Below are 230,686 nucleotides of genomic sequence, written 5' to 3' on the forward strand. Positions count from 1 at the left end.
CCTTGCTAAAAAGCGTCATCCTCGTTTTGATGACCTACCTATTGATGAGCAACACCATCTACTGAGTAAATTAACCCAACACCCAATTGCAACAATCTCTCAAGTAATGGGGATAACAGATCAACAGAAACTTTCTAAACTTGAATTTATCGATATAGTTACTGCCCTCCAAGCAATCAGGAATACACTATGACAGACATGACAAAATACCAAAACCCTGCAATAGCAGCTACACCACAACCTGATAGCAATCTACAAAATGCTCACAACTTTGTGCAAAGATTACGCCAAGAACTACAAAAAGCGATTGTAGGTCAAGAGGACATTATTGATCAGACTATTATCGTGTTACTAGCGAATGGTCATGTATTACTTGAAGGTGTACCTGGTCTTGGTAAAACTCTATTAGTGCGTGCCTTAGCGCAATGCTTTAACGGCCAATTTGCCCGTATTCAATTTACTCCAGACTTAATGCCTAGTGATGTCACAGGCCATGCTATTTATGATATAAAAACAGAGCAATTTAAACTACGTAAAGGCCCTATTTTTACTAACTTACTATTAGCCGATGAAATTAACCGCGCCCCTGCCAAAACACAATCAGCATTACTAGAAGTGATGCAAGAGCGTCAAGCAACGCTTGAAGGTGAATCGTTGCCAGTACCACAACCATTTATGGTATTAGCGACACAAAACCCTATTGAGCAAGAAGGAACTTACCCGCTACCAGAAGCGCAACTTGACCGCTTTATGTTTAAAATTAATATCAATTACCCTGCTCATAATGAAGAATCACTACTGGTAAAACAAGTTACCCAGTCAGCGCAAGCGGATATGTTGGAAGTAAAGCCTTTACAACAATTAGTACAGCCTAAAGATATTTTAGCGTTACAGCAAATCACCAAAAATATTCCTGTTGATGAACAAATTATTGATTATGCAGTTCGCTTAGTCAGAGCAACCCGCGACCACCATAATCTAGCTATTGGTGCTGGCCCACGTGCTTCTATTGCATTGATTCAAGCAGGAAAAGCAAGAGCCCTTATAAGAGGCGGTCAATTCGTTATTCCAGATGATATCAAAGGGTGTGTACTACCTACTTTACGTCATCGAATAAAGCTCAGTGCTGCTATGGAAATTGAAGGCGCAACCATCGATCAAGTGCTTAACCAGATCATTGATCAAGTTGCAGCCCCTAGACTGTGAGTAAACACATGCCAGCAACTAGCCGACAGTTATTAAAACCTGCTAAACCTCTTGTTATTACGCTAGCAGTTTTTATGGCTATTATAGCCCTCTTAGAAAGTTTAAGAGCTATGAACGTTAATGTGCCAAGCAACTACTATCAAGTATGGCTAATTGCTTTATTAGTCTTTATATTTTTTGTAGTGGCTGATATAGCGAGTTTTAAAAAAGTAACCACTCCCCTTATAGAAAGGCAACTACCTCCTTACCTATCATTAAATCGTTGGCAAGAGGTTAGTTTACTTATCAGTAATCAACAAAATAACACTTTACCCTTGATCGTTTATGACTATTCACCAGAAGCCATAGACTTTAAACAACTACCCCATACATTAGAACTGCTAGCTAATGGTAAATACCTATTGAAATACACCATTAAACCATTACAACGCGGTCACTTTTTTTGGGAAAGTTGTGAACTAACGATGACGAGCCAATGGCAATTATGGCAACAACGTCGTATTGTCCCCGTAACCAATGACAGCCATGTATACCCAGACTTTACCAAGCTGTTTGACTCCAATATCACTACCATTGAACAATGGATTTACTATTTAGGTGTGCGTCCAAAACCTAGACGTGGTTTAGGGCAAGATTTCCACCAACTACGCGATTTTCGAGAAGGCGATACATTACGGCAAATAGACTGGAAAGCCACTGCTCGCAAAAAAGCACCTATTGCTAAAGAGTATCAAGATGAACGAGATCAACATATCATCTTTTTACTAGATTGTGGACAGCGTATGCGTTTACAGGACGATCAGCTTGCTCATTTTGACCATGCACTTAACGCTTCGCTATTACTTAGCTATGTAGCCCTTAGACAAGGCGATGCAGTTGGTCTTGCTACCTTTGGTGCAGATAAAGAATTATTTATAAAACCAGCCAAAGGTAACTTACAACTAAATACACTGTTAAATGCAGTCTACAATATTAAATGTACTCAAACGCCTGCCGACTATAATATAGCGGTACAAAAACTACTGAGTAAAACTCAACGCCGTGCGCTAGTGATTGTAATTACAAACTTACGCTATTCAGAAAACGCAGAAACTATCGCCGCATTTAAACAATTGAGTCGTTATCATAAAGTGCTGATAGCGAGTATGCGTGAAGAAATTCGTGACGATATTTCACAACAGCCTATTAATGACTTTGATGATGCCTTAACCTATTGTGGAAATATCCATCAACTACTTAACCGTAACCAACTCCATGACAGATTAATAGCATACCAATTGCCTATTTTAGATGTAGTTCCTAAGCAGTTTGGCCCACAATTGGTTAGCCACTATCTATCTTTAAAACGTTCGGGTGCTCTTTAATTTTTTATTGTCAGGAACTTACCACCATTGAACACTTCTAATGTACACTCAAATAAATTTACAATTAAATAATTTTTTTTGACATTTTATTGACATTTACATTTGTATTATACTGCCTCAATTTCACGTTTAACTAAAAGTTTAAAACCATAATGAAACAGAATAAATCACTTGGTACACCTAGTGCGCTACAGCAACTAGGTTTTTTTGTACTCTCTGCATTAGTGTTAATGATAGTTTATAGCTTATTACGCTATGCCCTATTCCAATACAATCACGAACTAGTAGGTGATACACCTACCAGTACCTTTATCGAAGCATTTATTAACGGCTTACGTTTTGATGGCAAAATGGTAGCCTTTATGATGATTCCCATAGGCCTTACCTTTCTTTGCAGACCAGTGATGGGTTGGCGGTTTGTACAGCGTTTATGGCTTACCATAGCAGCTTGTATTGCTATCTTTTTAGGTGTTTTAGAATTAGATTTCTACCATGAATTTCATCAACGTTTAAATAGCCTAGTTTTCCAATATATTCGCGAAGATCCTAAAACTGTACTGAGTATGATTTGGTATGGCTATCCTGTCGTCAAATATATGCTTGCTTGGGCTATTATCACGGCTATTATTTGGTTTATTTTTAAATTAATTGACCGTATTACCCGTTCAGAACAGAGCAAAAAATACCCTTTTTATGTACACCTGATTATTTTTGTTATTTGTGCCGCAGTTATTACTTTAGTTGGACGTGGCACTTTACGCCAAGGTTCACCATTACGTTGGGGTGATGCGTATACCACAGACTCACCTTTTGCTAACCAATTAGGTTTAAATGGTACATTATCATTGATTGATGCTGCGCGTAATGTAAGAAGTCGCAATACAATCTGGAAAGCGACCATGCCACCAGAGCAAGCACAACAAATCGTTCGTACTATGTTACTAACGCCTAGTGATACCTTAGTGGAAGCTAATAAAGCGGTCATTCGTCGTGACTATCAACCAAACGCTGAAAAAACATTACCCATTAAGAATGTGGTAGTGATCTTAATGGAAAGTTTCGCAGGTCGTTATACAGGTGTGTTAGGTGATCCAAACCATATAACCCCAAACTTTGATAAATTAGCCCAAGAAGGCTTGTTATTTACTCAGTTTTTCTCAAATGGTACTCATACCCACCAAGGTATGTTTGCCACAATGGCTTGTTTCCCTAACCTACCAGCCTTTGAAACACTAATGCAAGAACCTGAGGGGAATAATAAGTTCTCTGGTTTACCGCAACTACTCTCCATTCGTGATATGAACGATGTTTATGTCTACAATGGAGATTTTGCATGGGATAACCAAAGTGGTTTCTTTAGCAACCAAGGCATGACTACTTTTATTGGTCGTAATGACTATGTAAACCCTGTTTTCTCAGACCCAACATGGGGTGTATCTGACCAAGACATGTTTGCCCGTGGTAATGAGGAGTTAGATAAACTAGCCAAACAAGGTAAGCCTTTCTATGCGCTATTACAAAGTTTATCTAACCACACGCCTTATGCCTTACCAAAGAATTTACCTGTTGAGCCTGTAACAGATCAAGGTTCACAAAATGAACACTTAACCGCCATGCGTTATTCTGATTGGGCATTAGGTCAATTCTTTGAAAAAGCGAAACAGTCTCCATATTACAACGACACACTGTTTGTTATTGTTGGCGATCATGGCTTTGGTAGCCCTATGCAATTAACCGATATGGATATGTTCCGCTTTAATGTACCGTTACTGTTAATTGCACCAGGGGTTCAAGAGAAGTTTGGTAAAACCAATACGACTGTTGGCACGCAAGTGGATGTTGTTCCTACTATTATGGGTCGTTTAGGCGGCGATGTTCGCCATCAATGTTGGGGACGTGACTTATTAAATCTTCCTGAAGGTGATAAAGGTTTTGGTATTATTAAGCCCTCTGGCAGTGACCAAACAGTCGCTCTTATTAAAGGCAATGAAATCCTAATTCGTCCAAGTGAAATGGAGCCAAAACTGTATCACTATCAATTAGGGGCTAAACCTTCAGCCACTTTATTGAATGATCAACAGTTACTAAATAGCTTAAAGCCTGAACTTGAAGCTTATATTCAAATGGCTACCCAGAGTTTATTAGAAAATACAGCAGGTGCCGAAGCCGCTCAATCGGATAAATAATATTATCCAAATACTCCACTAACCTTATTGTTAGTGGAGTTATTAAACGGTTTGATTTACAATTACTCTTTGAAAAGTACCGTTATTACTTACTGAACATGCTATAGTAATAACCTTTATAGTTAGCCTGTTTAGCCTATATTCTCATGCGCACACCTACTCCTCTTTTTGATTACCCAAAATACTGGGCTGAATGCTTTGGCATTGCACCTTATCTCCCTATGAGCCGTGAAGAAATGGATCAGCTTGGCTGGGATTCCTGTGATATTGTCCTCGTCACAGGCGATGCCTATGTCGATCATCCCTCTTTTGGTATGGCTATTATTGGTCGAGTTTTAGAAGGGCAAGGCTTTCGAGTAGGTATTATCGCTCAACCTGACTGGCATGCTAAAGATGACTTTATGAGATTAGGTAAGCCTAATCTATTTTATGGTGTAGCAGCGGGTAATATGGACTCGATGATTAATCGCTATACTGCCGATCGTCGTATCCGCTCTGATGATGCCTATACGCCAGGAGGAGAAGCAGGTAAAAGACCAGATCGTGCTAGCTTAGTATATAGCCAACGCTGTAAAGAAGCCTACAAAGATGTACCTGTTATTTTGGGTGGCATTGAAGCCTCATTACGTCGTATTGCTCACTATGATTATTGGCAAGACAATGTACGTCGCTCAATATTAGTGGATGCCACTGCTGATTTAGTGGTTTATGGTAATGCTGAACGGGCTATTTGCGAAATAGCACAACGTTTTTCCCGTGGTGAATCCGTAGCGAGCATGACAGATATTAGAGGCACTGCTTTTATTCAACGCCATACCCCAGAAGGATGGTATGAAATAGATTCAACACGCATTGATCGCCCTGGTAAAGTGGATAAAATTATCAATCCCTATGTATCTACTCAAGAGTTAGAAGCATGCGCAATTGAACAGCAAAAAGGCCAACATACGCCGATAGATACTGAACAAACTCAAGCAGTCACTATATTACCCAACCCTACCCTCACCAGAGAAAAAACCGTTATTCGTTTACCCTCTTTTGAGAAAGTACGTAATGACCCTGTTTTATATGCTCATGCCAGTCGTATATTGCATTTAGAAACCAACCCAGGAAATGCTAGAGCATTGGTTCAAAAACACGATAATATGGATGTATGGATTAATCCACCGCCTATTCCGTTAACTACCCCAGAGATGGACTATGTATTTGGTTTACCTTATGCCAGATTACCCCATCCATCTTATAAGGGAGCTAAAATACCAGCCTATGAGATGATTCGTTTTTCAGTCAATATCATGCGTGGTTGTTTTGGTGGCTGTACTTTCTGTTCAATTACCGAACATGAAGGGCGGATTATTCAAAATCGCTCAGAAGAATCTATTCTTCAAGAAATTGAAGACATACGTGATAAAGTGCCAGGTTTTACAGGGGTTATTTCTGATTTAGGTGGCCCTACCGCCAACATGTATCGTTTAGCCTGCAAAAGTCGTGAAATCGAAGCCGCTTGCCGTAAGCCTTCCTGTGTTTATCCAGGCATTTGTGGCAATCTGAATACCGATCACTCAGCATTAATTCAATTGTATCGTCATGCCCGAGAACTTAAAGGTATTAAGAAAATATTGATTGCCTCAGGTTTACGTTATGATCTCGCTGTAAAATCACCTGAATACGTTAAAGAACTAGTCACTCATCATGTTGGTGGTTACTTAAAAATCGCGCCTGAGCATACTGAACAAGGCCCCTTAAGTAAAATGATGAAACCTGGCATAGGGATTTATGATACCTTCAAAGAAATGTTTGATAAGTACAGTAAAGAAGCGGATAAAGAACAATACCTTATCCCTTATTTTATTGCAGCGCATCCTGGTACAACTGATGAAGACATGATGAACCTTGCTCTTTGGTTAAAAAGTCGTGGCTTTAGAGCCGATCAGGTACAAGCTTTCTATCCGTCACCAATGGCTACTGCCACCGCCATGTATCACTCAGGCAAAGATCCATTACATAAAGTGACCTATAAGAGTGATAAAGTATTTATCACCAAAAGTGAAGAACAACGTCGCTTGCATAAGGCTTTCTTACGTTATCATGACCCAAATAACTGGCCCCTGTTAAGAGAAGCGTTACAACGGATGGGACGTGCTGATTTAATTGGTGAGGGTAAACATCAACTTATTCCAACCCATCAACCTAAAACGTCTGGTTATCAGAGCCCTAGGCGTAAAAACTCAACCCCTAGTCATGGTAATAAGGCCAAACAATCTATATTAACGCAACACACAGGGTTACCTCCCCGCCAACAGGGATTAAAAGCAATCAAAAAGTCACCTAAAAGAAAATAATTAGAGGTTAATAGAAATAGATCACAAAAAACTCACCTAGCTAGTGAGTTGATTTAGTTAAATGTTATACTGCTAATATCGTATTATTTAATTAATAATCACTGTTAAAAAGGGCATTACCCCTATGAAATCATTATTAAACTCGCGCTTTATTTTCTTTATGATTTTCCTAGCCTGTGCTGCTAGCCTAGGTTATGCCTTTTATCTGGAATATGTTCACCATATGGAGCCGTGCGTGCTATGTTGGGTGCAACGTGTACTATTTGCTGCAGTAGGGATTATTTGCTTTATTGGCTTTATTCATAATCCACAAAGTGTGGGACGACGCATCTATGCATTCTTAGGTTTAATTTTCTCAATACTTGGCATTGTTGCAGCAGGTCGTCAAATATGGCTTAAATTTAACCCAGATAATTCGGGTTGCCTACCTACTACTATTGAAAGTATTTTTGAAGATAACCCCTTTTTTGAAGCCATTTTAAAAGCCTTCCAAGGAACATCCGAATGTGGTTTATTTCAAGGCGAGGTCTTAGGTATTGAGTTACCTTACTGGGGTATTATATTATTCAGCGCCATTACCATTGTCCTCATCTTTCAACTTGTTAGAAGTAACTCGTTACGGATTCTATTTAACTAAATCAGTTAAGCGTTAATCATACAGTATGAATTAACGCTTTTTTTAATAACGCGCGCTCACTTGGCTGATTGCTTTCAGTCTTTCTTCTGTTAATGCTTCACCCAAAGCAATTCCTTGTAATCCCTTAGCAATAAATGGCTGTGGTTTTACAGCGCGTACAGCCTCTGCTATTTCTTTCAAAAGTTGGCTTGGCAGATAGTCTTGTTCATTATCAAGCTGCCCTGTCACTTTGGCTAATAATACACAAACCTCTAATAATAATGATAAACGTTCAGGACGACGTAAAACATCTGTTCGTTGCAATAGATTTAATAAATCATCAGCCGATTGAGTTAAACTTTGCTGACACATCACTAAATATTGCCCTGTTAATAGGGCTAAATCACTACAATCATTGGGTACTTTAAAGCGTTGATTAATCGCTTTAATACTATTTAAATTACCCGCTAAAGCTTGGGGAATCATCAAACAAGCCCAACGTACTACTAACGGTTTTTGTTCAATAGCCGCTTGCTTTAAAACACGTTCAACTAAAGGTAAATCTACCAACTCAGGAAGTAGTACAGGTAAAGCCTTACATTGTTGCAGAACTTGTAAAAAAACCTCTGGGCTAGGTTCCATTAATGCACGTGAAAACTCTTTCCACACCCGCTCAGCAGTTAGCTCATCTAACTCGCCACTGGTGCTTAAGGTTGTCATTAATGCTAAGGTTTCTTCTGCAATAGTAAAACCTAAATTAGCATAGCGTGCAGCAAAGCGCGCGACTCTTAGAACCCTTAATGGATCTTCAATAAATGCGGCTGAAACATGGCGTAAGATTCTATTTTCAATATCTTGTTGACCATTGTAGGGATCATATAAATTACCCCGTTCATCTTCAGCAATGGCATTAATCGTTAAATCTCTTCGTGCTAAATCTTGTTGTAAAGTAACGGTAGGGTCTGTAAAAAAAGTAAAGCCACCATAGCCTTTACCACTTTTCCGCTCAGTACGTGCTAACGCATATTCCTCGCCTGTTTTAGGATGAAGAAACACTGGAAAATCAGCACCTACAGGTTGATACCCTCGCGCTAACATATCCTCAGCGGTAGCACCCACCACTACCCAGTCAGTATCCATTACAGGTTGATCTAACAACCTATCACGAACAGCACCACCAACTTTATAAACAACTAATTTATCTTTCACATTTATCCTTTCTACTGCTCTTTAGCAGTAGTTATAACCACAGCACTATAATAAAACTTAGGTTAGTTATAGTGAGAATTTTTATTAAATACAAGTTAATTATATTAAAGTTTATAAAACAACCTGTTACAGAACAAGCAATCATACTAAAGTCGTAGTGCTTATTGTAAAAACCTATTTTCCCCCTGCTATTCCAGATTTAAAGCTATATGATTGAAAATTCTAATTTATTACATAAATAAATTTAATTTTTAAAGCTATTCAAGATGCCATACCCTTTCAGAAGAAATTAATTAAAAACTAATTTCTTATAGTAAAAATTAATTTATTTTTTGATCTTATAGATTAAGGGGTATGCATGAAAATAACTAGAAAGGGTACAATTGTTTCCATCGTAATATCTTCTGTGCTTGCGACACAAGCGATGGCAGCAACGTTAACACGTGATAATGGTGCAGCTGTGGGTAACAATGTTAGCTCACAAACAGCAGGGGTAAATGGCCCTGTGTTACTACAGGATGTACAACTTATCCAAAAATTACAACGCTTTGATAGGGAACGTATCCCTGAACGTGTCGTGCATGCACGTGGAGCAGGTGCACATGGAGAGTTTACTGCTACGGCTGATATTTCTAACTTAACTAAAGCTGCACTCTTTAAAAAAGGCAGTAAAACACCTGTCTTTGTACGCTTCTCTACCGTAGTACATGGTAATCATTCTCCAGAAACATTACGTGACCCACGTGGTTTTGCCACAAAATTTTATACCACCGAAGGTAACTGGGATTTAGTAGGTAATAACTTCCCTACTTTCTTTATCCGTGATGCTATCCAATTCCCAGATATGGTACATGCCTTTAAACCAGATCCCAGAAGTAATTTAGATGATGAGGCACGTCGTTTTGATTTCTTCTCACATGTACCAGAATCTATTCATACCTTAACATTACTCTATTCTAACGAAGGTACACCAGCCACTTATCGCAATATGCGTGGTAGCAGTGTACATGCTTATAAATTTGTTAATGCTAAAAATGAAGTACATTACGTGAAACTACATTGGGTGCCACTACAAGGGATGAAAAATCTTGATCCTAAACAAGTGGAAGAAACTCAAGGTAGAGACTATAGCCATATGACCAATGATTTAGTAGCCGCTATTAATAAGGGTGATTTCCCTAAATGGGATTTATATATCCAAGTACTTAAGCCAGAGGATTTAGATAAATTTGAGTTCAATCCTTTAGACGCTACCAAAGAATGGCCAACTATAGAGAAAGTTAAAATTGGCCAAATGGTATTAAATAAAAACCCAGCTAACTACTTCCAAGAAACAGAACAAGTAGCAATGGCGCCAGCCAATTTAGTAGCAGGTATCGAGCCTTCTGAAGATAGAATGCTACAAGGTCGTTTATTCTCCTACGCTGATACGCAAATGTATCGTGTTGGTGTTAATGGCTTAAGCTTACCTATTAACAAAGCACGTGCTGAAGTCAATAATAATAACCAAGATGGTTATTCAAACCATGGTCATACAAATAATAAAGGGGTTAATTACTATCCTAGTCATTTAGTGGACACCCAAGTTATGCCTTCTGCAATGTCAGTACAAACACCATTACAAGGTACAACAGTACAAACTAAGATTTATAAACAGCAAAACTTTAAACAAACTGGTGAACTCTATCGCTCTTACAGTGATAAAGAAAAAACTGATTTGGTTAATAGCTTAGGTACTGCATTATCAACTTCTACCCCTGAGGTAAAAAATACTATGCTGTCTTACTTCTACAAAGCAGATGCTGATTATGGTACGCGTGTTACTCAAATTGCTAAAGGCGATCTAGCTAAAGTAAAAGAGTTAACGGCTAAACTTGAAGATTAAGTTAATTAAAATCCAACACATTTGTGTTGGATTTTTTTAAGGTGAATAAATGAAATACTTAATTTTATTAGTTGTACTATTTGCAAATAACGTGTTAGCAGATAACCAACAGGATATTAAAACCCAAATTGATAATTATTATTGGCAAGCAGCTCGAACTGGCAATATAGAAATGTTAGAGGAATTTGTGAATGCTAAATATGATCTCAATAAACAAGACAGTAAAGGTTATAGCGCGATTATTTTAAGTGCCTATAACGGCCATTATGACGCGGTAAAATATCTTATAGAAGCAGGGGCTAATCCTTGTTTAAAAGACAACCGTGGTAATACTGCACTTATGGGTGCAATTTTTAAAGGTGAAGTTAAAATTGCGAAGTTACTCACTAACACTGGCTGTGATGTAAATGAAACCAATAATATGGACCAAACACCAGCCATGTATGCGGCCTTATTTAAACGCCAGGAAATACTCGCAGAATTACAAAATAAAGGTGCTGATTTAACTAAAGTAGATAAGATGGGCAACGCTGTAGAAAATCTTGCTAAAGGTGAGATTATTAATAATCGCCACTGATCTAAAACATAAAAAATTGCTATTTTTAGATACAAAAAAATAACACGGTTAGTAATTTTACAACCTCTATTTAATAGCGAGAATTTTAAATAGGGGTATACTAAAGACAGTGAAAGTAGAATTTATTTTTACTTCATTAGATGTTTTTCTATTGAGTATCTAACATATAGTCAAGCTAACTATCGACTATTATTTTATTCACCCTTGAAAATAAGGAATTCTTTATGAGTAAGTTGGCAAATAAAATTGCAGTGATTACAGGTGCGGCTATGGGTAATGGCTTAGGTACTGCACAAGTATTGGCCAAACATGGCGCTACGGTAATTTTATTAGATTACAATGAAGCGGTTATTCAAGCAGCTAATGACTTAATCCACCAAGGCTTTAAAGCTGAAGCCTATATCGTTGATATACGTGAAATTAATATACTTAAAGAAATAGCTGAAGCGGTGATTAACAAATTTCAGAAAGTGGATATTCTAGTTAACAATGCTGGGGTATGCCATATTGCTTCCTTTTTAGAAACCTCAGATGAAATCAGAGATCGCACTTTTGATATCAATATCAAAGGCACTTGGAATGTTACTCAAGCATTTTTACCCTATATGGTAAAAGCTAATTATGGCAAAATCATCAATCTATCCTCAGTAACAGGCACTATGGTTGCTGATACTGGTGAAGCAGCTTATGCCACTACTAAAGCCGCCATCTGGGGCTTTACTAAAGCGCTAGCCATGGAAGTAGCTACTAAAAATATTACGGTTAACTCTGTATGCCCAGGTTATATTGCTACCCCTATGGCGGAATCTATTGCCTTAGAAAGTAATCAAACCAATCCGCAAAGTGTGTTAGATGGTATTGCTGCGGCTATTCCAATGAGACGTTTAGGAACTATTGAAGAATTAGGTGACTTGGTTGCCTTTTTAGCCTCTGATGAATCACGCTATATTACAGGCACCCAAATTGTTATTGATGGCGGTTCAACATTGCCAGAAAGTTTTGGTGCAGTAGGCGTTTAATAGCTACTATCAAGCCAACTGTTATACAAACAGTTGGCTAACAGTTATTATTTTCTTTTTCTTGGCGAACATTGTGTAGAAAACTTTTCTTTAGTATCTACATCCATCATGGTTAGGCAGTTGCCCCAAACACACCCTGTATCTAGCGCATAGACATTCGGCTCATCACATCTACCTTCTAAAGCTGCCCAGTGACCAAATAAAATCTGTTGTCCAGCCATTTTGCGATTAGCTATTTCAAACCAAGGAATATAACCCGTTGGCGCACTATCCAAACCTTCTTTACTCTTAAACTCAATGGTACCATCAGCCTTACAAAAACGCATTCTGGTTAAATAATTAGTGATTACCCTTAACCTTTCATAGCCTGTTAGCAACTCACTCCAGTTGACGGGTTCACTGCCATACATATGGGCAAGAAAACCTTGTATTCTTTTATCGTCTTTTAATACCGCTTCCACTTCAGCAGAACGCGCCAAACTATCCTCTAACGTCCATAAGGGTGGAATACCCGCATGTGCCATGGTTATTTTACGATCACGATCAAAATAAACTAAGGGTTGTTGCCGTAACCAGTTAATTAACTCCTTGGCTTCTTTCGCTTCAAGAATTTCTTTAATGGTGTCATTCTTCTTAATTTTAGCGTTATCGTAAAAACAGGCGATCAGATGTAAATCGTGGTTACCTAAAACAGTTACTACACTTTTACGAATACTGTACAAAAACTTTAATGTTTTAAGGGATTTAGCACCACGATTTATCAAATCCCCAACACACCACAAAGTGTCAATTGCAGGATCGAAATTGACTTCATCTAATAACCTTTGTAATGGCTCATAACACCCTTGAATATCGCCAATTGCATAGACTGCCATTAATGCAATACTCCTGGTGCCGCTAAACGAAAGGGGGCTATATGGGCGTCAAACAACTCGCCTGTTTCAACTTGCATAGAATATTTACCATACATACTACCTACAGGCGTTGAAAAGTTTGCACTGCTCGTATACTCAAAGGTTTCACCTGCTTTAATACAAGGCTGTTCCCCTACCACACCACTCCCTTTAACTTCTTTTTTATGGCCATTACCATCGGTAATAACCCACTGTCTTGATAATAAAGTGACTGTTTTATCACCTTTATTTTGAATAGAAATACGATAATCAAATAAATAATAATTATCTTGTGGATCTGAATCCTCTACTAAATAATCAGTTAACACTGTTATCTCGATAGGATAATCAGCTAAATTCATGATTAACCCTCGTGTTGTTGATATAAAAAAAGTTGGTCGGCTAATTTTACAAAATCAGCTAATGTTAATTGCTCTGGTCTTAAGCTACCATCAACCCCAACTTGCTCTATCGCCTCGATTGTCAATAAGCGTTTTAAGGTATTTCTAAGGGTCTTACGACGTTGATTAAAGGCCTCTCTTACAATCAATTCTAATAGTTTATGGTCTTTTGCTGGATAAGGCAGAGTTTCATAAGGTACTAACCTAACAATCGCAGAGTCTACCTTAGGTGCAGGTGTAAAGCATTCAGGTGGTACATCAAATAAATGCTCAACCTGACAAAAATACTGCACCATGATGGTTAAACGCCCCCAATCTCCACCGCCTGGTTGCGCAGCCATTCTTTTCACCACTTCTTTTTGTAGCATAAAATGCATATCTTCAATCACAGCATGTTGACTCAACAGATGAAAAATAAGTGGCGTAGAAATATTGTATGGTAAATTACCCACAACTCTTAGTTTCTTACCATTGCAAACTAAAGCACTAAAATCAAACTTTAACGCATCCCCCTGATGTAAATGAAATAATGGATTTAAACCAAACTTTAGCTTTAATAAAGGAATTAAATCTTGGTCTAACTCAATCACATCCAATCGTGCGCCACTGGCTAATAATCCTGCTGTGAGCGCACCCTGTCCTGGTCCAATCTCTAATAAATGCTGACTAGCTTGGGGATGTATTGACCGTAGAATTCGGTCAATAATGCCTGCATCTTTTAAAAAATTCTGACCAAAACGCTTACGCGCACGATGTTGGAATAACTCTGACATTAATGCCTTGCCCTAAAATTATAAATTTAACTATCTATTGTAAGCCAAATTATTGCTAAACCCCACACTATCTTTTTATTTAACAAGCCTTTAAAAACATATTCGCCTTTTGGCGAATAGCAAACTATACAATTTGGTTGCATATTAGTACAGTAAAGGACAAATAGAGGATACTAGAATGTATCAAATAAAAACACATGATTACTCTGTGTCAGGAAGGCCCAAGGAATTTATTTTACCTGATGTCACAGAATTAGAAGGACTTTTTTTTATACTATATCCTACCCATGGTGACAGTATTGAATATAATCTAAAAAAACAGCAAATCATTTGGTACGACCCTGACACTAATACGCAACAAAAAGCTGATTACAAAGCTACTTCTGTCCGTGATGGTATATATTTCATTGATTACATTTTTCAAGAACAATCAATTTCCATTATTTTAGATCTTATTAATCAAACATTTACAGAAGTTGTTGGCTACCTATCAAATATACCTACTGCTAAAGCTTTTAAGCAATTCAAGCCAAATATAGCGACTATTGATCTATCAATTATCCAAGGTAGTTTAGACAAACCTTATGAAAAACAAGATTTACACAACCAAACAGACGAACTAATTGGAGCACGCTTCTTGTATTTTAGTGGTTTTGAAAGAGTGTATGAACATATTTATCTTAACCAAAATCACTACACATGGCACTGTTTAGTGGGTGAAACAGCGGGCTTAGCTGATACTAACCCCTGCCATTATTATAAAATAGCCGATAAGTTGTATTTGTTAATTTGGTCAAGAAAAAGATTACCTTATATGGGACTTATGTTAATAGATACTAATTTCTTGCGTGCAGATGGTAAAGCTTATGGTTACAACCAAATCAATACCACTGATAGCATGTTTAATATTCATTATAGCCCCTATTTTTCAATGATTAATAAACCAAACATACCTTATAGTATCTTTTTAGAAAATATGAAAAATAGACTTTCTTAACACTTCTTTTAGTTACTTAAGAAATAATAGGTTGTAGTTATTTTTTTAGCCAAAAATCCTTAATATTAGTTAGCCTACTAATATTAAGGATTTTTTCATTATAAACTCACTTTTGAACAATTATAGTAATTACAACATGAAGCTTATATAGCATATAAATATCCTATAAATGAACCTAAAATTGGTTTATCTATTATTTACAACCTACTACAGCAAACTATTTAGCTAATAGCCACCTATTATTAATTTAACCAACAAAAGACTGGACTAAGTAATTACGAACTACTAATATAACTTATTACTTTATAGTTATTTTTATTTAAACTCTTTATAAAAACCAACAATAGAGAAACTAATAAAAATATATAAATTTAACTTTGTATTATCACTAATAAATACAAGATATTAATTAACTTGCTTTGAATAATTATAAACAATAACTATTGGCGTGTTAGGAATGCTAATTGAACTTTCTTTATACCAAAACTCTCTCAGTTAGAGTCTAGTTATAGTTAAGTAGCAAAATAAACATACCCTTAGTTTAGCTAGTAACTTAAAACAATTATAATTGCAACAGGAGAATGTATGCGTAGAGGATTTGTTAACCTAAATGGGCAACGCACCCTTGTTAATGTTGATAACAATGGTAGTGTTACACATAATGGTCAAACAATTACGAACCCTGAATGGTTACCTATAAGCATAGGTACAGTTTATGGTGTAGCTCTTAATTATAAAGGCTTACTAGAAAGCCGTTTAACAGAGTTTAACGAACCACCTTATCAAAAACCACCTATCAAACCTGTATTATTTATCAAAACACCTAATACCTATAATAACCATTTAGGCAATATTGTATTTCCAACAGGTGTTGAGCAAATTCAAGCTGGCCCTGCACTTGCTTTTGTGATGGCGAAAGACGCTAGTCGTGTTACTAAACAACAAGCACTGAACTATGTAGCAGGTTTTACCATTGTAAACGAAGTTAGCTTGCCAGAAGATAGCTATTACCGCCCTGCTGTTAAAGCGAAATGCCGTGATAGCTTCTGTCCAATGGGGCCATGGTTAGTTGCAACAGACGCTGTTAATACTGATAACTTAGCGATCAGTGTCAGTATCAATGGTGAAGTTCGCCAACAAAATTCTACTGCCAATTTAGTACGTAATATCCCGCAGCTTATTGAGGAGCTCAGTGAATTTATGACCTTAAAAGCAGGCGATATTATTTTAACAGGTACTCCAGAAGGCCGTGTTGATATCAATGTAGGTGACCTTGTTGAAGTCACTATTGAAGGTATTGGTACCCTCGTAAACACTGTTATCGCCGAATAAGGAGTCCTAACTATGAAATATGCTCGTATCCGCTATCAAGGCGAGAACTTTGAAGTATTGGTTGAAGAAAATAATGCAGTTCGTTTAAAAGATGGTCGTGTATTACAAGAAACTGAAGTTGAGTGGTTACCGCCTGCAACGGGTAATATGTTTGCACTTGGTTTGAACTATGCTGACCACGCTGCTGAACTTGAATTTAAAGCGCCCACCGAACCATTAGTATTTATTAAAGCGCCTACTACCTATACTGGTCATTTATGTCATACATGGCGCCCAGATAATGTTGACTATATGCATTATGAGTGCGAGCTGGTAGCTGTTATAGGCAAAAAAGCCCGTAATGTTAGCCAAGCTGATGCTTTATCTTATTTGGCTGGTTATACTCTTTGTAATGACTATGCCATTCGTGATTTCTTAGAAAATTACTACCGCCCTAATCTGCGGGTTAAAAATCGTGACTGCACCACGCCCGTTGGTCCATACATTATTACTGCTGATGAAGTACCAGACCCATCTAAACTAACTTTACGGACATGGGTTAATGGCGAATTACGCCAAGAAGGTACGACAGCAGATATGATCTTTAACGTACCTTATTTAATTGAATACCTTTCTAACTTTATGACCTTACAGCCAGGTGACATGATTGCCACAGGTACGCCAAAAGGTTTATCAGACGTTAAACCTGGCGATAAAGTGGTAGTAGAGATGGAAGGAATTGGTAGCTTAACTAACTTTATTGTTACTGAACAAGAATTCTTTGAAAAATATGGTACTAACGCGATTGGAGAAAAATAATGTTAAAACATTGGATTAATGGCAAAGAAGTTGAAAGTAAAGAAACATTTATTAACTACAACCCTGCCACTATGGAAGAAATCTGTGAAGTGGCTAGTGGTGGCGAAAAAGAAGTCAACGATGCGGTAGCTGCTGCGAAAGAAGCCTTTCCTAAATGGGCAAATACCCCTGCTAAAGAGCGTGCGCGTTTAATGCGTAATCTAGGTGAATTAATTGACAAAAACGTACCTAGAATTGCTGAGTTAGAGACGAAAGATACTGGCTTACCGATTCACCAAACAAAAAATGTATTAATTCCACGCGCTTCCCATAACTTCAACTTTTTTGCAGAAATTTGTACCCGTATGGATGGTCATACCTACCCAGTAGACGATCAAATGCTTAACTACACCCTCTATCAACCAGTGGGTGTATGCGGTTTGATCTCGCCTTGGAACGTACCTTTTATGACTGCCACTTGGAAAACAGCACCTTGTTTAGCATTAGGTAACACAGCTGTTTTAAAAATGTCAGAACTTTCTCCTTTAACGGCTTATGAGCTAGGCCAATTAGCATTAGAAGCTGGTATTCCAGCAGGTGTCTTAAACGTTATTCAAGGTTATGGCGCTACTGCTGGTGCAGCACTTGCGCAACATCATGATGTACGTGCTGTATCATTTACAGGCGGTACTGCAACAGGGCGTCGTATTATGGCTTCAGCGGGAATTAAAAAATACTCTATGGAATTAGGTGGTAAATCACCTGTATTAATTTTTGAAGATGCTGATTTAGATAGAGCCTTGGATGCTGCCCTATTTACTATCTTCTCCTTAAATGGTGAACGTTGTACGGCTGGTTCTCGTATCTTTATTCAAGAAAGTGTTTACGACAAATTCGTAGCAGAATTTGCTGCCCGTGCTAAACGCTTAATTGTTGGCGACCCAACTGATCCTAATACCCAAGTAGGCTCAATGATTACCCAACAGCATTACGATAAAGTAACGGGCTATATCAAAATTGGTATGGAAGAAGGCGCTAAATTACTTGCAGGAGGTTTAGAGCGCCCAGCTAACTTACCTGCTCATCTTTCTAAAGGTCAATTTATTCAACCTACTGTATTTGCCGATGTGGATAATCAAATGCGTATCGCTCAAGAAGAAATCTTTGGCCCAGTAGTATGTTTAATCAAATTCAAAGACGAAGCAGAAGGCTTAAAATTAGCTAACGATGTTGAATATGGTTTAGCCTCTTATATCTGGACTAATGATCTTGGCAAAGCGCACCGTGTTGCGCGTGGTATCGAGGCAGGTATGGTGTTTATTAATAGCCAAAACGTTCGTGACTTACGTCAACCTTTCGGTGGTGTTAAAGCTAGCGGAACAGGGCGTGAAGGTGGAGAATACAGTTTCGAAGTGTTCACAGAAATTAAAAATGTGTGTATTTCTATGGGTAGTCACCATATTCCTCGTTGGGGAATTTAATAACGCTCAGTTAGGCTCTGCACAGAGCCTAGCTAACAAACTAAATAAGTAATACTGAATAAATATAATATTTTACTGATAAAAATAATAGTTGGAGACTCAGCATGGGTAAGTTAGCATTTGCTGCAAAAGTAACACATGTACCATCAATGTATCTTTCTGAACTACCTGGTAAAACAAATGGTTGTCGCCAAGCTGCGATTGATGGCCATAAAGAAATCAGCCGCCGTTGTCGTGAACTAGGGGTTGATACCATGGTGATATTTGATACTCATTGGTTAGTTAATAGTGGTTTTCATATTAATGCTAATGATCACTTTAAAGGTATTTATACAAGCCATGAATTACCTCATTTTATTCGTGATATGGAATATGAATACTATGGTAATCCTGAGTTAGCTGATATGATCGCCCGTTATGCGGTTAAAAAGAATGTACGTGCATTATCTCATCGTATCCCTTCATTAGCACTGGAGTACGGTACGTTAGTACCCATGCGCTATATGAACTCAGACAATAAATTCAAAGTAGTATCCATTTCTGCTTTCTGTACTTCACATGATTTAGAAGATAGTCGCGCATTGGGTGCGGCAGTAACTGAAGCGATCCAAGAATATGATGGGACTGTCGCCATTTTAGCCAGTGGTTCACTGTCACACCGTTTTGCTTATGATCGTATTGCCGAAAAATGTTTTGATGCTTATACCCGTGAATTCGATCATCAAGTTGACCTACGTGTAGTAGAAATGTGGAAAAATGGTCAATGGCCAGAATTCTGCTCTATGCTAGGTGACTATGCTGCGAGCTGTTTTGGTGAAGGTGGTATGCACGATACCTCTATGCTGCTAGGTGCATTAGGTGGTGAAAACTACCAAGGTAAAGTTGAATTTGTCACAGAACTATTTGCAAGCTCTGGAACAGGTCAAGTTAACGCTGTTTTCCCTGTAGCATAATTTACCAATTCCTATCCTAAACCTGTACTTTAACAAGTGCAGGTTTTTTAACTTAATAAGCTCTTTACATAAGCTGTGGAGAAGTATTTAAAATGCCTCATTTTATTGCTGAATATTCTGCTAATTTAGAAGGTGTTGCAGATTTTGCTGGTCTCTTTGAGAAAGTACATCAAGTGTTAGGTGATAGTGGTGTCTTTCCTTTAGGAGGTATTCGTAGTCGCGCTATTCGTATGGATATTTACCGTATGGCTGATGCTAAACACGACTATGGATTTATCCATATGACGTTAAAAGTAGGTGCTGGTCGAGACTTAGCAACCCGTAAAAAAGTGGCTGATCAATTATTTGAAACCATTAAAGAACACTTTGCAGATTTACAGGCAAAACGTTTACTAGCACTTTCTTTTGAAATGGAAGAACTAAATGCTGATTTAAACTATAAGCAAAATAATATCCATGCTTTTCTTGCTAACCAGTAGCATGGCTAATTAATTTATAGTTACTAACATAATAAACACAATAGTTAGTTTTTTTTATAACAACGACAAGATAACTGGATTATGAACACAAATATACAACCTGTGAGTGACAAGGTGGTGCGCAATATCACCTTGCGCTTAATTCCTTTATTATTAATCTGCTATATATTCGCCCATCTTGATCGAGTGAATATTGGTTTTGCCAAAGACTCAATGAGCCTTGACTTAGGGCTAACCCATACAATGTATGGAACGGGCGCAGGATTATTTTTTATTGCCTATATGCTGTTTGGCGTACCTAGCAATATGATGCTCGAAAAGTTTGGCCCGCGTCGTTGGATTGCCCTGATTATGGTGATATGGGGATTACTCTCAACCGCTACCATGTTTATCAGTAATCATATTGAATTTTATATTCTCAGATTTTTACTAGGGGTGGCAGAAGCAGGTTTTTTCCCTGGCATTCTTATTTATATTAACCGTTGGTTTCCCTCCCGTCGTCGTGGCAAAATCACCGCCATGTTTACCTTAGCAGTGCCTCTTGCTAGCGTATTAGGGGCACCTATTTCGGGCTGGATTATTGATTACTTTCATGGCTCATCAGGTTTGCATGGTTGGCAATGGATGTTCCTGTTGGAAGGGTTGCCTGTTGTGTTATTAGGCATTGTTATTATGTTCTATCTGCCCGATCATTATAAAAAGGTGAAATGGTTAACAGATGAAGAAAAGCAACAATTAGCATATGAGCAACAGCATGAGGAATCAGCAAAAACCAATATGCCCTTATTAGCCTTTATCAAAGATACTAAATTATGGTTACTGTTTGGTATCTACTTTGCGGTAATGCTAGGGATTAATGCTAATAATTTCTGGATGCCCAATCTAATTAAAAGCAGTGGTGTAGAAACAGAAACAACAGTAGGTTTACTTACCCCCTTCTGTTGGGGCTTGTCTTGTATTTTTATGATTCTAACAGGCATGTCTGCTGATCGCCATAATGAACGTCGTTGGCATTTAATTGTGCCTTTACTAATGGCAGCTATTGGCTTTATTGGCACAGGTATGTTTACCCATAGCACGGTGTTAGTAGTAACTTTCTTAAGTATTTCTATTATGGGCGCAGCTACTGCATTGCCAATGTTCTGGCAAATTCCACCGATGTTTTTAACCAGTAAAGATGCCATTGCAGGTATTGCTTTAGTCAGCTCACTCGGTAATTTAGCGGGCTTTCTTGCACCTTACCTAATTGGTTGGGTTAAAGATATGACGGGCGGCTCACCCAGTATTGGGCTATATATTTTAGCCTTATTAATTGTATGTGGTGCAGGATTAGTCCTATTGATTAAACCTCCAAAACAACCAATAAGTTACCCTCATTGACCTTATAAACGGTTAGTTAAAGGTCATTAAGTTAACAACTAAATGGCCTTTTTTATAGCATTTAATGAATTGACAAAATAACTGATTCATGTCAAAGTTTTACAAATTGACTATTAATTTACTAATAAAAATAAAAGGTAATAGAGCTATGCAACACTTACTTTGTGAGTCCTTAGGTAATCTGTTTTCAAAAAATATATTTATAAAAAATATCAAGCTTGGTTTAGTTAATTAGGATAACTACAACTTGATGTAATTCAACCAAGATCAGTCATAAAAATAATTATTTTTATAACCAACAATAAAACTTCATTAAATTTTTAAAATAAAAAATAATCGGAGCTATTACTGCATGAATGCACATGTCACTACGAATCATACCGTTCGTACGATCACCTTACGTATAGTACCACTACTACTCATCTGTTATATATTTGCCCATCTCGACCGCGTTAATATTGGTTTCGCTAAAGGCACGATGAGTATTGACCTAGGCCTTACCGATGCAATGTACGGTTTTGGGGCAGGTTTGTTTTTTATCTCTTATATGATTTTTGGCGTTCCTAGCAATATGTTGCTAGACAAGTTTGGGCCAAGACGCTGGATTGCCTTTATGATGTTATTTTGGGGAATCTGCTCAACGGGCATGATGTTTGCTCAAAATAGCACTCAATTCTATGTGTTACGTTTCTTATTAGGTATGGCTGAGGCAGGCTTCTTTCCAGGTATTTTAGTGTATATCAATCGTTGGTTCCCTGCTCGCTATCGTGGCAAGATCACAGCCATGTTTACCTTAGCTGTGCCTATGGCCAGTATTTTTGGTGGGCCTTTATCAGGCTGGATTATTCAAACCTTCCATAGTTCTGCTGGCTTACATGGTTGGCAGTGGATGTTATTATTGGAAGGCTTACCTGTTGTGATACTGGGGGTGGTAGTACTTTTTTACCTTCCTGACAACTACAAAGAGGTTAAGTGGCTAAGCCAAAATGAAAAACTACAACTTGATAAAGAATTACATACTGAAGAAGGTAAAAAACAAAACAGCACGACCTCTCTCACTGAATTTATCAAAGAACCTAAACTGTATATATTATTTGGTATTTACTCTGCAGTAATGTTGGGCATGAATGCCGTTAATTTTTGGATGCCTGATTTAATTTCTACCACAGGTGTTGAGAATAAAACACACGTTGGTTTATTAACCGCTATCCCTTGGATTCTCGCTTGTGTATTTATGATTGCCACAGGTGCTTCAGCAGATAGAAACAATGAACGCCGTTGGCATTTGATAGTCCCATTATTCATGGTAACCTTTGGCTTTATTGGCGCTGGCTTATTTACCCACAACTTAATTATCTTAATGTTGTTCTTAAGCGTAGCAACAATGGGTGTAGGTACAGCACTACCTATGTTCTGGCAAATCCCACCTGCCTTTCTAAGCAACCAAAACGCAGCCGTTGGCATTGCCTTGGTTAGCTCCTTAGGTAATCTAGCTTCATTTCTTGCCCCTTATTTAATTGGTTGGGTAAAAACCAACACAGGCTCCACCAGTATAGGTCTTTATATTCTGGCAATACTTATCGCTTTAGGTGCTTTACTGGTATTATTAATCCCTGCACGCTCTTTGAAACATTAAGGAAAAAATAATGATCGATAATAAATCTATTCAAGAAGCCGTAGAACGTTTAGATGAAGCTGAACGTAACAGTACTCAAATAAAACAGCTTTCTCTACAACATCCCAATATGACCATTGAAGATGCTTATGCTATTCAACAAGCATGGGTTGAGAAAAAAATTAATGATGGTCGCAAAATGATTGGTCATAAAATTGGTTTAACTTCTCGCGCTATGCAAATGTCTTCTAATATTACTGAACCAGATTATGGAACCTTATTAGATGATATGCTATTTGAAGAAGGGACTGATATTGCACACAGTCGTTTTATCGTACCCCGTATTGAAGTTGAATTAGCTTTTATTTTGGAGAAACCATTACGCGGGCCAAACTGTACTATCTTTGATGTATTAGATGCCACTAAATATGTAGTGCCTGCCTTAGAAATTATTGATGCTCGGATTCAACGTATTGACCCAGAAACCAAAGTCACTCGTAAAGTATTTGATACGATTTCTGATAATGCGGCTAATGCAGGTATTATCTTAGGTGGTCGTCCTATCCGCCCCATGGACATTGATTTACGTTCAATTCCAGGCATTCTCTATAAAAACGGTGTGGTGGAAGAATCAGGGGTATCTGTAGCGGTACTCAATCATCCTGCTAAAGGTGTAGCATGGCTCGCAAACAAATTAGCGCCCTACGGTGTAACATTAAATGCAGGGGAAATTGTATTGGGTGGTTCATTTACTCGCCCTGTTGATGCTAATCCTGATGACACTTTCCATGTTGAATACGGCCCACTAGGCTCTATTGCCTGCCGTTTTGTTTAATAACGAGGAACACTATTGTGCAACTTCCTGTTAATCATTTTAAAAGACGTCTACAAAGTGGTGAGTCCATTATTGGTTTATGGTTAGGCTTAGCCAATGCCTATACGGCAGAACTAGCGGCCAATGCAGATTTCGATTGGTTATTACTAGATGGCGAACATGCTCCTAATGATCTACGCACACTACTGGAACAATTACAGGCTATTGCTCCTTATGCTAGCCAGCCTGTAATTCGCCCTCGTATTGGCGATACAGCCATTATTAAACAATTACTGGATATTGGTGCGCAAACCTTATTAATTCCAATGGTTGATACCGCAGAACAAGCCGCTGAGCTTGTCAAAGCCATGCACTATCCACCAAAAGGTATTCGTGGTGTAGGCAGTGCGCTAGCGCGTGCTTCTCGTTGGAATACGATACCTGACTATCTCCATAAAGCAGGTGATGAACTTTGCTTATTGGTACAAATAGAAACCAAAGCAGGTTTAGATAACTTAGACGCTATCGTCAATACTGAAGGGGTTGATGGCGTATTTATCGGCCCTGCTGATCTATCCGCTTCATTAGGCCATTTAGGTAACCCTAAACACCCTGAGGTACAAGAGGCGATTGAACACGCCTTGCAACGCATTAAACAAGCAGGTAAAGCTTCTGGTATTTTAATGGCTGATAAAGCACTGGCGAAACGTTATATTGAACTAGGCTGTAACTTTGTAGCGGTGGGTACGGATACCAGTATTTTTATGCAATCACTTAAAAATTTAGCGGATGAATTTAAAGGTAAAACAAGCTCTACTCAAGTTGTTGGTGTTTACTAACTACCTCTTTATAACAGAAAAGCCATGATAGTTAACTATCATGGCTTTTTTATAACTACCCTACCATTACATGGCGTCTGTTAAATGCGTATCTTTAAATAAACTGGTTAACGCATTGCTTAATACTTCCCCCACTAACTGATTATTTGTGGCTAAATTAGGCGCTGAAGCAAAGTTTTGCGAAATACTTGAAGTATAACGGCCATTATAGGATTTACTTGGAGTCTGTAATTGTGAGCGCAATATAGCTTTAATATCTGCCCCATTAGCTAATGAACTATCAGTTGCTTGATAGGAAATAGTATCAATAATAATAGTTAATGTTATATCTCCACCGCCCGTTTGAGGCTTATATCCCATCTTAGTTAAAGCTTGCTCTGCTTGTTGCTGCAATTTAGGTAAAATATCACTAGCTTGTAAGTTAATATTGCTGGTAGAGGCATATAATCCACCACGAGTACCAATAACCTCTGTACCACGGTTATCTGTTACTCTGACATTAACAGATTGGCCATGCCCTACCTGAGGCAAAGCTTGCGAAATTACTGGATCAGGCGTTAATTGCTGGGGACTTAATGCACAACCTGTTAATAAACCTACTAACATTAAACACACTAATAATCCTTGCCTAAATATCATTTCAAAAGTCTCCAAGTAAACTATTTACAGTTGCTGTAGTATAATCACATCACTTCAATATTACCTTAATAAAAACTATACAAAATATATTTTAAATAATTTATTGAAGATATTTTGTATTACAAATAGACCTACATAGTATTTCATCGGTATAATGTGCAGCCATGTTTTTTAGAAATGGTCGTTTTAATAAAAACAATGGATTTTTTCTCGTTTTCTATTGTCAGTATAAAACGTAGTTTATTATAAAAACATCTACACAAACAAAAATTAACTATTTGCTTAGCCAGCATGATAGTAGCTTATTAATTTACTAATAAATAAGAGTGTGACGAGCATATGAAAACGTATGACGTGCTAATCATTGGTGGTGGTGTATCTGGTACAGCATTACTATACCAACTAAGCCGCTTTACAGACCTTCAAGCTATTGGTCTTTTAGAAAAGTACCCCCAAGTAGCAGCAGTTAACTCGAAAAGTTGTAATAACAGTCAAACCATTCACCAAGGTGACATAGAAACCAATTACACATTAGAAAAGGCACGCGTTACCAAACGTACTGCTTGTATGATTGTAAACTATGCCACTAAATTACCTCCAGAAGAACGTGATAACATTATTTCAAAATATCCTAAGATGGTATTAGGGGTAGGGAAAACAGAATGTGACTCATTACGTGAACGGTTTCAGGCTTTTAAAGAACTGTATCCAAATTTGAAAGAATTAGGGCGTGAAGGAATAGCCGAAATAGAACCAAAAATTGTAGAAGGCAGACCTGAATCAGAAGAAATTTATGCACTTGGTGCTACAGATGAATACACCGCCTGTAACTATCACACTCTCTCTGAATCCTTCATCAAAAACGCCAAAAAATTCTCTGAAAGCAAAAACCAAACCTGTGATGTAATGCTCGCAACGCCTGTCACTAAAATTGAAAAAATAGGTGATACTTTCCAAGTACACACCGAAAATGCAGGGGTAATGGAAGCAAAATACATCGTAGTTGCGGCTGGTGGCCACTCCTTACTATTTGCTCACCAAATGGGTTATGGTAAAGACCTTGCTTGTTTACCTATGGCTGGCTCTTATTATTTCACACCGCAATTGCTACAGGGTAAAGTATATACTGTACAAAACCCTAACCTTCCCTTTGCGGCTGTCCATGGTGATCCAGATGTTTCTGTGCCTGGTAAAACTCGCTTTGGGCCTACCGCATTAGTATTACCTGTTTTAGAACGTCATAATCTCAAAACATTCTTAGATTTCTGGAAAGTATTTAGTTTAAGCACTGGTGTGATGAAAGCACTGTGGAAACTACTTAAAGTTTCCGATATACGTCGTTATATCTTCCGTAACTTTATGTATGAAGTGCCTATTTTACGTGAACGCTTATTCTTAAAAGAAATTAAGAAAATCATTCCTACCTTAGAAGTTAAAGATGTTACATTTGCTCGTGGCTTTGGTGGTATTCGCCCACAAGTAATTGATAAAAAACAACAAAAACTTATGATGGGAGAAGCAAAAATCAATCCAGGCACAGGTATTGTATTTAATATGACACCGTCACCTGGTGGTACTTCTTGTCTTGGTAATGCTGAAAAAGACATGTATCTAATTGCAAACTTCTTAAACTGCAATATAGATAAACAAGCTTTTGAAGAAGAATTATTAAGTGGGGAAGTTGAACTTAGAGAAATAGACCGTCCTAGTGAAAATTCACTGGCTGAGGTTTAATCAAACTTCTCAAAAAAACCGCCTATTGGGCGGTTTTTTTATGCTTAAATTCTACATATATCGCGCTAACATGATAAGATAAATGACTAGTTCGAAAGATTCTAGAATGGAATGATCCTATGCCTATTGGAAAGTACCTATTACTCCTTACATTATTCGCTGTTATAACTGGCTGTGCAGATCGCCCTCCTCAAAATCTGGATAATATTTGTAGTATTTATAAAGAAAAACGCCATTGGTACAAAGCTTCCTTAAATACCGAGCGTAAATGGGGTGTTCCGCCACAAGTGCCAATGGCTTTTATCCATCAAGAATCAAAGTTTGATGGCTCTGCTCTACCACCACGTAAATATATTCTTTGGATTATCCCTTGGGGACGCGTCTCTACAGCTTATGGTTTTGCTCAAGCACAAACCATGACATGGAATGACTATATCAAAGACACGGGTAATTCTGGTGCTAAACGTAATAACTTTGCTGACAGCATGGATTTTATTGGTTGGTATATGGATAAAACACAAAAAGTTAACGGTGTTTCTAAATGGGATGCCTATAACCAATATTTAAATTATCACGAAGGTTGGGGTGGTTATAAGCGCAAAACTTATAATAGCAAATCTTGGTTAATTGGTGTTGCTCAAAAAGTAAAAACGCGCTCAGGTAACTATGGCACACAATACAGTGCTTGTAAGGAAGAGTTGATGAAACCACAAGGCTTTTGGGAATGGGTACTTGGCGTATGAATTTAATCAACCATACGCAACGCCATAAAACCTGCAAAACCGCAGAAAGCTAATACTAAGGCCATATTCATAGCCCCATAGAAATGCAATAAACCTACCACAAAACTGGCAATAAAACCTAAACCAAACTGCGTGGCTACTGCTAAGGCAGAAGCGGCACCTGCTTGTTTAGGATACAAAGACATTAAGCAGGCTATACAATTAGCGCCAATAGTGCCCGTTACAGAGATATAACAAAATAGAAAGAACATCACTGACCACATGCCACCCCATTCAAAATAAGCAACCACTAATAAAAAAGCACCTGCTAAACAAGCAACTGTAGTACCTATCCGCAAAATTGGACGTGGTCCATATCGCTTAACGAAATGACTAGCCGTAAATGTAAAAATCATTATGCCAATTACATTTAAACCAAACACCCAACCAAAATACTGGTCTGGCACACCAAAATGCTTAATAAACACAAAGGAAGAAGCTGTGATATAAGCAAACATGCCAGCAAAAGTCATTCCCATACAAAGAATATAACCTAACGCATTTTTATCTAACAAAATATGCCAATAGGCGCTAAATGCTTTAGCTATGCTACCCCCACGGTGTTCTGCTGACAGTGTCTCTTTAATAAATAATACCGAGATAAAACATACTAAGCCAAATAAAAATAAACCTAAAAATAATGAGCGCCAGCCAAACCATAACATCAAATAGCCGCCAATTAAGGGCGCAATTAAAGGTGCGATCATGGTCACAACATGCATGATTGATAAGGTATGAGCAGCCTTATCTAAGGGTAATAAATCGCGTACGATTGCCCTTGCTAATACAGAGGCTGCACCACCACCAATGGCTTGAATTATCCTAAATAAAACCAATTGATCGGCTGAGGCAGCCACAAAGCAGGCTAAACTGCTTAACAAATAAAGAAAAATACCAACAATCAAAATAGCTTTACGACCATAACGGTCTGACAGAGGGCCATAAAACAACATGCCTATACAAAAACCTATTAAAAAACCACTGATACTCCATTGTACTTTTGCTTGGGTAGCGCCTAAATTTTCTGCAATAGTAGGTAAACTAGGCAAATACATATCGATGGATAGTGGCCCAAAAGCTACCAATGCTGCTAATAAAACTAAGAAAGGAACAGATATTCCATGCTCTAATTTAGTTGCAGAAGACACTTTAAACTCCTTATTTTTATATGAATAGCAAGTGCTCTTATGTCCATTATTATCTTAATTTACCATTCTAACAGAAAAAATTAATTCAATGCGCAAGATCAATAATATTTAATATTAGACAAGGAAAGCTGGCTGTTTTCTATGAAAAGTACCATTTTTTCTAGGAAAAAAGCATTCTTTTTAAAATTAACTCAAGGCATTATAAATAGGCAATCAAATAAAAATAAAATTGGAGTTAACAAATAATGAAAAAACCTGAAGATTATCGCGCAGATACTAAACGTCCTTTTACGGGTGCAGAATTCTTAGAGAGTTTAAGAGATGGCCGTGAAATTTATATCTATGGTGATAAGGTTGAAGATATAACTACCCATCCCGCATTTCGTAATGCTGCTGCTTCTGTAGCTAAACTATATGATGCATTACATGACCCAGAAACAAAAGATGAACTATGCTGGGAAACCGATACAGGTAATGGTGGTTATACCCATAAATTCTTTCGTTTTGCTCGTAGCCCTGAAGAATTACGCGAGCAACGTGATGCTATCGCAGCGTGGGCAAGAATGTCTTATGGCTGGATGGGTCGCACCGCTGACTATAAAGCAGCCTTTGGTGATGTATTAGGTGCTAACCCTGAGTTCTATGGCAAGTTTGAGCAAAATGCAAGAGATTGGTATAAACGTATTCAAGAAAGCTGCTTATATTTAAACCATGCTATTGTTAATCCTCCAATTGATCGTAACAAACCAGTGGATCAAGTAAAAGATGTATTTGTTTCTGTTAAAAAAGAAACAGCAGAAGGTATCTATGTCAGTGGTGCTAAAGTAGTGGCGACTAACTCAGCATTAACCCACTACAACTTTATTGGACAAGGTTCAGCCCAATTATTAGGTGATAATACAGATTTTGCTTTAATGTTCCTAACGCCAATGAATGCCAGAGGTGTTAAATTAATCTGCCGTCCTTCCTATGAACTAATGGCAGGTATGACAGGCTCTCCTTTTGATTATCCACTATCAAGCCGTTTTGATGAAAACGATGCAATCCTTATTTTAGATGATGTATTTATTCCTTGGGAAAACGTATTCATCTACCGTGATTTTGATCTTTGTAAGCGTTGGTTTGGTGAAGGTGGTTTTGGCCGTTTATTCTTAATGCAAGCGACTGTACGGTTAGCGGTCAAATTAGACTTTCTAACAGGGGCATTAGTTAAAGCTTTGGAATGTACAGGTGCGTTAGATTTCCGTGGGGTATCTGCCCAAGTGGGCGAAGTAGTCGCATGGCGCAATATGTATTGGGCATTAACCGATGCAATGTGGTCAACTGCTGCTCCTTGGAAAAATGGTGCTTACCTGCCAGGTAACGAACCCATGCATGTATATCGTAATCTTACTTCTACTGCCTACCCAGCTATTAAGAAAATTGTTGAACAAACTGTAGCCAGTGGTCTTATTTATTTACCATCAGGTGCGCGTGATCTTAAAAACCCTGAATTGGATAAATACCTGAGTGTTTACTGTCGCGGTTCAGCGGATATCAGCCACCATGATCGTATTAAAATCTTAAAACTATTATGGGATGCTATTGGTAGTGAATTTGCAGGTCGTCATGAACTTTATGAGATCAACTATGCAGGCAACCAAGATGAAGTGCGTTTACAGTGTTTTGGCCATGCACGTGCTTCTGGCTCCATGCAAAAAATGTTAGATCTGGTTGATAAATGTCTTTCTGATTACGATATTGATGGTTGGAAAGTTCCACACCTACATAATTCAGATGACTTCAATATGCTGGATAAAATCCGTCAGTAAACAAGCGTTGTAACAAAAAAAAGCTAAGTGGTGATATACTACTTAGCTTAGATAGGCGTAAAATAAAAATGACTATGATAGAACTAACCCCTACTCAAAAAGCGTTTCGTAACTCAATGGCATCAATGGCGGCCGCTGTTAATGTTATTACTACCAATGGTAAATCAGGCCGTTGTGGTATTACTGCAACAGCCGTATGCTCTATTACAGATACACCGCCCACAATTCTAGTATGTATCAACCGTAATAGTGAAATGAATGCTATCTTTAAAGAAAACGGGCACCTTTGCGTGAATGTACTCTCAGCAGAACATCTTGAAGTTGCACAACACTTTGCAGGTATGACGGGTGTTGAAATGGGTAACCGTTTTGATTTACATGATTGGCAAGATGGGCTACATAATCTACCTGTGTTAAACGATGCCTTAGCGAGCTTGCAAGGCCGTATTTCACAAATGTCTGAAGTAGGTACACACACGCTATTCTTTGTAGAATTAGATGATATTAATGTAAGAACCGATGGTGATGGCTTAACTTACTTTAACCGAGCATTCCATACTATTCCTAGGAATTAAATAAATAGAGGGTAGATCCTTTCAAAAGATCTAACCCTTTTACTACCAATAACTACTTATATTGGAAAATATTTTGATCAACACATTCTTTAAACAATGCTATAACTTGTTGAGTCACTAATTCAGTAATAACATCTTTAGTATCATACTTAGTTAATCCAAGTGGTAAAACCCACCAACTGACCCAAGTTCTAGTTGCAGTACTATTTTTTCCAGATTTAATTAATTCACCCTCATTATCATAAACTTTCATAGTTACAATAAATTCATCAGTAGCATAAACAGGCACTAACCCTAAACTAAATAATTGTGTAATAGGTACCCAATCTGTCCAAACTTTATCATAATTATCATATACAATCAGCTCTATTGTATAATCGATTGGTTTTTTGTTCTGATAAGCACGATCTGTTTTATCACGATCAAATATAAGTGCATCTTGTTCAACTTGATCTTTATCAAAAGTAAAATAATTAAACAAATGAGCTTCATTTACTATCTTAGTTACACCATTTTTTAATGCCGCATCAGCTCGTGGATCTGACTTTATAAACTTATTCGGGTTACCATTAATCCACTTAGTTTGAATATAAGCATTTGGTTTATTTTTATAATGTCCCAATGATGGTAGTTCAGGTTTAGATATAGACTTTTCTACAAAAGTAGCTTGACAACCAGATAATACAAATATTACAGACAATAATAATTTAACTAGTTTCATAGTAACCCTTAATGATTATTTCTTTTTAAAAAAGGAGTAAATGTTAACATATGTAACATTTTATTACTTAACTATTTCTCTAATTAACGCATAAAATATTGACGATATGGCTGGTGTGCCATGGTCTTTCGATACTCTTTTGGTGTTGTACCAGATTGTCTTGCAAAAAACCGACTAAAATAAGCGGGATCTTGAAAACCTAATAAATAGCCAATTTCCATAATACTTTGTTCAGTGAATAATAATGAATACTTTGCTTCTTGCATCAATCGATCATGAATAAGTTGCTTGGGTGAAATATTACCTATTTGGCGACATATCTCATTTAATTTAGCTTCTGTTATATTCATCTGATTAGCATAAGCACTTAACAGCCAATGCTCTTTATAGTGTTCCTCAACAAGCTCTGTAAATTGACGAAATATGTGGCTAGATTCAAACTGTATTGAATCCACAGCCGACAAATGACTTTGCTCGGCTAAACGAAAGATGCTAATAAAAATTAGTTTTACCAATCCCTGTAATGTTGCTGCTTTACCTATTGAATTAGCATTACTCGCCTCTTTCCGTAATCGATCTAGCAAATAATCTAAATGATAAGCCTCACCCATTAACGCTTGTGGCAGTTTATTGATAGCCACGCACGCTGGGGTTATTTTAAAGTTATTTTTTAATTCAGGAATTTCATCCAATAGCGACCAGATAACTTGTTGGCGTACGGTTAATACATGCCCATCACTTCCATCTTCTGTAACAAAGGAATGTGGTACAACGGGAGGAGTAAGAAAAAATAATGGCGCTTCACCGTGGTATTGATGTTCATCTAAAAATAAATGAATCACCCCACTTTTAACATAATGAACTTGGAAGAAGCGATCATGGCGATGCGTACGCATAGTACGCCCGAAAAAATCAGCCAGATTACCTAATACTTCATAGTGAATATCAGCGTCTTTATAACGCTGATCATAGGCTTGCCCTATATTAATATTAGGAATATCTTCTTTGTGCATAACCACTGTCTACAATAATTAAACGCAGTTTATAAACTTAATCTAATTTACTTAAACTATCAACCAATACAGGACAGTGAGCTTTTTTTACAACTTTTATAGTAATGGAAGGATCAAAGAAACGATTTAATTTTGATAGATGGCGATGTCCCATCAGAATAAGATCACAATTTATTTTTTTAGCATATTTAATAATAACATCTGCTGTATCGCCACCAACAATTGTGCCTTTAGCTCCAATATCACCCGTAACTTTTAAATAACATAACGCATCTTGCATGACCTGCTCACGGCTTGTTGCAATATCAGCTTCTGTAGAATTTTCTAGGTACTTAATATTTTTTAATTTACCTGTAAAATTGTTATCAACATAAATTACTTCCACCTTTGTGTTCTCAACACAAATACGCTTTGCTAAATCAAGTAAACGAGTTGTATATTCCCAACCATCAATAGCAATAAGCACAGATGAAAACATAAAATTTCCTTATCATTTTAAAAAAATTACATTTGAGAATAATAAACTTTTTATAACATATTTTTAATCTATTGGATAGCTCTATACACTATAACAACATGATTAGTTGTATAAAAGATATATTGAATAGTTGTCATTAATAATAACTAGTTATTTTTATAGCATTCATGAATTATCAAAACTGCTCCATTCTAAATAAATTTATTTAAAGCGAGCATGTAATTCTTTTAAATGAACAGCGAATTTGTTATTTTGTTTATCAGCTGTCTTTTATATAAAAATAAACTATTACTCTACACGTAGCCTTTAATTATGATATTTTCACTAGAAGATTATTTTCAACAGCAAGCTCAACAACAACAGTATATCATTGACAAGATACAGCTACAGACTATCAAGCAATTATCTTATTTAAGCGAGCTACTTTGCTCTGGTAAAAAAATTAAAAAACCAGCTAGCTATTATCTATATGGCCCTGTAGGTAGGGGTAAAAGTTGGCTATTGAATATCTTCTTTGAAGGTATTCCTATCACAGAGAAAAAGCGATTCCATTTTCATAGTTTTTTTAGGCAACTTCATCAAAAGATTTTCCAATACTCCACTCACAAAGATTCTCTTAATCAAGCATTAGATGAGTTATTAGAGCATTGTAAATTACTCTGTTTTGATGAGTTTCATGTGCATGATATTGGTGATGCTATGCTAATGAGTCAGCTATTTAAAGCGCTGTTTGAACGCAAAATAGCTGTGATTACAACCTCTAATTATTCACCACGTGAGCTATTACCTAATCCGCTATATCATGAACGCTTTCTGCCTGCTATCAAGTTAATTGAAAAACATATGACAATAATTAATATTGCAGGTGAAACAGATTACCGTACATTACCTCAGGCAAAAAAACAGGGCTTTACAGCGGGCTACTATATTACGCCTGCATCCATTGAGCAAAGACAACAATTATCTTTACCTGAATACAACGCACAAACAATATCGTTACAGGTTGGTAATCGTACCCTTGCTCCTGTTTATTATTCTGATAACACAATTTTATTTAATTTTGAAGATATTTGTGAGGGAAATACTGCCAGTATGGACTATCTTATTCTCACAGAAACATTTAATACTTGGATAATAGATAATGTTCCCTTATTGAATAAAACCAGCATAGGCGCACAACAGCGTTTTATTAATTTAATTGATATTTTGTACGATCAAAATAAATGCTTATATCTCTTGGCCCATTATTCTTTACAACAGACCTTAGCAAATGCTGCTATTAGTGATATGGTGAGAACACAAAGCAGGCTTAACCAACTTCAAAAATGCTGATAGCCTTTGCTTGTAAAAGAAAGTAGCTGTCCATTATTATCAATTACTTTAACACCTTGCCCTTGCTCTACTCTGCCAATTACTTGTATAGAAGGATACTGGTTTTCTAATTCTGCGATATAACCAGTTGGTATAGTAAAAGCCAATTGATAATCATCCCCTCCTGTCAACATTAATTGTTGACATTGTTGCAATGGATAATTAGCTTGTAAGTCTGCACTTAAACGCAGCTTATCTAATTCAATAACTAATGCTACTTGAGAAGCCTTGGCAATATGCTCACAGTCCGCTAACAAACCATCAGAGATATCTAAACAAGCTGTTGCCTTATCTCTCAATGCCATAGCAATTACTAACTGAGGAATAGGAGACCAATATTGTTTTAATAATGGAGATGAAGCAAAGGGTTTATCCGCTAGTACCATAGGTAAAGCGCCAGCTGCCTCACCTAAGCAACCAGAAATACATAACAGATCACCTACTTGAGCGCCATCTCTACGTAACGCTTTGCCCATAGGGACTTCGCCAAGTACTGTAATAGTGATTGCTAGTGGGCCTTTAGTGGTATCACCGCCTATTAACTGAATAGCACATTCTTTGGCTTTTACGCACAAGCCTTCTGCAAACGCTTGCAACCAATTTTCATTAACTTCTGGTAAGGTTAGTGCCAATGTAAAACCAATAGGTTTTGCCCCCATCGCTGCAAGGTCACTCACTGTAACTGCTAAAGCGCGTTGAGCAATAAAGAAAGGATCACCCTTTGTTGGAAAATGAACATCAGCAACCAGTGTATCAGTAGAAATAGCTATTTCCATTGCAGGGCTTGGTTTTAGTAAAGCACAATCATCACCAATACCTAAAGCAATAGCAGCCGTTAAGGTTGCACATGGGGCGTTTTTGAAATAGTGTTGAATTAACTCAAACTCGCCCATGGATACTTAACCTATTTTTTAGAACGGGTTTCAGCTTGACGTAATTTAGGTGCTAAACGATCTAAAATACCATTAACAAACTTATGGCCATCTGTTGCTCCAAAAGTTTTTGCTAACTCAACACCTTCATTAATCACCACCCGATAAGGAACATCAATACGCTCTAATAATTCAAAGGTGGAAAGTCTTAAAATAGCTAACTCTACAGGGTCTAATTCCTTAAGAGCTCGATCTAACAAAGGGCTAAATGCTTCATCAATTTCTGAAATACGGGCAGGAACACCATGTAAAATGGCTTTAAAATAATCAGTATCAACTTTAGAAAAATCGTTATCTACATAAAATTGTGCTTCAATCTCATTGAGACTTTGCCCAGCCATATGCCACTGGTAAAGAGCCTGCATAGCCAAACTACGCGCCCTACAACGAGCAGCAATTTTGCCACGTAATGGTTTATCTGCATTGGGTTTATCAGAACTACTCACTTCGCCTCCAATTGTCCCAATAAATTAACCATTTCTAATGCTGATAAAGCTGCCTCTGCCCCTTTATTGCCAGCTTTAGTGCCTGCTCTTTCAATTGCTTGCTCAATAGTATCTACTGTTAGCACGCCAAAGGAAACAGGCACATCATATTGTAAAGAAACTTGGGCTAACCCTTTAGTACATTCGCCCGCTACATACTCAAAATGAGGAGTACCACCACGAATGACTGCGCCTAAAGCAACAATAGCCGCAAACTCATTGCGTTGTGCTATTTTTTGGCAAACTAACGGAATTTCAAAGGCTCCTGGCGCACGGATAATGGTAATATCTTTTTCTTTTACACCATGGCGAGTTAAAGTATCCACTGCACCTTCTACTAAGCTTTCAACCACAAAGCTATTGAAACGACCTACTACAAGGGCGAAACGACCTTTAGGTGTAGCAAATGTACCTTCAAGGGTATGTAATGTCATAACGAAATCCCATCATTTATAAAGAGCTTATATTTAACAAAATTATTATAGCTAAATATCAGCAAAAATACTTAAATTATCTGCTAATTATACAGGTGGAATATACTCTACTACTTCCAAACCAAAGCCTGATAAAGCATTAAAACGTGCTGGCGTACTTAATAAACGCATTTTACGCACACCTAAATCGCGTAAAATTTGTGAGCCGCCACCTACTACACTATAGGTAGCTTGAGGATTTACTGTAGCAGGTTCTAGTTTTTCCTGTAAATTCTCCAACAATGAATGACCGTCTAAGGAGTTACCCAACAATAATACAATACCATTGCCCTCTTCAACTACACGCTGCATAGCACCACGTAGGCTCCAACGACCAGTCTGTGCTACCTGCAATAAATCACGTAAAGGATCAAGATTATGCACACGTACTAATACAGGTTCTGACTCTTTAACCTCGCCATGCACCAACGCTAGATGAATATAACCATCTACTTCATCACGATAAGAAATTAATTTAAAATCACCCACCTCTGTTGCTAATGTTTGTTCTAAAACACGTTTAACAGTACGTTCATGGGTTAATCGATAGTGGATAAGATCAGCGATTGTACCAATCTTAATATTATGCTCTTGCGCAAACTTCTCTAATTCTGGGCGACGTGCCATCGTACCGTCATCATTCATTATTTCACAAATAACGGCTGATTCATTAAAACCACCCATTCGGGCTAAATCAGTAGCCGCTTCAGTATGACCTGCTCTCGCTAAAACACCACCTGGCTGTGAAATTAAAGGAAAAATATGGCCTGGACTTACAATATCTTCTGCCTTAGCATCTTCTGCACAGGCTGCTTGTACCGTCCTTGCTCTATCTGCTGCAGAAATGCCAGTAGTAACCCCTGTTGCAGCTTCTATAGAAATGGTGAACTTAGTACCAAATCCTGAACCATTACGTTGTACCATTAGGTTTAGACCTAGACGTTCACAACGGTCTTTACTCATTGGCATACAAATTAATCCACGAGCATGCTTTGCCATAAAATTAATATGTTCTGCTTCAACACATTGGGCAGCAATAATTAAATCACCTTCATTCTCCCGCCCTTCATCATCCATTAAAATAACCATCTTACCTTGACGAATATCTTCTACTAATTCTTCTATTGTATTTAACGCCATTTCGTCTCCTATTTATTTTAATAAATTACTCGCTGCACACTCGTTTTACTTTAAGCCAATAAAAAACCTCGTCAAAGACGAGGTTTCTATTTTAACGCTAGTTGTCGTATTAGTAATTACTTTTTAGCAGATTCTTTGCTGTCAGCTGCTTTTTTAGCAGTATCTGCTTTATCATCTGGCTTCTTAATATCTAATAATTCAACATCAAAAATCAATACTGAATTAGGTGGAATTACTGGTGGTACACCATTTGCGCCATAAGCCAATTCACTAGGAATATATAACTTAACTTTTTCACCTACTTGCATTAACTGCAACGCTTCAACCCAACCAGGAATTACAGTATTAACAGCAAATTCAACAGGCTCACCACGTTGAATGGAACTGTCAAATACTTTACCATCCACTAACTTACCTTCATAATTTACTTTAACAATATCTTTCTCAGTTGGTTTAGCACCAGTACCTTTTTGTACTACTTCATACTGTAAACCTGACTTAGTAGTAACCACTCCGTCACGTTTAGCATTTTCTTCTAATAATGCTTTACCTTTTTCTTCATAGGCTTTTGATTCTTCAGCAGCAATTTTTTGTACTTCTGCTTCAAGCACAGTCATTGCTGTTTGTATTTGCTCTTTTGATAATTTTGAATCTTTATCTGCTAAAGCATCATTTAAACCAGCTAAAATTTCATTGGTATCAAATGATTTAATACGCGTTACTGATAAATTTTTACCAAATTGATAACCAATAGAATAAGAAACATCTTTCATTTGATCAGATGATTCTGAACTTGCTGCTGGTACTGACGAGTTAACTCCAGCAGTTGCTGGCTTATCTGCCACTTTTGAAGTATCTGACTTTGAGTCACAAGCCGTTAATGAAAAAGCAAGTGTAGCCACCACAACAGCTAAATAATTTTTCTTCATACTATATCCTTACAAACCCACCTAAGTTTTACTAAAAATTAAGATAATAAAAAATTTATTAACTTATATAAACGTAATAATAACTAATTCTACTTACAGAAAATAGTTTCAAAGTAAGCATTCTAAAATACGCACCATAATAAATAATAAAGTAACTTTATTAAACTAGGAAATAAAACAAAATATTTCTTTCTGTTGTTTGTTAATTACTTAAAAATCGCTATTAGGCTTATTACACAAAGCGCCCATAATAACTATAAAAAATAATTTAATTATTTATAAAATAACTATTGTTTTTTGTGAAAAATCCCCTATAATACCTCGCCCATACGGTAACTAACTTATAAAGTTATTTTATGTATCTAGCATTATGATTTAATGCCCGGGTGGTGAAATTGGTAGACACAAGGGACTTAAAATCCCTCGGGTGAATAACCCGTGCCGGTTCGACTCCGGCCCCGGGCACCATATATAAAGGCTAACAGATTTAATTTGTTAGCCTTTTTTATTACCTACGTAGTTCTCTTCTATAATTTTTTGATTTTAATTTAAGTAATTGTACAACCAAGCATTTAGACGTCATATCTCTTGCTTCTATTTCCATATTTTCTTCTGTGTGCAACAGAAAATACTTTCCAATATTATGCGCTAGCAATTCACTTTGTCTTTTTTCAAACTCTTTTTTAACATTCTGTTGAATCTCACTATATTTTTCTTTACAAAAACACAGTAATTTTTCTTCTTCAAGCTTTACAATGTTATCTAATTTAAAATCTATATACATCTCTATTCGTTCATAACAATCACTTAGATGTTTTAATGAATTATTTTTATTAAGATACCTTAATAAAAATAACTCTTCCTTTTGAAAATCTTCAATGGTTAAAGGCTGTTTATTTAATAAATAAGCAAAGTCCTCAAGATAATCTATTTTATCTAGCCCATTTCTTTGTTCTGATGAGTTAATAGAAATATCTTTACTGAATGCAAAGATTTTATAAGAGAAGAAAACTAACAGTATTAACAAAATTGACAACATTAAAACAACAAGAAAATTATCGTTCATTTGATTGCCCTATTCTGATAATAATAAGTTCATCATAATCTGTTACATTAATTATGAGAATTAGACTTTAACCCTAATATCCTAAATTTAAAGAGTTATCATTGGGTTGAAAAAGGGATTTTTATCCAAAATGTAATTGTTTTTTTTAATTGCTATTACTTTATAAAGATATTTTTAACACAAATAAAAAAGGGTATCTAACAGATACCCTTTCCATTTTATCTATACAATTAAAAAAGTGGAATTGTATAATGAACATACAATCTAGTTTGATCTATATGCCCTGCTGATTGACTTCTAAATACAGCGTCTCGCCACTCAAGTGTTACACCTTTAAAGAATCCTTCTTGCATTGTATAAGCAATACTAAAATCTCTTTCCCATTCTTTCAACTTACCACGACCAGATTTAATGCCATGTCCTTTGGTATAGTTAATATGAGTTCTTAAACCTGGTAAACCCAGATCTTTAAAGTTATAGGTGTAATGAGCAAACCAAGAGCGTTCACCAGCACGGGTAAAGTTACCTATAATACGTTGAGTAATCATAGGCGCACTGGTTCCACCAATATCAGGATAAGCGGATGCTTGGTCAATATAAGAGGTGTTACTTCTACCAGAAACCACTAAATAGCCAACACCAATATCATGATTTTTAACCACGTAGTTAACATATGTTTGGTAGGTATTATTATTAACTTTACCTCGCGTTATGGCGTTACCTGCTGCATTTTTGCCATAGTAACCTGTAGCTGTATAGCCTTGGTCTCTACCCTTCTGGCTACCATTCTTGCCGTCACTACCACTATGCCAATAATAAAGATTAACATTTAATTTTCCAGGGCCTATTTTGTAAGAATCATTAGCACCTAAAAAATGTTGTCTATAAAAATCTTTTAAATTGCCATAGTAATATTTAACAGTCGCTGTATCTGTTAATTTGTATTCAACACCACCATAATAGAACTTGTTAGTGGCCACACCAACTCCTGCGCCTGTTGGTGCTAAGCCTTGGCGATTGGTTGAAGTTCTGCCTCTCGCATGTTCCATTTTGCCTAACACAATAGTTGTGTTATCAAATTCATTGGAAGTAATTTGTTGTCCATAGAAAGTTTGCGGAACAAGACGCCCATCATTGTGCCTTAGCACAGGGTTATAGGGTAAAAATCCACCGACTTCTAGCTTAGTTTTGGACACTTTCATTTTTAAAGTGGGATCTACTGTGCTGTAGGTATTTTCTGCTTTACCATTACGCTTAGTGGGGAACATTGTTCCTGGCACACGTTTTACATCACGCACATTTTTGTGAATAGTACCACCTGAGTCTAACCGAACAACTGTAGTACCAATCAGATCTAAACCAACCCCAACTGTACCTTCTGTAAAGCCAGATTTATAGCGGAAGGTAAATGCCTGACCCCACTCAGGACCTGCAGAACCTCTATGAGTATTACGATAGTCTTGTTCTGCATACATGTTTCTTAAATAAAGTTCTGCTGTACTATCTTTAACAAACTCTGCTTGTGCACAAGCTATTTCCCCAACAACTAAACTTAATAAAATTATTCTTTTCACGAATGTCTACCCCTATAAGAATACTAAGTCCCAATTTTTTATTGTAAAAACTCTTTCCTTAAAACATTAGGCTAAGTATTAAAAACACTTAACCTAATGGTATTGATTTTAAAGTAACGACTGTTTAACTACTCTTTACTTGGATCATATAATCCTGATTTAATTAATAAAGCAGGAATTACACCCATTAAACATAAAGCTATACCCACCCCAAGGAAACCAACACCAATACTAAAATGATCCGCTAAGAAACCAATAGTAATAGGCGCTAATACTCCCCCTATACGGCCAGCGTTATAAGCCCAGCCCATTGCAAAGCCACGCACTTTACCTGGGAAGCTTTCTGTCATATAAGTTCCCATTACGCTAATAGGAACACCAAACAATAAACCAAAGCCACACATGAGCCAGACTATATTGCCTTCGGTGTTATAAAGCACAATCAATGGAATAAAAATAGCTGTACCAATAGAGCCTACTGCATAAACGGCTCTTCTGCCTAACTTATCAGCTAACAGGCCACCCACAACTTTACCCAACATCATGGCAATAAAAGTGCCAATCATGAAGCTAGTCATTGCTTTAAAATTGACGCCTAATTCAGATTCTAAGTAGGAAGGCATCCAGTTCATTACGCCATAGTAGCTAAATTGGAAGAAAGTATTTACGAACATCCATGAAATAAATACCAGTAATACACCTTTAGCATCTACAATAGTTTTTAGCGAAGAATCCGATTTAACGACTGTTTTCCCTTGCGCAGCATCAACAGCGTCGCTTTGTTGTTTTTCAAGTTTTGCTTTCTTATTAGCAATCCATGAGGGTGGTTCTGGCACAAGGAAAAACATAATAACGGATAAGAATACAGGAATAATCGCTGTAAAGAACAGATATCTCCAACCCCATTCAGGAATAATCCATTTTGCTAATAAGCTGGCGATAACATAACCAATACTCCAACTAATAATTAGCATAGCCATAATAGTAGAACGATGTTTTTTGGTCACATATTCTGACATCAAGATACTACAAGATAAGTAAATGGCACCAATCCCAATGGCAGATAAAAATCTGATAATGGCAAAAGAATAGTAGCCATTGGTAAATCCTAATGCGGCTGTACCAACAGAGAAAATGACAATACAAACTACAATTGTTTTAACTCGACCAAAATAATCACAGGCCCAACCACCTGCAACACCTCCAAAGAACATACCTAATAAGGTAAAGGTTCCTAAACTCCCTTTTTGGGTCTGGCTCAGGCCAAATTCAGCCTCTAAACTATTTAAACTATATGATAAAAACATCATATCGGCAGCATCAATCATCAGCGCCAAAAAACAAAATACAAAAACGTAAATTTTTGTTCGCGTAGGAATTAGACTTACTGGATCTAAATCTTTATTTTCTGCTAAGGTTGTCATTGTTGTAATCCCTCAGTAATTAGATAAATTTATTTTTTAAAATTATAAAAAAAGTTAGTTATTTAATAATTTCTGTTAAACGCTCCTTAATATTCTTTATAGCTTCACTCACAATAGTTGTAATCAACTGCTCACAACTTGGAATATCGTGGATTAAACCCTGAACAATACCTATTGACCAAACTCCTTTATTACAATCCCCTTCTTCATAAACTAGTTTGCCTCTTTGTCCAGAAACTAAATGCGCAACTTCTTCAAAGGTAATCTTTTTAGAAGCTTCTAATTGACGAACCTGCTGACTTACATTATTACGTGCAACCCTAGTGGTATTACGTAAGGTGCGTAAAATTAAATCAGTGCTCCTTTCATCATTCTCTACAATAGTCTGTTTAATTTGCTGATGTATTGGACTCTCTTGTGTACACAAAAAACGAGTCCCCATATTAATACCATCAGCCCCTAGCGCTAATGCAGCTACCAATCCCCTACCATCAGCAAAACCTCCTGAAGCTAATATTGGTATTTTCACTTGCTCAGCCGCTAAAGGTAATAATATTAAACTAGGTATATCATCCTCTCCTGGATGACCAGCACATTCAAAACCATCAATTGAAATCGCATCAACACCTAATTTTTCAGCTTTTAAGGCATGACGAACCGCGGTACATTTATGAATAACTTTTATATTATGTTTTTTAAAAGCTTCAATATGCTGTTGTGGATTATTACCTGCTGTTTCAACAATAGTAATCCCTGACTCTATAATTGCTGCTCGATACTCATCATAAGGAATAGGTCGAGCTGTAGGTAACAATGTTAAATTAACAGCGAACGCTTTATCCGTCATTGCTTGGCAACGCCTTATTTCTTTATATAGTGCCTCAGCATTAGGCTGAGTCAAAGCGGATAAAGTACCTAAACCACCAGCATTAGCTACTGCTGCTACTAATTCTGCTGTAGCTGCCCACTGCATCCCACCTTGCATTATAGGATGTTCAACCCCAAATACTTGAGTAAAACGTGTCTCTAACTTATTCATACTCTAACCCTATATAAAGCAGACATCTAATTCCCTGATATCTGAATAAAAACTCTAGCTGTAATAAAACTAGAGTTTTTTATAAAATTAATCTTTTCGTAAACCCACCACGCCTTTTTCTTGAAGTTCAGCAAGGCGCTCATCAGAAAGATTTAAATTTTGTTTTAATACTTCAGCGGTATGTTGACCTAATAAAGGCGGTACCATTTTATATTCAACAGGTGTATCTGATAACTTAATAGGACACCCTACCATTTTTAATTTTTTATTAAATGGATGCTCCATTTCAATAACAAGCTCACGTTCCTTAGTTTGTGGCTCATTTAATGCTTGTTCAATATTATTAATAGGGCCTACAGGTACTTTAGCCGCGTTAATAATTTCTACCCACTCATCAGTAGTTTTTGTTAAGAAATGCTTGGCAAAAATATCATCTATCAACTCAACACGATTGATAATACGCTGAGCGTTAGTGGTAAATTTAGGATTGGTCGCTACCTCTGGTAAACCAATAGCCTGACACAGTGCAGCAAATTGCGTGTCATTACCACAGGCGATAATAAATTCCCTATCCTTGGATTTAAACACTTGGTAAGGCACAATATTAGCTGAGGCATTACCATAACTTAAGGGTATAACCCCTGATGAGAAATAATTCATTTCTTGGTTAGCAAGCAACGCAATCATCGTATCAAATAAAGCCATATCAATATACTGACCTTTACCTGTTTGAGTACGACTTAACAAAGCTGCCTGAATAGCAATGGCAGAATACAGTCCTGTGGAAAAATCAGCTAAAGCTATCCCTGATTTTTGAGGACCACCACCTGGTAAATCAGCTCGTTCACCCGTAATAGTCATAAATCCACAAGCACCCTGAATCATAAAGTCATAGCCAGGTTCTTTAGCACGTGTTCCATATTGACCAAAACCTGTAATTGAACAATAAACTAAGCCAGGATTAATTTTTGCTAGCGTTTCATAATCTAAACCATATTTCTTTAGATCACCTTGCTTATAGTTTTCAATTAAGACATCTACACCAGTGGCTAACTCTCTGATTAACTCTTGTCCCTCTGGAGAAGCAATATTGATTGCCACTGACTTCTTGCCACGATTTGTTGACAAGAAGTAAGCAGACTCAGACGTTCTATTACCTTCATCATCAGGTAAAAATGGGGGACCCCAACCACGAGTATCATCGCCCCTTCCTGGACGTTCTATTTTTATTACCTCTGCACCTAAATCAGATAATGTCTGACTACACCAAGGTCCAGCTAAAACTCGACTCATGTCAAGAACACGAATATGCGATAGTGCTCCCATAATTTACCTCTCAAATGAATTGTTGTTATTCTAAATTTAAAGTATTTATTGGTATGTATTAGACGCGTTCAATAACCATAGCTAACCCTTGACCAACCCCAATACATAAACTAATCACCGCATAACGTTGACCAGTACGTTGTAGTTGTCTTGCTACCGTTAAAGCTAAACGACCTCCCGATGCTCCCAAAGGATGACCTACTGCAATCGCTCCACCATTAGGATTCACTCGTGAATCATCTAAAGCTACATCCAGTCCTTTTAAACAGGATAACACTTGGCTTGCAAATGCTTCATTGATCTCGATAATGTCCATATCATTTAAGGTTAAACCCGCACGGGCTACTGCTTTTTAATCGCTTCTACAGGGCCTACACCCATAATACGTGGTTCTACACCTGCCGCTGCCGCTGATAAAATACGTGCTATTGGTTTAACGCCACGTTGTTCACCAATTTCTTGGTTACCAATTAGTAAAGCTGCTGCACCATCGTTAACACCAGAAGCATTACCCGCTGTGACTACACCACCTTCAAATAAGGATCTTAGTTTTGATAATGATTCAAAATCAGAGCTAGGACGTGGATGCTCATCTTCAGTGATGATTTTTGGTGGTGTCTTTTACCTGTAGACACTTCTACAGGACAAATTTCATCTTTAAAGAAACCAGCCTGACGAGCGGCTTCGTATTTAGCCTGTGATGCCGCAGCAAATCTATCTGCTTGTTCACGACTAATGCCAAACTCTTTAGCAACGTTATCACCTGTTTCTGGCATGCTGTCATTACCATACTTAGCCACTAAACGTGGATTAGGGAAACGTGAACCGATGGTTGTATCGTAAATGATGGCTGCACGGCTGTAAGCTGATTCTGATTTAGGAATAACAAAAGGCGCACGTGACATGCTTTCAACACCACCTGCTAAGTATAAAGCCCCTTCATTACAAGTGATGGCACGAGCCGCATCAATAATGGCCGCTAGACCACTCGCACAAAGACGATTAACGGTTTGGCCTGGTAGCGTGTAAGGTAACCCTGCTACTAATAATGCATTACGCGCTACATTACGAGAATCTTCACCTGCTTGGTTAGTAGAACCTAGAATAACATCTTCAATATCTTCTGCATTGAATTTGCTTTTTTCGATAAGTTGTTGCATAACGCCTGCAACGAGATCATCTGGACGGATGGAAGAGAGTGCACCTGCATGGCGTCCAAATGGTGTACGAAGACCCTCATAAATATAAGCTTTTAGCATTATTTTTCTCCTAATAATTCACTGTTATAACGAGTGAGCACTATTAAATACTCACTCTATATTTATTGTATTAATGGTTTATTGTTGTTTCTTCATGGCAAACAGGGATGCCCAATAAAGCCCTACGACGTAACCATGGGCTTGGGCGATAACGTGGATCACCTGTTGCTGCATTAATGCGCTCTAAAATAGTTAAAATACGTTTAGCACCTAAAATATCACCCCATGCTAATGGACCATTTGGGTAACCAAGCCCAAGACGTACCGCAAGATCAATATCCTTAACACTTGCTATTTGCTGTTGCGCAATATCACAAGCTAAATTCACGATACCTGCTAAAATACGCTGTACGATAAAGCCATTACTATCATGAATAACCGTGACACTCACCTCATCTTTAGCGAATAAGGCATGAGCAGCATCACGTATTTCTGTTTTAGTGATAGGTGTTAACATCAAAGTACGATGTTTTTCAATATTACAAAGTAAATCTATACACACCGTACGCTCAGGGTCTACGTTATAACGAATTGATGCAGTCGTTGCATCTTCACCCCATGGTGCTAATAAACAAATAGCATTAGCAGAAGGTTGTGTTGAAGTTTCAACAGTTCCACCTAACTTACTCACTAAATCAGTTAATACTTTACGATCTTCATCACACTCAACACCTAACCATACTGCTGGAATATTTGATACAGAAGGTACAGGTTGTGGCTGTGCAGGGTTTAACATAGTACCCTTATCATAACGATAGAAACCTTCATTTACTTTACGACCTAATAAACCAGCCACTAACATTTGACGAGTTAATGGATGTGGACGATAACGAGGCTCCTGATAAAACTGATTATAGATAGACTCCATGGCAGGGTGAGATACATCAAGTGCGGTTAAATCTAACAGCTCAAAAGGCCCCATACGGAAACCTGCACCTTCACGTAAAACTCGATCAATATCGCCAATAGTGGCAACACCCTCGCCTAAGATTTTTAACGCTTCTGTACCATAAGCGCGACCAGCATGGTTAACGATAAAGCCAGGAGTATCCTTAGCGCGAACACCTGTGTGTCCCATTTTCACCGCTAAATCTTGTAAAAGATCACAAATCGCTGGATCCGTTTTAATACCAGGGATCACCTCAACGACTTTCATTAAAGGGACAGGATTAAAGAAATGGAAACCTGCCACGCGCTCAGGATTTTTTGTACCTGCTGCAATAGCACTTACCGAAAGAGAGGAAGTATTAGAAGCAATAATAGCCTCTGGGCGTAAAATTTCTTCTAATTGTTGTACCAAACCACGCTTAACATCTAAATTTTCAACAATCGCTTCTACCACCATATCACAGGGAGCAAGCTCTTCAATTTTTGAGGTAACAATTAAATGATCAATAGATTGTTTGGCGGCTGCCTCAGTGATTTTCCCTTTTTCTACTAGTTTGTTAAGGGTTTTTGTTAAACTATCCTTGGCTGCTTGAGCGCCACCTTCACGAGCATCAAATAAAAACACATCAATATCAGCTTGGGCAGCAATTTGAGCAATACCAGCACCCATAACACCCGTACCGATAATACCCATTTTTGTTATCGTTTGAATAGCCACAATTTATTCTCCTTTGTAATTTGGTGCACGCTTCTCAACAAAAGCATTAGCACCTTCTTTTTGGTCTTGAGAGTTGAAAAGAATTTGGAATGCTTTACGCTCTAACATTAGTGCAGCATCTAAAGGTAAATCCATACCTGCTAAAACAACTTCTTTAATTTGGGCAATAGCAATTGGTGGCATTTTGGCAATTTCTTTAGCCATTTCAATCGCACGAGGGATGGTTTGATCGTTGGCAACTACTTCGCTCACTAAACCAATAGTTAAAGCTTCAGGGGCTTTTATCATACAACCCGTTAAAATCATACGCATTGCTTGGTATTTACCAACCGCACGAATTAAACGCTGAGTACCACCTGCACCAGGCATCACACCCACTTTAACTTCTGGCTGACCAAAACGGGCAGATTCTCCTGCGATAATAATATCGGCATGCATCGCTAACTCACAGCCACCACCTAAGGCATAACCATTTACCGCGGCAATAACAGGTTTTGGGCAGTTGGCGATAGCTTGCCAATAATGTTCTGTATGACGACTGTACATAGCAATAGTAGTAGCCGTAGTCATATCTTTAATATCTGCACCAGCAGCAAATACTTCTTCGCCGCCTGTTAATACGATAGCTCTAATTTCAGCTTTATTACTAAGATCAAGGAAAACATCAGCTAACTGCTTTCTTACATCATTACTAAGCGCATTTTTAGCTTGTGGGCGGTTCAAACGAACAAGTGCAACTTGTTCAGCAGGATATTCAACTAATACTAGAGGTTCTGACACTGCTTCCATATTTACAACTCCACTCAATTTATTTATTTTGTTATGCGAAATATGATTTTGTTTTCAATTTCATTCTATCTCAGTAAAACTAATGAGTAAATGAAATAACTTTATATTATTTGTAATTTGTTGAATAATAATAAAATATAGGATTTTTATAAGACTTATGTATATCAAAATATTTCACGATACGAAATATAGTTTTGTTTCTATTGATTTTTATTAAGGACTCAGTTTATTATGCAACCCTATAAAAACAAAAAAGGGAGTCAAAAACTAATGCAGTTAGATAGTAACCATCACCGTTTACTAGATCCAATGAATAATGCTGATGAAGAAATTAAAGATCGTCAGTTTGTTACTGCACTAGCTAGAGGTTTGGAGCTATTAAGATGTTTCGGCCCTAAAGAAACTGCTTTGGGTAATCAAGAGCTGGCTCATAAAACTGGCCTACCAAAACCTACTGTTTCCCGTTTAACACATACCCTTACTCGTTTAGGTTATCTAAAAAAACTACCTAACACCAGTAAATACCAATTAGATGTAGGCGTATTAGCATTTGGTTATAGACTACTTAATAACCTATCTATTAAAAGTGTGGCGAGACCTTTAATGGAAGAAATGGCTAAATACGCTAAAGCTGCTGTAGCGATGGCAACCAGAGATAGGCTACAAATGGTTTACCTAGATGTAGTCCATGGGGAAGCCAATTTAACCATGCGTCGTCAAGCAGGTAGTTACTTACCTATTCATGCGAGCTCGGTAGGCCGTGCTTGTTTAGCAGCCATGCCAGAAAGTGAACGCGAATTTATCTTAAACCATTTAAAAACGCGCAATAAGCAAGAATGGCCTGCTATTCAAAAAGGATTAGAACAAGCTTTTAAAGATTATAAGAAACATGGCTATTGTCTATCATTGGGGGATTGGCATAGAGAAGTTAACTCAGTAGCTGTACCAATGATTGATAATAATGAATTAATTGTATTTAATTGCGGCGGCCCAAGTTTTCATTTATCTAGAGAAAAAATAGAAACCGATATTGGGCCACGTTTAGTCAATATGGTTAGCAATATTCAAGGCACCATACAATAATAACAAACTAAATATTAGGAGAAAATAATGATTAGAGACCAGGAAACACTGAATATTTTATTAGACTCAATTAATAATTTTGTTAAAAATGAGTTACAACCTATTGAAGAAGAAGTAGCAGACAACGACGAAATACCTGAAGATGTAGTGCAAAAAATGCGCGAGTTAGGATTATTTGGCTTCGCCCTACCTGAGCAATATGGCGGTTTTGGGGTAACCATGGAAGAAGAAGTACAAATAGCATTTGCTTTAGGGCATACTTCTCCAGCTTTCCGTTCATTAGTAGGTACTAATAATGGTATTGGTGCACAAGGTATTTTAATTGATGGTACGGAAGAGCAAAAAGAAAAATACTTACCAAAATTAGCATCAGGTGAAATTATTGGCTCATTCTGCCTCACTGAACCTGACTCTGGTTCAGATGCTGCGTCATTAAAAACCACAGCCATTAAAGATGGCGATCACTATATTCTTAATGGTACTAAACGTTTTATTACCAATGCACCTCATGCAGGTATTTATACGGTAATGGCTCGCACTAATCCCGATATCAAAGGCGCTGGTGGTATCTCTGCTTTTATTGTAGAAAGAGGGACACCTGGGCTAACTATTGGTAAACCAGATAAGAAAATGGGACAACAAGGTGCTCATACCGCCGATGTTATTTTCGAAAACTGCCGTGTTCCTGCATCACAACTTATTGGCGGTGTAGAAGGTGTTGGCTTTAAAACAGCGATGAAAGTACTCGATAAAGGTCGTTTACATATTGCTGCTACTTGCGTTGGTGTAACCGAAAGAATTTTAAGAGAAGCCTTGCGTTATGCAATGGAAAGAAAACAATTTGGTAGACGTATTGTAGATTTCCAAATGATCCAAACTCTACTTGCCGAAAGCAAGGCAGAAGTTTATGCGGCTAAATGTATGGTAATAGACGCTGCACGCAAAAAAGATGAAGGTCAAAATGTAATCACTGAAGCCTCCTGCGCCAAAATGTTTGCCTCAGAAGTTTGTGGCAAAGTGGCAGATCGTGCAGTACAAATTTTTGGTGGTGCTGGTTATATTAAAGATTATGGTATTGAACGCTTTTATCGTGATGTACGTTTATTCCGTATCTATGAAGGTACTACCCAAATACAGCAAATTGTAATTGCCAGAAATATGGTAAAAGAAGCAGAAAACGAAGGTTTTTAAAAAATATATGATACTTTGTTTTTAATATTTTCACCCACAGCAGAAGATAAAGAGGACCCCCATGAAGGTACTTGTAGCAGTTAAACGAGTGGTTGACTACAACGTAAAAGTCCGTGTTAAAGCAGACAATACCGGAGTTGACCTAGCCAATGTCAAAATGTCAATGAACCCCTTTTGCGAAATTGCCGTAGAAGAAGCAATACGTTTAAAAGAAAAAGGCATAGCCAGCGAAGTAATAGCCGTATCCGTAGGTCCAGCAGCGGCACAAGAACAACTTCGTACCGCCCTAGCGCTAGGTGTTGATCGTGCCATCCTAGTAGAAGCTGAAGACAACCTAAGCTCCCTAAACGTAGCCAAAATACTCAAAGCTATCGTTGACAAAGAACAACCACAACTCATCATCCTCGGCAAACAAGCCATCGATACCGACAACAACCAAACTGGTCAAATGCTAGCTGCCCTTGGTGGTTACTCACAAGGTACCTTTGCCTCCAAACTAGAAATAGTAGGCGACAAAATCAACCTTACCCGTGAAATCGATGGTGGTTTACAAACCGTAGCACTCACCCTACCCGCCGTAGTCACTACCGACCTACGACTAAACGAACCACGCTACGCCTCCTTGCCCAACATCATGAAAGCCAAGAAAAAGCCATTAGAAACTACCAGCCCTGCTGACCTAGGTATCACTGTCAACAACACAGTCACCACCTTAAAAGTAGAAGCACCTGCGGCACGTAAAGCAGGCATCAAAGTAAGCTCAGTAGCAGAACTTGTAGACAAACTAAAGAACAGAAGCGAAGGTGATCTAATGACAATCCTTGTTATAGCAGAACACAACAACACAACACTCAACCCAGCCACCCTAAACACCGTAGCAGCAGCCCAAGCTATTGGTGGCGACATCCACCTACTCGTAGCAGGCCAAAATGCCCAACCCGTAGCTGACGCAGCAGCCAAAGTACAAGGTGTAAGCAAAGTCCTGTTAGCAGACAACGCAGCCTATGGTCATATGCTACCTGAAAATGTAGCCAAACTTATTGTAGGCCTAGCCAACAACTACAGCCATATCCTAGCACCAGCCACTACCGATGGTAAAAACTACCTACCACGCGTAGCAGCTCTACTAGACGTAGACCAAATCTCAGAAATCATCGCTGTAGAAAGTCCAGATACCTTCAAGCGTCCTATCTATGCAGGAAACGCCATTGCTACCGTACAAACCACAGCCAACATCAAAGTGATTACTGTACGCTCTACAGGTTTTGATGCGGTATCTGCTGAAGGTGGTAGTGCAGCCATAGAAACCATCAGCGAAGCAACTGATGCAGGCGTATCCAGCTTTATCAACGAAGAACTGGCCAAATCAGACCGTCCAGAACTAACTGCAGCCAAAGTCATCATATCAGGTGGTCGTGGCCTACAAAATGGCGACAACTTCCAACTTCTCTATGCGTTAGCAGACAAACTAAATGCAGCGGTAGGTGCTTCACGTGCGGCAGTAGACGCTGGCTATGTACCTAACGACCTGCAAGTAGGTCAGACAGGTAAAATTGTAGCCCCAGAACTCTACATTGCTGTTGGTATTTCAGGCGCTATTCAACATTTGGCGGGTATGAAAGACTCCAAAGTAATTGTTGCTATCAACAAAGACGAAGAAGCACCTATTTTCCAAGTAGCTGATTATGGCTTGGTGGGTGACTTATTTGAGCTAGTGCCAGAACTCACTAATGCACTATAAGTAGCTAACACTACTTATAGTTTCAACGTATCAATACTGTCACTCTGTTATTGATAATTGTTAGGTAGGTTTAATGTTTATCATTAACCTACCTTTTTTATTAGCAAAAAAATAGGGCAACTAATTTAGTTAGTCACCCTACTTTTTAAGTTTTATTAATAAAATACGATTATTTAACTTTACGAATAGTATCTACATCAATCTCAACAGAGTTCCAATCTTTATCTACTTCGCCATAAATTTCAACAAGATCGTTTGGACCAACTGTTACACCTCTCCAATCATCATCATCGATTTCAACAGTAATCTCACCTGTGTTATCTTTAAAGGTGTATTTTTCTTTACCTAAATGCTTAACGATATTACCACGCAATGTTACTTTACTATCATCACGCATTTGTTTAGCTTGCTCAACAGTGGTTACTGAAGTAGTTGCTCTAGGTCCACTATAACCACCTTTTTCGGTAGTAGAAGATGAAGGGCCAGTAAATCCACCCTGCTGTGCGAATGCAGCTGTGCTACCTAAAGTTAATAACGCTGTAGCTATTACTAATGCTTTTTTCATAATAAAAACTCCCATCAATCTATTTATAATCTTCAATAAAATCTTATATAGTATTAAGATACATTAGTTAAACAGAAAAAAATAAAAATTTTATTATTTTCAGCCAGAGACTTGTATCAGGATATTAATCATTCTCATTGCTATTATAAGCACAGGCTAGTCTTACCATTTTCTAAAATTACAATGCTTAATTCTTAGGCAAAACGCCTGCGCCTTTAATTGCATTCACTGACTCATACACTAACTCATTGCCACGATAAATAAAACCTGTATAAACTTGTACCAGACTAGCACCTGCTTGTAACTTCTGCACTGCATGTGCACCTGTAGTAATACCACCTGCTGCAATAATAGGCAGCTTACCTTGTAAGGCCTCTGATAATAATTGCACTGTTTTAGTACTCGCCTCTAATAAAGGCGCACCAGACAGTCCACCTGCCTCATTACCATGTAATAGATGCTTAACGGCATCTCTAGCAATAGTAGTATTAGTCGCAATAACCGCATCCATCCCCGCCTCTACTAAAGCGTTTGCTACCAATACTGTTTCTTCCTCTGTCATATCAGGTGCTATTTTTATGGCTAGAGAAACATAACGATTATGTTGCTGCTGTAACGTTTGTTGGCGAGTTTTTAATTGCTCTAATAATTTTTTTAAACTATCCCCAAACTGTAAAGTGCGAAGCCCAGGGGTATTGGGTGAGCTTAAATTAACGGTTATATAATCCGCGTAAGGATAGACTTTTTCTAAACAAATCAAATAATCTTTTTCAGCTTCTTCTACAGGCGTGTCAAAATTCTTACCGATATTGATACCCACTATGCCTTTATATTTCTTTGCCTTAACATTAGCTATTAATTGATCAACGCCCTGATTATTAAATCCCATACGATTAATAATGGCTTGTGCCTCAGGTAAGCGAAATATCCTTGGCTTTGGATTACCTGGCTGTGGTCGTGGTGTAACTGTCCCCACTTCAATAAAACCAAAACCTTGAGAGGCAAGACCATCAATTGCTTCACCATTTTTATCAAGCCCAGCAGCCAAACCAACAGGATTAGTAAAATTTAGCCCCATTACCTTAACAGGTAAATAAGGTGCGCTATCAACACAGCCTAACTTACCTCGTAATTTTAAACCTTGAATAGCAACATTATGTGCAGTTTCTGGATCAAGCGAAAATATTAATGGGCGAATTAACTTATACATGATAGCTCGCAAAATAAGGAGAAATAACAGTTTATTATTATAGCAAGTTCCATCTAAAATACCCCATTAAAATCTATTGACTTGAATTAATTAAATATGTCTGATCGTTACTTTGATGAATTGGCGAGCCATTTTGCTAAGAAAATTTATGGCGGTACAAAAGGTGCTATTCGCTTAGCAGTACTACAAGCTGATTTACGCTCTATTCTGCCCAATACGCCTATTAGAATATTAGATATTGGGGCTGGGCTTGGCCATATATCACTGTGGTTAGCTGAACAAGGTCATCATGTAACGGTTACCGAACCCTCTGCCGTGATGCTCGAAGGAGCAAGAGAACAATTTAAACAAGCAGGACTAAATGCAACCTTTATTGAACAACCTTGGCAACAGTTAGATTTTGCAGAACCCTTTGATTTAGTAATATGTCATGCGGTATTAGAATGGTTAGCTGACCCGTTAAGTATTCTTAATACCTTAAAGCAATTAACCCATAAAAAGGGCTGGTTATCATTAGCCTTTTATAATAAAGATGCTTTAATTTATCGAAACTTATTAAAAAGAAACTTCCGAAAAATTAAAAAACAACATTTCGCTGGTGAAAAACAAAGCCTAACACCACAACATCCCATTGATCCGACATTGCTCAATGAAGCAATGAGTACAGATTGGCACATCGCTAAAAAAAGCGGTATCCGTGTGTTTTCTGATTATATGCCCATACAGTTTAAAAAAATGGCTGACTTAGAGAGCCTTATTGAAATGGAACTGGAATATCGTAATCATCCTACCTTCTCTGGATTAGGGTGCTATTTACATTGGTTATGCCAAATAAAAGAGTAAATTATGAACCAACCCTATTTAATTGATATTGGTATTAATTTAACCAATAAAAGTTTTAAAAAAGACCTCACTCAAGTATTACAACGTGCTTATCAAGCCCAAGTGCTGCAAATGGTTATTACAGGTACCAGTGAGCAAGAAAGCCAACAAGCTGTTGAGCTATGCCAAGAATATGATAAAACCGCTACACAACTATTTAGTACCGTAGGTATTCATCCCCACCATGCAAAAGAGTGGCACAGCGATACACTAACTACACTAAAACAACTATTGGCAGAACCTACTGTAAAAGCAGTGGGTGAGTGTGGTTTAGATTTTAATCGTGATTTTAGCCCTCGTCCTGTACAAGAGCGTGTTTTTGAAGAACAGTTAATATTAGCTATTGAATCAGGTAAACCTGTATTTATGCATGAGCGTGATGCGGATGATCGATTTATCGCTATACTAAAACAATACAGAGATCAGTTATCAGCAGCGGTTATCCATTGCTTTACAGGAGAGAAAAAAGTACTTTATCAATATTTAGATATGGACTTACATATCGGCATTACTGGTTGGATTTGTGATGAACGTCGTGGTGAGCATCTACAACATTTGGTTAAAGATATTCCTACAGGGCGTTTAATGATTGAAACTGATGGTCCCTATTTACTACCGCGTACATTAAAAACCAAACCACAAGATCGCCGTAATGAGCCCGCTTTTTTACCAGAAGTACTAAATACCGTAGCGCGTTGTCGCCAAGAAACTGCCCAACAAACAGGTATTCATACTACAGCTTGTGCCCAAGCCTTCTTTAAACTACCTAGCATAAATTAAAAAGGAATAGTAACTAACTATTCCTTTTATATCCTTATTCTTTTGAAAGTTGCCTTAGTCTTTCAGCAATCATATTAAGCTCTTTTTGTTGAGGTGCGCTCAATCCTGATTGTCTCTGCAATTCACCATAACGTGTTTTCAGCTCATCTTCTGTCATTTCAGCAATTGGCTTCTTTAATGTTGGGTTAGCATTAGGTGTTATTTGATAATTAGGCACAACACTCACTATATGTGTTTCTTTATAAGGATTTCCCTTTTTATCACTAGAACAACCTATTACAGTTACTCCACCCAAAAGACATAAAGTGACTACTAATATTTTCTGCATAACAACCTCTAATTACTGATCTAGTCGAAACTTATTGGTTTGAGCAGGAAAAGCTTTAGGTTTAACATCCTTAGCCATTTTTGGTGTTGTTAACTCAAATAATGCAAAACCTATCACACCAATATTAGCTGCTGAACCTTCATTGGCGCCTTTAATATAAGGGCTATCTTTTTCATGAAATATAAAAGGTTTATATTCTTGTCTGGTTTGCCGAAAACCTTTAATGGTAATGGTATTACCTGGAAATAGAATATAACCCGCGTTATTATAATGCCCTTCATGGCCTGTGATACTGTCAACACCATCCGTAGTCACTAATACCTCATAACCTGTGTTACTAATATTTTCAAAGTAAAGCGTATAACTCTCCCCTTTAATGCCTTTGATATAGTAATTTCCTCCAGATTGAATAACAGGAATCTTATTACCATATCTATCTAAAATAGTTACATTGATTCGACCTTGTGCAAAAGCAGGATTAGCAACAACTGTTCCCTCTGGTGGAGTAGCTGAATAATAAATCTCCCCCATCGCTGTTGGTTGTGAAGGTGCAACCCTTACCACATCCATAAATTCTTCTTTTGCTTCAACACCATCTCCCCAAATAGGCCCAGTCTGCTCAAGTTCAGGCAAATCAGTAGCAGGGTGTTTATTACTAGAACAGCCTGTAATAACTAATAAATTTAGCAAAAGGGTTGTTATCAGTAAGGTAGTACGTTTCATATATGATATTCCTTATAGAGGAATTCTAAGTGAATTTATTAGCAAAGCCTAAACACTCTGTTAGGCTAACTAGAGTTAGTTTTAATGCATTATAAACTAAAAAAATAACTTTATTATTATAGTAATTTCAAAAAACAGAAATAGCACTATTTATCCAATAGTGCTATTTCTATTGATTATATTTTACTGAGATTTCCAAGCAATTAATGCGCCTGCTTGACCAAAAAGCGAATTAACATCAGCTAAATTTTCTTCTGGAACATTCCAAATAAAAGACTGACCATTATTAACTGCCTTTAGCTCACCAAATGCGGCGTTGCCCATAATCAAGTTGCCTAAACTTTGGCCTTGAATACTAATGTTTAAATGGTTACTGTTAAGTACATTATGGGGATAAACCATTCTTAACATATTATCTTTATATCTGGCAGGGCCATTAAATAAACCTGGGGTTTCATCACGCCAAACTAGATGCTTCTCATACACAGGTAGAGGTACTACCCCTTCATCTAGCACATACTCATAAGCATCAACCACATTTTCTTGTGTATAAACAATACCATAAGCAGCATTAGCTATTTCGGCACAATCTTTTAAAAACTCTTCCAGTTTATCTTTAGGTATATTATTGGCATACTGCATATCAATATGATAAAAACCACCATATTGTTCTGTTACATGGCCAAATGAAGCTGCCCATGGCAGACTATTACCATCCTTATGATAAAGTCTAAAATCCTGCGCCTCACCGCTAGCAATTAACTTTGCTAAATCAGATACTGATACATTGCTGTATCCTGCATGTTGGGAGCGGTATGCTGCATCTGTTATAGGAAGGCCTACCATTTTAAAAAATAATTGTGCTAGTGTGTAAGCTTCTTGAGAAGATAAATTATCTGTATTATATAACGCTATTCCGATGCACATAAGACCTCCTGAAGGTGTTCACTAGCGAATAATGAACATTTAAATATAAAAACAAAATACCACTTTCTACTATGACAACAAATTTATACAAAAACCATGAGAATAATCAATAATTCTAGTAACTTTTAAGTAAATATTGATACTAAGTATTTCATTTAACAAATTAAAATACTTTTCAGTTGATTATTCTATGAATTAAATATATAACTTTACTTTGTTTTATCAGGCTTCAATTAAAAGAAGATGACATTATTACACATTGGTTTTAGCCAATTAATAACTTACAGTGGCAGTCAACAATAAATAAAGGGTACCAATAAGATGAATAAACAAGAAACTGATTACCTGTTACCCCAAGGTGATATTGCCTTGCAAATCACTGCTCTTCCATGTAATACCAATGGCTTTGGTGATATTTATGGTGGCTGGCTTGTTTCCCAAATGGATATTGCTGGTACGTCGGTTGCAGCTAAAATAGCGAAAGGCCGCGTAGCTACCGTTGCTATTGACCAAATGTCTTTTTTAGTACCTGTTGCAGTAGGCTCACAACTTTCGTTTTATACAGAAACACTCTCAGTGAGACGTAGTTCTATTCAAATTCGTGTAGAAGCATGGAGTGAGGGGTTAATCACAGATGATTGGCGTAAAGTAACAGAAGCTGTTTTTGTATTTGTTGCTATTGATAGCAGTGGCAGAACACGGGCATTGCCTGAGCAAAATACGCTAGCTTGATGATCTAATATCTTTATTCTAACTATTAAATCAGTTAAAGTGAGTACTTTTATAATTATAGAAACTATAATTGTATTATTTACTTAGTTGACTGGATTTATAATCATATGCCTAGAACAATTCGTATTGCCACGCGTAAAAGTGCCCTAGCACTTTGGCAAGCTGAATATGTTAAAACTCGTTTAGAAGCTTTCCATCCTGATATTAATGTAGAACTAGTACCCATGGTTAGCCGTGGTGATAAATTATTAGATTCACCTTTAGCTAAAATCGGTGGTAAAGGGCTTTTTGTTAAAGAGCTTGAAACCGCTTTGCTTGAGAACGAGGCTGATATTGCTGTTCACTCAATGAAAGATGTACCAATGGATTTCCCTGAAGGATTAGGCTTATATTGTATTTGTGAACGAGAAGATCCTCGTGATGCCTTTGTATCTAATAAATATAACTCCATAGATGAATTACCAAAAGGTGCTATTGTTGGTACTTCAAGCTTAAGACGACAAGCACAACTATTAACCTATAGACCAGATTTAACAATTCATTTCTTACGCGGAAATGTTAATACTCGTTTAGCTAAGTTAGATGCTAATGAATATGATGCCATTATTTTAGCAGCAGCAGGCTTAATACGTCTTGAATTTACTAACAGAATTCGCTGTTATATCCCTGTAGAAATGAGTTTACCCGCTGTTGGACAAGGTGCTGTAGGCATTGAAGCCAGAACCAGTGATATTGAATTACATGAATTACTAAAACCTCTGCACCACCAACAAACCGCTTTTTGTGTCAGCGCTGAACGCGCTATGAATAAACACCTAAATGGTGGTTGCCAAGTTCCAATTGCTGGCTATGCACTGCTTAATAACGATCAACTTTTGTTAAGAGGACTTGTCGCCCAGCCTGATGGCCAAAAAGTTCTAACGGCTGAATTTACAGCCCCTAGCAGCCAAGCAGTAGAACTAGGTATAAAGACTGCTGAAACGCTGCTCAGCTTAGGAGCAGATGATATTTTAAAAGCTATTTATGGTGAGGAAAAATAGCCATGAATAGCTGGCGTCTACTTTTAACGCGCTCAGCACCCGACTGTCACTCACAAGCTGACACTTTAGCAGAATTAGGTATTACTGCTGAATGCTTACCGCTATTGGAAATAGTAGCTTTACCTGAAACAGCTAGCCAACGCAGCCAATTACTTGATTTTGATCGATATACAACCCTTGTAGTTATTAGTAAACCTGCTGCCAAACTCATTCTGGAACGATTAGATTACTACTGGCCGCAACTGCCTATTCAACAAACATGGTTTACAGTGGGTAAAGCCACTGCTGAGATATTGCAAGCGGCCAATCTTAGTGTGCACTACCCCACTTTAGGCGATGATAGCGAAGCATTATGGCAGCTTGTAGAGTTTCAAGAAAACTTAGCCAACCCACAATGTCGAGTATTAATTATTAAGGGTGAAGAAGGCCGTCAATGGTTAGCCGAAAAACTACAGCTAAGTGGTATTGCTACTGAAACAATGGAACTTTATCGTCGCCAGATGCCTAATTACACAGAACAAGTTTTATGGCGGCAGTTAACTGATAAAAATATCAACGCTATTGTAATCAGTAGTGGCCAAGCTTTAGATAATTTACAACAACTAGTAACAACTGATTGGCAGAAACTTGCAGAAATGCCTGTGTTTGTTCCAAGCAAGCGTGTAGCAGAACAAGCAGCAAATTTGGGTATTCGCCAAATTATTAATTGTAATGGTGCTAGTATAGATGCATTAATAACTTCATTAAAAAACCACCAAGCACCGTAATTGTTATAAAATACTTCTACTTGATACTGAATAATTGAAGGATAAGCCAGTGAACAAGCAAACAGACCCACAACAAAATGAATCCGTTGAAGCTAATAATCCTAAAGCTAAGGTGACTAGTAACCCATCCGAGCCACCCAAAACAACTTCAACCAAAAATAAAACACACACTGCCGCCTCTGTTAAAGCTAATAGTACAATGATTGCTGGCTTAGCATTAGTTATTGCTATTATAGGATGTGGTGGTGCTGGCTATACCTATTGGCAAATTAAAAATCAAAATAACCTACTTGCTGACCAAAATACCAGCTTAACGACACAGTTAGCAGAGCAACAACAAAAGTTTGATCAAGCGCTTCAGCAATTTAGTGAAAATACCAAACAACAAGAAGCATCACTACGAAACCAACTGGCAGATACACAAAGTAAACTAAAGGATTTGGGTGCAGAAACAAGCAAAGTTAAAGCATCCCAAGAAAATGTAATCACGCAAGTGGCAAAAGTAAATGCAGACTCTAGCCAAACATGGATGCTATTTGAGGCTAAACAGATATTAAAACAGGCTTTCTTTCGATTAAGAGCTTCTGATGTTAATGGCGCCAGCAAACTATTAGACGACCTGAACGAAACCATTAAACTACGTGGCGACCTTAGTCAAACAGCCAGCAAAGTTAATCAAACCATCGAAACAGCCCTTTTAAAACTACAGCAGGCCGAACAAGTAGACCGTGCTAATCTCTATTCACAATTAGCGGCAATTCAAACTCAGATCGCTGAACTAAAGGTTAAACAACCTGTTTTCCAAAAACAGGATACTTCCCAAGAAAAACCAACTAATCGTTTTGAAGCATTAGCAGATAAATTATCTAACTACGTTCGAGTAGACTTCAATGCTAACAGTAAAGTATTACCTATACTTACTTCACAAGGTTTTGGGCAATTAAAAATGACTTTAAACCTTGCCATTGAAAAAGCACAATGGGCAGCGCTTAATGGTGAAAGTGATATTTATAAAAGCGAGCTTACCCGTGTTGCAGAGTTGTTAGAGCAATACTTTGATGCTGACACTACAGCAGTATCAGCTTTAATCACCAAAATTGAACAACTTAAAAACAAAACAATTATTACAGAAGTACCTGATATCACAGATACCTTACAGTTTGTTAACAGCTACTTAGATGAACAAATCTCTCTAAATACACCTCAACAAACAGTTACTCAACCAACAGGAGGCAATAATCAATGAATCGCCTCATGGTTAAACTAGTCATCGTTGTTCTTTGTACTCTTGTACTAGGCGTAGCTATTTCTATAGATGCAGGTTATGTCTTTATCAAATTTAGCCGTTTTGAATATGAATCGAGTCTCTGGGTAACCTTTGCTTTAATAGGGTTTGTTATTTTTGTTATCTGGTTACTCTTTACCCTTACTGGCATATTGTTTGAAGTGTTTGGCAAAATTAACCCCTTTTCTAGCGAAAGAAAGCAAAAGCTAGGAGAAGCAGGTATGCGTGAGTTAGCAGAAGGTAATTGGTCTGCCGCATTAAAACACCTCAAAGCTGCCACAAAGGGAAGTCATAAATCATTAGGTCACTATTTAGGTGCAGCGCAAGCAGCCAATGAATTAGGTGAATACGAGAAAAGTAACGCTTTTATTGAAGCGGCTTGTGATTACGCACCCAAAGCTAAAATAGCAATTGGTTTAACTTTTGGTCGCTTATTAATGGCGCGTCAAGATTATGATAAAGCATTAGCTGTAGCTAACGAGCTTTATGAAGATAAACCTAATAATCCACTGGTTATTAAACTTGTCTACGATATTTATTTACAACAAGAAAACTGGATAGCTATTAATAGATTATTACCTGCCTTAGCGAAACATAAGTTATTACCTGAAAATACCCTTGCTAAACTTGAGCAGTATGTATGGTCTTCATTATTAAAAGAATCTTTTGCTAATAATAAAGAGCAACCTGTTATCGCTGCAGAGCAATTGAAAAAAGCATGGGATGGTTTACCTAATAATGCCAGAGATGATATGGCAATTTTAGAAACCTATATCCAACTGCTTTGCTCATTGGGTAATCAACAAGAAGCTGAGAAACTCTTACAAAAAAGTATTGATAAAGACTATCGCTCTGAGTTGGTTTATTTATATGGTCAAATCAAAGGCAACGATGCGGCTAAACAAATTAGTAGCGCAGAGCGTTGGTTAAATACCCATAGTGATGATGCTATTTTATATTTAACCCTAGGTAAACTTTGTCAACGCGCCCAATTATGGGGTAAAGCTCAAGAATACTTTGAGAAAAGTTTACAGCTTAAACGCTCTCCAGAAGCCTGTCTTGAATTAGCAGGCTATTTAGCGCAACGCGGTGAAACACAAAAGAGTAACCAACTTTTCCAAGAAAGCTTACAGCAAATCCATCGCTCTTTGTATTTACCTTCGGCTGCAAAAAATAAATTAGACTAACCACTTAAACCAGTAGTAACGCCAAGTTACTACTGGTCTGTTAAGTTATAATACAGGTGATAGTAGTCTTGCTATACCTAAACCAAAACGATAAAAGAAAGAATATTTTTTACTATCAACCAAGCTTTTTTCTGTAGAAACAGCAAAGTCATGAACTAACATATCTTCTACCTTCTCGGTGAACCTTTCACTAATGGTGAGTACCATAATTTCAAAGTTTAAACGGAAAGATCGGTTATCAAGATTAGCACTACCAATAGCTGTTACATCATCATCAATTAACAGCACTTTTTGGTGAATAAAGCCTTCTGTGTAATTAAAGACTCTAACCCCCATTTTTACTGCTTCCATTGCGTACAGCACAGAAGCTAAATAAACAAATAAGTGATCTCTACGGGAAGGGAGCAAAATTCTTACATCTACCCCACGCAACACAGCTAATTGTAAAGCACTCCACACTGCCTCATCAGGTACAAAATAAGGGCTGGTAATCCATATACGGTTTTTAGCGGCATTCAGTGCTTCAACAAAAAATAACGAACAGGTTTCTTGTGCATCGGCAGGGCCACTAGGTATTGACTGGCAAGCGACGCCATCAGTGGGAAATTGCGTTTGGAATAACAATTCAGGCAATGTACCACTTGCCCAAAACCAATCTTCAGCAAAAGTCTCTTGTAAACAAGTAACAATTGGGCCTTGTAATACAATATGGGTATCACGCCATGGTGCTAGTGGTGGTTTTTTGCCTAAATATTCGATACCTACATTATGACCACCGACAAAGCCTATTTCACCATCTATAATGGTTATTTTACGATGACAACGGAAATTCCATTGGAAGCGATTAAAAAAGCTAGTACGTGTTGAAAAAGAGCCAACAAACACCCCTGCTTTTTTCAACGTGGCAATATACTGACCTGGTAATCGTATACTGCCTACCCGATCATACAGGAAATAAACTTTTACCCCTCTATTGGCGCAATTTATCAATTCTTTTTGTAACGCTTTGCCTAACGCATCATCATTTACAATAAAAAACTCCATTAGTACTACTTTTTTGGCATGACGTAATGCGGCAAAGATCGTATCAAAGGTTTGTTGACCATTAACTAGTAAATCAATTTTATTATTAGCTAATAATGGCATTCCCGTTAATTTATAGAACGCACGTACACTTTCATAACGTTGGTCGGGGCTGCCTGTTATCACCTCTTTTATCCAATTACGCCAATCAATTTTTTGAGTGACTTGGTGCATTTCTTCATCTACTTGGCGACGTGCCTTAATATAGGCGCCAAATTTATTACGACCAAAAATAAGATAGGGTATAAGTGTTAAAACAGGCATAAACACTAAAGACACTGCCCACGCCACAGCACCCTGTGAAGTACGTACAGTAAATAACGCATGCATAGCCGCAAGAATACCGCACAATTCTATGGTAATAAAAAGAGCACTAAACCAATAAAAATGTTCAGCATGTATAATCATTCTTCTTCTCTATCCTTAATGACTTTATTAATATCTTTCAATATACGGGTTATTCTACAAGAATGTAATACGCTTAATAGCTAACAGCAAAAAATAGTAAATAACAAAAGTATTACTTACTATTTCTAGGGAAATAGTTTTGATGCTCTATTGTTGGCAAGGGGCTGGTAAATATTTATTATCCACGTTGCTAGCACACTCCCACATAAAAACACTTTCTAATGGGGTCATGGTTAAAGTGAGAGTTTTACCTGCTAACGCTTGATTTACATCTTCTGTTTTCATAGTAGCCATAATCGTGCAATGCTTATTCACTTCCTTAACCACGACTTGTGCTACATACTTACCTGAAAGTACAGAGGGTTTAGCGATCCTGTGTGTATTGGAAACTGTATTATCTGGACAGCGTCCTTCTGCTGCGAAATACTCTGCCACAGCCGCTTTTTGATCACTGGCCAAAGACAAAGCCTCTGCCATTTGAGCGCGTGATTTATAGTCTGTATCACCAACAGCCAAATTTGCTATATTACTCAAAATAAAGCCTGCTAAACTGATAGTCGATGGCTTTTGCTGAAGCTCTATATCATCTGCATAAATCGTGGTTGGTATTATCAATAAAGAAATGACTAATAAATACTTGTTCATCTCTACTCAATATTAATGTTGTTATGTTGTAAATAATTCCAATCCACCATTGTCATTTCCGTATGATAGCCAGCAACCGTATTAGCCAATAAGTTTTGTAGATATTCATAATCATTATTTTCAAGCTGCTCTAAAATAGCTTTTAGAACCTTTTTCATCTCATCCCACACCAGATATTCCTCATTGGCGCGCATAATCATTGGATGCTCAGTGCCTGTTACATTTTCGCCAATCAGTAACTCTTCATACAATTTTTCGCCCGGTCTTAGCCCAGTGAATAAAATATTAATATCACCTTGAGGATTATCTTCTGTGATAACAGACAGGCCTGATAGATTGACCATTTTCTCTGCTAAATCAGCAATTTTAATAGGGCTACCCATGTCCAATACAAACACATCGCCACCTTCCCCCATTGAGCCAGCTTGAATAACCAATTGGGCTGCTTCTGGTATGGTCATAAAATAGCGTGTTACTTCAGGATGAGTGACCGTAATCGGCCCACCTTCTTCGATTTGCTTACGAAACAGTGGAATAACTGATCCAGATGAACCAAGCACATTGCCGAAACGAACCATAGTAAAGCAAGTTTGCTGTAATACAGGTTCTCTACCCATACCAAATAATACAGGGTTAAATTCATGGCTTAATGCTTGCAATACCATTTCAGCTAAACGCTTGGTAGCCCCCATGATATTGGTTGGTCTTACCGCCTTATCAGTGGAAATAAGTACAAAATTACTTACCTTTGCCAAAATAGCGGCCTGCGCCACATTTAATGAACCTATTACATTATTTAAGATACCTTCTGCAATATTGTGTTCAACCATTGGCACATGCTTGTAAGCTGCAGCATGATAAATGGTATCAATTTGCCAACTTGTCATTACTTTATTGAGTAATTCTATATTACGAATAGAGCCTAAAATGGGTACAAGGTTAATGGGTAACTGTTTTTGTTCTATGTAATTGGTTAATTCTAAATGTATGCTATAAAGATTAAATTCGCTGTGCTCGAATAATAATAAATCTTTCACCCCAACCGTCACAATTTGACGGCATAATTCAGCACCAATTGAGCCGCCAGCTCCCGTTACCAATACCGTTTTATTTTTAATACAGTGTTCAAATAGTTTTTCATCAGGAGGCACCGTATCACGGCCAAGTACATCAACAATATCTATTTCCTGAATATCATCAACTTTTACACGCCCACTGGCCAAATCCATAATGCCAGGGATTGAACGTATCCTAACAGGGTAATCCTCAAGTAAAGCGATAATTTCTCTACGACGCGCTCTACTCGCAGAAGGTACAGCTAACAATATTTCCTCGGCACTTGTTTTAATGAGCATCTGCTCAATTTGCTCAGGCGCATAGACTTTCAAACCTGCTATGCTACGCCCCTTAAGTTGACTATCATCATCAATAAAAGCAACAGGATACATATCCTTACTCATCCGTATACTTTTGATTAACTGATTACCCGCAACACCTGCACCATATATGGCTACATTGGTCGCTTTTTTATCATAACGTTTAGTAAATGGGATATGCCAATCACGCACTAAATAATGGCGGACAACTAACCTAAAGCCCACTAATAATACAATGCTTAGCCACCAAAAAATAAATACAATGGAGCGTGGTACAAGAAAGTCAGGTTGATACCAATAAATAGCTAATGCCAATAATAAAGAAGACAAAGACATGGCCTTAAAAATAGCCATAATTGCTTCGTTATCAAAATAACGATTAACGGTTTTATGTAATCTAAAATAAATCAAAAAAGGCAACGCAAAACATGGCGCAGCAATAAACAACTCATAGTATTCGCCAAATGGGTTGATTATTTCATCAATCCCCAGCCTTACGATAAAAGCCAACCATAAAGCAAACCAGACAATAAACACATCTGCTACTACTTGCAACATGCGTTTAGCGGATGTAGGCAGGGCTAATAGTTTTGCTTTAAATGTTTTTTGCATATTCGTTACAGTAACCTAACTTCAGCTATTAAGATTATCCTTAAAACGTCTCTATATCTCTCCAGACAAGAGATTATCCTTATTGGCTTTAGTACAAAAGAATCTTTACTTGGCTTATGTATTAATATCTTAAACAAAATAAAAATAATAAAGCTAAATAATATAAATAAGCTAGATATTATGCCACCAAAACGCTTTATAAATACAATAGATAGTAAAAAATAACGGATAACAAACACAAAAAGCCTTTTTTGTGCGTTTTGCTATACTCATTACATAACCTATTAATAACTTGCTTTCTTTATCCAGCAAAGCAAATGTGCATAGGCAATTTATATAACTTACCGTTTAATAAGGATTTAATAATTCTTTTATGGTGAGAAATAACCAATTTTGAACTCTTGGCTGATAATTAGTCTAAGTATTTGTGTTAAAAATCAAAATTTGATTAACTAATACGCTTATTAGGTTTATTCTATAATGCCTTTTTCAGAAAATACTATGTAACTGGTCATGGTTGATAACAATAATACACCCTGCTATATAGAAAAAAACTCTGCCGAATTTATTAAAGTATCTTTCGCACTGTTTTTAGGTGGTTTTTCTACCTTTGCGTTGTTGTATTGTGTACAACCCATGCTACCTATTTTCTCTGAATTTTTTTCTGTTAGCGCAGCACAAAGTAGTTTATTAATCTCTACTTCTACCTCCATGTTGGCTATTGGTTTACTTATAACAGGGCCAATATCCGATGCAGTTGGCCGAAAAAATGTGATGATTATTGCCTTATTGATGTCAGCCACGTTTACCTTTATCAGTGCAGCGGTTTCACATTGGCAATTACTACTGATTAGTCGTGCTTTAGTTGGTTTATCGCTCAGCGGTGTGGCTGCCGTAGCTATGACCTATCTTAATGAGGAAATAGCCCCCCAACACTTAGGTGTTGCCATGGGTCTTTATATTGCAGGTAATGCTATTGGCGGTATGGGCGGCCGTTTATTAAGTGGGGTATTAATCGACTTTATTTCGTGGCATATGGTACTTACCATTATGGGCGTCTTGACCTTGATATGTGCTTTTTTACTCTGGAAATTATTACCTGCATCCAAACATTTTGAAGCAACCCCCATTAAGCTTAATAAATTATTTAATGGCTATATTCACCACTTAACCCAACCTCGTATGCCTTGGTTATTTTTACAAGGTTTCTTATTAATGGGGGCATTTATTACCCTGTTTAATTATATTGCCTACCGTTTACTAGCTGCCCCTTACTTACTAAGTCAAACGTGGATTGGATTATTATCAATCGTTTATCTCGCAGGCATTTTTAGTTCTACTCATTTTGGCTCGCTAGCCGATCGTTTTGGACATGCCAAAGTATTATGGATTGCTATATCCGTTATGCTCAGTGGTGCATTAATCACCCTCTTTACCCCTATTAGTATGGTTTTTATAGGGATGATTATTTTTACCTTTGGTTTCTTTGGGGCGCATTCGGTAACCAGTAGTTGGATTGGACGAAGTGCTACCCAAGCCCGTGGCCAAGCTTCATCGCTGTATCTTTTTAGCTACTATATGGGATCAAGTATTATGGGAACCTGTGGTGGCTACTTTTGGCAATCAAGTCAATGGTTTGGTGTTATCGCCTATATTAGTAGTTTATTAATTGTTAGCTTAATGGTTGCGTTATACCTAAAAAAACGGCCTTTTGCACAATAAAACTATTTTACATTAAATATTAATTGCCTTTATTATTACTTTTTCATTCTATTAAAATAAAAACTGAACAATGAATAATAATAGTTATATTGAGCAAGGCTCTAAGGCCTTCTGGCAAGTTTCACTGACTTTATTTTTAGGTGGTTTTACAACCTTCGCTCTATTGTATGGCATTCAACCAATGATGCCGCTATTTTCTCAAGACTTTACTATTACTGCCGCAGAAAGTAGTTTAGTGTTATCAGTTGCTGCCACTACGTTGGCATTTGGTCTTCTATTAACTGGCCCTCTATCAGATAGTTATGGTCGTAAAGGTATTATGGTAATCGCTTTACTAGCCACTGCTTTGTTTACTATTGTCAGCGCCATAACACCTAATTGGACAATGCTACTAATTAGCCGTGCTTTAGTAGGTTTATCATTAAGTGGCCTTGTAGCCATAGGCATGACCTATTTAAGTGAGGAAATATCACCGAATAACTTAGGCGTAGCCATTGGTATTTATATCGCAGGCAACGCACTAGGCGGTATGTGCGGCCGTATGATTACTGGTTTTGTTATTGACTATATTCATTGGCAAGTCATTTTAGCGGTGATGGGTACGCAAGTTTTGCTGGCTGCTTTCTGTTTCTGGTATTTTCTGCCTAGCTCAAAGCATTTTCATAGCACCCCTTTACAGCTTAATAAATTATTTCATGGTTATCTTCATCATCTTACCTCACCCAAATTACCTTGGTTATTTTTATTAGGTTTGTTATTAATGGGTGGCTTTGTTACTTTACTAAACTATATTACCTATTACCTACTAGCCCCTCCTTACTTACTAAGCCAAGCTATGATTGGATTATTTTCTTTGGTTTATTTAGCAGGTATGTATAGTTCTACACAATTTGGCTTATTAGCAGACCAGCAAGGACAAAGTAAAGTACTGTGGATTGCCATTAGTATTATGCTACTGGGTATTTTAATTACCTTAGTACCTCATCCACTTATTATCTTTTTAGGAATGCTAATCCTCACCTTTGGCTTTTTTGGGGCGCACTCAGTGATTAGTAGTTGGATTGGTCGCCTAGCCCAACAAGCGAAGGGGCAAGCCTCATCGCTTTACTTATTTTGCTATTATATGGGCTCCAGTATACTAGGTACGGCTGGCGGACTCGCTTGGACAAACTACAATTGGCAAGGCGTAGTAGCCTTTATTAGTGGTTTATTGATAATTAGCCTTGCTCTTGCATTATGGCTTAAAAAGCCTATTAGCAACCATTAAGGCTTTTTCTGTAACAACTGTTGTTTAGCTTGTAACCAATTAAATGATTCACCATTACTTTCTGCTTGGTACTGTAAATCTTCTAACTGCTGGAATAAATCGATTTCTTCATCTGGCATAAAGTGCAAACAATCGCCCCCAAAAAACCATAATAACTCTCTTGGAATTAAATGAGCCACTTGCGGATAACGGAAAAATATTTGGCTAATGATTTCTTGTCCCAAATACTGACTATCTTCTGCATTATCTTGGAGTAATTGCATTAACTCATCAAACCGCTCAATAAATAAAGCATGTTCATCTGCAGAAACCTGTTCTGTTTCTGTTAGCGCCACTAGTATTTGTCTAACATGTGCTAACTGTTCTAAAGTAGTCGTAATAGATTGGGACATTATATTGCTTCCTAAAAACTAAAAAGCCCGCAACAAGGCGGGCTTTAGTTAATTGGTAGGCATAATTGGACTCGAACCAACGACCCCCACCATGTCAAGGTGATGCTCTAACCAGCTGAGCTATATGCCTATATAGGGTTGTGAATTTTAACCTGAACCATCAAACTGTCAAGTGTTTTTAATATCTAATTAAAATTGGTAATATAATTTTGTTATTAAAATTAGTGGGAAAACAAGTTTTATTAACAAATATTCGCTATGATATAACTTATTCAAACAAACAGATCAATTATTTAATATGGCTATTAATACTCCTACTCCAGATCGGGTTTTAACATTAAACGATCTTTTAACTGAGCTGCTTAATCAAGAGCGTATCACTAAACGGGCAAAAGACCTCTGTTATATGACACAGGCAGATACGCCCTTGGCTGTACAAAGTCCATTGGAAGTGATCGCTAATCAAAAAATAGATGATTTAAGTCGCCCTGGTAAAAAACTGGATATTGAAACCTTATCCATCTGGCTAGCTGACTATGTAAAACAGCCTTATCGCCGTATTGATCCGTTAAAAGTTGATGTAAATTCTGTAACATCCGTTATGTCCTATGCCTTTGCTAAACGCAATCAGATCTTGGCCGTTGAAGCAACTCCTGAAAAAGTGGTTATTGCGAGTGTGCAGCCACTGGTTAAGGCATGGGAGGAAAATCTACTACATGTATTAAAACGCCCTATTGAACGGGTTGTTATCAATCCTGCTGATATTCAACGCTTAACCAATGAGTTTTATAACCTCAGCAGTTCGGTTACAGAGGCTTCTGGTGAAAATCTGGGCGGTAATATTGCCAATAGTAGTTTCGAGCAATTGGTAAGCCTTACCAGTAATGCAGATGATCTCAATGCAGATGACTCGCATATTATTAAAATTGTGGATTGGCTTTTCCAATATGCATTTCAACAGCGTGCCAGTGATATTCATGTAGAGCCACGTCGTGAATTTTCTGTAGTAAGACTCAGAATTGATGGTGTGTTACACAATGTCTACCAATTTCCACCATTAGTGGGTACGGCTGTAGTTAACCGTTTAAAAACTTTAGGCCGCATGAATATTGCCGAACGTCGTAAACCACAGGATGGTCGTGTTAAAACAGTATCGCCATTAGGGGATGAAATCGAATTACGTCTTTCCACCTTACCCACTGCGTTTGGTGAGAAAATGGTTATGCGTATTTTTGACCCTAATGTATTGTTAAGAGGTTTTGCGGAATTAGGTTTTTCGAATGAAGACTTAAAACGTTGGAACAACATGACCGCCCAACCGAATGGCATTATTTTAGTAACAGGCCCGACTGGTTCTGGTAAAACTACCACCCTGTACACAACCTTAAAACAATTAGCCACACCTGAAGTAAATGTGTGTACTATTGAAGACCCTATCGAAATGATTGAAGACTCATTCAATCAAATGCAAGTGCAGCATAATATTGAGTTAGACTTTGCCAGTGGTATTCGGGCATTAATGCGGCAAGACCCTGATATTATCATGGTGGGTGAGATTCGCGACCTTGAAACAGCAGAAATGGCGATTCAAGCAGCCTTAACAGGTCACTTGGTATTATCTACTGTGCATACCAACGATGCGCCTAGCACTATCACGCGTTTACTGGATTTAGGTGTACCTTACTACTTAATTAAAAGTACTATTTTAGGGATTATGGCACAGCGTTTAGTTAGAACGCTTTGTCCTCACTGTAAAGAACCCGTCACTATCGACCAAAGTGTTTGGGATGAACTTACCAAACCTTGGAAATCACCTGTTCCTAACCAAACCATGCGCCCTGTTGGTTGCCCAGAGTGTCGTGAAACTGGTTTTAGAGGCCGACTTGGTCTTTATGAAGTGATGTTATTTACTGACGATATTAAAAAACTTATTCAACCTGAAACCAATATTGACGATGTGCGTATCCAAGCCTATAAAGATGGTATGCATAGCTTAAGACTCTCAGGTGCACAAAAGGTAGGAAGGGGTTTAACCACTATTGATGAAATTTTAAGAGTGACGCCTCATTAGTCACAATAAAGAACTCATTCTGACTAATGATGACAAAGGTATGATTGTTTAATAGAGATTTTCATTACAAAATAATCCCTATTTTTAGAAATTTATACCTAAAAACAACCAAAGGGTTATTAGTCACTCTATGAATGTCAAACAAATAATTACCCTTGCTTTTATTGCCATTATTATTGCTTTGGCTATTTTATTTCGTGCCCATAATCAGCATATAATTTTGCAGGGCGAAGTCGATGCACCACAAGTAATTGTAGTATCTAAAGCAAAAGGACGTGTTGTTGAACGTTTTGTAGAACGTGGCGACGATGTTAAAGCAGGTCAACCACTTATCAAACTAGATTCCCCTGAGCTAATTGCACAACTGCAAGCAGCGGAAGCTGCGCGTGATAATGTTAAAGCACGCCTAGAAGAGTCTCTAAATGGTACTCGTGAAGAAAATATACGTACAGCTAAAGCAGATTTACTACAGGCGCAAGCGAATTATGCCAATGCCTTAAGTACCTATACACGAAATAAACAGCTAGCCGATAAAGGTTATTTAGCAGATATAGCATTAGACAATTATAGACGGGACAGAGATACTACTGCCGAATCGGTTAAAGCAGCCGAAGCTAACTTAGACTTAGCATTAAATGGCGATCGAATAGAACAACGAGAACAATTTGCGGCTCAATTGCGTGAAGCTGAACACAACCTTGCAGAAACTAAAGCGATTACTGATGACCTTAATGTGGTCTCCCCTGTAGCGGGTGAAATTGGTTCTATCCCTGCTGAGGTGGGCGAATTATTAAATGCTTCTAGCCCTTTAATGACGGTTATTCGTATACAACAAGCGTATTTTGTTTTCTATTTAAGAGAAGATATTTTAGCGAATGTTAAGAAAAACGATATTATTGAAGTGTCTGTGCCAGCTATCAATGCTATTGATGATAAAAAGATTAAAGCACGAGTTGGTTATATTGCGCCCTTAGGTGATTTCTCCACAAAACGTGCTACAAGAGCTACAGGTGACTTTGATTTAAAAACTTTTGAGGTACGACTCTATCTCGATCAACCTGTAGACAACTTACGAGTTGGAATGAGCGTACTATGGGATTGGAAAAAGTAAGAATCTATTGGCGCTGCTTTCATCGGTCATTTCATTATGAAGTCAGGTTAGCATCTCGCACTTTTGTAATTCATTGGATTACATGGATATTTCCTATTATCCTTTACGCCTTATTAGCGGGTCTATTTGCAGAAAATACGTTACTTGATTTACCCGTTGCTGCTGTAGATAACGATAATAGTCAACTGTCAAGACAACTCATTCGTGAGTTTAACGCCACAGCGCATGCTAAAATTATTCCTTATAAGTACGGCTTAGAGCCTGCCCTACGGGATTTAGAACAAGCCAATATTTACGCAATACTCTATATTCCTGTTGGTTTCGAAAAAGAAGTATTAGCAGGTAAACAGCCTACACCTGATCTCTATTATAATGCTCTTTACTATGGCAGTGGCTATTTCTCTACCCAAGATTACCCAGCACTCATTAATAAATTAAACAGTAGTTATCAACGTATTGTAGCAGCGCGCTATAATCTCCCCCTACCACAATTATCTAATCCTAACGTGGTATATAGCAGCCTGTTTAATGCCACATCCAATTATTCATACTATCAACAATTTGCTGCCACTATTCATATCATTCAGATGTTTATTGTTTCCTGTATGATTTATGTGCTTAGTCGCCGTACTGAATTGTTATATGCAAAATCATTTACTGTTGCGTTATTAGGTAAGTTATTACCTTATACTTTAACCTATACAGCCACCTTAATGTGTTCATTGGCAGGATTAATTTTTTTCTCTGGTGCACGTGTGGTAGGCAATCCACTGTATATGTTATTAATCAGTGTATTTTACGTTATAGCAGCACAGGCAATAGGCGTATTGTTATTTACCTTCACTAAATCAGCCATTACCGCCTATGGTTTGATTAGTTTATTAATTGCTTCTGCAATGACATATTCAGGCTTAATTGTGCCTGAACTTTCAATGCCCTTAGCTGCACAAATTATTTCTAATATACAACCGTTAACCCATGCTTTATATGCTATGTTCGATGTTTTCTTACGGGATGTAAAGCCGCTTGGTATAGGTGAGGTTTGTCTTATACTGACTATTTATCCTACGGTGGTAGCTTTACTCATTAGAAACAGAATAAAACGTCGCCTCCATATTGCTGAGGGGAAATAAAATGACACCACATCTTCAAGAATTTTTACAAACGGCTAAACAAACCCTATTAAGACAACTTAATGCGCCTGTGTGGATGATATTATTAGTTTCACTTTGCTTAATTAGTTTAGTGTTTGCTAATTATACGGTATGGGATTTACCTGTGGCTGTTATCGATCAAGACCGTACCGTTTCAAGTCACTTTATTACTCGCCAAATTAACGCCTCACCTAAAATGGATACCATTATTTATGACAATCTTAATCAAGCTAAAAATGATTTGCACTGGCGCAAATTATTCGCTGTTATTATTATTCCACAAGATTTTGAGAAACACTTTTTAAGTGGCAAAACAGCCTCTATTTCTATTTATGGTGACGCTACTAGCCGTTTAGCCAATGGCCAAATTCAACAAGCTATAAGTGCCATTTATCAGGACTTATCAACTCAACGTAATCAACAATTACTCTATGCACAAGGGTTTTCACAAGATCAGGCTAGTGTTGTTATGAGCCCCATGAAAAGTACCATCACTGATCTTTATAATCCAGGCATCAACTTTGCAGCTATCACATTACCCGGCCTGCTGATTATGATGATGCAACAATCACTATTGATGACAAGTACCTTAACCAGTATAGGGCTTTATATTGCACACAATAACAAAACCCCTTTTCATATTCATCTTGGCGCAATGACTGGGCTTATACCAATCTGGTTATTTTTAACTATTGCACTGTTAGTGTTCTGGCCAGCAATGATGGGATTTCGACAAACAGCCCCCATTTCAGAATTACTTATTTTAGTTTTTCCGTTTATTTTTGCTGTCATTGCGATGGGCGTATTTATTATGCAGTGCTTACGTAGTGTTGAGTTAGTATTTTTAACCCTTACCTTTATTCCCATACCTGTGTTTTATTTCTCAGGCGCTATTTGGCCCTCTAGTTCTATGCCTGTACCTATTTGGTTTCTTTCCCAACTACTGCCTTCAACATGGGCAACCAAAATGTTAGCAGGTACTAATCAATTAAATCTCCCTATTTCGGATGTTTGGACAGAAGTATTAATGTTATTAGCACTCGCTGTGTTTTATTCTATGCTAGCCATTATTGTAAGTAGAATAAGAGACTATGGATTAACAGCTTTATCGTGGAGAAAACTATAATCACCTTGAAAAGTGATGGATGATTAATGACGTTCCGTTTAGAATGTCACCATAATTTAATGAGGCAAGTTATGACTGATTCAGAAAACAAACAACAGCAACCTGAAGCAATTACTCACTTCGGTTACCAAGATGTGCCTGAAAGCCAAAAATCTAAAAAAGTAGCTGAGGTTTTCCATTCTGTTGCTGCTAAATATGACATTATGAATGACCTTATGTCTGGTGGTATTCATCGTTTATGGAAACGCTTTACCATTGAGCTATCAGGTGTTAGAGCGGGTAATAAAGTCCTTGATATTGCTGGTGGTACAGGTGACTTAACCCGTCAATTTTCTCGTCTGGTAGGCCCTACGGGCGAAGTTATATTAGCTGATATTAATTCTTCTATGCTAAGTGTTGGCCGTGATAAGCTCATGGACAAAGGTACTATCAACAATGTTCGTTTTGTGCAAGCAGATGCTGAAAAACTGCCTTTTGCTGAAAACACCTTTGATTGTGTCACTATTGCCTTTGGCTTGCGTAATGTAACCCATAAAGAAGAAGCCTTAAGCTCTATTTTCAGAGTATTAAAACCAGGCGGCAGATTATTAGTATTAGAGTTTTCTAAACCTACTAACGAGCTTTTCTCTAAAGTGTATGATGCTTATTCGTTTACTTTACTACCCTTAATGGGCAAACTCATTGCTAATGACTCAGAGAGCTATAAATACCTTGCCGAGTCTATTCGCATGCATCCTGATCAAGAAACATTAAAAGCAATGATGCAAGTCGTTGGCTTTAATCCTGTGACCTACCATAATATGACAGGCGGTATTGTGGCACTCCATAAAGGAATTAAACCTTAATGGCTGGTTCACTGGCAACACAAGCTGCTTTAGCTACCCTAGAAAAGGGCTTAAATAAACTGCTCCATTTAGACAGTTCAAACTTAGCTATTGAGCAACTGGCTGAACTTGAAGGTAAAGTGATTGCTATTCAAAGTACGCTACCTTCGCAAACGTTCTTTATTATTCCAACAGATAATGGTTTATTTTTAACGGATAACTGTGACTTTACTGTGGATAGTAAATTAACCGCCTCTGCCCCATTATTAATACAATTGTTATTAACAAAAGATAAACAGTTATTTTTAAAAAACTCTGATCTGATGATTGTGGGAGAAGCCTCCTTACTTTATCAATTCTTTAAAATATTCGATGAGATAAATCCAGATTGGCAGCATGAATTATCACAATGGTTTGGCCCTGCTATCGCAGGATTAGCTGTACAATCCGTGAAGTTAGGTAATGAGCAATTACAACTTGGGTTAAGTATATTACAAACCCAATTTACCACCTTTGTTGAAAAGATGACCTCTCTCAACCTAGATGAAGTTAAAGTAGCTCAAAATCCAGTTGCTAATATACTAGACTTATTACAGAAAAAGTTTGGACAATCTTAATATGCGATTACTGGCAATAAGACGACTCTATAAAATTACTAAGGTTGTTATTAAATACCGCCTAGATGACCTATTGTTTGATATTACTATCTTACCGTTTGGGGTGCGTATTTTTAAAAACTTATTACCATGGCGTTGGTTTAGACGTAAGCCACTTGTTTTAAGCCGTGGTGAACGTATTCGTTTAGCCTTAGAAGAACTAGGGCCTGTTTTTATTAAATTTGGCCAAATGCTTTCTACTAGGCAGGATTTAATTCCTCCTGATATCGCATTAGCCCTCTCCTCTTTGCAAGATAATGTACCGCCTTTCCCTGCTGAACAATCTATTGAGTTGATTGAAAGACAATTGGGCATGAAGGTAGAGGACGCTTTTTCACAATTTGATATTGAACCACTAGCCTCTGCTTCTATTGCTCAAGTACATACCGCTAAACTGCAAACAGGGGAAGAAGTCGTTGTAAAAGTAGTACGACCAAACCTAAAACCTATTATTCAGCAAGATATTTCATGGCTTTATTACTGCGCTCAGGTAGCAGAATACGTTAACTATGACGCTAGACGTATGCATTTAATGGAAGTTATCACTGACTATGAAAAAACCATTAATGATGAGTTAGATTTACAACGTGAAGGCGCTAACCTTTCTCAACTAAGACGTAATTTTGAAAACTCCGAGCTGTTGTATGTTCCAAAAGTCTATTGGCCGTTATGTCGCCAACAAGTACTGGTGATGGAGCGTATTTATGGCATTGCTGTTAACAATGTTGCGCAACTCAATGAGTACAATGTAGATTTAAAAGCGCTTGCTGAGCGCGGTGTAGAAATCTTCTTTACCCAAGTATTAAGAGACAGCTTCTTTCATGCTGATATGCACCCTGGCAATATTATGGTTGATCCAACGAATCCAGAATATCCACGCTATATTGCCATCGACGGTGGTATTGTGGGTAGCTTAACGCCAGAAGACCAAGATTATGTGGCACGTAATGTGTTCTACTTTTTCAAACGGGATTATCGGCGTGTTGCTCAACTACATATTGATTCAGGCTGGGTTCCGCCCAATACCAAAATCAATGAGCTAGAAGACGCTATCCGTAGCGTCTGTGAACCTATTTTTGAAAGGCCATTGAAAGATATTTCCTTTGGTTTTGTGTTAATGCGCCTTTTCCAAATAGCCCGTCGGTTTAATATGGAAGTTCAACCACAGTTAGTGTTACTGCAAAAAACCTTACTGAATATCGAAGGCTTAGGCCGCCAGCTTTACCCTGACTTGGATTTATGGACTACTGCTAAACCTTATTTAGAACGCTGGATGAGGCAACGTGTAGGTGTAAAACGTGTTATCGCTGACTTCCGTAATCAAGTAGAGCAAATGCCTCATATTGCTAAAATGGCACGTAATATTATCGAACATGAGAATCGCAAGATAAAACTACAACAAAAGAATCCTCTTAAACACAAGAAAAAGGATTCTGTATTACTTAGATTATTAGGGGCATTGCTACTTGCTGGTGGTATTAGTTTAACCATTACGGAAGGTAGCTCACTGCAACACTGGCCTAATTATCTTATGTTAGCAGTTGGTATCTACCTTATTATTCGTCGTTGTTAAGGATATTTATGTCAGAAACTTGGCTTGCACAAATACACTGGAATAATGATGGTCTTATTCCAGCAATTGCTCAAGACTACCTAACAGGTGAAGTGTTAATGATGGCTTGGATGAATAAAGAATCACTAGCACTCACCGTTAAAGAGCAACGGGCTATTTATTGGTCAAGATCACGTAACAAGTTGTGGCGTAAAGGCGAAGAATCAGGCCATGTACAAAAGCTCCATGACATTTATTTGGATTGCGATGAAGATGTCTTATTATTAAAAGTAGAACAAGTGGGCAACATTGCCTGCCATACTGGGCGAGTGAGTTGCTTTTATCGTAAACTGCAACACAATAATTGGGTAGAAACCACTACACCCTTAAAAGATCCTAACGACATATATTATAAGAGTTAACCCTATGACGGACACAATCAACCGTTTAGCAAAAGTACTTGCAGAACGCAAACAAGCAGCCCCTGAAAGCTCCTATGTTGCTAGTCTATATCACAAAGGTCTAAATAAAATCTTAGAAAAAGTAGGTGAAGAGACTACTGAAACCATCATCGCTGCAAAAGATGCAGCTATGAATGGTAATACAGAAGATGTTATTTATGAAACCGCTGACTTATGGTTTCATAGTTTAGTGATGCTATCTGCACTCAATATTGAACCTCAACAAGTGTTAGACGAATTAGAGCGTCGTTTTGGTTTATCTGGTCATGCAGAAAAAGCAGCACGACCTAAAGAATAATATCGCTATTAATGAATTTGTTACTACTTTCTCCCACTGATCTGGTAAACGATAACCAAGCCGTTATTAAGGGAAGGCAACTACAGCATATCCTTCAAGTTCACCAAAGCCAAGTAGGTGATGCTTTAGCTGTGGGCTTAATCAATGGCTTTATGGGGAAAGGGTATATCAGCAGGTTATCCACTGAACAAGCGATTATTGAATTTCAGCTTGATACGCCACCTCCTGCTAAGTTACCCATTACGCTTTTATTGGCATTACCTCGCCCAAAAATGTTAAGAAGAATCTTGCAGACAATAGCCACAATGGGCGTTAATAAACTGATTTTAATTAATAGCTATAAGGTTGAAAAAAGCTTTTGGCAAACCCCTTTTTTAATGCCAGAAAACATACAACAACAATTATTATTAGGGTTAGAGCAAGCGAAAGATACTGTTTTACCTGAAGTGCAACTGGTTAAGCGCTTTAAGCCCTTTGTAGAAGATCAACTACCTGCTTTAATAAAAGACTCCCAAAACTTAATCGCTCATCTTGGTAATTACCGCCAATGCCCTAGCCTTCCGCAACAGTCTACAACCTTAGCTATTGGCCCTGAAGGTGGCTGGATTAATTATGAAGTTGATAAATTACAACAAATTGGTTTTACGCCTGTACAATTAGGTCAGCGTATTCTACGGGTTGAAACAGCTGTTGCTGCTTTTTTAACTAAACTTTACTATTAGTTTACTGTCTTGTATTAAAGAATAACTATCTCTATTTAGTACAATGTCCAATATTATTTATTTCTAGATGGGTTTACTGTATGTTAAGACTATTATTCTTTTTAGCTGTTGGTTTTGCCATTTATTTTCTGTGGCTGCATATCCAGAAAATAAAAAAACAAGCTAATCAAACACTTACTGATGATACTGAGCCTATGGTAAAATGCAGTTATTGTGATATCTATTCACCTCAGAAAAATGCAATAAAAGGTTCAAATAATCAATGGTATTGTTGTTCAGAGCACGCGCGACAAGCGGAGAAGTAAGGTGATTTTTCAGCTAGAAAACGCTTATCATGCTACTAAACGTATTCTATTTTTATATCAACTCTATCGAGTTTGTCTAAGCGTAGCCCTTATTCTTATTGTCTCTCTAGGTTTAGATCAATCTATATTAACAGTAGAAAATCGGCAAATTTTTTATATTACCTGCTGGATCTATTTTGTTTGTAATGTTACGTCTTTATTTTTTCCATTATCAACCAGTCCTTCACTCACACTTGCTCTAATATTTTTTGATATAGTTATTCTTTCAATCTTATTTTATGCCGCTACGGGCCCATCAAGCGGTATTGGCAATCTATTGATTGTTACTGTTGCTATTGCTAACACCCTTTTTCGTGGCCAAATAGGGCTACTTATTGCGGCTATTTGTAGCATTATTATTGTAGTTATTACCGCTTTTCTCTCTTTTGTCACCAAAATTACGGTCAGCGAATACATTCAAGCAGGTACATTAGGCGCGCTATGTTTTATTAGTGCGATGCTTATTCAAAGCTTAGTGGCTCGCATGAAAACCAGCGAGGCACTAGCTAAACAAAAAGCCTCTGATGTTGCCAACTTACAAATTCTTAATAGTCTCATCGTAGAACAAATGCCTGCAGGCGCCCTATTAGTTAATAAAACAGGGCAAATTATTATGGCAAATAATGAAGCACACCATTTATTAGATGAACCCCTGCTTGATGGATTGTTAGTAGCTCATATTTTTCCAGAACTCTATACTGCCATAAAACAATGGTTAAATAACCCTAAGCTAGAGCCGCAACCTTTACAGCCATCTAAAAAACACCTTAGTAAATTACGTCCAACATTGATTCGTTCTAAACACAGTAATCAATTAGTCATTTTGGTGTTCTTAGAAAGTACCGATGTGATAGCCAAGCAAGTACAACAAATTAAACTGGCCTCCCTTGGCCACTTAACCGCCAGTATTGCCCATGAAATACGCAATCCTCTCGGCGCCTTAAGCCATGCTGTACAGCTTTTAAAAGAATCTGAAAATATGGATCAGCAAGATCAGCGTTTATTACAAATTATCCTAAATAACTCTGATCGAGTTAATAATATTATCAGTAATGTGTTACAACTTTCTAAGAAAAAACAAGGTCATAGCTTTAACTATGAAATGAAACCACTTGAATTAACCTCTTGGCTAGAAAATTTTGTTGTTGAATATCAAGAATCACTAAAACCAGAGTATAAAATTGAATTAGATATAGCTGTTAGACCCCTTTTTACCCACATTATTCCTTCACAACTCCATCAAATCGTTACTAATTTGGTTAATAATGCGTTTCGTCATACAAAACAAGAAAATGGCATAGCACAAATATGGTTAATGTTATATATTGACAACGCTAGCCAGCTTCCCCAACTAGATATCTTAGATAATGGGGAAGGAGTTCCCATTGAATTTGAAGACAAACTTTTTGAACCATTCTTTACCACAAGTAATGATGGTACAGGTACAGGTTTAGGATTATTTGTTACTAAAGAGTTGTGTGACAGTAATCAAGCGCAATTAGTGTATGTACCAAGAAAAGGCGGCGGAAGTTGTTTTCGCGTAACATTTTGCTCGGCCACTCCGATACTTTAGGAAAAATCATAATGACACAGTCAAAAATTTTAATTATTGATGATGAACCTGATATTCGAGAATTACTTGAAATTACTCTAGGTCGACTAAAATTAGCTACTCAATCAGTAGGTACGCTAAAAGAAGCAACTGAAATACTAAAGAAAGAAACCTTTGATCTCTGCCTAACGGACATGAAACTTCCTGATGGTGATGGTCTTGACTTTATTGAGTATACGCAACAGCATTATCCACAAATGCCTATTGCTATGATTACCGCCCATGGCAGTATGGATACAGCCATTATCGCTTTAAAAGCTGGGGCTTTTGATTATTTAACAAAACCCATTGATTTAAACCATTTACGAGAAATTATCAAATCAGCACTTAACCTAACTACTGCCAAAGTTGATAATATTCCTTTTGAACAACAATTCCTTGGTGACTCTCCACTAGTCCAAGCACTTCGTAGTCAAGTAAACAAAGTGGCACGTAGCCAAGCACCCGTTTATATTAATGGTGAATCTGGAACGGGGAAAGAAGTAATCGCTCGACTCATTCATTTACAAGGGCCTAGAGCTAAGCAGCCGTTTATTGCTATCAACTGTGGGGCTATTCCCTCTGAGTTGATGGAAAGCGAATTCTTTGGTCATCGCAAAGGTAGTTTTACTGGTGCCAACCAAGATAAAATAGGCTTATTCCAAGCGGCACAAGGTGGCACATTATTTTTAGATGAGGTGGCCGATTTACCACTCAGCATGCAAGTAAAACTATTGCGCGCTATCCAAGAAAAATCTATTCGTGCTATTGGCGATCAACAAGAACAACCTATTGATGTACGTATTCTTTGTGCTACCCATGCCGACTTAGCCGCAAGAGTAGTCGAAGGCAAGTTTAGACAAGATCTTTATTACCGCCTTAATGTTATTGAATTAAAAATTCCGCCATTACGCGACCATAAAGAAGATATTCCGCTATTGGCTGATGCACTGTTAAAACGTGCTAACTACGATGTTAAGCTTTCCGATGAAGCCATTGAAAAATTATTGACTTATGAATTCCCAGGCAATGTACGAGAACTTGAGAATATACTTGAACGTGCTTATACACTCTGTGAACAGGGTGTAATCAGGCCCGATGACCTTCGTTTTGCTAGTATGTTACCAAGTGACTCATCGGTGACCTCTACTGCCACTGTTAACACACCAATTACTCAATCAATACCTTCACAAACTGAAGATAGTTCTATTGCAGAAGATAAACTGCCTAATTTAGTAGATATTGGTAATTTAGAAGAATATCTTGAAGCCGTTGAAAGAAAAATTTTAACCCAAGCGCTTGAGGAAAACCGTTGGAATAGAACAGCTGCAGCTGAACGCTTAGGATTATCTTTCCGTTCTATGCGCTACCGACTAAAAAAATTAGGCATTGATTAATGGACTGTCCATCATCATGGATATTGCTAATCTAACAGCTTTTATTGCAGTAGCTGAAACCTCCAGTTTCTCACTAGCTGCTGATCGGCTATTTCTTACGCAGCCTGCAATTAGCAAACGTATCTCTACCCTTGAGCAATCACTTAACACCAAGTTATTTGATCGTATTGGCCGCAACATACAATTAACGGAAGCAGGTAAGGCATTATTACCCCATGCTTATCATATTCTTACAGAAATTAATGACGCGAGCCGTAAACTATCTAACTTAGAAACAGAAGTAAAAGGGCAACTTAATATAGCTACCAGTCATCATATAGGGCTACACAGACTGCCCCCTATATTACGTAGCTTTACTAAACGTTACCCAAAAGTCAATTTAAATATTCACTTTCTAGACTCTGAAAAAGCCTATGATGCTGTATTACATGGCCATGTAGAGTTGGCTATTATTACTTTAGCTGCCGCAACTTATGCTCCATTGACTGCAATACCTATATGGAATGACTCTTTAGACTTTGTATGTTCCCAAGATAATCCCTTAAGTCAGTTCAAGCAGATCGATTTAGCAACCTTAGCTAAACATCCTGCTATTTTTCCAGGTCTTGGTACTTTCACCCATGACATTATAAAAAATTGTTTTTTACAAGCTAAACTAACACCCAATATAACCATGAGCACAAACTATATGGAAACTATTAAAATGTTAGTTTCCATAGGGATAGCATGGAGTGTACTACCAAGCACAATGCTTGATCCCAGTTTAATTAAGCTTAATGTTAAAGATGTAACACTATCCAGACAGCTGGGTTACCTTTATCATAGAGAACGAACGCTTTCAAAAGCCACTATTAAACTAATAGAACTCCTTAAAATATGCTAGAATAATAAACAACCATTGCTCTACTTTCTAACTCTATTTTTAACTCGGTTGCTATTTTATTCGTTATAATAGAGATATTATTGTATATTAAATGTATATAAAAGAAGTTACCGTTTTTTTTGCTTTTACCATACAAAGGACTTTCAGGAATGTTACTTGACGTTAAATCATATGGCATTGCATTTGGCACTAGGGTCATTTTAGCTGATGTAAGCTTTTCTATTCAATCTGATAAAGGCGTCATTGTGGTTATGGGCCCAGGTGGAACAGGAAAGTCCACACTTATGCGCTCTCTTGCAGGGATTAATAAGCGCTCTAGCAATGCCCACGAATGGGGACAAATCTTATATAAAGACCAACCTATTGATCAGCAAAATATCCCTCAGTTTGTTCAACAAAATGCTAAAGCGATGGGATTACCAGTTATTGAGAGTTTTGCAGAAAAAGTTCGCCAATCTTCTGAGCAATCACTAAGCCCTGCAGAAATGCGTGCGCATATCATCAGTGAATTAGAGCGTTTAGAAATCCCATCGATGATCCAGTATTTAGACCAGCCTATGATTCAACTTCCTGTTGAACACGCAAGAGCGGTCAATATGCTCAGAGAAGCCTTTTCAAAAGAGCCTATCTTACTATTAGATGAGCCTACTACTGGCATGAATGAAACTGGCGCCAGTATGCTTCTCAAATTAACCAAAAAATTGGGTGAAGAGCGTGTTTGCATGATTATTCTACATAATCAAATGCAAGCAAAAGAAGTAGGTGATCAAATTTTATTGCTCGCGGGTGGTCGCGTTCAGGCCTACGAAAGCAAAGATGATTTCTTTAACAACAAAGCAAAAAATGATGTGGTTGCACAATTCTTACGCTCAGGCAGTTGTAATATTCCTGCGCCTGATGCAGATGTGAATACGTTAGATGAAAGTATTCCAAAGCCACCTCCTTTACCAGAAGAAGCGATTAAAATAATTGCAGAACTTAAAGCAGCTGCTCCTAAGCCACAAACCGTCATACCAACTGTCAACAATGATTTAGTGATGCCTCAGGAACAGCCACAGAAGCCTATTTCATCAGTGATTGAGCAAGCCAAATCAGAACCTCAACTCAGCTCTTCTGAAATGACGCAATCCACCCCTATTGCTTCGGTGACTAGCAACTTGGCGGTAAAAAATGCTTCTCGTAGTAAATTCCGAGGCCCTAATGGTTTCCATTGGATCGCTCCAGATCAATTAGCTGGCTGTCCTATGCCCGGCATTGTAGCACCCTTAGAATATGATCTATCTGCATTAAGAGATGTGGGTGTAACTGTTTTAGTTAACTTAACAGATCGTGAACTACCTGAAGAAATACTTGCGCAATATGGTATTCGTAGTGTTCAATTCAAAATTGAAGACCGTCGAGCCCCTCCTATTATGTGGATAAAAATGCTATTAGTACAATTAGATAAACTATTAGCCAAAGGGGATGTACTTGCCGTTCACTGTTTAGCTGGACTTGGAAGAACAGGTACTGTATTAGGTGCTTGGTTAATTAAACAAGGCTTAACAGCTGAAGAAACTTTAAAACGGTTACGTCAAATTGATGCTGGCTATGTACAATCTAAAGAACAAGAAGATCTCCTTTATGCACTAGAAGAGAATATTCTTATTAGAGCAACTTAATGAGAGAGTTTTCAAAGTTTTACCATTAACTGGTTGCTTTTACTAGCAGCAAAATGCAAAATAGCAACCCATTATTATAAAACATGTCAAATATCTATTATTTTGACAAAAATCAATAAATGCCTCAGAGCATATAAAGTAAAGGAAAATATAATGGCTAATTTAGATCAAGCTATCCAAACCGCGATTGGCGCAATCCCTGAATGTCTTGCTGCTGGCTATGTAGACGTATCATCAGGTATGCTTCTTTCTGTAAAAACTATTGACTCTCATCCAAGAGAAGTATTAGACCTTGTTGCTGCTGCAACATCTGATATTTTCCAAGGTCCGAATGTTTCAATGATTGAACAACTATTCAGAAAAGCACGTGGTTTACCACCAGACGCTAATCACCACTATTTCCAAGAAATTATTGTAAACAGTGAAAACTTACTGCATATCTTTATGCGTGGTAAGCGCTACCCTGATTACATTGTTTGTTTCGTTTGCCGTAAGAGTGCAAACTTAGGTATGGCTTTAACTAAAGCACGTATGCAATTACCTATGTTAGAAGAAAACGTATAATTTTCTTTTTGTCTTGAGTATTCCTATCATGGAATACTCAAGAACAATTCCCCCATCCCCTCCCTTAGAAAAGCTTAGCTATTTTTTTGTTATCTCTTGGGATAACGACAAAAAATGATTATAATATGCTCCGTTTTATTGCTTATCGAGGAGCGCTGCAGCAACAAGCAAGTTGTCAGGCTCGATTAGTGGCATACAGGTCCACCCATAAAACTTTCCAAACGGCGCTCATATAAACTAAAAACTTTTATTTTGATTAAAGATTGCTAAATCAAATAAAAGCTTGTTCTTTTAGAATGGAGATATGAGCATGAATAACTTTTCTGACTATAAAGTTGCCGATATTTCTTTGGCTGATTGGGGCCGTCGAGAAATCATTATTGCAGAATCTGAAATGCCTGCATTAATGGCCTTACGTCGCAAATACGCTACTGAAAAACCTTTACAAGGTGCCAAAATTCTTGGCTGTATTCATATGACCATCCAAACAGCTGTACTCATTGAAACTTTAATAGCATTGGGTGCAGAAGTTCGTTGGTCATCTTGTAATATTTTCTCTACTCAGGATCAAGCAGCTGCCGCTATTGCTGCTGCGGGCATTCCTGTATTTGCTTGGAAAGGTGAAACAGAACAAGAATACGAGTGGTGTATTGAGCAAACTATCCTAAAAGATGGTCAGCCATGGGACGCCAATATGGTATTAGATGACGGTGGCGACTTAACGGCTATCCTTCACACTAAATACCCTGCAATGCTTGATAAGATACATGGTATTACAGAAGAAACCACTACAGGTGTGCATCGTTTACTTGAAATGTGGAAAAAAGGCACCTTAAAAGTACCTGCGATCAATGTCAATGACTCTGTAACGAAAAGCAAAAATGACAACAAATATGGTTGTCGTCACAGTTTAAATGATGCCATTAAACGCGCTACAGACCACTTACTATCAGGTAAACAAGCACTTGTTATTGGCTATGGTGATGTAGGTAAAGGTTCTGCTCAATCATTACGTCAAGAAGGTATGATTGTACGTATTTCAGAAGTTGATCCAATCTGTGCTATGCAAGCCTGTATGGATGGTTTTGAAGTCGTTTCACCTTATAAAAATGGGGTAAATGATGGTTCAGATACTAATGTTAATACTGACTTATTACAAAAAATAGACCTTATCGTTACCACCACTGGTAATGTGAATGTATGCGATGCAAACATGTTAAAAGCACTTAAAAAACGTGCTGTGGTATGTAATATTGGTCACTTTGACAATGAAATTGATACTGCGTTTATGCGTGCTAACTGGGCATGGGAAGAAGTTAAACCTCAAGTTCATAAAGTACACAGAACGGGCAAAGATAGCTTTGCAGCAGATAATGACAACTATCTAATCTTACTCTCTGAAGGTCGTTTAGTGAATTTAGGTAATGCAACAGGTCATCCTAGTCGTATCATGGATGGATCATTTGCTAACCAAGCATTGGCACAAATCCACTTATTCCAACAAAAGTTTGCTGAGCAAACGGCTGATAAAAAAGCTGAATTATTAAGAGTGGAAGTACTACCAAAGAAACTTGACGAAGAAGTAGCGGCTGAAATGGTTAAAGGCTTTGGTGGAGTAATCACTAAATTAACGCCTAAACAAGCTGAATACATTGATGTTCCTATTGACGGACCATTTAAACCAGATACTTACCGTTATTAATTAACCTTTTGACCTACCCTCCTTAGTAATAAGGAGGGTTTATGATGATAACAATGAACAACACAAAACCATTATTTAGTTTTGAGTTTTTTCCTACCAAAACAGAAGTAGGCATGGAAAAACTTTTAAACCACGCACAACAGTTAGCCACTACTTGCAACCCAGCATTCTTTTCTTGTACTTATGGCGCAGGTGGCTCCACCAGAGATAGAACCTTTGATACTGTATTGCAACTAACCAATACAACCCAAGTTGCTACAGCACCGCACTTATCCTGTGTGGGAGACTCTAAAGAGTCATTACGTAGCTTATTAAAGCGCTACCAAGAACTAGGTATCAATCGTATTGTTGCTTTACGTGGTGATTTACCATCAGGGATGGGTATGGATGCAGGAGATTTACGCTATGCGTCTGATCTCGTTAGTTTTATCCGTGAAGAAACAGCCGACCATTTTCATATTGAAGTAGCTGCTTATCCAGAAATACATCCACAAGCTTTAAACATGGAACAAGATTTAAAACATTTTGTTAATAAAATTAAAGCAGGGGCGAATAGCGCTATTACCCAATATTTCTTTAATGCTGACTGCTATTTTTACTTTGTAGATCGTGTGCAAAAAATGGGAATTGATGTCCCTATTATTCCAGGTATAATGCCAATCACTAACTACAGTAAACTAGCCCGTTTCTCTGACTCCTGTGGCGCAGAACTACCTCGCTGGATTAGAAAACAGCTAGAAGCTTATGGTGACGACATAGAAAGTATCCAATCATTTGGTACCGAAACCATCAGTAAGCTTTGTGAACAATTATTAGCTGGTGGTGCCCCAGGACTGCATTTTTATACATTAAACCAGGCTGAACCAAGTCTTGCAGTATGGAAAAATTTAATTTAATATTGCGCCACTAGTAATTACTTGCTTTTTGGGTATAATAAAGGATAATTACTCTATTTAATCTTTGCCCAAAAAGCATAATAAGACATTCAACTTTAATACTCTCCTCATATTACTAATATCTGTACAGCGCAGGACAGGTGATTCAGTAATCGATAAGTTGAAGTGTAGCTGCGCAAATAGTTAAAAACATCATGTCGATATTAATTTATTAACTTAATAGTAGGATTTTTTGCATGTCCTTTACATCGCTAGGACTTTCCGAGCTTATATCAGAAACAACTAAAACATTATACGAAACACCCACTACTCTACAACAACAGGCTATTCCCGTTATTTTACAAAATAACGACTTAATGGTTGCCACTCCAACCGCAGAGACAGGAAAAGTTGGTAGTTTTGTACTCCCCATTATCGAAAAATTATTCCCACAAGGGAATGTAGCGCATAAAGCGCCTACTTCAAAACAACCAAAAGTACTTATTTTAGTAGCTTCCACAGACGAAGCGATTCAAATCACAGAATACTTTAAAGCCTATTCCTTTGACTTTTCCATGACGGTAGGCTGTGTTTTAGATAGCACAAATAGCGCGCTACAAACCAAAATACTTAGCCATGGGGTTGATATATTAGTAGCATCCCCCACTCGCTTAGTAGAACTTATTGAACAACAAGCTGTTGAACTATCAGCAGTAGAAATTTTTGTATTAGATGAAGCAGAGCAGTTAACTAATAACGACTCTATTAAAACAACTAAGCAAGTGATTGATCTGCTACCAGCAGAACGTCAAAATTTACTTTACGCTGCAAACTTTACAGATGATGTTATTGTACTTGCTCACTTTTTGCTTAAAAACCCTGAGCGTATTGAAATTAATATTACACCCTCTATTGAACATATTAAACAAAGTGTATTTTATATTCCAACACGCCAAAAAGCAGCCTTACTGACTCATCTAATCAATAAACACCAGTGGCCGCAAATACTACTATTTACCCGTACTAAATACGGTGCTAGTCGCCTCTCCAACTACCTTACTAAGAAAGGTATAAACTCAGCGACCATCCATAGCAATAAAACTCAAAATGCACGCAATAAATCCCTGATTGATTTTAAAGAAAATTTAGTACAAGTTTTAATTGCTACAGATATTACTACTGAAAGTTTAGAAATAAATCAATTACCTTGTATTATTAATTTTGATCTGCCTTATATTGAAGATGACTATATACAACGTATCAATACTATTGATAGCGTTGGCGAGGCTATCTCATTTGTTAGTCCAGAAGAAGAAAAGTTATTACTTGTAATTGAAGACTTTATCAAACAAAAAATTGCTGATGGTGATATGAGTGATTTTGTGTTTGATGCAGAAACAAACGAAGAAAATAATGATCGTTTTAGACGTATTTTCCGCCACCCTGCGGTAGGTAGAAAATCACGCAAAAGAAAAACCACGCTAGGTACTGATGAGCCAATTGAAGCTCCTGCTGCGGAAGATCTAGATGACGACTTAGCAGAAAAAAGAGCTAGTCGCGTTAGCAAAACTAATTTTAGTAAAGCCAAAACTAAAACAACACGTAATCCTTACAATAAACATAGAAGAAATGCGCCTGTAAGCACTGTATCATTAGATGACATGCCTCCAGATCGTCCAGAAGATGAATTCCGTGATGACGAATACGATAATTTTGGTAACAGTGTAGACTATATAAGCCCTTACCAAGACAAGGCTAAGAATGCACGTGGCAAGCGTTTTACAAAAGCTACTCCACCAACTACAACACCAGTAGCAAGCGCAACTAAAACCACCACGAGCCGTCCACAACGAGCTAAAACAACCAAACCGAAAACAGCAACTACTAATAATAGCCAAGCAACTGATCAACGTCGTCCAAGAAATTCTTTATATAGACGCAACAATCGCACTAACACCCCTTTGACCACTCCTTCTTCTACACCTCATAGAAAAAGAGAGATAATGACTGCCTTACCGTCAAGTGAACTAAAAGAGCCACAACAAAGACGTACACCAACTACGACTCCAGCCATTATTCATCGTAAACACTCAAGAGTAGACCGTTTACCTACTATTGAACAATTAGACAGTATGCCAAATCGTCATATTCCTAAGAGTGAAAAGCCTATGTTGCTTTCACGTAAGAATTTAGATGATGAATAGGTAATGCACCTAATTGACACACATAACCACCTTGGTTGCGAAGACTTTAACAAGGATCGCGACCAAGTTTTAAAAAGAAGTATCGAATTAGGCGTTATAAAACAAATTATGGTGGGCGTGTTTACCAATGAATGGCAACACACTATTCAATTAGCACAGCAACACCCTTCACTCTATGTGGCCTGTGGTATACATCCCATGTATATTCCATCAGCACAACAAATACCTCAAGCGCTTGATCTGCTAAAACAGCTTTTTGCAACCGCTGAGAACTCTCAAAAACTCTGTGCCCTTGGCGAAATTGGTTTAGATTACTACATTGATAACTACGATCAAGATCAGCAACAACAGTTATTTAAACGCCAATTAGCTATTGCTACAGAGTATCAGAAACCTGTATTACTCCATGTTAGAAGGGCACATGCTGATACGATTAAAATTTTAAAAAGTCTAAAATTTAAACTTGGTGGAATTGCTCATGCTTTTAGTGGTAGTTATGAGGAAGCTAAAGAATATATCAAACTTGGTTTTAAAATCGGCTTAGGTGGTGCAGGCACTTACCCACAAGCGCATCGTATGCACCGCGTATTGCAACAGCTACCACTGGAAGCCATTGTATTAGAAACCGATGCGCCTGACCTTTCCCCTGTTGGCCAACAAGGGCAACGTAATAGTCCTGAGTTTTTACCTGAAATCTGCCAACAACTGGCCAAAATTAAAGGCATTTCAGCAGAGCTTCTTGCCGAAGCCTCCACCCAAAATGCCTGTCAATTATTTAATTGGGACTATAAAAAAATTATAGTAACTATTCAACAGCTATAATTTCTACATCAAATAAAATATCTTTACCTGCTAATGGATGATTAAAGTCGATCACTACTTCTTTATCATCAAAACGACTTACCATACCTGGTAAATCCGAACCAGCAGCATCCTTAAACATAAACATTAAGCCAACTTCCATATCCATCTCTTTAAAATGAGCACGTGGTATCACTTGTACATTTTGTGGATTAGGTTGACCAAAGCCTTGTTCTGGTTTGATAAGAAATTCTTGTTTATCACCTGCCTTCATACCAATAAGCACTTGTTCAAAACCTGGTAATAAACTGCCATCTTTCATGGTAAAAGTAGCGGCTTGCTTATCACGTGTACTATCAATTACATCCCCAGAAGTTAACTTAAGGGTAAAATGTAATGTCACACGGCTATTATCGTTAATACTACTCACTTTTACTTTCTCTCTTTTTAGCAAAGAACAACATATCTATCACTAGCATAGCTGCACCAATACTAATAGCAGTATCTGCTATATTAAAGGCAGGGAAATAATAATCGGTATGCCAATGGGCTAAAATAAAATCGACTACATAACCAAGTACCACACGGTCATACAGATTACCCAAAGCGCCACCTAGCACTAATGCTAAGGCAATAGCTAGCCATGTTTCTTTATTGGATTTAAGGCGTGTCAACCATATCACTAAGACAATACTAACAGTAAAGGCAATACCAGCAAACAACCACTTCTGCCAACCAGAATGATCTGCTAAAAAGCTCCAAGCTGCCCCAAAATTATAAGTATGAAACCAAGCCAAATAGTTAGGAATAACCTCTACCATTTGTTGCAAGGGTAGATAGTTCACTGTCCAGTATTTAGTGGACTGGTCAATAATAATGACCAGTACCGATACCCAAACCCAAGGTAATTTACCAAAACGTGCCATCAAGGATAAGCCTTCTATAGATTAATAAATATGTTATACATTGTGACGTTCTTCGCCTGCACCATAAACATTGGTAATACAACGTCCACAAAGTTCAGGATGATCAGTATGCTGGCCAACATCTGCCACATAATGCCAACAACGACCACATTTCTGATTGTCAGATTTTTTAACCGTTAACTGTAAATCTGCTAACTCAGTGGCTACTGCATCGGCAGGTGCTTGTTCAAAAGGCAACATATTCGCCTTAGAAGTAATCAACACGAAACGTAATTCATCACCTAACTTATTTAAAGCAGTTAATAAACCACCCTGTGCATACAAAGTAACCTCTGCCTGTAAACTACCACCAACTACTTTGTTATTACGTTGGTTTTCAATTTCTTTATTAACCGCTGTTTTAACCAACATAATTTGTTGCCAGTAATCACGGTCTAATTCAAAACCTTCTGGTAACTCTGTTAAACCGTTATACCAAGTATTCAACATCACAGATTCATTGCGTTTACCTGGTAAATAACCCCAAGCTTCTTCGGCAGTGAAAGGTAAAATTGGTGCAATCCAACGAACTAAGGCTTCGGCAATATGGAATAATGCAGTTTGGCAAGAACGTCTTGCTACACTATCTTTAGCAGTAGTGTATTGACGGTCTTTAATTAAGTCTAAGTAAAAACTACTTAACTCTTGGGTACAGAAGTTATGTAATTTCTGATAAACCTGCCAGAACTTATATTGTTCATAAGCATCATTTAGTTCACTTTGCATTTTTGCAGCTGCGTCTATTACCCAACGATCTAAAGTTAATAACTTATCTGTTGGCAATAAATCTGTGGCTGGGTCAAAGCCTGATAAATTCGATAATAAATAACGAATGGTATTACGAATACGACGGTAGGCATCTGCATTACGTTGGAAAATTTCATGGGATGCAGCAATCTCACCTGAGTAATCCACTGAAGATACCCATAAGCGTAAGATATCTGCCCCCAACTTATCCGTTACTTCCTGTGGTGCAATCACATTGCCTAATGACTTAGACATTTTGCGACCATTTTCATCCACTGTGAAACCATGGGTTAATAGGCTACGATAAGGTGGATGATCGTCAATTGCACAACCAGTTAATAATGATGAGTGGAACCAACCGCGATGTTGGTCAGAACCTTCCAAATATAAATCAGCACGAGGACCGCTAGCATGGCCTAATGGGTGAGAACCACGCAATACATGCCAATGGGTGGTGCCTGAGTCAAACCACACATCTAAGGTATCACTGATTTTGTCATATTGCTCAGCCTCAGCACCTAATAACTCAACTGGGTCAAGCTTAAACCAAGCCTCAATACCTTGTTTTTCAATACGCTTCGCTACTTCTTCCATTAACTCAACAGTACGTGGGTGTAAATCGCCTGTTTGTTTATTTAAGAAAAAGGGAATAGGAACGCCCCAGTTACGCTGCCGAGAGATACACCAGTCAGGACGTTTCGCGATCATATCGTATAAACGTTCTTTACCCCACGCAGGGAAAAACTGAGTATGCTCAATACCTTGTAATGAACGTTCTCGCAAAGTCTTACCATCAGTAGGTTGAATATCCATTCCCACAAACCATTGCGCTGTTGCACGATAGATTAAGGGTGTTTTATGACGCCAGCAGTGCATATAACTATGAACAATCTTCTCATAAGCCAATAAACTACCTACTTCTTTCAGCTTTTCAATGATATTTGCATTAGCTTTCCAAATAAATTGACCACCAAAAAAAGGTAAATCTTCGCTATAAACACCATTACTTTGGACAGGTGTCAAAATATCATCATTACTCATGCCATAGCGTTTACAGGTGTTAAAGTCATCTACACCATAGGCAGGTGCAGAATGCACAATACCTGTACCTGAAGTAGCTTCTACATAATCCGCTAAATAAATAGGCGATAAACGATCATAGAAAGGATGTTTAAATTTAATAAGCTCTAATTTCTCACCTAATGCCTTTGCAATCACCTTACCTTCAAGCTTATAACGCTCTAAACAATCGTTGACTAAATCCACTGCTAATACCAGTAATTTATCACCAACATCCACTAAACCATATTCTAATTCTGGGTGGAAGTTAAGCGCTTGGTTAGCAGGTATTGTCCAAGGAGTCGTTGTCCAAATCACCGCATAAGCTGTTCTAGGCAAACTGGCTAAACCAAAAGCAGCAGCTAATTTATCAGCCTCAGCTACGGGGAAACCTACATCAATCGCGTCTGATTGCTTATCTTGGTATTCCACTTCAGCTTCAGCCAATGCAGAAGCACAATCGAAACACCAATTAACAGGTTTTAATCCTTTAAATACATAGCCATGCTTAACCATTTCCGCTAAGGCACGTACTTCACCTGCTTCATTAGCAAAGTTCATGGTTAAATAAGGATTATCCCAATCGCCAAGCACACCTAACCGAATAAAATCTTTTTTCTGACCTTCAACCTGTTCCTTAGCAAAAGAACGGCAAAGCTCACGCATTTTATCTGCTTCAATATTCTTACCATGTTTCTTTTCGATTTGGTTTTCAATAGGCAAACCATGACAATCCCAACCAGGGATGTAGGGCACATCATAACCTGATAGAATTTTTGAACGATTAATAATATCTTTGATAATTTTATTGACTGCGTGACCTATATGGATATTACCGTTGGCGTATGGCGGGCCATCGTGTAGTAAAAATTTAGGGCGACCTTCACTAATCTCACGAATTTTTTGGTACAGATTCTCAGCAGTCCATTGTTCAATCATTTTTGGTTCCCGTTGAGGCAAACTAGCCTTCATGGGGAAATCTGTTTCCGGTAAATTCAATGTTGATTTATAGTCACTCATAATAAAAGCCCTAACGGTTTAAAAAGCCACGCGCCTGCCAATAAGCACGGGCATTGGTCACATCATTGTCAATTGCTGCTTTTAACTCATCAAGTGAGTTAAATTTCTTTTCATCACGCAGCTTATGATGAAAAGTAACGCGAAGATGACGATTATAAAGATCGCCAGAATAATCTAATAAATGCACTTCCAGATGAGAACGTCCATCACCATGTACAGTAGGCCTAATGCCAATATTAGCCACCCCACAATAAACTTTACCCTCTAGTTCACAACTAACTACAAACACCCCTCTAAGCGGTGCATGTTTGCGTTTCAGTTGGATATTAGCGGTAGGACACCCTAATTTTCTAGCGAGTTGCTGGCCTTTAATTACCTTACCTGATAATTGGAAAGGTCTACCCAATAATCGTTCAACTAATTCTAAATCATCTGCTAATAGGGCATTACGCACACGGGTGCTACTGATTCTTTGCTCATCTAAATAGACTGTTTTAGCATCTTGCACGGTAAAACCATATTGTTTGCCAGCCTCTTGCAACATGGCAAAATTACCACTACGTTTAGCACCAAAGTGAAAATCATCACCGACTTCAATATGTTTTACATGCAAGCCATCAACCAATATTTTTTTAATAAAATCTTCGGCTGATATTTCTCTAAAGCGTTGATTAAAATGCAAGCATAAAACAATATCAATACCTTGATCTCTTAATAGCTCTAGCTTTTCCCGCACACGGGTTAAACGAATAGGCGCACCTTGTGGATCAAAAAACTCTTTTGGTTGTGGTTCAAAAATAATAGCGCAACTAGGCACGCCCAGCTTTTTAGCACATGCTTTAACATGCTCTAAAATGGCTTGGTGCCCTAAGTGTAGGCCATCAAAATTACCAATGGTAGCCACACAACCTTGTTTAAAATTCTTTAAATCTTGAAGACAGCGAACCAACCGCATAACTGTAAACGCTTTATAGAATAAAAGTTATAAATTATAACGGGAGAACCCCTGACATGCTATAAATTAATTTAGGAAAAACAATCTACCAGTTATTGACTCTATAAAGCTTTATCAACGAGTGGATAATTATTAAACTTTAAAGTTGTGATTCAATAGGCAACCAACTGAGCACCTTAAGAATCATTCGATTAAATATTCCTACTTCTGGATCATGTTTCCATATTCTTTCTGGATCAGCAGTACCATCCAACCAACGTAACTTACCATCTTCCAAAAATAACTCGTAACTGTTATTTTTCTCAACTTTATATTCGTACAGCGCTATTAGCTCTTTCGTTAAAGCTGGATGGACAAATAGCACACCCATTTCTGTATTTAGTCTGGCAGAACGTGGATCAAAATTAAAAGAACCAATAAAACTGGTTTTATGATCAACAATAAATACCTTTGTATGTAAGCTAGCCCCACTAGAACCAAACAAATTTTTATTTACTTTTTGATAAGGCGTGAATTCATATATTTTAATTCCTTCTTCCAAAAGAGGAATTCGATAAGGCGCATAGCCACTATGGACCACCATCACATCTGTTGCAGCCAGTGAATTGGTTACTACACCAACACCAACATCTTGGCTACGCAATTTTTTCAATATTTTCATACCCTCTTCACCAGGTACAAAATAAGGAGAAATTAAAATCAATTGTTCCTTAGCATCTAACCAAAATGGTACTAGAGAATTAACTATCCACTTGTCCTTGCTTAGATCATAAGCTTTTTCAGGAGGGTCTGAATAAACATGCGCGTCATCAGTCCAATAAATTGGTCTTTCATTATTAAAAATTGCTTCTACTGTCGATGATTCTCTTAAGCGTTCTATATAAACATTTTTTATTTTAATGACATCTTCATCAACATCTTTAATATATTGACGCAAACTCGATAACGCCTCTTCTTTAACCTTTATTAATTCCTTCAAAGGAACCGTAGCTATGCTATTCCAAAACTGATCAAAGATAATTTGTGTGTCTTTAACTGCATCACCCAATAACAGAACATCGACATCAAAAAAGTTGGTTTGCTTAGCCGCATCAAAATACTCATCACCAATATTGCGACCACCTACTATGGAAACACGGCCATCAGCTAGCCATATTTTATTATGCATACGTCGATTTAATCTTGATCCTCTATAGACCATTTCAGAGACTTTAAGTAACGTACTCTTGCGACTATAAACAGGATTATATAATCTCACCTCAATATTAGGATGCTGCTCTAAAGTAGCTAATACATTATCTTCAGAAACATTCATATCATCCAATAACAATCGTATCCGTACACCTCTATCAGCAGCCCGTAATAATTCATAACTTAATAAGTTACCCGTTAAGTCATTATTCCAAATATAATATTGTAAATCTAAACTACGACCTGCTTCTTTTGCTGTAATAGCCCTAAGGGTAAATGCATCTAGATTACTATCCAGTAACACCAAACCTGTTTGGTTTGGATGCGCATCAAGCAAAGGATGAAGCGCTTTGTCAATGGTAGTTGTATTGTCTACAGGTAACATATAACTTGCCTTTTTGTCCACGAACGAATTTGAACCACAAGCTAGTAATGATAATAATAAAAATAAATTGCCTAATATGTACGTAATTTTAAGTATTAGCTTATACATGTTTAGTTAGTTATGGTAATCTATTATAGCCTTGTTTAACCCTTCTTTAAGATTTAGTAAAACTTTGTAAATCATTTTATTAGTTCATTACTGAACTAATTCAACTTGCCTTCATCATATATCTGAACTAATTTTTTTTATATTATTCTTTAATGTAATAAATCAATAACTTTTACAGGAAATGTTAAGTTAACATGAACCATAAAAATGCCCTCAATATTATTGTAGTGCTGTTGATTGCTGCTTTTTTCACAGGGCTGTGGGCGATATATAATAGACCTGTTAGTGCGCCTAGCTGGCCACAACAGGTATCTGGCTATTCATTCTCTCCTTTTCATGGGAATCAGGACCCAGCCACAGGAGATTACCCTACAGCAGAAGAAATCAGTAGTGACCTAGCGCTAGTGGCGACACAGACACAAAATATTCGTACCTATTCTGTTAAGGAAACCCTTGGCGCAATCCCACGCTTAGCAGATAACTATGGCTTAAAAGTGACATTAGGGGTTTGGATTAGTAATGATTTAGCAGAAAATCAAAAAGAGCTAGATAAAGCTATTGAAATCGCCAACGAAAATCGTAATGTAATACGTCTGGTGATAGGTAATGAAGCATTATTCCGTGAAGAAGTGACAGTAGATCAAATGATAGATTACTTGGATTATGCGCGCGATAACGTCAAAATCCCTGTTACCACTTCCGAACAATGGCATATTTGGGACAAATATCCTGAATTAGGCAATCATGTTTATTTAATAGCAGCCCATATTCTGCCCTATTGGGAACGTATTCCTGTTAAGCAAGCAATTCCCTTTGTTTTTGAAAAAGTAGCGGTATTAAAAAAAGACTTTCCTAATAAGCCTCTTCTCCTGTCCGAAATAGGTTGGCCTAGCAATGGCAGAATGGAAGGCAAAGCCACTGCTACACAAGCCGATCAGGCTATTTACTTACGTAATCTAATTAATATTTTAAATCAGCAAGGCTATTCTTATTTTATTGTTGAAGCCTTTGATCAGCCATGGAAAATGACCGATGAAGGAGCAGTAGGTGCTTATTGGGGCGTTTATAATTTAGACCGCCAACCTAAATTTGAATTTACAGGGCCTGTGATTGCCATTGCACATTGGAAAATATTGGCAGTTATCTCTGCCATGCTCGCCTTTTTATCTATTTCTATCTTAATGATTGATAGCTCTGCCCTTAAACAAAAAGGTCGTATATTTTTAACCTTTATCGCTTTTGCTTGTGCTTCTACTATTGTCTGGATTGGTTATGACTATACTCAACAATACAGCACTTGGTTCAATCTTATTGTTGGTACTTTATTAGCCTTTGGTGTGCTTGGTATTGCGATTGTGATCCTAACCGAGGCCCATGAGCTAGCAGAAACTGTTTGGACAAAACAACGACGTAGACCTTTCTTACCCATTACAGGAGATAGCACCTATCATCCCAAGGTTTGTATACAAGTACCTTGCTACAATGAACCTCCTGAGATGTTGAAAAAGACCTTAGACGCCTTAGCAAAACTTGATTATCAAAATTATGAAGTGGTTGTTATTGATAATAATACTAAAGATCCAGCCACATGGATGCCAGTAGAAGCTTACTGTAAAGAGTTAGGTTCACGTTTTCATTTCTATCATGTTAGCCCATTGGCTGGTTTTAAGGCAGGTGCTTTAAATTACGCCTTAGAAAAAGTATCGGCTGATGTAGAAATAGTGGCTGTAATTGATGCCGACTATTGTGTTGACCCTAATTGGCTAAAACACATGATTCCCCATTTTAAAGACCCCAAAATTGCTATTGTGCAGTCTCCGCAAGACTATTATGACGAGAATGATAGTTTATTTAAAAAGCTCTGCTACGCTGAATACAAAGGGTTCTTTCATATTGGTATGATAACCCGTAATGAGCGGGATGCTATTATTGAACATGGCACCATGACTATGGTACGTCGCACAGTATTAGATGAATTAAAATGGGCCGATTGGTGTATCACTGAAGATGCTGAACTAGGTCTACGGGTATTTGAAAAAGGCTTATCTGCCGCTTACTGTGAACAAAGTTATGGTAAAGGTTTAATGCCTGATACCTTTATGGACTTTAAGAAACAACGTTTCAGATGGGCCTATGGTGCTATTCAAATTATTAAACACCATTTTAAAACCTTAGTATTTGGTAAAACGAAAGATGGTAAGCGTCTTAGTAAAGGTCAACGCTATCATTTTATAGCAGGTTGGTTACCTTGGATTGCGGATAGTATGAATATCTTCTTTATCCTTGGGTCATTATTATGGTCTTCTGCCATGATTATTAGACCACAACAATTTGACCCACCTTTAATCATCTTTGCACTACCGCCATTAGCCTTATTCTTCTTTAAGGTAGGTAAAATTATTTTCCTTTATAAGAAGGTGATTGGTGTTAACTATAAAGATGCTTTTTTTGCTGCATTAACAGGGCTTTCTCTTTCTCATACCATTGCGAAAGCTGTGCTTTATGGCTTTTTTACAAAAAGTATACCTTTCTTCCGTACACCTAAAATGCGCAGTAACCATGGTTTTTTAGTGGCATTTAGTGAAGCACGAGAAGAAGTGTTTATTATGTTACTACTATGGGTTGCAGTGGCAGGTATATTATTAACCCAAGAATCCCTTGCTTTTGATGTAATGCTTTGGATTATTACTCTCTCTGTACAATCTTTGCCTTATTTAGCTGCCATGGTTATGGCTATGGTGTCATCACTTAAACCTAATAAACAAATGATGATGTCTGCTATTAAGACTCACTAAATCATAAAGCGGTTTCAGTTCTTCTAAAACCGCTTAAGCTATCTAACTACTCAGCGAAACTAATTATTAGGATTAAAGTCACCCCATAATTGCTGAGCAATAGAGAGTATTACGATGGGGGCTGTTTCTGTGCGTAATACCCTACTGCCTAAATGTACTTGCTGAAACTCATACTGTTGCGCTAATGCTATTTCTTCATCGGTAAAGCCACCCTCTGGACCAATTAATAAAGCCAATGAAGAAGGCTTTTGATAATTTCCCATAGGCTCAGCGATTAAATGAAGCATTAATTTTAGATCAGCTTGAACATTTGCTACCCATTCACTAACCGATATTGGTGGATTAATAGTAGGTATTTTAGAGCGTCCTGATTGCTCACAAGCACTGATGGCAACTTGTTGCCAATGTGTCATTCGCTTATCTGTTCTGTCTTCATTTAAACGCACTTCACAACGATCAGTAAATAATGGTGTAATTTCACTAACACCCAGTTCAGTGGCTTTTTGTATCACAAAATCCATTTTCTCGCCACGTGCTAACCCTTGCCCTAAATGAGTATACAGTGGTGACTCACCTAGCCCTGTTAACTGCTTGGTTAAGTTAACCACTAAACTCTTTTTAGTAATCTGGCTAATAGTCCCTAAAAACTCTAAACCAGAACCATCAAATAATTGCACAGGATCATTAACCGACAGACGTAATACTCGCCCCATATAATGAGCTAAATAAGCAGGAACTTCATGCTCCCCTAACTGTAATGGCGTGTTTACAAAAAAACGAGATAATCTCATTTGGTATTTTTTTCCAACTGATTTAAGCGCTGATTAATCGCTGTTTCAAGACCTGCTGCATCTAAGCCACAGTCAGCTAACATACTGGCTGGCGTAGCATGTTCTATATAAATATCAGGTAAACCTAGTTGCAATACGGATTTTAAACAATTTTCTTTTAATAACAATTCAGTTACCGCAGAGCCAGCACCACCCATAATACTGTTTTCTTCAATGGTTACTAATAATTCATGATTATTAGCCATTACTAAGACTAATGCTTCATCCAATGGTTTTACAAAGCGCATATCAACCACGGTATAGTTTAACTTTTCTGCAACCTTCATCGCCTCAGCTAACTGCACACCGAACACTAATAAGGCAACTTTTTCACCTTGACGACGCACCACGGCTTTACCTATTTCAACGGCTAATAAATCATTTTCTACCGTAGCATTAGGCCCCGTTCCCCGTGGATAACGCACAGCCGCAGGGCCATTGTATAAATAACCTGTTGTTAGTAATTTACGTAGTTCATTTTCATCACTAGGGGTCATAATAACCATACTAGGGATACAACGTAGATAAGTTAAATCAAAGCTACCTGCATGGGTTGGACCATCTTCCCCCACTAACCCTGCACGATCTAGGGCAAATAGCACATCAAGATTTTGAATGGCTACATCATGGATTAGTTGATCGTAAGCCCGTTGTAAAAATGTTGAATAGATAGCCACCACAGGCTTCAAGCCATCACAGGCCATGCCTGCAGCTAAAGTCACTGCATGTTGTTCAGCAATAGCCACATCAAAATAACGTTTAGGGTAGCGTTCACTGAATGCCACTAAATCAGAGCCTTCTTTCATGGCAGGGGTAATAGCCACTAATCGCTCGTCTTGAGCTGCCATATCACAAAGCCATTGCCCGAATATATTAGAATATTTAGGAGCTGTTTGTTTTTTGGGTGGTGCATCTAGCGGTTCTAATTTACTAATAGCATGGTAAGCTGTTGGGCTTTCCTCAGCAGGCGCAAACCCCTTACCCTTTTTAGTCACCACGTGTAGAAATTGTGGCCCTGATAAACTACGCATATTACGCAAAGTAGCCACTAACGTGGGTAAATCATGGCCATCTATTGGGCCAATATAATTCCAACCCAAAGCTTCAAATAATGTGGTAGGTGCTATAATACCTTTTGCATATTCTTCAGCTAACCGTGCAATTGTCCACGCTCCAGGCAGATGGGAGAGTAATTTTTTACTGTTATCACGGACATGGCGATAAGCTTGACTAGAAAGTATTTTCGCTAAATGGTTAGACAGGCCACCAATATTATCAGAAATAGACATGTCATTATCGTTCAACACCACCAACATATCTGCATCAACCACAGCCGCATGATTTAAAGCCTCAAAAGCCATACCTGCGGTTAGCGCACCATCACCAATAATAGCAACGCTCTTTTTATGATTATTTTGTAATCTGGCGGCAATGGCCATGCCTAAGGCAGCACTGATAGAAGTGCTTGAATGGCCTACACCAAAACTATCATATTCACTTTCTGCGCGACGTGGAAAGGCTGCGAGACCATCCTTTTGTCGTAAAGTAGCCATTTGTTCACGACGCCCAGTGAGAATTTTATGAGGATAGGCTTGATGGCCTACATCCCAAATTAAATTATCCTCAGGTGTATCATAAACATAGTGTAAGGCAATGGTTAATTCGATCACCCCAAGACCAGCACCAAAATGGCCGCCCGTTTGGCCTACTGTATACAATAAGAATTCACGTAACTCATCCGCTAGTACAGCCAATTCCGCTTCACTTAGGTAACGAAGTTGTTTTGGTGTATCAATGCGATCAAGTAACGGAGTTACTGGTCGTTCTCTCGGTATATCGTAAAAAGTTTTAACCATTAGTAATATTCATTTTTTGTATTCAAGCAGAGCATTTTACCTGATTGCGCCCCGTGTCAAAATAGCTAATTATTTTTATTAGCTATTTTTACTACATTAAATGACCTATCTGAAACTATTTATGTATAGATAATTATAATTAAAACAATGGTTATAACAAAAAATTGCTATTGATACAGCACAGTAAATACTAACCCACTATAGTCACTAATGTGTAGTTATCGTCCTTCACCAAAATAATTTTCTATTAATTCAACCATTGCTTGCATGGCTTGCTGCTCATCGTCTCCATCGGTTATTAGATGAAGCATAGTGCCCTTACTTGCCGCCAACATCATTACTGACATGATACTTTTGCCATCTACCAATGATTCAGGAGTACGTCCAACCTTAATACTACAAGCGAACCGTCCAGCTGTACCTACAAACTTAGCTGCTGCTCTAGCATGTAATCCTAATTGGTTAATAATTTCTATTTGTTTCGACTGCATGTTGTAACATTTCTCCTACAACAAATCACGATGACGGACTTGCACATTTTTTAAAGTAGCTTTTAATATTTTACCAATTTGTTCAGCCATATACACAGAGCGATGTTGCCCACCCGTACAACCAACTGCTACAGTAATATAAGACCTATTAGTAGCAGCAAAGCGCGGTAACCATTTTTCTAGAAACACTAGAATATCATTCTGCATTTCTAAAACTTCAGGTTGTTCTACTAAATAATCAATGACTGGCTGATCTGTACCTTTCAAATTTCTTAGCTCTGCCACCCAATACGGATTGGGTAGTGAACGCAAATCGAATACCCAATCAGCGTCCATAGGTATTCCTCGTTTGAATCCAAATGATTTGATCAAAAAAGCTGTACCAAGTTCAGGCTCTTCTAATAAATGGAGTTTTAAAAAGTCTTTTAATTGATAAACATTTAATTGGCTAGTATCAACATGTAAGGTAGCCAAATTAATGATTGGAGCTAATAATTTAGACTCTTCATCAATCGCTTCTGCTAAGGAACGGGTGGCTGTAGTTAATGGGTGACGGCGGCGAGTTTCTGAAAAACGGCTAATTAATATGTCATCTTTAGCATCTAAATATACTAAATCACATTGAATATATTTCGCACTGAGTCGTTCAAAAATACTGGGGAAGTTTTCGATTTGTCTCGGTAAGCTTCGTGCGTCAATTGAAACAGCGATCTTTGGTTGTATTATCTCTGTTTGTAATAACGCTTGTTCAATAGCTGTTGTAAATAAGCTAGCAGGTAGATTATCAATGCAATAAAAACCATTGTCTTCTAATAAATGAAGCGCTGTAGTTTTACCTGAACCTGAACGACCACTTACAATAACAAGACGCATAACTTAACCTATGTATTACCTACCCCATTAACAATTATTTGATAAAGCTGCTGATTATCCGTAGTAGCTCTTATTTGCTTACATAACTCGCTATTACTTAATAATTCAGCAATTTGTTTAAGTAATTGTAAATGTTCATCCGTTGCCTCTGCTGGCACAACTAAGCCTATCAAAATATCTACTGGCTGATCATCAACTGCATCAAAATCTATACCTGTCGCTAATTTCATTATAGCAACTATCGGCTCTTCACAACTTTCCATACGACAATGGGGAATAGCTACACCATTACCAAAACCTGTAGTGCCAAGCCTTTCCCGATCTATTAGTTGGTCAAAAACCTGTTGCTCATCTACACTAGCACAAGTGGCTGCTACTGTTTTTGCTATTACTTCTAATGCACGTTTTTTACTGGTTACATTAACATCAACTAACACTTGTGCAGGTGTTAGAAATTCTTTTAGTTGCATCATATAAAATACTACATTACCAATTATTATTTAATTAAACATAACAGTTTAAATAAATAGTTGCGGAGAATACATCAATTTTTATAGACAACTTTTAATCATAAAAATTCTTTAGCTTTTTAAGGGTATATATTAAAGCAAAACTAAATACAATAACTAATACTATATATAAACCTTTGTCTCGAAAATCACTCACCACACTAAAGAAAATAAATAGCAAAATGGTTATTAGTAAAACAAAACTAAGCAACCAATAAACATACCGTGCATAATGAGGGCGCTCAGTATCTGTATTAAAAACAGCTATTTCGCCACCTTCAGCAGCCTCATAACTATCTATCTCAAATTCTGTATCAATACAATTTCTTTTTAAAAAGCTAATAAAGTATTTATCTGCTGTACCCAATAGCATAGGAACAGCATAAGCAAATACAGTTCCTAATATAACCGTTGTAATTACTTGATCAGCTTTACTACTGCTATTGCATAGCATATAAAATTGAACAAAAAAGAAACAAGCAATAACCAACCATATTATTTTTGTAATTGGTTTAATAGCATCACTTTTTATTAGACTAAAAGATAAATATATTAGGAAACTTAACGAACAAAGAAATAATAGAAATTGAACAAAATTAATGGAAAGTAAATAAATTAATAGAGGCAACAAACATAAGGTTATAACTAAACTACTGACTGTAACAAGCTGAAGTTTGGTTTCATAATCTGTCACTTTTTTCTTGTACATCTTATGTTCAAACCTCAGCTTTGTATAAACTATCTAGTGTTTTTGATGTTTTTCTTTAAATTTAATTAATTGACGATCTAACTTATCAACTAATGCATCAATGGCAGCATACATATCTGTATTTTCCGCACCAGCAACCACCTCACCACCAGCTAACTGAAGCGTTGCATCAACCTTTTGATTCAACTTTTCAACACTCATAATCACTTGCGCACTCGTAATTTTATCAAAGTGTCGTTCAAGACGAGCAAACTTTTCATCAATATAGTTGCGTAGTGCGTCGGTAACATCAAGTTGGTGACCACTAATGTTAATTTGCATAAATTTCTCCTTAACATTTTTAATTACTTATACCCACGTTAGGCATAAGGTAAGTTGCCTTGGATTGGCAATTCTTTATATTAATCGCTTACGTTCACTAGATGAACCAATACCTAACGCCTCACGGTATTTAGCTACGGTTCTTCTGGCTACCTGTATCCCCTGATCCTCAAGCATCGTAGTTAGTTTACTATCGCTTAAAGGTTTTTTCGGATCCTCTGCCGCTATTAGTTTCTTAATCATAGCGCGAATAGCTGTTGATGAACACTCCCCACCCTCAGAAGTACTGACATGACTTGAAAAAAAGTATTTCAATTCATAAATACCACGAGGAGTATACATATATTTCTGAGTAGTTACCCGTGAAATAGTAGATTCATGCATGCCTACCGCTTCAGCCACTGATGAAAGAATGAGTGGTTTCATTGCCTCTTCACCATACTCTAAAAAGCCACGTTGATGTTCAACTATTTGCGTGGCTACTTTCATTAAAGTCTCATTACGACTTTGCAAACTCTTTATAAACCAACGGGCTTCTTGTAATTGGTTCTTTAAAAACGTATTGTCTGAACTATTATTGGCGCGCTGTACATAACTAGCGTATTGAGGATTAACCCGCAGCTTTGGAATAGCTTCTTGGTTTAGCTCAACCATCCAATGATCCCGCTCTTTTCGCACGATAATATCTGGCACAATATATTCTGGCTCTTTCGACTCAATTTGTGCCCCTGGTTTAGGATTAAGATGTTGAATAAGCATCACTATTTGCTTTAATTCATCTTCCTTAATCTTCATGGTACGCATTAATTGGCTATAGTCCTTAGAACCTAATAAATCTAAGTGATTTGCAACTAATTCAACCGCTTGTTGGTAATAAGCATGGTCATCAAATAACCCTTTTAATTGCAGTAATAGGCACTCTTTTAAATCTCTGGCGGCAATACCTAGCGGATCAAACTGTTGAATGCAATGAAGTACCATTTCCACTTCATCAAAGTCGGTATCCAATGATTCATCTAAACCTTGATGAATTTCCTGTAAAGACTCTTCTAAATAGCCATCTTCATTAATGCAATCGATAATATTAACCGCAATGGTTTTATCTTTATCACTCATATGGGCAACATTGAGCTGCCATAATAGGTGGCTTTGCAGGGTTTCACCTACAGAGGTATAACTAGTAAAATCAGCCTCGTCATCATCACCGTGGGAATGGCTAACATTACTTTGATAGATATCATCCCAATCAGTATCTACGGGTAGTTCTTCAGGAATCACATCAGTTGCTACTGTATCCTTTTCTGGCTCGTTAACTGCCACCTCATGATTATCTTTAAAACTAATTTCCTGACTGGTTGGATTGACTAAAACGTCTTCCTCACCTAATAAATTATTATCATCGAAATCCTCGCCTGCTTCTTGTTGTTCTAACATGGAGTTTGACTCCAATATCTCCTGGATTTCCTGTTGTAAATCTACAGTAGACAATTGCAAAAGCCTAATGGCTTGTTGCAACTGTGGAGTCATCGACAGTTGCTGTCCTATCTTTAGCGTTAACGATGGCTTCATAACAAATTAATATCTCTTTTATACTTTTAAGCAAATTATATGCCTGTTTTTTTATTCTTCAAATAATAACATGCTTGAAAAATGAAACAACCAGCATAATAAAAATAACTTTGATGCATCTATTTAAAATATATAGTAGTATAAATAGTTATATTCAATCCCTTCTTTTAACCTTATTGTTATTTATCTATTAATCATGCTTAAAGTAGATTTTTATAACCTACCCACTGCTACTATAGACGATTGTTTATTATTCAGTTGTCGTCTTATCAATAAAGCATGGTCACAGTTGGGTAATATCTATGTTCATTGTCAAAATGAACAACAACGACAACAATTAAATCAATTATTGTGGCAATTTAAAGCTGATAGCTTTATTCCTCATGATTTATTAGAGGATAATCCTAGTAGTCCCATTACATTAGGACTCGAAACATTAGATTATCAAACTATTCAGTACCCATTGTTAATTAATTTAAGTTTTGAAATACCAAAGCACCACCAACAATTTACACGTATCGCTGAGTTTGTAATTGATGACTCTATGCTAAAAGATAAAGCACGAGCCAATTATCGCTTTTATAATACTGCCCAATATAATGTACAGTATCACAACCTCAGTAAAATTTAAGACTGCCAAATCACTGAAGGATTAATATCTGCTAAGGTACGACAACCTGTTAGCACCATTGCCGCCTCTAGCTCTGCCCGCAATATATTTATTAAATGTACAACACCTACTGCACCTGCTACTGCTAAGGCATAGATATAGGGTCTACCCACTAATACTGCATTTGCTCCTAAGGCCAGCGCTTTTAAAATATCCGTACCGCGACGAATACCACCATCCATAAGGATGGGTACTCTACCCGCCACATGTTCTGCTATTCTTGGAAGAAGTTCAATTGCAGCAGGCAACGTATCTAATACACGCCCACCATGATTAGAAATAATCAACCCATTAACACCTAACTGAATAGCTTGTTCTGCATCCGCTACAGAGGTGACTCCTTTCAGTAATATGGGCAAAGAGGTGATTGATTGTAACCACTCTATATCTTGCCATGTAGGTACACTAGCAAGCTGACCAGAAAATAGGGGGCTTTCTAACAAATTAGCGGTGTTATTTACCACATGCATTCCCTCTAAATTTACTGAAGATACGCCTTGTGGTAATCGAAAATTAACTCGCTGCTCACGATTGCGTACCCCACTAATAGGTGCATCAACCGTCAATACTAAAGCCTTATAACCTGCTAACTCAGCACGTTTTACTAATTCGGCAGTAAAAGTTCGATCAGCTTGGATATAAAGTTGAAACCATAAGGGTTTAGTGGCTTGTTCAGCTAACTCTTCTAATAAAGTACTTGCCATTGTACTTACCACCATCCCAGCACCTATTGCAGAAGCTGCTTGCATGGTAGCCAATTCACCATCCTTATGAAATAACTTTTGCCATGCCACAGGTGCTAAAAGAATAGGAAATGGTAAGGTATTACCTAATAAAGTAAGTTTAGTGTTAGCCCCTTCAAAATTATTTAGCACCCTGCCTTGTAATTGGATGCGCTGAAATGCTTGCTTATTCCATTCAAGCGTAAGCTCATCACCACTACCCCCTACTAAATAACTCCATGCAATATGATCGATGACTTTAGCTGCACTTTTTTCATAATCTTCTACTGAGAATAACTGTGGCGGTATGATCGAATAAGGCATAAATGCTCCCATTATTTCCTATAAAGTAGCTAGCGACTATTACCTTGATTGGTTAACTGCTCAAATAAAATCTGTTGCGCTGATTTAGGTATTTGATTACCTGTTGGTATGGAGCGAATATAACTACCATCGCTCTGTAAAATCCAACTGTGGGTATTATCACTTAAATAAATATCTAACTCTTTCTTAACCCGAGTGGTTAACTTCTTGCCCTCGATGGGGAAACAGGTTTCTACCCGCATATCCAAATTGCGCTCCATCCAATCTGCACTGGATAAATAGATTTTCTCCTCACCACCATTATAAAAATAAAACACGCGGCTATGCTCAAGGAAACGACCAATAATTGAACGCACCTGAATATTTTCAGAAACACCTACTATTCCTGGTCTTAAACAACACTTACCACGAATAATTAAGTCTATCTTCACCCCAGCCTGACTGGCTTTATAAAGTGCTCGAATCATTTTAGTATCAGTTAGCCCATTGATTTTTAAAATAATACGAGCAGGCAACCCCTTACTTGCAGCAGCCGCTTCACGATTAATCATTTCTAATAAGTTTTTCTTCAAGGTAAATGGCGAATAAAGTAATTTTTTCATCCGCTGTGTTTTACCCATACCGATTAGTTGACCAAATAATTTATGTAAATCTTCACATAACGCCACATCAGCCGTTAATAAACTATAGTCTGTATATAACTTGGCATTACCTGCATGATAGTTACCCGTACCTAAATGAGCATAACGCCGTAACTCTTCTCCTTCACGACGTAAAATTAAACACATCTTCGCATGGGTTTTAAAGCCTACTACACCATAGGTTACAATAGCACCCGCTTCTTGTAGACGGGTAGCCAATTGTAAATTTGATTCCTCATCAAAACGGGCACGCAATTCAATAACAGCAGTCACTTCTTTACCATTACGAGCCGCTTCCACCAAACCATCTACCACCTCAGAATTTGCTCCTGTACGGTATAAGGTTTGTTTAATGGCTAACACATTTGGGTCTTTTGCCGCTTGCCTTACAAAATCAACCACAGGTGTAAAAGATTCATAAGGATGCAGCAATAGCACATCTATCTTTGATAAGGTAGCAAACAAATTATCTTTCTTTTTCTGTAAAACTCTGGGAATAACAGGTGAAAAAGGTTTGGATTGCAAATCTGGATGGCCTGCTAAACCAGTAATACTAAACAGTCGCGTTAAGTTTACAGGACCATTAACTTTATATAGTTCCTCTTTAGAAAGGCTAAATTGTTCACTTAAATAATTAGATAAATGCTCAGGACAAGCATCCACTACTTCTAAGCGTACGGCATCACCATAACGACGGGAAAACAACTCACCTTTTAATGCGCGGGCTAAATCTTCTACATCCTCAGCATCGACGGATAAATCAGCATTACGGGTTAATCTAAATTGATAACAGCCTTTTACCTGCATACCTGGGAATAAATCATCTGCATGGGCATGAATCAAAGAAGATAAAAACACAAAATTATCACCTGCTCCACCCACTGATTCAGGAATTCTAACAATTCTAGGCAGTGATCGAGGTGCAGGAATAATGGCTAACCCTGAACTACGACCAAACATATCCGTGCCTTCTAGCTCCACAATAAAGTTTAGGCTTTTGTTCACTAACAGCGGAAACGGGTGGGTAGGATCTAACCCAATCGGGCTAACAATGGGGGCAATCTCTTCTTTAAAAAACTTACGCGCCCACGCTTTAATTTTTGTATTCCAATGACGCCGACGAATAAACCGAATATTCTGTTCTGCTAAAGCAGGCAGTAAAACCTCATTAAGAATGCGATACTGACGCTCTACTTGTTGATGCACAACCGTGTTTAGTTGTTTTAACACTTGCCGAGGCAATAACCCATCCGCACCAATTTGTTCACGAGAAAACTTGACCTGCTTTTTCAGACCCGCAACACGGATCTCAAAAAACTCATCTAAGTTACTGGAAAAAATTAATAAAAATTTTAAGCGTTCTAACAGTGGATACGTCTCATCCAACGATTGTTCTAGTACGCGTATATTAAACTCTAACAGTGAAAATTCGCGATTTAAATACAAACTATAATCGTCAAGATTAATGGATGTTCCTTCCTGATTAGCAGGCTCAATTACTCCATCAACAATCTCAACAACTTTTGCTTCCACCATTTCTTGATTCTTTTTATCTTTGGTACTCATCACTATTTCCAACCTTTTCAGAAATATTAACTATTTTTTAGTTGCTTAGCGGCGTATTTAGCAAAATAAGTTAAAATTCCATCAGCTCCCGCTCGTTTAAAGCCTACTAACGTTTCCATAATAATACTTTCTGACAGCCAACCATTATTAATAGCCGCCATCTGCATGGCGTATTCACCACTTACTTGATATACAAAGGTAGGCACTTTAAAAGCCTGTTTTACCCGATACACAATATCAAGATAAGGAGTGCCTGGTTTAATCATTACCATATCCGCACCCTCTGCCAAATCAAGGGCAATTTCATGCAATGCTTCGTCACTATTAGCAGGGTCCATTTGATAATTAAACTTATTGGATTTTCCTAAATTACCACTTGAGCCTAATGCATCACGAAATGGCCCATAATAAGCACTGGCATATTTAGCTGAATACGCCATCAATCTTGTGGTATGGAGTTCTGCAACTTCAAAAGCTTCTCGAATGGCTTGAATACGACCATCCATCATATCGGAGGGTGAAATAATCTGTGCGCCCGCTTCAGCATGAGATAAACTTTGTTTAACCAATGCCTCGATGGTTACATCATTAATCACATAGCCATTTGTATCAATAATACCATCTTGACCATGGGTGGTATAAGGGTCTAGCGCCACATCCGTGATAACGCCCAATTCAGGTACATTTTGTCTTAAAGCGCGAATAGTACGTTGAATTAATCCATCGGGATTCCAAGCTTCACGCCCATCCTCTGTTTTTTTGCTAGGGTCTATCACGGGGAATAAGTCAATGGCGGGAATACCTAATGCCACTAACTCTTCAGCTTCTTTTAACAACTCATCAATGGATAGCCTTTGCACATTTGGCATAGAAGACACATCTTCACGGTAACTTTTTCCTTCCGTAACAAACACTGGCAAGATTAAATCATTAGCCGTTAATTGATGTTCACAGACTAATCGTCTTGAAAAATCATCAAAGCGATTACGGCGTAATCTAGTAGCTGGAAATAATCGGTTGGAATAAGAAAAAGACACCTCTGCCTCCTAATCAGTGAAATTTCTTCGATTATACGCTTAATTTAGCAAATTAATGCATAATCCTCTTATTATTCTACTTCAATCTGTTGTATTCTGTAGGGAATTAAATATTTTTAAATACTTTATGAACAATAGGTTAGATTTTGTCACGATTTATCTTACAATACCATAGGACTTTTTTGTTTATACTGGTAAGTTATAACCTATTATTATTCACAATAAGATCATCATATGATGGAACAACTGCTTAACGATTATGGCTATGTAGCCTTATTTATAGGAACGTTTTTAGAAGGTGAAACCATTCTCGTGTTAGCTGGTATTGCGGCAGCTCACGAATTTTTAGACTTAAAAACAGTTATTATTGTAGCTTTTATAGGCAGTTATTGTGGCGATCAACTTTGGTATTTTTTAGGTAGATACTATGGTATTGCCCTTTTACAAAAAAGACCAAAATGGCAAAAGTCTGCTGATAAAGCACTAATCTATTTTAGAAAGAACCCTGATTTATGGGTACTTACTTTCCGTTTTATGTACGGGCTACGTACGATTATGCCTGTTGCCATTGGTATCTCTGGTTACTCCCCAAAACGCTATATAATTCTTAATGGCATAGGCGCTATTATATGGGCGATTGTATTAGGTAGTACCTCTTACTATTTTGGCACCATTGTATTGAGTTATTTAAAAGACTATGAGCTTATATTCTTAGGCGGTATTGTTGTGCTTGCTCTTTTCTTATGGATCAGACGATTTATAAAAAATAGAAAATCCCCTCAATAATACTCTAGCTATTGTTATACAATTTTCGACAAGGCAAATAGCTATAGACAGTAAAATTGCTATTCAACGATGTATAAAAATGTACAACAATAGCTCTATAACGCATCCTTGCGTTATCAAGTGTTACATAGGTACTTCGATCAACAGAATTCGAGTATCTGTCTTTGCAGGTGTAATTTTTACAGCAGTTTCCCCTGTAATTCCTAATGCATCCTGATCTAGCAGTTTACTATCTCCAACCATTGCTTCACCTTGAATAATAAATACATAAACACCATTGTTTCTATCATGCAGCTTATATTCAATAGGCGCTAACTGATTAAAATGCCCTAGCGAAAACCATGCTTGTTGGTGAATCCATGCGCCTTCATCATTTGGATTTGGCGACACAATTTGTTGGAACTCATTTAAACGCTTCTCATCAAATTTAATTTGTTGATAACGTGGCGTTACATTGTTTTGATTTGGGATAATCCAAATCTGTAAGAAATGCACTAATTCTTCATGGCTTGCATTATATTCACTATGCAAAATACCTGTGCCTGCACTAATTACCTGTATTTCACCTGACTGAATAACAGAAGTATTACCCATGCTATCCTTATGCTCCAATGCTCCAGATAATGGAATGGAGATAATTTCCATATTATTATGAGAATGCGTAGCAAATCCTTCACCAGGTAACACTCTATCTTCATTAATCACCCGTAAAGCACCAAAATTTATCTTTTCAGGATTAAAATAATTAGCAAAACTAAAACTATGATAAGAGTCTAGCCAACCATGTTGAGCATGACCACGTTCATTTGCTTTATGTAATATAGTATTTAACATATCAACCTCCAAAGTTTCATTAATGACAATAATAATACTTTTTTTATTTAAAACAATTATCAAAAATGGAACAATGTATTGTAATTAATTAACTAATTAAATAATCCCTGTTGTTATCTTTTGTTATAATAATCACTCAGCCGACCATACCTTCATTTAAAAGGAGCTACTATGCCAACTAAAAAAATAGCTGTAATCCTTGCAGGCTGCGGGGTTTTTGATGGCAGTGAAATTCATGAGTCTACCCTAACGTTACTTTATTTAAGTGAGCAAGGTGCAGAAGTACAATGTTTTGCTCCCAATATTAATCAAGCCCATGTTGTTAATCATGTCACTCAACAAGAAGCGGCTGAAACCCGTAATGTGCTAGTGGAGTCCGCTCGTATCGCGCGTGGTAATATAAAAAATATCACTGAACTTAATGTAGATGATTTTGGTGCGCTTATAATTCCTGGTGGTTTTGGGGCTGCTAAAAATCTTTCAGACTTTGCTTTTAAAGGGGCTGACTGCACAGTTAATGCTGATGTATTAGCTGCCACCCAAGCTTTTGCTAAAGCTGAAAAACCAATCGGGCTAATCTGTATAGCTCCTCATTTAGCCCCTAAAATATACGGTAGAGGTATTATTTGCACGATTGGTAAAGATACTAATACAGCAGCTGAAATAGAAAAAATGGGGGCGATTCATCAAGATTGTACAGTGGATAATATTGTAGAAGATAAAGCACATAAACTGGTTACAACACCTGCTTATATGCTAGGGAGATCTATTGGTGATATTGCGCCTGGTATCAGAAAATTGGTGCTACGCGTTTTACAACTTACTGATTTTCAATAATTAAATTATTATTTTAAGCCTCCTTTCTTAGGAGGCTTTTTACTTTGTACTGTTTCTATCCATTCATTAGCTGAGACACTATCATGCTAGAAAAGCTATTTAAATTAAAGGCTAACAATACCACTATTAGAACTGAAATAATTGCTGGTTTTACGACTTTTCTAGCGATGGCCTACATCCTGTTTATTAACCCCAATATCTTAAGCGATGTCAATGGCGCGGCAATGGATCATTCCGCTGTATTTGTAGCTACCTGTTTGGCGGCTGTTATTGGTTCTCTTACCATGGGTTTAATAGCCAATTACCCATTGGCTTTAGCACCAGGTATGGGGCTTAATGTTTTCTTTTCCTACACAGTGGTTCACACCATGGGCTACAGTTGGCAAGTCGCCTTAGGAGCGGTATTTATTTCTGCTACATTATTTTTTATTTTATCCTTATTCAAAATTCGTGAATGGATTATTAATAGTATCCCACTGGCGCTACGTTCTGCTATTGCTGCTGGTATTGGCTTATTTCTCGCTATTATTGGTTTACAAAAAGCAGGCATCATTATGGGTAACCCTGCTACATTGGTAACCATTGGCGACCTTACCCAACCTGAGCCATTGTTGGCGATTTTAGGCTTTTTTATTCTTATTGCCTTAGAAGCTCGCAAAGTACCAGGATCAGTCATTATTAGTATATTAATGATTACTGTTATCAGTATTGTGCTAGGTATTACGCCTTTTAAAGGTATTGTTTCTGCCCCACCTTCTATTGCACCTACTTTTTTGCAACTTGATATAGCTGGTGCATTTCAAGTAGGGATGATTGCGGTTATTTTTTCGTTCTTATTTGTTGATCTATTCGATAACTCAGGCACATTAATCGGTGTGGCTAAAAAAGCAGGGCTTATGCGTGCTGATGGTTATTTGCCAAGAATGGGACGGGTATTAATTGCCGATAGTACTGCTGCCATGTCTGGTTCATTACTGGGTACCTCTACCACCACTAGCTTTGTAGAATCTACAGCAGGTGTCGCCGCAGGTGGTCGTACGGGTCTTACCGCTTGCGTGGCAGCACTATTCTTTTTACTAGCGCTATTTGTTTCACCACTAGCAGAAAGTGTTCCGTTATTTGCTACTGCACCTGCATTACTTTTCGTAGCCATTCTTATGGCCTCAGGACTGGCAGAAATTGACTGGCATGATCTTACCACCTCAGCACCCGTGTTAATCACTGCCATTGCTATGCCTTTTACCTATTCTATTGCCAATGGTATTGCTTTTGGCTTTATCAGTTGGACAGCTATTAAATTACTAACGGGGCGCACCAAAGAAGTTAATTCAGCGTTAATCATATTGTCTATTTTATTTATTTTAAAATTTGCTTTCTTACACGAATAACTTATGAATACACTACTATCCAATCCTACTGAGTACGATATTCAATTAACAGAGAAGCAGCGCTATCTTACCGAGTTACTCGCTGCTTTTAATGCACCTCCACTAGAAGTATTTGAGTCTCCTACTGAACACTACCGCATGCGTACAGAATTTAGGCTATGGCGAGAAGGTGAACAACTTGATTACGCCATGTTTAAACAAGGCGATAAACACACCCCTATTTTATTAGATCGTTTCCCTATTGCTAGTCAACAAATCAATGATTTAATGCCCCACTTAAAAGCTGCTTGGCAAGCCAGTAAAACCTTATCCAATCGACTTTTCCAAATTGAATTTTTAACTACTGTTAAAGGTGATGCTGTGGTAACTCTTTGTTACCATCGCCCTTTAGACGAGCAATGGCAAACAGAAGCCGAGCAGCTTGCTAAACAACTTAATATCAATATTATTGGCCGCTCTCGTAAACAGCGGTTAGTGATTGGCAAAGATTATGCTATAGAAGAATTTACCGTTGCAGGCAGAACCTTTACTTATCAACAACCCGAAGGGGCATTTAGCCAGCCCAATGGTATTGTCTGTAATAAAATGCTTAATTGGGCTTATGAGGTATTAGGTACTAGGAATGATGATTTACTCGAGCTTTACTGTGGTAATGGTAATTTTACCCTACCCTTAGCAACACGAGTACGTAAAGTACTGGCCACAGAAATTAGTAAAACGTCAGTCAAAGCGGCTTTACAAAATATTACTGATAATCACATAGATAATATTAGTTTAGTCAGACTATCTGCTGAAGAACTAACCCAAGCACTAAATCAAGTGCGCCCTTTTAATCGTTTGGCACATATCGATTTAGCCAGTTATCAATTTGCTACCGTTTTTGTTGATCCACCTCGCGCAGGTATGGATAAAGATACTTGCGAACTGGTTCGCCAATTCCCAAGGATTATATATATCTCCTGTAACCCAGAGACTTTATTAGAAAATATCAAGCAATTAGCAAACACTCATCAAATCAGTCGTTGTGCATTATTTGATCAATTTCCGTACACTCATCATATGGAAGCAGGCGTTTTATTAGAAAGAAAATAACACTTTGTTGCTATTTATTGAAAAATAAATCTGTGTTTTTGCTAAAAATACAGTATAATTCGCCTCCGCTATAAACTATAGCTGTTACTATACAATTTTAGACGAGGCGAATGGCTGAAGGCAGTACAACTAGTACGACAAAGCCATTTAACGACGTATAAAAATATAGAGTAATAGCTATAATAGCGTATTTAACTGATATTATGGAATTATACTTCCATAGTCTTACGATTTTTATCTAGTTTTTCGCAGATCCCAACCATTACACTGCTCGGGTTAGTAGTAAACAAGGCATAAGCAGCTTAAGTTTTTGGGTACTTGCGATTGCACATTGAGGCATTTCCATGACCCAGAAAAAAAACAGCTCATTTGCTGAGCTTGGTATTCACCCTAGTATTTTAGCGGCTATTGCTGCGGTTGGTTACGAAGAACCATCTCCTATTCAAGCAAAAGCAATTCCAGAAATTCTAGCTGGCCACGATATTATTGGCCAAGCACAAACAGGTACAGGTAAAACAGCTGCTTTTGCGTTACCTATTTTAAGTAAAATTGATCCCACTAGCCGCCATACCCAAGTATTGGTACTAGCACCTACCCGTGAGTTAGCTTTACAAGTTGCTGACGCATTTGAAAGCTATGCGAAACAAATGCCTACAGTCAAAGTAGCTGCTATTTACGGTGGCGCACCTATGGGCGCACAGCTTAAAGCGATCCGCAATGGTGTACAAGTATTGGTTGCTACCCCTGGTAGACTATGTGATCACTTACGTCGTGATGCTAATTTCCTATCAGGCGTACAATTCCTTGTATTAGATGAAGCCGACGAAATGTTAAAGCTTGGTTTTATGGATGATTTAGAAAGCATCTTTAAAACTTTGCCTAAAAAGCGTCAAACGGCTTTATTCTCTGCTACTCTACCTGCATCTATTAAAGCGATTGCAGAAAAACAATTAAACGAACCTAAAAATATTAAGATTGCTGCTAAAACACAAACTGTTGAACGTATTGAGCAAACTTATTTAATGGTACACCCTGATCAAAAAAATGCGGCTGTACTACGTTTATTAGAAGTAGAAGACTTTGATGCATTAATTGCTTTTGTGCGCACTAAACAAGCAACTTTAGACTTAGCTACTGAATTAGAAATTAAAGGCTACCGCGTTGCTGCGCTAAATGGTGATATTGCACAAAATCAACGCGAAAAAGTGATTGAATCATTAAAAGATGGTCGTTTAGATATTGTAGTAGCTACTGACGTAGCCGCGCGTGGTTTAGATGTACCACGTATTACTCACGTATTTAACGTGGATATGCCTTATGATCCAGAATCTTACGTACACCGTATTGGTCGTACGGGTCGTGCTGGTCGTACAGGTAAAGCTTTATTATTAGTTACCCCACGTGAACGTCGTATGTTACAAACCATCGAGCGTGTAACTAAACAAGAAGTGAGTGAAGCTACTTTACCTAACTCTCAAAGTATTTTAGAAGCCAGAATTAGACGCTTAACTAAAAACTTACAACCTTTTACTAAGCCAGAAGAAAGCCAACAACATTATGTTGAGCTAGTTAATAAACTAACTACTGATTTAGATTGTTCAGTAGAAGATTTAGCAGTTGCTTTATTACGTCGTGCAACTAATCGTCGTCCATTAACCGTGGAAGAAATTGAGCGTACCGAACCTAAACTAACCCCTATCAGCAATGCTAAGCGTGAGCCTGGTAGCAGAGATCGCAAAGAACGTGGCGAGAGAAGGGAACGTGGCGAACGTAAAGAGCGCGGTGAACGTGGCGAAAGAAGAGAAAGAGGCGAACGTAAAGAGCGTGGTGAACGTAGCGAACGCGGACCAAGAATAGAACGCGAAGGCCGTTCTAGCGGTCGCTCTAACGATAGAGTATCAGAAGGAAAAGTACGCTGTCGTACTCCCGTTGGTAGTTTAGATGGTGTTGCTGCCAAGAACTTATTAGGTGCTATTCTTAATGAAGCTGGCATTAATAAAGATCAGATTGGTAAAATCACTATCCGTGATAGCTTTAGTATCGTGGAACTTCCTGAAAAAGGATTAGAGAAAATCCTAACCAAACTTAAAGATACGCGAGTGGCAGGAAAACCATTAAAACTTCGTCGCTATCGCGAAGATTAAGTTAAACTAAAAGCCGACAATATGTCGGCTTTGTTTAATATCAGGGAAATATAATGGAAGAAATTCGTTATCAAATAAACATGGTATATAGTTTAGCCATGCTTAAGAAATCTGTTTTCCGTTATTGGAAAAGGGCGCTAGGTTGGCGTTACTTTATAGCCATGCTCTTTATTGGTTTCTGCTTTGTTAGTGCAATTATTAAAGGAGATACCTCGTGGATGATGGGTGCTTTTGCCGTTATATTTACTGCTGGCATTTTATTTGGTATCAGCGTTTACCTAAATAATCGCTACCATGTGTTAGGTACATTTAACGCACTACAAAACCCTACTGTCACTTTTAAAGTATACGATGAAAAATTTGCGCTTGCTTCTGAACTGGGTGAAGGTGAATGGCCTTGGACAGCCATTAAAGAAATTTGGCGATACCATGATACTTGGTTAGTTTTTCTAGCACGTGCCAGTTATGCAACCTTCCCTTTAGACACAATTCCTGCTGAGGCACAAAGCTTTATCTTAGAAAAAGTACATGAAGCAGGTGGGAGGATTTGTTAATTATGAGCACTAAAACTTTTACTTTTGACTACAGTAAGACGCTTATCAAGAAATCTATTAACCGTATATGGAAACGCACTATCCCATGTTATTTATTAATTTCAACGATAAGTTTATTAGTGATCATTTTTAATGACGAGGAATTTATCCAAGGCTTTGCTTGTGGTGCAATCGTATTCTACATTGTCCAACTATTCACTCACTATTTACAAATTAAACACTGCTACATAAAGATGCTAGAGACAGCAAAGATAACCTCTACACTCACTGAGCAAGGGCTACTGATGCAATCTCAAGTAACTTACCCTTGGTCTGATATAAAAATGATTTATCGTTATTCTGATAGCTGGCAAATTATTCTTAAATATGGTGCATTTATAATCATCCCTATTGAAAATGTACCTAGTGATATAAAAGCTGAACTTATAGAGAAGGCTCAAGCTGCTGGTTGTAAAATAAAATAACGTGCAATTACTTAATTATTTTTTAATCAGTTGGAAAGATAGTAGTACTCATAAAAAAGTTTGGGTACTTACCCTGCCAATGATTTTATCCAATCTTTCGATCCCTCTTGTATCTCTAGTTGATACAATGGTGATGGGAAGATTACCAGAAGCACATAATTTAGCGGCTGTAACAGTAGGTAGTACAACTTATCTTTTTATTGTAGGCTGTTTAAGCTTTTTCCGTATGGGCACTATCGGCTTTACAGCACAAGCTGTGGGTCGTCAGCAAGGCTCTACACTCAGGCAAATCCTTATCCAAAGTTTATTGCTTGCACTTGGTTTATCCATACTCCTTATTTTTTTAGCTATTCCCTTTTATCAACTCACTTTATATTGGATTCAGCCTAACCAACAATTCCACCAAGCTGCCCAACAATTTTTTAATTGGCGTATTTTGGGCTTGCCCGCTGCCTTACTGAACTATACCTTAGTGGGTTGGTTTCTAGGTTCACAAAATGCACGTATCCCGCTATTAATATTAATCACCACCAATATTATTAATATGGTGTTATCGGTTTGGTTTGTGCTGTATCTTGATAAAGGCGTTGTAGGTGCAGGGCAAGCTGCGGTTATTGCCGAATGGTCTGGCTGTTTAATCGGTTTTTGTTTTATCTATGTACCGCTTAAACAATATGCAGGGCGATGGTTATTATCTACGTTAAAGCATTGGCATAGTTGGCAGGCTTTGCTTACTGTTAATAGAGATATCTTTATTCGTAGCTTAACTTTACAAGGCGTATTTTTTCTACTCATGCTACAAGGTGCACGGTTAGGTGAAGAAACAGTAAGTGCCAATATCATTATTATTAACGGTCTAACTATTACCGCCTATATTCTTGATGGTTTTGCCCATGCGATTGAAGCATTATGCGGTAAAGCTATTGGTGAAAAAAATAAACTAGCCCTAGGCTCAACCTTGATTGTGGCTTGTGGCTGGGCATTATTGGCTAGTGTATTATTTGCTATCAGCTTTCTACAGTTTGGTGATTATTTTGTTAATTTACAAACCACTATCAGCACTGTTCGAGAACAAGCTTACCCACTTATTCCTTATTTAGCTGTGTTACCTTTGATAGCTGTTTGGAGTTATTTATTAGATGGTTTATTTATTAGCGCAACACGTGCTAAAGAAATGCGTAATAGTATGTTGCTTGCTTTTATTATTAGTCTGCCACTCGGCTTATTATTACAACCCTTAGCTAATAATGGCCTATGGATAACTTTTCTAACCTTTATGGTATTACGCAGTATTATATTAGGCTATATCAGTTACAACATTACTAAACGTAATCAATGGATTCAGCAAGCCACATAAAAAAAAGGGTTAGTCTAAGGGAAGTACTAACCCTGTGAGTGAAACGTAATTATTCAATAAAATTAAATAAGACCGTTAATCTAGGCTGAAACAGCTTGTTTAGGTTCATCACCATATAAGCGTTTATGTTCTGCCACTATTTGATCCACTGAGTTTGGATCAGCTAATGTGCTAGTATCACCTAATTGATCATATTCAAAACTTGCGATCTTACGCAGAATACGACGCATGATTTTGCCAGAACGTGTTTTAGGCAACATAGGCGCCCATTGAATATAATCAGGGGTAGCAATAGGGCCAATTTCATGGCGAACCCACTCCCTTAACTCATTCATTAGCTCATCAGAAGATTCTTCACCCTCAGCCAGTGTTACATAAACATAAATACCTTGCCCTTTGATAGGATGTGGCACACCTACAACTGCTGCCTCTGCCACTTTTCTATGGGCAATCATAGCGCTTTCAACTTCAGCGGTACCAATACGATGACCAGATACGTTGAGAACATCATCCACACGACCTGTAATCCACCAGTAACCATCTTCATCACGACGCGCACCATCGCCTGTAAAATACATACCTTTAAAGGTTTTAAAGTAAGTATCCACAAAACGATCATGGTCACCATAAATACTACGCGCTTGTCCAGGCCATGAATCGATAATCACAAGATTACCTTCGGCAGGCCCATCAATAAGATTGCCTAAGTTATCAACAATCGCAGGTTGTACACCAAAGAAAGGTTTAGTAGCAGAACCTGGTTTGGTTTCTGTTGCACCTGGTAATGGAGTAATTAAAATACCCCCTGTTTCTGTTTGCCACCAAGTATCAACAACAGCACATTTTTGTTTACCCATTTCATCATGGTACCATTGCCATGCTTCTGGATTGATTGGCTCACCTACTGAACCTAATACTCTTAGACTACTGCCATCATAGCCTTCAACAGCTTTCTTACCGTGCGCCATCATGGCACGAATAGCGGTAGGTGCAGTATAAAGAATATTTACACGATGTTTATCCACCACTTGTCCCATACGTTTAATATCAGGATAGGTAGGCACGCCTTCAAATAATAAGGTAGTTGCACCATTGGCTAGTGGCCCATATACAATATAACTATGGCCTGTGATCCAACCCACATCGGCTGTACACCAATAAATATCACCAGGCTTATAATCAAAAATACGCTCATGGGTTAAGGATGCATACACCATATAGCCCCCAGTGGTATGTAACACACCTTTTGGTTTACCTGTAGAGCCTGATGTATATAAAATAAATAATGCTTCTTCTGCACCCATTTCTTTCACAGCACAACGATCTGAAGCTACTTTCATTAAATCGTCATACCAAATATCACGGTGTGGATACCAACGGATTTGACCATTAGTACGTTTACACACAATCACTTTTTGTACACTATAGGTGTTAGGATTGGTTAACGCTTCATCCACATTTTCTTTTAAATTAATCACTCTACCTGCACGTAAACCTTGATCGGCAGTAATCACAATCTTGGATTTACAGTCAGCAATACGACCAGCTAAAGATTCTGGAGAAAAGCCTGCAAAAACAACAGAGTGTATAGCACCAATTCTAGCACAAGCTAGCATGGCAACCACCGCCTCTGGAATCATTGGCATATAAATGGTAACTACATCACCACGATGAATGTCTTGTCCGCGTAAGGCATTAGCAAACTTACACACTTCGGCATGTAGTTGTTTATAGGTAATAGTGCGAGATTCAGCAGGGTTATCACCTTCCCAAATAATAGCCGCTTGATCTCCGCGCTCTTCTAAATGGCGATCTAAACAGTTATAAGAGGCATTTAAGGTACCGTCTGTAAACCATTTAATATCCACTCGATGATCATCAAAACTGGTTTGTTTAACCTGTGTAAAAGGCTGTATCCAATCTATTCGATTAGCTTGATCTCGCCAAAATCCTTCTGGATTAATAATCGATTGTTGGTACATACTTTTGTATGTTGCTTCATCCGTTAACGTCTTCTCTAAAATATTACTTTTTACCGGATATATTTTTATTGTCATAATTACCACCTCTAGTTATTAATTATTTTTGTTTTTTACATTGTGCCTTGAAAAGCAACCCAATGAGCATTCGACAATAGTCGAACTTGCATTAATCTTTAGTTTAAGTTTTTTATTTTTATAAAATTCTTCGTTAAGAAAAATAACAGTAAATTCTATTTAATTCAATATTATTTTTTATAATCTATTAAATATATTATTTTTTAACAGCTTATAGTTGATGATTTTTAAGAATATTTACCTTGCTGTACCTTACTTACCCCAACTTGGTATACAATAGTAAGAATTTACCTTTATTTAATCCAATCACTTTATTTTTGCATATAGAAGCCTAATGAAAGAACTTATCAGTCAATTAATCCAGCAGGCATTAACTGCCTTAATCAATGAAAATATTTTACCTGCTGATTTAGCAGTGACGATTCAAATTGATAATACTAAAGACAAAACACATGGTGATTTTGCTTCTAATATTGCCATGATGCTAGCCAAACCTGCAAAAATGAAACCCCGCGATTTAGCAGAGAAAATTGTGGCCGCACTGCCTAGCAGTGATGAAATTAGCAAAGTAGAAATAGCTGGCCCAGGTTTTTTAAATTTCTTTCAAAATACAGAGGCATTAGCCAACCGTTTAGACCAAGCATTAACTGATCCTAAGCTATTAGTAACAAAAGTGGGTAAAAAACAACGGGTAGTGATTGATCTTTCTTCACCTAACTTAGCCAAAGAAATGCATGTAGGCCATTTACGTTCTACTATTATTGGTGATGCTGTGGCACGTGTTGCAGAGTTTTTAGGTGATACTGTTATTCGTCAAAACCATGTTGGTGATTGGGGTACTCAATTTGGTATGCTACTAGCCTATATGGAAGAAAATCCTGCTGATGCTGAAAGCGAATTATCAGATTTAGAAAACTTCTACCGTGCCGCCAAAAAACATTTTGATGCCTCGCCTGAATTTGCCACTAAAGCCCGTGAAATGGTAGTAAAACTACAAGCAGGTGATAAAAAATGTTTAGAGCTATGGACAAAATTCAATGATATTTCACTCGGCCATTGCCAACAAGTGTATGATCGTCTTGATGTAAAATTAACGCGCGCTGATGTCCGTGGCGAAAGTGCATATAACGATGATCTTCCGAAGGTTATTGCAGCATTAAAAGCTAACAATATGCTAACTGAAAGTGATGGTGCACAATGTATCTTCTTAGATGGTTTTAAAAATAAAGAAGGCGAGCCATTGGGTATGATTGTTCAAAAAGCAGACGGTGGTTATTTATATACGACCACTGACTTAGCCGCTATTCGTTATCGTAATGATATTTTAAAAGCTGATCGCTGCTTGTACTTTGTAGATCAACGCCAATCACTGCATTTTGATATGTTATATGTGGCTGCGCGTCAAGCTGGTTTTGCTAACCCTGAATTAGACCTTGAGCATATGGGCTTTGGTACTATGAATGGTGAAGATGGCAAACCCTTCAAAACACGTGATGGTGGTGTGGTTAAGCTAATTGATCTACTCAATGATGCAGAACAAAAAGCCTATAATTTAGCCAAACAACTAAATCCTGAAATCAGTGAAGAAGAATGTAAGCTAATAGCCCATTCTATTGGTATTGGTGCGGTTAAATATGCTGATCTTTCAAAACACCGTACCAGTGACTATACCTTTAGTTTTGACAATATGCTAAGTTTAGTGGGTAATACTGCACCATATTTGCTTTACGCTTATACTCGTACTAATGGAGTATTACGCACAGCCAACAAAACAATTGAGCAACTCACTGGTAAAATAGTATTAGAAGCCGAGCAAGAAAAAGACTTAGCGGCTCATTTAATGTTATTCTCAGAAACCTTAAATAGTGTAGCAAGTAAAGGCTTACCACATTTACTCTGTAGCTACCTTTATGATCTAGCTAAACTATTCTCAACATTTTATGAAGAGTGCCCTGTGCTTAAAGCAGCTAATGAACAGCAACAACAAAGTCGTTTGCGTCTAACTGCACTAACGGGTCGCACTTTAAAACAAGGCTTAGAACTATTAGGACTAGTTCCTTTGGAGCGTATGTAAGAAAATGGCTAAGGCAAAAACTAAACCACGTGGTGCTAATAAATATACACCACCTAAAAAATCTGGTGCACCTGGCTGGATATGGTTAGTTGCAGGTATTGTTATTGGTGGCTTTATTATGTTTTTAATGAAACTTGAGCCAAAGCAAGATATTAGAAACGGTCAAAAACCTACCACCACTGCCACGCGCCCTAAAGATAATAATACCAACAATACATCTGTTAAGTTTGAATTTGATAAAATGCTTTCAGGCAAAGAGCCTAATCAGCCGATTCTAACTGAAGAGCAGCGTAAAAAATTAGATGGCGACCGTGCAGCAGCCTTATTAGAGGGTAGAACTCCACCTGTTATTCCGCCTACCCCTGTTAAACCGCCTGTACAAGCTAACCAACAGGTTAATCAACCCATACCAACTACGCAACCATCACAAGTGGCAGTTGTTACGCCTCCTACAGCACCATCAAGCATGAATTTCTTTTTGCAAGCTGGCTCATACCCGACCCAAACAGGGGCTGAAAGTATTAGGGCGCAAATTTTAATGCTTGGTCAAGATGTTAAAGTAGAAACAGCCAATAGCAATAATAAAACGTGGTACAGAGTATTGGTAGGCCCTTATAAAACTAAAGATGAGGCAACTAAAGCGCAAAAACAACTGGCCTCTCACGGTTTTAATCAAACATTGGTTGTTCCGCGTAAAGTTCAATAATTTGGATAAAAACTCATAAAAACCACTAACACCAGTACTACTTATACTGTTGTTAGTGGTTTTCTAATTAGAACACACCATTATCCATTACTCTCTACTATTACAACAGCAGAATTAATTTAAGTAACTAATTTAAATCTATAGGATCAACATCCACCGACCAACGTATTTGGCTAGTCTTTGGTAGCTCTTCTAAAGCTTGTACCCAATTGGTTAAATATTGTTGTAAAACTGGCCTTAAAGAACTTTGTATTAAAAGCTGGCCACGATAACGCCCTGCCTTTCTTTCCATAGGCGCAGGAACTGGTGAGAATACTTCTATCGCTTGATTGTCAGGTTGTACCGCTAGCATTTCTGCTTGTGCATGGGCACGTGTTAGAAAATCATCCAATTGTTCTTGTTTATAAGCCTCTGCCCTTAATAAAGCAAAGTAACTAAAGGGTGGTAAATGCGCTTCTTTTCTTTCCTCTAAATTATGTTTGGCAAAAGCTAAATAACCTTTATCAATTAATTGTAGAATTAACGGATGGTCTGGTAAATGGGTTTGAATAAGCACCCGCCCCTCTTGTTCTGCTCGCCCTGCACGCCCTGCCACTTGTACAATTAGTTGAGCTGTTTTTTCACAAGCCCTAAAATCAGCAGAAAATAATCCATTATCCGCATCAAGAATAGCCACTAGGGTAACATTAGGAAAGTGATGACCTTTTGCAAGCATCTGAGTACCCACAAGAATACCTGCTTCGCCTGTTTTTACGGCACTAACTATTTCTTGCATAGCTAGCTTACGACTTGTGGTATCGCGGTCTATTCGCCAAATTGGCCAATCAGGAAAAAGTAGTTTTAAGCGATCTTCGGTGCGCTCTGTGCCCATACCAATAGGTCTTAAATCCACATGATGACAATGGGGACACATAGCGGGTGGTAACTGGTGATACTCACAATGATGACAGCGCAATTCATGGTCTCTTAAATGCAACGTCATTCTTGCATCACAGTGGGGACAATGACAAATCCAACCACAATGATGACAAATTAAGGTAGGCGCAAAGCCTCTTCTATTAATAAAAATTAATACTTGTTGACCTGCTTTTAATGTGGTCTCAATTAAGCTCTGTAATTGTGCAGAAATACCACTATCCATTGGCTGAGTGCGAACATCTAAGCATTGAATTTTAGGTGGTTTGGCGTTGCCTGCACGATGGGTAAGATTCACTTGTCTATATCTATCTAACGTCACATTATGCAAGCTTTCTAAAGAAGGTGTAGCAGAGCCTAAAATAACAGGCACATTTTCCATTTTGGCACGCACTATCGCTAGATCTCGAGCATGGTAACGTAAACCATCTTGTTGCTTATAAGAACTATCATGTTCTTCGTCTACAATAATTAAACCCAATTTGGCCATCGGTGTAAAAATAGCAGAACGCGTGCCAATTACTATATCTACTCGCCCCTCTTTGGCAGCTTGCCATGCTTCCAAACGTTCTTTATCGGTTAGATTAGAATGGATTAAAACAATTTTTGCATTAAAGCGTTTTTGAAAACGATGTAATGTTTGTGGGCTTAAATTGATTTCAGGAATTAACACTAACGATTGTTTTTTCATTTTTAATACTTGATGTATTAAATGAAAATATACTTCCGTCTTACCACTGCCTGTTACGCCATATAGCAAAAATGGCTGATAACTATTTAGCGATCTACTGATAATATTAATAACTTTTTCTTGTTCATCATTGGCTAATAACTCAGGCTCTATTAACCAACTACCCTCATGGATAATCGGTTTAATTTCTCTTATTTCACAAGCAACCAACCCTTTCTCTTGTAGTCTTTTTAAAGTGTCTAGTTGAATCTGTAATTTTCCTATCAGATTTTGTGCCACCCCATGTTGGTGTTGCATTAATACTTGTAATGCACGTTTTTGACGAGTGGCTCTAGTTAGGCGTGGGTCTTCTAAATCACTGCCCTCTACTACTTTCCAAAAATATTCTTGATTGTCATCAGGGTATTTACCTTGCTTTAATAAATTCGGCAAAGCCCAAGATAACGTATCCCCCAAGCTATGTTGATAATAATGCGCTGTCCACTGACACAGCTTTAATAATACAGGGGGAATTATGGGTGTTTCATCGACTAATTCAATGGCATTCTTTAACTTTTCCACTGGAACGGTGGACTCTTCAACCACCTCGATAAGCACACCAATTAAAGTACGATTGGCGAATGGCACTTTTACCCTAATACCCACTTGCAAAGAACTTACATCCACACCTTTTGGTGGCAAATAATCAAATAATCGCCGTAACGGAGAAGGTAAAGCTAAGCGTAAATAGTTGGGTTTATTAAGCACAGATTATCCTGATTATCATCACATTGATGATCATCATATAAGGATTTAATAAAAAACAAAATTATTCATATTATAAATTTTCATTTTAATACCAATTAACTTTATTTTTTCTTAAATAAAATAAACAAGAAAGTTGCAAAAAACAAACAAATTATCCATATCCCATGTATCATCGGTTCAGAAAAAATTTCTTCTCGCCTAAAAGCATAACCAAAAATAGTCATCAAAAATCCCAAAAATGCAAAACCTATTAGGGCAATAAATAAAATGATTTTTAAGACAATATCAAAGCCATTAGCTACCTGAGTTGTCACTTTATCTTTTTGTTTTGAGTAGCCTTTATTTTGCGGTACTAAATTCGCTTGGGAATCCTGATTTGATGAATTGGATAGTTTTTTGATACCTATAAAAAGCAATCTTCCTCCTAATAAACAAAAGAAAAAACCAAACAATAAGTAAAACCCTCCAAAAGATCCATTAATGATTGGAATAACTATATTTATCAACCCAGTAAAAAATATCCAAGCCCCCACCAGAATAACTAATATCCACCCTACTATAGAAAAAACTCTCATCTTTTGTCCTTTGATAACTATAATAATTTTTATGTTGTTTCTGAGAAAATAAGTAGATAATCAAAGATAAATAATTAAACTAATGCATGTTTTAGATCATTATCTTTAATGGTCATCCTAACAAAAATAAGTATCTAACTAAAAAATATTAGTGAAACAGTATATTTATACATTCTATTATGTTTATTTGTTTTCTTGCTGTTCATTCAGCATTATAAAATCATTTAATAGCTCTTGTGCAGGCAATACGCCACATTGATCATTTTCTGGCACCATAAAAACGGCTATTTGTACATTATCATTTGCTAGGCTAGGTAAGATTTCTTGTATTAACTCATCAAAAGAGATTTTTTTTACTTCGGTATTTTGCCAATTATCTATTTGGCATTGTTTCGCAAAGGGTTCTGCTGGCCATAAAGGAAAAACAATAATATCGCCCATTTCAGCAATAACCCAACCTTCATCGTCACCTAATCCCCAAGCTTCCTGCCATTCAAATACTTTCTCAACAAAATAGTTATAGCGTTGACTATTGGATTGACGGCTAAAGGCTTGAACTTCTAAATCGTGTACTCTTTTCATGGGTTATTTTCACTTTTTAGGTAAGTATTTTAGCGGATCGACGGGTTTACCATTTAACCTAATTTCAAAATGTAATTTAACTCGGTCTGCACCTGTTGAACCCATTTCAGCAATTTTTTGGCCTGCCGTAACTTTCTGACCTTCTTTTACTAATAGGCTGCGATTATGCCCATACGCACTGACAAAGCTGTCATTGTGTTTAATAATTAATAAATTACCATAACCATGTAAATTATTACCTGCATAAACCACTGTTCCTGATGAAGCAGCCATTACAGCAGTTCCCTCGTTGGCAGCAATATCTATTCCTTTATTTAAACTACCTGTAGGCGAGTAAGTACTAATAACTGAACCTATTGCAGGCCAAGTCCAACCACCTACAACGGCTGTGGTTGGGGTTGGTGTAGCAGTCGTTGTCTTAGTTTGTGCTTGAGTTTGAGTTGCTGCTGGTTTAGTGGTGGTTGCAGTTGTTGGTTTTTGAGTGGTTGTGACTTTGATACTACCAGAGTCATGGGTTTTAGTTGTGGTAGTTGTTGCGCTAACCGCTTTACCAGACAAGGAAATAACCTGCCCAGGATAAATAGTATAAGGGGCGCCTATGTTATTTTCATTTGCTAATTCACGCCAATCACGCCCATAATTAAAGGCTAATGAATACAGTGTTTCACCGCCTTGTACAACATGCTGGCCTTTTGTGACAGGTGTGTAGCTACCTGCTTGTACCACTTTTCCTGAATAAGGAACTGAGGTTACTTTAACTTTTTTATTGTAATTGGTTGTTTTATCAACCACTTGTACTCTAGCATTATCATTCGAGCAAGCAGTAAGTAATATCAATATAGATAACGAAGAAATGGGTAATAACTTGCTATTTAATAACCCCACTTTAAGCTCCTAATGATAATAAAGTTAACGTATCGTTCCATTGAGTAAAGGTACAAACCTTACATTACCCAATACTTGTTTTTTAAAACCCTGCTCTTGCCTTATTACTAGCTGTAGTTGTTGGCTGTTACCGTCACCAACAGGCATTACCAGACGACCACCAACCGCTAACTGATCTAATAAAGCTTGCGGGATTTCAGGGGCAGCAGCGGTGACAACAATGCCATTATAAGGTGCTAAAGCATTCCAACCTTCCCAACCGTCGCCCCAACGGAATACTATATTACGTAATTTCAAACCTTGTAATCGTTCTTTAGCCTTATCTTGTAAAGGTTGAATTCTTTCTACAGAGAATACGCGATTAACTAATTGAGCAAGAATAGCCGTCTGATACCCTGAGCCAGTACCTATTTCAAGCACTTTATCGATTGGCCCTGCGGCCAGTAATATTTCTGTCATGTGTGCGACAATAAGCGGCTGTGAAATAGTTTGATTATGACCAATAGGCAGTGCTGTATCTTCATAAGCACGATGTGCAAGCGCCTCGTCAATAAACCAGTGGCGTGGCGTATTACGAATAACCTCTAACACGCGCTCATTAGTCACGCCTTCTTCTTGCAGACGTTGCACTAAACGTTCTCTTGTCCGTTGCGAAGTCATGCCGATGCCACTTCGCATCAAACCGTTCGTCATAATTATACTTTCCCCACAGTGTGTAAAGAATCTAGCGCTAACCTACAACTACGATCAATTGACAACGGGGTAACTGATACATAACCCTCTGCAATTGCGTGAAAATCTGTTCCCTCACCACCATCTACTATTTCACCTGTTAACGAAATCCAATAACCAACCTTACCTCTTGGATTTACTGTTTTTTCAGGTGGTAGAGAATGGGTGCGATAACCCAATCGTGTTAATTTAATCCCTTTTACCTCATTTAAAGGTAAATTTGGGATATTAACGTTTAGTATAGTATGGGCTGGTAGATCAAGTTTAGCATAGTTCTCCACTAATTTTCTGGCAAAATAGGCGGCAGTAGGTAGATTTGTTGTTTCTCTAGACACTAGCGAAAAAGCAAAAGAAGGTGCAGGGGTAAAACGTCCTTCAGTAGCCGCACCCACTGTACCTGAATACAATACATCATCACCTAAATTAGCACCTAAATTAATACCTGATACCACTAGATCAGGCTTATGCTCAAGAAAACCATTCATGGCCATATGTACACAATCTGCTGGCGTTCCATCGAGACCAATAAAACCATTTTCTAAATAGTGTGGGTATAATGGACGATCCAGTGTTAATGAATTACTGGTACCACTCATATCCTTATTCGGTGCTAACACTTGGCAGTGACCATAATCAGCCAATGCGTCATAAAGTGCTTTAATACCTGGTGCAGAAACACCATCATCATTAGAAACTAATATGTACATTTATCTTCCGTTGCTATAAGTGACACTATTTCTCTTACCACTGAGGTAGCAAAACAGCCTGTAGGTAATATAAAGTTTAATTGTAGCGTTTTAGGGTCTACAAAATGCCATGTTAAATCCTTAACAGGTAAACGCATCACACGTCTTTCTTGGCGCATATTGGCTGATTGTAGCCAAGTTGTTAATGGTGGATATTGCGCCACTATTGTTTGCTCTTGCTGTAATGCCTGTTCAGTAGTAGCCAGTTCACCCTCTCCCCAAAGTGGTGCGGTAGGATGAATATCTAACTCTGCCAAGCGCGTATCATTTTCCGTTAACTGTGCAGCAGGAAAGAAACTACGACTATCAGTAAAGGATAAAACATCACCTTCAATTAATTTATTCCAAGTACCTTGTGCCACTCTATCAGCCAATACTTTATTAAATAAATAACTTCTCGCACTGGATAATAATCTAGAACGTAAATTACGCTGTTCTGGGTAAGCTTGTTGATTGGCCCATTCTATCGCCTGCTCAACATTACCCCCATCAAAACCAAAACGTTGTAAACCAAAATAATTAGGCACACCCTGTTGCGCAATTAACTGTAAACGCTCAGTAAGTAAATGATGTTCCGCCTCAAGCTGGATAAGACGAATAATAAAGCGATTGGCAGAATGTGTACCACGCTGTAATTTTCGTTGATGACGCACTTGTTTAATAATCTGTAACTGGTCACTTGCTAAGCCAGTCAAATCAGGATCTGTTTTACCTGGCAAATGTATGCTAAACCATTGTCTCGTTAATGCTAATTTGTCTTTTAAACCTGCATAACTAACTTGTCGTAAGGGAATTTGAATAGCTCTGGCTATCCGTTTAGCCACTTCTTCAGTATTAAGATAGCGTTTTTCAACCCATAACCAAAGATGCTCACCCTCACCCGTTAAAGGAATATCTAATACTTCATCTACTTGGAAGTCTTCTGCAATGGCTTTTAATTGGGCAACGCCACAAGCTTCACCCCATGCAGTAGGGCCTAATAATTCAAGTTCTGTCATAAGCTGCTAATAATACCACAGCATGCACTGCAATACCTTCCTCTCGCCCTGTAAAACCAAGCTTTTCCGTGGTAGTTGCCTTAATATTAACTTGCTCAAGAGTTACTTGCATATCGTTAGTTAATAATTCGCGCATCTGTTCAATGTAAGGAGCCATTTTAGGCGCTTGAGCAATAATGGTGGCATCCATATTGGCTAATTGCCATCCTTGTTTATTCACTAATGCCATCACATGGCGTAATAGTTGCCTACTATCAATTCCTTTATATTGCGGATCTGTATCTGGAAAATGGCGCCCTATATCGCCTAATGCACACGCTCCTAGTAAAGCATCACAGAGCGCATGAATAAGAACATCACCATCTGAATGGGCTAGCAAGCCTTTATGGTAGGGAATTTGTACTCCACCTAAAGTTACAAAGTTGCCATCGCCAAAACGATGTACATCATAACCATGACCTATACGCATATAAAACTCTACTAACCAAAAAAGAAAACCTATTATAAAGCATTGATCGCTTTATAATGGCTATTAAAATATTTTTTAATGCACAGGTAATTTTATATTTTTGAAAACCGTATCAAATTCTGGTCTACCGTGCAACTCAATTGCTTCTGTAACCAGTTTTTTTGTTAAATGTGGAGCAAAGCTTTCAATAAACTCATACATAAAGCCCCGTAAGAAACTACCTTTACGGAAAGCAATACGTGTAATGCTGGACTCAAACAAATCGCCTGTATCAATCTTTACTAAGTCAGTATCAGTGCGTTCATCAAAAGCCATATTGGCAATAATACCCACTCCCATACCTAATCTAACATAAGTTTTGATAACATCCGCATCTGCCGCCGTAAAGATGATTTTAGGTTCTAAACCCTTAGCATGAAATGCAACATCTAATTTAGAACGGCCTGTAAACCCATGTACATAAGTCACTAATGGCTGCTCTGCCAAAACTTCTAAAGAAATGTCTTTTACAGTACTTAAAGGATGTGTTTTAGGCACAATTACGCAACGATTCCAACGATAACAAGGCATCATCACCAAATCCGCAAACTCTTCCATCCCCTCCGTAGCTATAGCAAAATCTGCCGTACCATCAGCCGCCATTTTAGCAATTTGGATAGGCGTACCTTGATGCATATGTAACGATACATCAGGATAGCGGGTAATAAACTCACTAATCACTTTAGGTAATGCATAACGGGCTTGAGTATGGGTGGTAGCAATGGTTAATGAACCACTTTTTTCACTGGAAAACTCTTGCGCAATACGCTTAATTCCTTCTGCTTTGCGCAATATTTCTACCGCTGCTTCAATAATTCTTTCGCCAGCAGGGGTTATTTGGGTTAAATGTTTACCACTACGGGAGAAAATCTCAACCCCTAACTCGTCTTCTAACAGGCGTATTTGCTTACTAATACCAGGCTGAGAGGTGTACAAGCTTTGAGCTGTTGCCGAGACATTTAAATCATGGCGAACCACTTCCCAAATATAACGTAATTGCTGTAACTTCATAAAGACCCCTTCACCTAAACGATATACTCAAATATACCTACATGCTTATAACTTATTTGCTGATGAAATTATAAACCTTTAACCTTCATTTAACTAAAAGTTTTATTATAAATAGACATGTATCACGATATAACTATATCACCTGCTTGAAATTGCTTTATAATAAGCTAATTATTATAGCTATTAAACGAAACTTGCTTAATATAGCTAAAGATTAGGAGATCGCAATGCGCAAGATTCTATTTCCCTTATTGCTTATAGTGCTACCTGTAGCTGCGCAGCCTGTTTACAGTTACAAAGACAGTGATGGAAACACAGTATATACCAATGAGCAACCCCCTGCTAATATAAACGCAGAACAAGTTAGATTGCCTAAAATCCAGACAGTGCCTAGTCAAAACACATCAACTGACAGTCAAGACCCTGGCTTTAGAATTAATAATTCAACGCCTTCTATAACAAAAGTAGGTATTAGTGGTATACCTGATGAAGAAGCATTAAGAGCTAATGATGGTACATTTACTGTGTCAGTAATGCTTGATACAACCTCTCGCTTTTTACCATCATCCTATCAATATCAACTATTATTAGATGGTAGACCTTATGGTGCTGCACAAGCTAGTAATAGCTTTACATTGACCAATATTGATCGCGGGACACATACAATACAAGCACAGGTTGTTAATAATGGAGCGGTTGTTGCTAGTAGTGACCCAGAATCATTTACGATTCAACGTGTTTCTATAAAATTACCTGCTAAGAATAGACCAAACAAACCCCAGCCTAGAGCAAACTAACTCATAGAATACAATGAAAAAATTATCCTTTATCACATTATTACTAGCATGTGCATCTTTAAATGCCCAAGTATATTCTTATGTAGATAGTAATGGAAATACTATCTACACAGATAACCCGCCTGAAAATCAGGCTACTCGTAATCTTGATATTAAAGTTACACCTTCTGTTAATAAAACCGAGAATAACGTAGATGAAGCAGATTTAAAAACTGTTCGTCTTTCTCCCACTACACCTATTAATGTACCAAATGCTAGTAATGGTGAGAGTAATGCACCATTTAAAGTTATATCTATTAACTATCAATCACTCACTATCGTTACCCCTGAACATGAAGATACCATCACCAATTCCGATGGACAATTGATGATAACCCTTGAAAGCTCACCAAAACTTTCATCAAATCATAAATATCGTATTATTATTGATGGTGAAACAGTAGGAGAATCTACCTCACCTACTTTTTCAATTAACAATTTAGAACGTGGTGAGCATAAGCTAGTAGCTAAAATCATTGATTCGGATAAAAATGTAATTAAAAAAACTGAGCAACAAGTTTTTTATATTAGACAAACTACCTTAGCTGATAAACGCCGTGTTCGCCCATGTAAATATAGAGACTTCGGGGTAAGACCTGAATGCCCATTAAAAGATAAACCAAAACCTGACCCAAGAATATTAAGGAAAATAACTGATAAACTAGGCATAACTAAGCCTTGTGATTTAACTGATTACGGCGTAAGAAAAGATTGCCCTATTGAACTAAAACCACTAACTCCCACAGAAGAAGCTAAAACAAAAAATAATTCTAAAAAAGCCATGTAAAAACATGGCTTTTTTGTATTAAGTATTCTTAATATTTCTTTTAAGCCCTCAATACTACACTATTATATTTACTTACATAGCTATAGCATTTACCTATCACGCTGTTAGCAAAACCCATGCTAGACTAATGGTAAATAATAGTCTCTCTAATCTACGGAGTAACTCATGAAAAAACGATTATTAGCGGCCACTTTAGGTTTAGCAGCATTGGCTACCCCTTACTCTATTGCACAACAGTATGTTGACAACTCTTTTATTGAGTTAAATAAATTAAAATATGGAATGGACCTAGTTGCAGTAGGAAGTATCAATGTTAATGTTGCAGAGAAACTTACCTTAAAACCAGATACGGTTGAGTTTTCTATTAAATACACTACAGAAGGCACTACCCCAAGTGAAGCTTCTGACCGTAATACTACTAATATGAAAACACTTACTAGCTATCTGCAACAACTAGCTATTAAACAAAAAGATTTAACCACCGTTGGCTATAAAAACTATGAAAAGACTTCAGCTCAGCCATTAACTAAAACTGATAGTCAACAATATCAGACCTTATTAACAGTGAATGTTACCATTCCAAGTAATAAATTTTACGATGTTGTCAAAGTATTAGAGCTACAAGGCATTAGTAATTTAGATAAAGTGAAAGACACTGACAATGTTTACAGTTTTGTTATCAGTGAAATAGCCAACAGCTATGACACAACTAAGCAACAGGCTGAGAAAAAATATCAAACCATTACAGAACAATTGAATACTACTGGTATTAATCAATTTACTATCGAAAAATACAATAATAAAGAAGCAGATCAACCTACCAAAGAAATTAAAACCTATTATGTAGAAAACACTATAAAAATTCGTGCTTATAAATTTGATGATTTAGGTAAAATTATTGCTAAAGCCCAAGAGCTTAAGATGAATGTTAACAATGATTTCCGTTATAGTGTGTCTGATGAAACTAAAAACAAAGCCATTGCCGAACTGGAAAGTAAACTATTAACTAAACTACAAGATAAAGCTAAACGCTCATTAAGTAGTGGTGACTACCAACTTGGCGCACCGCAGAATTTAAATATTTCTAACAGTGATGGTGGCGGTATTTATCCTCGCAACTACTATGCAGAAAGTGATGCTATGGTTAATACAATGGTAATGAAGTCTTCTGCTGGAGCGCAAGTTGATATTCAACCCCCATCAGAATTTGAAATTATGGTCAATATGAATGGTAATTTTGATATTATAAAAAAAGTTTATAAGACAAACTAATAAAAAAGGCGTTTTTAAAACGCCTTTTTTTATTCAATTAAACTGCAACGGGGGCTTTAATATGAGGGTGTGCTTGATAATTTTGTAATTCAAAATCCTCAAATTTAAACTCAAAAATATCCTTTACTTCAGGATTTATCTTCATGGTAGGTAATGGATAAGGCTCACGGCTTAACTGTAGATCCGTTTGCTCTAAGTGATTACTGTATAAATGGCTGTCACCACCTGTCCAAATAAAATCACCTAATCCTAAATCACATACTTGCGCCACCATCATAGTTAATAAAGCATAGCTCGCAATATTAAAAGGCACCCCTAAGAAAATATCTGCTGATCGTTGGTAAAGCTGACAAGATAACTTACCATCCGCCACATAGAATTGGAATAATGCATGACATGGCGGCAAAGCCATTTCATCTACCAATGCTGGATTCCATGCAGATACGATTAAACGACGTGAATCTGGATTTTTCTTAATCATCTCAATCAATTTACTGATCTGATCAATATGCTCACCATTAGGGGCAGGCCATGAACGCCATTGATAACCATAAACAGGGCCTAAATTACCGTTTTCATCCGCCCATTCATCCCAAATACTCACACCATTTTCGTTAAGGTAACGAATATTGGTATCACCTTTTAAAAACCATAATAACTCATGAATAATCGATTTTAAGTGACATTTCTTAGTGGTTACTAGCGGAAAACCCTCTGCTAAATTAAAGCGCATTTGATAACCAAATACACTATAAGTCCCTGTCCCTGTACGATCTTCTTTAAACACTCCGTTATCACGAACATGGCGCATTAAATCAAGATATTGTTTCATGATTAACCTTAAACATTAGCATTAATAGTAGATGAGTTTTTGCGATAGGCAAACACTAATAACAGTAACCCTATTAGCATCATTGGTAAACAAAGTATTTGCCCCATGGTTAACCAACCAAAGGCGATATAACCTAATTGAGAATCAGGTAATCTTACAAACTCAACCACAAAACGGAACACACCATACCAGAATAAAAACATACCTGATACAGCCATTGATGGACGAGGTTTTCTCGAATAAATCCAAACGATTAAAAACAGTACTAGCCCTTCTAAAAAGCACTGATATAACTGTGATGGATAACGAACTAATTGTTCAGGGTCTTGTGGAAAAATCATACCTAACCATTCATTTTCAGCACCCGTTGGTTTACCCCATAACTCACCGTTAATAAAGTTACCAATTCGCCCCAAACCTAATCCGATAGGTGCTAATGGTGCAACAAAATCCGCTATTGAAAAGAATGATCGACCACGACGCTTAGTAAACACCCAAATGGCAACAATAACACCTATCATACCACCATGGAATGACATACCACCTTGCCATACTTTAAATATTCTTGCTGGTTCAGCCAAATATACTGAAAAATCATAAAACAATACATAACCTATGCGACCACCAAGGATAACCCCTAGCGCACAATAAAATACTAAATCAGATAAATCATCTTTTGTTAATGTAGGTTGAATACGGTATAAACGACTACGTCCTAGCAACCAAGCAATCGCAATCCCAAAAATATACATTAGCCCATACCAATGAATATCAACAGGACCAATACTTAATGCTATTGGATCAATAGCAGGATATTTCAACATAAATTTCTCTTAATAATTACAATTGACTGAAAAAGCTACACCCAACAATAAATAGGAAAATAGCAAACATTCTACGTAATAAAGTAGCCGATAAACGGTACGCTAGTTTAGCACCAAGTCGCGAAAATATCATACTTGTCACTGTAATACCAATTAAAGCTGGTAAATAAATATATCCTACACTCCAACTCGGTAAGCCCTCTGCCCCCCAACCAAACCACATATAAGATAATGCACCACTGATAGCGATAGGTATGCCACAAGCCGCCGAAACTGCAACCGCTCGTTGCATGGGTACACTACAAAAAGCTAAAAAAGGCACTGTTAATGAACCACCGCCTATACCAAAAATAGCAGAAGCCCAGCCTATAATACTGCCTGTTATGGTTAAGCCAGGCGCTTTAGGTAATGTTTTAGAAGCTTTTGGTTTTAAATTAAATCCAAGCTGAATAGCCATACAAATAACAAAACAACCAATAATAATCTTTAAAGTAACACCCTGTAGTAAACTGGCGGTAAAACCACCCAAAATACTACCAAATACAATACCTAACGCTAGCCATTTTACTAATTGCCAATCTACATTACCTTTACTGTGGTGGGCTTGAGCAGAACTTATTGAGGTAAAAATAATCGTTGCCAGCGAAGTACCAATCGCCAAATGGGTTGCTACATTATCGGATATGCCTAATGCATGAAAACTAAATATCAGCACAGGAACAATAATTAATCCACCGCCTACACCAAACAGGCCTGCTAACACCCCAGCACCCGCTCCTAACGCAAGATAGGCGAGCAAAATAGATATTGTCATAGCGTAATTTCCTATTGTTACCTACTATTAATAAATTTCAATGATACCTTAATGTAATACTAATCATTGAACAGCCTGTTATGATAAAGTTCAGAAAAAGTATTTTATTTTCTAAGAAAAGAACATAATTATATTATGTTTATACTAATCAATGAGACTTTTCAGGGAGCAATCATGAAAAAATTATTAATATTATGCTGTACCCTATTTATTTCAACCACAGCTTTTGCAACTAACTGCGAAACTGTTAAAGAACAAATAGCTGAAAAAATTAAAGCCAACGGCGTTGCTGAATTTACTTTAGATGCAGTGGATAAAGGCACTGCGACAGACGGCAAAGTAGTAGGTGTATGTGGTGGTGGCACTAAAGATGTAGTGTATAAGCGTGGTCATGTGCAAACTACCGAACAAACATATGATAATGCAGTTATAGAAGAAGATGATGATCAATCAACAGATGAGTAAGACTGTTGTTGTTTGATAAGAAAAAGGGTAGCTTAAACTACCCTTATTTTTTCAAAGTTATCCTGCCACTAATACCCTAATAGCATCTAATCTTAAAGTCGCTTTATTTAAATATTCTAAACCTTGTTTCTTATAGTCTTGTAATATTTCTAATTCACTATCACGAACATTTGGATTAACTTTTTTCAAGGCCGTTAAGCGCGTTAGCTCTTCTTCAATTTCTGCGCTAAAACGTTGTTTAGCCTCTGCTACTCGCTCATTATAAACAGCCTGCATTTTCTGTTCGGCAAGGGTAATTTGTTTTTCTAACATTTCACGTTGTGCCTTAACAAATTTAATGGCGCTGCCACGTGGTACTTTTTCAAGTTGTTTATTTAAGGTCGAGAACGATACTTTATCTGCTAAATCGTTGCCTCGCGGATCTAATAAACAACGTAATGCGACTTTTGGTAAATAACGAACTAGCTGTAATGCTTTTGGTGCTACCACTTCTGTCACGAAAACGAATTCCACTAATACAGTACCTGTTTTTAATGCTTTATTACCAATAACCGCAACCGCTGTATTACCCATTGAACCAGATAATACTAAATCCATACCACCTTGTAGCATGGGGTGTTCCCAAGTAATAAATTGCATATCCTCACGGGACAATGCCAATGAGCGATCATAGGTAATGGTTACCCCTTCTTCATCCCCTAAGGGGAATCCTGCATCTAGCATTTTTTCACCAGGTCGAAGAATAAAAGCATTGTCTGAATGATCTTCGATATCAATGCCAAATGCATCAAATAACTTCTCTGCATACATGGGTAGGTTATATTGATCATCTAGCTCTTCAATAGCTTCTACTAAACTATCACCTTCTCCCTCACCGCTGGAATTTAACTCTAACAAGCGATCACGTCCTTTTTGCATTTCCTCTTCTAATTGCAGACGAAGTTGTTTAGCTTCTTCAATTAACTTAGCCCATGCTTTCTCATCTGTACCTTCTAATTGCTCGCGCAGATGTTTTCTAAACTGTGTTTGTAAATTGCTACCTGCTGGACAAGTATTTACAAAAGCATTCAATGCTTGGTCATACCATTCAAATAGTCGTTGTTGAGCTGTACCTTCAATATAAGGAACGTGAATTTGAATATCATTCTTTTGACCAATCCGATCCAAACGACCAATACGTTGCTCCAATAAATCAGGATGTGGCGGTAAATCAAATAGCACAAGATGATGAGCAAATTGGAAATTACGACCCTCACTGCCAATTTCTGAACAGACTAATACTTGCGCGCCTTCCTCATCACTAAAATAAGCAGCAGCACGGTCACGTTCAATAATCGTCATGCCTTCATGGAAAACTGCTGCTGCAACACCTTCTCTGACTCTAAGTGCCTCTTCTAAATCAATGACTGTTTCGGCATGGGCACAAATCACCAGTACTTTAGTACGTTTTAGCATTTTTAAGGTAGAGATTAACCAGTCAACCCTTGGATCAAAATGCCACCAACGCTCACTATCTGTTTCTAATTGATGATCTATGTATTCTATTTCTGGCGTTAGTATAGGCCGCTCATCACGTGGTATCTGTAAATACTGCTTAGGATGTGGTAATGGATAATTATGTAATTCACGAATAGGAAAACCTTGTACAGCAGCTCTTGTATTACGAAATAATAAACGACCTGTACCATGCCTATCTAATAGTTCTCTTACTAAACGCGTACAAGCTTCTTGTTCACCTTTTACAGCAGCATCTAATACCGCCTTTTCAGCGTCTTTGCCTAAGAAGCTTTCAATCACTTTACGGCCTTCTTTAGATAGCTTCTGCTTATCTAACAAATCTTGTACTGCTTCTGCCACAGGCTGATAATGCTTACTTTCTTCACGAAACGCTGCTAGGCTATGAAAACGATTAGGATCAAGTAGCCTTAACCGAGCAAAATGGCTATCTACACCTAATTGTTCTGGTGTTGCGGTTAATAACAAAATACTGGGTGTTACTTCAGCAATTTGCTCAACCAACGCATACTCAGTGCTTATATAATCAGGCACCCACACTAAATGGTGGGCTTCATCCACCACTAACATATCCCAACCAGCTGCGAATAAAGCGTCCTGTACTCGCTCATCACTGACTAGCCAATCTAAAGCTACCAACACTAATTGGCTATCTTCAAAAGGATTACTACTCTCACCTTGGGCAAAACGTTCCGCATCAAATAAGGTTACTTCTAGATTGAAACGACGACGCATTTCAACTAACCATTGATGTTGTAAATTTTCAGGAACTACAATTAATACTCTACTGGCACGACCTGAAAGTATTTGGCGATGAATAATAAGACCTGCTTCAATGGTTTTACCTAAACCCACCTCATCCGCTAACAATACGCGAGGGGCTATTCGATCAGCCACTTCGCGAGCAATATGCATTTGATGAGCAATAGGTTGTACCCTAGCACCTGCTAACCCCAATAGTTTTGATTGTTGCAGATTACTGGCGTGTTCTAATGTGTGGTAACGTAGCGAGAACCAATAAAGTGAATCAATTTGCCCTGCAAATAAACGGTCAGCAGCTGAACGGAATTGAATAAAATTAGATAATTGAGTTTCAGAAATAGTACGCTTTTTATTATGTTCATCTATCCCCATATACACTAGCAAACCTTCAATTTCCATTACTTCGTCAACTGTGATTTGCCAACCATCTATATGGGTAATTTTATCGCCAATGGTATATTGCACTCTTGTTAATGAAGCATTATTAATTGCATATTGCCTTGTTTCACCAGTAGCAGGGAATAAAATGGTTAGTAAACGTCCTTCCTGTGAAATGATAGTCCCTAACCCAAGCTCAGCCTCGCTGTCACTAATCCAACGCTGCCCTGGTAGATATTGCATAATAAAACCTCTTAACTAAAAAAATTTCGGCATATTTTAAATGATTCAGCAGCATTTGTTACAAAGAATAAAAATAAATTTGCTGAATATTTGATTACAGGAACAATAATGTTGGTATCTTTAGCTTTTATTTGAGAGTCTATGAATAATAATCACTAGTTTTTCTATCTTATCCCTATTAAAATTCGCCGCTTATATTAAGTATTTTTCCTGTTGAGGTTTGCATGTCCCATTCTTCCACCCCTAAAGTAGGCTTTGTCAGCCTAGGGTGTCCTAAAGCCACAGTTGACTCAGAACGTATTCTGACTCAGTTACGTATGGAGGGCTATCAAATTGTACCTTCCTATAATGAGGCAGATGTCGTTGTGGTTAATACCTGTGGGTTTATTGATAGTGCTAAAGCAGAATCGCTGGATGCTATTGGCGAAGCATTAGCAGAAAATGGTCGTGTTATCGTAACAGGCTGCATGGGCGTAACCGAAGGAGCAATTCGTGATGTTCACCCTAGCGTATTAGCCGTTACTGGGCCTCAACAATATGAGCAAGTAGTACAAGCAGTTCATGAAGTAGTTCCCCCTAAACAAGATCATAATCCTCATATTGATCTAGTGCCACCACAAGGCGTTAAGTTAACACCACGCCATTACGCTTATTTAAAAATATCGGAAGGCTGCAATCATAGTTGTAGTTTTTGTATTATCCCTGATCTACGTGGCAAATTAGTCAGCCGCCCCGTTAATGAAGTACTTGAAGAAGCTGAACGACTTGTCAAAGCAGGTGTAAAAGAATTACTGGTTATATCTCAAGATACCAGTGCTTATGGCGTGGATTTAAAATACAAAACGGCATTCTGGAATGGCCAACCTGTTAAAACCAAAATGGTTGATCTCTGTGAAGCATTAAGCCAACTTGGCGCTTGGGTAAGATTACACTATGTCTATCCATACCCTAATGTGGATGATGTTATCCCGTTAATGGTAGCTGGCAAAATATTGCCTTATTTAGATATCCCTTTCCAACATGCCAGCCCTAAAATTTTAAAAGCGATGAAACGCCCTGCGTTTGAAGATAAGACTTTAGCTCGCATTAAAAAATGGCGTGAACAATGCCCTCAACTGATTATTCGCTCTACCTTTATTGTTGGCTTCCCAGGGGAAACCGAAGAAGATTTCCAATACCTATTGGACTGGTTAACTGAAGCGCAATTAGATCGCGTTGGTTGCTTCCAATACTCTGCAGTTGATGGTGCTCCCGCCAATGAATTAGCAGATCATGTGCCAGAAGAAGTTAAGCAAGAGCGCTGGGAACGTTTTATGGCTCACCAACAAGCTATTTCAGCAGCACGCTTACAACAACGTATTGGTCAAGAAATGTTAGTTATTGTGGATGAAATAGATGAGCAAGGCACTGTTGCTCGCTCTGTGGCTGATGCGCCAGATATTGATGGCTTGGTTTATATTGATACTGACCAATTACAAGCAGGCGATATTGTTAAAGTTCGTATTACTGATGCAGATGAATATGATCTATGGGCTGAATTATAACTATTGCCCTCGTTTTTTATACTTTGTTGAATGGCTTTGTCGTACTAGCTGTACTGTCTTCAGCCAGCTGCCTTGTCTAAAAAACGATGGAAATAGCTCTACTTTAAGTAAAAGAGGAATAGCATGTATCAGCTAGAAGCTATTGGCTATATTCACTCTTGCTATAAAGAAAAATTTGCTATTCCTCGTCAGCCACGTTTAGTACCAGCAGCAACAGGTATTATTGAACTCATACCACCTTACAATCAACGTGAAGCATTAGTAGGTTTAGAGCAAGTAAGCCATATTTGGTTATTATTTATCTTTCACCAATCAATCGAACAAAAACCACGTTTAAAAGTACGTCCACCTCGTTTAGGTGGTAATAAATCATTGGGCGTTTTTGCAACACGTTCCACTTATCGACCTAATCATATTGGGCAATCTGTGGTTAAACTAGAGCAAATAGTGAATAACCAGCTTTATGTGTCTGGTATTGATTTAGTAGATAGCACACCTATTATAGATATCAAGCCCTATATTCCCTATGCGGACATTGTGACAGAAGCAACCAATACTATAGCACCTGAGCCACCTTTGCCGATTAACGTAATATGGTCTGCACAGGCTTTAACACAAGTTGCTCAGCATGAACAGCGTCTACAAAAACCGTTACAAGCCTTAATAGAACAGTCTCTTAGCCAAGATCCAAGACCTGCTTATCAGCAACCTGAACCAACGAGAGAGTATGGTGCTGTATTTTGGGATGTCAATGTAAAGTGGCATTATGCTGACCATCATACCATCGAGGTATTAGTAGTCAGCGATTAATTCACCAATTAATCGATAAGTCAAACCTTGCGGATCATGGGGTTCAAAACGCCTTAAAAAGGCATCATGTACATAAGGTGGATTTAATAGCTTAGAGCTTTTTTCCGCCACATCGAACATGCTACTGTCTTCAGAATCAATAAAAACAGCCATCTTTTCACGCAGAATACCAATGCCAAACAAACCTTTGCTATTACATGTCTGTAACGCCTGCAGAACAACTTTAAAATATGCGTCATGCCAGATATTGGTATTAGGTCTCGCTAGATTACTTTGCTTAACAAAATTGTTTAATTTTTCCCTGTATTCCTTAAAAGCAAGATCTGTGTAATCCCATTCACTGGAAAACCATAGATAATCTGTTACATCCTCAATACTTCTTAATTTAACAGTAAACTTTTTAGTTACGCCATCTAAGGTATTAGCCGCACAATAAAAAGATCTACCATCTTTATTTAAATGCAACGCAAACCCATACAAGCGCTCATTAGCAATTAATCCTTTAATATACTGAAAACTTTCGGTAATTGTTTCAACAATTAAATCATGTAACTGTTGTTGTAACTGTGAATCCATTAACGTAAACACTCTCAACTATTTATCGATTAGTTATCAATAAATATCTAATTAACTCAATTTGTTTGTTTAATATGATAGATGTAATTTTATTAGGCTGTATACAGATTAACCTAACTGCAAAGAATAGTATCCATTCATCGTAAGCTATTATTCTAGCATGTTAACTTACTGCGTGCCTATTATTGTGGAAGGCTAAATATACAATACTAGCAAGTATCTTTGTAAATACTTGCTAGTATTAACTCATTACTCTTGGGCTAACTTAATACGTGCAAAATTCTTCTTGCCTGCTTGGCAAACATGTTCTGCACCTATTTTAAACGTGAAACTAGCATCAACCACTTGGCCATCAACACGTACACTACCTGCTTGTAGTAAATCTCTGGCAGCAGCAGAGTTTTTTACTAACTTAGCTTGATTAAGTATGGCAGCAATCGGTAAATCGCTAGCAGCTTGCAATGTAATCTCTGGTAAGTCTTCTGGTAATTCACCGTCTTTTAAACGATTACCTGCTGATTTATGTGCATTCGCCGCCGCTTCTTCACCGTGGAAACGAGCAATTAATTCCTCAGCTAATTTAATTTTAATATCACGAGGATTAGCACCATTTTCGACATCTTGCTTAAATTGTTTAATTTCTTCTAAATCACGGAAACTTAACAACTCAAAATAACGCCAAATCAATGTATCTGGCATTGATACTAATTTGTTATACATTACCCCTGGTGGCTCATCAATACCCACATAGTTACCTAACGATTTAGACATCTTTTTAACACCGTCTAAACCTTCTAGCAAAGGAACTGTAATAGTACATTGTGGGGATTTACCATAAGAGCGTAACAATTCACGTCCCATTAATAAATTAAAACGTTGGTCTGTACCACCCATCTCAACATCACACTCTAATGCTACCGAGTCATAACCTTGGACCAGTGGATATAAGAATTCATGAATAGCGATTGGTTGTTGGCTTTTATATCGATTTTCGAAGTCATCACGCTCCAGCATGCGTGCGACCGTATATTGAGAAGCTAAACGGATAAAATCAGCAGGTTTCATTTGATCCATCCAAGTAGAGTTAAAGGCTACTTCGGTTAAGGCAGGATCTAAAATTTTAAATACTTGCGCTTTATAAGTCTCAGCATTGGCTAACACTTGTTCTCTAGTCAATGGTGGACGCGTAGTATTTTTACCACTAGGATCACCGATCATCCCTGTAAAGTCACCAATTAAAAAGATAACTTGATGACCAAGTATCTGAAAATGACGTAATTTATTAATAAGTACAGTATGACCTAAATGAAGATCTGGAGCGGTAGGATCAAAGCCCGCTTTAATGCGTAATATTTTACCTTGTTTTAACTTTTCAACTAACTCATCTTCAACTAGGATTTCTTCTGTACCTCGTTTGATTAACGCTAGCTGTTCTTCAATAGATTTCATCGTTTCCTTCTCTAATTAATATTTAACCAATTAACTAATCGATGTCATTTATCAAATGACAATAGATAACTATACTGTAAAATAAAGTTTTCTGTTACATTTTAATTGCTATTTTTTTGTAATTTACAGTTGCGCAAATTCGGTTTTACTTATATTTTACACCACTAATTTATCTAGTTATTTGGTAGTTAACTCTTTTAAGCTATGATACAGAATCCATCAACAAGAAAACGCTCGTTTAATTCATTAATTATATTAATTGTAATAGCTATTCTATTAGGGTTGGGTATTCTGTTTTATCCTTCATCTGAAAAGCCTCAAGAGATAGAGACTAGCAATACACCTATTGCAGTTAAAGATACCTTACCTTCGCCACCTATTGTTGTGCCAGAAGTAATTGCTGATATTTTTGCAAGAAGCTTACGAAAACCACCTACCATTCCACTATTACCTGCTGAACTAAATGATATACCTACCGCAGATATTGCTCAGTCTAAAATGGTGATTGGCGACGGCCCTTTAATTGTACTTCCTCAACGCAATACAGTATTAGTGTTTAAAGTAGAAAAAGGCGATACTCTGTCTACTTTATTTAATAAAGCTGGCTTATCAGCTAACACTATGTATAAAGTGATAGAAAGCAGTAATGATGCTAAAAAATATTTTACTCGTATAAATATTGGTCAATCTTTTGAGTTCACTTTAAATGAAGCAGGTGACCTACTCTCTTTAGTGACTAAACCTAACCTATTAAATACCTATAGTTTGACTAAACAAGATAATGGTTATGTGTTTGATCATAATGCAATCGAACCTACTTATAAGCAAGTGTATGCATATGGCATTATCACTAGCTCACTATTTGCTGCTGCTGATAAAGCACAAGTTCCTCATAGCATGATTTTAGAAATAGCCAATGCCTTTGGTTATGACATCGATTTCGCCTTAGATCTACGTCAAGGCGATGAATTTGAAGCAATTTTCGAGCAAAAGCTAGTAAATGGTAAAATGGTTGGTACAGGTAATTTATTGGCAGCACGCTTTATCAATCGTGGAAAAGAATACACAGCTATTCGTTATACCAATAAAAAAGGTATTGCCGCTTATTATCGTGCGGATGCTACCAGTATGCGTCGTGCATTTATACGTACCCCTGTTGATTTTACCCGTATTAGCTCCAAATTTACCATGGGACGTTATCACCCTGTATTAAACAAAATCCGCGCTCACAAAGGGGTAGATTATGCAGCACCAACAGGTACAGCTATTCGAGCCTCTGGTGATGGTCGTATTGTTGAGCGTGGCTGGAAAGGCGGCTATGGTAATGCCATTGTTATCCAACACGGTAAAACTTACAGTACACTTTATGGCCATATGAGTCGTTTCGCGCCTGACCTAAAAGTAGGTAGTCATGTGAAACAAAGTCAAACGATTGGTTATGTGGGTATGACAGGACTAGCAACAGGCCCCCATTTACATTATGAATTCCGCGTTAATGGTAAACATGTTGACCCATTGAGTGTAAAACTACCAATGGCTGATCCATTACCTGAAAAAGAAAAGGCTCGCTTTCTTGCACTTAGCCAACCATTAATGGCTGAAATGCGTAAAAAGAAAACTGTCTTATTAGCCAAAGCACAAACCACAGATCATTCTCAGACTTCATCTGAGTAATTTATGGCTTATTACATAGGAATAATGTCTGGTACTAGTTTAGATGGACTGGACATTGTTGTTATCGATCAACAGCCCCATTTACCTAGCCAACTTATTGCCAGTCATTATATCGCCATGCCTAAGCAGTTACGTGATGAATTGCTTACCTTATGCAGTAGTGGTAATGATGAATTAGCCAAAGCTGCCATGGCTGAACAACAATGGGCACAGCTAGCAGCTCAAGGAATTAAGCATTTATTAGCGCAACAGCAACTAACCTGTGATGATATTGTGGCAATTGGTAGCCATGGGCAAACGGTTAGACATGAGCCTGAGTGTGGTTTTACTATACAAATTAGCAATGGCGCTCTACTAACCGAACTGACCAATATTACTGTAGTAACAGACTTCCGTAGACGAGATGTTGCAGCAGGCGGACAAGGTGCTCCACTAGTACCAGCCTTTCATGAAGCACTATTTAAAGATGATAACAAACAACGTGCTATTCTAAATGTTGGTGGCTTTAGTAATTTAAGCTTATTATCACCCAAGCAAACGACTCATGGGTTTGATTGTGGCCCTGGTAATGTTTTATTGGACACTTGGATTGCTTATAAGCTTAATAAAAACTATGATGATAAAGGCGCTTGGGCAGCTAGTGCAAAACCCAATCAGGCACTTCTTGAATTATTTTTAGCTGATAATTTTTTTAGCAAAACAGGTCCTAAGAGTACAGGCCGTGAACTGTTTAACTTTGATTGGTTAAATCATAAATTAACGGAGTTTAACCAACCTATAGCAGATGAAGTGATTCAATCTACCTTATTAGAACTAACGGTACAAAGCATTGTACAATCACTTAAACAAGCACAACCCCAGACTGATGAGTTAATTGTTTGTGGTGGAGGTGCTTTTAACCATGAGTTACTCAACCGCTTACAGCATAATCTTAGCAACACAAAAGTACAAACCACTCAGGATTATGGCATTCCCCCAGAATGGATCGAAGCAATGGCCTTTGCTTGGCTTGCCTATTGTTGCCTAGAGAAAATCCCTGCTAATCGGCCTGCGGTTACAGGCGCTAAAGGTTTAAGAATTTTAGGCGCTATTTATCCCACATAGCTAGTATAATAATTAACAACTTTCACCTCTATAAAATCGTTATGATTAAAACCTTAGCTATAGCCAATTTCCGTTCTATCAATAATTTAGTTTTACCTCTATCACAACTTAATGTGATAACAGGTGCCAATGGCTGTGGTAAATCAAATCTCTATAAAGCCTTACGCTTATTAGCAGAAACTGCGCAAGGTAATGTAATCAGCGCTATCGCCAAAGAAGGTGGTTTGGAATCTGTTTTATGGGCAGGACCAGAAAAAATTACTGGCGCTATGCAAAGAGGCGAAGTGCCTATCCAAGGTACTAGACGACAAAAATCGATAAGGCTACATCTAGGTTTTACTGATGATGAATTAGGCTATGCAATTAGCCTTGGTTTGCCAGAAAATGGCTTAACTGCTTTTTGCAATGATCCTGAAATCAAGAACGAAACCATATGGGCTGGAGATTGGTATAAACCCAATAGTGTTTTAGTTGAACGAAAAGGCCCCCTTATCCAAGTAAAACAAGGTCGTAAAGCACAAGCAATTACCCAACATACGCCTAGTTATGAAGGATTATTTGGACAAATTGCATTACGTGATGATTGCCCTGAGGTATTTCGTTTAAGAGAAATCATTAGAAACTGGCGCTTTTACGACTACTTTCGCACAGATCAGGATGCACCTGCAAGAAAGCCTCAATTAGGAACTCGAACACCTGTACTGCATCATGATGGACATGATTTAGCAGCAGCCTTACAAACTATTCAAGAAGTAGGAGATGCTGAATTACTTGCGCAAACCATTTCTGATGCTTTTCCTGAATCCTCTCTGATTATTAGAAAGGATGAATTTTTTACGGTTATGCTGCAACAGCAAGGTATTTTACGCCCTCTTGTGGCACAAGAATTATCAGATGGTACTTTACGTTATTTACTATTAACTGCTGCACTATTAACCCCTCGGCCACCTTCATTAATGGTTCTGAATGAACCAGAAAATAGTTTGCATACTGATTTATTACCAGCTTTGGCAAGATTAATTATCAATGCCTGTAAGCATTCACAACTCTGGATTATCAGCCACTCAAAAAGACTAATTAACGCTTTAGAACAACAAACTGATTGCAATACCATAGAGTTAGAGAAGCTATTGGGACAAACTACTATTAAAGGTCAAAAAACATTAGAAACCCCTGCTTGGTATTGGCCTAGTTAGAATATTATTTTTCTGTATCACTTCCCCACTATAAAACCACAATAATTTTATATTTCATGTTGCATAAAAACATTTTACATGTAAAATAACATGTAATTAAATTATATAAAAACCAGAACCTTTTTGCACCCTGTTAATAAACCAATTAACAGGGATTTTTTTAATAAAAAAAGGCACTATTACACCTTCAAACGGCATACTATTTAAAGGGTATGATTGCTTAAAAAGTTTAAACTGACACTTAGAAGAGATAGAGTAGTATACATATACTACTCATTAATGATTTATTTCTTTCTTGGAATACCTAATTTCTGACGACGTTCCCACAAACATTTGCGACTAACACCTAATTTACGCGCCAACTCTGTTTCAGTCATTTTATCTTGATTTTCTAATACAAAACGTTGGAAATAGTCTTCTAAAGATAAGCCTTCTTTAGGGTCTTTATTATTGATGGCACTTTCATGAGGTTTTTTAAAGATATTGGTTAGCTCATCTTCACCCAAGCTCGCTAAACCATAAACCTCAGGTTCTAAACCTAAATTGTCAATAGTAATATTATTACTCTCACAAAGAATAACTGCACGCTCTACAGCATTCTCAAGTTCACGCACATTACCAGGCCAATTATAAGTTAGAATAGCTTGTTCTGCTTCGGGGGTAAACACAAGATCGGTTTTACCCATTGCTTTCATTTGTCGCTCTAAGAAACTTTGAGCGATTTTTAAAATATCTTTACCACGATCACGCAAGGCAGGTAATTGTAGGCTAATAACATTCAATCGATAAAATAAATCACTACGGAACTCGCCTGTGGCGGCTAAAGTTTTTAAATCTCGATGGGTTGCTGCAATTAATCTAACATCAACTTTTTGCGAAGTGACGGAGCCAACTCTTCTAATCTCCCCTTCTTGCAAAACTCTAAGCAACCTTGCTTGTGCTTCAAGGGGTAATTCACCAATTTCATCAAGAAATAATGTGCCGCCATTTGCAGCTTCTATCAAACCAGTTCTACTACTGGTCGCACCTGTAAAGGCACCTTTTTCATGGCCGAAAAGTTCTGATTCTATTAATGTCTCAGGAATAGCAGCACAGTTTACTGAAATCAAAGGGGCTTTAAAACGTGGTGATTGTTCATGAAGAGTACGTGCAACCAGTTCTTTACCTGTACCCGACTCACCTAAAATAAGCACAGTGGAGTTAGTTGGCGCAACTTTTTCTATTTTTTCAAATAGTTTTTGCATGAGAGGGCTAGAGCCTATTATATCTGTCCCTTTAGCATTACTTTTTGCTTTAGCGTTAGCTTCTCGTTTACCTTCAACAGGCTTGTCTGTAGTTAGTTGTTTTTTACTCAATGATTCCGCTACAGCGCGTAACATATCGTCATGATCAAACGGCTTAGCGATATACTCCACTGCCCCCATTTTCATGGAGTCAATAGCAGAACGCAAACTCGCATAGCTGGTCATAATCAATACTGGCACGCCTTGTGCCAAATTAATCATATCAGTACCAGGTGCACCTGGTAAACGCAGATCAGTAATCACTAAATCAAAACTAGTAATCTTATAGTTCTCTTGTGCTTCTGCCACAGAACCAGCTTCGCTCACCTGATATTGATGACGTTCTAATAAACGCTTTAAAGAGGTGCGTATAATTACTTCATCTTCTACAAGTAGTATATGTGACATAGAAATTCCACAACTTTTATTACTGACTCTTAATCTTATAACTATACCATAGTATGGTCAGTATATTTAGGTAATATTATAGAAAAACGTGTTCCCTTTTTTGTATCTAAATTTACAGGGCTCTTGATGGTAATTTTGCCATGATGATCTTCGATAATCGAATAGACTAACGATAACCCAAGCCCTGTTCCTACCCCTGGTTCTTTGGTGGTAAAAAAGGGTTCAAACACTCGATCCCTAATATCCTCTGTAATGCCTTCTCCCTCGTCTTCAATCCACAGCTCTATGGTGTGTTCATGCTCGAAACTTGAGATAGTGATAATGCCATTTTCTATGGAAGCATCCCTTGCATTATCTAACAGGTTAATAAGCACTTGCGTTAACCGTTGCGAGTTACCTAACACTTGATGTTGAGGGTTACAGAAATTACTAAACTGTACATCTTTTTTCTCTTTATTAAGCACTAATAAATGGATGGTCTCTTGGATAATCTCATGCAGTGAAACAGGCGCACTTGCTTGGATTTGCCCGCCAGCATGGGCAAAATTCATTAATGAATGCACAATACGAGAAATACGTTTAGTTTGCTCAATTATTTGTGATGACATTTCTGTCACCTCTTTATTATCAGCCCACTCATCCCGCATAATTTGTGCTAAACAAGCAATACCAGTTACAGGGTTACCAATCTCATGAGCCACCCCAGCCGCCAGCCGACCGATAGAAGCCAAACGTTCAGAATGGATAAGTTGATCTTCTAATAAATAAGTATCTGTAATATCCTCAACCAGAATAACCATACCGCCACTATTAATTAAAATAGTGTCGCTAATGGTAGCTTTATGCAAATTATACCAGCGACTATGTCCATTAATATCAACACGTTGTTTGTAAAGATGATCTCCTGTAGACTCCATACAATTTATTAATAGTTCACGCCAAGCACCGCTAATAAAATGTAGATTTGCCCCCACGATATTATCTGCGGTTAATCCTGTTAATTCTTCCATGGCTCGATTCCACAGCAAAATATCCTGACTTCTGGAAACAGAGCACACACCAATAGGCAGTGTTTGTAAGGTTAAGCGATGGTAACGACGCAATGAATCTAATTCAGCAGCTAATCCTGTTAAGCGTGTTTCATAGCTTTCCAAATGGCTTTCCATAAAGTAAATATCTTCATTTTGAGCAATTAACTGCTCTGACTCATAGCTTAAAAATTTATCAACGATTTGCTGTGAAAGATGAGGCCCCATTAATCCTGAAAGATTAACTTCTATCTGTTCTCTTAGTCGACGTAGCGCATAAGAACGTTGCTCATCAATCGTAAACCCTAAATCATCCAATGCCCTCTCCACTTCTTTACGGGCTGTTTTATAACCCAGAGGCACCTCTAATGCTTTCACAAACTCTTGCGGAGAGCTTAATGTCATTTCTTTACGTTGCACGTACTGAGTTGTATTTACTGCACATAAATCAGCCGCATATTTTTCTTCTTCTGAACGTTTAGTGCATAAAGAGACTACAAAAAATATAGCAACATTAATTGATAATGAAATCATACTAGTGACATGCCAATCACTAGCGCCTAATAACTTAAAGCGACCTATATAGGGAATAGAGATAGCGTCAATAGAAGTGATTAAGGGGACTAACATAATCACAAACCAACTTCCCATACCCGCTAGCAGCCCTGCAATAAAACCTTTTTTATTACCCAATTTCCAATAGAGCAACACCAATACACCTGGGAAGAATTGTAAGGTTGCTATAAAAGCCGTTATCCCAATTTCATTGTTGGTATAATCTGCTTGGATTAATAAATAAAAAATATAGCCTAATAAAATGATAATAACAATCAAGGTTCGACGAAGCCATTTTAACCAACGATAAATATTCGTACTGCCTGAGGGTGTATACAAAGGTAAAACTAAATGGTTTAGCAACATCCCTGATAATGCAATAGTCGATACAATAATTAAGCCACTGCCTGCCGCTAATCCCCCAACATACGCCATAAGTGACAACCAATTATTATCATTATGCATCCCTATGCCTAAAATATAATACTCAGGATCAATCGATAAATTCTGGACAAGCCCACCCCACAGAATAAGAGGTACACAAAAAGCCATTGCTAATAAATAGAGAGGCGTTCCCCAACTAGCAAACATTAAGGCTTTGGGGGTAACGTTTTCTGTAAAGGTTAAATGGAACATATGGGGAGCTACAATGGTTGCAGCAAAGAATGAGAGTAATAAAGCGCGCCAAGGCCCTTCTTGTAAAGGTAGATGCAAACTCACTAAGGCTTCTTTATTTTCCATTAGCCATTGATTTAAGCCACTAAAACCACCAAAAATTCCATATACAACATAACCTGCGATAATTAAAAAAACCAATAACTTAACTACAGATTCAAACGCTACAGCCACCACCAAACCCACTCGTTTCTCACGAATAGATACCTGCCGTGATCCAAACAATACTGCAAAAATGATTAGCAATAGACAAAAAACAAAAGACACCAAAGGCGAAGTAGTCTGATGAGTTAAAATAGTCACTGATTGAGTAATGGCTTTAATTTGTAAAGCAATTAAAGGCAGCATGCCAACCAACATAAAGATACAGGTTAAAATACCTGCCCAATGACTGCGAAAGCGAAAAGCAAATAAGTCAGCCAAAGAAGAAAGTTGATAGTTTTGGGTCAATTTTAAAATAGGAAACAATAGTACAGGTACTAATAAAAAGGCGCCTGTAAAACCTAAACCAATAGCCAAATAGCCATAACCATAGTGCATTGCCAATGCGACTAAGCCATAAAAAGTTAGTGCACTGTTATAAATACCTAACGATAATATATAAATAATAGGATGGCTGATTAACTTGCCCGCTAATTTGCTATGTTCTGAAACCCAAGCAATACCAAATAATATTAATAAATAACTAACACTGATAACCGCAAGGTAGCTAACACTAAAGTTCGTCAACATCATGTTTTCCTTGCAATAACACAGTTGCAATAATAGTCACTAACCAAAAAAGATACGGCTTATACCAAACACTATCACCAGACACCCACCAATCTAAAATACTGGGTGAAAGCAAATAAATAATGACCATCAACAATAATACTAGCCGATAGATATACATAGTGCTGATTCCAAGGCGTCTTAATCGATTGTTTTACATACAGTAAAGTATGATTTCAGAATATTTCTAACAATTGTATAAAAATACAAATCATTGCATACTTCTACTATATAGGCAGAAAACAAATAAAGGAATAGTTATGTTATCAACAAACCAGAATGTGCCTTCACTTGAAGTAGGGGATATTGTCTTTACCTGTGTTGCTGCTTTTTTATTCCAAAGCATTTCAAAAGCCTCACTTTGTTGGAGCAACCATGTTGGCATTATTATAGGACATGATGGTAATGACTATTTAGTGGCAGAAAGCCGTGTGCCCATCTCGCAAACAACAACCTTGACCAAGTTTGTTAAACGTTCTCACCATAAACACTTTGCCATAAGACGCTTAACAACGCCTTTATCAGAACAACAGAAATTAGCTATCTGTAGTCAAGTGCCACAACGATTGAATATTCTGTACCATACGGGCTTTAAATTTGACTCAAAACTACAATTTTGCTCAAAGTTTGTTTATGAAATCTATAGAGACGCCCTACAACTTGAATTAGGTAAAATAGAAACCTTTGATGATTTATTAAAAACTAACCCTAATGCTAACTTAACCTTTTGGAAATTATGGTTCTTTGGTAAAATCCCATGGCAAAGAAAGACAGTAACACCTGCTAGTTTATGGTTTTGCCCTCAATTACACACTGTTTATGACAGCTCACCAGAAATCTCGCAGCGTTTTTATAAGGCTGCTAGTTAATTTCTCTGATAATAAAAAGCCTAGCATAAAGGCTTTTTATTAAGTTTTTGCAAAATTCCCTTGATATTTTGCTGATAATCTGGATAATTACACGACTATTTTTGCGGGTATGGCAATTATCCGCTAAATTTGAAGTATTGAGCCTAGCTTTACTTCAACAACGAATGATTAATTGCTTCCAAATCGCACTATATACCCCGACCCCACATAGTGTTAGAAATGGTGGCTATTACTTGTAAAACACATATTTTTTAATATCCGCCGCTTAATATATGCGGTCTTGAGGCTATAAAGAATGAAAACTTTTAGTGCAAAGCCAGAAACAGTTAAACGTGACTGGTTTGTTATTGACGCTGCAGGGCAAACATTGGGTCGTTTAGCGACTGAAATCGCATCACGCCTACGTGGCAAACATAAACCAGAATACACACCTCACGTTGATACTGGTGATTACATCGTTGTTATCAATGCTGAACAAGTTAAAGTAACTGGTAACAAAACAACTGATAAAAAATATTATTCTCACTCTGGTTTCCCAGGTGGAATTAAAGAAATCAGTTTTGATAAATTAGTTATCAGAGCGCCTGAGCGTATTATTGAAACAGCTGTTAAAGGTATGCTTCCTAAAAATCCATTAGGTCGAGCTATGTATCGTAAGCTGAAAGTGTATAAGGGTACTGAACATCCTCATACCGCTCAACAACCACAAGAATTGAAAATTTAATAGGCAGGATTGATTATGTCAGCTCAAAATTACGGTACAGGTCGTCGCAAAACTGCCGTTGCACGTGTATTCTTACGCAAAGGCACTGGTAAAATCTCTATCAACAATCGTGACCTTGATAACTTCTTTGGTCGTGAAACTGCTCGCATGGTAGTTCGTCAACCATTAGAATTAACTGAAAACACTGAAAACTTCGATCTATTCATCACTGTTATTGGTGGTGGTGTTAGTGGTCAAGCAGGTGCTATTCGTCACGGTATTACTCGCGCATTAATCGAATATGATGAAACTTTACGTAGTGCTTTACGTAAAGCGGGTTATGTTACTCGTGATGCTCGTGAAGTTGAACGTAAGAAAGTGGGTCTACGTAAAGCACGTAAACGTCCACAATACTCAAAACGTTAATCAGTTTTGCAGTTTACAAAAAAGCACCTTATACAGGTGCTTTTTTTATTGCCAGTATTATTCTTTATATCCTGTTAGTTTATTTTATGTAGACCTTTTCTACTTATTGCTATTATTTATTAATACCAATGAACCATATTACCTAACATACCCTATATGCTACTTTAAGAAAATAGATTAATGAGAAGGTAATGAAAATGAAACTTAATAGAGAACTGCAAGATTTTGCTGAAAAATTTCTAGGAAGAGCTCTAAAAAAAGAAGAGATCGAACAGCTTACAAAATTTAATCACCTATCAGTCCCCTCAGAAGATGAAATATCTCATAGAGAAATGTTAGTAGGTGTACCCAACATACATAATTTAATCACAATACTTAAGGCCTTTCAGTAATCTAATTGCTTTGACTACTTGTTCCTAAGGTTTCATCAGTTAGTTTTTTCCATTCTGACTTAACCGATTTTGGAATTAAATAATATCCAATTCCTAAAATAATAAACCAAATAGGACTTGCAATTAATGCTTGGCGAGTATCTTCTCTAAACGCTAAAGCTGCTAATAAAAAGACCATAAAGGCCAAACAGGCATAGCACATAAATAAGCCTCCTGGCATTTTATAAGTTGATCTTAAATGCAATTCGGGACGTTTCTTACGATAAGCAATATAAGAGAAAATAATAAGTGTCCACACAAAAATAAATAAGATAGTGGATAAAGTAGTCACTAAAGTAAATGCATGGATAATATTTTGATTATTAAAATACAATAAAATAGCACCTGGCAATAAACAAGCACAGGAGAATAATAAGCCTTTAGCTGGTACTGACGATTTTGATAACCGAGCAAAAGCGCGTGGTGCTTTGCGGGTTAATGCCAAGCCAAATAACATACGACTGGTTGAAAAAATACCACTATTAGCGGAAGAGGCAGCAGACGTTAACACTACAAAATAGATGACTGCTGCTGCCGCTGGAATACCAGCAAAGGTAAATAAGGTAATAAACGGACTCTTATCAGGGGCGATACTACGCCAAGGCATTACAGACATAATCACGGCTAAAGCCAATACATAGAACAGGATAATCCGAATAGGAATAGCATTAATTGCACGTGGTAAAGTTTTGGTTGGATTATTTGCTTCTGCGGCAGCAGTTCCCACTAATTCAACACCTACAAAAGCAAATGCTGCTATTTGGAAACCTGCTATAAACCCCCAACCACCTGTGGGAAAAAAGCCACCATCATTCCAGATATTGGATAGAGAAGTTACAGTACCTGAGGGCGTATTAAAACCATAAATAATAAACCCAAACCCTACAAAAATCAGTGCAACAATAGCTACTATCTTTACAATAGCAAACCAGAATTCCATTTCACCAAATAACTTAACAGTTAATAAATTTAATGCTAGAAACAATAAAATACATAATATTGCAGGAACCCATGGGGCAAGAGCAGGGGCAAAATACTCCACATAGCCAGCAATCGCAATTAAATCGGCAATACCTGTTACTATCCAACAGAACCAATAAGTCCAACCAATATAAAAACCTGCCATAGGGCCTAATAAGTCGGTGGTAAAATCAATAAAAGATTTATAGTTTAAGTTAGATAGTAATAATTCTCCCATTGCGCGCATCACAAAAAATAACATTACGCCAATGATGATATAGACTAATAGAATAGATGGGCCAGCTAAGCTAATGGTTTTGCCTGAACCCATAAACAAGCCAGTACCAATTGCACCACCAATGGCTATTAATTGAATATGTCTATTCCTTAGATGGCGATTTAAGGTTTCATTATCATTGCTTTGTTGCTGGGTATTCACAGTAAACAGCCTATAGCTAATTCAAAAAGTGGACACATAATACTACAAAAACATAAATTTATTTTATAGAACATTTATCTTATTACTATGTTCTACTCTGTGATTATAAAAATAGGTTATTTATCAGTAAACATGCCATATGTTATGACAAACTACAAACTGTAATAATGGCTGTTAATATCTAACCTAAAGACAACAAGAGAGATTATTAATATCTTTTCTTATTGAGCGTTTTAAAAATTATATCGATAACCTAGATTTAACTGTTTTTGATCAAATCTATTACCTATAGCATAGTTTATATCCACATAAATATTATGTGCTTTATTAATATTAGCAGAAATACCTATTCCATTATCTAACCACTCACCTCGGAAACTATGCTTTTCTTTACTGCCATTTAAACGATAGCTGGTATTGCCACTGAATTCACGTACATAACCTGTTTTAAAATAAACATCAATCGGATTATTTCCTTGGATTTGATAACCAATTAGTGCACCTGTACGTCCTAATACAGAATCATAAGTATCTAATTTTATTTTTAAACCATTACTAGCCTTAACTGTATCGCCACCTTGTATGGCTAGTGTTAGCTGTGCCTGTGGTTCAATATAAACGCCTGCTTGCTGTGCACTAAGCCAAAAACGCTTACCTACCTCAATGGAACCACTCACACCTTGAGTTCTTCCTTTACCTTTTACTGAGTCACCAGCAGTATCTTTAACATTGAATTGGTTATGAATATTATTATATTTCAATAAGCCATCAATATATATTCCATTATTATGAAGATAGGTCGTATAAAAACCTAAGCTATAATTCTTAGCTGTACCATCCCCTGCTTTATAATTAGGATTACCTTGGGTAACACCAACCATTGTTCCCAACAATAAATTACCTGATGCAAGCTCAATATTTTTATCAATACCTAGCTGGGTTCCCCAATAAGACATATCAAATCCTGATAAATTAGAACCAGCAAAAGAGGACAGTTTTCCACCAAATGATCTCATCCACAAACCGTCAGTAACTTTATCAGCAGTAGCTAATCTTAAATTACCTAAGCGTTGTAATAACGTTTGATTATCTATGTAATTTAGTAAATAGCTAGTGTTTAAAAAACTAACTCCTGCCAAAGCAGAAGAACTTTGTACACCTCTAGCACCATATAATTCCCAATCCGTTCCATTACTAGCTTTTCTGAGGTCATAGAGATAACCGCCTGCCTCAACACGGTTGGTTAAACTAAACCTTCCCTTGCCATCACTGGTCTCAACAACTGTTAATGTTTCATTACCATCAGTGGCTGCAGCTCCTTGATTAGTTATGTTCAGACGATGACTGCCTGCTGTTTGACCTGTAACCTTAACTAAATCACCCTGCGCCGTAGCTATATCAGTTTTCATACTAAATGTACCATTACCTGACAACTGCTGAGTAGTAAGGGTGGTAAAAGCTGAATTCACAAAATTAACCTGAGAGTTACTCAAAGCAAGCAGTGTAGTACTAGAATTATTTGTCATATTCCATACACTACTTGTCATATCTAGGTTAATGGTACCTGTGTTAATATCATAGATGTTAGCTTTGCCTGTTAACTCAGAACCACTGTTCATTTTTAAATCAATTAAGTTATTGTTGCCAAATTGAGAAGTATATAAATTTCCCACTATTTTCATTTTACTGCCATTAGTGCCTGTTTTAATAGTGCCTCCACTTGAAGCATATAACGTATCACTATTATTGCTGGCTGTTCCAATAATTTCAGTATTACCTGAAAAAACAACACTTCCTTCAGAAGCACTCACTACCTTACCTTTACCATGCAAAGTAACATCGGTTGCATTGATTACACCATTAGTACTTGCTGCCATTACTGTAGCAGAACTACTAGCAGAAACAGCTGTTACTCTATTTATGGTCATTGTACCCTCAGTAATATTCAATGCTGCATTGGTAGCGGAAATATTTACATCAGTTAAATTAATTGTATGATTATAGTTAGAAGGTTTTGGTGTAACACTTCCAACGACGATACCCCTATCATCGGAGATAACAGTGCCACCTATCATGGTAAAAGAGCCATTGTATACTACCACTCCAGAGGCGGTATTCCCTTTGGATATAATAGAAAGGTCTTGAGCAATAACAGTGCCATTATTAATACTAATACCATATCCACCTTTTGCACTGGTAATATTAATTTCTGAGCCCACACCTAAATCAACTATTTGGTCTGCATTATCTCTTACATTTACTCCAATAACTGTGTAAATGCCAGAACCAGTAGAGGTTATATCAATGGTTACTTGATCTGCTTTAAAGGAAGATTTATTGGAAACTGATACACCATAAGTTGTATCATCACAGTCAATAGTAATTTTATTGTTTCCAGTTAAGTTCACATCCGCGCTATTTAGTATTAGACCTGTTGCTGAATATTTACTACTCGCTTCTATATTAATATTACTAGCTGATAAATTACTATTTTTTAGATTGATAGCATACACATGATCTCCCTCTACCCTGAGGTGACCACCATCTCCTAAATCGATTAATGGTTTTGCAGAAGTACTCTGGCCATTAATATTAATAACAGAAGCAGTGTATCTGTCAGCACTTGTTCCTGTATTATTATTAATTACCTGCATATTTAGAGGATCAGCATTGAGTTCTACTTTGCTAGAACCGCTATAATAAATACCATATAATGTTTTAGTATCAGCCTCTGCGCTAATATTATGCTGGCTGCCATCTAAAGAAAGATTTTGATTAGGCTGCAACTGATAACCATACTTAATTTCTTGTGCCAGTAAATTATAATTATAAGCTATACCAAGTAAGGTAATAACGGAAAACTTCTTTAACATATTGTAGAACTCAAAACTATTAACTCTTATTGCCAATTCGATATGAATCAATAACATACGATGAATGCAGGTAATCCATATATTTATTAGTTATATTAATGGAAAAACCAAGATTAGACTAACGTATTATTTCACTAATAGTAAATCAAGCCATAAATGCATATATGAATTCTTACTGAATAATATAATGCTAATTTTTAATTATTTGAGCAGCTTTTAGAATGTTTAAAAACGTGTCAAATTAATCTAAGTAAACCCTCAATAATTTATTATGCTACGGTTTACAACTATTTTTAAATTTCATTTAAAGTTCTAAATATATCAATAGCTTATTTTCTTGATACAAATTAAGTCTATAAAACGACATTTTTTTTACATTTTTTGTTGTATATAGACACGCAATAAGCTATTTATAAGCATTAGCTAACTAACAAAAATCATTAAATAGGTTTACAAATTTATGCAACAAACCCCATCTCATCTTGGCTTTCCCCCTGAAACCCTAGCTGTTTTTATTACACTAGCTGTGGTAGCACTACTAATAGATTTATTTGCTCATCGTAGTGACAAACCTATTGGTTTAAAAAGCGCTGCCATTTGGTCAGTTTTTTGGGTGCTTATTTCATTAGGTTTTGCGGGATACCTTTACATTCATCATAATGCAGAAGTTGCCACGCTGTTTATTACAGGTTATGCCTTAGAAAAAATACTTTCTGTGGATAATCTATTTGTCATTATGGCCATTTTTGCTTGGTTTAAAATTCCAGATATGTACCGCCATCGTATTCTCTACTTAGGTGTTATTGGTGCAATTATTTTTAGAGGTGTTTTTGTTGCTATTGGTACTGGTCTTTTAGCCTTAGGCCCTTGGGTTGAAATGGTGTTTGCAATTATCGTTGGTTGGACTGCGATTATGATGCTGAAAAGTAAAGATGATGAGGAAGAAATTAAAGACTATTCAGATCATTTAGCTAACCGTATTGTGCGTCGTATTTTTCCCGTTTTCCCTAAAATTGTAGGTCATAAATTTTTTCTTAGCAGCAGACAAGTATCAGAAGAATTATTAAAACCAGAAAACCACAATCTACGCATTAATGTTAAAAAAGGGGCGATCTATGCTACGCCGTTATTACTTTGTGTAGCAGTAGTTGAACTCTCTGATGTGATGTTTGCTTTTGATAGCGTGCCTGCCATTATTGCAGTGAGTCGTGAACCATTAATTGTTTATTCGGCTATGATGTTTGCTATCTTAGGTTTAAGAACGCTGTACTTTGTACTTGAAGCGTTACGAAAATATTTAGTGCATCTTGAAAAGGCAGTGGTATTCTTGCTATTTTTTATTGCCTTTAAATTAGGTTTTAATGCTATAAACCATATTTGGCATTTAGGCTATGAAATTAAACCAACTATTAGCTTATATGTAGTACTTGTAGTATTAACCTTAGGTATTTTAGCTAGCTTTATCTTTCCAGAGAAAAAAGAACAAGACAAAGAGTAATCTCTATAAAAAATTAAGCCCCTGTTAGTTAGGGGCTTAATTTTTAACGACAAGCAATCTTCCTATCAGCTATTAATTAACTTTATCTTTAGTACCAATATTGAAGATTTGCGCAATAATTCCCATTGTTACAATGACTGCTGCTAATAGTAATGTGTAAACTACTTCATAGAAATAAGTACCTTCATACACCATCACGATAAATGCACCAATAATAAACACAATAACGGCATAGGTAAGCCATGGGAAGAACCATACTTTCAACTTAATTTCTCTACCTTCCGCTTCTAATTTACGACGCATCCGTAATTGTGAACAAGCCACCACTAGATAAACCAATAGTGCAATAGTACCCGTTGCTTGCATTAATACATCATAAACATCCATTAAATGGAAGGCTGCAAAGAAAATAGCTACGAATGCAAAGAAACTAGAGATTAATACGCCCACCCAAGGTGTCCCCGTTTTATTGCCAGTAATCTGCATAATACTGTGAGCATCACCGCGTTTTGATAAAGAGAATAACATACGTGATGCTGTATATAATGCTGAGTTAAAACAGCTACATACAGAGGTTAATACGATAAAATTAACAATAAAGCCCGTATAAGGAATACCTAATGCATCTAAAGTAACACGGTAAGAACCCCAAGTAGGATCTCCTAAACGTGGATCATTCCAAGGCACTAAAGCCACTACAATAAAGATTGAGCCCACATAGAATAAACAAATCCGCCATACTACTGATTTAGTGGTTTTAATAATTTCTTTACTAGGGTTAGCAGATTCTGCTGCCGCTACCGTTACAATTTCAGCCCCTAAGAAAGCAAACATTACACCCAGTAAAGCAACAATAACTGCTTGCCCCCCATTTGGCATAAAGCCGCCTGTAGAAGTGAGGTGAGAAATACCACCTGTTGTTCCCCAAGGCCATAAGTGAACGATTGCCAAACAGCCAATAATAATAAATATAATTATCGCAACAACCTTAATTAATGCAAACCAGAACTCAAACTCACCATAACTGCGGACGTTCATAAAGTTAACAATAATTAAGGCTATTGTAACGATTAGGGCAAAACCCCAAACAGGTACCATTGGGAACCAACTATTGAGAATAGTTCCTGCAACAAAAGCTTCCCAGCCCATTAATAAAGCCCAGAAATACCAATATAACCAACCAATGGTAAAACCTGCCCAACGACCAATAGCACGATCTGCATAAGTTGAGAAAGAACCTGTATCTGGTTGTGCTACAGCCATTTCACCTAACATTCTCATGGCTAAAATAACTAAGATACCACCACCGATATAGGCAAGAATAACAGCAGGGCCTGCCATTGCAATAGTTTTGCCAGATCCAACAAATAGAGCGGCACCAATAACACCCGCAATTGACATCATCGTAAGATGACGAGACTTTAGACCACCTTTTAGTTCTGTATTATGGCCTTTTTTATTTACACTTTTTGCTTCACTCAAAATTTGAACTCCTTTGACAAGTTATTCATTAGCCTATAAATATAGCCAAATAAATTCTAGAGACTAATAGAACTTATTAAGGATGCTTAAATTGCAAATTCCATTCCACATTTTAATTTATATCCAAAAAATGACTATTTGTTATAAGCACCAATCAAACAACTTATAAAACGATAACACTGCTAGCCGCAGTAAAAACTATAATTTCTAAGGGTTTTACTGTATTTATTAATAATTGATCTAAACTATACAGATACTATTATTTTTAGTGTTATTAAAGAATTACATTTAGATAAATGTATACAACTTTAAGATAACCGTTTAAGGATAGCGCAAAATTCTCCCCAAGCATACCCCCTAAATAAGATTAATATTTTACTCATAGCAAATAATTATTTATATAATTATGTCTAATTGCAACGGGATGAATATAAGTATTAGATAAAATGAAATGGACTCTTAATCGTAAAAAGAAAATGATTTTTATTGCTGTTATTTTAATTTATTTTGTCACTGTATTAAGCATTATTCTATCAGGCTTAAAAGATAATTTATTTAAGACAGATCTAATTGTGGTACTGGGTACCAAGGTATCTCCTGAAGGAGTACCTAGTGCGGGGCTAGCTGCACGCTTAAATAAAGCCATTGAAATTTATCAACAGGGCTATGCACCTAATATCTTAGTCAGTGGTGGTACAGGCAAAGAGGGTTATGATGAATCAATCGCTATGGCTGACTTTTTAATCGCAAGGGGCATTCCAGCGAGTGCTATTGTTAAAGATGGACAAGGTAATAATACCCGAGCAACCGCAAGAAATACTTATCAGTATATGCAACAGCACCAATTAAATTCTGTGATTGTAATCTCTCAATACTATCATATAGCAAGAATTAAACTTGCTTTTAAACATGAAGGGATTAGACAAATTGGTTCTGGCTCTCCTGTCTATGGTTCATGGCGAGACTTCTATTCAGTTAGTAGAGAATTATTAGGCTATCCGATTTATTTTTTCAATATCAAATAGGCTATTACTTGATCACCATAGATAATGCTACTGTTAGATGTTTTCTTTAAAATCAAAATCTTAAATTATAAGATGAAAAAAAGAGTGGCTTGCTCAATAAATATAATTATATTCCCTAATATTAAAAACTGTTGTTTGTGCTATAAACGTGATGTACCAATTGTTATATGTTATACTTTGCCAAATTAATAACTAAACTTAATAAATATTGATGTAACTTACATTGGAGTCATCATGCCTATCCGCCCATACAAAGGTACAACACCTACTTTAGGAAAAGAAGTTTTTGTAGATGAAACAGCAATTATCATTGGCGATGTTGTACTAGGCGATCAATGTTCGGTATGGCCTTATGCGGTGATTCGTGGTGATGTACACACCATACGTGTTGGCGATCGTACTAATATTCAAGATGGTTGTGTGCTACATGTGTCTCATATCAATCTTGAGGTGAATAAAACAGGCAGTGGCCTTGTTATAGGCGAAGATGTTACTGTAGGCCACAAAGCTGTGTTACATGGTTGTACAATTGGTGATCGTGTGCTTATTGGGATTGGTAGTATTATTCTGGATAATGCGCAAATAGGCAATGATGTAATTATTGGTGCAGGTACAGTGGTTCCTCAAGGCAAACATTTGAATGGTGGCTATCTTTATGTAGGTAATCCTGCTAGACAACTACGCCCTTTAATTGAAAGTGAAAAAGAACTATTACGCTATGGTTCTGCACACTATGTAAAATTAAAAGATACTTACTAGCTATTAAACTTCGCCATAACGCTGGCGATTAGCTATCCAACGATTCAGTAATGGTTCTATATATTGTTTATGTTTAATTACTAATTGTTGTGTAGCTTCTCGAACATCAGGCAATAAATCACTATCCCGCATTAAATCTGCTACTTTAAATTGTAATAAGCCTGTTTGGCGTGTGCCTAATACTTCACCGGGCCCTCTGATTTCCAAATCTTTCTCTGCAATCACAAAGCCATCGTTAGTTTCTCGCATAATAGCTAAGCGTTCTTGAGCTACTCTAGATAAAGGTGGATGATAAAGTAATAAACAAAAACTTTCTGCACTACCGCGCCCTACTCGGCCACGTAACTGGTGTAATTGGGCTAATCCTAACCGCTCAGGGTTTTCAATAATCATTAGGCTTGCATTGGGCACATCAACTCCTACCTCTATTACCGTAGTAGCCACTAATAGTTGTAGTATGCCTGCTTTAAATTGCTGCATTAATTCTGCTTTTTCAGCGGGCCTCATACGGCCATGAATTAAACCCACTTTTAAGCCAGTTAATACTTCAGATAATTCAGCAAAAGTCGTTTCTGCTGCTTGGCAAGTTAGCTCTTCTGACTCTTCAATCAATGTACAAACCCAATAGGCTTGCTTACCTGCTAAACAGGCTTGTCTTACACGTTCTATTACTTCTGCCCTTCGGCTATCAGCTATTACCACTGTAGCAACAGGAGTACGCCCAGGTGGTAATTCGTCTAAAACCGATGTATCTAAATCAGCATACATGCTCATGGCTAGCGTTCGAGGAATGGGGGTGGCTGTCATAATCAATTGATGAGGAAGTAAACCAGCTTCACTCCCTTTATCTCTTAACGCTAATCGTTGCTCCACGCCAAACCTATGTTGCTCATCAATAATAATTAAAGCTAGATTTTTAAAAGACACTTCTGCTTGAAATAAAGCATGGGTTCCTACTATCATTGGACAGCCCTCTGCAATACTTTGCAAGGCTACTTGCCGAGCTTTCCCCTTAAGCTTGCCTGCCAACCATTGTACTTGAATGCCTAAAGGTTCAAACCAACGCTGAAACGTTAAAAAATGTTGTTCTGCTAAAATCTCTGTGGGTGCCATTAAAGCCACTTGATAACCTGCTTCTAAAGCCTGTAAAGCTGCCAATGCAGCCACCACTGTTTTACCTGCACCTACATCACCTTGTACCAAACGTAACATAGGTACTGGCTGACCAAGGTCATAATTAATTTCTTGTACAACACGCTGTTGTGCATTAGTTGGCTGAAAAGGTAATTGCTGTAAATAAGCAGCTACTAATTGCTTTGATAGTGGTAAAGCAGGAGCTAGTTGTTGACGAATCTGCTCTCTTAAACGTTGTAGTGATAATTGATGTGTCAGTAGCTCCTCAAATACTAAACGTTCTTGTGCCCAATGCTTACCTTCTAGCAATAGTTGATTATCTGCATCGGGTGGAGGATGGTGCAAATAACGCACAGCTTCTAATAAACTACCTAACTGATACTTTTCAATAAGATCAGCTGGTAAATAATCAGGTAAACTATGGCTAGTTAATAATTGTAGAGCTTGCTCTACTAACTGCCTTAATCGCTGTTGGGTTAATCCTTCTGTCATGGGGTAAATGGGGGTTAATGTTTGTTCAACAGGCATTACTTTATCAACAGCAATTATTCTATATTCTGGATGATAAATTTCTAATCCAGAGGCGCCTGCACGAACATCCCCAAAACAGCGCACACGCGCACCATTTTGGAACGAGTTTTTTTGACTTTGATTAAAGTAATAAAACCTTAAACCAATACTGCCACTACTATCCCGTAACTTTACCAATAAACTTCGACGACGCCCCATTAGTACCGCAGAAGAGACAACTGTGCCTTCAATCACCGCATCTTGCCCAGCAAATAAACAACCAATAGGGGTAATTCGGGTTCTATCTTGATAACGTATAGGTAAGTGAAACAAGAGATCTTGAATTGTTATAATAGAAAGCTTGGCTAACTTTTCAGCTAACGCACTGCCTACTCCCTTTAAATGGGTAATAGGTGTATGGTCTAAACTGGCCATACCTGATGGTTAGATAATTACTGATGCACTGCGTTTGATGGCATCTACTAAAACGTCAATTGCTTTAGGTCTAGGGAAACTCATTCGCCAAGCAATTGCTACCGTTCGAGTAGGAACAGGAGCTGCAAAAGGTCTTACTTCAACAACACCTTCAGCATAATAAGGACTATGTATAGCAGAGTGAGGTAACACAGAAATACCTAAACCAGAAGCCACCATATGACGGATAGTTTCTAAGGAAGTAGACTCAACCTCGGTATATTCATCTTCTGTCCCACCTTCTTTAGTGGTTGGGCAGGCTTCTAAAACTTGATCCCTAAAACAATGCCCTTCGCCTAATAACAGCAGGGTTTTACCTGACAACTCATCGGGCTTAATTTCTTTACGTTTTGTCCATGGATGATTGGCTGGTAATAAGACATCAAAGTGTTCTTCATATAAAGGTTTAGCTACTATATCCACATCACTAAAAGGCAATGCAACAATAATAGCGTCCAAATCACCTGAACGTAATTTTTCTTTTAAAATATGAGTAAAGTTTTCTTCAATATACAGTGGCATATTGGGAGCAACTTTATGCAGTTCAGGAATTAGATGTGGAAATAGATAAGGGCCGATTGTATAAATAGCACCTACGCGAAGAGGTGCAGCAAGCTGATCTTTACCTACCTGCGCTAACTCACGAATAACCTGTGTTTGCTCCAATACTTTTTTAGCTTGTTCTACAATGGTTTCGCCTACTGGTGTTAAACGAACAGAGTTTTTACTCCGTTCGAAAATATAAACACCCAACTCCTTTTCAATTTTTTTAACACCCACAGATAACGTTGGTTGACTTACATGACAACGATCAGCCGCTTTACCAAAATGCTTTTCTTGTGCCAAAATCACAATATAACGAAGTTCTGTGAGAGTCATAATTTAATCCTTCTATGCTGAGGGTGACTATCCTAAAACTAAAATAGCATCCATTTCTACTAATGAATCTTTAGGTAATGCATTAATGCCAATTGCTGCACGAGCAGGATAAGGCTCTGCAAAATAACGCCCCATTACTTCATTTACCTTAGCAAAATTAGCAAGGTCTGTTAAATAAATATTTAATTTAACAATATCTTTTAAACCACCACCTGCTGCTTCTGCAACAGATTTTAAATTTTCAAATACCTGTACCGTTTGTGCTTCAAAACCACCTTCAACTAATTGCATAGTGGCTGGGTTTAGAGGGATTTGTCCTGATAAATAGACAGTATCACCTGCTTTAATAGCTTGTGAATAAGTACCAATTGCTGCAGGTGCTTTTTCAGTGTTAATCACTTCTTTTTTCATGAAGTAAACTCCTAATAATCTATTAGTGTCCTGTTCTTGCGATTTTTATAATACCATTAATAAGTCGTAACTTCTTAATCACTTTGGATAAGTGAATTCGATTATGTACCGTAACTACCATATTCACGATACAGGTTCTGCCGTCACGTTCATCTACTGCAATCTTTTCTATATTAGCATCCGCTAAATTGACCGCTTCAGCTAGTGACGCAATTAAACCGCGCTGTTGCTCCAACTCTACATTTAATTGGACTTCAAACTCACCTTTGATGTCTTTAGCCCACTGCAAAGGAACACATTTATCAGTATTGGAAATATCAGCTACTCGCTTACAATTCTCAATGTGAACAACAATACCTTTACCTGTAGATAGGTGACCAATAATGGGATCGCGAGGGATAGGATAACAGCATTTGGCATAAGTAATCACTAAACCTTCTGTACCATGTATTTCTAAAGGTTTCTTACCAATAGATGATCTGTCTAATCCTTTAACTAACTGTTGTGCCACAATATAGGCAACACGATTACCTAAACCAATTTCTTCGAATAATGCTTCAGGTGTCGCTAATTTATATTCTTTTAGTACTGCCTCTAATTGTTCAGGAGGTATTTTATCCAAGTATGAATCAACACTTGCTAACTCTTTATTCAGTAAGTTCTCACCCAATGTAATAGACTCTAACTGTTTTTGTTGTTTTAGTGCGTGTCTAATATTTGTTCTGGCTCTGCCTGTTGCTACAAAATTTAACCATGCTGGATTGGGTCTAGCATTAGGAGAACAAACAACTTCGACGGTAGAACCGCTTTCTAATACTTGTGATAATGGTGCTAAATGACGATCTATCCGACAAGCAATGCAAGTATTACCTACATCGGTATGGACAGCATAAGCAAAATCAACCGCTGTAGAGCCTTTTACCAGCTCCATAATACGTCCTTTAGGCGTAAAAACATACACTTCATCAGGAAATAAGTCGGTTTTAACGTTCTCCACGAATTCTAAAGAACTACCTGCACGCTGTTGTAACTCTAATAAATTTTTTACCCAACGCTTAACACGTGATTGGTTTACTTCATCACTGCCCGATTTATACAACCAATGGGCGGCAATACCGTAACTGGCCATTTCATCCATTTCTTTAGTACGGATTTGGATTTCAATAGGAATTCCATTCATACCAAATAAAGAAGTATGTAATGATTGGTAGCCATTGGCTTTGGGTATAGCTATATAGTCTTTAAAACGGCCTGGCACAGGTTTAAAAAGGTTATGCATTGCACCCAATACGCGATAACACATATCAACGGAATCAACTACAATGCGGAAAGCATAAATATCCATAATTTCATTAAAGGATTTTTTCTTGTCCTTCATTTTCTTATAAATACTGTAAAAATGTTTTTCTCTACCGTTTACTTGGCCTTGTAAATTTTCTCTTTGTAAACAGGCTTCAATCGCGGTTTGAAATTTCGCAACTACTTCACGACGATGACCACTGACTTTTTGAACCGCTTTGTCAATTAAGGCAGCCCGCATGGGATACATCGCTTTAAAACTAAGATCTTCTAAGGAAACACGGACATCACGCATCCCCAATCGATTAGCAATGGGCGCGTAAATTTCTAAGGTTTCTTTTGCAATTCGACGACGTTTAGGAGGTGACATCACCTCTAAAGTGCGCATATTATGTAGGCGGTCAGCTAACTTAACAATAATAACGCGAATATCTCGCGCCATGGCCATAGCCATTTTTTGGAAGTTTTCAGCTTGGGCTTGTTCTTTACTATCAAAAGAGATTTGGGTTAGTTTGCTAACCCCATCCACAAGATCAGCAACCGACTCACCAAATTGTTCAGCTAATGCTTCTTTAGGAATACCTGTATCTTCAATAACATCATGTAACATTGCAGCCATCAGGCTTTGATGATCCATATGCATTTCAGCAAGAATTCTTGCAACGGCTAATGGATGTGTTACGTATTTTTCACCACTACGACGACGTTGCCCATCATGGGCTTGCGAAGCATAATAGTAAGCACGCCGAACACAGTTCACCTGTTCTGGTGTTAAGTATTCAGTGAGGCGATGAGCAAGGTCATCTATGGTTGGCACAAACCACCCCCTCGCTGATATGGCATGCAGCTACTAGGCGAGGCATAAATCAAATAAACTAACCTCTAAAGCTATCCATTTGTCCTTCGTCAAATGCTGTAAATAAAGGCTCTTCACGAACCATAGCCTCTTGTGCCACAAATTCTTTATCGATTAAACCTTCAGCAATTTCACGTAGAGCTACTACGGTTGGTTTATCATTATCCCAAGCAACTAGAGGCTCACGGCCACCGCTTGCTAATTGTCTAGCACGTTTGCCAGCTAGCATCACTAATTCAAAGCGATTTTCTACATTATCTAAACAATCTTCTACTGTTATACGAGCCATAATATTCCTCTAAAAATCATCAACTAACTATCAGCTATTGCGTCTGTAATCCGAATCTTTCAGTTTAAAAGTATCTATTGATTATGACAAGAGATCTTTTAGTAAAGTTTCTAATTTTTCCGCCTGTCTTAAACATTTTAAGCGGTATGTAATAACAATGGACTCTAATTGACGCAATGCTGTATCAAAATCATCATTAACAATTAAAAAATCAAACTCTGGATAGTGACTAATTTCATTAATAGCTTTTGACATACGATGCTCAATAACTACACCTGAGTCTTGGCCACGTTGCACTAGCCGTTTACGCAAAGTACCTCTTGAAGGAGGTAAAATAAAAATACATTTTGCTTCTGGCATTAACCGACGCACTTGTTGTGCGCCTTGCCAATCAATTTCAAGAATAAGGTCTTGCCCCTTATTCAAACACTCATCAACCCAATAAGAAGCGGTACCATAATAATTTTCAAAAACCATGGCATGCTCTAGAAAGGCATTTTCATTGAGCATTTCTATAAACTTTTCTTTTGTTACAAAGAAATAATTTACCCCATCTTGTTCATCAGCACGTGGAGCTCTTGTAGTATGAGAAACCGCTACTTTTAACTCTGGTTGACGTTCTAATAAAGCTTTAACTAAACTGGTTTTTCCTGCCCCAGAAGGTGCTGAAATTACATAAAGAGTTCCACGTTCCATTTTACCCATCCTATCTAACCCATAGATATAGTTACATTATAACGATTTATGTTGGATTAATCTTGTTGTTTAGGGTTTTTAGTTGTATTTTTTGCAGCCTCTAAAAAGTCAGAGGCTGTTATTTTTTGCATGGTATTAATAATCCAGTCTTCTGCTTGTTTATTTGCTTGTATTATTTGCTCTGGCTCTGTACTTTCAGGTTTTATTGGCTGGCCGAAAACTACTTCTATGGTTCCTGGATATTTAGCCCAGCCATATTTTGGCCAAAACTCACCTGCATTATGGGCTACAGGCACTGCTGTCACCCCAGCAGTAGCCGCCAAAGTGACTCCACCACGGGTAAAGCGTCCATTCTGTCCTGGTTGAGTCCGAGTGCCTTCTGGAAAAATAAGGATGTAATGACCTGCTTTTAGTAAGTTACTTCCTTTATCCAATAACTGCTTAAACGCTTCCTTTGGCGTACCTCTATTGATAGCCACTTGCCTACTTAAAGCAAGCATCCAGCCAAAGAAAGGAATAAATTGCAGCTCTCGCTTTAATACATTACTCAATGGATAAATTTGCGCTGTAAAGAAGATAGTTTCCCAAGTACTTTGATGCTTGGAAACAATAACACAAGGGGTGCTAGGTAAATTCTCAAATCCAGTAATTTTATATTTAATACCCGCAATAACACTTGCTGAATTGATAACAAAACGACACCAAGGTTGAATAAAACCTTTCATTAACCAACGATAGGGAATAAATAAAAATACTGTTAAACAAACGATACCCCAAATTAGCACACTAGCAGCTAGTACCAAATAGAAAGCAATGGTACGTAGAATTTGTAGGAATGATATTTTTTTCTTCATCGTTTAGAACCTATCAATCACCCATTAAGTGAGTGGTAAATTACTGTAATAAATAATCAGCAACGGCCACTAAGTCATCAAACACTAAAACTTGTTTATCAATTCCTTTTTCTAAGGTACGTAATCCTTTACCTGTTCTTACTAATACCTGCTGACATGCTACTGCTTGTGCAGCTTTTAGATCACTTGCTGAGTCTCCAACAAACCATACCTCTTGTAAAGGTACTTGATAATACTCAGAAATTTGCTGTAAAAGTCCTGGCTTTGGTTTACGACAATCACAACCATCATTAGGCCCATGAGGACAATACGCAATCATCCCCAGTTCTCCACCAGCCTCTGTTACTAACGCACGTAGCTTATTATGCATAGCTTCAAGGGTAGCCACGTTGTAATAACCTCGCGCGATTCCTGACTGATTCGTTGCAACAGCGACAGTCCACCCTGCCTTACTGAGTCTTGCAATTGCATCAATAGCGCCTTCAATAGGAATCCATTCCGCTACTGTTTTAATATAGTCATCGGAGTCATAATTTATGACTCCGTCTCTATCTAGAATAATGAGTTTCATTAATCTAACAGTGATATATCAGCAATGCCTAGGAACAACTGACGGATACGCGCTAACAATGCATAACGATTGGCGCGTACTTGGCTATCCTCAACATTGACAAAGACATGTTCAAAGAAATCATCCAACAAGGTTTGTAATGAGGCCAATTGATCTAATGCCTTACTATAATCACGGGCTGCACTTAGCTTAGGCACACTTTCCTCTAAACGCTTAATAGCATCAGCTAACGCATTTTCTTGCTTTTCTAATAACAACACTGGATTAATTGCTGTGGCAATCTCTTGCTGTGAGGTCTTTTCTAAAATACTATATACACGCTTATTCGCAAAAGATAACGCCTGTGCTTCAGGTAGTTTACGGAAATGCTCCACCGCTTGCACACGCTGATCAAAATCCAATGGCGACATAGGCTTTAACGCACGAACTGCCTGATAGGTAGTGATATTAATGCCTTCGTCTTCGTAACGGGCACGTAATCTATCAAAGATAAAATCTAACACTTGCTCAGCCAAACCTTTAGGCTCTACTTGATAACCATAAAGATCAACTGCACGCTGTACCATTTCAGCTAAATTAAGCTCTAAGCGTTTTTCCAATAGAATACGTAAGATACCTAAAGCAGCACGGCGTAAGGCATAAGGATCTTTACTACCTGTTGGTAACATACCAATACCAAATATACCCACCAAGGTATCTAGTTTATCGGCAATGGCTACACTACACCCAACAAGCGTGGTTGGTAGCTCACCACCCATATTACGTGGCATATATTGCTCATTTAGCGCTAAGGCTACATCTTTAGCTTCACCACCTGCCAATGCATAGTAGTAACCTGCTATACCTTGCATTTCTGGAAATTCACCAACCATTTCGGTGGCTAAATCGGTTTTTGATAATATGCCTGCACGTCTAGCTTGTTCTACATTTGTTCCTAGCTTTTCAGCTACATAACCCGCTAATTTACTAACTCGTACAGCTTTATCATAAACCGTTCCTAATTTAGCTTGGAACACTACATTTTTTAGGCGCTCATTAAATTGCTCAAGGGGCTGTTTAAGATCCTGTTTAAAAAAGAATTCAGCATCTGTTAAACGTGGCCTTACTACTTTTTCATTACCCGTTATCACTTGGGATGGATCTTTACTATCCACATTAGCAACGGTTATAAACAGTGGTAATAATTTGCCTTGCTCATCCAATAAACAGAAATATTTCTGATTATCCTGCATGGTAGAAATTAATGCTTCTTGAGGCACTTCTAAGAAACGCTCTTCAAAACTACACACTAAAGGTACAGGCCATTCCACTAGAGCGGTTACTTCTTCTAACAAGCCATTAGGTACAATCGCTTTACCATTATTTTGTTTAGCTAGCTCTGCTACTTTATCTGCTATAAGCTGTTTACGTTCAGTAAAATCAGCTAGCACATGGGCACTGCGTAAATCTTCTACATAACTTTTAGGTGATGAAATATACACAGGAGCTGGATTATGGAAACGATGGCCACGTGATTCGCACCCTGCTTTCTGCGCTAAAATTTCACAATCGATAACTTGGTTACCCAATAACATGACTAACCATTGGGTAGGACGTACAAATTCTTCACGTCTAGCCGCCCACCGCATTCTTTTAGGGATAGGTAAATTATCTAATGCGCTACGTATAATATCAGGCAGTAGGCTCGCGGTAGCTTGGCCTTTAATGGTTTGTGCAAAACGTAACTTTGCACCTGACTGATCAATTGCTGATAATTCAACGCCACATTTGCGTGCAAACCCTAGTGCTGCTTGAGTAGGCTCACCTTCTGCTGTAAAAGCAGCTTGTATGGGAGGACCATCTACATTGATTGTACGATCAGCTTGTTGCTCTTCTAAAGCTTCTACTAATACAGCTAAACGTCTTGGTGCTGCATAATAATGACTTGTTTGATAATTAAGCCCTGCGTCTTTTAAGCCTTTTTCAATACCTTTTTGAAAAGCTTCTGCCAATGATTTTAATGCTTTTGGAGGAAGCTCTTCAGTACCTAATTCAACCAGAAAATCTTGCGTACTCATTATTCTGCCTCCTTCATTTTCGCCAACACTTCATCACGTAATGCTTCATCAGCCATTGGGAAAGCTAAACGAGCACGAGCCTCTAAATAGCTCTGCGCAACTGCGCGGGCTAAGGTTCTAACCCTTAGAATATAACGTTGCCGCTCCGTTACTGAAATAGCCCGACGCGCATCTAGTAAGTTAAAGGTATGTGAGGCTTTAAGTACCATTTCATAAGTGGGTAATGGCAGTTGTAACTCAATCAAGCGATTTGCTTCACTCTCATAAAAATCAAATAAACCAAATAGCTTTTCGATGTTGGCGTGTTCAAAATTATAGGTAGATTGTTCAACCTCATTTTGATGAAAAACATCGCCATAAGTCACTTTGCCAAATTGGCCATCTGTCCACACTAGATCATAAACAGAATCAACACCCTGTAGATACATAGCTAAACGTTCAAGACCATAAGTGATTTCACCCGTAACAGGGTAACACTCAATACCACCCACTTGTTGGAAATAAGTAAACTGGGTTACTTCCATACCATTTAACCAAACTTCCCAACCTAACCCCCAAGCACCTAATGTTGGAGACTCCCAATTATCTTCTACAAAACGAATATCATGGATAAGAGGATCAAGCCCAATATGTTTTAAAGAGCCTAAATAAAGTTCTTGTAAGTTATCAGGATTAGGTTTGAGTACAACTTGAAACTGATAATAATGCTGCAAGCGATTAGGATTTTCACCATAACGACCATCCGTAGGTCTTCTTGATGGTTGCACATAAGCTGCACTCCATCTCTCTGGTCCAATTGCGCGTAGAAATGTTGCTGTATGAAAAGTACCTGCACCCATCTCCATATCATAAGGTTGTAATACCACACAGCCTTGCTCTGCCCAATATTGTTGCAAAGCAAGAATCAAATCCTGAAATGTACGAACAGTTGATACCTTAGTCGTCACTTGAGTTACCTATGAGTAATATCAGTCTAATTACCTGTTTAAACCAAACAGGTAAAATTTATTTTAAATTGAAAGTTGCTCAGTATAACAGGGAGAACCTATAAGGTTGAAGTCTATTTATGTATACAACTACATTATTTTCATATAGAAAGATAATAATTTGAGCAAATAAATAGTCGTTCGCATAAATATTTTTACATGAATCTTTATGCTAAATTATCTCAGTATACTTTTATTGTTTCGCTTGCTGCGTTGCTAGCAATTTAGCAATATCTTCTATGGACTTTTTACCATCTTCGCTGACTTTTCGATAACAATAAATTAATTCTAATTCTTGTTGTGTTAACTGAACACCTGCCTTGTAAGTCCCTGTTTCTTCAGCAGTAGTCAATACTGATGATCTACTCAAGCTATCTATAGGTATTATTCTGACACCTGTTAAAATATAATTAGTATCAACACCCAAATTAACCAAATTTAATAATACTTCTGATCCTGGTGCAATTTTAGCCGATTCATATCTACTCCATGTTTCTCTGGTAATAGATACCTTATCAGCAATTTCTTGCTGGGTCATGCCTAGCCGTTTACGTTCCTCTTTCAACCGCGTCGACAAAGAATTAGTAGCCATCATACTCTTCTCTTTGATTATTAATTTTATCCCTATAACTGCATATAATAATCATAATTAAATCGAATTTAAATAATAATTAATTACTGATTGATTAATAACTGATCTGAATGGCTATAAACACCAGATGGAAAAACATCAATAATTTGTAACGAAAACACTACTAAAATCTTAATATTATGCTAAACACACCAATATAAAGTGATTTATAAGTCACTTTATAATTGACAAAGTGATCAATTATTCACATAATGCATATGTATTCCATAATTAATAGTATTCAATTAGAATTAAAGGAAGAACAAATGAATACACCTTACCCAATGCCTAATACACAACCATATACACCAGAACAGGTAAAAAACTTTTTTCGACAATCAGGTATTCCAATTTCAAATTGGGCGAAAGCTAATGGATATTCTGTTAATAAAGTTTATCAAGTGTTAAATGGTCAACTAAAAGGTTTACGAGGTTCAGCTCATGAAATTGCTATTGAACTTGGCTTGAAAGTTAATATAGATACCAATTATCAGTGATAATGTCTTAAAAATTAATTTTTGTTAAATATTTCTTACAGTCATTTACTAATGCTGTAGAGTAAGAGATTGGAGTCTATTATCGATTGAATGGGTAAAGATTAATCGTCGTGGCATTATAAATCATGCAGAAGTATATTTCGCCCTATTAAAAAACAGCTACCCCATTATTAATTTTCTTCTACAATTTATTTATATTAACAAAGCTTTAGCTAATCAATGGATTATCATTGATCCAAGAGGCTGGTTATAGTGGTGTTACCTCACTAATAACATGCAATAACATTTTATCTCTTTTTGTTTAACTAGCAGGGCGATAATGAAAAACTTCAGCAAGATGAGAACGCTTTACTTTCTCTTCACTCTGCATATCTGCTAATGTTCTTGCTACTTTTAAACAACGGTGAAGTGCCCTTAAAGAAAGGCCTAATTTTTCACCTGCTTGTTCAAACCATTGTTGATCTTCTTTAGCTAACTGACAAACCTTTTGCAATGTTGCAATATCCAAATAGGCATTAGGACAACCTTGTCTTTTTTGCTGAATTACTCTTGCCTCCGCCACTTGCTTTGCAGCTAACGCAGTGGTTAAATTGTTACTATTATTAGCAGATAAGGCTAATGACTCTCTGCCTACGGTAATATGCAGATCTATTCTATCTAATAATGGCCCTGATAATTTACTGCGATAACGCTGTACCTGTTCAGGTGTACAACGACATGTTTTAGTGGTATCACCTAAATAACCACATGGACAGGGGTTCATAGCTGCTATTAGTTGAAATTTAGCAGGAAATAATACTTTTTCCCTTGCCCTTGCTACCATTATTTCATGACTTTCTAAGGGTTCTCTTAAAACTTCCAATACACGCCGATCAAACTCTGTAAACTCATCTAAAAATAATACACCTTGATGGGCTAAAGTTACTTCACCAGGCTGCGGCTTACTGCCACCGCCAACTAGAGCAGCTGCAGAAGAAGTGTGATGTGGAGCTCTAAATGGCCGCTGTGGCCAATGTGTTAAGGGTTTAATATCAGCAATAGAATAAATAGCGGCTACTTCCAATGCTTCTTGCTCTGTAAGAACAGGTAAAATACCTGGTAAGCGACTAGCTAATAAAGTTTTCCCTGTACCAGGTGGACCTGTAAAAAGTAGATTATGGCCACCGCTGGCTGCAATTAATAATGCTCTTTTGGCAGCTATTTGACCTTGAACATCTGCTAAGTCTGGATAAGGTTCAACCTGTTTAAATAACCCATTAGATTGATAAGGTTCTAACAAAACCTGCCCCGCAAAATGAGCAGCTACTTGTAATAAGTGATCCACTGCATAGACTATTAACCCTGTTGCTAAGCAAGCCTCTTCTGCATTTTCTTTGGGTACAAATAAAGCTCTGCCCGCTTCTCTTGCTGATAATGCTGCTGATAAGACACCTCGAACAGGACGGATATGACCAGATAATGCTAATTCACCTAGACACTCTATTTCTTTTAATGGCTCTACTGGAATTTGCCCACTAGCAGCTAAAATACCTAAGGCAATGGCTAAATCGAACCGTCCACCTTCTTTAGGTAAATCAGCAGGTGCAAGATTTAAAGTAATCCGTCTAGCTGGGAATTCAAATTGTGAATTAATAATGGCACTTCTTACTCTATCTTTTGCTTCTCGTACCGCTGTTTCTGGCAAACCTACTAAGGTTAACGAAGGCAAACCATTGGATAAATGACTTTCAACTGTTACACAAGGTGCATTAATACCAACCTGCGCTCTACTATAGGTAATGGCCAGCGTCATTAGTATTCCTTTTTGCTATATTGATTATTTTTATTATAGCCGAGAATATCTATAATTTTTTTGATTAGAGAACACTCTTATATTAAATGTTCAACCTCTATTTTTTGTTTCCAATGAGACTGTAAGTATTCAATAATAAACTCTCGATGACAATGATCTGGCTTTTCTTCACCACATAATAAGCAACTTTGATCCACTAGCTTTTTATCTAAATGCTTTTCAATTTGCCTTTCTTGCATTAATTTAAGAAACTCATCACGAAACTGTTGCCAGTTGTGCTCTTTATGACGATAGGGCGTTAAAACTTGTTCAGTAGGTGCTAACTCTAACAAGTGCAAATAATCAACGTGACATAACTCTTTAAGAAAATATTTAAGATCATCTTGCTTAGCAAAACTTGATAACTGCGAGGTATTATTCAGTCTTACATCTATTACTCTTTTAGTACCTGAGTTTTTAATGAGATTAAAAAATTCTTCAGCAGATTTTTTAGTAAATCCTATAGTAAAGACTTTCATCAATAATCTCCCGTTAAATACTAATTAAATTATCAAAGGAAGTATGATTACTTATACCCCTTATCGAACTCTAGACAACCTAAGTCTGATAATAGTTTCGGTAGGTGTTTTTAGATAAGTAAGCAAATACTCCTAGCAATAACTTACTAGGAGTATTTCTTTTTAGAAACTATAACGGTAACCAACATCTAATTGTTTTTTATCAAAACGATTGCCTTTGGCATAGTCAAACTCAGCATAAATATTATGTTGTTTATTAATGCTTATATTTACGCCTACACCATTGTCAAACCAGCTAGAACGGAAAGAATGACCTTGTTTGCGACCATCATTAAACTTGTAAGTAGCACTACCACTCATTTCTCTCACAATGCCTGATTTTAAGTAGATATTAATTGGATTTTCACCTTGTGCTTGATAACCAATTACACCACCAACACGCCCCAATGTACTGTTGTAATGACTAAGACCAACTTTTAAGCCATTGCTAGCGTGAACAGTATCTCCATCTTGGTAACCGTAGCTTAACTGAGCTTGTGGTTCAATATAGAAACCTGTGTTTCTCTCTCCTAACCAAAAACGCTTTCCTACCTCAGTAGATAAGCTTACTCCGCTTGTCTTACCAGTCCCTTTTATACCAGTACCTGCAGTATCTTTTACACTAAAATGATTTCTCATATTGTTGTATTTCAAGACTGTATCAACGTATAAACCATTATCTAAAAAGTAGGTAGCATATAAACCTGCAATATAGTTTTTACCATCACCATCTCCTCCCCTATAATTTGGATTGGTTTTGCTAAAGCCAGCCATTGCGCCAATAACTAAATTACCATTTGCTACATCTAGCTGTTTATCAATACCTGCTTGAGTACCCATATAACTCATATCAAAGCCAGCTAGTGCATTACCAGAAAATGAAGATAACTTACCAGCAAAACTTTTTAACCAGAAACCACCTGTTTTTACACCTATCGCGTCATTATTCCGTAGATCACCTAGACGTTGTAATAACGTTTGATTTTCAATGTAATTAGTTAAATAACCTATATTTAAAAAGCTACTTGCTGCCTGTGCAGTGGTCGTTAAAGAACGCAGTCCTGTTGAATATAACTCCATATTATTAGTGGCCGAAGGTGAGGCTCTTAAACCATATTCATAAGCCCCTAATTCAACCTTATTAGCTAAGCTAAAATTCGCCTGATTTGAACCTGTATGAACAACAGTCAAAGTTTCAGTACCATCTGTAGCAGCCGAACCATTATTAACTACATTTAACCGATGATTACCTGACGCTGTACCGTTCACTACAATTAAATCACCTGTTTGCCCCACAATATCAGTATGAATATTAAATAGACCATTACCTTGCAAACTATCTGTAGTTAAGGTTGTAAAGTTACTATTGGTAAAATTAACGGTTGAATTATTGAGTGTTAAACTTGTAACAGCAGAATTATCTATCATATTCCAAGTGCTACCTGTCATCGATAAATTAACTTTTGCGCTGGTAGATGTGTTTATTAAAGAGGTTCCTGTTAGCACAGAACCCGTGTCCATATTAAGATCTATTAATGAGCCATTGCCTGAGGCTGCAATATTGCCTTTGATATTCGCTTTACCCGTTAGTGTGATATTTGAGTTTGCATCTTGGGTATAAAAGGCTGACTGACTATTTGAGGCAGCAACAATATTAGTTTCTCCTGTTAAATTAACCCTGCCACCATTTTGTGCCACCACAGCCAGTGTACTGCCTTCTGACATTTTAAGTGAAATATTTTCGCCGTTAATAACGCCACGATTTACTGCACGCATACCCATAGCTAATGCACCACCAGAGTTAACAGTAATATCTGTATTGGCTAAATTAACTAATCCTCCATTACCTTCTGCCTGCGCACCAATCTGTCCATGTGTAGTAATACTATTTCGATCTGCCACATCACCTTTAAAGTTAACCGTTCCTAAATAGCCAACTACACCAATTGCTTGTTGTGTAATAACATGACTTCCTGCTCCAACATCTATCACTCCACTATTTTGTGCATATAAACCATGCGCCAGTGACCCTGTGGTCTCTACAGTTAGTTTATCAGCTTTAAAATGAGCTCCATTTGATACCGCCCAGACCCCTGCATTATAATTGCCTGTTGTTGTAATAGAGCTATTTGAACCAACATCAACCTTACCACCATTTTGAACATTAACACCATATGCATTATTGCTGGCTATTGTTAACTGATTCGCTGTAACTGAAGCTGTACCACTTGAACCAGTAACGTAGAGAGCGCTATTACCATTTCCTACACCGTTTATATTGATTGTAGAGTTATTACCTAAATTTAATGATCCTCCCTCTACAGCTACAGCGTCCCATTCATTCTTAACAATTCCTGAATTAATTGTTATACCATCCGCTGTAACGGTACTGCCACCTTTGAGTTCTATTGCTCTACCATTATTTTGAATATTTATCTGGCCACCCTTGCCTAAATCTACATTACTTTGAGCCGATACAGCTATTCCAGTAGCGTAATACTGATTATTGATATTTATATTTAAATTATCTGCAACAACAGTTGTTTTGTTACCCACTTGTAAACCTACTACAGATGTTGAACTTCCTTGAGTAACGTTAATTTCTGTACCAGAACCAAGATTATTGGTATTAGTATTTGCTAAATTAATACCAATACCACCAGGGCTTGCATTTCCTGACTTAATATCAATGGTAGCCGCTCCATTGATAGTCACTTTTTCGCCTATAGTAGTACTATTTATACCTACTGCTCTACTGATTGGAGTAGCTTGGCTAGTATCAACTTTTATACTATCACCATCATTTAACACAACATTACCAGTTAACGCTCCATACTCTACTGCTAATGATGTAGTTCCATATACTCCTGAAAGAACACCTATAGTTAACACGAAGATTTTTTGTTTTTGTTTAATCTTAATGTACTGCATAACTAATTTCCTATATATCCTACTGCAAAACTACTAACACGAAGGTTAATAACGAAAAAAATCTGAAAGGCAACAACAAAATAGTTACCAATCAGATTACTTTTTTTTAAAAAATACTATGTTATACATGTTATCTTAAATAAATATTAATTATGTCTATCATCACCTATATATTTTTAGAAAGACAACTACATCACATTTTATTTAAGACATTCTACAGTCAACTGCGACAAGCCAGACAGGGTAAACAGCCATTACAGAAATATGGGGAATATATACAGAAATGGATAAGTTTTTTTAAGCATTGCAAGCAATAGTCATGAAGTTTACACATCACTTCGTCACCTAATTAAATCTTCCTTTGGCCTTTACTATACAGCCGATATTTTTTTAGCAGATATGACTTTGAATTTGCAAACTACCTCAACAAACGAGACCAACTTCGTTCACAATATATTAGTTGACACGTGAAGAAATTAACTTAATTTTTTCTGACAAAAATAGTTATTTTAAGAATATAAGTATACCAAGTTAAAAATTATTATATATATTCAGCTAAATTTAATAATTAATTACTATTGTGCAACATAACCACCATCTACCAGAATAGCTGCACCATTTACAAATGAAGCCTCATCGCTAGCTAAAAAAGATACCACATTGGCTACTTCCTCAGGCTTACCTAAACGACCAATAGGATGTAGTTTTTCTAGCGATTTTTTACCTTCTTCGCCAATATGATCTAACAGTGGGGTATTAATATAACCAGGACATACTGCATTAACACGAATCCCTCTAGCGGCATAATCAATTGCCAACGTTTGGGTTAATAATTTTACGCCCCCTTTAGAAGCAGCATAAGCGGTTACACTATGTTTACCTACCCAACTATGAATAGAACCACAATTTACAATAACCCCTTGTTTATTATTTTTTAACCAATACTCAATAGCATATTTATCTAACAGATAAACCGCTGTTAAATTAATATCAATAGTTCTTTGCCATTTATCAAAAGGTAGCTGGTCAATTGGCGCATCATCACCTATTCCTGCATTAGCAAATACAATATCTAAGCCACCTAGTTGTTTTACTGTATTTTCAATCAGTGCTTTATTTTGTTCTTCACTGGAAACATTTATTTTATAAAAGGCTGCTTTATGGCCTACTTTAGTTAATTCATCAGCTAACGCTTGGCCTTTATCGCTTAAATCAGCGATCATTACACTGGCTCCATTGGCACAAAACTTTCTAACCGTAGCAGCACCAATACCGCTTGCACCACCCGTTACTATGGCTACTTTATTTTTAAAAATCATTTTTTTGCTCCTTTTTTATAATTTGTTTTAATTAGAGCATATTAATAAACAAAAGTTTAAGACAAAAATAAAGCAGGTTTTTTGGCCTGCTTTATTCTGCTTACTATTCAGATAGATAACTAGATATTATCGTACCAATCCATGCCTTCTTTAACCACTAAGATATCTTCCATAATTAGATAGCGTAGATCAGAGCCGTAGAACATATTTAAGGCATCGGTTGGAGAGCAAACCATTGGTTCACCACGGCGGTTAAGGGAAGTATTGAGTACTACACCGTTACCTGTTAGTTTTTCTAGCTCTTTCATCATATCGTAATAACGAGGGTTAAATTCACGCTTTAATGCTTGGGCACGGGAAGTACCATCTTCATGTACTACTTCAGGCACGCGGGTTTTCCATTCTTCATTAACTTCAAAGGTAAAAGTCATAAAGGGTGCTGGATGGTCGATTTTAAACATTTGTGGTGCTACGGTATCGAGCATCGATGGGCAGAAGGGGCGCCATCTTTCACGAAATTTAATTTGTTCGTTAATTTTATCTGCCACACCTGCTACGCTTGGGCAACCTAAGATTGAGCGAGCACCTAAGGCACGAGGGCCAAACTCCATTCGACCTTGCATCCATGATACAGGATTACCATCCGCTAAAATTTTAGCGATACGTTCACAAACATTATCAATTTTTTTCCACACAGGTTTATTAGGGTGCGCCGCACAAGCTGCAATGACTTCTTCATTGCTATAGGATGGGCCTAGATAAACATGTTCCATTTTTTCTACAGGCTTACCCATTTGGGTAGAAACATAAGCCGCCGCACCTACTGCAGTACCAGCATCACTGGAAGCAGGTTGCACAAATAGTTCTTTTACTTCAGGACGTTCAATAATCTTTTGGTTAAGTTTTACATTAAGCGCACAACCACCAGCAAAAGCAATTTTACCTGTTTCTTTAATAATATCCCCAAGGTAGTAGTCCATCATTTCTAGGGATATTTTTTCAAATAAGGCTTGGATACTTGCTGCATAATGTACATAGGGGTCATCTGCAATATCGCCTTCACGCTTAGGACCAAGCCATTCAATTAGTTTTGGTGAAAAGTAGTAGCCTTTGCCCTTTTCTTTATAGCGACGGAAACCAATCACATTAGCGTAATCAGTATTAATGGTTAATTCACCATTTTCAAACTTAGCTAAACGGGAGAAGTCGTATTTAGTAGCGTCGCCATAGGGGGCCATACCCATTACTTTAAACTCACCATCGAGCATATCAAAGCCTAGATATTCAGTAAGCGCACCGTATAGACCACCTAGTGAGTCTGGATCATAAAACTCTTTAATTTTATGGATTTTGCCATTTTCGCCATAACCGAAGAAGGTGGTGGCGTATTCGCCTTTACCATCAATCCCTAAAATAGCGGTTTTTTCTTGAAAGCCTGAGCAATGGTAAGCACTGGAAGCATGAGCCAAATGATGCTCTACTGGTTGTATTTTAGTTTTTTTAAGATCAAACCCTAATTGCACTAAACACCATTGTATATGCTTGTAATATCGGCGATAACGGCGATTACCATTTAAAATGGCATCTAAGGCACGGTCTGGTGCATACCAATAGCGTTTGGCATAGTGCCAACGGGCTTTATCAAAGATACTGATAGGTGCAAAAGGGATAGCAACCACATCCACATCAGCGGGGGTAATGCCTGCTTGATCTAAACAAAATTTAGCCGACTCATAAGGCATACGACCTTTTGCATGTTTATCACGAACAAAACGTTCTTCTTCTACGGCGGCTACTAACTTACCATCAATATAAAGTGCTGCAGAAGGGTCATGGTTTACCGCCCCAGATAGGCCAAGAACTGTTAATGCCACCGTATTACCTCATTATCTCAATTTATCTCAATAACGTTATTTATTGGCAACTGCCACTTTATCTTTTACAGGCAGATTTTTGGTATTACCACTGTCTAAATAACGCATTAATAATGCATATTCTAATTCAACTGCTTCAGGAATAGGTATATACATAATATGCCCATCACCTGGTGCTACTTCTACTGCTTCACCTTTGGTATTTTCCATTTGCTCTAAGGTAAAGTGTAGATTACCTTGTGGGGTCATCATTTCTACTTTATCGCCTATTGCAAAGCGATTTTTTACATAAACTTCAGCTAGATTACCGCGACGTGCACCGGTAAATTCACCCACAAACTGTTGGTTTTCTGAAACCGAAGTACCACGTTCATAGTTTTGGTACTCATCATGTACATGGCGACGTAAAAAGCCTTCGGTATAACCACGATGAGCCAATGACTCTAAAGTATCCATTAGTGACTTATCAAAAGGACGACCAGCCTCAGCATCATCAATGGCTTTACGATACACCTGTGCAGTACGGGCGCAGTAATAATGGGATTTAGTACGCCCTTCGATTTTTAATGAATGCACACCCATTTTTACTAAACGCTCCACATGCTGTACTGCACGGAGGTCTTTCGAGTTCATAATATAGGTGCCATGTTCATCTTCAAAGGCAGTCATTTCTTCTTCAGGGCGAGTTTTTTCACGGAGAATATAGACTTCATCGGTAGTCTTACCTTGCCCTAGGGTTGGTTCTACGATATTAACTGCTTCGATTTTCTTATCGCTAACAATTTCTCCTAGCTCGTTTTCTTTCCCCTGCTCTACCCCATATTGCCAACGGCACGCATTGGTGCAAGTACCTTGGTTGGGGTCACGGTGGTTCATATAGCCAGACAGCAGACAACGACCAGAGTAAGCCATACATAACGCACCATGGACAAATACTTCCACTTCCATATCAGGTACTTGTTGGCGGATTTCCTCTACTTCTTCCAGTGATAACTCACGGGATAAAATAACGCGGGTTAAACCCATTTGATGCCAAAATTTAACCGCTGCCCAATTTACCGCATTGGCTTGTACTGATAAGTGGATAGCCATTTCAGGGAAACGCTCACGCACCATCATAATTAGCCCTGGGTCGGACATAATAAGGGCGTCTGGTTGCATAGCCACCACTGGCTCTAAATCTTTAATAAAGGTTTTTAATTTGGCATTATGGGGCGCAATATTAACCACCACATAAAATTTCTTTCCCTGAGCATGAGCCTCATCAATACCCACTTTTAAATTCTTGTGGTCAAACTCATTGTTACGCACCCGTAAACTATAACGTGGCTGCCCTGCATAAACTGCATCTGCGCCATAAGCAAAGGCATAACGCATGGCTTTAAGTGTACCTGCTGGGCAAAGTAACTCAGTTTTGGAAGTATTCATCATTCAATAATTAATTCAAGGATTAGAAACGATATATTGTAGCAGGTTATGGAGAAAGGTAGAACTTCTCTATGATAAGTAACCTTTTCGGATTATTTATATTTAATAGAGGCTATTTAAAAAAGCCTCTTTTAATGATTTTCTATTCTTTTGGAAAATACAAAGCTATTACTTCCGCCTCTGTTAACTTTTCAGTATTATTCGCAAGGGTATAATAATCAGGCTTTTTATCAATATAGATTTGTGAGATAAACTCAATATCCTGCAGATTATCAAAGAGACCAATAGATAAACTGTAATGGACTTTTTCACCTTTTAACTGATAATACAAATGGCTACCACAACATTTGCAAAAAGCTCTTTCTGCCCATTCTGAAGATGAATAAACAGCAATATTTCCTTCTCCATCAAATTGAGGCATTTCCACAGAATCTACACAGAATAAAGGACCACCACCCCAATGCCTACAAAATCCACAGTGGCAAGCTCCTAGCTGGTTAGAAATTTTCGCACTTACCTTTACCGCTCCACATAAACAATTACCTGAGACTTCTATTGTTTTTTTCATATTATTCTCTTTTTGAAGATGGCTTAGCAATTTAATAAATTAGCATAAATCACAATGAATTTTGTCAAAAATTCTTTACTTATCCTTTACATAATTAATACACAATCTTAAGTAAATATTAGCTATTATTAAAACAATTGTTTTAGATAGGGTAATAAACAATGAAAAAGATAAAATTTTTACTAGTGGTTGTAAGTTTATTATCTATTATCTCTTGTAGCAGTATTTCCCAAGAGATAAAAAAAACTCAACTTTACAATAAAGTCATACAACATAATCGCCATAATGATTATGTAAATAGCTCACTTACAGCTATCGAGTTTCTTAGAGATTTCAGTGATGATAGTCGTGCAACATTTATGATTAATACCATAAATAATAATATTTATAATGCACAAATATTAGCTCCATTCTCTCCAACCAAAATAAATAAGGATGATTATGGAATAGTGAGATATAAAAATTTGAGAACTATAATTTCCGCCTTAGATAATGCTGGATTAAATCCAACAATTCTGTCCGCTATAGATAGATCAAAACTATCTATTGATACTAAAAAGAAGACAAATATTCCTTTAACAGTAGCGGATATAAATCAAAATATTGCTGAACAATATTATTTAAAGGGAAATAAACATTATATTTATAATAAGGAAGATTATTTAGTTAGAGCTAAGATTTATCAAGAAGGACTGCAATATTATAACTATAAAGATATGGCCATTTTAATGGAAGAAAACGAACTCAACTATTCTGGTGAAATCACTGAGAGTTACTATCAAAAAGCTTTACAAGCAATTAATAACGGAGAGTATAAAACTGCTAGCCAATATTTACAAAAAACCCTAAATAGTTATAAAGAACACGATAACTATGAAGATAGTAAAACACTATTTAATAAATATGATGAGATTTGGCGTAAAGAAGAAGCCAATCAATTCTATAAACAGGGACAAAAACTAGCTACCCACTTAAAATCCTTACAAGACTATGAAAGTGCAAGTAGAGCTTATCATAATGCCTATTTAATTTATGAACCTTATGGTGATTTCAAAGATAGTTATTTTCTAGCTGCAAAATATGATGAAGTTTGGAGAAAAATGCGAGCTGAAGAATACTATCAAAAGGCACAATCTATAAGTAAATATGCTAAAACAAAAAAAGAACACAAAGAAGCAGCATCGTATTTCCAACTAGCGTATACAACTTATCAAGCCTATGGTAACTTTAAAGATAGTTACTCATTAGCCCAAAAAGAAAAATCACTGAGTATGGTAAATGTCTACCTATTTCCAATTGGTGATATTAATAAAGCAATTTATTTTCTTTTAAAAGAATCTGATGATTTTAATATTGTTAATAATTCCGCCACTAGCGATATTGCAATTGATGCTTCTTACTATAAAGATACTGATGAGTATAAAAGTATTATTTCCATTGATGAGTTTGAAGACGAAAACTATCAATATGAAGAGATTAAAGAAAAGTCTGAAAGAATATATACTTTAACGGTTGTTTTAAAGGTTACTAATAAATTAAATATGACAGAGTCTTTTGAAGTCACTAAATCCTCATCTATTATTCATACCTATTATGAAGGTAACTATCCCACATACTTACAAGCTAGTTATGAAACCCTTAATAGCTCATCTAACTCATTAAAAAGTTATTCAGCTTTAGCCAATGAAGCTGTATCAGATCGAGATTATTATTTAAGTAAGGCACTAGATTCTATTTTACAAAGTTTAGTAAACAAATAACTGCTACCTATTGCCAATTTTCAGTAACTCATCTCCTCCTTAAACTAACTACAACTATTATAAAGAGGTAACTATTATGTTTATGGGTGGTTCTATTTTTGCTGCTATTGGTATTATTATGTGTATTTATGCTTGTATTAAAGATATACAAGCCAGCAAAATCATTTGGGCAATTTTGGATATTCTATTTTTCCCTGTTGGGGTCATTCGCTGTATTATGCATTTATTAAGTTAAATGTTTAAATAATAAACAAAAAAGCGTTACGCATTGAATAACGCTTTTTTTATACTTTCAAATTTTCTTCAATATATACTAGCTTTCAATAATTCTTTGCAAGAACTCCATATAATTTTTAGCACTTTGCTCAATTTCTTGAGTAGAAAGCTCGTATTCAGCACCATAAAAAGCAAACAAAGGCTGATAATCTGCATGCACATATTTCATAGTGACTTCAAACGGACGTAACAACTCTTGTAACGTATATTGATAACGCCCCTCTTTACTAAAATCTTGTTCTTTAATACCTGCTGATACAGCAAGCGCCACCTTACGATTGGTTAATTTATCACCTGTTTGTCCATAAGCCCAACCATAGGTAAATACTTCATCCAACCACTGCTTTAATAACGGTGGACAATTAAACCAATAAACAGGAAACTGCAATACTAAGGCTGCATGCTGTTCAATTAAAAGCTGTTCTTTTTCTACATTAATAACGCCATTTGGATAGGCTTTATAAAGTTCATGTACTGTAAATCGCTCTGGATATTTTTTTAACTCTTCTAGCCAACATTTATTAATCTTAGAATTCTCAATATTAGGATGTGTCACCACCACTAATGTTTTCATACTAAAGCTCCTTAAAAATATATAACAATGACGTTAACCACAGCAGTATATGGTATGATTTACTATGAATGAAGTACGCACAATAATGTTATATACTATCTTAAAGGAGAGTATAATTGGCAATTAATCCTTGTAGTCCAACAGGTAGCAAATTAGAAGATACAGATTTTGGCTATACATTGGCAGTAATCGGTGGCAAGTATAAAATGATCGTGTTGTATTGGCTAAATGAAAACCAACCTGTAATGCGTTTTAATGAACTTAAGCGCTGTATAGGTACTATCTCTTTTAAAACATTAAGTACCACTTTAAAAGAGTTAGAAAAAGATCAATTAATTATTAGAAAAGAATACCCACAAATCCCACCTAAAGTGGAATATAGTTTATCAAAACGAGGCAAATCATTAATCCCCGTATTAGATATGATGTGTAATTGGGGCAAACAGCATCGATTAAAATAATGGGTAGTCCACTTTGTTGGAACTACCCATTATTTATAGTTAGTTTATTAAACTAGTATTATTCAAATACTATCTCATCATCCTTAACCGTTGCATGGATAGTAGATTTTGGCATAAATTTACCTGCCAAAATTTGTTGCGCTAATGGGTTTTCAATCCAACGTTGGATAGCGCGTTTTAGTGGACGTGCGCCATACACAGGGTCAAAACCAACTGCAATTAATTTATACATTGCTGCTTGATCTAGTTCTAAATCTAGATCGCGCTCTACTAGGCGGCTACGTAAGCGACTGAGTTGAATTTCAGCAATTCCCGCAATTTGCTCTCTAGCCAATGGGTCAAAGATAACCACTTCATCGATACGGTTAATAAACTCTGGTCTAAAGTGGCTATTTACTGCATCCATTACCGCTGCATTTTGCGCTTCTTTATCACCTACAAGCTCTTGAATTTGTGCAGACCCTAAGTTAGATGTCATTACCACTACGGTATTACGGAAATCAACAGTACGACCTTGGCTGTCCGTTAAGCGACCATCTTCTAATACCTGTAATAGGATATTAAATACATCGGGATGGGCTTTTTCCACTTCATCCATCAATATCACTGAGTAAGGGCGACGACGTACTGCTTCGGTTAAGTAACCACCTTCTTCATAACCTACATAGCCTGGAGGCGCACCAATTAAACGAGCTACTGAATGCTTCTCCATAAATTCGGACATATCAATCCGCACCATTGCGTCTTCAGTATCAAATAAGAACGCTGCCAAAGCTTTGCAAAGTTCAGTTTTACCTACCCCTGTTGGCCCCAAGAATAAGAACGAACCACTGGGACGATTAGGGTCAGATAAACCAGCTCTAGCACGACGCACCGCATTGGATACCGCCACTACCGCAGTATCTTGACCAATAACACGCTTATGTAAATCCTGCTCCATATGTAGCAGTTTTTCACGTTCGCCTTCCATCATCTTCGATACAGGAATACCCGTCCATTTAGAAATAACTTCAGCAATTTCTTCTTCGGTTACCTTGTTGCGTAACAGGCGATTTTCTGGCTGATTTTCAGTGTTTTTAACCGCCTCATCCAGTTTCTTTTCAAGATCTGGAATAGTACCATACTGTAATTCTGCCATCTTATTAAGATCGCCTTTACGACGAGCATTTTCTAACTCAGTACGGGCTTGTTCAATTTGCTGTTGAATCTGTGCAGTATCTTGTACGCCTGCTTTTTCAGATTTCCATACTTCTTCAAGATCAGCATATTCTTTTTCAAGATGGCTTATATCACCTTGTAATTTTTCAAGGCGTAATCTAGCAGGCTCATCTTGTTCTTTTTTAAGCGCTTCACGCTCAATTTTTAATTGAATAAGACGACGCTCTAAACGGTCTAGTGCTTCTGGTTTAGAGTCAATTTCCATACGAATACGGCTAGCCGCTTCGTCGATTAAGTCAATGGCTTTATCGGGTAACTGACGATCCGTAATATAGCGTTGCGACAACTTAGCCGCAGCAATAATCGCACTATCAGTAATAGATACCCCGTGATGCACTTCATAGCGCTCTTTTAAACCACGTAGAATAGCAATGGTATCTTCTTCGGTAGGTTCATCCACCAATACTTTTTGGAAGCGACGCTCAAGCGCTGCATCTTTTTCAATATATTGACGGTACTCGTCTAAGGTAGTGGCACCCACGCAATGTAATTCACCACGCGCTAGTGCAGGTTTTAACATATTACCGGCATCCATTGCCCCGTCAGCTTTACCTGCGCCAACCATGGTATGGATTTCGTCAATAAATAGAATTATCCGCCCTTCTTGTTTAGCAAGTTCGTTTAATACTGCTTTTAAACGTTCTTCAAATTCACCACGGAATTTAGCGCCAGCAATTAATGCGCCCATATCTAAGGCTAATAAACGCTTATCTTTTAGTCCATCAGGTACTTCACCATTGATAATACGTTGTGCTAGCCCTTCAACAATGGCTGTTTTACCTACACCTGGCTCGCCTATTAGCACAGGGTTATTTTTAGTACGACGTTGTAGCACTTGAATGGTTCTTCGAATTTCATCATCACGACCAATCACGGGATCTAGCTTGCCTTCTTCTGCTCGTTTAGTCAGATCCACGGTATATTTACTTAGTGCTTGCCGTTTATCTTCTGAATCAGCATCGTTAACACTTTGCCCACCACGTAGGTTTTCTATAGCATTTTCTAGCGCTTGCTTACTAACACCCTGCCCTAATAATAATTTGCCTAAAGCTGTACTATTATCTAAGGCGGCTAATAACACTAGTTCACTAGAAATAAATTGATCATTTTTTTGTTGTGCTAAACGGTCAGCTTGGTTTAACAGCCGATTCATATCATTAGAAATACTGATATCACCCGTTGGATTTTGGATTTTTGGTAAATCAGCAATGGCTTTATCTAAAGCACTGTTTAACTGGTTTACATTAAAACCTACTTGGCTTAATAAAGGTTTAATTGAACCACCTTGTTGATTTAACAACGCAGAAAATAAATGCAGTGGTTCAATATTAGGATTATCTTGGCCTATGGCTAATGATTGTGCATCTGCTAATGCAGCTTGTAATTTACTGGTAAAGCGGTCTATACGCATATAATGACGCTCCTTTAACTTTTGGGCTAAGCCATATTTAGTTAATGTTGGTTAAATCAATATAGCTCGCAATATGTAATATTAGATAAGGTCTTTTATAGCAAAGTTCAAGGGTAGATTTATGTTATTCTTTAGGATAGTTTATAGTGATCAATAATAGATTATTTTTTATTAGGTGTAAGAATGAAAGGTAGAGTACGTTGGGTTGGTGAAAGACAATTTGTAGCTGAATCGGGAAGTGGTCATACAGTGGTATTAGATGGTCCTCCTGAACATGGTGGACGCAATATAGGTATTCGTCCAATGGAAATGTTATTACTTGGCTTAGGTGGTTGTAGTAATTTTGATGTAATCAATATTTTAGAGAAAGCACGGCAAGCCGTAGAAGACTGTGAAGTTTTTTTAGAGGCAGAACGTGCTGATGAAGAGCCTAAAGTATTCACAAAAATACATTTACACTTTGTTGTTAAAGGTCGTAATTTAAAAGAAACACAAGTTAAACGTGCTATTGATTTATCCGCTGAGAAGTATTGCTCTGCTTCTATTATGCTTGGACGGGCTGGGGTTGAAGTGACACACGACTACGAAATTGTAGAATTAGCTAACTAATCAATATCCTATGGATCCCTTCAAGGGATCCATAAACCATTAAGCCATATTCTTTATTAGACTACACCATTTAATTTTAGACTGCGCTTGGTTACTGTCATCAATTAATTTTATTGTATTGATAACCACTACTTACCCTACCTGCTAGTATAAATATAGCCCACTTCACAAACACCATAGTAGCTACAAAAACAATACTACCAGCTATCCAAACTAATTTGTTAACTGCACCAAAATTTGTGGTAGATATAGTGATAACTGCTGTTACTCCCAAAATGAGACAGCTTACTATTAATTGCTTTTATTTTTTTACAAACTTGACATCGCTTATTAGACGAATTCATATGCTATGCAATCTACTACTATAGATTGACATTGCTTAAAATAACCTTAAATAAGGTTATAATTAATTTTTAGTTAAGCATTATTTAATAAATTATTATTTATCAGTAGGATGGCATTTATAACGGGCTATGTTTAATCTCTCATTAAAAAAACTTTATGTTAGTAAAATTGGTAATTACCTACTTTTAATAGCACTCCTTAAATGGGGTGGGATGATTTGCGCTATATTAGGTATATTGCTGGCTGTTTTGTTTAATAATTATTGGATAGCTATTATTGTAGGTGCTTTACTGGCTGTTATTGGTGTTGTAGTCTCTCTTATAGCACATGTTATTAATAAAAAACTAAACAAGATTATCACTAAGGGTGGTAGTTTGATCGCAGGCACGGAAAACTATTTAAAGAATCAAGCCATACAACATGGTAAAAAGCTTACGCCTAAAAGAAAAAATAACAGTAACAAATCCTTATAAAGTTATGCCGACTTCAATAAATAATATTATTAACTAATTCATACACAATGCTATTATACATACAATCTTGTTAGTTAATTTTAATATGCCAAATACCCCTAGTGAACAAAATACAGATCTTGCGCTAAGCGATTTAATTGCTTGTCCAGAATGTGATCTATTAATGGCTTGTGATCATTTGCAAGATGATGAGCGGATTACTTGTAGCCGCTGTGGGGCGAAATTAAAAATTTATCGACGCAATATGGTAACAAGAGCATTAGCTCTTGTTTTAACAGCACTTATTTTATTTATTCCTGCTAGTTTTGTACCTATTCTGAAAATTGATATTTTGGGGCAAACTCAAGAAGCATCTGTATGGGATAGCGTGCTTGGGCTTTACCATTCTGGCATGGAAGCAATTTCAGTATTAGTATTAATGTGTGGCTTTGCTATTCCCCTTTGTAAACTTCTTTGTCAGCTTTATGTCTTATTAGCGATTTACACTAATAAAGGTAAAGTACTGGCTATTATCTTTTTTAAAACATATCAGCAACTCAAAGAGTGGGGTATGTTAGAAATTTATTTATTAGGTATATTAGTTTCAATTGTCAAATTACATGGTATGGCTCAATTACATATTGGTGTAGGGCTAGCTTGTTTTATCATGCTGTTGTTTGTCCAAGTATGGCTAGAGATTGTTATGAATCAACCACAAACATGGGTATTATTGGAAGAAATAAATGATAGCAACAAGAGCGATTGATAAGGGTATTATTACCTGCCATAGCTGTCATTACTTAGCGAGTATAGATGATCTAAATACTCCTTGTGGGCGTTGTGGTTCAACATTACATATTAGGCGTCCACAATCGATTATGAGAACGTGGTTACTGTTGATCACCGCCACTATTTTATATATTCCTGCCAATTTACTACCGATTATGACGGTTAATTATCTAGGCATGACTACTCCCTCTACCATTATGGAAGGGGTATTAACCTTTATTCATATGGGCGATTGGTTTGTAGGCGGTGTGGTATTTACAGCTAGCATCTTAGTTCCATCAATGAAGCTATTAGGCCTTGCGGTTTTATTAATTTATGTACAACGTGGCCGACATTTACCGCCCAAAGTATGCACAATCATGTTTCGTTTTATCGAATGGATTGGTCGTTGGTCAATGTTGGATATTTTTGTAATTGCCATTATGGTTGCCTTAGTTAATTTTGGTAATCTTTCGACTATTACTGCTGACTGGGGTGCATTAGCCTTTGGTAGTGTGGTGATTATTACCATGTTGGCTGCTATTTCCTTTGATCCTCGTTTAATTTGGGATCATGTTGAAAAAATTGAAAATAATGAGAAACCACTGAATGAGTAAACTAGAAAACGCCAAAAAATCAAAGGAAACTAATTTATCTGCTTTTTGGTTACTTCCTATTGTCGCCTTAGCAGTGACATTATGGCTAGGTTGGCAGTCTTATCAGAACCAAGGGATAACCGTTAAAGTTGAGTTTGAAAACGGTAACGGCATACAAGCCAGTAAAACCAGTGTTATGTATAAAGGTATTGCGATTGGTAAGGTAACTGATCTAACCATTGATACCGACACACGTAAGGTAATAGCAACCCTTGAAATTGAAAAAGAAGCAGCGCCCTATTTAGGTAAAAAATCATTATTTTGGTTAGTGAGTCCAAAAGTTTCTTTAGGCGGTGTGACTGGTTTAGAAACGATAGTTTCAGGTGTTTATATCTCCGTTGAACCTGTTGAAGGTGAGCAGGGTCATAAGTTTGTGGCGTTAAAAGAAGCGCCCTCCCTGTTAGATAATGCGCCAGGATTACATCTAACCCTAAAAGCCAATAAATTAGGCTCATTAGATAAAGGTAGCCCCATCTACTATAAACAACTTAAAGTAGGTGAAGTTAAAAACTACCAACTAGATGATGATCAAAAATCGATTAAAGTTAAAGTCCTTATTTATAAACCTTACGAACATTTAGTGAATCAACAAACACGCTTTTGGAATGCTAGTGGCATAACTGTAACGGGTGGCTTTTCTGGGTTTAAAGTACATGCTGATTCTTTGATTAGCTTAGTGTCTGGCGGTATTTCTTTTGATACTCCAGAGGATCAAGACGACATAGATGTTGCGCTTGATACAGATAAACCGTTTAAACTTTATGAAGATTATGTAGCTGCACAGTCTGGTATTAAAGTTGAGCTAAAATTACATGAATTATCAGGCTTAACAGAAGATAAAACAACCGTGATGAATCAGGGCGTACAAGTAGGTATTTTACGCAAAATAAAAATTGATAAAGATTACACAGGTGCTACTGCTGAACTAAGTTTAGACCCCCGTACAGAAGGCTTACTCCACGAAGGTACTGAATTCTGGGTGGTAAAACCCTCTATTTCTCTTACAGGTATCTCTGGTCTAGAGACTATCGTAAGAGGTAACTATATTGAAGTTCGTTTTTCCAAAAAAGGTGAGCCTACTAGAAAATTCACTATACGTCGCAAAGCACCGCCATTAAATACAGATGCACCAGGCTTACATCTTGTACTAAAAAGTCAGCAATTAGGCTCTCTAGATATCGGTAGCCCTGTTCTCTACAGGCAACTAAAAGTGGGTTCTGTGCAAAGTTACCAACTGTCTCATGACTCGCAAAAAGTTATTATTGGTATTCATATCGAACCCGAATACGCAAAATTAGTGAATACCTCTACCCGTTTCTGGAATGTGAGTGGCATTTCCTTAAAAGGTGGCATGTCTGGTATTGAAGTAAAAAGTGAATCATTACTTACTTTACTGGCAGGTGGTATAGCATTTGATACGCCAAATCCCAAGGCAACTCCCGTTAAAGATGTCAAAGCATTTCCTCTCTATACCAGTGAAGATAAAGCAAAAACAGCGGGTACAACTATTACTTTAAAACTTGATACTACAGAAGGCATTTCTGAAGGCACGTCTATTCGTGTTAGGGGTTTAGAGATAGGTGTGGTCGAAACTATGTCATTAACCAAAGATTTATCAGGTGTCACGGCAACTGCTCGTATAACGCAGGGTAATGACCTTATTAGCCGTAGTAACAGTATATTTTGGGTGGTTAAACCTGAACTTGGTTTATTAAAAACGGCTAATTTAGGTACTCTCATTACAGGTTCTTATATTGAAGTGTTGCCAGGCACTACTTCTGCTAGTAAACAAACAACCTTCCAAGTACGCTCCGAGCCGCCAACTGTAAAAGCACAACAAGAAAAAGGTTTATATCTTGTATTAACAGCTTCACGCAGAGGATCATTAAATATTGGTGTGCCTGTTACTTACCGAGAAATACCTGTTGGTAAAGTGACTAACTTTAAATTATCGCCACAAGCTGATCGCGTGTTTATTGATATATTAATAGAACCTAAATATGCACCTTTGGTAAAAGTTAATTCTCAATTCTGGAATACCAGTGGCATTGGTATTGATGCAGGCCTTTTCAAAGGAGTGAAAGTACGGACTGAATCATTACAAACCATTATGGCAGGAGGTATCGCCTTTGCCACACCTGAAACCAATATGGGCGATGCTGCCACTGCAGGTAGATTCTTCATACTGCATGATGAACCCAAAGAACAATGGCTGAAATGGGCACCTAAAATTCCATTAAAACCTTAAGACCTACGTAAAAAGCCTAATATATTAGGCTTTTCTATCGTCCAAGAACCATTGTTTGCTTTTTTTAATAGAATGGTTTCTCGGCTACTGCTGAAAGGGCCTGGATTTTGCTGAACAATCTCTATTGAATTTTCAGTCACTTTTGAAACTATAGCTACATGGCCATAACGATTAGTTAAAGTACTATCAAACACTAAAATATCTTCTACTTGTGGTTTTACAGTACCATTAGTAAATTGCATAAGATTTCTTTGTGGATTTAGTGTACCAGAAGCAATAGAGGGGTTAAAAAAGCTCTTAGCATGGCCATACGAGTCTGGCATTTTATGTTGAAAACGTTGGTAATAATAACTTTTAATAAACTCTACACATTGATATTTCAAACCTAGATTATAACCATCCGTTGTTATGTTACGTCCCTCTACATGCCCTACACCACCATTATAGTAAACATTTACACCATTAAAATTATCAACAATATCGCCTATTTGCTTGTTAGGATTAAGATTAGCTTTAGTAGCAGTAACATAACCGATCACCACTAAAAGGAGGCTTAAGGTAGTGAAAATCACTATCTTTTTGTTTTTAAAAAACAACTTTAACATCCTGTTTTAACTCACTAATTGTTGATTAATTCCCTGTACTAATCGTTCTAATGCACCTTGATTATGTTGCATAATCTGGTTGCCACCTTGCACCATTTCCTCAATTAAATCATGATTTTCAAATAATCGCTTAAGCTGTAAAAAAAGCTCTTGAGAGTTATTCACCACAGCTAAGGCATGAGCCTCTCGCAATTGATTAGTAATTTCCTGAAAATTATATAGATGTGGGCCACAAATAACGGGTTTATGTAAAGCTACGGGCTCTAAAACATTATGTCCGCCATTATCAACAAGACTTCCACCAACAAATGCTATATCAGCTAATGCATATAAAAACAGTAACTCACCCATGGTATCACCCACTAATACCTGCGTTTGATTAGTTACCCATGTATTATCAGAGCGTTTGATGGTATTAAAATGTTTGGCTGTTAACTCAAATACTTCCTTAAATCGCTCAGGGTGGCGTGGTACTATAATAAGCAATCCATCACGGTATTGTGCTAATAATTGGCGATGCGCCTCTAAAACTATCTCATCTTCACCTGCATGGGTACTCGCTGCAATCCATGTAGGACGATCAGTGCTTTGCCACTTTTTACGCAACTCTTCAGCATTTTTGGTTAACGTTGATTCAATATTAATATCAAATTTAATAGAACCAATCACTGCAACATTTTCTGGTTGAGCGCCTAGTTCAATAAAACGATCAGCTTCTAACTGAGTTTGCACCGCAATCCAATTGATTGATGCAAACATCGGACGTGTTACTTTATGGAATTTAGCATAGCCTTTTGCTGATCTCTCTGAAAGCCTTGCATTAGCCAAAACTACAGGGATACCCCTTTGATGGCAATAAAAAATATGGTTAGGCCAAAGCTCTGTTTCCATAATAATAGCCACTTTAGGCTGTAACTTTTTTAGAAAACGTTTTGCAATACAAGGCGCATCATAGGGCATATAACAGTGTTGCACCCTATCACCAAACAGTGACTTGATACGCTCTGAGCCAGTTGGGGTCATGCATGTGATGGTAATAGGTAAATCTGGATGGTCTTGCAACAGTGCATTGATCATTGGCGCAGCTGCAATACTTTCACCTACTGATACAGCATGAATCCAAATACCATGAGGCTTTAAATTTTTTAATTTAAATGCAAAACGCTCAGCAATACGTTGCTTATACGCTGGGGCTTTCCTAGCCCGCCACAACAAACGCCCTGTGATAACAGGTAGCGCCATATAAAATAATACACTATAAAGAAATCGGTTCATTAATCTATCTACAAATAATCATAATTAACAGTCTATCATTAAAAAACGGCTTGAAATATAGGACTAGATTTGCATAATGCACACTTTAATCAATATTATCCATTAAAAAATAGTTCTACCCTATCTCGATAATACAATATAATTAACTTAGCTAAGTACAACACTTTGGCTTTGTAGAGGAGTCTAACCAATAAGTGAATAGCAAACTTAAATTATATGGATTCAATAATCTAACCAAGACCTTAAGCTTTAATATATATGATATCAGCTATGCTGAAACCCATGAAGACCAACAAGCCTATATTCGCTATATTGATGAAGTATATGACGCTGAACGTCTAACTCAGATACTAACCGAAGTTGTTGATATCATAGGGGCGAATATCCTTAATATTGCGCGTCAAGATTATGATCCACAGGGGGCTAGCGTTACTATCTTAATCTCAGAGCAGCCAGTCGCGGAGACTGATGTTGATTACGATACTGAATCACCAGGCCCATTACGCGACACAATCTTAGCCCACCTTGATAAAAGCCATATAACTGTTCATACCTACCCTGAAGTTCATCCTGTTGAAGGCATTGCCACCTTTCGTGTAGACATCGATGTCTCAACTTGTGGAGTGATCTCTCCCTTAAAAGCACTTAACTACCTAATTCATCAGTTTGATTCTGACATCGTTACTGTTGACTATCGTGTTCGTGGCTTTACCCGTGATATTGAAGGTAAAAAATTATTTATTGATCACGAAATTAATTCTATTCAGAATTACCTTTCTGAAGATACACGTACTAATTACCAAATGATGGATGTAAATGTTTATCAAGAAAATTTATTTCATACCAAAATGTTATTGAAAAATTTTGTGTTGGAAAACTATCTATTTGGCGACGCAACTAATAATTTATCGGATCAACAGCGCGAAAAAGTCAGCGCCAGCTTACGTCATGAAATGTTAGAAATTTTCTACGGCCGTAATATACCAAAGAATAAAATCTCTAATTAGCAACAATAAAAAAGCCCCAAATTTGGGGCTTTACTATTTATTTAAATATGGTTTATTTAGATATGGTAAGTGGTTTTAGTCATTACTTTAGAAAGTAACGTCATACCCATCTTAACAGGTGTTGGAAACCTTATACCGCCTGCGGCTATTGCAGTAGTAGAATGTTTTTCTTCATCAACTCGCATTTGTTCTAGTATAGCTCGCGATTTTTCATCATCAGTAGGTATTTGTTCTAAATGCTCATCTAAATGTTTGCACACTTGATCTTCAATAGCAGCCACAAATCCTAAACTTAAACGGTCACTAATCAAACCAGCCGCAGCACCCATGCCAAAAGATAATCCATAAAATAATGGGTTTAAAATACTTGGTTTTTGTCCTAACTCTCTTACCCGCTCTTCACACCATGCTAAGTGGTCAATTTCTTCTTCAGCAGCCTTTTCCATGGCTTCTCTTACTTCAGGTAACTTTGCTGTTAAGGCTTGCCCTTGGTATAACGCTTGGGCGCAAACTTCGCCTGTGTGATTAATCCGCATTAAGCCAGCAACATGTTTGCTTTCCTGCTCGGTTAAATCAGCATCTGTATGGGTTTTAGCAGGCGAAACACGATAAGGCGATCCTGAAAAAGGTAGCAAAGTACGTAAAGCAGAATTCACTTGCATTAATAACTTATCAGCAGGTGTGTAATGACGTTGATTTGCCATGGAGACCTCGTTATAAAATCGAATAAAATTTAACTACTAACCGGGTGGCCAATCTAATTGACGCTGTCCTAATACATGCATATGGATATGGTAGACAGTTTGCCCACCTAACTCATTGCAATTCATCACTACTCTGAATCCTTCCTCGCACGCTAGCTTTTTAGCTAAACGCTGAGCAGTTAATAAGATATGTCCTGCTACTTCTTTATCTTCTTCCTGTAAATCGTCCAATGTAGCAATATGCTTTTTAGGAATCACTAAAAAATGTACAGGGGCTTTTGGATCAATATCGTGAAACGCATAAACCTGTTCATCTTCATAAATCAATTTAGAGGGTATATCACCCTTAATAATTTTACAGAATAAGCAATCATCCATTATTTGATCTCCATCTAATTACTTATTAAGAGTTTATCTTATCTTGGGAAGTGGTTACTTCTTGGTTTCTTCTACTAGCACGTAATTTAAAAGTAAGCACTACACAAATAAAAAATAATGCAGGTAAAATATAAATTAGCGTCATATAGTAATGGAAAGCCATTCGTTTCGTCGCAAGTGATAATTCTAGTTTTGGCTCACAAACGCCTCTTTTTAAACTAATTTCTTGTTTGGTTTCTTGGGCGATCGTCTGATTATAGCAAGAAGACCTAATCATATAGAGCGCAACACATTGTGTGGTAAAACCAACAATCAAAATAACCCATAGTGCAATTGTTAAACGCTTCATCATTATTTAGCTCTCATGTACATACAATTATAACGATTATAAATTTAGTTGATGATAAGAATTATCACTTAAAATAGACAAGATGTCATTCATCTTTTACTGAAAAAGTTGGTTATTATAACGCTTATTAACAATACCACCAGAAATAAAATTACGCACCCTATAATGTTCAACTGGTATAAATTACTTACAATTTAGCCATTATCTAGCGTAACAGAAAAAATACTACCGATTTCCTCACTAGAAATAACATACACTTGCCAATGTTGATGGGTACAAATCCGTTTGACTAAAGATAAACCAAGGCCTAAGCCCTCACCACGATTACTGCCTCTGACAAAAGCCTGAAAAATAGCTTGTTGCTTATCCTGTGGTACACCAACTCCCGTATCTTGAACAAGGAAACTCTCATCATCAATCACTAACCTTACTTCTCCCTGCTCTGTATAATGCCATGCATTACGTAGTAAGTTGGAGATCACCGTTTTTAATAACGTCTTGTTGTAGGTGTTGCTAGTAGAGGATTTAACCTCAAAAATAAAATCTATTCCCTTTTCTTTAAATTTTTCTGACCAAACTTCTGCTAGCTCTTTCGCTAAATTTAGTAATGTTGTTTGATCCCCTACTATGCGATTATTTTCGATACGAGCTAACATTAAGAATGTTTGCACTAATTCATTCATGTCTTTATTAGCCGTGCTAATTCTATTAATCTGTTGTAATTGCCCTGAGGAAAGTTCTTTCGATTCTAATAACAGTAATTCACAACTAGTTGCTATTACCATTAGCGGTGTTCTCAGCTCATGACTCACATCACTGGTAAACAAACGCTCTCTTTCTAATGCAGATTGTAATTCACCAAAAGCTCTTTCAAATGCAGTTGCTAGTTGCCCTACCTCATCATCTGCGTATTGGTTATTAAGGGATATATTGATTGCTTTATTTTTAGTACAATTTATTTTATCCACTTCCTTTGCCAGTTTTATGATAGGCGCCAGAATACGGTTAGCTAATAATTTACCCAAAATTAATGAAACAATTAATGACCCAATAAATCCTACAAAGACTACTAGGAGTAGCATTTGTTCACGGGTTTCAAACTCAGTTTGGTCTTTAACAATCAAATAACTTTGCTGATCAATTGTTTCTTTATACGCATAATAAGCAGCCCCTTCTCTAAATATAACTTCTGAGAAGCCATCTTTTATATTTTTAAACTTTTCGGGAATAGGATAATTTGCTTGTGGATCTGTTGTATAAAAATCCGTATCTTGACTGAGTTTCTGAATCCTCTCATGGGACATTTGACTGTTCAAAATCTCTTCAAGGTTATCACTTAAACCTTGTGATACAAAATGCTCTTCTAATGTATGTACAATAAGAAAAATACTAATTGAAGACACACCAGCAACAATTAATGTCATTAAGAAGAATGCAATAACTATACGTTTTTTTAAAGGTTGTTTAAGGCGCATCAACAGACTCTGCTAATTTATAACCTAGCTTAGGTATGGTATGAAGCAATGGTTTATCAAAAGGTTTATCTATAATCTGCCTTAATTGGTGTATATGACTACGCAATATATCTGTGTCAGGTATTTCATCGCCCCACACTTGTTGTTCTAAAATTTCTCGACGAACAACATTCGGGCTTTTTTTCATTAATACCTCTAGTAGCTTAAGTGCTAACGGTGTCAACTTCAACGTAACACCTGCACGCTGCACCACAAAAGTATCTAAATTATAAATTAAATCACCTACCTGTAATAAATACTGGCCAACACCTTGAGAGCGTCTAATCACTGCCTCTATACGTGCCACTAATTCGGCCAAGGCAAAAGGTTTAATTAAATAATCATCAGCTCCTGTTTTAAAACCAGCTATTCGGTCATCAATAGAGTCACGTGCGGTCAACATTATAATGGGTACAGTTTTACGAGGATCAGAACGCAATAATTTACAAACCTCTAAACCATCCATCCCTGGCAACATAATATCTAACACGATAAGATCATAAAAATTTTCAGTCGCTAGATTAAGCCCCGTTATGCCATTTTGCGCACAATCAACGTCATACCCTTTAATTGAAAGGTAATCAACTACATTAATTAGAATGTCTTTATTATCTTCAATAACCAATATTTTCATAATAGTCCTATTATAGAATATTAAACTATACTTATCATTTTTCTAACAAATCTTTTACATTTTTGGCTAAAAGCATTCTAATTAAAAAACAGCTTAATGCTATACTTGTCCACTATATTAAAAACTATCTTTATACGCTATGTTTCATATCATTTTATTTCAACCTGAAATTCCTCCCAATACTGGTAATATTATCCGTCTTTGTGCCAATATTGGTTGCCAGTTACATCTCATCAAACCGTTAGGCTTTATCTTGGATGATAAGCGCTTACGCCGAGCAGGGCTTGATTACCACGAGTTCGCTAATGTTAAACAGTATGATAGCTTAGAGGACTGTTTAGAGGCGCTAGATCATCCTAGGCTTTTTGCTTTTACTACGAAAGCAACTCATATTTATAGTGATGTCCCGTATCAATTAGGTGATGCTCTACTTTTCGGCCCTGAAACACGTGGCTTGCCAATGGATATTTTAAATAGCCTTGAGCCTCAACAAAAAGTAAAGCTACCTATGCAACCCAATAGTCGTAGCTTAAATCTATCTAATACGGTAGCCATTGCAAGCTATCAGGTATGGCAACAACTTGGTTATAAACTAAAAACTTAGCTTGCACTATCGAATAACAAATTAGACAATAACAACTTGTACTTAATTTTAGTTTAAGTATCTAACCTAAATAGGTGACTTGAAAAATAATTAATAAATTCTCGAGGATTAATATATGACTAATAAAGCGAGCTTCGTTTGGGATGATCCATTACTGTTAGATCAGCAGTTGACTGAAGAAGAGCGTATGGTGCGTAATACTGCTCAACAGTTTGCCCAAGATAAATTAGCTCCCCGCGTTTCCAATGCATTCCGTAATGAAACAACTGACCCTAATATTTTCCGTGAAATGGGAGAAACGGGATTACTTGGTTGTACTATTCCAGAAGCCTATGGTGGCAGCGGTTTAAATTATGTTTGCTATGGCCTTATCGCTCGTGAAGTTGAACGTGTTGACTCAGGCTACCGTTCTATGATGAGTGTGCAATCCTCTTTAGTAATGGTACCTATTAATGAATTTGGTACTGAAGCGCAAAAACAAAAGTATCTTCCTAAATTAGCCACTGGCGAATGGATTGGTTGCTTTGGCTTAACTGAACCTAATCATGGTTCAGATCCCGGTGGAATGGAAACTCGCGCTCGTAAAGTAGATGGTGGTTATCAATTATCAGGCAATAAAATGTGGATCACCAATAGTCCTATTGCTGATGTCTTTGTGGTATGGGCAAAAGACGATGAAGGTAAGATTCGTGGCTTTATCCTTGAAAAAGGCTGGAAAGGTCTTTCTGCGCCTGCGATACATGGCAAAGTAGGCTTAAAAGCATCTATTACAGGTGAAATCGTGATGGATAGCGTATTTGTACCTGAAGAAAATGCTTTCCCTGATGTTAGAGGATTAAATGGACCTTTCACTTGCTTGAACTCTGCACGTTTTGGTATTGCATGGGGGGCTTTAGGCGCAGCAGAAGACTGCTGGCATGTGGCTCGCCAGTATGTATTAGACCGTAAACAATTTGGTCGTCCTTTAGCGGCTAATCAGCTAATCCAAAAGAAACTAGCTGATATGCAAACTGAAATCACGTTAGGCTTACAAGGCTGCTTACGTTTAGCACGTATGAAAGATGAGGGTACTGCTGCGGTTGAAATCACTTCTATTATGAAACGTAACTCTTGTGGTAAAGCACTAGATATCGCTCGTTTAGCTCGTGATATGTTAGGTGGTAATGGCATTAGTGATGAGTTCAGTATTGCCCGTCATTTAGTCAATCTTGAAGTAGTAAATACCTATGAAGGAACCCATGATATTCATGCGTTAATTCTTGGTCGTGCGCAAACTGGTTTGCAGGCATTCTACTAATAGATAATCCACAGCAGATTGATTCATGTCGTAATAAATGATTCAATCTGCTATAAAATAATTATAATAATAATGAATTCTAAAACTGAAGGATAATCTTATGGCTTACAAACATCTACTCGTTGCGATTGATCTAACTGAAGAAAGTCCACACGTTATACAACAAGCTACTGAACTGGCAAATTTATACCAAGCTAAGATTTCATTAATCCATATTTTAGAACCTGTATCACTCGCTTTTGGCGGTGATGTACCCATGGATTTATCAACTCTACAGCAAGAACAAATGCAACACGCTCGAGAAAGATTAGATATCTATATCACTGATTATCCTACCTTAACTAGTGAACAATGCTTCTTATGTTATGGCCAAGCTCGCCAAGAAATTCATCGGGTTGCACAAGAAAATGATTGTGATCTTATTGTAGTAGGCAGTCATGGTCGTCATGGGCTTGCTTTATTATTAGGTTCAACCACTAAAGATTTATTACAGAACGCACCGTGTGATATTTTAGCTATCGCTTTACAACACAAAACCACTAATGAATAACTACATAACTTCCATAGGGCTATATTAGTAATAGCCCTATTATCCTGTTATTTTCTTCTTCCAAGGTAACGCTTTTCTAAAAGCTTTCAAGGCTTGTTTTAATATATCTAAAGAATTTTGTCCTGCATATTGTTGCGCAATAAAGGCTTCATGAAATGCTTTAATCTGTTTTTGATAGTTTGGTAACGCTTGCATAGCTCTCAATGCAAAATCTGTTGGTCCTTCACCTATCTCTCGTCTAATACCATGTGTAGCAAGTAGTTTTTCAAACTGCTGATAATATCTAAGCACAGGATCTTGTTCACGCTTCCATGGTTTAAATAATAGGAGCATCCATATTGCTGTGATTAAAATAATACCTATAACTAACAATACGCCTAAATAAGTAAGGTTGGTTTTACCAAATAACCGTTGCAAGATACCGCGTTGTTGGTCACTATTATAACTAGAGATAAAAATATCCCATTCATTATTAAAATTTTCCCAACCCATACGTAACTTAGTTAAAATACTATCCGCACCATACCCTATCAAAGCATTATTGCCTGTTTGTGCCTGCTCTTCTTCCGATAATGCTTCATTCAACCCTCTTTCAATACGACTTGGTGCCACTTGAAAAGTAGGATCAATGGTTACCCAACCTTTTCCTTGCTCCCAATATTCAACCCATGCATGTGCATCAAACTGACGAACCTGTACAAAATTACCCGCAGTATTTATTTCACCACCTTGGTAACCAAGAATTACCCTAGCAGGGACTCCAGCTGCCCTTAAAATAAAAGTAGTAGCACTGGCATAATGTTCACAAAACCCTCTTTTAGTATCAAAAAAGAAAGCATCAACACTATTTTGCCCTAGATCTGGGGTATTCAATGTATAATGGTATGGTTCATTATGAAAACGTTTTAATAAAGCATCAACGATCTGACTAGTATTTCCTTGATAAGTTTTTCTTAACTCCTCACCAAACGCTCTAGCACGAGGGTCACTATTATTAACAGGAAGCTGTTGATTAATATTTGTACGAGGTGTTCTATCAGGTTCCTTTAATGCATTAAATGTTGAAGTTAGTTGATATGAATAAACTGTATCAATTGGTTTATTACGTTCTAAATGAAAGTCTGCTAAACGAGCTACCTGATTGGGTAAAGTTTGTGCTGTATCTAAGGCTATAACCCAAGTTTGTGAGCTGGGTTGCATAATAATGTTGTAACTCGTTTCATCTCTATTATTTGGTATAGCGCGCCAAGACGGTTCCCTACCTATACTATACTCAACATCCCATGCTTGACTCCAAGTACGACCGTTATAACTTTCTAGGGTCAAAGCTCGCCAATATAATTTATTTCGCGGTGGGATATTGCCATCTGTAAATGTTGCCCTTAATACCAATTCTGATGACTTAGTCATATTAGCAATCTCACCAGGTGTCATTTTATTTGAAACACCTGTGGTTTGCTGTTTTTTAGGCATAGGTAAGGTCCATAAAGGATCTAACCGCGGAAAAAAGAAGAATAAGACAAGCATTAAGGGTATAGCTTGTAATAATAAAATAGTCGCTAACTTCATGGTAGCCAATGGATGGATAGCTAATTTTATTTGATTAAGCCCTATTAAAGCAGCCATTAAAGTTACTATAGGCAATAATGAATAACTAACCCATGCAAAGCTATTATCATAAAGATAAAGTGAAGTGACTACTAAAAAACCTATATAAAGAATAACTAGTGCATCTCGTTTGGTTTTTAGTTCAATTAATTTTAATGAAAAAGCCGCGACAAGTAATGCTAGCCCCCCCTCTAATCCTAAAACAGTACCACGTGTGAAATAAATACCAATACCAATAATAACTATCAAGCCAACTTTGATAATTTTATTGGGATAATTAAATTTCATTCGGTAAATTTGGATACGCCATACAGCACAGCCTAGCCATAGACCCAATGTCCACCATGGCAAATAAAATAATAGTGGGAAAATAGCCAATGCTTGAGCAATTAATAACCACGTTAAACCATTGCGAGTAACTAATGCAGTATTTTCTGTCATTGTGTTACTCCATGCATGGCTAAGGCATATAATGCTGCTAGTTTATGTTTATCGCCTATGGATGGCGCTAATTCAAACCCAGGTAATCTTACACCATAAGGCTGCTGCTCTTGTTCTAGCTTCAATACCCAAAAACAAAGCACAGATAAACGGTGTTCAACACTTCCATCAACTTGATCAAAATCTAACCAAGGCTCCTTACCTGCCAGTGCGGAAAAATCCCTTACAAAAAGCCCCTGACCTTTAGAAAAAGATTTCCAGTTAACCAAGCGCATAGAATCCCCTGGTTGATAAGTTCGTAACCCCTGAAAATCATCAACGCCTTTTCCGTGTGCATGTAAACCTTCTTCTTCCTTACCTGCGTGGCCAAGTGTTGATATCACCCCTTCAATAGGTTTAGGATAAACAACCACTTTAAATAATAGATTAATTTGCACCCAAGTGACAAATAATCCTAATGGAAACTGGGTTTCTAAATGGACTTTTCCTGGAGAAAAAACACCACGCTTTTTGGCTAATTTTGCTAACAGTATTTCAGCACCTGCTAACTTATCAATATCTATTAACTGTAAATGATTATCTTCTTGTTTTTTTCGACTATCATTCCAAATAACTGCTATCGCTTGCCGTGTTGCGCCTTTAGTCACCTCCAAGCGCATTCTGAAATTAGCCAAATCTCCTGCAAAAACAGGCTCTGCTCCTGCATTTATTAGCTTAATTCCAGAGAGATTCCGACAGGTATGGATAATGGTAAGAAACATCACTGCGCTTAATAAAAAACACAATCCATACGCTAAGTTATTTTGGTAATTAATACCTACCAATAAAATAATAAGGAGTAATAATATAAAGGCCAAACCTGCCTTAGTAGGCAGTACATATACCCGTTTACTATTAAGCGAAATTTCTCGACCAACAAGCATGCGCTTATCAACCCATTTTTCAAATTGCTTACTAATAATAGCCATTAGATAACAGGAACTTTCGTCAATAGCTGTTGCACCAACGCTCCACCCTGCTGCCCTATTTGGTCATGTAAGCGATGTCCCACCACAGCTGGTAAAACTGCTTGCACATCCTCTGGAATCACGTAATCACGACCTGCTAAATAAGCCCAAGACCTAGCAGCTGCTAACAATCCCAAACTAGCTCGAGGAGATAACCCTTCACCAAAACCATCCTCCACACGAGATAATGTAACTATTCTTAAAATGTAATCAATAATAGCTTCACTGGTTTTTATTTGAGGAATGATTGCTTGTGCTTGTTTTAATTCTTGATGAGTTAAAATAGGATCTATATTAGGTAGAATAGTGCGTCTTGACTGCCCCATCAATAAGGCTTTTTCTGCTGCTTGTGCAGGATAACCCAAAGATAATCGCATTAAAAAACGGTCTAATTGTGAATCAGGTAATGCGAATGTTCCCCCTTGATTAGAAGGATTTTGCGTAGCAATTACAAAAAAAGGATCTGGTAATAATCTTGTCATTCCTTCGATAGTAACCTGCCCTTCTTCCATAGCTTCCAATAAAGCACTTTGGCTTTTAGGGGTAGCGCGGTTGATTTCATCTGCTAACACTAACTCAACAAAAATAGGCCCAGGATGAAATATAAACTCACCTGTATTCTTATCAAACACTGAAGTGCCTAAAATATCACCAGGCAATAAATCAGAAGTAAATTGAATACGTTGAAAAGTTAGCCCCATCACTCTAGCTAATGCTTGGCTTAATGTCGTTTTACCCATTCCAGGTAAATCTTCTAATAACAAATGACCTTTTGCCAGTAAACAGGTAACCGCTAACCGAACTTGTAAATCTTTTCCCAACACTACTTTATTAACGATATTAATACAGTTATTAAGTTTGGTAAGCATCTAATATTCCTTTGATAACACAGCTATATCTAAACAGTTAGAGCAGACTACGAGAGTAGTTAACTAATATTAACTAACAGTAGCTATTGAGCTAAACGTAAAATCTAACAGTTAATAGTACAAGATTCTACAAAATAATTGTAAAACAATTTACTTAAAGAATAATGAGATTAGTAATTTTATTGGTAGAAATAAACTTTATCCCTATTTTTTTCTACACCTTTAATAATAAAAAAGCCCAACATAAGTTGGGCTTTTTAACAAGTAAACCCTAATTATTTAAGGATTTTAGATACAACACCTGCACCTACTGTACGACCACCTTCACGAATAGCGAAACGTAAACCGTCTTCCATCGCGATTGGGTTAATTAAAGTAACAACCATTTTCACGTTATCACCTGGCATAACCATTTCAGTACCTTCTGGTAATTCACAAGAACCAGTTACGTCAGTAGTACGGAAGTAGAATTGTGGACGGTAGCCTTTGAAGAAAGGAGTGTGACGACCACCTTCTTCTTTTGACAAAATGTACACTTCACATTCAAACTCAGTGTGAGGAGTGATAGAACCTGGTTTAGCTAATACTTGACCACGTTCAACGTCTTCACGCTTAGTACCACGTAATAATGCACCAATGTTCTCACCTGCACGACCTTCGTCTAGCAATTTACGGAACATTTCAACACCAGTACAGGTAGTTTTAGTCGTAGGACGTAAGCCAACGATTTCAATTTCTTCACCAGTCTTAACAATACCACGCTCAACACGGCCAGTTACCACAGTACCACGACCAGAGATTGAGAACACGTCTTCGATTGGCATTAAGAATGGTTGATCGATAGCACGTACAGGCTCAGGGATATACGAATCTAAAGTTTCAACTAGTTTACGAACTGCTGAAACACCGATTTCGTTATCATCTTTACCTTCTAATGCCATTAATGCAGAACCGATAATGATAGGAGTATCATCACCTGGGAAGTCGTAGCTGTTTAATAAGTCACGAACTTCCATCTCTACTAATTCGATCAACTCAGCATCATCAACCATGTCTGCTTTGTTTAAGAATACCACGATGTAAGGTACACCTACTTGACGAGACAATAAGATGTGCTCACGAGTTTGTGGCATAGGACCATCAGCAGCTGAACAAACAAGGATAGCACCATCCATTTGTGCAGCACCAGTGATCATGTTTTTAACATAGTCAGCATGGCCTGGGCAGTCAACGTGCGCGTAGTGACGAGCTGGAGAGTCGTACTCTACGTGAGATGTATTAATAGTAATACCACGAGCCTTTTCTTCTGGAGCATTATCGATTTGGTCGAATGCTTTAGCAGAACCACCCCAAGTATCAGAGCACACTTTAGTTAATGCTGCTGTTAGAGTAGTTTTACCATGGTCCACGTGACCGATTGTACCTACGTTTACGTGGGGTTTGTTACGTTCAAATTTTTCCTTAGCCACGAGAATAAACCTCTTATCAAATCAAATGGAAATATTAACCTTGTTTTTTACTAATTGCTTCAGCAATATTTGATGGTGCCTCAGCATATTTCAAGAACTCCATAGAGTAACTTGCACGACCCTGAGACATTGAGCGAACATCGGTAGCATAACCGAACATTTCACCCAATGGAACTTCTGCTCTAATAACTGTACCAGAAACAGAATCTTCCATACCCTGAATCATACCACGACGGCGGTTAAGGTCACCCATTACATCGCCCATGTAGTCTTCAGGAGTTACCACTTCAACTTTCATAATAGGCTCTAACAACACTGCTCCACCTTTGGTAGAAAGTTGTTTAGTTGCCATTGAAGCAGCAAATTTAAATGCCATCTCGGAAGAGTCAACATCATGGTATGAACCATCAAATACTGTTGCTTTTAAACCTAACAGAGGATAACCGGCAACCACACCGTTTTTCATCTGTTCTTCAATACCCTTCTGGATAGCTGGAATATATTCTTTAGGAATAGCACCACCAACGATTTCGTTAATAAATACTAGACCTTCTTGCCCTTCATCAGCAGGAGCAAAACGAATCCAACAATGACCATATTGACCACGACCACCTGATTGACGAACGTATTTACCTTCAACTTCACAGGTATTACGAATCGCTTCACGGTAAGCAACTTGTGGTTTACCAATATTAGCCTCAACACCAAATTCGCGTTTCATACGATCAACGATGATGTCTAAATGCAACTCACCCATACCAGAAATAATGGTTTGACCTGATTCTTCATCTGTTTTAACACGGAATGAAGGGTCTTCTTGAGCTAATTTACTTAAAGCAAGACCCATTTTTTCTTGGTCAGCTTTAGTTTTTGGCTCAACAGCTACCGAAATAACTGGTTCTGGGAAATCCATACGCTCAAGGATAATTTGCTTGTCGTTATCGCATAAAGTATCACCTGTAGTAACATCTTTCATACCGATAAGCGCAGCAATATCACCTGCACGTACTTCATCAATTTCTTTACGATCGTTAGCATGCATTTGCACCATACGACCAACACGCTCTTTTTTACCCTTTACAGAGTTAATCACAGAGTCGCCTGATTTTAGTACACCTGAATAAACACGTACGAAAGTTAACGTTCCTACGAATTTATCAGAAGCAATTTTAAATGCTAACGCTGAGAATGGTTCGCTGTCATCTGCATGACGCTCATCATGTTTCTCTTCATCATCTGGATCAGTTCCTTTAATAGCAGGAATTTCATCAGGTGCTGGTAAGAATTGAATCACCGCATCTAGCACTAATGGTACACCTTTATTTTTAAAGGAAGAACCACACACTGCAGGCACAATTTCATTAGCTAATGTACGAATACGTAGGCCAGCAACGATATCTTCATAAGATAAGTCACCTTCTTCTAAGTATTTATTCATTAACTCTTCATTCGCTTCAGCCGCAGCTTCAACCATGTTAGAACGGTATTCTTCAGCTTGTGCTTGTAACTCAGCTGGAATTTCTTCTTCGCGATAAGTTACACCTTTATCATCTTCATTCCAATAGATTGCTTTCATTTTTAATAAATCTACTTGGCCTTGGAAGTTATCCTCAGCACCAATTGGAAGTTGAATTGGTACAGGTGTATGACCTAAACGATTTTTGATTTGGTCAACAACACGTAAGAAATTAGCACCAGCACGGTCCATTTTATTAACGTACACAACACGAGGTACGCAATATTTATTTGCTTGACGCCATACAGTTTCAGATTGTGGTTCAACACCAGAAGTACCACAAAACACTACTACTGCACCATCAAGTACACGTAATGAACGCTCTACTTCAATAGTAAAGTCAACGTGACCAGGAGTATCAATTACGTTAACACGATAATTATCAAACTGCTTACTTGAGCCAGACCAAAACGCTGTTGTTGCAGCAGAAGTAATAGTAATACCGCGCTCTTGTTCTTGTTCCATCCAGTCCATGGTGGCAGCACCATCATGAACCTCACCTAATTTGTGATTTACACCGGTATAGAACAGAATACGTTCTGTAGTGGTAGTTTTACCAGCATCAACGTGCGCACAGATACCAATATTACGATAACGATTAATAGGAGTTGTACGAGCCATAAGGTCCTCGTTAAATAATTAATACAGTTAGAAACGATAGTGAGAGAATGCTTTGTTGGCTTCAGCCATACGATGCACGTCTTCACGCTTCTTAACTGCTGCTCCTTTACCTTCAGAAGCATCTAATAATTCACCCGCTAGTCTAAGCGCCATAGATTTTTCACCGCGCTTACGGGAAGCATCTACTAACCAGCGCATTGCTAGCGCATTACGGCGTGATGGGCGTACTTCTACCGGCACCTGATAAGTTGCACCACCTACACGGCGTGACTTTACTTCTACTAAGGGAGCGATAGCCTCAAGTGCTTTTTCGAAGAACTCTAAAGGTTGCTCGGTATTTTTACGCTGTTTAATGGTTTCAAGCGCGCCGTAAACGATACGTTCGGCGACTGCTTTTTTACCACTTTCCATCACGTGATTGATAAACTTAGCGAGAATTTGACTTCCATACTTAGGATCATCAAGAATTTCACGCTTCGCTGCTACACGACGTCTTGGCATTGGATAAGCCCTCTAAAACGGTCTTCAGGTTAGTTCGGGATAATCCCGTCCTTACTCTTATCGACTCAAAAAAATTAAAAAATTACTTAGGACGCTTCGCGCCATATTTTGAACGACCTTGCTTACGGTCTTTAACACCAGTGGTATCTAAAGAACCACGCACAGTATGATAACGCACACCTGGCAAGTCTTTAACACGACCACCACGGATTAGTACCACACTATGCTCTTGCAAGTTATGACCTTCACCACCAATGTATGAAGTCACTTCGTATCCATTAGTTAAACGCACACGACATACTTTACGCATAGCCGAGTTTGGTTTTTTAGGTGTAGTTGTGTAAACACGTACACAAACTCCACGACGTTGGGGGCAGCGCTGCAAAGCTGGCACGTCACTTTTTTCGACGAGACGCTTGCGAGGCTTGCGCACCAATTGATTAATTGTTGCCATCTATCGCTCCACGAAACATTTTTACAACATAATAAAAATGGCGAGGCAAAACCCCGCCAAATTTAGGGATATAAAGTCTAAAGACAATCAATCCCTACGTCAAGCAAACAATGATATTTTGTCAATATAACTTAATTTTCTGTTAAGTTTAATGCTTCTGTTAATGCTGCTTCCACTTCATCAGCACTCACTTGCGCATTTGGATCAATATCACGTTTTTGTTTGCGTTCATTATGGTAAGTTAAACCTGTACCTGCTGGTATCAAGCGACCAACCACAACGTTTTCTTTAAGTCCACGTAAATAATCACGTTTGCCTGTTACCGCTGCTTCAGTAAGAACACGTGTTGTTTCTTGGAATGAAGCCGCAGAGATAAAGGACTCAGTAGATAATGAAGCTTTAGTAATACCTAATAAAATTCGCTCATATTTTGCTGGGAATTTATTAGCTGCTGCTAGCTCTTCATTTTCTTCAAGTACTTTGGTTAATTCTGCTTGATCGCCTTTGATTAAGCTTGAATCACCTGTTTCAGAAACTTCCACTTTACGTAACATTTGGCGTAAGATCGTTTCAATATGCTTATCGTTAATCTTCACACCTTGTAAACGATAAACTTCTTGAATTTCTTGCACGATATAATGTGCTAAAGCAGAAACACCTAATAAACGTAAAATATCGTGTGGATTACTTGGGCCATCCGAAATTACTTCACCACGGCTTACTTGCTCACCTTCAAACACGTTCAGGTGACGCCATTTTGGAATTAACTCTTCGTATGGCTCTGCACCATCAGTTGGCGTAATCACTAAACGACGTTTACCTTTAGTTTCTTTACCGAAAGAAATCGTACCACTTATTTCTGCAAGAATTGCAGGCTCTTTCGGACGACGCGCTTCAAACAAGTCAGCTACACGAGGTAGACCACCCGTAATATCACGAGTCTTAACCGTTTCAGTTGGGATACGGGCAATAACTTCACCGATACCAATCTTCGCACCATCAGTAATATTTACTAAGGCATTAGCAGGTAATAAGTATTGTGCTGGTACATCAGTACCTGGTAATAATAAATCTTTACCTTTCGCATCAATTAATTTAACCGCAGGACGAATATCTTTACCTGCCACAGGACGATCTTTAGGATCCATTACCTGAATATTAGTCAAACCAGTTAGTTCATCAGCTTGACGTTTAATGGTAATACCTTCTTCCATACCTACGAAAGAAACCATACCCTCAACTTCAGAAACAATTGGGTGAGTACTTGGATCCCATTTAGCAATTACAGCGCCTGCGGCTACCTTATCACCATCATTAATAGTAATTACTGCACCATAAGGTAATTTATAACGCTCACGCTCACGGCCAAACTCATCGGCAACCGCTAACTCACCTGAACGAGATACAGCTACTAAAGCACCATCAGCACGCACAACATGTTTTAAGTTATGTAAACGTACTGTTCCACCGTTCTTCACTTGAACGCTATCAGCTGCTGCACTACGGCTAGCCGCACCACCGATATGGAAGGTACGCATGGTTAACTGGGTACCTGGCTCACCAATTGATTGAGCAGCAATAACACCAACAGATTCACCCATGTTTACAAGGTGACCACGTGCTAAATCACGACCATAACATTGAGCACATAAACCATAACGCGATTCACAGGTGATTGGTGAACGTACAAATATTTCATCAACATTCATGTGCTCAACAAATTCAACCCATTTCTCATCAAGCAATGTTCCTGCTGGAATGATCACATCATTTTTGCTACCTGGTTTGATAACATCATTAGCAACCACGCGACCTAATACTCGCTCAGCTAATGGCTCAACCACTTCACCGCCTTCAATATAGGCTGTCATTAATAAGCCTTGATCTGTACCACAATCACGCTCATTTACTACCAAGTCTTGTGCTACATCTACTAGACGACGAGTTAAGTAACCAGAGTTAGCTGTTTTTAACGCTGTATCTGCTAAACCTTTACGTGCACCGTGGGTAGAAATAAAGTATTGTAATACATTTAAGCCTTCACGGAAGTTAGCAATAATTGGGGTTTCGATAATAGAACCATCTGGTTTAGCCATCAAACCACGCATACCTGCTAACTGACGAATCTGTGCTGCAGAACCCCGCGCACCTGAGTCAGCCATCATATACATAGAGTTGAAAGACTCTTGCTCTACTTCTTTACCTTCGCGATCTATAACCTTTTCTTTGGAAAGGTTAGCCATCATCGCTTTTGATACTTCATCGTTAGCTTTTGACCAAAGGTCAATTACCTTATTATACTTCTCACCTTGTGTTACCAAACCAGAAGCATATTGGCTTTCAATCTCTTTCACTTCACGGGTAGCACTTTCAATAATACGTCTTTTCTCATCAGGAATAACGAAGTCATTCACTCCGATAGATACGCCTGATAAGGTAGAGTATGCAAAACCTGTGTACATTAATTGGTCAGCAAAAATTACGGTGTCTTTTAATCCCACTGTACGATAAGCTTGGTTAATTAGCTTAGAAATTGCTTTCTTTTTCATGGGTTGGTTAACCACATCAAAAGACAAGCCTTCTGGTACAATTTGGAATAACAATGCGCGACCAATCGTTGTATCAACAATACGCGTATTTTTAGTCACTTCACCTGTATCACGATCTTTTACAGTCTCATTAATACGTACTTTTACTTTAGCATGTAGTGCTGCTTCACCTGAACGATAAGCGCGATCTACTTCTTGTAAGTCAGCAAAGGCACGACCTTCACCTTTTGCATTGACTGCATCACGAGTCATATAGTAAAGACCTAATACCACGTCCTGTGAAGGAACGATAATAGGCTCACCATTGGCTGGTGATAATACGTTGTTAGTAGACATCATTAACGCACGCGCTTCTAATTGCGCTTCAATGGTTAATGGCACGTGTACTGCCATTTGGTCACCGTCGAAGTCAGCGTTATAAGCCGCACATACTAACGGATGTAACTGAATAGCTTTACCTTCAATTAATACAGGTTCAAACGCTTGAATACCTAAGCGGTGCAGCGTAGGTGCACGGTTTAATAGTACTGGATGTTCGCGGATTACATCAGCTAAAACGTCCCATACTTCTGGTAACTCACGCTCCACCATTTTCTTAGCAGCTTTAATAGTAGTCGCAATGCCGCGTGCTTCTAATTTACCAAAAATAAATGGTTTGAATAATTCAAGTGCCATTTTCTTAGGTAAACCACATTGATGTAAACGTAAAGTAGGGCCTACAGTAATTACAGAACGACCAGAGTAGTCAACACGCTTACCTAATAAGTTCTGACGGAAACGACCTTGTTTACCTTTGATCATATCAGCCAAAGATTTTAAAGGACGTTTGTTAGAACCAGTGATAGCGCGGCCGCGACGACCGTTATCTAATAGCGCATCTACAGATTCTTGTAACATACGTTTTTCGTTACGTACGATAATATCTGGTGCTGCTAAATCTAATAAACGTTTTAGACGGTTATTACGATTGATCACACGACGGTATAAATCGTTAAGATCAGATGTCGCAAAACGACCACCATCTAAAGGTACTAGTGGACGCAAATCAGGTGGGAGAACTGGTAATACAGTTAAAATCATCCACTCAGGCTTATTGCCAGAGTTTTTGAAGGCTTCCATTAATTTTAAACGCTTAGATAACTTCTTGATCTTAGTTTCTGAATTAGTTTGCGGAATTTCTTCACGCAAGGTATTAATTTCATGGTCTAAGTCAATTTGCATTAATAGTTCACGAATTGCTTCTGCACCCATCCGTGCATCAAACTCATCAGCAAACTCTTCTAAGGCTTCAAAGTATTGTTCATCATTTAATAATTGACCTTTTTCTAAGGTAGTCATACCTGGGTCAATTACTACATAACTTTCGAAATAGAGCACGCGCTCAATATCACGAAGCGTCATATCTAATAATAAGCCAATACGTGATGGTAATGATTTTAAGAACCAAATATGCGCAGTAGGTGAAGCTAATTCAATATGCCCCATACGCTCACGACGTACTTTAGTTAAGGCAACTTCCACACCACACTTCTCACAAATCACACCACGGTGTTTTAAGCGTTTGTACTTACCACACAGACACTCATAGTCTTTTACTGGACCAAAGATTTTGGCGCAGAATAAACCATCACGCTCAGGTTTAAAGGTACGATAGTTAATGGTTTCTGGTTTTTTCACTTCACCAAAAGACCATGAACGAATCATTTCAGGGGAAGCCAGACCTATACGGATCGCATCGAACTCACCTGACTGACCTTGATTTTTCAATAAATTAAGCAAATCTTTCAAAGCTTTTCCTCCTAGCGGAGCAGGAACAGCACCCAATTGTCTGTTCCTCTGCTAAACACGTGTTATTCAGTTTCTAGTTCGATATCGATACCGAGTGAACGGATTTCTTTAATCAATACATTAAAGGATTCTGGCATACCAGCTTCCATTGTATGATTACCATCCACGATGTTTTTATACATCTTAGTACGACCGTTCACATCATCCGACTTCACAGTCAACATTTCTTGTAAGGTGTAAGCGGCACCATATGCTTCTAATGCCCACACTTCCATCTCACCGAACCGCTGACCACCAAATTGTGCTTTACCACCTAAAGGCTGTTGCGTTACAAGGCTGTAAGAACCTGTAGAACGAGCATGCATCTTATCATCCACTAAGTGGTTGAGTTTCAACATGTACATATAACCTACAGTTACTGGGCGCTCGAAAGCATCACCAGTACGGCCGTTGTATAAACGCATTTGACCCGACTCAGGCATATCTGCTAGTTTCAACATTGCCTTGATTTCTGTTTCCTTGGCACCATCGAATACCGCGGTAGCCATAGGAACACCTTTACGTAAGTTGTTGGCTAGATTAATAACTTCTTGATCGGTTAATTCATCAATATTTTCTTGACGACCACCTATTTCGTTATAGATCTCATTTAAGAACTCACGCATTTCAGCAACTTTACGCTGTTCTTCTAACATGCGATTGATCTTAACGCCTAAACCTTTAGCTGCTAAACCCAAATGGGTTTCTAGAATTTGTCCCACGTTCATACGTGAAGGTACACCGAGTGGGTTTAATACGATATCCACTGGCTCACCGTTTTCATCATATGGCATATCTTCTACAGGCATGATGACTGATACCACACCCTTATTACCATGACGACCAGCCATCTTATCACCAGGCTGTATACGACGTTTAACCGCTAAGTAAACTTTAACAATTTTTAAAACACCTGGTGCTAAATCATCACCTTGTTGTAGTTTGCGTTTCTTATCTTCAAACTTCTCATCTAACAACTTACGACGATCAGCCAGATAAGCTTGTGCTTTTTCCAATTGCTCATTAAGTGCATCATCAGCCATACGAATCTTGAACCATTGACCATGTTCAATATCATCAAGAATCTCTTGGGTTAATGCTGTACCTTTCTTAAGGCCTGCACCACCATCAGCTTTATTACCTACTAAGGCTGCACTTAACCGTTCAAAAGTAGCCGTTTCAACGATACGGAATTCTTCATTTAAATCTTTACGAATAGCGTCTAACTGAGATTTTTCAATCGCTAAAGCACGCGCATCACGCTCTACACCTTCACGGGTAAATACCTGTACATCGATTACTGTACCTTTAGTTGCAGTAGGTACACGTAATGAAGTATCTTTTACATCACTGGCTTTTTCACCAAAGATAGCACGTAATAGCTTTTCTTCTGGCGTTAATTGAGTTTCACCTTTAGGGGTTACTTTACCTACTAAAATATCACCTGGTTGAACTTCAGCACCTACGTAAACAATACCTGACTCATCTAACTTATTAAGAGCCATTTCACCTACGTTAGGAATATCTGATGTAATCTCTTCTGGGCCAAGCTTAGTATCACGAGATACACAAGTTAACTCTTGAATATGGATAGTAGTGAAACGATCTTCTTGTACTACGCGCTCAGATAATAAAATCGAGTCTTCGAAGTTATAACCATTCCAAGGCATAAACGCCACACGCATATTTTGACCAAGTGCCAACTCACCCATATCAGTAGAAGGACCATCTGCCAAAATATCACCACGTGCAACTACATCACCTTTTTGTACTAAAGGTGTTTGGTTAATACAGGTATTTTGATTAGAACGGGTGTACTTAGTTAGGTTGTAAATATCAACCCCTGCTTCACCTGTTTCCACCTCATCATTAGCAACACGTACCACAATACTACTTGCGTCTACTGAGTCGATCACACCACCACGAGTTGCAACCACACACACACCTGAGTCACGAGCGACATAACGCTCCATACCTGTTCCCACTAACGGTTTATCCGCTAATAAAGTAGGTACCGCTTGACGTTGCATGTTAGAACCCATCAAAGCACGGTTCGCATCGTCATGCTCAAGGAACGGAATTAAAGAAGCAGCTACAGATACCACCTGTTTAGGTGATACATCCATTAGAGTCACATCTTCAGGTGCCTTAACAGTAAATTCGTTCATATGACGAACAGCTACTAATTCTTCAACCAGTTTGCCTTTTTCTAATTTAGCACTAGCCTGAGCAATCACATGATCAGCTTCTTCAATCGCAGATAAGTAAACAATTTCATCCGTTACTTTGGCATTTTTAACCACACGATATGGACTCTCTAAAAAACCATATTCGTTAGTACGCGCATAAGCAGCTAATGAGTTAATCAAACCAATATTTGGACCTTCAGGTGTTTCAATAGGACATACACGACCATAATGAGTTGGATGTACGTCACGGACTTCGAAGCCAGCACGCTCACGAGTTAAACCACCTGGGCCTAATGCTGAAACACGGCGCTTATGGGTAATCTCAGATAATGGATTATTTTGATCCATAAACTGTGATAACTGGCTAGCACCAAAGAATTCTTTAATAGCAGCAGCCACTGGTTTAGCATTAATTAAATCTTGCGGCATTAAGCCTTCACTTTCTGCCATTGAGAGACGTTCTTTAACTGCACGTTCAACACGTACTAAACCAACACGGAATTGGTTTTCAGCCATTTCACCAACACAACGTACACGACGATTACCTAAGTGGTCAATATCGTCCACAGTGCCTTTACCGTTACGGATAGCTACTAAGGTTTTTAGAACATCAATAATATCTTCTTTACTTAATACACCAGAACCTTCAATTTCTTCTCGTCCAATACGACGATTAAACTTCATCCGACCCACAGTTGATAAGTCATAACGCTCTGGCGAGAAGAATAAATTACCAAATAAGTTTTCTGCTGCATCCTTGGTTGGCGGTTCGCCAGGACGCATCATGCGGTAAATTTCAACTAACGCTTCTAATTGATTGCTGGTACTATCATTTTTCAAAGTATCTGAAATAAATGGACCGCAATCAATATCATTGGTGTAAATCGTTTCAATACGTTGTACGCCTACTTTTACCAATTTAGACAGTAACTCTTGGGTAATTTCAGTATTACATTCAGCAATGATTTCACCCGTTGCTGGATCTGCCACATCGTGGGCTAAAGTACGACCAAGAATATACTCTAATGATACTTCAAGCTCAGTAATGCCAGCTTTTTCTAATAAATTAATATGACGAGCAGTAATCCGACGGCCTTGTTCAACAATTACTTTACCTTTCTCATCACGAATATCAAATGCAGCAATTTCACCACGTAAACGTGAAGCAACTAGCTCTAATGTTAAATGATCATCTTTAACATTAAAGATATTAGTGTCATAGAACTCGTTAAGAATTTCTTCTGTTGTATAGTTTAAAGCACGCAATAATACTGAAACAGGTAATTTACGACGGCGATCTATACGAACAAATACTTGGTCTTTCGGGTCAAATTCAAAATCTAACCATGAACCACGGTAAGGAATAATACGCGCTGAATATAATAACTTACCTGAACTATGTGTTTTTCCACGATCATGGTCGAAGAATACACCTGGACTACGGTGTAATTGAGATACAATTACCCGCTCAGTACCATTAATAATAAAAGTACCATTATCAGTCATTAAAGGCACTTCGCCCATATAGACTTCTTGTTCTTTAATATCTTTAATCGCTTTATTAGATGATTCACGATCGAAAATAATTAAACGAACTTTTACACGTAAAGGTACTGCATAGGTAATGCCACGTAAAATACATTCTTTAACATCAAATGCTGGCTCGCTAAAGCGGTAGCCCACATATTCTAGGGCAGCACTGCCTGAATTGCTGAGAATTGGAAAGACGGATTTAAAAGCTGCATGTAACCCTTTATCACGGAGTTGCTCTTTACTAACGCCTTTCTGTAAGAATTCTTTATAGGAATCTAACTGAATAGCTAGTAAATAGGGTACATCCATAACATCCGGCAACTTACTAAAATCTTTGCGGATACGTTTTTTTTCAGTATAAGAGTAAGCCATCGTGCGCCCCAGTGGTAATCTGGTTAAACTCATTCGATATAAATGAGCCTGAAAAAATCTTTAATTTCAAGAGGTTAACCTCTTAATTATAGCCCTAGGCTATAACGGAAAAAGGCCGGTGGCAAAAGCCACCAGCCATCAGCTCTATTTTAATGTTGGAGCTGCCAACATTAAGCTAAACTTACTTAAGTTCAACCTTAGCACCAGCTTCTTCAAGTGCTTTCTTAGCTGCTTCAGCTTCGTCTTTAGTAGCGCCTTCTTTAACAACAGCAGGAGCACCGTCAACAACAGCTTTAGCTTCTTTAAGACCTAAACCAGTGATTTCACGTACTGCTTTAATTACGTTAACTTTCTTATCACCAGCTTCAGCTAAGAAGATTGTGAATTCAGTTTTTTCTTCAGCAGCAGCTTCACCGCCACCAGCAGGGCCAGCAACTACAGCAGCAGCGGCAGAAACACCAAATTTTTCTTCCATTGCTTTAATTAATTCAACAACTTGCATTACTGACATTTCAGAAACTGCATTGATGATATCTTCGTTAGTAAGAGCCATAACTCTAATTCCTATATAATTGAAAATGGTTAAAAACCATTAAATAACTTGTTAAACCAATAAACTTAAGCAGTAATTAAGCTGCAGAAGCTTCTTTTTGAGCTTGGACAGCAGCCAAAGTACGTACGAATTTGCTTGTAGCGCCTTGAATAACACTCATTAACTGAGAAATTGCTTCGTCG

Annotated in this window: 204 protein-coding genes, 2 tRNA genes, 2 pseudogenes and 1 riboswitch (2 of these 209 cut by a window edge); of the genes and pseudogenes, 99 read left to right on the plus strand and 109 right to left on the minus strand. The window is 37.5% G+C overall.

Features of this window, described 5'->3' with window-relative positions:
* From JHT90_RS12335 to JHT90_RS12360, 6 genes are all read left to right on the plus strand, one after another.
* On the plus strand, window positions 1–193 hold the 3' end of the coding sequence (locus JHT90_RS12335; RefSeq protein WP_201091425.1) for a DUF4350 domain-containing protein. It extends 974 nt beyond the left edge of the window; only the last 193 of its 1,167 coding nucleotides appear in the window; the start codon falls outside the window, past its left edge; the stop codon is at window positions 191–193.
* A 5-nt stretch (window positions 194–198) separates the two neighbouring features.
* Entirely contained in the window at window positions 199–1,206 is a 1,008-nt protein-coding gene (locus JHT90_RS12340) for an AAA family ATPase (RefSeq protein ID WP_379971752.1), read from the plus strand.
* A gap of 8 nt (window positions 1,207–1,214) precedes the next feature.
* Window positions 1,215–2,570 (plus strand): DUF58 domain-containing protein, encoded by a 1,356-nt coding sequence (locus JHT90_RS12345; protein ID WP_201091429.1) that lies wholly within the window; start codon window positions 1,215–1,217, stop codon window positions 2,568–2,570.
* Between the two features lie 152 nt (window positions 2,571–2,722).
* Window positions 2,723–4,756, plus strand: coding sequence for an LTA synthase family protein (locus JHT90_RS12350; RefSeq protein WP_201091430.1), 2,034 nt, complete (start codon window positions 2,723–2,725; stop codon window positions 4,754–4,756).
* 146 nt (window positions 4,757–4,902) lie between these two features.
* Window positions 4,903–7,098 (plus strand): YgiQ family radical SAM protein, encoded by a 2,196-nt coding sequence (locus JHT90_RS12355; RefSeq protein ID WP_201091431.1) that lies wholly within the window; start codon window positions 4,903–4,905, stop codon window positions 7,096–7,098.
* A gap of 124 nt (window positions 7,099–7,222) precedes the next feature.
* The gene (locus JHT90_RS12360) at window positions 7,223–7,735 is read left to right on the plus strand and encodes a disulfide bond formation protein B (protein WP_201091432.1); all 513 of its coding nucleotides are present in this window, start codon (window positions 7,223–7,225) and stop codon (window positions 7,733–7,735) included.
* A gap of 42 nt (window positions 7,736–7,777) precedes the next feature.
* Here JHT90_RS12360 and JHT90_RS12365 read toward each other — a convergent pair whose 3' ends face one another.
* Window positions 7,778–8,854, minus strand: a complete 1,077-nt coding sequence (locus JHT90_RS12365) for a multifunctional CCA tRNA nucleotidyl transferase/2'3'-cyclic phosphodiesterase/2'nucleotidase/phosphatase (protein ID WP_236254125.1) — start codon at window positions 8,852–8,854, stop codon at window positions 7,778–7,780.
* Between the two features lie 493 nt (window positions 8,855–9,347).
* Between JHT90_RS12365 and JHT90_RS12370 the strand changes: the two genes are divergently transcribed.
* From JHT90_RS12370 to ucpA, 3 genes are all read left to right on the plus strand, one after another.
* Window positions 9,348–10,808, plus strand: a complete 1,461-nt coding sequence (locus tag JHT90_RS12370; protein WP_236254126.1) for a catalase — start codon at window positions 9,348–9,350, stop codon at window positions 10,806–10,808.
* 49 nt (window positions 10,809–10,857) lie between these two features.
* Window positions 10,858–11,385 carry an ankyrin repeat domain-containing protein gene (locus JHT90_RS12375; protein WP_201091441.1) on the plus strand — a complete coding sequence of 176 codons (528 nt, stop codon included), beginning with the start codon at window positions 10,858–10,860 and terminating at the stop codon, window positions 11,383–11,385.
* 224 nt (window positions 11,386–11,609) lie between these two features.
* The gene (gene ucpA / locus JHT90_RS12380; protein WP_201091444.1) at window positions 11,610–12,404 is read left to right on the plus strand and encodes an SDR family oxidoreductase UcpA; all 795 of its coding nucleotides are present in this window, start codon (window positions 11,610–11,612) and stop codon (window positions 12,402–12,404) included.
* A 47-nt stretch (window positions 12,405–12,451) separates the two neighbouring features.
* Here ucpA and JHT90_RS12385 read toward each other — a convergent pair whose 3' ends face one another.
* The 3 genes from JHT90_RS12385 to rsmA are packed head-to-tail and all read right to left on the minus strand — an operon-like array spanning window position 12,452 to window position 14,471.
* Window positions 12,452–13,279 carry a symmetrical bis(5'-nucleosyl)-tetraphosphatase gene (locus JHT90_RS12385; protein WP_201091446.1) on the minus strand — a complete coding sequence of 276 codons (828 nt, stop codon included), beginning with the start codon at window positions 13,277–13,279 and terminating at the stop codon, window positions 12,452–12,454.
* Window positions 13,279–13,659 carry a Co2+/Mg2+ efflux protein ApaG gene (gene apaG / locus JHT90_RS12390; protein ID WP_201091448.1) on the minus strand — a complete coding sequence of 127 codons (381 nt, stop codon included), beginning with the start codon at window positions 13,657–13,659 and terminating at the stop codon, window positions 13,279–13,281. The genes JHT90_RS12385 and apaG overlap by 1 nt, the downstream gene beginning before the upstream one ends.
* A 2-nt stretch (window positions 13,660–13,661) precedes the next feature.
* On the minus strand, window positions 13,662–14,471 hold the full coding sequence (rsmA, locus tag JHT90_RS12395) for a 16S rRNA (adenine(1518)-N(6)/adenine(1519)-N(6))-dimethyltransferase RsmA (RefSeq protein WP_201091450.1): 810 nt from the start codon (window positions 14,469–14,471) through the stop codon (window positions 13,662–13,664).
* A 178-nt stretch (window positions 14,472–14,649) separates the two neighbouring features.
* Here rsmA and JHT90_RS12400 point away from each other — a divergent pair, with 178 nt between their 5' ends.
* The 10 genes from JHT90_RS12400 (at window position 14,650) to hpaI (ending at window position 25,138) form a co-directional block, all read left to right on the plus strand.
* Window positions 14,650–15,468, plus strand: coding sequence for a MoaF C-terminal domain-containing protein (locus tag JHT90_RS12400; protein WP_201091452.1), 819 nt, complete (start codon window positions 14,650–14,652; stop codon window positions 15,466–15,468).
* Window positions 15,469–16,053: 585 nt separating this feature from the next.
* On the plus strand, window positions 16,054–16,800 hold the full coding sequence (locus JHT90_RS12405) for a fumarylacetoacetate hydrolase family protein (RefSeq protein WP_201091461.1): 747 nt from the start codon (window positions 16,054–16,056) through the stop codon (window positions 16,798–16,800).
* Between the two features lie 12 nt (window positions 16,801–16,812).
* Complete coding sequence (locus JHT90_RS12410) at window positions 16,813–17,598, plus strand: fumarylacetoacetate hydrolase family protein (RefSeq protein ID WP_201091464.1); 786 nt, start codon at window positions 16,813–16,815, stop codon at window positions 17,596–17,598.
* Window positions 17,598–19,058 (plus strand): 5-carboxymethyl-2-hydroxymuconate semialdehyde dehydrogenase, encoded by a 1,461-nt coding sequence (gene hpaE, locus JHT90_RS12415; protein ID WP_201091466.1) that lies wholly within the window; start codon window positions 17,598–17,600, stop codon window positions 19,056–19,058. The genes JHT90_RS12410 and hpaE overlap by 1 nt, the downstream gene beginning before the upstream one ends.
* Window positions 19,059–19,162: 104 nt before the next feature.
* A complete protein-coding gene (gene hpaD, locus JHT90_RS12420) occupies window positions 19,163–20,011 on the plus strand; it encodes a 3,4-dihydroxyphenylacetate 2,3-dioxygenase (RefSeq protein ID WP_201091468.1) in 849 nt (282 codons plus the stop codon).
* A gap of 92 nt (window positions 20,012–20,103) precedes the next feature.
* Window positions 20,104–20,490 (plus strand): 5-carboxymethyl-2-hydroxymuconate Delta-isomerase, encoded by a 387-nt coding sequence (locus JHT90_RS12425; protein ID WP_201091470.1) that lies wholly within the window; start codon window positions 20,104–20,106, stop codon window positions 20,488–20,490.
* Window positions 20,491–20,571: 81 nt separating this feature from the next.
* Complete coding sequence (locus tag JHT90_RS12430; protein WP_201091472.1) at window positions 20,572–21,870, plus strand: MFS transporter; 1,299 nt, start codon at window positions 20,572–20,574, stop codon at window positions 21,868–21,870.
* 352 nt (window positions 21,871–22,222) lie between these two features.
* A complete protein-coding gene (locus JHT90_RS12435) occupies window positions 22,223–23,506 on the plus strand; it encodes an MFS transporter (protein WP_201091474.1) in 1,284 nt (427 codons plus the stop codon).
* Window positions 23,507–23,516: 10 nt separating this feature from the next.
* A complete protein-coding gene (hpaH, locus tag JHT90_RS12440; protein WP_201091482.1) occupies window positions 23,517–24,320 on the plus strand; it encodes a 2-oxo-hept-4-ene-1,7-dioate hydratase in 804 nt (267 codons plus the stop codon).
* Window positions 24,321–24,337: 17 nt separating this feature from the next.
* On the plus strand, window positions 24,338–25,138 hold the full coding sequence (hpaI, locus tag JHT90_RS12445) for a 4-hydroxy-2-oxoheptanedioate aldolase (RefSeq protein WP_201091484.1): 801 nt from the start codon (window positions 24,338–24,340) through the stop codon (window positions 25,136–25,138).
* A gap of 66 nt (window positions 25,139–25,204) precedes the next feature.
* On the opposite strand, the gene JHT90_RS12450 is transcribed toward hpaI, so the two are convergent.
* Complete coding sequence (locus JHT90_RS12450) at window positions 25,205–25,777, minus strand: YajG family lipoprotein (RefSeq protein WP_201091486.1); 573 nt, start codon at window positions 25,775–25,777, stop codon at window positions 25,205–25,207.
* 339 nt (window positions 25,778–26,116) lie between these two features.
* Between JHT90_RS12450 and JHT90_RS12455 the strand changes: the two genes are divergently transcribed.
* Window positions 26,117–27,511: an FAD-dependent oxidoreductase gene (locus JHT90_RS12455; protein ID WP_201091488.1), complete on the plus strand. Its 1,395-nt coding sequence runs from the start codon at window positions 26,117–26,119 to the stop codon at window positions 27,509–27,511.
* A 119-nt stretch (window positions 27,512–27,630) separates the two neighbouring features.
* Window positions 27,631–28,254, plus strand: coding sequence for a transglycosylase SLT domain-containing protein (locus tag JHT90_RS12460; protein WP_201091490.1), 624 nt, complete (start codon window positions 27,631–27,633; stop codon window positions 28,252–28,254).
* 2 nt (window positions 28,255–28,256) lie between these two features.
* Here JHT90_RS12460 and JHT90_RS12465 read toward each other — a convergent pair whose 3' ends face one another.
* A complete protein-coding gene (locus JHT90_RS12465) occupies window positions 28,257–29,441 on the minus strand; it encodes a Bcr/CflA family multidrug efflux MFS transporter (RefSeq protein WP_201091492.1) in 1,185 nt (394 codons plus the stop codon).
* Between the two features lie 245 nt (window positions 29,442–29,686).
* On the opposite strand from JHT90_RS12465, the gene hpaB reads away from it, so the two are divergent.
* Together hpaB and hpaC are read left to right on the plus strand one after the other, a co-directional pair.
* Window positions 29,687–31,252, plus strand: a complete 1,566-nt coding sequence (hpaB, locus tag JHT90_RS12470) for a 4-hydroxyphenylacetate 3-monooxygenase, oxygenase component (RefSeq protein ID WP_201091494.1) — start codon at window positions 29,687–29,689, stop codon at window positions 31,250–31,252.
* 74 nt (window positions 31,253–31,326) lie between these two features.
* Window positions 31,327–31,827, plus strand: a complete 501-nt coding sequence (gene hpaC / locus JHT90_RS12475) for a 4-hydroxyphenylacetate 3-monooxygenase, reductase component (RefSeq protein ID WP_201095886.1) — start codon at window positions 31,327–31,329, stop codon at window positions 31,825–31,827.
* Window positions 31,828–31,879: 52 nt separating this feature from the next.
* Here the strand turns inward: hpaC and JHT90_RS12480 are convergent, their stop codons facing one another.
* From JHT90_RS12480 to JHT90_RS12490, 3 genes are all read right to left on the minus strand, one after another.
* A complete protein-coding gene (locus tag JHT90_RS12480; RefSeq protein ID WP_201091496.1) occupies window positions 31,880–32,548 on the minus strand; it encodes a hypothetical protein in 669 nt (222 codons plus the stop codon).
* An 83-nt stretch (window positions 32,549–32,631) separates the two neighbouring features.
* Window positions 32,632–33,561, minus strand: a complete 930-nt coding sequence (gene hpaA / locus JHT90_RS12485) for a 4-hydroxyphenylacetate catabolism regulatory protein HpaA (protein WP_201091498.1) — start codon at window positions 33,559–33,561, stop codon at window positions 32,632–32,634.
* Window positions 33,562–33,598: 37 nt separating this feature from the next.
* Entirely contained in the window at window positions 33,599–34,039 is a 441-nt protein-coding gene (locus JHT90_RS12490) for a universal stress protein (RefSeq protein WP_201091499.1), read from the minus strand.
* Between the two features lie 312 nt (window positions 34,040–34,351).
* On the opposite strand from JHT90_RS12490, the gene zapE reads away from it, so the two are divergent.
* Complete coding sequence (gene zapE, locus JHT90_RS12495) at window positions 34,352–35,371, plus strand: cell division protein ZapE (protein WP_201091503.1); 1,020 nt, start codon at window positions 34,352–34,354, stop codon at window positions 35,369–35,371.
* Here zapE and thiL read toward each other — a convergent pair.
* From thiL to JHT90_RS12520, 5 genes are all read right to left on the minus strand, one after another.
* Complete coding sequence (thiL, locus tag JHT90_RS12500; RefSeq protein WP_201091504.1) at window positions 35,359–36,303, minus strand: thiamine-phosphate kinase; 945 nt, start codon at window positions 36,301–36,303, stop codon at window positions 35,359–35,361. The two genes, zapE and thiL, sit on opposite strands and share 13 nt — an antisense overlap.
* 11 nt (window positions 36,304–36,314) lie before the next feature.
* Complete coding sequence (nusB, locus tag JHT90_RS12505; RefSeq protein WP_201091505.1) at window positions 36,315–36,788, minus strand: transcription antitermination factor NusB; 474 nt, start codon at window positions 36,786–36,788, stop codon at window positions 36,315–36,317.
* Window positions 36,785–37,261: a 6,7-dimethyl-8-ribityllumazine synthase gene (gene ribH / locus JHT90_RS12510; protein WP_201091506.1), complete on the minus strand. Its 477-nt coding sequence runs from the start codon at window positions 37,259–37,261 to the stop codon at window positions 36,785–36,787. Before ribH ends, nusB begins: the two co-directional genes overlap by 4 nt.
* A gap of 87 nt (window positions 37,262–37,348) precedes the next feature.
* Entirely contained in the window at window positions 37,349–38,440 is a 1,092-nt protein-coding gene (gene ribBA / locus JHT90_RS12515) for a bifunctional 3,4-dihydroxy-2-butanone-4-phosphate synthase/GTP cyclohydrolase II (RefSeq protein WP_201091507.1), read from the minus strand.
* Window positions 38,441–38,556: 116 nt separating this feature from the next.
* A complete protein-coding gene (locus tag JHT90_RS12520) occupies window positions 38,557–39,369 on the minus strand; it encodes an FKBP-type peptidyl-prolyl cis-trans isomerase (protein WP_201091509.1) in 813 nt (270 codons plus the stop codon).
* A gap of 380 nt (window positions 39,370–39,749) precedes the next feature.
* Between JHT90_RS12520 and JHT90_RS12525 the strand changes: the two genes are divergently transcribed.
* A tRNA-Leu gene (locus JHT90_RS12525) sits at window positions 39,750–39,837 on the plus strand.
* 40 nt (window positions 39,838–39,877) lie between these two features.
* Here the strand turns inward: JHT90_RS12525 and JHT90_RS12530 are convergent.
* From JHT90_RS12530 to JHT90_RS12565, 8 genes and pseudogenes are all read right to left on the minus strand, one after another.
* Window positions 39,878–40,435: a hypothetical protein gene (locus JHT90_RS12530; protein ID WP_201091510.1), complete on the minus strand. Its 558-nt coding sequence runs from the start codon at window positions 40,433–40,435 to the stop codon at window positions 39,878–39,880.
* 230 nt (window positions 40,436–40,665) lie between these two features.
* On the minus strand, window positions 40,666–42,009 hold the full coding sequence (locus JHT90_RS12535) for an OprD family outer membrane porin (RefSeq protein WP_201091519.1): 1,344 nt from the start codon (window positions 42,007–42,009) through the stop codon (window positions 40,666–40,668).
* A gap of 128 nt (window positions 42,010–42,137) precedes the next feature.
* The gene (locus tag JHT90_RS12540) at window positions 42,138–43,433 is read right to left on the minus strand and encodes an MFS transporter (protein ID WP_201091520.1); all 1,296 of its coding nucleotides are present in this window, start codon (window positions 43,431–43,433) and stop codon (window positions 42,138–42,140) included.
* Between the two features lie 58 nt (window positions 43,434–43,491).
* On the minus strand, window positions 43,492–44,472 hold the full coding sequence (locus tag JHT90_RS12545) for an NAD(P)H-dependent flavin oxidoreductase (RefSeq protein WP_201091521.1): 981 nt from the start codon (window positions 44,470–44,472) through the stop codon (window positions 43,492–43,494).
* Between the two features lie 87 nt (window positions 44,473–44,559).
* Window positions 44,560–45,798, minus strand: coding sequence for a CaiB/BaiF CoA transferase family protein (locus JHT90_RS12550; protein ID WP_201091522.1), 1,239 nt, complete (start codon window positions 45,796–45,798; stop codon window positions 44,560–44,562).
* Window positions 45,799–45,856: 58 nt separating this feature from the next.
* Window positions 45,857–47,057: pseudogene (locus tag JHT90_RS12555) on the minus strand (3-oxoadipyl-CoA thiolase).
* Window positions 47,058–47,127: 70 nt separating this feature from the next.
* Window positions 47,128–48,639 (minus strand): 3-hydroxyacyl-CoA dehydrogenase, encoded by a 1,512-nt coding sequence (locus JHT90_RS12560; protein WP_201095887.1) that lies wholly within the window; start codon window positions 48,637–48,639, stop codon window positions 47,128–47,130.
* Window positions 48,640–48,666: 27 nt separating this feature from the next.
* A complete protein-coding gene (locus JHT90_RS12565; protein WP_201091523.1) occupies window positions 48,667–49,452 on the minus strand; it encodes an enoyl-CoA hydratase in 786 nt (261 codons plus the stop codon).
* 270 nt (window positions 49,453–49,722) lie between these two features.
* Here JHT90_RS12565 and JHT90_RS12570 point away from each other — a divergent pair, with 270 nt between their 5' ends.
* The 4 genes and pseudogenes from JHT90_RS12570 (at window position 49,723) to JHT90_RS15265 (ending at window position 53,467) form a co-directional block, all read left to right on the plus strand.
* Window positions 49,723–50,535 carry an IclR family transcriptional regulator gene (locus JHT90_RS12570; RefSeq protein WP_236253953.1) on the plus strand — a complete coding sequence of 271 codons (813 nt, stop codon included), beginning with the start codon at window positions 49,723–49,725 and terminating at the stop codon, window positions 50,533–50,535.
* Window positions 50,536–50,562: 27 nt separating this feature from the next.
* Entirely contained in the window at window positions 50,563–51,726 is a 1,164-nt protein-coding gene (locus JHT90_RS12575; RefSeq protein ID WP_201091534.1) for an acyl-CoA dehydrogenase family protein, read from the plus strand.
* A gap of 163 nt (window positions 51,727–51,889) precedes the next feature.
* Window positions 51,890–52,345: pseudogene (locus tag JHT90_RS15260) on the plus strand (electron transfer flavoprotein subunit beta/FixA family protein); the annotation flags it as partial.
* 192 nt (window positions 52,346–52,537) lie between these two features.
* The gene (locus JHT90_RS15265) at window positions 52,538–53,467 is read left to right on the plus strand and encodes an electron transfer flavoprotein subunit alpha/FixB family protein (RefSeq protein WP_201094087.1); all 930 of its coding nucleotides are present in this window, start codon (window positions 52,538–52,540) and stop codon (window positions 53,465–53,467) included.
* Window positions 53,468–53,636: 169 nt separating this feature from the next.
* Here the strand turns inward: JHT90_RS15265 and JHT90_RS12585 are convergent, their stop codons facing one another.
* Both JHT90_RS12585 and JHT90_RS12590 read right to left on the minus strand, forming a co-directional pair.
* Entirely contained in the window at window positions 53,637–54,032 is a 396-nt protein-coding gene (locus JHT90_RS12585; protein WP_201091537.1) for a YgiW/YdeI family stress tolerance OB fold protein, read from the minus strand.
* A 187-nt stretch (window positions 54,033–54,219) separates the two neighbouring features.
* A complete protein-coding gene (locus tag JHT90_RS12590) occupies window positions 54,220–55,242 on the minus strand; it encodes a quinone-dependent dihydroorotate dehydrogenase (protein WP_201091539.1) in 1,023 nt (340 codons plus the stop codon).
* Window positions 55,243–55,338: 96 nt separating this feature from the next.
* Here JHT90_RS12590 and JHT90_RS12595 point away from each other — a divergent pair, with 96 nt between their 5' ends.
* Together JHT90_RS12595 and JHT90_RS12600 are read left to right on the plus strand one after the other, a co-directional pair.
* Window positions 55,339–56,085 carry a methyltransferase domain-containing protein gene (locus JHT90_RS12595; protein WP_201091541.1) on the plus strand — a complete coding sequence of 249 codons (747 nt, stop codon included), beginning with the start codon at window positions 55,339–55,341 and terminating at the stop codon, window positions 56,083–56,085.
* Between the two features lie 3 nt (window positions 56,086–56,088).
* Window positions 56,089–56,904: a TatD family hydrolase gene (locus tag JHT90_RS12600; protein ID WP_201091545.1), complete on the plus strand. Its 816-nt coding sequence runs from the start codon at window positions 56,089–56,091 to the stop codon at window positions 56,902–56,904.
* A 34-nt stretch (window positions 56,905–56,938) separates the two neighbouring features.
* Here JHT90_RS12600 and JHT90_RS12605 read toward each other — a convergent pair whose 3' ends face one another.
* From JHT90_RS12605 to JHT90_RS12615, 3 genes are all read right to left on the minus strand, one after another.
* The gene (locus JHT90_RS12605) at window positions 56,939–57,232 is read right to left on the minus strand and encodes a hypothetical protein (RefSeq protein WP_201091547.1); all 294 of its coding nucleotides are present in this window, start codon (window positions 57,230–57,232) and stop codon (window positions 56,939–56,941) included.
* A gap of 12 nt (window positions 57,233–57,244) precedes the next feature.
* A complete protein-coding gene (locus JHT90_RS12610) occupies window positions 57,245–57,955 on the minus strand; it encodes a hypothetical protein (protein ID WP_201091554.1) in 711 nt (236 codons plus the stop codon).
* Window positions 57,956–58,138: 183 nt separating this feature from the next.
* A complete protein-coding gene (locus JHT90_RS12615) occupies window positions 58,139–58,882 on the minus strand; it encodes a hypothetical protein (RefSeq protein WP_201091555.1) in 744 nt (247 codons plus the stop codon).
* Between the two features lie 321 nt (window positions 58,883–59,203).
* Between JHT90_RS12615 and JHT90_RS12620 the strand changes: the two genes are divergently transcribed.
* The 5 genes from JHT90_RS12620 to JHT90_RS12640 all read left to right on the plus strand — a co-directional run bounded on the left by JHT90_RS12620 (window position 59,204) and on the right by JHT90_RS12640 (window position 63,893).
* The gene (locus tag JHT90_RS12620) at window positions 59,204–59,614 is read left to right on the plus strand and encodes an acyl-CoA thioesterase (protein WP_201091556.1); all 411 of its coding nucleotides are present in this window, start codon (window positions 59,204–59,206) and stop codon (window positions 59,612–59,614) included.
* Between the two features lie 107 nt (window positions 59,615–59,721).
* The gene (hemC, locus tag JHT90_RS12625; protein ID WP_201091557.1) at window positions 59,722–60,654 is read left to right on the plus strand and encodes a hydroxymethylbilane synthase; all 933 of its coding nucleotides are present in this window, start codon (window positions 59,722–59,724) and stop codon (window positions 60,652–60,654) included.
* A 2-nt stretch (window positions 60,655–60,656) separates the two neighbouring features.
* Window positions 60,657–61,421 carry a uroporphyrinogen-III synthase gene (locus JHT90_RS12630; RefSeq protein WP_201091559.1) on the plus strand — a complete coding sequence of 255 codons (765 nt, stop codon included), beginning with the start codon at window positions 60,657–60,659 and terminating at the stop codon, window positions 61,419–61,421.
* A 49-nt stretch (window positions 61,422–61,470) separates the two neighbouring features.
* Window positions 61,471–62,667, plus strand: coding sequence for a uroporphyrinogen-III C-methyltransferase (locus tag JHT90_RS12635; RefSeq protein WP_201091563.1), 1,197 nt, complete (start codon window positions 61,471–61,473; stop codon window positions 62,665–62,667).
* The gene (locus JHT90_RS12640) at window positions 62,664–63,893 is read left to right on the plus strand and encodes a heme biosynthesis HemY N-terminal domain-containing protein (protein ID WP_201091564.1); all 1,230 of its coding nucleotides are present in this window, start codon (window positions 62,664–62,666) and stop codon (window positions 63,891–63,893) included. The genes JHT90_RS12635 and JHT90_RS12640 overlap by 4 nt, the downstream gene beginning before the upstream one ends.
* Before the next feature lie 45 nt (window positions 63,894–63,938).
* On the opposite strand, the gene cls is transcribed toward JHT90_RS12640, so the two are convergent.
* The 3 genes from cls to JHT90_RS12655 form a co-directional block, all read right to left on the minus strand.
* A complete protein-coding gene (cls, locus tag JHT90_RS12645) occupies window positions 63,939–65,384 on the minus strand; it encodes a cardiolipin synthase (protein WP_201091565.1) in 1,446 nt (481 codons plus the stop codon).
* Between the two features lie 147 nt (window positions 65,385–65,531).
* Window positions 65,532–66,029, minus strand: a complete 498-nt coding sequence (locus JHT90_RS12650) for a pilin (RefSeq protein ID WP_201091567.1) — start codon at window positions 66,027–66,029, stop codon at window positions 65,532–65,534.
* A 2-nt stretch (window positions 66,030–66,031) separates the two neighbouring features.
* On the minus strand, window positions 66,032–68,017 hold the full coding sequence (locus JHT90_RS12655; RefSeq protein ID WP_201091568.1) for a polysaccharide biosynthesis protein: 1,986 nt from the start codon (window positions 68,015–68,017) through the stop codon (window positions 66,032–66,034).
* A 513-nt stretch (window positions 68,018–68,530) separates the two neighbouring features.
* Between JHT90_RS12655 and JHT90_RS12660 the strand changes: the two genes are divergently transcribed.
* Entirely contained in the window at window positions 68,531–69,739 is a 1,209-nt protein-coding gene (locus JHT90_RS12660; RefSeq protein ID WP_201091570.1) for an MFS transporter, read from the plus strand.
* A gap of 70 nt (window positions 69,740–69,809) precedes the next feature.
* Entirely contained in the window at window positions 69,810–71,006 is a 1,197-nt protein-coding gene (locus JHT90_RS12665; protein ID WP_201091572.1) for an MFS transporter, read from the plus strand.
* Here the strand turns inward: JHT90_RS12665 and JHT90_RS12670 are convergent.
* Both JHT90_RS12670 and JHT90_RS12675 read right to left on the minus strand, forming a co-directional pair.
* Window positions 71,003–71,398 carry a PA2817 family protein gene (locus JHT90_RS12670; protein WP_201091575.1) on the minus strand — a complete coding sequence of 132 codons (396 nt, stop codon included), beginning with the start codon at window positions 71,396–71,398 and terminating at the stop codon, window positions 71,003–71,005. The genes JHT90_RS12665 and JHT90_RS12670 overlap by 4 nt on opposite strands.
* 53 nt (window positions 71,399–71,451) lie before the next feature.
* Window positions 71,452–71,528, minus strand: a tRNA-Val gene (locus JHT90_RS12675).
* A gap of 168 nt (window positions 71,529–71,696) precedes the next feature.
* Here JHT90_RS12675 and JHT90_RS12680 point away from each other — a divergent pair.
* The 20 genes from JHT90_RS12680 to JHT90_RS12775 all read left to right on the plus strand — a co-directional run bounded on the left by JHT90_RS12680 (window position 71,697) and on the right by JHT90_RS12775 (window position 93,416).
* A complete protein-coding gene (locus JHT90_RS12680) occupies window positions 71,697–73,469 on the plus strand; it encodes a GspE/PulE family protein (protein ID WP_201091577.1) in 1,773 nt (590 codons plus the stop codon).
* 130 nt (window positions 73,470–73,599) lie between these two features.
* Window positions 73,600–74,580, plus strand: coding sequence for an HlyD family secretion protein (locus JHT90_RS12685; RefSeq protein WP_201091587.1), 981 nt, complete (start codon window positions 73,600–73,602; stop codon window positions 74,578–74,580).
* Window positions 74,562–75,713 (plus strand): ABC transporter permease, encoded by a 1,152-nt coding sequence (locus JHT90_RS12690; RefSeq protein ID WP_201091588.1) that lies wholly within the window; start codon window positions 74,562–74,564, stop codon window positions 75,711–75,713. Before JHT90_RS12685 ends, JHT90_RS12690 begins: the two co-directional genes overlap by 19 nt.
* A 1-nt stretch (window position 75,714) precedes the next feature.
* Window positions 75,715–76,860 (plus strand): ABC transporter permease, encoded by a 1,146-nt coding sequence (locus JHT90_RS12695; protein ID WP_201091589.1) that lies wholly within the window; start codon window positions 75,715–75,717, stop codon window positions 76,858–76,860.
* Window positions 76,861–76,931: 71 nt separating this feature from the next.
* On the plus strand, window positions 76,932–77,705 hold the full coding sequence (gene ubiE, locus JHT90_RS12700; RefSeq protein ID WP_201095889.1) for a bifunctional demethylmenaquinone methyltransferase/2-methoxy-6-polyprenyl-1,4-benzoquinol methylase UbiE: 774 nt from the start codon (window positions 76,932–76,934) through the stop codon (window positions 77,703–77,705).
* Window positions 77,705–78,301, plus strand: a complete 597-nt coding sequence (locus JHT90_RS12705; protein WP_201091590.1) for a ubiquinone biosynthesis accessory factor UbiJ — start codon at window positions 77,705–77,707, stop codon at window positions 78,299–78,301. Before ubiE ends, JHT90_RS12705 begins: the two co-directional genes overlap by 1 nt.
* 1 nt (window position 78,302) lies before the next feature.
* Window positions 78,303–79,913 carry a ubiquinone biosynthesis regulatory protein kinase UbiB gene (ubiB, locus tag JHT90_RS12710; protein ID WP_201091592.1) on the plus strand — a complete coding sequence of 537 codons (1,611 nt, stop codon included), beginning with the start codon at window positions 78,303–78,305 and terminating at the stop codon, window positions 79,911–79,913.
* Window positions 79,914–79,921: 8 nt separating this feature from the next.
* A complete protein-coding gene (gene hisI / locus JHT90_RS12715) occupies window positions 79,922–80,314 on the plus strand; it encodes a phosphoribosyl-AMP cyclohydrolase (RefSeq protein WP_201091595.1) in 393 nt (130 codons plus the stop codon).
* Between the two features lie 4 nt (window positions 80,315–80,318).
* Window positions 80,319–80,651 (plus strand): phosphoribosyl-ATP diphosphatase, encoded by a 333-nt coding sequence (locus tag JHT90_RS12720; RefSeq protein WP_201091596.1) that lies wholly within the window; start codon window positions 80,319–80,321, stop codon window positions 80,649–80,651.
* Between the two features lie 11 nt (window positions 80,652–80,662).
* Window positions 80,663–81,373 (plus strand): 16S rRNA (uracil(1498)-N(3))-methyltransferase, encoded by a 711-nt coding sequence (locus tag JHT90_RS12725; RefSeq protein WP_201091597.1) that lies wholly within the window; start codon window positions 80,663–80,665, stop codon window positions 81,371–81,373.
* An 80-nt stretch (window positions 81,374–81,453) separates the two neighbouring features.
* Window positions 81,454–81,678, plus strand: coding sequence for a PP0621 family protein (locus JHT90_RS12730; RefSeq protein WP_201091598.1), 225 nt, complete (start codon window positions 81,454–81,456; stop codon window positions 81,676–81,678).
* Between the two features lies 1 nt (window position 81,679).
* Complete coding sequence (locus JHT90_RS12735) at window positions 81,680–83,290, plus strand: sensor histidine kinase (RefSeq protein ID WP_201091599.1); 1,611 nt, start codon at window positions 81,680–81,682, stop codon at window positions 83,288–83,290.
* Window positions 83,291–83,301: 11 nt separating this feature from the next.
* Window positions 83,302–84,705: a sigma-54-dependent transcriptional regulator gene (locus JHT90_RS12740; RefSeq protein ID WP_201091601.1), complete on the plus strand. Its 1,404-nt coding sequence runs from the start codon at window positions 83,302–83,304 to the stop codon at window positions 84,703–84,705.
* 16 nt (window positions 84,706–84,721) lie between these two features.
* The gene (locus JHT90_RS12745; protein ID WP_201091603.1) at window positions 84,722–85,588 is read left to right on the plus strand and encodes a LysR family transcriptional regulator; all 867 of its coding nucleotides are present in this window, start codon (window positions 84,722–84,724) and stop codon (window positions 85,586–85,588) included.
* A gap of 149 nt (window positions 85,589–85,737) precedes the next feature.
* Window positions 85,738–87,249: a phosphatase domain-containing putative toxin gene (locus JHT90_RS12750; protein WP_201091605.1), complete on the plus strand. Its 1,512-nt coding sequence runs from the start codon at window positions 85,738–85,740 to the stop codon at window positions 87,247–87,249.
* Between the two features lie 153 nt (window positions 87,250–87,402).
* Window positions 87,403–87,813 carry a hypothetical protein gene (locus tag JHT90_RS12755; RefSeq protein ID WP_201091607.1) on the plus strand — a complete coding sequence of 137 codons (411 nt, stop codon included), beginning with the start codon at window positions 87,403–87,405 and terminating at the stop codon, window positions 87,811–87,813.
* A gap of 141 nt (window positions 87,814–87,954) precedes the next feature.
* Window positions 87,955–88,050, plus strand: a riboswitch (S-adenosyl-L-homocysteine riboswitch).
* Between the two features lie 67 nt (window positions 88,051–88,117).
* The gene (gene ahcY, locus JHT90_RS12760; RefSeq protein ID WP_201091609.1) at window positions 88,118–89,515 is read left to right on the plus strand and encodes an adenosylhomocysteinase; all 1,398 of its coding nucleotides are present in this window, start codon (window positions 88,118–88,120) and stop codon (window positions 89,513–89,515) included.
* A gap of 44 nt (window positions 89,516–89,559) precedes the next feature.
* Window positions 89,560–90,411: a methylenetetrahydrofolate reductase [NAD(P)H] gene (metF, locus tag JHT90_RS12765; RefSeq protein ID WP_379971811.1), complete on the plus strand. Its 852-nt coding sequence runs from the start codon at window positions 89,560–89,562 to the stop codon at window positions 90,409–90,411.
* A gap of 236 nt (window positions 90,412–90,647) precedes the next feature.
* Window positions 90,648–92,594, plus strand: coding sequence for a DEAD/DEAH box helicase (locus JHT90_RS12770; protein WP_201091616.1), 1,947 nt, complete (start codon window positions 90,648–90,650; stop codon window positions 92,592–92,594).
* Window positions 92,595–92,597: 3 nt separating this feature from the next.
* Entirely contained in the window at window positions 92,598–93,416 is an 819-nt protein-coding gene (locus JHT90_RS12775; RefSeq protein WP_201091618.1) for a TatD family hydrolase, read from the plus strand.
* Here JHT90_RS12775 and fkpB read toward each other — a convergent pair.
* The 5 genes from fkpB to JHT90_RS12800 form a co-directional block, all read right to left on the minus strand.
* Window positions 93,400–93,825, minus strand: coding sequence for an FKBP-type peptidyl-prolyl cis-trans isomerase (gene fkpB, locus JHT90_RS12780; RefSeq protein ID WP_201091620.1), 426 nt, complete (start codon window positions 93,823–93,825; stop codon window positions 93,400–93,402). The two genes, JHT90_RS12775 and fkpB, sit on opposite strands and share 17 nt — an antisense overlap.
* A complete protein-coding gene (lspA, locus tag JHT90_RS12785) occupies window positions 93,818–94,324 on the minus strand; it encodes a signal peptidase II (RefSeq protein ID WP_201091622.1) in 507 nt (168 codons plus the stop codon). The genes fkpB and lspA overlap by 8 nt, the downstream gene beginning before the upstream one ends.
* Window positions 94,325–94,354: 30 nt before the next feature.
* A complete protein-coding gene (gene ileS, locus JHT90_RS12790; protein ID WP_201091632.1) occupies window positions 94,355–97,186 on the minus strand; it encodes an isoleucine--tRNA ligase in 2,832 nt (943 codons plus the stop codon).
* A gap of 10 nt (window positions 97,187–97,196) precedes the next feature.
* On the minus strand, window positions 97,197–98,141 hold the full coding sequence (gene ribF, locus JHT90_RS12795) for a bifunctional riboflavin kinase/FAD synthetase (RefSeq protein WP_201091634.1): 945 nt from the start codon (window positions 98,139–98,141) through the stop codon (window positions 97,197–97,199).
* A gap of 139 nt (window positions 98,142–98,280) precedes the next feature.
* A complete protein-coding gene (locus tag JHT90_RS12800) occupies window positions 98,281–99,717 on the minus strand; it encodes a phospholipase D family protein (protein ID WP_201091636.1) in 1,437 nt (478 codons plus the stop codon).
* 302 nt (window positions 99,718–100,019) lie between these two features.
* Between JHT90_RS12800 and JHT90_RS12805 the strand changes: the two genes are divergently transcribed.
* The gene (locus JHT90_RS12805; protein ID WP_201091641.1) at window positions 100,020–102,620 is read left to right on the plus strand and encodes a glycosyltransferase; all 2,601 of its coding nucleotides are present in this window, start codon (window positions 100,020–100,022) and stop codon (window positions 102,618–102,620) included.
* Window positions 102,621–102,679: 59 nt separating this feature from the next.
* Here JHT90_RS12805 and JHT90_RS12810 read toward each other — a convergent pair whose 3' ends face one another.
* The 8 genes from JHT90_RS12810 to JHT90_RS12845 form a co-directional block, all read right to left on the minus strand.
* The gene (locus JHT90_RS12810) at window positions 102,680–103,411 is read right to left on the minus strand and encodes a 16S rRNA (uracil(1498)-N(3))-methyltransferase (RefSeq protein ID WP_201091642.1); all 732 of its coding nucleotides are present in this window, start codon (window positions 103,409–103,411) and stop codon (window positions 102,680–102,682) included.
* A complete protein-coding gene (gene dxs, locus JHT90_RS12815) occupies window positions 103,408–105,306 on the minus strand; it encodes a 1-deoxy-D-xylulose-5-phosphate synthase (protein WP_201091643.1) in 1,899 nt (632 codons plus the stop codon). Before dxs ends, JHT90_RS12810 begins: the two co-directional genes overlap by 4 nt.
* Before the next feature lie 218 nt (window positions 105,307–105,524).
* Entirely contained in the window at window positions 105,525–105,797 is a 273-nt protein-coding gene (locus JHT90_RS12820) for an HPr family phosphocarrier protein (RefSeq protein WP_201091644.1), read from the minus strand.
* Between the two features lie 15 nt (window positions 105,798–105,812).
* A complete protein-coding gene (gene rapZ / locus JHT90_RS12825) occupies window positions 105,813–106,670 on the minus strand; it encodes an RNase adapter RapZ (protein ID WP_201091645.1) in 858 nt (285 codons plus the stop codon).
* A gap of 8 nt (window positions 106,671–106,678) precedes the next feature.
* Window positions 106,679–107,143 carry a PTS IIA-like nitrogen regulatory protein PtsN gene (gene ptsN / locus JHT90_RS12830; RefSeq protein WP_201091647.1) on the minus strand — a complete coding sequence of 155 codons (465 nt, stop codon included), beginning with the start codon at window positions 107,141–107,143 and terminating at the stop codon, window positions 106,679–106,681.
* Between the two features lie 91 nt (window positions 107,144–107,234).
* On the minus strand, window positions 107,235–107,633 hold the full coding sequence (locus JHT90_RS15270) for a hypothetical protein (protein WP_236253957.1): 399 nt from the start codon (window positions 107,631–107,633) through the stop codon (window positions 107,235–107,237).
* 288 nt (window positions 107,634–107,921) lie between these two features.
* A complete protein-coding gene (gene hpf / locus JHT90_RS12840) occupies window positions 107,922–108,209 on the minus strand; it encodes a ribosome hibernation-promoting factor, HPF/YfiA family (protein WP_201091651.1) in 288 nt (95 codons plus the stop codon).
* Window positions 108,210–108,284: 75 nt separating this feature from the next.
* The gene (locus tag JHT90_RS12845) at window positions 108,285–109,778 is read right to left on the minus strand and encodes an RNA polymerase factor sigma-54 (protein WP_201091653.1); all 1,494 of its coding nucleotides are present in this window, start codon (window positions 109,776–109,778) and stop codon (window positions 108,285–108,287) included.
* 196 nt (window positions 109,779–109,974) lie between these two features.
* Here JHT90_RS12845 and JHT90_RS12850 point away from each other — a divergent pair, with 196 nt between their 5' ends.
* Complete coding sequence (locus JHT90_RS12850) at window positions 109,975–110,409, plus strand: DNA polymerase III subunit chi (protein ID WP_201091654.1); 435 nt, start codon at window positions 109,975–109,977, stop codon at window positions 110,407–110,409.
* On the opposite strand, the gene JHT90_RS12855 is transcribed toward JHT90_RS12850, so the two are convergent.
* The 3 genes from JHT90_RS12855 to hemB are packed head-to-tail and all read right to left on the minus strand — an operon-like array spanning window position 110,406 to window position 114,738.
* Window positions 110,406–111,494 (minus strand): alpha-hydroxy acid oxidase, encoded by a 1,089-nt coding sequence (locus tag JHT90_RS12855; protein ID WP_236253959.1) that lies wholly within the window; start codon window positions 111,492–111,494, stop codon window positions 110,406–110,408. The genes JHT90_RS12850 and JHT90_RS12855 overlap by 4 nt on opposite strands.
* 29 nt (window positions 111,495–111,523) lie before the next feature.
* Window positions 111,524–113,701, minus strand: coding sequence for a polyphosphate kinase 1 (gene ppk1, locus JHT90_RS12860; protein ID WP_201091656.1), 2,178 nt, complete (start codon window positions 113,699–113,701; stop codon window positions 111,524–111,526).
* A 26-nt stretch (window positions 113,702–113,727) separates the two neighbouring features.
* Window positions 113,728–114,738, minus strand: coding sequence for a porphobilinogen synthase (hemB, locus tag JHT90_RS12865; RefSeq protein ID WP_201091659.1), 1,011 nt, complete (start codon window positions 114,736–114,738; stop codon window positions 113,728–113,730).
* A 234-nt stretch (window positions 114,739–114,972) separates the two neighbouring features.
* On the opposite strand from hemB, the gene JHT90_RS12870 reads away from it, so the two are divergent.
* A complete protein-coding gene (locus JHT90_RS12870) occupies window positions 114,973–115,524 on the plus strand; it encodes a DedA family protein (protein WP_201091661.1) in 552 nt (183 codons plus the stop codon).
* 123 nt (window positions 115,525–115,647) lie between these two features.
* Here JHT90_RS12870 and JHT90_RS12875 read toward each other — a convergent pair whose 3' ends face one another.
* Window positions 115,648–116,358 (minus strand): pirin family protein, encoded by a 711-nt coding sequence (locus tag JHT90_RS12875; RefSeq protein WP_201091662.1) that lies wholly within the window; start codon window positions 116,356–116,358, stop codon window positions 115,648–115,650.
* Between the two features lie 171 nt (window positions 116,359–116,529).
* Between JHT90_RS12875 and elbB the strand changes: the two genes are divergently transcribed.
* From elbB to JHT90_RS12910, 7 genes are all read left to right on the plus strand, one after another.
* Window positions 116,530–117,195, plus strand: coding sequence for an isoprenoid biosynthesis glyoxalase ElbB (elbB, locus tag JHT90_RS12880; RefSeq protein WP_201091663.1), 666 nt, complete (start codon window positions 116,530–116,532; stop codon window positions 117,193–117,195).
* A gap of 83 nt (window positions 117,196–117,278) precedes the next feature.
* A complete protein-coding gene (locus JHT90_RS12885; protein WP_201091664.1) occupies window positions 117,279–118,583 on the plus strand; it encodes an NCS2 family permease in 1,305 nt (434 codons plus the stop codon).
* A 3-nt stretch (window positions 118,584–118,586) separates the two neighbouring features.
* A complete protein-coding gene (gene trmA, locus JHT90_RS12890) occupies window positions 118,587–119,675 on the plus strand; it encodes a tRNA (uridine(54)-C5)-methyltransferase TrmA (RefSeq protein ID WP_201091666.1) in 1,089 nt (362 codons plus the stop codon).
* Window positions 119,676–120,019: 344 nt separating this feature from the next.
* Complete coding sequence (locus tag JHT90_RS12895; RefSeq protein ID WP_201091670.1) at window positions 120,020–121,819, plus strand: DEAD/DEAH box helicase; 1,800 nt, start codon at window positions 120,020–120,022, stop codon at window positions 121,817–121,819.
* Between the two features lie 53 nt (window positions 121,820–121,872).
* Window positions 121,873–122,373, plus strand: a complete 501-nt coding sequence (locus tag JHT90_RS12900; RefSeq protein ID WP_201091672.1) for a YcxB family protein — start codon at window positions 121,873–121,875, stop codon at window positions 122,371–122,373.
* Window positions 122,374–122,375: 2 nt separating this feature from the next.
* Window positions 122,376–122,837, plus strand: coding sequence for a YcxB family protein (locus JHT90_RS12905; RefSeq protein WP_201091674.1), 462 nt, complete (start codon window positions 122,376–122,378; stop codon window positions 122,835–122,837).
* A 1-nt stretch (window position 122,838) separates the two neighbouring features.
* Window positions 122,839–124,194: an MATE family efflux transporter gene (locus tag JHT90_RS12910; RefSeq protein ID WP_236253961.1), complete on the plus strand. Its 1,356-nt coding sequence runs from the start codon at window positions 122,839–122,841 to the stop codon at window positions 124,192–124,194.
* A gap of 80 nt (window positions 124,195–124,274) precedes the next feature.
* Here the strand turns inward: JHT90_RS12910 and acs are convergent, their stop codons facing one another.
* Window positions 124,275–126,251, minus strand: a complete 1,977-nt coding sequence (gene acs, locus JHT90_RS12915) for an acetate--CoA ligase (RefSeq protein WP_201091676.1) — start codon at window positions 126,249–126,251, stop codon at window positions 124,275–124,277.
* A gap of 334 nt (window positions 126,252–126,585) precedes the next feature.
* Here acs and argS point away from each other — a divergent pair, with 334 nt between their 5' ends.
* Both argS and JHT90_RS12925 read left to right on the plus strand, forming a co-directional pair.
* Window positions 126,586–128,325, plus strand: a complete 1,740-nt coding sequence (gene argS / locus JHT90_RS12920) for an arginine--tRNA ligase (protein WP_201091678.1) — start codon at window positions 126,586–126,588, stop codon at window positions 128,323–128,325.
* Between the two features lie 4 nt (window positions 128,326–128,329).
* On the plus strand, window positions 128,330–129,031 hold the full coding sequence (locus JHT90_RS12925) for an SPOR domain-containing protein (protein ID WP_201091680.1): 702 nt from the start codon (window positions 128,330–128,332) through the stop codon (window positions 129,029–129,031).
* A 127-nt stretch (window positions 129,032–129,158) separates the two neighbouring features.
* On the opposite strand, the gene JHT90_RS12930 is transcribed toward JHT90_RS12925, so the two are convergent.
* The 9 genes from JHT90_RS12930 to cysB all read right to left on the minus strand — a co-directional run bounded on the left by JHT90_RS12930 (window position 129,159) and on the right by cysB (window position 137,421).
* The gene (locus tag JHT90_RS12930; protein WP_201091681.1) at window positions 129,159–131,384 is read right to left on the minus strand and encodes a primosomal protein N'; all 2,226 of its coding nucleotides are present in this window, start codon (window positions 131,382–131,384) and stop codon (window positions 129,159–129,161) included.
* A gap of 101 nt (window positions 131,385–131,485) precedes the next feature.
* Window positions 131,486–131,959 (minus strand): hypothetical protein, encoded by a 474-nt coding sequence (locus tag JHT90_RS12935; RefSeq protein WP_201091682.1) that lies wholly within the window; start codon window positions 131,957–131,959, stop codon window positions 131,486–131,488.
* A gap of 183 nt (window positions 131,960–132,142) precedes the next feature.
* Window positions 132,143–132,541: a DUF2750 domain-containing protein gene (locus JHT90_RS12940; protein WP_201091683.1), complete on the minus strand. Its 399-nt coding sequence runs from the start codon at window positions 132,539–132,541 to the stop codon at window positions 132,143–132,145.
* Between the two features lie 9 nt (window positions 132,542–132,550).
* Window positions 132,551–133,426 (minus strand): peptidoglycan DD-metalloendopeptidase family protein, encoded by an 876-nt coding sequence (locus JHT90_RS12945; protein ID WP_201091684.1) that lies wholly within the window; start codon window positions 133,424–133,426, stop codon window positions 132,551–132,553.
* A 24-nt stretch (window positions 133,427–133,450) separates the two neighbouring features.
* Window positions 133,451–134,119: a protein-L-isoaspartate(D-aspartate) O-methyltransferase gene (locus JHT90_RS12950; RefSeq protein WP_201091685.1), complete on the minus strand. Its 669-nt coding sequence runs from the start codon at window positions 134,117–134,119 to the stop codon at window positions 133,451–133,453.
* A 2-nt stretch (window positions 134,120–134,121) separates the two neighbouring features.
* Window positions 134,122–134,865, minus strand: a complete 744-nt coding sequence (surE, locus tag JHT90_RS12955) for a 5'/3'-nucleotidase SurE (protein WP_201091686.1) — start codon at window positions 134,863–134,865, stop codon at window positions 134,122–134,124.
* Window positions 134,853–135,902, minus strand: a complete 1,050-nt coding sequence (truD, locus tag JHT90_RS12960) for a tRNA pseudouridine(13) synthase TruD (protein WP_201091688.1) — start codon at window positions 135,900–135,902, stop codon at window positions 134,853–134,855. The genes surE and truD overlap by 13 nt, the downstream gene beginning before the upstream one ends.
* Window positions 135,889–136,371: a 2-C-methyl-D-erythritol 2,4-cyclodiphosphate synthase gene (ispF, locus tag JHT90_RS12965; protein ID WP_201091690.1), complete on the minus strand. Its 483-nt coding sequence runs from the start codon at window positions 136,369–136,371 to the stop codon at window positions 135,889–135,891. Before ispF ends, truD begins: the two co-directional genes overlap by 14 nt.
* Before the next feature lie 75 nt (window positions 136,372–136,446).
* Window positions 136,447–137,421, minus strand: a complete 975-nt coding sequence (gene cysB / locus JHT90_RS12970) for an HTH-type transcriptional regulator CysB (RefSeq protein WP_201091692.1) — start codon at window positions 137,419–137,421, stop codon at window positions 136,447–136,449.
* A gap of 227 nt (window positions 137,422–137,648) precedes the next feature.
* Between cysB and JHT90_RS12975 the strand changes: the two genes are divergently transcribed.
* The 3 genes from JHT90_RS12975 (at window position 137,649) to JHT90_RS12985 (ending at window position 140,316) form a co-directional block, all read left to right on the plus strand.
* Complete coding sequence (locus JHT90_RS12975) at window positions 137,649–138,218, plus strand: DUF4124 domain-containing protein (RefSeq protein ID WP_201091693.1); 570 nt, start codon at window positions 137,649–137,651, stop codon at window positions 138,216–138,218.
* Window positions 138,219–138,231: 13 nt separating this feature from the next.
* The gene (locus JHT90_RS12980; protein WP_201091694.1) at window positions 138,232–139,044 is read left to right on the plus strand and encodes a DUF4124 domain-containing protein; all 813 of its coding nucleotides are present in this window, start codon (window positions 138,232–138,234) and stop codon (window positions 139,042–139,044) included.
* Window positions 139,045–139,209: 165 nt separating this feature from the next.
* A complete protein-coding gene (locus tag JHT90_RS12985; RefSeq protein WP_201091697.1) occupies window positions 139,210–140,316 on the plus strand; it encodes an SIMPL domain-containing protein in 1,107 nt (368 codons plus the stop codon).
* A gap of 37 nt (window positions 140,317–140,353) precedes the next feature.
* Here JHT90_RS12985 and JHT90_RS12990 read toward each other — a convergent pair whose 3' ends face one another.
* The 3 genes from JHT90_RS12990 to JHT90_RS13000 are packed head-to-tail and all read right to left on the minus strand — an operon-like array spanning window position 140,354 to window position 142,786.
* Entirely contained in the window at window positions 140,354–141,148 is a 795-nt protein-coding gene (locus JHT90_RS12990; protein WP_201091698.1) for a thymidylate synthase, read from the minus strand.
* Window positions 141,149–141,156: 8 nt separating this feature from the next.
* The gene (gene lgt, locus JHT90_RS12995) at window positions 141,157–141,972 is read right to left on the minus strand and encodes a prolipoprotein diacylglyceryl transferase (RefSeq protein ID WP_201091700.1); all 816 of its coding nucleotides are present in this window, start codon (window positions 141,970–141,972) and stop codon (window positions 141,157–141,159) included.
* A 16-nt stretch (window positions 141,973–141,988) separates the two neighbouring features.
* On the minus strand, window positions 141,989–142,786 hold the full coding sequence (locus JHT90_RS13000; RefSeq protein WP_201091702.1) for a sulfite exporter TauE/SafE family protein: 798 nt from the start codon (window positions 142,784–142,786) through the stop codon (window positions 141,989–141,991).
* Window positions 142,787–142,960: 174 nt separating this feature from the next.
* Here JHT90_RS13000 and JHT90_RS13005 point away from each other — a divergent pair, with 174 nt between their 5' ends.
* On the plus strand, window positions 142,961–143,251 hold the full coding sequence (locus JHT90_RS13005) for a DUF1161 domain-containing protein (protein ID WP_201091703.1): 291 nt from the start codon (window positions 142,961–142,963) through the stop codon (window positions 143,249–143,251).
* Window positions 143,252–143,308: 57 nt separating this feature from the next.
* On the opposite strand, the gene rapA is transcribed toward JHT90_RS13005, so the two are convergent.
* Window positions 143,309–146,149 (minus strand): RNA polymerase-associated protein RapA, encoded by a 2,841-nt coding sequence (gene rapA, locus JHT90_RS13010; protein WP_201091704.1) that lies wholly within the window; start codon window positions 146,147–146,149, stop codon window positions 143,309–143,311.
* A gap of 224 nt (window positions 146,150–146,373) precedes the next feature.
* Between rapA and rimO the strand changes: the two genes are divergently transcribed.
* Window positions 146,374–147,693: a 30S ribosomal protein S12 methylthiotransferase RimO gene (rimO, locus tag JHT90_RS13015; RefSeq protein WP_201091705.1), complete on the plus strand. Its 1,320-nt coding sequence runs from the start codon at window positions 146,374–146,376 to the stop codon at window positions 147,691–147,693.
* Window positions 147,694–147,816: 123 nt separating this feature from the next.
* Window positions 147,817–148,503 (plus strand): tRNA (N6-threonylcarbamoyladenosine(37)-N6)-methyltransferase TrmO, encoded by a 687-nt coding sequence (gene tsaA / locus JHT90_RS13020; RefSeq protein WP_201091709.1) that lies wholly within the window; start codon window positions 147,817–147,819, stop codon window positions 148,501–148,503.
* Here tsaA and JHT90_RS13025 read toward each other — a convergent pair.
* Complete coding sequence (locus tag JHT90_RS13025; protein ID WP_201091711.1) at window positions 148,486–149,079, minus strand: DUF4303 domain-containing protein; 594 nt, start codon at window positions 149,077–149,079, stop codon at window positions 148,486–148,488. The two genes, tsaA and JHT90_RS13025, sit on opposite strands and share 18 nt — an antisense overlap.
* 249 nt (window positions 149,080–149,328) lie before the next feature.
* Entirely contained in the window at window positions 149,329–150,528 is a 1,200-nt protein-coding gene (gene tyrS, locus JHT90_RS13030; protein ID WP_201091714.1) for a tyrosine--tRNA ligase, read from the minus strand.
* A gap of 204 nt (window positions 150,529–150,732) precedes the next feature.
* On the opposite strand from tyrS, the gene JHT90_RS13035 reads away from it, so the two are divergent.
* Genes JHT90_RS13035 through JHT90_RS13045 form a run of 3 tightly spaced genes read left to right on the plus strand, consistent with a single transcriptional unit; the run spans window position 150,733 to window position 154,502 of the window.
* Window positions 150,733–152,202 carry a peptidoglycan DD-metalloendopeptidase family protein gene (locus tag JHT90_RS13035; protein WP_201091715.1) on the plus strand — a complete coding sequence of 490 codons (1,470 nt, stop codon included), beginning with the start codon at window positions 150,733–150,735 and terminating at the stop codon, window positions 152,200–152,202.
* 3 nt (window positions 152,203–152,205) lie between these two features.
* Window positions 152,206–153,306 carry an anhydro-N-acetylmuramic acid kinase gene (locus tag JHT90_RS13040; protein WP_201091716.1) on the plus strand — a complete coding sequence of 367 codons (1,101 nt, stop codon included), beginning with the start codon at window positions 152,206–152,208 and terminating at the stop codon, window positions 153,304–153,306.
* 41 nt (window positions 153,307–153,347) lie between these two features.
* The gene (locus tag JHT90_RS13045) at window positions 153,348–154,502 is read left to right on the plus strand and encodes an AAA family ATPase (RefSeq protein ID WP_201091718.1); all 1,155 of its coding nucleotides are present in this window, start codon (window positions 153,348–153,350) and stop codon (window positions 154,500–154,502) included.
* Between the two features lie 284 nt (window positions 154,503–154,786).
* Here the strand turns inward: JHT90_RS13045 and JHT90_RS13050 are convergent, their stop codons facing one another.
* Genes JHT90_RS13050 through JHT90_RS13060 form a run of 3 tightly spaced genes read right to left on the minus strand, consistent with a single transcriptional unit; the run spans window position 154,787 to window position 159,343 of the window.
* A complete protein-coding gene (locus JHT90_RS13050) occupies window positions 154,787–156,193 on the minus strand; it encodes a sigma-54-dependent transcriptional regulator (protein WP_201091720.1) in 1,407 nt (468 codons plus the stop codon).
* 41 nt (window positions 156,194–156,234) lie between these two features.
* Complete coding sequence (locus JHT90_RS13055) at window positions 156,235–159,183, minus strand: sensor histidine kinase (protein ID WP_201095895.1); 2,949 nt, start codon at window positions 159,181–159,183, stop codon at window positions 156,235–156,237.
* On the minus strand, window positions 159,167–159,343 hold the full coding sequence (locus tag JHT90_RS13060) for a hypothetical protein (RefSeq protein WP_201091722.1): 177 nt from the start codon (window positions 159,341–159,343) through the stop codon (window positions 159,167–159,169). Before JHT90_RS13060 ends, JHT90_RS13055 begins: the two co-directional genes overlap by 17 nt.
* A gap of 139 nt (window positions 159,344–159,482) precedes the next feature.
* Here JHT90_RS13060 and JHT90_RS13065 point away from each other — a divergent pair, with 139 nt between their 5' ends.
* The 4 genes from JHT90_RS13065 (at window position 159,483) to JHT90_RS13080 (ending at window position 161,612) form a co-directional block, all read left to right on the plus strand.
* Window positions 159,483–160,091 carry a YebB family permuted papain-like enzyme gene (locus JHT90_RS13065; RefSeq protein WP_201091731.1) on the plus strand — a complete coding sequence of 203 codons (609 nt, stop codon included), beginning with the start codon at window positions 159,483–159,485 and terminating at the stop codon, window positions 160,089–160,091.
* Between the two features lie 295 nt (window positions 160,092–160,386).
* On the plus strand, window positions 160,387–160,815 hold the full coding sequence (gene rplM, locus JHT90_RS13070) for a 50S ribosomal protein L13 (protein ID WP_201091736.1): 429 nt from the start codon (window positions 160,387–160,389) through the stop codon (window positions 160,813–160,815).
* Window positions 160,816–160,830: 15 nt separating this feature from the next.
* Entirely contained in the window at window positions 160,831–161,220 is a 390-nt protein-coding gene (gene rpsI / locus JHT90_RS13075) for a 30S ribosomal protein S9 (RefSeq protein ID WP_201091738.1), read from the plus strand.
* Between the two features lie 191 nt (window positions 161,221–161,411).
* A complete protein-coding gene (locus tag JHT90_RS13080) occupies window positions 161,412–161,612 on the plus strand; it encodes a hypothetical protein (RefSeq protein ID WP_236253962.1) in 201 nt (66 codons plus the stop codon).
* Between the two features lies 1 nt (window position 161,613).
* On the opposite strand, the gene cycA is transcribed toward JHT90_RS13080, so the two are convergent.
* Both cycA and JHT90_RS13090 read right to left on the minus strand, forming a co-directional pair.
* Window positions 161,614–163,050 carry a D-serine/D-alanine/glycine transporter gene (cycA, locus tag JHT90_RS13085; protein ID WP_201091748.1) on the minus strand — a complete coding sequence of 479 codons (1,437 nt, stop codon included), beginning with the start codon at window positions 163,048–163,050 and terminating at the stop codon, window positions 161,614–161,616.
* Window positions 163,051–163,283: 233 nt separating this feature from the next.
* Complete coding sequence (locus JHT90_RS13090) at window positions 163,284–165,923, minus strand: autotransporter outer membrane beta-barrel domain-containing protein (RefSeq protein ID WP_201091750.1); 2,640 nt, start codon at window positions 165,921–165,923, stop codon at window positions 163,284–163,286.
* A 460-nt stretch (window positions 165,924–166,383) separates the two neighbouring features.
* Here JHT90_RS13090 and JHT90_RS13095 point away from each other — a divergent pair, with 460 nt between their 5' ends.
* Window positions 166,384–167,421, plus strand: coding sequence for a TerC/Alx family metal homeostasis membrane protein (locus tag JHT90_RS13095; RefSeq protein WP_201091760.1), 1,038 nt, complete (start codon window positions 166,384–166,386; stop codon window positions 167,419–167,421).
* Window positions 167,422–167,493: 72 nt separating this feature from the next.
* On the opposite strand, the gene JHT90_RS13100 is transcribed toward JHT90_RS13095, so the two are convergent.
* Window positions 167,494–168,825, minus strand: coding sequence for an amino acid permease (locus JHT90_RS13100; protein WP_201095897.1), 1,332 nt, complete (start codon window positions 168,823–168,825; stop codon window positions 167,494–167,496).
* Window positions 168,826–169,349: 524 nt separating this feature from the next.
* On the opposite strand from JHT90_RS13100, the gene JHT90_RS13105 reads away from it, so the two are divergent.
* A complete protein-coding gene (locus tag JHT90_RS13105) occupies window positions 169,350–169,928 on the plus strand; it encodes a YdcF family protein (RefSeq protein ID WP_201091762.1) in 579 nt (192 codons plus the stop codon).
* A gap of 234 nt (window positions 169,929–170,162) precedes the next feature.
* Window positions 170,163–170,687 carry a gamma carbonic anhydrase family protein gene (locus JHT90_RS13110; protein ID WP_201091764.1) on the plus strand — a complete coding sequence of 175 codons (525 nt, stop codon included), beginning with the start codon at window positions 170,163–170,165 and terminating at the stop codon, window positions 170,685–170,687.
* 3 nt (window positions 170,688–170,690) lie between these two features.
* Here the strand turns inward: JHT90_RS13110 and recG are convergent, their stop codons facing one another.
* From recG to JHT90_RS13165, 11 genes are all read right to left on the minus strand, one after another.
* On the minus strand, window positions 170,691–172,766 hold the full coding sequence (recG, locus tag JHT90_RS13115; RefSeq protein ID WP_201091767.1) for an ATP-dependent DNA helicase RecG: 2,076 nt from the start codon (window positions 172,764–172,766) through the stop codon (window positions 170,691–170,693).
* Between the two features lie 9 nt (window positions 172,767–172,775).
* Entirely contained in the window at window positions 172,776–173,684 is a 909-nt protein-coding gene (locus tag JHT90_RS13120; RefSeq protein ID WP_201091769.1) for a hydrogen peroxide-inducible genes activator, read from the minus strand.
* Between the two features lie 27 nt (window positions 173,685–173,711).
* Entirely contained in the window at window positions 173,712–174,095 is a 384-nt protein-coding gene (locus JHT90_RS13125) for a RidA family protein (RefSeq protein WP_201091771.1), read from the minus strand.
* A 22-nt stretch (window positions 174,096–174,117) separates the two neighbouring features.
* Complete coding sequence (locus tag JHT90_RS13130) at window positions 174,118–176,211, minus strand: RelA/SpoT family protein (protein WP_201091774.1); 2,094 nt, start codon at window positions 176,209–176,211, stop codon at window positions 174,118–174,120.
* Between the two features lie 58 nt (window positions 176,212–176,269).
* Window positions 176,270–176,539, minus strand: a complete 270-nt coding sequence (gene rpoZ / locus JHT90_RS13135; RefSeq protein ID WP_201091776.1) for a DNA-directed RNA polymerase subunit omega — start codon at window positions 176,537–176,539, stop codon at window positions 176,270–176,272.
* Between the two features lie 81 nt (window positions 176,540–176,620).
* Complete coding sequence (gmk, locus tag JHT90_RS13140) at window positions 176,621–177,235, minus strand: guanylate kinase (protein ID WP_201091778.1); 615 nt, start codon at window positions 177,233–177,235, stop codon at window positions 176,621–176,623.
* 56 nt (window positions 177,236–177,291) lie between these two features.
* Window positions 177,292–178,089, minus strand: coding sequence for a lysophospholipid acyltransferase family protein (locus tag JHT90_RS13145; protein ID WP_236253964.1), 798 nt, complete (start codon window positions 178,087–178,089; stop codon window positions 177,292–177,294).
* Between the two features lie 40 nt (window positions 178,090–178,129).
* Entirely contained in the window at window positions 178,130–178,660 is a 531-nt protein-coding gene (gene gmhB / locus JHT90_RS13150) for a D-glycero-beta-D-manno-heptose 1,7-bisphosphate 7-phosphatase (protein WP_201091780.1), read from the minus strand.
* Window positions 178,660–180,717, minus strand: a complete 2,058-nt coding sequence (gene glyS / locus JHT90_RS13155) for a glycine--tRNA ligase subunit beta (protein ID WP_201091782.1) — start codon at window positions 180,715–180,717, stop codon at window positions 178,660–178,662. The genes gmhB and glyS overlap by 1 nt, the downstream gene beginning before the upstream one ends.
* The gene (gene glyQ, locus JHT90_RS13160) at window positions 180,717–181,664 is read right to left on the minus strand and encodes a glycine--tRNA ligase subunit alpha (protein ID WP_201091783.1); all 948 of its coding nucleotides are present in this window, start codon (window positions 181,662–181,664) and stop codon (window positions 180,717–180,719) included. Before glyQ ends, glyS begins: the two co-directional genes overlap by 1 nt.
* A 232-nt stretch (window positions 181,665–181,896) precedes the next feature.
* Window positions 181,897–182,298, minus strand: a complete 402-nt coding sequence (locus JHT90_RS13165) for a helix-turn-helix domain-containing protein (RefSeq protein ID WP_201091784.1) — start codon at window positions 182,296–182,298, stop codon at window positions 181,897–181,899.
* A gap of 302 nt (window positions 182,299–182,600) precedes the next feature.
* On the opposite strand from JHT90_RS13165, the gene JHT90_RS13170 reads away from it, so the two are divergent.
* Window positions 182,601–182,831, plus strand: a complete 231-nt coding sequence (locus JHT90_RS13170) for a DNA-binding protein (RefSeq protein ID WP_201091785.1) — start codon at window positions 182,601–182,603, stop codon at window positions 182,829–182,831.
* Between the two features lie 301 nt (window positions 182,832–183,132).
* Here JHT90_RS13170 and JHT90_RS13175 read toward each other — a convergent pair whose 3' ends face one another.
* The 7 genes from JHT90_RS13175 to JHT90_RS13205 all read right to left on the minus strand — a co-directional run bounded on the left by JHT90_RS13175 (window position 183,133) and on the right by JHT90_RS13205 (window position 193,300).
* Window positions 183,133–184,623 carry a YifB family Mg chelatase-like AAA ATPase gene (locus tag JHT90_RS13175; protein ID WP_201091793.1) on the minus strand — a complete coding sequence of 497 codons (1,491 nt, stop codon included), beginning with the start codon at window positions 184,621–184,623 and terminating at the stop codon, window positions 183,133–183,135.
* A 77-nt stretch (window positions 184,624–184,700) separates the two neighbouring features.
* Window positions 184,701–185,141, minus strand: a complete 441-nt coding sequence (locus JHT90_RS13180) for a DUF488 domain-containing protein (protein ID WP_201091795.1) — start codon at window positions 185,139–185,141, stop codon at window positions 184,701–184,703.
* A 162-nt stretch (window positions 185,142–185,303) separates the two neighbouring features.
* Window positions 185,304–188,111 (minus strand): autotransporter outer membrane beta-barrel domain-containing protein, encoded by a 2,808-nt coding sequence (locus JHT90_RS13185; RefSeq protein WP_201091796.1) that lies wholly within the window; start codon window positions 188,109–188,111, stop codon window positions 185,304–185,306.
* Window positions 188,112–188,686: 575 nt separating this feature from the next.
* Window positions 188,687–189,430, minus strand: a complete 744-nt coding sequence (locus JHT90_RS13190; RefSeq protein ID WP_201091797.1) for an SDR family NAD(P)-dependent oxidoreductase — start codon at window positions 189,428–189,430, stop codon at window positions 188,687–188,689.
* Window positions 189,431–189,549: 119 nt separating this feature from the next.
* Window positions 189,550–191,304, minus strand: a complete 1,755-nt coding sequence (locus JHT90_RS13195; protein WP_201091798.1) for a carbamoyltransferase family protein — start codon at window positions 191,302–191,304, stop codon at window positions 189,550–189,552.
* 36 nt (window positions 191,305–191,340) lie between these two features.
* Window positions 191,341–192,732: a prephenate-dependent tRNA uridine(34) hydroxylase TrhP gene (trhP, locus tag JHT90_RS13200; RefSeq protein WP_201095901.1), complete on the minus strand. Its 1,392-nt coding sequence runs from the start codon at window positions 192,730–192,732 to the stop codon at window positions 191,341–191,343.
* 142 nt (window positions 192,733–192,874) lie between these two features.
* Window positions 192,875–193,300, minus strand: coding sequence for a GFA family protein (locus JHT90_RS13205; protein ID WP_201091799.1), 426 nt, complete (start codon window positions 193,298–193,300; stop codon window positions 192,875–192,877).
* A 161-nt stretch (window positions 193,301–193,461) separates the two neighbouring features.
* Between JHT90_RS13205 and JHT90_RS13210 the strand changes: the two genes are divergently transcribed.
* Both JHT90_RS13210 and JHT90_RS13215 read left to right on the plus strand, forming a co-directional pair.
* A complete protein-coding gene (locus tag JHT90_RS13210) occupies window positions 193,462–195,060 on the plus strand; it encodes a hypothetical protein (RefSeq protein WP_201091800.1) in 1,599 nt (532 codons plus the stop codon).
* A 76-nt stretch (window positions 195,061–195,136) separates the two neighbouring features.
* Window positions 195,137–195,295, plus strand: a complete 159-nt coding sequence (locus JHT90_RS13215) for a hypothetical protein (protein WP_201091801.1) — start codon at window positions 195,137–195,139, stop codon at window positions 195,293–195,295.
* Window positions 195,296–195,373: 78 nt separating this feature from the next.
* On the opposite strand, the gene JHT90_RS13220 is transcribed toward JHT90_RS13215, so the two are convergent.
* The gene (locus tag JHT90_RS13220) at window positions 195,374–195,910 is read right to left on the minus strand and encodes an NAD(P)H-dependent oxidoreductase (protein WP_201091802.1); all 537 of its coding nucleotides are present in this window, start codon (window positions 195,908–195,910) and stop codon (window positions 195,374–195,376) included.
* Window positions 195,911–196,026: 116 nt separating this feature from the next.
* Here JHT90_RS13220 and JHT90_RS13225 point away from each other — a divergent pair, with 116 nt between their 5' ends.
* Entirely contained in the window at window positions 196,027–196,371 is a 345-nt protein-coding gene (locus JHT90_RS13225; RefSeq protein ID WP_330893005.1) for a winged helix-turn-helix transcriptional regulator, read from the plus strand.
* Window positions 196,372–196,429: 58 nt separating this feature from the next.
* Here JHT90_RS13225 and clpB read toward each other — a convergent pair whose 3' ends face one another.
* Window positions 196,430–199,000, minus strand: a complete 2,571-nt coding sequence (clpB, locus tag JHT90_RS13230) for an ATP-dependent chaperone ClpB (RefSeq protein ID WP_201091804.1) — start codon at window positions 198,998–199,000, stop codon at window positions 196,430–196,432.
* Window positions 199,001–199,183: 183 nt separating this feature from the next.
* Between clpB and JHT90_RS13235 the strand changes: the two genes are divergently transcribed.
* The 5 genes from JHT90_RS13235 to JHT90_RS13255 all read left to right on the plus strand — a co-directional run bounded on the left by JHT90_RS13235 (window position 199,184) and on the right by JHT90_RS13255 (window position 204,078).
* On the plus strand, window positions 199,184–199,609 hold the full coding sequence (locus JHT90_RS13235; protein WP_201091806.1) for an OsmC family protein: 426 nt from the start codon (window positions 199,184–199,186) through the stop codon (window positions 199,607–199,609).
* A 557-nt stretch (window positions 199,610–200,166) separates the two neighbouring features.
* Window positions 200,167–200,427, plus strand: coding sequence for a 6TM ABC transporter family protein (locus JHT90_RS13240; RefSeq protein WP_201091809.1), 261 nt, complete (start codon window positions 200,167–200,169; stop codon window positions 200,425–200,427).
* A gap of 85 nt (window positions 200,428–200,512) precedes the next feature.
* Window positions 200,513–201,172 (plus strand): paraquat-inducible protein A, encoded by a 660-nt coding sequence (locus JHT90_RS13245; RefSeq protein WP_201091811.1) that lies wholly within the window; start codon window positions 200,513–200,515, stop codon window positions 201,170–201,172.
* Window positions 201,150–201,791 carry a paraquat-inducible protein A gene (locus tag JHT90_RS13250; protein ID WP_201091813.1) on the plus strand — a complete coding sequence of 214 codons (642 nt, stop codon included), beginning with the start codon at window positions 201,150–201,152 and terminating at the stop codon, window positions 201,789–201,791. Before JHT90_RS13245 ends, JHT90_RS13250 begins: the two co-directional genes overlap by 23 nt.
* Entirely contained in the window at window positions 201,784–204,078 is a 2,295-nt protein-coding gene (locus tag JHT90_RS13255) for a PqiB family protein (protein ID WP_201091817.1), read from the plus strand. Before JHT90_RS13250 ends, JHT90_RS13255 begins: the two co-directional genes overlap by 8 nt.
* Here JHT90_RS13255 and JHT90_RS13260 read toward each other — a convergent pair.
* Window positions 204,075–204,683 carry a CHAP domain-containing protein gene (locus JHT90_RS13260; protein WP_236253965.1) on the minus strand — a complete coding sequence of 203 codons (609 nt, stop codon included), beginning with the start codon at window positions 204,681–204,683 and terminating at the stop codon, window positions 204,075–204,077. The two genes, JHT90_RS13255 and JHT90_RS13260, sit on opposite strands and share 4 nt — an antisense overlap.
* A 6-nt stretch (window positions 204,684–204,689) precedes the next feature.
* Window positions 204,690–205,958 carry a lipid IV(A) 3-deoxy-D-manno-octulosonic acid transferase gene (waaA, locus tag JHT90_RS13265; RefSeq protein WP_201091819.1) on the minus strand — a complete coding sequence of 423 codons (1,269 nt, stop codon included), beginning with the start codon at window positions 205,956–205,958 and terminating at the stop codon, window positions 204,690–204,692.
* A gap of 194 nt (window positions 205,959–206,152) precedes the next feature.
* Here waaA and speD point away from each other — a divergent pair, with 194 nt between their 5' ends.
* Window positions 206,153–206,965 carry an adenosylmethionine decarboxylase gene (speD, locus tag JHT90_RS13270; RefSeq protein ID WP_201091821.1) on the plus strand — a complete coding sequence of 271 codons (813 nt, stop codon included), beginning with the start codon at window positions 206,153–206,155 and terminating at the stop codon, window positions 206,963–206,965.
* A 56-nt stretch (window positions 206,966–207,021) separates the two neighbouring features.
* Here speD and coq7 read toward each other — a convergent pair whose 3' ends face one another.
* The 5 genes from coq7 to JHT90_RS13295 all read right to left on the minus strand — a co-directional run bounded on the left by coq7 (window position 207,022) and on the right by JHT90_RS13295 (window position 210,544).
* Window positions 207,022–207,669 (minus strand): 2-polyprenyl-3-methyl-6-methoxy-1,4-benzoquinone monooxygenase, encoded by a 648-nt coding sequence (coq7, locus tag JHT90_RS13275; RefSeq protein ID WP_201091824.1) that lies wholly within the window; start codon window positions 207,667–207,669, stop codon window positions 207,022–207,024.
* A gap of 36 nt (window positions 207,670–207,705) precedes the next feature.
* Window positions 207,706–208,047 carry a histidine triad nucleotide-binding protein gene (locus JHT90_RS13280; RefSeq protein WP_201091826.1) on the minus strand — a complete coding sequence of 114 codons (342 nt, stop codon included), beginning with the start codon at window positions 208,045–208,047 and terminating at the stop codon, window positions 207,706–207,708.
* A gap of 25 nt (window positions 208,048–208,072) precedes the next feature.
* Window positions 208,073–208,399: a hypothetical protein gene (locus JHT90_RS13285; protein ID WP_201091827.1), complete on the minus strand. Its 327-nt coding sequence runs from the start codon at window positions 208,397–208,399 to the stop codon at window positions 208,073–208,075.
* 191 nt (window positions 208,400–208,590) lie between these two features.
* Window positions 208,591–209,871, minus strand: coding sequence for a sensor histidine kinase (locus tag JHT90_RS13290; RefSeq protein ID WP_201091828.1), 1,281 nt, complete (start codon window positions 209,869–209,871; stop codon window positions 208,591–208,593).
* Window positions 209,861–210,544, minus strand: coding sequence for a response regulator transcription factor (locus tag JHT90_RS13295; protein WP_201091829.1), 684 nt, complete (start codon window positions 210,542–210,544; stop codon window positions 209,861–209,863). Before JHT90_RS13295 ends, JHT90_RS13290 begins: the two co-directional genes overlap by 11 nt.
* 139 nt (window positions 210,545–210,683) lie before the next feature.
* On the opposite strand from JHT90_RS13295, the gene trmL reads away from it, so the two are divergent.
* The 3 genes from trmL to JHT90_RS13310 all read left to right on the plus strand — a co-directional run bounded on the left by trmL (window position 210,684) and on the right by JHT90_RS13310 (window position 212,995).
* Window positions 210,684–211,148 carry a tRNA (uridine(34)/cytosine(34)/5-carboxymethylaminomethyluridine(34)-2'-O)-methyltransferase TrmL gene (trmL, locus tag JHT90_RS13300; protein WP_201091832.1) on the plus strand — a complete coding sequence of 155 codons (465 nt, stop codon included), beginning with the start codon at window positions 210,684–210,686 and terminating at the stop codon, window positions 211,146–211,148.
* A 115-nt stretch (window positions 211,149–211,263) separates the two neighbouring features.
* The gene (locus JHT90_RS13305) at window positions 211,264–212,445 is read left to right on the plus strand and encodes an acyl-CoA dehydrogenase (protein WP_201091834.1); all 1,182 of its coding nucleotides are present in this window, start codon (window positions 211,264–211,266) and stop codon (window positions 212,443–212,445) included.
* A 100-nt stretch (window positions 212,446–212,545) separates the two neighbouring features.
* A complete protein-coding gene (locus tag JHT90_RS13310) occupies window positions 212,546–212,995 on the plus strand; it encodes a universal stress protein (protein ID WP_201091836.1) in 450 nt (149 codons plus the stop codon).
* Window positions 212,996–213,034: 39 nt separating this feature from the next.
* On the opposite strand, the gene JHT90_RS13315 is transcribed toward JHT90_RS13310, so the two are convergent.
* The 11 genes from JHT90_RS13315 to rplJ all read right to left on the minus strand — a co-directional run.
* On the minus strand, window positions 213,035–215,044 hold the full coding sequence (locus tag JHT90_RS13315; RefSeq protein ID WP_201091838.1) for a transglutaminase TgpA family protein: 2,010 nt from the start codon (window positions 215,042–215,044) through the stop codon (window positions 213,035–213,037).
* A complete protein-coding gene (locus JHT90_RS13320; RefSeq protein ID WP_201091840.1) occupies window positions 215,041–216,012 on the minus strand; it encodes a DUF58 domain-containing protein in 972 nt (323 codons plus the stop codon). The genes JHT90_RS13315 and JHT90_RS13320 overlap by 4 nt, the downstream gene beginning before the upstream one ends.
* Window positions 216,012–216,920: an AAA family ATPase gene (locus tag JHT90_RS13325; RefSeq protein ID WP_201091842.1), complete on the minus strand. Its 909-nt coding sequence runs from the start codon at window positions 216,918–216,920 to the stop codon at window positions 216,012–216,014. The genes JHT90_RS13320 and JHT90_RS13325 overlap by 1 nt, the downstream gene beginning before the upstream one ends.
* A 275-nt stretch (window positions 216,921–217,195) precedes the next feature.
* Window positions 217,196–218,389, minus strand: a complete 1,194-nt coding sequence (gene tuf, locus JHT90_RS13330; protein ID WP_201091844.1) for an elongation factor Tu — start codon at window positions 218,387–218,389, stop codon at window positions 217,196–217,198.
* Between the two features lie 34 nt (window positions 218,390–218,423).
* A complete protein-coding gene (gene fusA / locus JHT90_RS13335; RefSeq protein WP_201091847.1) occupies window positions 218,424–220,526 on the minus strand; it encodes an elongation factor G in 2,103 nt (700 codons plus the stop codon).
* 27 nt (window positions 220,527–220,553) lie between these two features.
* Window positions 220,554–221,027: a 30S ribosomal protein S7 gene (gene rpsG / locus JHT90_RS13340; protein ID WP_201091855.1), complete on the minus strand. Its 474-nt coding sequence runs from the start codon at window positions 221,025–221,027 to the stop codon at window positions 220,554–220,556.
* An 82-nt stretch (window positions 221,028–221,109) separates the two neighbouring features.
* The gene (gene rpsL, locus JHT90_RS13345) at window positions 221,110–221,481 is read right to left on the minus strand and encodes a 30S ribosomal protein S12 (protein WP_201091858.1); all 372 of its coding nucleotides are present in this window, start codon (window positions 221,479–221,481) and stop codon (window positions 221,110–221,112) included.
* 131 nt (window positions 221,482–221,612) lie between these two features.
* On the minus strand, window positions 221,613–225,818 hold the full coding sequence (gene rpoC / locus JHT90_RS13350; protein ID WP_201091860.1) for a DNA-directed RNA polymerase subunit beta': 4,206 nt from the start codon (window positions 225,816–225,818) through the stop codon (window positions 221,613–221,615).
* A gap of 62 nt (window positions 225,819–225,880) precedes the next feature.
* Window positions 225,881–229,951 (minus strand): DNA-directed RNA polymerase subunit beta, encoded by a 4,071-nt coding sequence (gene rpoB, locus JHT90_RS13355; RefSeq protein ID WP_201095906.1) that lies wholly within the window; start codon window positions 229,949–229,951, stop codon window positions 225,881–225,883.
* A gap of 181 nt (window positions 229,952–230,132) precedes the next feature.
* A complete protein-coding gene (gene rplL / locus JHT90_RS13360; protein WP_201091863.1) occupies window positions 230,133–230,504 on the minus strand; it encodes a 50S ribosomal protein L7/L12 in 372 nt (123 codons plus the stop codon).
* Between the two features lie 76 nt (window positions 230,505–230,580).
* Window positions 230,581–230,686 carry the end of a 50S ribosomal protein L10 gene (rplJ, locus tag JHT90_RS13365; RefSeq protein ID WP_201091864.1) on the minus strand. It continues 386 nt past the right edge of the window, so 106 of the gene's 492 nt are visible here — the last part of the coding sequence; its start codon lies off the right edge, out of view — the gene reads right to left on this strand; its stop codon occupies window positions 230,581–230,583.

The sequence above is a fragment of the Entomomonas asaccharolytica genome (genome assembly GCF_016653615.1).
Lineage (GTDB): Bacteria > Pseudomonadota > Gammaproteobacteria > Pseudomonadales > Pseudomonadaceae > Entomomonas > Entomomonas asaccharolytica.

What these genes read in the sequence shown, in the direction of transcription:
- JHT90_RS12340 (WP_379971752.1), top strand. Translation starts at nt 199, where the DNA reads ATGACAAAATACCAAAACCCTGCAATAGCAGCTACACCACAACCTGAT.
- JHT90_RS12345 (WP_201091429.1), top strand. Translation starts at nt 1,215, where the DNA reads ATGCCAGCAACTAGCCGACAGTTATTAAAACCTGCTAAACCTCTTGTT.
- JHT90_RS12350 (WP_201091430.1), top strand. Translation starts at nt 2,723, where the DNA reads ATGAAACAGAATAAATCACTTGGTACACCTAGTGCGCTACAGCAACTA.
- JHT90_RS12355 (WP_201091431.1), top strand. Translation starts at nt 4,903, where the DNA reads ATGCGCACACCTACTCCTCTTTTTGATTACCCAAAATACTGGGCTGAA.
- JHT90_RS12360 (WP_201091432.1), top strand. Translation starts at nt 7,223, where the DNA reads ATGAAATCATTATTAAACTCGCGCTTTATTTTCTTTATGATTTTCCTA.
- JHT90_RS12365 (WP_236254125.1), bottom strand. Translation starts at nt 8,854, where the DNA reads ATGGATACTGACTGGGTAGTGGTGGGTGCTACCGCTGAGGATATGTTA.
- JHT90_RS12370 (WP_236254126.1), top strand. Translation starts at nt 9,348, where the DNA reads ATGGCAGCAACGTTAACACGTGATAATGGTGCAGCTGTGGGTAACAAT.
- JHT90_RS12375 (WP_201091441.1), top strand. Translation starts at nt 10,858, where the DNA reads ATGAAATACTTAATTTTATTAGTTGTACTATTTGCAAATAACGTGTTA.
- ucpA (WP_201091444.1), top strand. Translation starts at nt 11,610, where the DNA reads ATGAGTAAGTTGGCAAATAAAATTGCAGTGATTACAGGTGCGGCTATG.
- JHT90_RS12385 (WP_201091446.1), bottom strand. Translation starts at nt 13,279, where the DNA reads ATGGCAGTCTATGCAATTGGCGATATTCAAGGGTGTTATGAGCCATTA.
- apaG (WP_201091448.1), bottom strand. Translation starts at nt 13,659, where the DNA reads ATGAATTTAGCTGATTATCCTATCGAGATAACAGTGTTAACTGATTAT.
- rsmA (WP_201091450.1), bottom strand. Translation starts at nt 14,471, where the DNA reads ATGTCAGAGTTATTCCAACATCGTGCGCGTAAGCGTTTTGGTCAGAAT.
- JHT90_RS12400 (WP_201091452.1), top strand. Translation starts at nt 14,650, where the DNA reads ATGTATCAAATAAAAACACATGATTACTCTGTGTCAGGAAGGCCCAAG.
- JHT90_RS12405 (WP_201091461.1), top strand. Translation starts at nt 16,054, where the DNA reads ATGCGTAGAGGATTTGTTAACCTAAATGGGCAACGCACCCTTGTTAAT.
- JHT90_RS12410 (WP_201091464.1), top strand. Translation starts at nt 16,813, where the DNA reads ATGAAATATGCTCGTATCCGCTATCAAGGCGAGAACTTTGAAGTATTG.
- hpaE (WP_201091466.1), top strand. Translation starts at nt 17,598, where the DNA reads ATGTTAAAACATTGGATTAATGGCAAAGAAGTTGAAAGTAAAGAAACA.
- hpaD (WP_201091468.1), top strand. Translation starts at nt 19,163, where the DNA reads ATGGGTAAGTTAGCATTTGCTGCAAAAGTAACACATGTACCATCAATG.
- JHT90_RS12425 (WP_201091470.1), top strand. Translation starts at nt 20,104, where the DNA reads ATGCCTCATTTTATTGCTGAATATTCTGCTAATTTAGAAGGTGTTGCA.
- JHT90_RS12430 (WP_201091472.1), top strand. Translation starts at nt 20,572, where the DNA reads ATGAACACAAATATACAACCTGTGAGTGACAAGGTGGTGCGCAATATC.
- JHT90_RS12435 (WP_201091474.1), top strand. Translation starts at nt 22,223, where the DNA reads ATGAATGCACATGTCACTACGAATCATACCGTTCGTACGATCACCTTA.
- hpaH (WP_201091482.1), top strand. Translation starts at nt 23,517, where the DNA reads ATGATCGATAATAAATCTATTCAAGAAGCCGTAGAACGTTTAGATGAA.
- JHT90_RS12450 (WP_201091486.1), bottom strand. Translation starts at nt 25,777, where the DNA reads ATGATATTTAGGCAAGGATTATTAGTGTGTTTAATGTTAGTAGGTTTA.
- JHT90_RS12455 (WP_201091488.1), top strand. Translation starts at nt 26,117, where the DNA reads ATGAAAACGTATGACGTGCTAATCATTGGTGGTGGTGTATCTGGTACA.
- JHT90_RS12460 (WP_201091490.1), top strand. Translation starts at nt 27,631, where the DNA reads ATGCCTATTGGAAAGTACCTATTACTCCTTACATTATTCGCTGTTATA.
- hpaB (WP_201091494.1), top strand. Translation starts at nt 29,687, where the DNA reads ATGAAAAAACCTGAAGATTATCGCGCAGATACTAAACGTCCTTTTACG.
- hpaC (WP_201095886.1), top strand. Translation starts at nt 31,327, where the DNA reads ATGATAGAACTAACCCCTACTCAAAAAGCGTTTCGTAACTCAATGGCA.
- JHT90_RS12480 (WP_201091496.1), bottom strand. Translation starts at nt 32,548, where the DNA reads ATGAAACTAGTTAAATTATTATTGTCTGTAATATTTGTATTATCTGGT.
- hpaA (WP_201091498.1), bottom strand. Translation starts at nt 33,561, where the DNA reads ATGCACAAAGAAGATATTCCTAATATTAATATAGGGCAAGCCTATGAT.
- JHT90_RS12490 (WP_201091499.1), bottom strand. Translation starts at nt 34,039, where the DNA reads ATGTTTTCATCTGTGCTTATTGCTATTGATGGTTGGGAATATACAACT.
- zapE (WP_201091503.1), top strand. Translation starts at nt 34,352, where the DNA reads ATGATATTTTCACTAGAAGATTATTTTCAACAGCAAGCTCAACAACAA.
- thiL (WP_201091504.1), bottom strand. Translation starts at nt 36,303, where the DNA reads ATGGGCGAGTTTGAGTTAATTCAACACTATTTCAAAAACGCCCCATGT.
- ribH (WP_201091506.1), bottom strand. Translation starts at nt 37,261, where the DNA reads ATGACATTACATACCCTTGAAGGTACATTTGCTACACCTAAAGGTCGT.
- ribBA (WP_201091507.1), bottom strand. Translation starts at nt 38,440, where the DNA reads ATGGCGTTAAATACAATAGAAGAATTAGTAGAAGATATTCGTCAAGGT.
- JHT90_RS12520 (WP_201091509.1), bottom strand. Translation starts at nt 39,369, where the DNA reads ATGAAGAAAAATTATTTAGCTGTTGTGGTGGCTACACTTGCTTTTTCA.
- JHT90_RS12530 (WP_201091510.1), bottom strand. Translation starts at nt 40,435, where the DNA reads ATGAACGATAATTTTCTTGTTGTTTTAATGTTGTCAATTTTGTTAATA.
- JHT90_RS12540 (WP_201091520.1), bottom strand. Translation starts at nt 43,433, where the DNA reads ATGACAACCTTAGCAGAAAATAAAGATTTAGATCCAGTAAGTCTAATT.
- JHT90_RS12545 (WP_201091521.1), bottom strand. Translation starts at nt 44,472, where the DNA reads ATGAATAAGTTAGAGACACGTTTTACTCAAGTATTTGGGGTTGAACAT.
- JHT90_RS12550 (WP_201091522.1), bottom strand. Translation starts at nt 45,798, where the DNA reads ATGGGAGCACTATCGCATATTCGTGTTCTTGACATGAGTCGAGTTTTA.
- JHT90_RS12560 (WP_201095887.1), bottom strand. Translation starts at nt 48,639, where the DNA reads ATGGGTATTATCGGTACGGGTGTTATGGGTGCTGGTATTGCTCAAATT.
- JHT90_RS12565 (WP_201091523.1), bottom strand. Translation starts at nt 49,452, where the DNA reads ATGGAAGCAGTGTCAGAACCTCTAGTATTAGTTGAATATCCTGCTGAA.
- JHT90_RS12570 (WP_236253953.1), top strand. Translation starts at nt 49,723, where the DNA reads ATGCAGTTAGATAGTAACCATCACCGTTTACTAGATCCAATGAATAAT.
- JHT90_RS12575 (WP_201091534.1), top strand. Translation starts at nt 50,563, where the DNA reads ATGATTAGAGACCAGGAAACACTGAATATTTTATTAGACTCAATTAAT.
- JHT90_RS15265 (WP_201094087.1), top strand. Translation starts at nt 52,538, where the DNA reads ATGACAATCCTTGTTATAGCAGAACACAACAACACAACACTCAACCCA.
- JHT90_RS12585 (WP_201091537.1), bottom strand. Translation starts at nt 54,032, where the DNA reads ATGAAAAAAGCATTAGTAATAGCTACAGCGTTATTAACTTTAGGTAGC.
- JHT90_RS12590 (WP_201091539.1), bottom strand. Translation starts at nt 55,242, where the DNA reads ATGTATAAGTTAATTCGCCCATTAATATTTTCGCTTGATCCAGAAACT.
- JHT90_RS12595 (WP_201091541.1), top strand. Translation starts at nt 55,339, where the DNA reads ATGTCTGATCGTTACTTTGATGAATTGGCGAGCCATTTTGCTAAGAAA.
- JHT90_RS12600 (WP_201091545.1), top strand. Translation starts at nt 56,089, where the DNA reads ATGAACCAACCCTATTTAATTGATATTGGTATTAATTTAACCAATAAA.
- JHT90_RS12605 (WP_201091547.1), bottom strand. Translation starts at nt 57,232, where the DNA reads ATGCAGAAAATATTAGTAGTCACTTTATGTCTTTTGGGTGGAGTAACT.
- JHT90_RS12610 (WP_201091554.1), bottom strand. Translation starts at nt 57,955, where the DNA reads ATGAAACGTACTACCTTACTGATAACAACCCTTTTGCTAAATTTATTA.
- JHT90_RS12615 (WP_201091555.1), bottom strand. Translation starts at nt 58,882, where the DNA reads ATGTGCATCGGAATAGCGTTATATAATACAGATAATTTATCTTCTCAA.
- JHT90_RS12620 (WP_201091556.1), top strand. Translation starts at nt 59,204, where the DNA reads ATGAATAAACAAGAAACTGATTACCTGTTACCCCAAGGTGATATTGCC.
- hemC (WP_201091557.1), top strand. Translation starts at nt 59,722, where the DNA reads ATGCCTAGAACAATTCGTATTGCCACGCGTAAAAGTGCCCTAGCACTT.
- JHT90_RS12630 (WP_201091559.1), top strand. Translation starts at nt 60,657, where the DNA reads ATGAATAGCTGGCGTCTACTTTTAACGCGCTCAGCACCCGACTGTCAC.
- JHT90_RS12640 (WP_201091564.1), top strand. Translation starts at nt 62,664, where the DNA reads ATGAATCGCCTCATGGTTAAACTAGTCATCGTTGTTCTTTGTACTCTT.
- cls (WP_201091565.1), bottom strand. Translation starts at nt 65,384, where the DNA reads ATGATTATACATGCTGAACATTTTTATTGGTTTAGTGCTCTTTTTATT.
- JHT90_RS12650 (WP_201091567.1), bottom strand. Translation starts at nt 66,029, where the DNA reads ATGAACAAGTATTTATTAGTCATTTCTTTATTGATAATACCAACCACG.
- JHT90_RS12655 (WP_201091568.1), bottom strand. Translation starts at nt 68,017, where the DNA reads ATGCAAAAAACATTTAAAGCAAAACTATTAGCCCTGCCTACATCCGCT.
- JHT90_RS12660 (WP_201091570.1), top strand. Translation starts at nt 68,531, where the DNA reads ATGGTTGATAACAATAATACACCCTGCTATATAGAAAAAAACTCTGCC.
- JHT90_RS12665 (WP_201091572.1), top strand. Translation starts at nt 69,810, where the DNA reads ATGAATAATAATAGTTATATTGAGCAAGGCTCTAAGGCCTTCTGGCAA.
- JHT90_RS12670 (WP_201091575.1), bottom strand. Translation starts at nt 71,398, where the DNA reads ATGTCCCAATCTATTACGACTACTTTAGAACAGTTAGCACATGTTAGA.
- JHT90_RS12680 (WP_201091577.1), top strand. Translation starts at nt 71,697, where the DNA reads ATGGCTATTAATACTCCTACTCCAGATCGGGTTTTAACATTAAACGAT.
- JHT90_RS12685 (WP_201091587.1), top strand. Translation starts at nt 73,600, where the DNA reads ATGAATGTCAAACAAATAATTACCCTTGCTTTTATTGCCATTATTATT.
- JHT90_RS12690 (WP_201091588.1), top strand. Translation starts at nt 74,562, where the DNA reads ATGGGATTGGAAAAAGTAAGAATCTATTGGCGCTGCTTTCATCGGTCA.
- JHT90_RS12695 (WP_201091589.1), top strand. Translation starts at nt 75,715, where the DNA reads ATGACACCACATCTTCAAGAATTTTTACAAACGGCTAAACAAACCCTA.
- ubiE (WP_201095889.1), top strand. Translation starts at nt 76,932, where the DNA reads ATGACTGATTCAGAAAACAAACAACAGCAACCTGAAGCAATTACTCAC.
- JHT90_RS12705 (WP_201091590.1), top strand. Translation starts at nt 77,705, where the DNA reads ATGGCTGGTTCACTGGCAACACAAGCTGCTTTAGCTACCCTAGAAAAG.
- ubiB (WP_201091592.1), top strand. Translation starts at nt 78,303, where the DNA reads ATGCGATTACTGGCAATAAGACGACTCTATAAAATTACTAAGGTTGTT.
- hisI (WP_201091595.1), top strand. Translation starts at nt 79,922, where the DNA reads ATGTCAGAAACTTGGCTTGCACAAATACACTGGAATAATGATGGTCTT.
- JHT90_RS12720 (WP_201091596.1), top strand. Translation starts at nt 80,319, where the DNA reads ATGACGGACACAATCAACCGTTTAGCAAAAGTACTTGCAGAACGCAAA.
- JHT90_RS12725 (WP_201091597.1), top strand. Translation starts at nt 80,663, where the DNA reads ATGAATTTGTTACTACTTTCTCCCACTGATCTGGTAAACGATAACCAA.
- JHT90_RS12730 (WP_201091598.1), top strand. Translation starts at nt 81,454, where the DNA reads ATGTTAAGACTATTATTCTTTTTAGCTGTTGGTTTTGCCATTTATTTT.
- JHT90_RS12740 (WP_201091601.1), top strand. Translation starts at nt 83,302, where the DNA reads ATGACACAGTCAAAAATTTTAATTATTGATGATGAACCTGATATTCGA.
- JHT90_RS12745 (WP_201091603.1), top strand. Translation starts at nt 84,722, where the DNA reads ATGGATATTGCTAATCTAACAGCTTTTATTGCAGTAGCTGAAACCTCC.
- JHT90_RS12750 (WP_201091605.1), top strand. Translation starts at nt 85,738, where the DNA reads ATGTTACTTGACGTTAAATCATATGGCATTGCATTTGGCACTAGGGTC.
- JHT90_RS12755 (WP_201091607.1), top strand. Translation starts at nt 87,403, where the DNA reads ATGGCTAATTTAGATCAAGCTATCCAAACCGCGATTGGCGCAATCCCT.
- ahcY (WP_201091609.1), top strand. Translation starts at nt 88,118, where the DNA reads ATGAGCATGAATAACTTTTCTGACTATAAAGTTGCCGATATTTCTTTG.
- metF (WP_379971811.1), top strand. Translation starts at nt 89,560, where the DNA reads ATGATAACAATGAACAACACAAAACCATTATTTAGTTTTGAGTTTTTT.
- JHT90_RS12770 (WP_201091616.1), top strand. Translation starts at nt 90,648, where the DNA reads ATGTCCTTTACATCGCTAGGACTTTCCGAGCTTATATCAGAAACAACT.
- JHT90_RS12775 (WP_201091618.1), top strand. Translation starts at nt 92,598, where the DNA reads ATGCACCTAATTGACACACATAACCACCTTGGTTGCGAAGACTTTAAC.
- ileS (WP_201091632.1), bottom strand. Translation starts at nt 97,186, where the DNA reads ATGAGTGACTATAAATCAACATTGAATTTACCGGAAACAGATTTCCCC.
- ribF (WP_201091634.1), bottom strand. Translation starts at nt 98,141, where the DNA reads ATGCGGTTGGTTCGCTGTCTTCAAGATTTAAAGAATTTTAAACAAGGT.
- JHT90_RS12800 (WP_201091636.1), bottom strand. Translation starts at nt 99,717, where the DNA reads ATGTTACCTGTAGACAATACAACTACCATTGACAAAGCGCTTCATCCT.
- JHT90_RS12805 (WP_201091641.1), top strand. Translation starts at nt 100,020, where the DNA reads ATGAACCATAAAAATGCCCTCAATATTATTGTAGTGCTGTTGATTGCT.
- JHT90_RS12810 (WP_201091642.1), bottom strand. Translation starts at nt 103,411, where the DNA reads ATGAGATTATCTCGTTTTTTTGTAAACACGCCATTACAGTTAGGGGAG.
- dxs (WP_201091643.1), bottom strand. Translation starts at nt 105,306, where the DNA reads ATGGTTAAAACTTTTTACGATATACCGAGAGAACGACCAGTAACTCCG.
- JHT90_RS12820 (WP_201091644.1), bottom strand. Translation starts at nt 105,797, where the DNA reads ATGCAGTCGAAACAAATAGAAATTATTAACCAATTAGGATTACATGCT.
- rapZ (WP_201091645.1), bottom strand. Translation starts at nt 106,670, where the DNA reads ATGCGTCTTGTTATTGTAAGTGGTCGTTCAGGTTCAGGTAAAACTACA.
- ptsN (WP_201091647.1), bottom strand. Translation starts at nt 107,143, where the DNA reads ATGATGCAACTAAAAGAATTTCTAACACCTGCACAAGTGTTAGTTGAT.
- JHT90_RS15270 (WP_236253957.1), bottom strand. Translation starts at nt 107,633, where the DNA reads ATGCTATGCAATAGCAGTAGTAAAGCTGATCAAGTAATTACAACGGTT.
- hpf (WP_201091651.1), bottom strand. Translation starts at nt 108,209, where the DNA reads ATGCAAATTAACATTAGTGGTCACCAACTTGATGTTACCGACGCACTA.
- JHT90_RS12845 (WP_201091653.1), bottom strand. Translation starts at nt 109,778, where the DNA reads ATGAAGCCATCGTTAACGCTAAAGATAGGACAGCAACTGTCGATGACT.
- JHT90_RS12850 (WP_201091654.1), top strand. Translation starts at nt 109,975, where the DNA reads ATGCTTAAAGTAGATTTTTATAACCTACCCACTGCTACTATAGACGAT.
- JHT90_RS12855 (WP_236253959.1), bottom strand. Translation starts at nt 111,494, where the DNA reads ATGCCTTATTCGATCATACCGCCACAGTTATTCTCAGTAGAAGATTAT.
- ppk1 (WP_201091656.1), bottom strand. Translation starts at nt 113,701, where the DNA reads ATGAGTACCAAAGATAAAAAGAATCAAGAAATGGTGGAAGCAAAAGTT.
- JHT90_RS12870 (WP_201091661.1), top strand. Translation starts at nt 114,973, where the DNA reads ATGATGGAACAACTGCTTAACGATTATGGCTATGTAGCCTTATTTATA.
- JHT90_RS12875 (WP_201091662.1), bottom strand. Translation starts at nt 116,358, where the DNA reads ATGTTAAATACTATATTACATAAAGCAAATGAACGTGGTCATGCTCAA.
- elbB (WP_201091663.1), top strand. Translation starts at nt 116,530, where the DNA reads ATGCCAACTAAAAAAATAGCTGTAATCCTTGCAGGCTGCGGGGTTTTT.
- JHT90_RS12885 (WP_201091664.1), top strand. Translation starts at nt 117,279, where the DNA reads ATGCTAGAAAAGCTATTTAAATTAAAGGCTAACAATACCACTATTAGA.
- trmA (WP_201091666.1), top strand. Translation starts at nt 118,587, where the DNA reads ATGAATACACTACTATCCAATCCTACTGAGTACGATATTCAATTAACA.
- JHT90_RS12895 (WP_201091670.1), top strand. Translation starts at nt 120,020, where the DNA reads ATGACCCAGAAAAAAAACAGCTCATTTGCTGAGCTTGGTATTCACCCT.
- JHT90_RS12900 (WP_201091672.1), top strand. Translation starts at nt 121,873, where the DNA reads ATGGAAGAAATTCGTTATCAAATAAACATGGTATATAGTTTAGCCATG.
- JHT90_RS12905 (WP_201091674.1), top strand. Translation starts at nt 122,376, where the DNA reads ATGAGCACTAAAACTTTTACTTTTGACTACAGTAAGACGCTTATCAAG.
- acs (WP_201091676.1), bottom strand. Translation starts at nt 126,251, where the DNA reads ATGACAATAAAAATATATCCGGTAAAAAGTAATATTTTAGAGAAGACG.
- argS (WP_201091678.1), top strand. Translation starts at nt 126,586, where the DNA reads ATGAAAGAACTTATCAGTCAATTAATCCAGCAGGCATTAACTGCCTTA.
- JHT90_RS12925 (WP_201091680.1), top strand. Translation starts at nt 128,330, where the DNA reads ATGGCTAAGGCAAAAACTAAACCACGTGGTGCTAATAAATATACACCA.
- JHT90_RS12935 (WP_201091682.1), bottom strand. Translation starts at nt 131,959, where the DNA reads ATGAGAGTTTTTTCTATAGTAGGGTGGATATTAGTTATTCTGGTGGGG.
- JHT90_RS12940 (WP_201091683.1), bottom strand. Translation starts at nt 132,541, where the DNA reads ATGAAAAGAGTACACGATTTAGAAGTTCAAGCCTTTAGCCGTCAATCC.
- JHT90_RS12950 (WP_201091685.1), bottom strand. Translation starts at nt 134,119, where the DNA reads ATGACGAACGGTTTGATGCGAAGTGGCATCGGCATGACTTCGCAACGG.
- surE (WP_201091686.1), bottom strand. Translation starts at nt 134,865, where the DNA reads ATGTACATATTAGTTTCTAATGATGATGGTGTTTCTGCACCAGGTATT.
- truD (WP_201091688.1), bottom strand. Translation starts at nt 135,902, where the DNA reads ATGACAGAACTTGAATTATTAGGCCCTACTGCATGGGGTGAAGCTTGT.
- ispF (WP_201091690.1), bottom strand. Translation starts at nt 136,371, where the DNA reads ATGCGTATAGGTCATGGTTATGATGTACATCGTTTTGGCGATGGCAAC.
- cysB (WP_201091692.1), bottom strand. Translation starts at nt 137,421, where the DNA reads ATGAAGTTACAGCAATTACGTTATATTTGGGAAGTGGTTCGCCATGAT.
- JHT90_RS12975 (WP_201091693.1), top strand. Translation starts at nt 137,649, where the DNA reads ATGCGCAAGATTCTATTTCCCTTATTGCTTATAGTGCTACCTGTAGCT.
- JHT90_RS12980 (WP_201091694.1), top strand. Translation starts at nt 138,232, where the DNA reads ATGAAAAAATTATCCTTTATCACATTATTACTAGCATGTGCATCTTTA.
- JHT90_RS12985 (WP_201091697.1), top strand. Translation starts at nt 139,210, where the DNA reads ATGAAAAAACGATTATTAGCGGCCACTTTAGGTTTAGCAGCATTGGCT.
- JHT90_RS12990 (WP_201091698.1), bottom strand. Translation starts at nt 141,148, where the DNA reads ATGAAACAATATCTTGATTTAATGCGCCATGTTCGTGATAACGGAGTG.
- lgt (WP_201091700.1), bottom strand. Translation starts at nt 141,972, where the DNA reads ATGTTGAAATATCCTGCTATTGATCCAATAGCATTAAGTATTGGTCCT.
- JHT90_RS13000 (WP_201091702.1), bottom strand. Translation starts at nt 142,786, where the DNA reads ATGACAATATCTATTTTGCTCGCCTATCTTGCGTTAGGAGCGGGTGCT.
- JHT90_RS13005 (WP_201091703.1), top strand. Translation starts at nt 142,961, where the DNA reads ATGAAAAAATTATTAATATTATGCTGTACCCTATTTATTTCAACCACA.
- rapA (WP_201091704.1), bottom strand. Translation starts at nt 146,149, where the DNA reads ATGCAATATCTACCAGGGCAGCGTTGGATTAGTGACAGCGAGGCTGAG.
- rimO (WP_201091705.1), top strand. Translation starts at nt 146,374, where the DNA reads ATGTCCCATTCTTCCACCCCTAAAGTAGGCTTTGTCAGCCTAGGGTGT.
- tsaA (WP_201091709.1), top strand. Translation starts at nt 147,817, where the DNA reads ATGTATCAGCTAGAAGCTATTGGCTATATTCACTCTTGCTATAAAGAA.
- JHT90_RS13025 (WP_201091711.1), bottom strand. Translation starts at nt 149,079, where the DNA reads ATGGATTCACAGTTACAACAACAGTTACATGATTTAATTGTTGAAACA.
- tyrS (WP_201091714.1), bottom strand. Translation starts at nt 150,528, where the DNA reads ATGAAATCTATTGAAGAACAGCTAGCGTTAATCAAACGAGGTACAGAA.
- JHT90_RS13035 (WP_201091715.1), top strand. Translation starts at nt 150,733, where the DNA reads ATGATACAGAATCCATCAACAAGAAAACGCTCGTTTAATTCATTAATT.
- JHT90_RS13040 (WP_201091716.1), top strand. Translation starts at nt 152,206, where the DNA reads ATGGCTTATTACATAGGAATAATGTCTGGTACTAGTTTAGATGGACTG.
- JHT90_RS13045 (WP_201091718.1), top strand. Translation starts at nt 153,348, where the DNA reads ATGATTAAAACCTTAGCTATAGCCAATTTCCGTTCTATCAATAATTTA.
- JHT90_RS13050 (WP_201091720.1), bottom strand. Translation starts at nt 156,193, where the DNA reads ATGTCACATATACTACTTGTAGAAGATGAAGTAATTATACGCACCTCT.
- JHT90_RS13055 (WP_201095895.1), bottom strand. Translation starts at nt 159,183, where the DNA reads ATGTTGACGAACTTTAGTGTTAGCTACCTTGCGGTTATCAGTGTTAGT.
- JHT90_RS13060 (WP_201091722.1), bottom strand. Translation starts at nt 159,343, where the DNA reads ATGTATATCTATCGGCTAGTATTATTGTTGATGGTCATTATTTATTTG.
- JHT90_RS13065 (WP_201091731.1), top strand. Translation starts at nt 159,483, where the DNA reads ATGTTATCAACAAACCAGAATGTGCCTTCACTTGAAGTAGGGGATATT.
- rplM (WP_201091736.1), top strand. Translation starts at nt 160,387, where the DNA reads ATGAAAACTTTTAGTGCAAAGCCAGAAACAGTTAAACGTGACTGGTTT.
- rpsI (WP_201091738.1), top strand. Translation starts at nt 160,831, where the DNA reads ATGTCAGCTCAAAATTACGGTACAGGTCGTCGCAAAACTGCCGTTGCA.
- JHT90_RS13080 (WP_236253962.1), top strand. Translation starts at nt 161,412, where the DNA reads ATGAAAATGAAACTTAATAGAGAACTGCAAGATTTTGCTGAAAAATTT.
- JHT90_RS13090 (WP_201091750.1), bottom strand. Translation starts at nt 165,923, where the DNA reads ATGTTAAAGAAGTTTTCCGTTATTACCTTACTTGGTATAGCTTATAAT.
- JHT90_RS13095 (WP_201091760.1), top strand. Translation starts at nt 166,384, where the DNA reads ATGCAACAAACCCCATCTCATCTTGGCTTTCCCCCTGAAACCCTAGCT.
- JHT90_RS13100 (WP_201095897.1), bottom strand. Translation starts at nt 168,825, where the DNA reads ATGATGTCAATTGCGGGTGTTATTGGTGCCGCTCTATTTGTTGGATCT.
- JHT90_RS13105 (WP_201091762.1), top strand. Translation starts at nt 169,350, where the DNA reads ATGAAATGGACTCTTAATCGTAAAAAGAAAATGATTTTTATTGCTGTT.
- JHT90_RS13110 (WP_201091764.1), top strand. Translation starts at nt 170,163, where the DNA reads ATGCCTATCCGCCCATACAAAGGTACAACACCTACTTTAGGAAAAGAA.
- recG (WP_201091767.1), bottom strand. Translation starts at nt 172,766, where the DNA reads ATGGCCAGTTTAGACCATACACCTATTACCCATTTAAAGGGAGTAGGC.
- JHT90_RS13120 (WP_201091769.1), bottom strand. Translation starts at nt 173,684, where the DNA reads ATGACTCTCACAGAACTTCGTTATATTGTGATTTTGGCACAAGAAAAG.
- JHT90_RS13125 (WP_201091771.1), bottom strand. Translation starts at nt 174,095, where the DNA reads ATGAAAAAAGAAGTGATTAACACTGAAAAAGCACCTGCAGCAATTGGT.
- rpoZ (WP_201091776.1), bottom strand. Translation starts at nt 176,539, where the DNA reads ATGGCTCGTATAACAGTAGAAGATTGTTTAGATAATGTAGAAAATCGC.
- gmk (WP_201091778.1), bottom strand. Translation starts at nt 177,235, where the DNA reads ATGGAACGTGGAACTCTTTATGTAATTTCAGCACCTTCTGGGGCAGGA.
- JHT90_RS13145 (WP_236253964.1), bottom strand. Translation starts at nt 178,089, where the DNA reads ATGAAGAAAAAAATATCATTCCTACAAATTCTACGTACCATTGCTTTC.
- gmhB (WP_201091780.1), bottom strand. Translation starts at nt 178,660, where the DNA reads ATGAAACTCATTATTCTAGATAGAGACGGAGTCATAAATTATGACTCC.
- glyS (WP_201091782.1), bottom strand. Translation starts at nt 180,717, where the DNA reads ATGAGTACGCAAGATTTTCTGGTTGAATTAGGTACTGAAGAGCTTCCT.
- JHT90_RS13165 (WP_201091784.1), bottom strand. Translation starts at nt 182,298, where the DNA reads ATGATGGCTACTAATTCTTTGTCGACGCGGTTGAAAGAGGAACGTAAA.
- JHT90_RS13170 (WP_201091785.1), top strand. Translation starts at nt 182,601, where the DNA reads ATGAATACACCTTACCCAATGCCTAATACACAACCATATACACCAGAA.
- JHT90_RS13175 (WP_201091793.1), bottom strand. Translation starts at nt 184,623, where the DNA reads ATGACGCTGGCCATTACCTATAGTAGAGCGCAGGTTGGTATTAATGCA.
- JHT90_RS13180 (WP_201091795.1), bottom strand. Translation starts at nt 185,141, where the DNA reads ATGAAAGTCTTTACTATAGGATTTACTAAAAAATCTGCTGAAGAATTT.
- JHT90_RS13185 (WP_201091796.1), bottom strand. Translation starts at nt 188,111, where the DNA reads ATGCAGTACATTAAGATTAAACAAAAACAAAAAATCTTCGTGTTAACT.
- JHT90_RS13190 (WP_201091797.1), bottom strand. Translation starts at nt 189,430, where the DNA reads ATGATTTTTAAAAATAAAGTAGCCATAGTAACGGGTGGTGCAAGCGGT.
- trhP (WP_201095901.1), bottom strand. Translation starts at nt 192,732, where the DNA reads ATGAATACTTCCAAAACTGAGTTACTTTGCCCAGCAGGTACACTTAAA.
- JHT90_RS13205 (WP_201091799.1), bottom strand. Translation starts at nt 193,300, where the DNA reads ATGAAAAAAACAATAGAAGTCTCAGGTAATTGTTTATGTGGAGCGGTA.
- JHT90_RS13210 (WP_201091800.1), top strand. Translation starts at nt 193,462, where the DNA reads ATGAAAAAGATAAAATTTTTACTAGTGGTTGTAAGTTTATTATCTATT.
- JHT90_RS13215 (WP_201091801.1), top strand. Translation starts at nt 195,137, where the DNA reads ATGTTTATGGGTGGTTCTATTTTTGCTGCTATTGGTATTATTATGTGT.
- JHT90_RS13220 (WP_201091802.1), bottom strand. Translation starts at nt 195,910, where the DNA reads ATGAAAACATTAGTGGTGGTGACACATCCTAATATTGAGAATTCTAAG.
- clpB (WP_201091804.1), bottom strand. Translation starts at nt 199,000, where the DNA reads ATGCGTATAGACCGCTTTACCAGTAAATTACAAGCTGCATTAGCAGAT.
- JHT90_RS13235 (WP_201091806.1), top strand. Translation starts at nt 199,184, where the DNA reads ATGAAAGGTAGAGTACGTTGGGTTGGTGAAAGACAATTTGTAGCTGAA.
- JHT90_RS13240 (WP_201091809.1), top strand. Translation starts at nt 200,167, where the DNA reads ATGATTTGCGCTATATTAGGTATATTGCTGGCTGTTTTGTTTAATAAT.
- JHT90_RS13245 (WP_201091811.1), top strand. Translation starts at nt 200,513, where the DNA reads ATGCCAAATACCCCTAGTGAACAAAATACAGATCTTGCGCTAAGCGAT.
- JHT90_RS13250 (WP_201091813.1), top strand. Translation starts at nt 201,150, where the DNA reads ATGATAGCAACAAGAGCGATTGATAAGGGTATTATTACCTGCCATAGC.
- JHT90_RS13255 (WP_201091817.1), top strand. Translation starts at nt 201,784, where the DNA reads ATGAGTAAACTAGAAAACGCCAAAAAATCAAAGGAAACTAATTTATCT.
- JHT90_RS13260 (WP_236253965.1), bottom strand. Translation starts at nt 204,683, where the DNA reads ATGTTAAAGTTGTTTTTTAAAAACAAAAAGATAGTGATTTTCACTACC.
- waaA (WP_201091819.1), bottom strand. Translation starts at nt 205,958, where the DNA reads ATGAACCGATTTCTTTATAGTGTATTATTTTATATGGCGCTACCTGTT.
- coq7 (WP_201091824.1), bottom strand. Translation starts at nt 207,669, where the DNA reads ATGGCAAATCAACGTCATTACACACCTGCTGATAAGTTATTAATGCAA.
- JHT90_RS13280 (WP_201091826.1), bottom strand. Translation starts at nt 208,047, where the DNA reads ATGGATGATTGCTTATTCTGTAAAATTATTAAGGGTGATATACCCTCT.
- JHT90_RS13285 (WP_201091827.1), bottom strand. Translation starts at nt 208,399, where the DNA reads ATGATGAAGCGTTTAACAATTGCACTATGGGTTATTTTGATTGTTGGT.
- JHT90_RS13290 (WP_201091828.1), bottom strand. Translation starts at nt 209,871, where the DNA reads ATGCGCCTTAAACAACCTTTAAAAAAACGTATAGTTATTGCATTCTTC.
- JHT90_RS13295 (WP_201091829.1), bottom strand. Translation starts at nt 210,544, where the DNA reads ATGAAAATATTGGTTATTGAAGATAATAAAGACATTCTAATTAATGTA.
- trmL (WP_201091832.1), top strand. Translation starts at nt 210,684, where the DNA reads ATGTTTCATATCATTTTATTTCAACCTGAAATTCCTCCCAATACTGGT.
- JHT90_RS13305 (WP_201091834.1), top strand. Translation starts at nt 211,264, where the DNA reads ATGACTAATAAAGCGAGCTTCGTTTGGGATGATCCATTACTGTTAGAT.
- JHT90_RS13310 (WP_201091836.1), top strand. Translation starts at nt 212,546, where the DNA reads ATGGCTTACAAACATCTACTCGTTGCGATTGATCTAACTGAAGAAAGT.
- JHT90_RS13315 (WP_201091838.1), bottom strand. Translation starts at nt 215,044, where the DNA reads ATGACAGAAAATACTGCATTAGTTACTCGCAATGGTTTAACGTGGTTA.
- JHT90_RS13320 (WP_201091840.1), bottom strand. Translation starts at nt 216,012, where the DNA reads ATGGCTATTATTAGTAAGCAATTTGAAAAATGGGTTGATAAGCGCATG.
- JHT90_RS13325 (WP_201091842.1), bottom strand. Translation starts at nt 216,920, where the DNA reads ATGCTTACCAAACTTAATAACTGTATTAATATCGTTAATAAAGTAGTG.
- fusA (WP_201091847.1), bottom strand. Translation starts at nt 220,526, where the DNA reads ATGGCTCGTACAACTCCTATTAATCGTTATCGTAATATTGGTATCTGT.
- rpsG (WP_201091855.1), bottom strand. Translation starts at nt 221,027, where the DNA reads ATGCCAAGACGTCGTGTAGCAGCGAAGCGTGAAATTCTTGATGATCCT.
- rpsL (WP_201091858.1), bottom strand. Translation starts at nt 221,481, where the DNA reads ATGGCAACAATTAATCAATTGGTGCGCAAGCCTCGCAAGCGTCTCGTC.
- rpoB (WP_201095906.1), bottom strand. Translation starts at nt 229,951, where the DNA reads ATGGCTTACTCTTATACTGAAAAAAAACGTATCCGCAAAGATTTTAGT.
- rplL (WP_201091863.1), bottom strand. Translation starts at nt 230,504, where the DNA reads ATGGCTCTTACTAACGAAGATATCATCAATGCAGTTTCTGAAATGTCA.